The sequence below is a fragment of the Halomonas sp. C22 genome (assembly GCF_007655045.1).
Lineage (GTDB): Bacteria > Pseudomonadota > Gammaproteobacteria > Pseudomonadales > Halomonadaceae > Vreelandella > Vreelandella hamiltonii.
The window spans coordinates 454,471-675,270 of the sequence record NZ_VBVC01000002.1 but is presented as its reverse complement, the minus strand read 5'-3'; the positions used below and the strand labels follow the sequence as shown (position 1 = coordinate 675,270).

Sequence of the window (220,800 nt, the reverse complement as noted above, 5' to 3'; positions counted from 1 at the left end):
TGTCTTCAGGACGCTGGCTCAGGACTCTTTCTCTGAACCGTTGCTCAGGACTCTTCCGGGTAACGCAGCGTGGTCAGGCTCTTCTTCACCGCTTTCAGCTGCTCGGCCAGTTTGGGGCCCCGGGTCTTGGCCACGCCCACCGCCAGCACGTCGATCAGCACCAGGTGGGCAATACGCGAGCTGAGCGGGGTGTAGATCTCGGTGTCTTCGTGCACGTCGATGAACAGCGGCAGGCTCACCTCCTGGGCCAGCGGCGATTCGCTGGGACACAGGCCGATCACTGTAGCGCCTGCTTCGCGGGCCAGGCGAACGCTGGCCACCAGCGCCCGGGTACGGCCTGTCTGCGAGATGGCGACCACCACGTCGCCCTCCTGCAGGGTCACCGCCGACATGTTCTGCATGTGCGGGTCGGCGTAGGCAGAGGTCGAGATCTGCAGGCGGAAAAACTTGTGCTGGGCATCGAAGGCCACCGCGCCGGAGGCGCCAAAGCCGTAGAACTCGACGCGATTGGCCATGGCCAGTGCATTGACGGCCTTGCCCAGCGCATCGTTATCGAGCCGGTCGCGCACCGACAGCAGCGTGCCCACGGTGGAGTCGAAAATGCTGTGGGAGAATTCGGCCACCGAGTCGCTGTCGTTCATCGAGAACTGCGCGAACTGGCTTCCGCTGGCCAGCATCTGGGCCAGCTGCAGCTTGAAATCCTGAAAGCCGTTGCAGCCCAGCGCACGGCAGAAGCGCACCACCGTAGGCTCGCTCACCTTTGCTTCGGTGGCCAGGTCCACGATGCGCATGTGAATGACTTCATCGGGGTTGCGCAGCACGAACCGCGCGACCTTTTGTTCGGAGCGACGGAAATGCTCCATGCGGCGTCTCATTTCATCGAACAGGGCGCGGCTCACGTTCAGCTCCTTAAATTCTTGATCGTGCTTGTGCGGCCATAAAGAGGCCACAGTATGCCTGAGTGTTGCATCGGGGGCAGCGTCCTTCACGAGAGTACTGCCGTTTAAAAGGCGTTAACCCATTTCTTCAAGAATCGTCATCATTTTGTCAAGTAGGTTATAGTAAGAAGTGACGTGCCGCACTGCATCATTTAAAAATCAGTCGTCACGGATGCAGGTGGACGTAGGCAACTCACCTGGAGGAGCGTCGATTATGAGAAACGTCGAACGAATGACCTCGGTAAAAAGCGAATTGCTCGATATATTCATGAGTATGGAGGTCGATGAGCATGCCCAACGTCGGCGCAGCGCCGCCCAACGTAGCCTGAGAGCGCGTCGGGGCATCGAGCTGCACCGGGAATTCCAGAAGCTGTCACGGGATATCGCTCCCTTGCCAGACGATGACGACCCGCAAGAGAGCGAACTGCACTAGCCAGCCGAAGAAGAGGCTGGTGAAGGAAGGCGAGAAAGCGTTACGCCACGGTAACGCCTTCTCTATTGGGTAAGCTTGCCGACCCAGCGGCGAGTTAGAACAGGCCTGCCAGAAAAACCACCGTGACCCCGATGGGGGCGACGTATTTGGCCAGCAGGTTCCACAGGCTGTAGTCGTAGACATCCAGCCTCAGCTCCTTGCGCGCTTCTTCTTTATCCAGGCAGAAGGCGAAGAACACAATCGCACCCAGGCCGGTCAATGGCAGCAGGATCTTGCTGGTGAAGGTATCCAGCAGGTCGAAGATGTTCAGCCCAAAGAACAGCACGTCTGCCCATACGTTGAACGACAGCAGCGCCGCGACACCCAGAGCCCATACCGCCACGCCGCTGACCAGTGTGGCCACGATACGTGACATCGACGTGCGCTCTTCGAGAGTTTCCACCACCGGTTCCAGCAGTGAAATGGCCGACGTCAGGGCGGCAAAGGTCAGCAGCAGGAAGAACATCAGGCCCAGAATGGTGCCGCCGGTCATGTTGCCAAACGCCAGGGGCAGGGTGACAAAGATCAGGCCGGGGCCTTCGCCGGCACTCAGGCCGTTGGCAAAGACGATGGGGAAGATGGCCAGGCCCGCCAGCAGGGCGATGGCGGTATCCAGCAGGATGACCGTCCGTGCGGTGCTGATCAGGTTGACGTCTTCGCCCAGATACGACCCGTAGGCCATCATGATCCCCATGCCCAGCGACAGCGTGAAGAATGCCTGGCCCATGGCCGCCAGTACGACACCGCCATCGAGAGCATCCCAGTCAGGGCTGAACATGAAGCTCAGGGCTTCACCAAAGTAGCCGCTGGCCATGCCGTATCCCACCAGCACCAGCATCAACACCACCAGAGCAGGCATCATGGTGCGCGCTGCGCTTTCCAGGCCTTTGGTGACCCCGCGTGCCACGATACCGACGACCAATACCATGAACGCCGTATGCCACAGCAGCAGGGCCGAGGGGCTGCCCAGCATGCCGCTGAAGATGTCGCCAATGCTGTCGGCATCCAGACCGTTGAAGCTACCGAGCACCGAGCCCAGCGTATAGTTCAGCGACCAGCCGCCGATGACGCTGTAGAACGAGAGAATCAGAAAGGCAGCCAAGACGCCGCTGACCCCCACCAGCGCCCACGCTTTCGAGCGGCCGTGGTTGGCGGCCAGTTCGGCCATGGTGTTGATGGGGTTCTTCTGGCCGCGACGGCCAATCATCCACTCGGCGACCAGAATGGGCAGGCCGACCAGTGCGACGCAGGCCAGGTAGACCAGTACGAAGGCGGCGCCACCGCTGTCGCCCACCATGTACGAGAAACGCCAGATATTGCCCAGGCCAACGGCGGAACCCGCAGCCGCCAGCACGAAGCCCATGCGTGACGACCACTGTGCATGTGCAAGTTTTGCCATAAATCACCTATGTGAAGTTCGATTGTAATGAGTCGTTGTCGGCGCACTGCACCGATTTTCGGAAATAGAAAGATTGCCAGCGTGCTTTTCCGAAAGAACGCGCAATTTATCCGATCATAGGGGGGCTTGCCAGTCAGCTCGTCTAAAAAGAGGCCTTAGAATAGCTGGCTCTGCTTTTCGTCAGCAAAAGGCTCGAGAGCCGGTAGTGAAATGCGCCGTTGGAGGGCGTGGTACAGGTGTCGAGCCATCTCTGGCGACGCTCGGTTATCGGCTGTATGCACAAATAAGAAAGGGCTTTTCCCCTGACTTATCCACAGGGCGAGGCGGTCTACCCACGGCTCGAAGTAGCGAGTATTGATGGCTTTGTCAATATGGCCAATGAAGCGAATGATCGGTTGCTCTGCCGTGGAAAGCACGTGTAGCGGGAGTTTCGGCTTTTCCTGCTGAGCGTGAGCGAGACCTGCATGGCCATTGGCAGGGGTCGAGAACACGGGGCGCACATCGAGCATCACACGGTTGGCGCCATAAGTTATCAACAATTGGTTGAAGGCTTTCTCCTCCTCACCCTTGTGGAAAAAAACAGGGTGGCGCACCTCCACGGCGCAGGGCAGATGCGCTGGCCAGTGGGCGAGCAATGCTTCGAGTTTAGGTAACTCTGAGGGGCCGAAATCACGCGGTAGTTGGACCATGGTTGGACCAAGCCGGTCATGGAGCGGCGTCAGTGCCTCTATAAACTCCCAGGCAGACGCTAAACTGCCGAGGCGCTGGTCATGCGTCACGCTCGCCGGCAGTTTGAAGCAAAAGCGAAAGTGCGCTGGGGCTTGGCGGGCCCAAGCAGCGATGGTGTCGGATTTGGGTGCACCGCTGTAAAACGTCGTATTGCCCTCGACGCTGGAAAACACTGCCGCGTAGTCGCTCAGCAGGTCGGTTTTGGCCTGGCGCGGGTAGAGGCTGCCCTGCCAATCCTGATTGGCCCACATGGGCAAGCCAACATAAAGCGGAAGCGTCATAAGGGGTGAATCTGCATAAGGAAGGCCTTCGTGGGTATTAAGTTAGTACCAAACGATATAGTGACGAACTTGGAAAAATTGATCTAGATCAAGTGACAAATCAGGCTTAGTTGCTACGCTCTAAATATAACTATTTTAATACACATCTACAGCGGTGTGTTCTTCCCCTGTGGAGTTATCTATGTCAAAAAAATCTCATCCAATAATAGAAGAGGAAGCGCCCCTCAAGCGTCAAGAACGAGGGCTTTTTCTGTTTATTGTCGTGTTGCTCTTTCCCATTTTGGCCGTAGCGGTGGTGGGGGGCTATGGCTTTTTGGTGTGGATGTATCAAATGTTTGCAGGCCCCCCTGGCCCGCCGCTATAGCAGTGTCACAAGCTTCTATCTGATCACTTTAAAGGTGTTAACCGCTGCTAAATAAAGCGGTTAACATTCTTTTAACGCAGGAATGCTCATGACGCGCACGGATAACAATAATAATCGGCGCAATCTTTTTCGCCGCTTGTCAGGGCGTGATGATGTGCGTCGGCCGCCCTGGAGCAGAGCTTCCTTTCTCGACCTGTGCACCGGCTGCAACGCCTGTATTGATGCGTGCCCGGAAGGCATTTTGAGCCGCGGTGGCGGTGGCTACCCTGAACTTAGCTTTGCCCAAGAGGGCTGCTCGCTGTGTGGTGATTGCGCCACGGTATGCGAGCCACAGGCGATACAGCCAGCCGATAGCATTAGCGAAGCCTTTCCTTGGCACGCCGAAGTGCAGCCGCACTGCTTGGCACTGGCCGGCATTCATTGCCAAAGCTGCCAGGACGCCTGTGAATGGAGCGCAATCCGCTTTCCGCTGAAACCCGGTGGCCGGCCGCCGCAACCCGATATTCATCTAGAAAGCTGCACCGGCTGCGGTGCCTGCTACTCCGCCTGCCCTAATCAGGCGATTTCACTATTAACAAAAGAAAAAGATACCGCTTATGTCTGATCAACTGCTGCACATTATTAGCTTTATCGTTCATGTGCGGCCCGACGCGCTGACACAGACGACGGCGTGGATTACCCAAAATACCGTTGGGGAAGTAAGGGGAGAAGACGCGGCCGGAAAGCTTGTGGTGGTCGCTGAACATACCGACGAACAACAGCTATTGGCTTTAATGGATCACGTACGCGAGCAGCCTGGCGTTATTGACGCTGCGTTTGTTTATCACGAAGTTGTCGATGCCCAGGCTGCAGATGAGCCGCACGTACAGGAGGGGGAACAATGAAACTAACACGCCGAGAATTTGTAAAGGCGAATGCCGCGGCGGTGGCTGCTGCCACGGCAGGGATGTCGATTCCCGCAGGTGCCAGCAATCTCATTACCCATGCGGATATGAACCGCCTGCAGTGGGATAAAGCCCCGTGCCGCTTTTGCGGCACCGGCTGCAGCGTCATGGTAGGCACCTATGAAGGCCAAATCGTGGCGACCCACGGCGACAACCAGTCCGAAGTTAACCGGGGGCTTAACTGCGTTAAAGGCTACTTTCTTTCCAAAATTCTTTACGGAGAGGATCGCTTAACCCAGCCGCTGCTGCGTAAGCGAAACGGCCAATACGCGAAAGATGGCGATTTCGAGCCGGTCTCCTGGGATGAAGCGCTCGACCTTATGGCGGAAAAAATCACCAGCGCCATTCGTGAACATGGCCCAGAGAGCGTCGCGCTGTTTGGCTCTGGCCAGTGGACGATCTGGGAAGGCTACGCGGCCAGCAAGCTATTTAAAGCCGGGCTGCGCTCGAACAATATCGACCCCAACGCCCGCCACTGTATGGCCTCAGCGGTGTATGGTTTTATGCGCACTTTCGGCTCGGATGAGCCCATGGGCGTGTATGACGATATCGAACACGCGGATGCCTTTGTGCTGTGGGGCTCTAACATGGCCGAAATGCACCCGGTGCTCTGGACCCGCGTTACCGACCGGCGGCTTTCCTTCCCAGACACAAAGGTCGCCGTGCTGTCGACCTTCGAGCATCGCAGCTTTGAGTTGGCCGATATACCCATGGTCATGTCGCCTCATGCGGATATCGTGATCCTTAACTACATCGCCAACCATATTATTCAGACCGGCCGGGTAAACCAGTCATTTGTTGATAAGCATGTCAACTTTGCCCGGGGTGCTGATGACATCGGCTACGGCCTGCGCGACGAGCACCCGCTGCAACAGGCAGCGGAGAACGCCGATGATGCCAACAGCTGGACGGACATGAGCTTTGAAGCGTTCGCGGACTATGTCGCGCCCTACACCTTAGAGCGGGCAGCGCGGGAATCCGGCGTCTCTGAAAACCATCTTGAGGCGCTGGCAGAACTGTATGCCGACCCCGATAAAAAGGTGATGACCTTCTGGACCATGGGGGTTAATCAGCATACCCGCGGGGTGTGGGTTAATAACCTGATTTATAACCTCCACCTGCTGACCGGCAAAATTTCCGAGCCGGGTAACAGTCCTTTCTCGCTCACCGGGCAGCCTTCTGCCTGCGGCACGGCGCGGGAAGTGGGTACCTTCGCCCACCGCCTGCCCGCCGACCGCGTGGTTACTAATCCTGACCATCGCCGCGATGCGGAGAAAATCTGGAAGCTGCCCGAAGGCACCATTCCTTCATGGGTGGGCTTTGATGCAGTGGCCCAAAGCCGCCGCCTTAAAGACGGTGACATCAAGGTTTACTGGACCCAGGTGACGAATAATATGCAGGCGGGTGCCAACGTCATGCAGGAAATTCTGCCCGGCTGGCGTAACCCTGAAGCCTTTGTGGTGGTCTCCGACATCTACCCCACCGTTTCAGCCCAGTCGGCGGATTTGATTTTGCCTGCAGCGTCCTGGGTGGAAAAAGAAGGGGCTTTTGGTAACTCCGAGCGGCGCACCCAGTTTTTCCATCAGCTGGTCAATGCCCCTGGCGAAGCGCGTTCAGACTTATGGCAGACCGTGGCGCTTTCCCAGCGCATCCGCGTGGCTGACGTATGGCCCGAGGAGTTGTTGGCAGCCGCCCCAGAGATGCGCGACAAAACCCTGTTTGATTTACTGTTCGCCAATGGCCAGGTTGACCAGTTCCCCACCTCCGACATGGAAGAGGGCTACGCCAACGCCGAGGCAGACGATTTCGGCTTCTATATCCAAAAAGGGTTGTTTGAAGAGTACGCCCGCTTTGGCCGCGGCAAAGGCAAGGATTTGGATAACTTTGATGCGTACCACGCCAGCCGTGGCAAGCGCTGGCCGGTGGTGGATGGCCAGGAAACCCTATGGCGCTACCGAGAGGGGCTTGACCCCTATGTAGAGCCAGGCAGCGGCTGGCAGTTCTACGGTAAGCCCGACAATCGCGCGTTAATTTTCGCCGTACCGGCCGAGCCACCCCCCGAGGCACCTGACGCCGACTTCCCTTATTGGCTCTGCACCGGGCGCGTGTTGGAGCATTGGCACACCGGCTCCATGACCCGCCGCGTGCCAGAGCTGCACCGGGCAGTGCCTGCCGCGCTGTTGTATATGCACCCAGAAGATGCCCGAGCCGAAGGGTTCCGGCGGGGAAGCGAGGTTAAAGTGGCCAGCCGGCGTGGCGATGTGAACCTGCGGGTAGAAACCCGAGGGCGGGTTAAGCCGCCCCGCGGCTTGGTGTACGTGCCCTTTTTTGATGCCTCCTACTTGATCAATAAGGTCACGCTGGATGCAACTGATCCCATTTCCAAACAGACCGATTTCAAGAAGTGCGCGGTGCGCCTTGATCTCGTCAATCTGGCGTAAACAGACTAAGGAGAACAATCATGAAATGGCTTTTTCCTCTCTGTTTATTCATGGCTTTGCTGGGAAGCACGGTCAGTGCAGATGAAACACGCGATGCCTCGGCTCCGGATGGCTTACGCCCTGGTGGCACCATTAGCCAGACTCAGCCCGCAGCGCCTATCGCCGGCGAGCCGCGTGATAGCGGCCGTGAAGTGCGCAATTACCCAGAGCAACCGCCGGTGATTCCGCACTCAATTCGCGATTATCAAGTCGATATGCGCGTTAACCAGTGCTTAAACTGCCATAGCCGTGAACAGGCCGTCAGCGCGGGCGCGCCTATGGTGAGCATTACCCACTTTATGGATCGCCATAAGCAGGTGTTGGCCGCCGTATCGCCGGACCGTTACTTCTGCACCCAGTGCCACGTGCCTAAAACCGATGCCGAACCGCTGGTTCCCAATCGCTTTCAGTCCGTGGAAGAGGTAATGACCGAGGCGCTACGTGAGCGCCAGGAGGGTGGGCAATGAAACGCTTTTTCACCCGCTACTGGCGTATTTTAAGCCGCCCGAGTGTTCACTACAGCCTAGGGTTTTTAACCCTAGGCGGTTTTATCGCCGGCATTATCTTCTGGGGCGGTTTTAACACGGCCATGGAAGTAACCAACACCGAGCAGTTTTGCACCTCCTGCCATGAAATGGAGCGCAACCCGATGCAGGAGCTCAAAACCACCATTCACTACTCCAACCGTTCTGGAGTGCGGGCGACCTGCTCAGATTGCCACGTTCCCCACAGCTGGACGCATAAAGTGGCGCGCAAAATGGAGGCCTCTAAAGAAGTATGGGGCTGGGTGTTTGGCTCTATTCGCACCGAAGAGCAGTTTGAGGCAAAGCGCCGCCAGCTTGCCGAACGTGAATGGTCGCGGCTACAGGCCAATGACTCGCTAGAGTGCCGTAACTGCCACGAATTTGACTCGATGGATTTTACCCAGCAAAGCACGCGTGCCGCCCGTGCCCACTCCACCAACCTTGCTTCGGGTGAGTCGACCTGTATCGATTGCCACAAAGGCATCGCCCACGAGCTGCCGGATATGAGCCCCCGTATAGGTGCCGCCACGTTAGGCATGTCTGATATCGTTTCCTGGGCTGCGCATTTAGAGCTAGAAAGCGGTGTCTACGCCGAGCAGTAGCGGCTTTTTACCCAGCGCCAGCACGCCTCGCTTGAACGGGCGCTGGCGCAGTGCGCGGGTTAAGTGATAGAACAGGCAGTATCGTTAATTCATACGCCAACGTGCTGGGTGGAAAAGAGAATGAGTCAGGGAAAAGTAGTGGTGCTTCATGGCCCTAATCTAAATTTGCTGGGCACTCGCCAGCCCGAAATATACGGGTACGAAACGTTAGACGACGTGAATAACATGCTGCGAGAGAAAGCAGTGATGGCAGATTGGGACATCACCTGCTTTCAAAGTAATCATGAAGGCGCTTTGATTGATGCTATTCACGCCGCCCGCCTTGATGGCACCCAAGCGATTATTATCAACCCAGCCGCCTATACGCATACCTCAGTGGCCATTCTTGATGCCCTCAATGCCTTTGATGGCAAAGTGATTGAAGTGCACTTATCGAATGTGCACAAACGCGAAGCCTTTCGGCACCACTCCTATGTATCGCTACGCGCCGATGGCGTGATTGCGGGGTTGGGCGTGCAAGGCTATCGTGCCGCGCTAGAAGCTGTACTTGTCTAGCGAGTAGCAAAATACGTTAACGATAAAAAGGGTGCCGGTTGGGCACCCTTTTCGGTGGTAGCTTTTTAACAGCGTTAAGCGCTTTTCTTAACCGCTTTGTTTGGCTCACTTTGCTTGCTGTCATTGGCATCGCTTGGTTGCGGAAGCGAAGGCAGTGACTTAGCCAGCATATCCACGCTGTGCCGGTAGTAGAGCTGGCTCTTGTTGTGCTCGCCCAGGCTGGCGTACAGGCGTGCAAGCTCGGCACAGACCTCACCGTTCGGGCGCTGGCGCTGGCTGGCCTCGAAATACTCAAGCGCCTTTTCCCACTGGCCAACCCGCAGTGACAGGCGGCCACAGGCCAGCAGCAGTTCCGGGTCGTTGGGGCGCTCTTGCAGCCATTTCTGCGCCTTGGCCAGCTGGCGCGCGGCGTCGACGTTCAGCAGGCCATAGCGCTTGACCAGGCGTGCATCCCAGTGATGATCCAGGGAGTGATTGAGCAGCCGCTCGGCAATCGGTTCTTCGTTGGATTGCAGCAGGGCTTCGGTGTAGAGCACGATCAGCTCGGTATTGCCGCGCAGGTAGTCGGGCATATCCGCCCACAGCCCGCGAACCCGTTCGATATTGGACGGGTTCTTGGCTTCGAACAGAATCAGCTCCCGGTAGGCCTTGAACTCCAGCTGCTCGCGCTCTTGCTGGCTAATCAGCTTCTGCGCGGCCAGGCGTGGAATGAGGCGACGCAGCCCTTCCCAGTCGTTGACGCTCAAATGCACCTGCTTGAGCAGTTTCAGCACCTGAGGGTGGTTGGAGAGCTGCTTGTCCAGTCGGTTGAGGATCGCCAGCGCTTCTTCGGGCTGTTGGCGGTCGATCATCAGCTGGGCCTGCATCAGGCCAATGGCGGTGTCGGCGCCGTCGGTGGTGAGCTGCGCCTGATTCAAGTGCTCCTGAGATTTCTCGTGGTAGCCCTGATAGTGGGCCGCTAGGGCGGCTGCCAGGTAGTTCACCAGCGGGGTGCTGGAGTCATCGGCAGCGCGTACCAAGGTCTTCTCGGCTTTTTTCCAGCGGCCTTCGGTGAGCGCCACCAGCCCGTGCACGGTGCGCTTCATGGCGCGGCGGTTGCGGGCGCGGCTATTCCAGGTACGGAAGCGACCAACCGGGCGAATAATGCCGGTAAGCAGGCGTAGCGCGAAGTGCAGCACAATAAAGGCACCCAGCAGCAGCACCAGACCAAACCAGAACGAGGTTTGAACCGAGGTGTCGCCCACTCGAATCAGCCAGTAACCGGGCACTGACATCATCAGGTGCCCAAACAGTGCGCCAACCGCGAGGCCTGCAACGATCAGCAGGATAAGTTTTCTCATGCATCACCTCCGCCCTGGCGGCGCGACTCGAAGCGATTGTCGATGAAGCTGGCCAGTGCCTGCTGGGAAGCACTAATGTCCGGCAGCTCGGGCTTGACCTGAACCTGCTTGAGCTCCTGCAGACGCGCGATGACGCTCTGAGTCTCTTCGCGCTCGGTGGCGTAGTAGCCATTCAGCAGTTCCAGCGCCTTGTCGAGGCTGGCTTCATACAGCTCCTGTTCCTCTTGCAGCAGGGCCAGCTGCGATTGCTCCAGCACCAGGCGCAGGCTTTGACGCAGATAGGACTCTTGTTCCGGTGTGATCAGCGTTTCGAGGGCTTCATCGTGATGACGAATCACTACCAGATCTTTCAGCTCTTCACCGAAACGAGCCAGCTGGCGCTGGAAGGTGCCGGTCGGGGGCTGTTCGATCCCTGAGTTCACGGCACGCTCTTCGATCTCCTGGGAGAGCCGCAGGCCTGAAATGCGCTCCTGCTGCGCGTTGAGCGCCAGATAGATGCCGGTACGGTCGACACGGGGCACGGCATCCAGCGCGGCCAGCTCGCTGGCGATTTCACGGCGCACGGAAGTGAGTGCCGGGTTGTCGGCATCGACCAGGCGAGCATCGGCAGTGCGCAGCAGGGCTGCGGCACCATCCACATCGCCTTCGAGCTGCAGACGTTGGTTCGCCAGACGCAGCAGGTAGGCGGCTTCGGCGTGTAGCCAGTCGCGCTCGTCGGTTTCCTGCTCTTGTGACAGTTGGGCCAGCACCTCATCCAGCGTGCTGTTGACGTCGCTGCGATAGCTGTCCAGCTCGCTGCGCAGTTCGTCCATGGTGCTGTCCAGCGCCTGACTGCGTTCGGCTTCACCAGACTCGAAGCGTGCTTCCAGGTCGCTGACCGAGGCTTGTGTGGCGCTGTCCTGGGCCTGTTGGGCCAGCTCGTCGATGCGCTGCTGCTGGCTATCCAGGCGCTGCCAGCCTTGCCAGGCAACGATACCCAGGGCGAGTGCCAGGATAACCACCAGCGCAATGGCAATGCCGCCACCCTTTCCGTTGCCGCCACCGTTGACGGTGGGCGGCGGCGTGGGCTTCGCGCCGCCGCCTGCTGGAGCAGGCCCGCTATGCTTTGCAGGCTTCTCATCTGCCGGCTTGGCGGTGGGTTTGGTGCTGGCAACGTTCTCTTTGGCGGGGTCGACCGCAGCGCTTGCCGTAGGGGCCGCTGTCGTGTTGCTGGTGTTTTTATGCCGACGCCGTGAACGGCTGTTCTTGGCGGCATAAGACGAAGAGCCGTTGGGGCCCGTGTCTTGGGGCGCGGTCGCTGAGGCGTCACCAGCAGGAGTGCCGCCCTTGGATGCATCGGTAGACGCGTGGTTGACGCCTTCCTGATCAGTTGGTTGTTTGCTCATCTGTCGCTAGCCCTTATTAAGTTCCTTGATCGACATCGGCACCCTAGGGGTTGCAGGACCGATCCAACGCGGCCACCAGCGCAGCCGGCGTTGCTCCCGACGCCACCTTGAGGTCACAAAAACCCAGTCTACCGGCCAGTGTAGCTAAACGGTGACTGGAAACGATTAGCGGTTGGTTCAACGCAGCTGGACCACACCATTTTGCCAGATATTCAAGTAGTTCGCCGCTGGTGACGATTAACGCTCGGTAATGGCCGTTTGCCAGACACTGCTGCATGGCCGCCGAGGGCGGCTGGTATAGCCGACGATAGACGGCCAGCCGAGTGACGCAGGCGCCCCGCTCGGCCAGCGTATCCGCGAGCAGGGTACGGCCCCCTTCTCCAGCGACCAGCAGCACCCGCTGATGGTCCAGTCGGGCCAGCGAGGCCAGCGACAGGAGTGCTTCGCTGGTGTCTTCTCCTCGCTGAGGCGAGGGAACACGCACCCGTACGCCAAGCTGGTCATGCAGCGCGCTGGCAGTGCTGCGGCCCACGCTGTAGTAATCGATGCCAGTCGGCAACTGCGGCCAGTAGCGATCCAGCGCTTCACTCAAACAGTAAGCGGCAAAGGGGCTGACGACTACTATCTTATGGTACTGATCGATATCCAGCCAGATTTGACGCTGCGCGGCATCTTCCGCCAGTGCTTCCAGACGCATGACGTCCAGGGGCAGTACCTCCCACCCCTGCTCGCCCAGCGCCTGGGCCAGGGCGTCGCCGCGGTCACCGGGGCGACAAATCAGCACCGGTAGCGTCATACGTCGCTGCCGTAGACCTCGGCCAGGATGTCACCAGCCCCTTGGTCCAGCAGCTCCTCGGCGATACGAATGCCCAGTGCCTCCGGTTCGTGGATGGAGCCTCGCCCCTCGGCGCGCAGTACTTCGGTGCCCTCCGGGTTGCCCACCAGGCCACGTAGCCAGAGCGTGTCATTGGCCTTGTCCAGTACGGCATGGCCCGCGATGGGCACTTGGCAGCCACCTTCCAGGCGGGTATTCATGGCGCGCTCGGCGCGCACGCGGGTGGCAGTGTCCGGATCGTCCAGCGGGGCCAGGAGCGCGATCAGGTCGGGGTCGTGCAGGCGGCATTCGATGCCCAGCGCCCCCTGGCCGCAGGCAGGCAAGCATACTTCCGGCGGCAGCGCTTGGGCGATCCGGGCGTCCAGCCCCAGGCGCTGCAAACCTGAGGTCGCCAGGATGATGGCCTCGAACTCGCCGTCGTCCAGCTTGGCCAGCCGGGTCTGCACGTTACCGCGCAGGTTGAGAATCTGCAGGTCGGGGCGCGCTTCCCGGAGCTGCAGGCCCCGGCGCAGGCTGGCGGTACCAATGCGAGCGCCTTCCGGCAGCGCTTCGACGCTGGCGTAATGGTTCGAAACGAAAGCGTCGGTCGGGTCGGCACCTTCCAGAATGACCGACAGCCCCAGCCCCTCGGGGAAGTGCATCGGCACGTCCTTCATGGAGTGCACGGCGATATCGGCGCGGCCATCCAGCATGGCATCCTCGAGCTCCTTGACGAACAGCCCTTTGCCGCCAATCTTGGAAAGCGGTGTGTCGAGGATCTTGTCGCCCTTGGTGGACAGCGGAACAAGCTCGACCTCCAGGCCTTCGTGGGCCGCCATCAGGCGGTCGCGAACATACTCGGCTTGCCACATGGCCAACTGGCTTTTTCGCGTGGCAATGCGCAATTTCGTGATGGGTAACACGTTATTCTCCCTTTGCCGCTGACACGGCGCGTCGAACTGTGATAATTCTCATCATAAAGCACCCGGCCACACAGTAAAAATAACCGGTCCATTTAAGACCCGCGCGCGATGCGCCCAACCCTGCCAGGAATCCTAATGTCAGTCGATGAACCGCAAGGCAAGCTAGACCAGTTCTTCCTGCTTTCCCAGGACTTGTTCTGCTGCATCGACTTTGCGGGCAAGCTGCTCAGCGTCAACCCGCGCTTCGAGACCTTGCTGGGGTATGACGCTGCCGCGCTGCTGGGCAGGCCTTGTGGTGTCGTGGTGGAGCCCCGAGACCACCCGGCCATCGAAGATGCCCTGGCGCGGCTATGCCGTGGCGAGAAGATCGAGGCGTTTGCGGTCTGCGCATTGACCGCCGATGGTCGTCGCGTATGGATCGAGGTGACCGCCTCTACCGGTGACCAGGTGATCTATGTGATTGCGCGAGATATCACCCAGCGCAAGGCGGTAGAGAAGCAGCTGCGGCGCAATCAGCGCCTGTTCAGGATTGCTGGGGAAACCGCCCATATCGGCGGTTGGTACATGGACATTGCCGCTGGGGTGCCGATCTGGTCAGAAGAGGTGTGTCGCCTCCACGGCATGCCCGTGGGCTATCAGCCGACCCTGGTCGAAGCCTTGGGTTTTTACGAGGCGCGTTCCCAGGAGCGCATCCGGGCGGCGTTTACGGCTTGCTGCGAACAGGGCGTGAGTTTCGACGAAGAGCTCGAGATCGTCACCCAGCACCATCAGCGCCGCTGGGTCAGGGTGATTGGGCGCGCCGTGCGTGATGAGCTGGGGCAGATTATCCAGGTGCAGGGGTCCACTCAGGACATTACCCAGCGCAAGGCCACCGAGCGTCAACTGACCCTGCTGGAGCGCAGCGTGGAGTCCAGCACCAACGGCGTGGTGATCGTCGATGCGCAGCAGCCGGACCTGCCGATGGTCTACGTGAATGCCGCCTTCGAGCGCATCACCGGTTACTCCAGGGATGCGGCCCTGGGGCGCAACTGTCGCTTCCTGCAGGGCGAAGAGACGGACTCGACAACGCTGGCGCTGTTACGCAAGGGCATTCAGGCACAGCGGGACGTGCACGTGGTGATCCGCAACTATCGCCGCAACGGCGCGCCATTCTGGAACGATCTGTACATTTCCCCCGTGCGAGACGACGACGGCGTGGTGACCCATTTCATCGGCGCTCAGAACGACATTACCGCTCAGCGTGAATATCAGGCCCAGTTGAGCCACAACGCCAATCACGATGCGCTGACGGGGCTGCCCAACCGGCTGCTGCTGGATCAGCGGCTGGCCCAGGGGTGCCTGCTGGCCAAACGTTACCACCGTTACCTGGCCGTGCTGTTCATCGACCTCGATGACTTCAAGCCCATTAACGACACCCTGGGCCACGAGGTGGGCGACTTCATGCTCCTGGAGGTGGCCAAGCGCCTGGAGGAGGAGCTGCGGCCCTGGGATACCGTGGCGCGTTTTGGCGGCGACGAATTCATCGTGCTGTTGCCGGACCTTGCCCATGAGCACGATGTGCTGCAGGTGGTCGAGCGGCTGCTGGCCCGAGTATCGGCTCCTTATTGGTATCGCGGCAGCGAGCTGCGCATGACCGCCAGCATCGGTATTGCCACCGACGACGGCACCATCAAGGAGCCGCGCCAGCTGGTGCAGCAGGCGGACCTGGCCATGTACAAGGCGAAGCGACGTGGACGCAACACCTTCCAGTGGTACACCGACGAGCTGAACCGCAAGGTGACCGAGCGCGTCAACCTGCGGCATGCCTTGCAGCAAGCCATCGAGCAGCACCAGTTCGAACTCCATTACCAGCCGCAGATCGATCACCGTGGGCGAGTGGCGGGGGTCGAAGCGCTGATTCGCTGGCATCACCCGGTGCGCGGCAATATCCCGCCTACCCAGTTCATCAGCCTGGCCGAAGACACGGGCCAGATCATTCCGATCAGCGAGTGGGTGCTGGCCACCGCATGCCGCGATGCGCTGGAACTCAATGCGCTGAACGACACCCCAATCACCGTGGCCATCAACGTCTCGCCCATGCAGTTTCAGCGCCCGGGTTTTCTCACCTCGCTGGAGCAGGTGCTGGCCGACAGTGGTCTGGCACCCGCGCTGCTGGAGCTTGAGCTGACCGAAGGGGTGTTGATGGACAGTGCCGAATCGACCATTCAGGCCCTGCAGGCCATCCGGCGGCTGGGCGTGCACATTGCGCTGGATGATTTTGGCACCGGGTTCTCCAGCCTCAGCTACCTCAAACGCCTGCCGATCAACAAGCTGAAGGTGGATCGCTCCTTTGTACGCGACGTTGCCAACGATACTCGCGATGCCGCCATCGTCGAGGGGGTGGTGACCATGGCCGACAAGCTTGGCCTGGAAGTGCTGGTCGAGGGCGTGGAAACGGCCGAACAGTTTGCCTACCTCCGCCAGCTCCAGTGCGATTATTTTCAGGGCTACTACTTCGCGCGCCCGATGAGCCTGACGGCGCTGAAAGACTTCCTGCGCACGCCCTTGGCCTCCCTGGATGCCTCTGTCGAACGGCCGTGAAGGTGAGGGCTGCCGAGCACACTGAGCAGAGTGCTAAAACGGCGTGCCGCTCGATGGGGTGACTCTGGTACACTTTCCGGTAACGACTCCTTTAGTTTTGTCAGCAGGATATATCACCGATGAGCCAAGCTACGAATCAGTCCTGGGGCGGCCGCTTCAGCGAGCCTACCGATGCCTTTGTCGCACGCTTCACCGCGTCTGTGAATTTCGACCAGCGCTTGGCGCGCCAGGATATCCAGGGCTCGATTGCCCACGCCACCATGCTGGCGCGGGTGGGCGTGCTCACCGAGGACGAGCGTGACGCCATCATCAATGGCCTGACCGAGATTCAGGGCGAGATCGAGCGCGGCGAGTTCCAGTGGTCGGTGCCGTTGGAAGACGTGCACATGAACATCGAAGCGCGGCTGACCGACAAGATCGGCATCACCGGCAAGAAACTGCACACTGGCCGTTCGCGCAACGACCAGGTGGCCACCGATATTCGCCTGTTCATGCGTGATGAAATCGATGTGATCGAGGCCGAACTGACACGGCTGCGCGATGGCATGATCACGCTGGCCGAACGGGAAGCCGATACCATCATGCCCGGCTTCACCCACCTGCAGACGGCACAGCCGGTCACTTTCGGCCACCACCTGCTGGCCTGGCAGGAAATGCTGGCCCGCGATCACGAGCGCCTGCTGGATTGCCGCAAGCGGGTCAACGTGATGCCGCTGGGTTCGGCAGCGTTGGCGGGCACCACCTACCCCATCGACCGCCACGTGACCGCCGAGCTGCTGGGCTTCGAGCGCCCATCGGAAAACTCGCTGGATGCCGTGTCGGATCGCGACTTTGCCATCGAATTCACCAGTTTCGCCAGTATCCTGCTGATGCACCTCTCGCGCATGAGTGAAGAGCTGGTGCTGTGGACCAGTGCGCAGTTCAATTTCATTGATCTGCCTGACCGCTTCTGCACTGGCTCCTCGATCATGCCGCAGAAGAAAAACCCCGACGTGCCCGAGCTGGTGCGTGGCAAGACAGGCCGCGTGTATGGCCACCTGATGGCGCTGTTGACGCTGATGAAGTCCCAGCCGCTGGCCTACAACAAGGATAACCAGGAAGACAAGGAGCCGCTGTTCGATGCCGTCGATACCGTGCGCGACTGCCTGAAAGCCTTTGCCGACATGGTGCCCGCTATCGAGCCTAAGAAAGACAGCATGTACGAGGCTGCGCGGCGTGGATTCTCGACTGCCACCGACCTGGCCGACTATCTGGTACGAAAGGGCGTGGCTTTCCGTGATGCTCACGAAATCGTCGGCCTCTCCGTGGCCTACGGCCTGAAGAGCAAGAAAGACCTCTCGGAAATGACGCTGGAAGAGCTGCAGCAGTTCTCCGCGATCATCGAGCAGGACGTTTTCGAGGTGCTGACACTGGAGGGCTCGGTGGCGGCGCGTAATCACATTGGCGGCACGGCACCGGACCAGGTGCGTGCCGCCGCCAGCCGCGCCCGTGACGCGCTGAAAGCGCTCCAGGGTGCCTCATGATGCGCGCTGCCAGTGCCTTCGGCGCGCTGCTGCTGGTGGCGCTGCTGCTGGTGGGCTGCGGCCAGAAAGGGCCGCTCTACTTGCCTGACGACACATCCGATTCGGCCGCCGAGCAGGAGGGGTAATGGATCACTTTAACTATCGCGATGGCGTGCTCTATGCCGAAGACGTGCCGCTGACGACGCTGGCCGCCGAGCTGGGCACGCCCTGTTACGTCTACTCCAAAGCCACCTTGGAGCGCCACTTCCGGGCCTACACCGAAGCGCTGGGCGGCCATCCGCACTTGATCTGCTATGCGGTGAAAGCCAACTCCAACCTGGCGGTACTGGGCCTGCTGGCACGTCTGGGTGCCGGGTTCGATATCGTCTCGGTGGGTGAGCTGGAGCGGGTGCTCAAGGCAGGAGGCGACCCCGCCAAGGTGGTGTTCTCCGGCGTGGCCAAGCAGCCCCATGAAATGGCTCGGGCCCTTGAAGTCGGGATCAAGTGCTTCAACGTCGAGTCGCGCCCGGAGCTGGAGCGCCTGAACGCCGTGGCGGGTGAGCTGGGGAAAATCGCCCCGGTCTCGCTGCGCGTCAATCCGGATGTCGATGCGGGTACCCACCCGTACATCTCTACCGGCTTGAAGGACAACAAGTTCGGCATTCCCGTCGATGATGCGCTGGACGTGTATCAACTGGCTGCCAGCCTGCCCCATTTGCGCGTGACCGGTCTGGATTGCCACATCGGCTCACAGCTGACCGAAACCGCCCCGTTCCTGGATGCCCTGGAGCGCCTGCTGCTGCTGATGGAGCGCCTGCGCGAGCAGGGTATCGAGATCGACCACCTGGACCTGGGAGGTGGCCTGGGCGTGCCTTACCGCGACGAGAAGCCGCCCCAGCCCTTCGACTACGCCAGCCAGCTGTTGGCGCGCCTCTCCCGCTGGGAAGGCGGCGAGACCCTGACGCTGCTGTTTGAGCCAGGTCGCTCTATTGCGGCCAACGCCGGGCTGATGCTCACCCGGGTAGAGTTCTTGAAACCCGGCGAGACCAAGAACTTTGCCATTGTCGATGCGGCCATGAACGACCTGATTCGCCCAGCGCTGTATCAGGCGTGGCAGGCCATTGTGCCGGTGGATACCCGCCAGCCTCGTGAGAACGCCACCTACGACGTGGTCGGCCCGGTGTGTGAAACCGGCGACTTCCTGGGCAAGGAGCGTGAGCTTGCTATCGCCGAAGGCGATCTGTTAGCGGTACGCTCCGCTGGCGCCTATGGCTTTGTCATGGCCTCGAACTACAACAGCCGCCCGCGCCCGCCAGAGGTGATGGTGGATGGCGACACGTACCACGTGGTGCGCGCTCGGGAAACGCTGGAAAGCCTGTGGGCTGGTGAGGCGCTGCTGCCGGAAGGGGCGCGCTGATGCTGCTGCACTTCACCAAGATGCACGGGCTGGGCAACGACTTCATGGTGATCGATCTGGTCACCCAGCGTGCCCGCCTGCGCGACGAGCAGATCCGCCAGTTGGCGGATCGGCGCTTTGGTATCGGTTTTGATCAACTGCTGATCGTCGAACCCCCGCGCGACCCGGATATGGACTTTCGTTATCGTATCTACAACGCCGACGGTAGCGAGGTGGAAAACTGCGGTAACGGAGCGCGCTGCTTTGCCCGCTTCGTGCGTGACCAGCGCCTGACCCACAAGCACGAAATTCACGTGGAGACCGCTGGCGGCCCGCTGGTACTCAACGTCCAGCACGATGGCATGGTGCGGGTGGACATGGGCGCACCGCGCTTCAATCCGGCCACGCTGCCCTTCGAAGCCACCGGCGACCAGCCTCTCCACGAGGTGGAGGTAGACGGTGAAACGCTCTCCCTTGGAGTGGTTTCCATGGGCAACCCCCATGCCGTGCTCCAGGTCGAGGACGTCGAGCGTGCGCCCGTCGAACGGCTGGGTCCGCTGCTGGAGTCGCATCCTCGCTTTCCCAAGCGCGTCAACGTAGGCTTCATGCAGGTCGTGTCGCCCAACGAGATTCGTCTGCGGGTCTTCGAGCGCGGCAGCGGTGAAACGCTGGCCTGCGGGACCGGGGCCTGCGCGGCGGTGGCCAGTGGCATTCGTCAGGGGCTGCTGAAAAGCCCGGTCAAGGTCTCCCTGCCGGGTGGCCAGCTGAGTATCGAGTGGCCGGGCCCAGAAGCCTCGCTGGTCATGGTGGGGCCCGCTACCCGAGTGTTCGACGGTCGGGTATCACTCAACTGATTCGAGGAGAACGGCGATGTCTCAAGCCCCTGAGCCGCGTAAAACGCTGGACCCGGACCAGGTCGCGTTCTGGCTGGCCCGCCATCCCGATTTTTTCATCGGTCGTGAGGGGCTGCTGCAACAGCTGAAAGTCCCGCACCCGCATATCGAGGGAGCGGTGTCGCTGCTCGAACGGCTGGTCATCGACCTGCGCCAGCGGGCCGAAACAGCGGAGAGCCGCCTGGAGCACCTGCTGGAAACCGCCCGCCATAACGAGGCCCAGTACCGCCGCCTGCGCGAAACGCTGCTCAGCCTGGTAGAAGCAGAAGACCGCGATGCCTTGGCGCAAGCGCTGGCGACCCAATTGAGCGAGCGTTTCCAGACGCCCGCTATGGCGCTGTGGTGCCCGGCCTCCTTGAGTGACGCAGAGCCCGCGCCGCCGCAAGCGCCCCGGCATGTGCTGGACCAGTACGCCGGTGCCCGCCTGGCGGCGTTGCTGGATGGTCGCACCAGCCGCTGCGCCAAGCTCAGCGTCAGCGACTGGAAGTGCCTGCTGCCCCATGCCAAGCCCCCGCGCAAGGCGGGCTCTTGTGCGATTACGCGGCTTTCCGCAGGCGAATCCCTGGGCTATCTGCTGCTCGCCAGCCCCGACCCCGAATGCTACCGCGCCAGCATGGATACGCTGTTTACCGAGTATCTGGGGGATATCGTTGCTCGGCTGTTGCTGCGCCTGGGGCCGCTGGGTTCGGTACCCCATGGAGAGTGACTCTCCGCTGGTGCAGGCGATAGAGGGCTATCTGGCCCATCTGGCCAGCCATGCCAGCCCGGCGACGGTGGCTGCGTATCGGCAGGATCTGAACGCGTTCTGCCAGTTTGCCCGGCAGCGCGGTGTCACTCAGCCCCATGGCTGGGACACGGCGCTGGCGCGGGCCTTCCTGGGGGCCGAGCGCAGCCGTGGCCTGGCGCCCCGCAGCCTGGCGCGCCGCCGAGCGGCGCTCTCCCGGTTTGCCGATGCGCTGGTGGAGCGCCAGCTGCGGGCGGACAACCCCGTGGCGCTGCTGCGCACCCCCAGGCAGCCCAGCCACTTGCCCCGGCCGCTGGATGTCGATGCGCTGGCCCGTTTTCTGGATACGCCCCACGATGGCACGCCGCTGGCGCTGCGGGATCAGGCCATGCTGGAGCTGTTTTACTCCAGCGGGCTGCGTCTGGCCGAGCTGGCTGCGCTGGATGTCGCCCACTTGGCGGGCCACTACGTGCGGGTCATGGGTAAGGGCAGCAAGCCCCGCCAGGTGCCAGTGGGAGCCCGGGCTCGGCAGGCGCTGGAAGCCTGGTTGGGCTGCCGTGACGGGGTGGCTGCCAGTGAAGAGCAGGCACTGTTTGTCGGCCTGCGCGGGCGACGTCTAGGGCATCGCGGCATCCAAAAGCGACTGGCCCAGCTGTCGGTACTGCGTGGCCTGCCAGAGCATCTTCACCCCCACCGTCTGCGCCACTCGTTTGCCAGCCATCTGCTGGAGTCCAGTCAGGACCTGCGGGCCGTACAGGAGCTGCTGGGGCATGCCCATCTATCGACTACCCAAGTCTACACGCGGCTGGACTGGCAGCATCTGGCCGAGAGCTACGATGCTGCCCACCCACGCGCCAAACGACGTTCCCGCGAGAGTGAAAGTTGAGGTGAGAATCGAAACATGGTCACGTTAGACGCCATCACCTTTGATCTGGACGACACCCTGTGGGACAACCACGGCGTCATGCTCACCACTGAAGAGGGCCACTACCGCTGGTTATTGACGGCGCTGGCGGCCTGGCGAGCGGCCCGCCAGGAGCCGCCGCTGGCACTGGACTACGATGCAGGCGTGGCAGACTACCTGCAGCGCCGTCAGCAGTGGGCCCGCCAGGTGCCCGAGCGTCGCGGCGACTTCACCTGGCTGCGGCTACGGGCGCTGGAAGCGCAGCTGGAGGCCAGCGGGCTACCGCGCAGCGCGGCGCTGCTGTGGGCCGCCGCCGCGATGAACGAGTTTCACCGTCTACGGGTGCAAGTCACGCCTCACCCGGAGGCGGATGGCTTGCTGGCCGCGCTGGCTCAGCGCTATCGGCTGGCCGCCATCACCAACGGCAACATTCATCTCAAGCGCCAGCCGCTGGCCGCCCACTTTCCCATAGCGATTGCGGCCGGTGAGTTACTCGCCCCCAAGCCGGACCCCAAGCCGTTTTTGACCGCGCTCGAACGGCTCGGTACCGTTCCTGCCCGGGCCATGCATGTGGGCGATTCATGGCAAGAGGACGTGCTGCCCGCGCAGCAGTTGGGCATGCACGCGGCCTGGGTGGCCGAACGTGGCGATCAGGCGCTGCCCGCCCGAGTGCATCGCATTGCCCACGTGAAGGAGTTGCCAACGCTGATTGCCTGGCTGGAGCAGCGCCGTTGAAGACGCACCTGACGCACGCTCAGTGTTCGGTTTCCTCGGGCGTGTGCAGCCAGCGGTCCAGGGTCTGGGAAAGCGTGTCCACGCCCTGACGCTTGAGGGAGGAGAAGAGCTGTACCGAGACCAGGTCTTCCCACTCTTTCAGGCGTGAACGCACCTTCTGCAACGCCGCGCTGGCAGGCCCTTTCTTCAGCTTGTCGGCCTTGGTCAGTAGAATATGCACCGGCATGCCCCGCTGGTCGGCGAACTCCAGCATCATCTGGTCGAATTCGGTGAGCGGGTGACGTACATCCATGAGCAGGACCAGGCCGCGCAGGCTGAAGCGGCCGCGCAGGTACTCGGAGAGGTGCTGCTGCCACTCGATCTTGACCGCTTCCGGCACTTTGGCATAGCCATAGCCGGGCAGGTCGACCAGGCGGCGACTTTCATCGTTCATCACGCTGAAAAAGTTGATCAGTTGCGTACGCCCAGGGGTGCGCGAGGTGCGTGCCAGCGCGCTCTGCTGGGTCAGCGCGTTGATGGCGCTGGACTTGCCCGCATTGGAGCGCCCGGCAAATGCCACTTCGGCACCGGTGTCGTCTGGACACAGGGCCAGCGTGGGGGCGCTGATCAAGAATCGCGCAGTAGGGTAGTTCAGTCGTGGGACTGGGCTATCATGAAGGGTAGACATGATGGTGTTCCTGAAAACAGACATGAAAGAGGGCTCATCGAGCCATCCTGCAGGGATCGCCAAGGTACCGCGACGAATTACCCCAAAAGCAGACATGGACTTGCATTCCCGCCGCCTGGGTGATTCGTTATAATGCATGAGGTTTATAACTGCGACCTGGGGCGCTAGTGTACCATCGCGTTCTAGCCAGCAGCGACCAACAACCTGTTGTTCGTTTCGGCGGAGCTGACCCTGGTAGTGTGCAGAGCCTGGGCAGTGCCCAGGGTGCGTACCAGTCAATAATCAAACGGCATAGTGGAATAGCAATGAGAAAGTTACTGGCAAGCCTGGCAATTACCATGGGTGCCGTTGGCACCGCTCACGCCCAAACGGACTATGAAGCCGACGCAGATGCGGCCGCAGGCCGCGAAATGGCACAAACTTGCGCCGCCTGTCATGGCCAAGCGGGTATCAGCCCTTCGGGCGCTTTCCCCAACCTGGCCGGGCAGCAGATGTCCTATCTGGCCAAGCAAATCATGGACATTCGTGACGGCGACCGCCTGGTGCCCACCATGGCAGGTCAAGTAGACGACTTCTCCGACCAGGACGCCTGGGACGTAGCGGCCTTCTTCGCCGGTCAGGACGCCAACCTGGGTCAAACCAGCGATGAAGATGCCGAGCTGCTCGCCCGCGGTGAAGAGCTGTATCGCGCAGGCGACATGAGCAAGGGCATTCCTGCCTGCAGCGCATGCCATACGCCCACCGGTGTCGGGATCGGCAGTGCCGTCTATCCGGCGCTGTCGGGTCAGCACGTGGAGTACACCATCTCTACTCTGCAGGACTTCGCATCAGGCGAGCGTACCAACAGCCCCAACAACCTGATGGGCGATATCGCTTCCAAGATGAGCGATCGTGACATGGAAGCGGTTGCGAACTACGTATTGGGCCTGAACTAAGCGCTCGATGCCGTGCCCCATCCTGCGCTGAACCGGCAGGGTGGGGAACCTGCCTGTGCAAGCGGTGGTCTTAGCCTTGCCCTTGTTGGCTCGCTTATTCTGGAGAGTTCTCGCTATGTTGAAAACGTTGATGGTCGCCCTGGCTGGTCTAGGTCTTTCCGCTGCGGTCAGTGCCCAGGAGTTGGTGGAAGGCCAGCACTACACGCTGCTGGCGTCTCCGGTCGCCACGCAGGTGGAAGAAGGCCAAATTGAAGTGACTGAAGCGTTCTGGTTTGGCTGCCCGCACTGCTACCGGTTGCAAGAGCATGTCAGCGACTGGTACGCCACGCTGGAAGACGACGTCAGTGTGATCCACATGCCGGCCACCATGGGCGGTGACTGGAATACCCATGCCACGGCCTTCTACGCCGCTCAGTCGCTGGGTATCGAAGAAGAACTGCATGGCGACTTCTTCGATGCCATCCATCAGGATGGCCGCTCTCTGACCGACCCTGATGACATTGCCGAGTTCTTCGCCAACTACGGCGTCAGTGAAGAAGAAGCCAAGCAGGCGCTGAGCGCTTTCAGCGTCCGTAGCGATGTCAACAAGGCCAACAGTCGCATGCGTGAAATGCGCCTGATGGGCGTTCCTGCCATCGTGGTGGATGGCCGCTATGTGGTATCGCCGCAAACCGCAGGCAGCCTCGAGAACATGCCGCGCATTGCCGATGCCCTGGTGGAAAAAGTGCGTAACGAGCGCGCTCAATAACCGTGCTCGAACACGGCACTACCGGTGAGCCTGCGGGCTCGCCACAGGCGCCCGCCGCTCCCTCGCTGGAGCGGGGGCACCTGCGCCTGCTGACGTTCAATCTGCAGGTGGGTATCCAGACCTCTGCCTATCACCATTACCTCACCCGCAGCTGGCAACATTTCTTGCCGCATCCCCAGCGCTTGAAGCGCCTGGCGATGATGGGCAGCGTGCTCGAGCAGTTCGATGTGGTGGGTCTCCAGGAGGTGGATGGCGGCAGCTTTCGCTCCAGCCGTGTCAACCAGGTGGAGTTTCTCGCCGCCCAGGCAAAATTCCCGCACTATTTTCAGCAGCTGAACCGCAACCTGGGGCAGTTCGCTCAGCACAGCAACGGGCTGCTGTCGCGGCTGGTGCCGAGCCGTATCGAAGAGCACCGGCTGCCCGGGATGCTGCCAGGGCGAGGCGCGATTCATGCCCGCTATGGCGATGGCCCCGATGCCCTGCACATCTTCGTGGCCCACCTGGCCTTGAGCCACCGTGGCCGGGTACGCCAGCTGGACTACCTCAGCGACATCATTCAGCCGCTGCGCCATGTGGTCGTGATGGGGGACCTCAACTGTACGCCGGATCAACTGCATGCCCACGAGCGTTTCAGCACGTCGTTGTCGCTACATCCGGTGAAGCCGCTGCTCAGCTACCCCTCCTGGCAGCCGCGTAGGGCGCTGGATCATATTCTGCTGTCCCAAACGCTGGAAGCCGCAGAAGTGCGCGTGCTGGATCATCTGTTTTCCGATCACTTGCCCATCGCGGTCGACCTGCCCTTGCCCGCAGCCTGCGTCAGTGCGCTGGCAGAGGCCGAGCATGCGCAAACCCATGGGCGTTCATAGCCAGACGTGCCGCCCAGACGTATGGATAAGCGTTTAATCCTGTGAATGGGGATGACGTCAGGCCCAGAATCAGCGATGATTCTGGGCCGTTTTTATTCATGCTGGGACATCTGCTATGCCGACGAGTGCTCAAGAGCCACGTTTATTGCGTTGGCTGGACTGCGTAACCGAGGGGATTGGCCGAGCCATTGCTTGGCTGGTGATCATCATGATGCTGGTCCAGTTTGCCATTGTCATCATGCGCTACTGGCTGGGCATCAACAGCATCGTCATGCAAGAGTCGGTGATGTACATGCACGCCGCAGTGTTCATGCTGGGCGCCGCCTGGACCCTCAAGCGCGATGGTCATGTCCGCGTCGATATTTTCTATCGCCGCCTGTCCGACCGTGGGCGGGCCTGGATCGACCTGATGGGCACGCTGCTGCTGCTGATTCCGGTGTCGATCTTCATCGCCGTCAGCAGCTTTCATTACGTACGCAGCAGCTGGGCCATCATGGAACGCTCATCGGATGGCGGCATTCCCGGCGTCTACCTGCTGAAGACGCTCATGCTGGTGATGGTGGCGCTGCTGCTGCTGCAGGCGGTGGCACAGCTGATTCGCCAGACCTTGATATTGCGCGGCAAACTGCCTACCACGCCCCCTGCTCACGAGGAGATCATCTAGTGCTGGCGACCTTATTAGACATGATGCCGCTGGTACTCTTTGCTGCGGTCTGTATCGTCCTGATGCTGGGGTATCCGGTGGCGCTTTCGCTGGCGGGCACCGCGTTGGCTTTTGCCGGGTTCGGGCTGCTGCTGCAGTCCATGGGCGTGGATGTTCCCTTCGAAGCGCGCATGATGAACGCCATGCCCAACCGGCTTTACGGCATCATGACCAATGCCACGCTGCTGGCGGTGCCGCTGTTCGTGCTCATGGGCGTCCTGCTGGAGAAGTCTCGGGTAGCGGAAACGCTGCTGGACGCCATGGCCATGGCCTTCGGCGCGCTGCGCGGCGGCCTGGGTATCGCGGTGGTCATCGTCGGCATGTTGCTGGCGGCTTCTACGGGGATCGTCGGGGCCACGGTCGTCACCATGGGGCTTCTGTCGCTGCCCACGATGCTGAAGCGCGGCTACTCGCCCGCGCTGGCCACGGGCACGATCTGCGCCACGGGTACGCTGGGGCAGATCATTCCTCCCTCGATTGCGCTGGTGCTGCTGGGCGACGTACTTTCCAACGCCTACCAGCAGGCGCAGCTCTCCATGGGCGTGTGGAGCCCGAAAACCCTGTCGATTGGGGACTTGTTCATTGGCGCATTGGTGCCCGGCCTGTTGCTGGTCGTGGTGTATATCCTCTATCTGCTGATGGTGGCATGGTTGAAGCCGGAGGCGGCACCAGCTGCGGACCGCGCAGCGCTGAAGGCCGAGCTGGGGCACACCGGGAGCATCTGGCCGCTGCTGTTGAAAGGCTTGCTGCCTCCGGTACTGCTGATCGTGGCGGTGCTTGGCTCGATTCTGGGGGGCTTTGCAACGCCTACCGAAGCGTCGGCGGTGGGCGCGTTTGGTGCGCTGGTACTGGCGGCGACCAATCGCCAGTTGAGTATCAATATGCTCAAGGAAACGCTGCACTCCACGGCACAGGTCACCAGCATGGTGTTCCTGATCCTGATTGGCGCTGCGCTGTTTTCACTGGTGTTTCGCGCTTACGGCGGTGAAGAGCTGGTCACCGAGCTGTTCGAAGCCATGCCGGGCGGCGTGGTCGGGGCCACGCTGGTGGTCATGCTGGTGATCTTCCTGCTGGGCTTCATTCTCGACTTCATCGAAATCACCTTCGTGGTGGTGCCCATCGTCGGGCCCGTCCTGCTGGCCATGGGCGTAGACCCCATCTGGCTGGGCATCATGATCGCGGTCAACCTGCAAACCTCGTTTTTGACCCCGCCGTTCGGTTTTGCGCTGTTCTACCTGCGCGGCGTGACCCCGGCCAGCGTGCCGACCTCGGCCATTTACAAGGGCGTGATCCCGTTCATCATTCTTCAGTTGGGCATGCTGTTGGCGCTGGCGATTTTCCCCGGCATCGCCACTTGGCTACCCTCTGTTCTCTAAGAGGTGAGGAGCGTCATGATTGCCAACGTATTGACCATCGCTGGCTCCGACCCCTCGGGCGGGGCGGGCATCCAGGCGGATCTGAAAACCTTCTCCGCGCTGGGCACCTACGGCACCAGCGTGATCACGGCGCTGACCGCCCAAAACACTTGCGGTGTCGCCGGGGTACATGGCGTCTCGGTGGCGGCCATCCGTCAGCAGTTAGAGCACCTGCTGGCCGATGTGCATATCGATGCCGTAAAAATTGGCATGGTGGCCAGCCGTGACGTGGCACAGACCATTGCCGACGTGCTGCGGCAGCGTCGCCCACGCTGGATCGTGCTGGATCCGGTCATGGTCGCGAAGAGCGGTGACGTCCTGGTGGACGATGCCGGCATCCGCGCCGTGCGCGATATTCTGGTGCCCCTGGCGGACGTGATCACTCCCAATCTTCCCGAAGCCGCCGTGCTGCTGGACCGCTCGCGGCCCGCATCGCTGGAAGACATGGAGGCGCTGCTGCCGGAGCTGGTGGCGCTGGGCGCGCCTTACGTGGTGCTCAAGGGTGGGCACCTGCGGGGTGAAACCTGCCCGGATTTGCTGGCCTCCCCTCAGGGCCAGCGCTGGCTGGCCGCCGAGCGGATTGCCACCGACAACCTGCACGGCACCGGCTGTGCGCTGTCATCGGCGATCACGGCATGCTTGGCCAAGCTGCCCCCGCAGGCAAGCAGCGAGGCCCCCATCGAAGCGATCACCACCGCCAAGCAGTGGTTGCACGAGGCCCTGGCCGCCAGCGAACGCCTCAACGTGGGCCAGGGAAGAGGGCCGGTTCACCACTTTCATGCCTGGTGGTAGCCGTCGCTGGAAGCGCTCAATGACTCAGGGCCTGCGCCGATAAAAGACGGCTTGCGAGATAGGCGAACGGGCACCATGCTGAAGGGTGCCCGTTTCATCCAACCGGCTGCGCTATTCGGCCAAGGAGCACGCCATGTCTCGCTCGCTGCTGTTTGCCTCCGATCTTTCCCAGGAAAATCGCGGCGCGTTTGCGCGCGCCCTGCGCCTTGCCCATGAGCAAGGGGCGGCCTTGAGTGCACTGCACGTACTCGACCCTTATCTGCCGCACCGTACCCTGCATGACCTGGAACAGGCCGTCAGTGATGATATCAGCGCCACGCTGACGGATTTGCGCGAAGACTACGCCCTGGCGATGCCGCAGCTGATGATCCAGACCGTGGTGGGCGAGCCCCACGCGGAAATCGTCCGCGAGGCCCACGAGCGTCAGGCATCGCTGATCGTGCTGGGTATGCACCGCAAACGAGGCCAGAAGGAACTGCTGCAGGGCACCACCATGATGCGCGTGCTGCGCAGCGCACCGTGCCCCGTGGTCGTCGCGTTCACCCCGCCGACGCAGTCCTGGCGGCATATCGTGGTGCCCATCGATTTTTCACTGACCGCACGCCAGACACTCAAGGAAGCCCTGATACGCTTCCCGGAGGCGCATATCACCCTGCTGCATGCCTGGAGCCTGCCGGGCGAGCGTGAGGTGGGTAATCAGGCCTTCTACGCCCAGTGGCGAGACCATGAGGTCAACCGGCTGCGCACGGCGCTGGACAACGAAGTCGATAGCCTGATGGACGAACTGCAGGGCGTGCCTGATACGCAGCTGGTACTGGAGCCGGGCAACCCCTGCGATGTGCTCGGCGACTATATCAAGCGCCATTCGCCTGACCTGGTGATGCTGGGAAGCCGCAGCCGACCCCAGCAGCCCAACCCGCTTACCGAGATGCTGCTGAGCGAGCCGCACTGCGATGTGATGATTTGTCGGCCCTGGTAGCACCGCGCGCCATTGGTTGTACGGAACCTTTACGCATAACATGGGTATGTATAGCGTAGAGGTTCCTGTTCCTTCTGCTTCAAGAGGAAAACATCGTGCGGCGACTCAAGCAATCCACTCCGTTCACTATCCTGTTACTGCTGGCAGCATCGCTGTGGGTATCGGCGGCCATGGCCAGCAGTGTCACCGAGCGTGGTGAGCAGTTCGACCGTGTGGTCGAAGACCAAGGGCAGCGCTATTCCCTGCTAGGCAGTGGCGTGTTCCGCTACATGATCTGGACGGCCTACGCGGGGGCCTACTACCAGCTGGAAGGCGAAAACGAGCCGCAACCGCTGGGCGACGTGCCGCGCCGCCTGGAACTGGCTTATTTTCACGCCATTTCTGCCAGCGACTTTGCCGATGCCACCGAAAAAACCTTGCGTGACTCCCTGACGTTATTCGAATTCAACCAGATTCAGGACAGCATGGCGCAGCTCAACCAGCGCTATCAGGATGTCTCGCCCGGCGACCGTTACCTGTTGAGCTGGGACGGCGAGCATCTGCGCCTGGCCCTCAATGGCGAGACGCTCTTCGAGGATGACAGCGCCGAGTTTGCTCGGGCCATGTTTGGTATCTGGCTGGGTGAGCGCCCGCTGGGCGAAGGCTTTCGGGATGCCCTGTTAGGGCGCAGCTGAACTGCGCTAGACTCTTGCCCCTGAAGAGCAGACATCACCCAGGGGTAAGCGTGACGTGAAGGCTTTGATTCAACGAGTAACCACCGCCAGCGTGGCGGTGGAGGGGCAGGTCATCGGCGCCATTGATCACGGGCTCATGGCACTGATCGGCGTCGAAAGAGGCGACAGCGAGGCTAATGCCGACAAGCTGTTGCACAAGCTGCTGAATTACCGCGTGTTCAGTGACGAGGCGGGCAAGATGAACCATAACCTGCAGCAGGTCCAGGGGGGCTTGCTGCTGGTGTCCCAGTTCACGCTGGCCGCCGATACCCGCAAGGGGCTGCGGCCGGGTTTTTCCAGCGCCGCACCGCCGGAGGAAGGCGAGCGGCTATTCGATTACCTGGTGGCGCGCGCGCAGCAAGCGGGCCCACCGGTGGCCACTGGGCAGTTTGGCGCCGACATGCAGGTGGCGCTGGTCAACGATGGCCCGGTGACCTTCATGCTGGAAGGGTAGCGGAAAAACCTCAGGCGTTTTCGCTGGCCAGCAGTTCGGCTTCCATGGCTTCCAGCGCCTCTTCGGCGGCTAGCCAGGCCTGCTCGGTGCGCTCCAGCTCGACCTTGGCATCGGCTTGCCGGGCCAGTGCCTGGGTCAGTTCCGCCTTGCGGGCGCTGTTGGTATACAGCGTGGCATCGGCCAGCACGGTTTCGACTTCCTCCAGCGCCGCCTGGGCCTTCTCCATCTGTTTTTCGGCCTGATCACGAACCTTTTTCAAGGGTCGCAGCTTTTCACGCAGCTCGGCGGCAGCCTTGCGAGCGGCCTTGCGGTCAGTGGTGGGCTGCTGCCCCTGGCGCTCGCTCTTCTCGCTGCGTGCGTCGCGGCGGCTCTCTTCCAGGCGTGCTTTCAGCCAGGCGCGATAATCCTCCAGGTCGCCATCGAACGGCTCGACCCGATGGTCGGCCACACACCAGAACTCATCGACCGTTGCGCGCAGCAGGTGACGGTCGTGGGAGACCAGGATGACGGTACCCTCGAAGGCGGCCAGCGCTTCGGTGAGCGCTTCGCGCATTTCCAGGTCCAGATGGTTGGTCGGTTCATCCAGCAGCAACAGGTTGGGTTTTTGCCAGGCCACCAGGGCCAGCGCCAGGCGCGCCTTCTCGCCCCCCGAGAAGGTCGCCACCTCGCCGAAGGCGTCATCGCCCTTGAAACCGAAGCCGCCCAGGAAATTGCGAATGTCCTGATCGCTGGCAGTAGGTGAGAGCCGCTGGACGTGGACAAACGGGGTGGTGGTCACGTCCAGCCCTTCCAACTGATGCTGGGCAAAGTAACCAATCGCCAGATGCTCGCCGGGCACCCGCTTGCCCTCCAGCAGGGCCAGCTCGCCGGTCAGCGATTTGATCAGCGTGGATTTGCCCGCGCCGTTGGGGCCCAGCAAGCCAATGCGGCTACCGGGTAGCAGGGTGATATTGACCTTTTCCAGCTGCGCGACATCGGCCGCTTCGCTGCGATATCCCAGGGTTGCCTGGTCCAGCACCAGCAGGGGGTGAGAAGTCTTGTCGGCGGCGGGTAGCGTGAAGTGGAAGGGCGAGTCCACGTGCGCCATGGCGATATCTTCCATGCGCTCGAGCATCTTCATGCGGCTCTGGGCCTGGCGAGCCTTGGTCGCCTTGGCCTTGAAGCGGGCGATGAACCGCTCTATTTCCTCACGGCGCGCCTGCTGCTTGGCGGCTTCGGCCTGCTGGAGCGCGAGCTTCTCGGCACGGGTACGCTCGAAGCGTGAGTAGTTGCCCCGGTAAAGCTCCAGGGTCTGATGATGCATGTGGACGATGTGGTCGCACACGGCATCCAGGAAGTCGCGGTCGTGAGAGATCAGCAGCAGCGTGCCTGGGTAACGTACCAGCCACTGCTCCAGCCACAGCAGTGCATCCAGGTCCAGGTGGTTGGTCGGCTCGTCGAGCAGCAGCAGGTCGGAAGGCATGAACAGAGTGCGGGCCAGATTGACTCGCATACGCCAGCCACCGGAAAAATCGGAAAGCGGGCGCTGCAGGTCGGCCTGTATGAAGCCCAGCCCCACCAGCAGCTGGGCGGCGCGGGAGGCGGCGCTGTAGCCGTCCAGCGTCTCGATCAGACCATGCAGCTCGGCTTCACGGTGGGCATCCCCCGCCTGCTGGGCGGCCAGCAGGTCGGCTTCGGCCTGGCGCAGGGCATGATCGCCATCCAGCACGTATTCGACGATGGGGCGGTCCAGCGCTTCCACTTCCTGAGCCATGTGTGCGATACGCTGGCCACCGCTCATCTCTACATCGCCCTGGTCCGGGCCCAGCTCGCCCAGCAGCAGTTTGAACAGGCTCGACTTGCCTGCCCCGTTGGCCCCGATGATGCCTGCCTTGACCCCGTTGTGCAGGGTCAGGTCGGCGCTTTCCAGGAGCGTTTGCGTACCTCGTTGCAGGGCGACTTGGCGCAGTGCGATCATGCTTTCTCCCGAAACCAGTGGGTAAATTCATGGATTCTAACCGATTGCAGGACTTGCAGCAGGCTTTGCAGCACCGTTCGCTATGGGATTTTGCGCTGGCCTTTTATGCTCAGCCCGGTGTGGAGCAGGCGTGCTTGACGCTGCAGGACGCCGCCGATGTCGATGTCTGCGAGCTGTTGCTGCATGGATGGCTGTATTGCCACGGCCTTCAGGCCAGGCGCGAGGCGCTTGCCGATATCAGCCGCGAGCGAGCGCATTGGCAGGGCCAGTTTACCGAGCCACTACGTCATCTACGCCGTGAATTGAAGCGTCAGGCGGCCGAGGACGAGGCCATCGATGCGTTGCGCAAGACCATCAAAACTGCCGAACTGCAGGCCGAGCGTGTAAATCTTCAACGTTGGCAGCAGTGGGCTCAGGCGCCTGAGCATGCCTCGCAGCGTTTGGAAGAAGTCGTTGCTAGTCAGCAAGATGGCAGCATTTGGCTGCAAAATAGGCTTTTTTTGGCCGATGTTGACAGCGCTTCACTGCATGATTCACGCGTGCGCGATGACATCGCTGCTGCGCTGGAATGCCTGGCAAGTCGGCTTGACCACTGTAAATCACCACGCTAGCCTGAAATTAGGCTGTTTTTGGGCAACCCGTGCCAATTGTGCGGCGATCGCCCGCTAACCCACAGCAATGAGTCAATCGGCAAAAGCGTTTCTGCGTGGTTAGCGGATGACCAGACAGCACTGGACAGATAACACCAAATTCATGCTCGCTCGTAGAGCGTGCTACCACTGCCAGGGAACTCTGTATGAAGCCAAACAAGTTTGTTTCGACCCGTTCACTCACCACGAAACTCATCACGTCCGCGAGCGTAGGTGCTCTGCTGCTTGGCCTGAGCGCCGCTGCGCAGGCAGATAACTGGCGTTATGCCCACGAAGAGTATGAAGGCGACGTTCAGGACGTCTTTGCCATTGCGTTCAAGGAGTACGTGGAAGAGAACTCCGACCACACCGTCCAGGTATATCGTTTTGGCGAGCTGGGTGAGTCTGACGACATCATGGAGCAGACCCAAGCGGGTATTCTGCAGTTCGTCAACCAGTCGCCTGGTTTCACGGGGGCGCTGATCCCCGAAGCGCAAATCTTCTTCGTGCCTTACCTGCTGCCCACCGATGAAGAAACGGTCATCGAGTTCTTCAACTCCAGCACCGCGATCCATGAAACCTTCCCGGAGCTCTACGCAGAGCAGGGTCTGGAGCTGCTGAAGATGTACCCAGAGGGTGAGATGGTCGTCACCCTCGACGAGCCGTTTACCTCGCCAGACGAGCTGCGTGGCAAGAACATCCGCACCATGACCAACCCGCTGCTGGCGGAAACCTACCGCGCCTTTGGTGCCAGCCCCACGCCGCTGCCTTGGGGTGAGGTCTATGGTGGCCTGCAAACCAACATTCTGCAGGGCCAGGAAAACCCCATCTTCTGGATCGAGTCGGGCGGCCTGTATGAAGTTTCCCCCAACCTGGTGTTCACCGGCCATGGCTGGTTCACCACGGCCATGATGGCCAACCAGGACTTCTTCGAAGGTCTCTCGGAAGATGACCAGCAGCTGGTGCGTGATGCCACGGAAGCGGCTTACGAGCACACCATGGAGCACATCTCGGGCTTGGCTGACGAGTCGCTGGAGAAAATCCAGGCCGCCTCCGATGACGTGACCGTGACCCGTCTCGATGAAGAGCAGATTCAAGCCTTCCGCGAGCGTGCGCCCCAGGTAGAAGAGCGCTTCGTGGAGATGACTGGCGAGCGCGGTGCGGCACTGCTCGAGCAGTTCAAGGAAGACCTCGAAGCGGTGACCAGCAACTGATTCATGGCAAGGGCTTGGCAGGGCTGACGCCCACAATGCCCGCAAATGCGTGAAAGCAAAAGGGGTGGCCAAGTGCTGCCCCTTTTTTGTTCACCACTCCGTGAAGAGCAACACCCTTCAAGCGTGACGCAGGGTGCGGCTAATCAGCGTTGAATGGTGGGCTGAGTCGAGCCGCTACAGTAGCAAGGTAGACCGACAAGTGTAACGGGAACAGAGAGGAACAACTCCAATGGATATGAGCGAAGATGATATTGCTGAAAAACAGTATCGCTCTATGCTGCCTGGGCTGCTGGGTACCGTTGATACGTGGATCAGCAAGGCCGAAGCCTTCATCTTGGCCTCGGGTGTCATTCTGATGGCCATCAACACCGTGGCCAACGTCATTGGCCGCTTCGTGTTTGGTGAAAGCCTGCACTTTTCCGAAGAGGTCAACCGCATGCTGATCGTGCTGGTGACCTTCGCCGGGATTGGCTATGCCGCTCGGCATGGTCGGCATATCCGCATGTCGGCGATCTACGATGCCCTGCCCACGGGCGGTCGCCGCGCGCTGATGGTCTTCATCAGTCTGTTTACGGCGCTAGTGATGTTCGTGCTGTGCTACTTCTCGATTGGTTATATCGACACCATCATGAGCCGAGGCCGTAGCTTGCCCTCCACGGGCATTCCTGCCTGGTGGATGTACGTCTGGGTGCCGGTGGGCTTTGCCGTTACCGGTATTCAGTACGTCATGACGGCGATCACTAACCTGCTTTCGAAGGATGTGTACCTGTCCACGCATGTGGTGGACGGCTACAAGGACACCGAAACCGAAGTCTAGGCAGCGAGGAAACACGCATGACTGCGACGATAATTACCCTCATGATCGTGCTGCTGCTGCTCGGCTTCCCGATGATGATCCCCTTGATGACCGCGGCCTTCGTGGGATTTTTCATGAGCTTCGGCGGCCTGGGCCAGATGGAAACGCTCATTCAGCAGATGATGCGCGGCATCAGCCCCACCGCGCTGATTGCGGTGCCCATGTTCATTCTTGCAGCCGACATCATGACCCGCGGGCAGTCGGCCAATCGATTGATCGACATGGTGATGACCTTCGTGGGCCATATCAAAGGCGGCCTGGCCGTCAGTACGGCGGTCTCCTGCACGCTGTTTGGTGCCGTGTCCGGGTCTACCCAGGCCACCGTGGTGGCCGTGGGCTCCCCGTTGCGCCCGCGCATGCTGAAGGCAGGCTACAAAGATCCCTTCACCCTGGCGCTGATCATCAACTCCAGCGACATCGCCTTTTTGATACCGCCCAGTATCGGCATGATCATTTACGGGGTGGTATCACAAACGTCGATTGCCGAGCTTTTCATTGCCGGTATCGGGCCCGGCCTGCTGATTTTGGCCATGTTTTCCGCCTATTGCATCATCTACGCCATGGTCAACAAGGTGCCCACCGAGCCCAAGGCCAGCTGGAAAGAGCGAGCCGTGGCCGTGCAAAAGGCGCTGTGGCCGCTGGGCTTTCCAGTACTGATCGTCGGTGGCATTTATGGCGGGGTGTTTAGCCCGACCGAGGCGGCGGCGGCCTGCGTACTGTACGCCTTCCTGCTGGAATTCGTGATTTTCCGTTCGCTGAAACTGCCGGACATGTTCACCATTGCCAAGTCCACGGGCTTGATCACCGCCGTGGTGTTCATCCTGGTGGCGGCAGGCAACGGCTTCTCGTGGATCATCTCGTTTGCCCAGATCCCGCAGACGATTCTGGGCACCTTCGGAATCAACGAAGCGGGGCCCGTGGGCGTGCTGGTGGCCATTTCGATAGCCTTCTTCGTGGCCTGCATGTTCGTCGATCCCATCGTGGTGATTCTGGTGCTGACCCCCATTTTTGCACCGGCGATTGCGGCTTCGGGGCTGGACCCGGTTCTGGTGGGGGTACTGATCACCCTGCAGGTGGCCATTGGCTCGGCGACGCCCCCCTTTGGGTGTGACATCTTTACCGCCATTGCGATTTTCAAACGGCCTTACCTGGAAGTGATCCGCGGCACGCCGCCCTTCATTTTCATGCTGATTCTCGCGGCGGCCCTGATCATCATGTTTCCGCAGATTGCGCTGTTCCTGCGCGACCTTGCTTTCCGCTAGCCGCCAGGAGCGCTTATGTTCAACCGCATCTTGATTCCTGTCGATGGCTCCAAGGGGGCCATCAAGGCGCTGGAGAAGGCCGTTGGCCTGCACATGCTCACTGGGGCAGAGCTCTACCTGCTGTGCGTGTTCAAGCATCACAGCCTGCTGGAAGCGTCGCTCTCCATGGTGAGACCCAACAAGCTCGACCTGCCGGACGATGCCTTGAAGGAGTACGCCACCGAAATTGCGGTGCACGCCAAGTCGCATGCCATCGAACTGGGGGCCGATAGCCTGCGCGTGCGCGCTTTCGTCAAGGGCGGGCGCCCCTCGCGTACCATCGTGCGCTTTGCGCGCAAGCGGGAGTGCGATTTGATCGTGATCGGCGCCCAGGGCACCAACGGCGAGAAGAACCTGCTGTTGGGCAGCGTGTCCCAGCGCGTGGCTGGGGCGGCACACTGCCCTACGCTAGTGGTGTAAACCTCTGCGGCATCCTGTTGTCTGAAGAGAACGCCTGAACAACACCCGCCGCGTCAGGTAATGCAGCCTGACGCGGCGGGTGTTAGTCTTTAGGGATTCGACAACACGTTGGCGCGCTGCGCCGCTGGATAAGGTTTTTCCATGAAAGCACTTGTGACTTCTACTGCCCTGACTGGTTTGTTGCTGGTAGCACCGTTCGCCGCCGCAGCCCCCGAGACCGACGAGCAACGCCTGGCTTACAGCCTGGGGGTGACGTTGGGCGAGAGCATGCAGGCGGATATCGAAGATCTGGATCTCGATGCCTTCACCGATGGCATGCGCGACGTTTTCGACGGCAATGAGCTGGCGATGAGCGAAGAAGAGATGATGGAAGCGCTGATGAACTTCCAGGAAAGCTCCATGGAGGCCCGCGAGCAGCAGGCCGCTGAAATTGCCCAGCTGAACCTGGAAGAAGGCCAGGCCTTTCTGGAAGAGAACGCCGAGCGTGAGGGTGTGGAAGTCACCGAGTCGGGCCTTCAATATGAAGTGCTGGAGTCTGGCGATGGCGCCACGCCCGGACCTGAAGATACCGTGGAAGTGAACTACGAAGGCATGCTGCTGGATGGCACCGTGTTCGATAGCTCCTTCGAGCGTGGCCAGTCGGTCAGCTTCCAGGTGAATCAGGTCATCGAAGGTTGGCAGGAAGCGCTGCAACTGATGAGCGTGGGCGACAGCTGGATGCTCTACATCCCTGCCGAGCTGGCTTACGGCGAGCGCGGTCAAGGTCCGATCGGTCCGAACGAGATGCTCACTTTCCGCGTTGAACTGCTGGGCGTCGAGTAACCCATGCCTGCCGCCACTCCCTATCGCCTGCTGGGCGTATTGATGCTCATGGGCGGCAGTGCTGCCCATGCTCAGGCGGAAACGCCGCCAACGGACCTGCCTGCATTGGGTGCGATGCCCGAGGCTGCTTCAGTGGTGGGCGTTTCGTCGGGGGGCTACATGGCCACGCAGCTGGCCGTTGCCTGGCCGGAGCGTTTCAGCGGCGTTGGGGTGCTGGGCGCAGGCCCTTGGGGCTGTGCCCAGGGGGCGCTGAGCCTGGCGCTCAACCAGTGCATGATGACCCGCCGAGGCTTGCCTTCACTGGACACGCTGGAACAGCGCCATGAGCGCTATATGGCGCTGGAGCAAGTAGGCAGCCGCGAGGCGCTGCGCCAGCTCAGGACCTACGTGTGGCATGGCGATGCCGATGCAACGGTTTCACCCGCGTTGGGTGATCTGTTAGCCAAACAGTGGCAAGGTTGGCTGGCAGAGCCCGACGAGCAGCTGCGCTATGTGCAGCGTGAAAACACCGGGCACGGCTGGCCGGTGGCCATGCCCAAGGATGCCCCCATCGACCCGCAATCCTTGGGCGACTGCCACCTGGGCGGCGGTAGTCACGTACTGGCCTGTGGCGACAATGTGGCCGCCGATATGCTGGACTGGCTCTACCCCGAGCGGCCAGTGCAGGAGAGTGAAGGCGAGTTACGGCGCTTCGATCAGTCCGAGTTTGCCGTCAAGGGCTTGGCCGATACGGGCTATGTCTTCGTGCCCGAAACGTGTGACGCGGGAGGCTGCCCCGTCACCGTGGCGTTGCATGGCTGCCAGATGAATGACGAAGCGATTGGCGACACCTTTGCTCGCTACAGCGGCCTGAACCGCTGGGCCGAGGAGCACGGGCAGATCATCCTCTACCCCCAGACCGAAAGCAGCATGGCCAACCCGCAAGCCTGTTGGGACTGGTGGGGGTTTGCCGAAAGTACATGGCAAATCAACCCTTTGCATGACACCCGTGAAGGCACGCAGGCCAAAGCCCTGATGGCCATGGTCGAGCGACTCCAAGAGGCGCCCGACGCTCCCGCAGAGGAAAGCACGCAGGAGGCGGACTAGCCGCCCAGCTCGCTCTCCAAGGCAGATTTCAACCCATGGGGGGTGGGCGAGTAGAGCACTCGCTGCAGGATGGTTCCCTCGCGGTTCACCAGAAACAGTGACGCACTATGGTCGATGGTATAGGCCATGGCGGAATCCGGCGCCTCGACACGGCGCCAGATGACGCCATAGCGCTCGGCAACATCGCTCAACTGCTCCTGGCTGCCCACCAGCCCCACGAACTCCTCGCCGAAAAACTGCATGTATTCATTCATGCGCTCCAGCGTATCGCGTTCCGGGTCCACGGTGATCATCACCGGCACCACACGCTCACGCTGCTGTTCGTCCAGCTGTGACAGCACTTGGCGCTTTACGGCCTGGTTCATGGGGCAGACGTCTGGGCAGTAGGTGTAACCGAAAGAGACCACGGCGATCTCGTTGTCATCCAGTTGGGTCAGCGTAAAGTCGCCATGGGTGGAGGGCATGGCGATGGGACCGCCTTGCGGCTCGCCGTCGTTCGACGGGGTGGCCAGCTGGTACATCCCGACGGCGCTGACCATCAACAGGACCCCCAGCAGTGCCAATCCCCACACCAGCGGTTTACATTTATTTGCTGCGGCCATGCCTTCAGCTCCTTGTGACATCGAAATCGAACCAGCTACCCAGTTTGCCCTCGGGCGTATCGAGAATGACCCGTGCTCGCCAGGGCATGACGTCCTGGGTGCAAATGCCCACCTGACCCTGGCCATGGAAATGGCCGGGCGCCGTTTCGGTCAACGTGAAACGGTGCAAGCCCATGTCCATGTCTCGGCCCACGAAGTCGACGGTCACCTGACTGGCGCTGACGCCGTCCACTTCGACGTCCAGAGGCAGCACTTCCAGCGCCTGGATACGCCCATGGGCATCGATGGAGAGGGATAGGTGCCCCTTGTCTCCCAGCGTTGCCGAACATTGGCTAGTATGCAAGTTGCACTCACCGCTGGGCGAGAACCAGACCACATCGCTGTCGCCCTTCAGCCAGTTGGCAAAGGCATACCAGGTGCAGGCCGCCAGCGCGAGGCCCGTGACCAGTATCAACACTTTCAGCGCTGGAAAACCCGTCAACTCGACGGGTTTAGGCAATTTCTTCATGGCAGAATAGTCGCTACGCAAGCCGTGAGGCGGGGAAGTTGGATTCATGGTAACAGCTATCCAGCGGATGTCGCTGTGCTGGGATGTCGCACTTGATAAGGAAAACAAATGGAGAGTATTACGGGCGCGCTTGGCCCCCTGTTTCTACTGATTCTGCTGGGCGTTCTACTAGGCAACCGCCGCTGGCCCAGCAGTGAGTTCTGGGTACAGATGGAGCGCTTGATCTACTTTGTGCTGTTCCCCGCCATGCTGGTGGGCACGTTGGCTACCGCGGACGTCAGTCAGGTGCCTGTCGGGCGGCTGGCGCTGGTGCTGCTGGGGGCGATGGCCCTGTTCGGTATGGCGCTCTGGCATTTTCGGGGCTGGTTGGCTTTGGAGCCAGCGGCGTTCACGTCCGTCTTCCAGGGGGCCGTGCGCTTCAATACCTATGTGGGTGTCGCAGGTGCCGCCGCGCTGCATGGCAGCCTGGGGGCCACGACGGCCGCCGTGGCCGTGGCGCTGATGGTGCCTATCGTCAACGTGATGTGCGTCGCCAGCTTTGTGGCTGCGGGCACCTTGGGCAGTGCCAGCGTGGGCAAAAGCGCCCTGGCGCTGATCAAGAATCCGCTGATTCTGGGCTGTCTGGTGGGGATTGCCTTGAACGTGAGCGGCATCGGCCTGCCCGGCTGGAGCGAAGACACCGTCTCGCTGCTGGGGGGCGCTGCCTTGCCGCTGGGACTGGTGGCGGTCGGGGTGGCGCTGCGCCCGCGTGCGTTGCTGCGCTTCGACCGCGGTGTGCTGGCCACCAATACCATCAAGCTGGTGCTGATGCCTGTATTGGTGCTGGTGTTGGCCTGGGCGTTGAGACTGGACCCCGTCAGCCGAGACGTGGCGCTGCTTTTTGCGGCGCTGCCCACGGCCACATCGGCCTATATCCTGGCGCGACAGCTGGGCGGCGATGCCGAGCTCATGGCGGCGATCATCACTGGACAGACGCTATTGGCGATGCTGACGCTGCCGATGTGGCTGCAATGGGTAGGAGGATAAAAATAAATAAAAAGTATTCGCATTTGTGTTGACGTAGTAAATGAGAACTATTACATTGTGGGTGTGGCGTTTGATGAGACGCCACAGGCCAAGACAGAAACCGCCAGTTTCCTGTCATGGTTTCTCCCTCTCATTGCTAGTCACGGTCTTTTGCCGCTCCATTGGAGCGGCTTTCTTTTTTTGGTGGGTCAGTCGCGGCAGAGTCCGGGCGTCAGGCTTCCCGGCGGTAAATCAAGTCCCATACGCCGTGACCGAGCTTCTCGCCGCGCGCTTCGAACTTGGTGAGCGGGCGGAATTCCGGGCGCGGTACATAGGGGGCCGTGTCTTGATCGGCGGTGTTGGCATAGCCAGGGGCCGCCTCCATCACCTCGGCCATCCATTCGGCATAGGCTTCCCAGTCGGTGGCCATATGGAAGGTGCCGCCGGGCATGAGGCGCGTGCGAATGAGCTCCACGAAGGCTGGCTGGACGATGCGCCGCTTGTGGTGTTTCTTCTTCGGCCATGGGTCGGGGAAGAAGAGCTGCAGGGTCGTCAACGAGCCTTCGGGCAGGCACTGCTCCAGCACGGCCAGGGCGTCTTCGCGGTAAACCCGCAGGTTGGTCAGGCCGCGTTTGTCGACCTCGTCCAGCAGTTTGCCCACCCCGGGGGCGTGTACTTCGATACCGATAAAGTCGGTATCCGGGTGGGTTTCGGCCTGCTCGATCAGCGAATTACCCATGCCAAAGCCGATTTCCACCACGCGGGGGGCTTGGCGGCCAAACAGGGCATCCAGATCCTGGCGGCCATCGGCAATGGTCAAGCCCAGGCGTGGCCATACTTCTTCAAGCCCGCGCTGCTGGGCCTGGGTCATGCGCCCGGCACGGATCACGTAGCTTTTGATGCCGCGACGGTGCAGCGGTGCGTCGGCACTTTCGGGGCCAGTGGTGTTGCCGTTCGGCACAGTGTCGTTGGTGTCGGTCATGATGTCTCTGTATCAGCCGTTGATTCGGCCAGCAAATGGCGAAGAGGGGTCGGCGCTTTGGCGGCGCGGCATGCGGCCTGCCAAGAACGCATCGCGGCCAGCCTCGACGGCGAGCTTCATGGCGTTGGCCATGCGCAGCGGGTCGCGTGCGTGGGCAATCGCGGTATTCAGTAGTACCCCGTCGCATCCTAGCTCCATGGCCATGGCGGCATCCGAGGCCGTCCCGATACCGGCGTCTACCAATACGGGGACCTTGCTCTGCTCGACGATCAGGCGCACGTTGTGCGGGTTCTGAATGCCGTGGCCCGAGCCAATCAGCGAGCCCAGCGGCATGATGGCACAGCAGCCCATGGCTTCCAGCTCACGTGCCACGATGGGGTCATCACTGGTGTACACCATGACGTCGAAGCCGTCGGCCAGCAGGGTTTCTGCGGCTTTTAGCGTCTCGACCACGTTGGGGTAGAGCGTGTGATCATCGCCCAGCACTTCCAGCTTCACGAGGTTGTGGCCATCCAGCAGCTCGCGGGCCAGGCGGCAGGTGCGGATCGCATCCTTGGCGTTGTAGCAGCCCGCGGTATTGGGCAGCAGGGTGTACTGCTTGGGCGAGATGACGTCGAGCAGGTTCGGCGCATCGGCGTCCTGGCCAAGGTTGGTGCGGCGCACGGCAAAGGTGACGATCTCGGCACCGCTCTGGGCAATCGCAGCACCGGTTTCGGTAAAGTCTTTGTACTTGCCGGTGCCTACCAGCAGGCGGGAAGTAAAATCACGTCCGGCAATGGTGAACGGTGTGTCGGTCAGTTGCGTCATAGCGATTCCTTGAAAAAGCTCGATGGCCGTTAGCCGCCACCAATGGCGTGAACGACTTCGATCTGGTCGCCTTCGGCGAGCGGAGTGGTGGCCAGCTGGCTTTTGGGCACGATCTGTTCATTGATCTCGACGGCGATACGACGCCCGCCCAGGCCAAGCTGCTCGACCAAGTCGGCAGCGGTGAGGCCTGCGGTCATGGCGTAGGGTTCGCCGTTGAGCGTAAGCTGTATCGACTCATTGGGGGTAGGCATAAACAGTAAGCACCCTGGTGGAGGAGGCAAAACGGCCTCTATTGTAGCGGTTTCGACCCGTGCAAGGTATGCAGCGGGGTGAATATCTCAATGATTAACGGGGTGGCGATGCGCCGCCAACATAGGTGAAAAGGAGTCAGGCGTGCAGCGAATCGACAAGCTGTGGTGGTGTGTGGTGGCGCTTTTAGGGGCAACCATGGTGATGCTGGGGGCTTACGCCGCCCACGGGTTGGCGGCACGCACCAGCGCTGCCATGGTAGATATCGTAGAAACCGGCGTGCGCTACCAAGCGTGGCACACGCTGGCCATGCTGGCGGTGCTTGCGTGGCGCAGCCACCGTCCGCTCCCTGGTCAGCAGGTCGTACTCGCCCTATGGGCGTTAGGTGTGCTGGCCTTTGCTGGTTCGCTCTACCTGATGGCGCTGGCCGGGTTGAGCGTAGGTATCGTGACGCCGATCGGCGGGCTGCTGCTGATGGCCGGTTGGCTGGCCCTGGGCGTCACGGCGCTGCTAAGCCGCTCTTAATCGACGCTAGCCCAGTAGCATGCGCAGCGGCATCCACAGGCCCATGCCGATCATCACCAGGTTTTCGGTGAGCGACACAAAGCCAAGCGGAACGTTGCTGTTGCCACCCACGCAGGCGCACTTGAGTTTGCGCTTATCGATGTAAACCGCTTTGAAGACTGATACCGCGCCCACGGTGCCGACGAATAGCGCCAGCGGCGCGGCTACCCAAATCAGTGTACCAGCCAGCATCAACAGCCCGGCGGCGGTTTCGGCGTAGGGGTAAACGTAGCTATAGGGCACGTAGCGCTGGGCGAGCAGGTCGTAGTTGAGAAACATGGTGCTGAAGCTTTCGATATCCTGCAGCTTCTGCAGGCCCAGCAGCACCATCGCGGTCGCTACGGCAAACTCTGGCATGCGCGCCGTGAGCAGCGTGCCCTGGGTCGTCCAGCTCATCGCCAGGCCTATCAATAGCGCGACGGCAAAAATGGCCAGCACCGGGCGGTAGGTAGTCTCTTTGGCATTGGGAACGCTCATCCCTAGATGCTCACGCAGCTCTTCGTAGCCGCCGATACGTTGGTTATCTATGTACACCTGTGGCGTGGTATCGACGTTCTCCTGCTCCTTGAACGCGTCGATCTCCTCACGAGAGGTGAGGGTGTGGTCATCCACCGCGTAGCCTTTGCGCCTGAGCAGGTCGACGGTCTTCAAGCCGAACGGGCACATGTGCTCGGCGGTTTTCATCCGATACACCTGTGCGGTGTGGTGGGTCGTTGCTGCCATCATCAGCCTCCTTGTCGTCTTACGATCAACGTCCACCTTTTAGCGTAGAACCCGGTGCCACCCATAGGTCAAATGAGAGGGAAAGACCGTTGTCTGGTCCTTGACCTGTGGGTAGCCCCAAGGTGGTAAGCTTTGCAAAAAACGGTGTCATAGGAGAGCGATATGAAACGACATGCCACTGCGCTGCTGGTATCCGGTGCTTTGATGTTCGGCGCTGCGACCGCCCACGCCGCGCTGCCGGATGAGGCGACGCTGTATAAGAACCCTCAATGTGGCTGCTGCGATGAGTATGCGCGTCATCTTGAAGAACTTGGCGTAGACGTCACCATCATCGATGACGTCGAGCTGGGTGATATTAAGCAGCAGGCGGGCGTGCCTTACGGCATGGGCTCGTGCCACACCATCGAGATAGGCAACTACTGGATCGAAGGGCACGTGCCGATGGAAGCGGTTGAGGCACTGTTTGAACAGCAACCGGATGTCGATGGCATCGGCTTAGCCGGTATGCCAATTGGCACACCGGGCATGCCAGGGCCCCAAAGCGAGCCTTACAACGTTTACCTATTCAGCGATCAAGACGCCCAGCCGTTTATGACGCTGTAGGCGAAGAAGCGCCGTTGCGTCGCGCAAACTCTGCTGCGGGTGCTGGCTTGCTAAAGAAGTAGCCCTGATAGACATGGCACCCCAAGCGAGCCAGTACTGTACTTTGATCGGCGGTTTCCACACCCTCGGCAATCACATCAAGCCCCAGGCTCTCTGCTAGGGCGATAATGGTGGCGGCTGCCAGATAGCTGTGGCGGGGTTTGTGCAGCGTTTCCTTAACGCCACCGGTATTCGCGTACGGGACTACCCGATGACGCTGGATCGGCTGATCGACCAGCTCCCCAAAGTGAGTTGAGCGCGTTAAAGCGTGAACGACCGCGCTGTTCGGCTGCCTAGAGTTTATCCGGCAGCGCATAGCTGGCAGTGACATGCACCACAGGGCGCGACGCATCGCTGACCGAAAAGATTTGCACTTCGCCCACCGCCAGGCGGCGGCCCAGCTTGATCAGCCTGGCGTGGGCGATGATGTCGTGATCGCCGGAGGCCGCGCGTAGAAAGTGGCAGTTCAGATCGCTGGTCACGGCCATCGCTTCGGGGCCAATTTGGGCGAGTATCGCCACGTACAGGGCTACATCCGCAAAGCCCATCATGGTGGGGCCTGACACGCGGGGGCCAGGGCGCAGGTGCTCATGGCCAATGCTTAGGCGCATGGTAGCGCACATCTCTCCAACGCTCTCTATCTTGCCCATTCGCTGGGGAAAGACCTCATCCAGAAAGTGCTCGATCTGCTCGACGGTCATGACGGTCATCGTTGTTGTTCTCCTTGACGTTAACGTAAGCCAGCATAAATAAAAAAACCCCAAGGCGCGAGCCTTGGGGCTTGGCAGGCCATTCAGCGGGTGCTTACTTGGCCTTGTGCACCTGGCGCCACTCGTGCAGCAGCGGTTCGGTGTAGCCAGAAGGCTGTTCACGGCCCTTGAAGATCAGGTCTGAGGCCGCTTTAAAGGCGGTAGAGCCTTCAAAGTCGGCGCTCATGGCGGTGTACGTCGGGTCGCCAGCGTTCTGCTCATCGACCACTTTCGCCATGCGCTTGAGGGTCTCCTCGACACGTGGCGCATCGACGATGCCATGGTGCAGCCAGTTGGCAATGTGCTGGCTGGAAATACGCAGCGTGGCGCGGTCTTCCATCAGGCCGACGTTGTGAATGTCCGGCACCTTCGAGCAGCCGACGCCGTGCTCTACCCAGCGCACCACGTAACCCAGAATGCCTTGGCAGTTGTTATCCAGCTCCTGCTGAATCTCGTCATCCGACCAGTTGGCGTTTTCTGCTACCGGCACGGTGAGCAGGTCATCAAGCAGATCCGGCTCGCCCTGAGCTTCCAGGTCGCGCTGGATATCGGCGACATTGACCTGATGATAGTGCAGGGCATGCAGGGTAGCCGCCGTGGGTGACGGTACCCACGCCGTGTTGGCACCGGCTTTCGGATGGCCGATCTTCTGCTCCAGCATGCTGTGCATCAGGTCGGGCATGGCCCACATGCCTTTACCGATCTGGGCGCGGCCACGCAGGCCACAGGCCAAACCGACCTGCACGTTGTTCTTCTCGTAGGCGGTGATCCACGCAGCGCTCTTCATGTCGCCCTTGCGAACCATCGGGCCGGCTTCCATGGCGGTGTGCATCTCATCGCCGGTGCGGTCCAGGAAGCCGGTGTTGATGAATACCACGCGCGAGGTGGCTTCGGCGATACATGCCTTGAGGTTGACCGTGGTGCGGCGCTCCTCGTCCATGATGCCCATTTTCAGGGTGTCACGGCTCATGCCCAGAATGTCTTCCACGCGGCCAAACAGTTCGTTGGCAAACGCGACTTCTTTTGGCCCGTGCATCTTCGGCTTGACGATGTACACCGAACCCGCGCGAGAGTTGCGCGGCTGGTCGGCGTCTTTCTTCAGATCGTGCAGCGCCAGCAGCGAGGTCACGACCGCATCCAGGATGCCTTCCGGCAGTTCGTTGCCGTTTTCGTCCAGCACCGCAGGCGTGGTCATCAGGTGGCCCACGTTGCGCACGAACATCAGCGAACGGCCCGGCAGCGTGACGCTGTTGCCGTCGGTGGTTTGCCAGGTACGGTCGGCGTGCAGCTTGCGGGTGAAGGTTTTGCCGCCTTTCTCGATGTTCTCTTCCAGGTCGCCCTTCATCAGGCCGAGCCAGTTGCTGTACACGCCGACCTTGTCTTCGGAGTCTACCGCTGCCACGGAGTCTTCGCAGTCCATGATGGCGGTCAGCGCGGCTTCGACGACCACGTCCTTGACGTGTGCCGGGTCGGTCTTGCCGATGGGGTGGCTGGCGTCGATCTGGATTTCCAGGTGCAGGCCGTTGTTGGCCAGCAGAATCGATTCGGGGGCGGAAGCATCACCGTTAAAACCAATCAGCTTACCGGAGTCTTTTAGGCCGGTTTCACGGCCGCCTTCCAGACTGACCACCAAGTGGCCATCGCGGATGGCATACTTCACGGCATCCCGGTGGGAACCGGTGGCCAGCGGGGCGGCACGGTCCAGCACGCCACGGGCGTAAGCGATGACTTTTTCGCCGCGCTTCGGGTTGAAGCTGGTGCCTTTTTCCGCGCCGTCTTCTTCAGAGATGGCGTCGGTGCCGTACAGCGCATCGTACAGGCTGCCCCAGCGGGCGTTGGCCGCGTTCAGGGCGTAGCGAGCGTTGCTTACCGGCACCACCAGCTGTGGGCCTGCTTGCGTGGCGACTTCGCGGTCAACATTGGCCGTGGTGGCTTTCACGCTATTCGGCGCGTCTACCAAGTAACCCGCTTCTTTCAGGAAGCTGCGGTAGGCGGGCATGTCGCTGACCGGGCCGGGGTTTTCACGGTGCCAGGCGTCCAGCTTCTCTTGCAGCGTGTCGCGCTCTTCGAGCAGTTGGCGGTTTTTTGGGGTCAAATCGTGGAACAGGGCATCGACACCGGTCCAGAAGGCGCTTTCGTCGACGCCGGTGCCCGGCAGAGCCTGCTCGTTGATGAAACGGTCCAGGTCGGCTGCCACCTGTAAACGGTGACGCGTGATACGCTCGCTCATGGGGATCTCCTGTGAAGGTGCCCGTGGATTGTTCTAGTGCCACGGTTCGGGTGAAGGGTGATTTATGGAAAATACTTCCACACCTGCGTTGGCATGTAAACAGGGTAGACCCGAAAGCGGTAAAATGCTCGACCAAATGATGAGAGTGGCCCCGCTGCCGCTGCGATCAAGCGCTGTTTCGCCAGCCCATGGATGTGTCGTGTTCACGGAGAGACGTTGATGCATAATTTCCAGCATTTGGAAGGCCTGTTTCGCCAGGCAGCAGGCGATTCGCCGCTCTCTCTCTTGAGGCCGGGCGAGGCCCTCACGGACGCCATGCACGACTACTTCTGCCATTACGGTTTGGCGGCCTTGCTGAGTGATACCCATGAGGTGCACGCTGGTTTCATCGATACCGGTCGGTTTGCGCTCTGGTGCCAGGTATGGAGCCCGCCCTCACCGGTGGGCACGGCGTTTGTGATTCACGGCTATTTCGACCACCTGGGGCTGTATCGCCATTTGCTGGGCTGCTTGCTGGCCAAGGGCTGGCGCGTGGTGCTGTGGGACTTGCCGGGCCATGGGCTTTCCAGCGGCCCCCGGGCCGAGATCGAAGACTTCGACGACTACCAGCACTGCCTGACTTACCTGCAAGAGGCGCTGCAGGTATATGGCATGGCGCCTACGCCGTGGCTGGGGGTCGGGCAGAGTACCGGCGCGGCCATTCTGGCCACGGATGCGTTGACGCGCCAAGACGAGGCAGGCTGGGCAGGCATCGTGCTGCTGGCACCCCTGGTACGGCCCTGGCGCTGGAGCCAATCCAGCTGGCTTCACTTGATTGCCAGCCCGTTCGTCAAGGAGCTACCGCGCAAGTATCGGCCCAACTCCACCGATGAGCAGTTCGCCGAATTCCTGCGTGACCAGGACCCGTTGCAGCCTGAGCGGCTGAGCGTGGCGTGGATTACCGCCATGCGCCGCTGGATGCCCCGGCTGCTGGCGCTGGAGCCCAGCCCGCTACCCACCTTGATTCTTCAAGGCGAGCAGGACCTCACGGTCGATTGGGAGTGGAATCTGGCCATTCTGGCGGAGAAGTTTCCCAACGCGGAGATTCACCGCCACCCGGAGGCGCGCCACCACTTGGTGAACGAAGCAGATCCTATCCGTGAAGTGCTGTTTGAAGCGCTGGATCGCTTTATCGAGAACGTGCATTAAGCTCCCTTCAATAGCCGATCCAACTGCCGGTAGCCGATGGCTTCGATAAAGTGCGGCTGAGAGGGCTTGGGTTCGCCCTGCAGGTCGGCCAGCGTCAGCGCCACGCGTAGTACCCGGTGGTAGGCGCGGGCGGAGAGCTTGAGCTTTTCCAGTACGCCTGCCAGCCAGGCGCGCTCTTCATCGTTGAGGGCGCAGGCGGCTTCCAGCGCTTTACCGCTGAGCTGGCTGTTGAGCGCACCTCTTGCCATCTGCCGCTCCCGGGCGGCCATCACCCGTTCGCGCACCGCGCTGGAGGGCTCGCCCTGGGTTTGTGCGGTGAGCTGCTCCGGTGGCAGCGCGGGCACTTCCACCTGCAGGTCGATACGGTCCAGCAGCGGGCCAGAAAGCCGCGCCTGGTAGCGCTGAATCTGGCTGGCGCTGCACTGGCAGCGGCTTCGCGGGTCGCCCAGGTGTCCGCAGGGGCAGGGGTTCATGGCGGCAACGAGCTGAAATTGAGCAGGGTATCGGCGCTCATGGCTGGCGCGGGAGAGGTGAATTTCGCCGGTCTCCAGCGGCTGACGCAACACTTCCAGCACGTGGCGCGAGAACTCCGGCAGCTCATCCAGAAACAGCACGCCGTGGTGCGCCAGCGAGATTTCCCCCGGCCTGGGCTTCGAGCCGCCGCCAACCAGCGCGGCGGCGCTGGCGCTGTGGTGGGGCTGGCGGAAAGGCCGTTGGCCCCAGTCGGCCTCCAACGGCAGGCCACATACCGAGCGCACCGCCGCCACCTCCAGGGCGTCGTCCTCGGAAAGCGGCGGCAGAATGCCGGGCAAGCGACTGGCCAGCATGGTCTTGCCGGTGCCGGGGGGGCCTGCAAACAGCAGGTTGTGGCCCCCGGCAGCGGCCACTTCCAGCGCCCGGCGGGCCTGGTGCTGGCCGCGCACATCGGCCAGGTCGGCCATGGGCGTGGTCGATTTGACCGATGCCGAGAGCTGGTGGAGTGGGATCTTTTCCTGGCCCAACAGGTGGGCGACGACTTGCCAGAGAGAGTCGGCGGGCAGCACCGGTAGATCGCCCGCCAGGGCAGCTTCATCGGCGCAGGCGCGGGGCACGATCAACGCCTTGTTGGTACGGCGAGTGGCCAGGGCAAAGGGCAGCACGCCGGGTACCGCCCGCAGCTTGCCATCCAGGGCCAGCTCGCCTGCGCACTCCATGCCTTCCAGCGCATCCACCGGGATTTGGCCCGACGCCGCGAGAATGCCCAGCGCAATCGGCAAATCGAAACGGCCACCCTCTTTGGGCAGGTCCGCCGGGGCGAGGTTGAGGGTAATGCGCTTGGTGTTGGGGAAATCGAAGCCCGCGTTGATCAAGGCGCTGCGCACCCGCTCGCGGCTCTCCTTCACGGCGGTTTCCGGCAGGCCCACCAGTGTCAGGCCCGGCAAGCCATTTGCCAGATGTACTTCGACATGCACCGCCGGTGCTTCCAACCCCACGCCCGCCCGCGTGGCCACAATGGCTAGCGTCATCGCCTTTCCTCTGCAGTTATCACATTACTCCAATGTAGGATAAAGCTACATTAGCTTAAGTATTTAACCTAACGTAATTAAGAAGGCTTTGGTAGCGATTAAGCAACCGGTTCAAGTAGGGGAGACAGCTTGACGAAGTAATGCGGTTGCATTAACTTTGTATGCATTACTTTTGCATTACTTTTGCATTGCTATCAAGCGGAGAGCGACAGTGAGCACGCTTATCGAAGACGACTCAACTCTGACGGATCGCTATCAAACGACTGTTCCGGCATCGATTCGCCGGGCGCTAAAGCTGAAGCGCCGAGACCGTATTCATTATACCGTTCGTCCTGATGGTGAAGTGGTGCTTTCCAAGGCGAGTGATGAGGCCAGGCACGACCCTGTGATGGTCAACTTCCTCAATTTTCTAGAGCGCGATCTTCTGGCGCATCCAGAAAATATTCGCCCGGTGACTGCCAGTAGCTTTTCCGAGGCTGAGCGGCTTACCGCAGGTATTGAGGTAGACCTCGAAGAGGCACTGGAAGAGGATGATGACGACGCATGAAACCTCTGGAGGTTAATGGATGGACGATTTATGCCCATCCGTTGTTCTTGGAACAAGTCGAAGCACTCACCTTGAAGGTGAGACATCTTCAATCGAAAGATCCTGCCGGTTATCGAAACAAGGCGGCCACCAAGCGCCTAGCAGCGATCATGAAGCTAGCCTTGAATGATATTCCGCAGGATCCATCAGGCACTCAATATCGCCAAGGGAGCACGCTTGGCACAGAGCACACTCATTGGCAACGAGCAAAGTTCTACCAGCAGTACCGGCTGTTCTTTCGCTATGATGCTGCGAGCAAGATCATTATTTATGCATGGGTCAATGATGACGCTACAAAACGCGCTTATGGCAGTAAGCATGATGCTTACTCTGTCTTTCAGAAAATGCTCAGCAGTGGCAACCCACCGATAGTTGGACAGCCTTACAGAAAGCCTCAATGAGCGAAGTGGAGCGAAGTGGAGCGAATCCATTTACTTTTAGCGGCAGATAACAACGATAAGTGACTGCTCCCCGCCCTAGCGGGCGAGGCTTCCCACTTCTCAGGCAGCAACCGGCGATGTGCCGGACTTACGCAAGCCTCCATGGGCAGAGACGGACAGCCCTTCCGCCTTCAACTTCACTATGCCTTGATGCTTGATATTCAGCGCGGCGTTGATGTCTCGGTCGTGGTGCGTGTGGCAGGAGGGGCACTCCCATGACCGGACACTCAACGGCATGGCGTCCACCTTGTGGTGGCAGATATGGCAGGTTTTGGAGCTAGCAAACCACGGGTCGATCTTGACCAGATGCTTGCCCTGCTCCTTGGCCTTGTAATCCAGCTTGGTCACCAAGGCATGCCAGGACGCATCGCCGATGTGCTTGGCGAGGCGGGCGTTCTTCATCATGTTGCGGACCTTCAGCGCCTCGACGATCACCGCTTGGTTGTCGTCAACGAGCTGTCGAGAGAGCTTGTGCTGGAAGTCGTTGCGGGCGTTGGCCAGCCGCTCGTGCGCCTTGGCCACCAGCAGCCGCGCCTTGGCGCGGCGCCGGCTGCCCTTCTGGCAGCGGGAGAGCGCCTGCTGCTTGCGCCGCAGGTTGGCGGCGGCCTGGCGAAGAAAGCGCGGGTTGGCGATCTTGCGGCCGCGAGAGTCAATGGCCAGATGCGACAGCCCCATATCGAGGCCCACGACCTTAGCGGCGTCAACGTCCTTCAGCGGTGCCGGGGCGACCTGCTCTGTTTCGTAGAGCAGCGAGGCGTAGTGTTTCCCGGTGACGGTGCGGGTCAGGGTGATGCTTTTCAGTCGACCTTCGACCTGTCGATGCATCCTGGCCTTGATCGGCCCGAGCTTGGGCACCTTGATCCAGTCGTCGCCGGCCTTGACGCCGACGCAGTGATAGCTGGACTGCTTGCCCCGCTTGCTCTTGAAGCGCGGATAGCCGGCTTTCTGCGCGGGGTCGAAGAAGCGCTGGAAGGCATGATCGAGGTTGAGGCACGCCTGCTGGAGGGCGATGGAATCAGCTTCTTTCAGCCAGCCATACTTGCGGGATTTCTTGGCCACGGGCAGCAGCTTCTTGATGTCGTGCTTGGCGCTCAGCGACTGGCCGTGACGCTTGTGGCGATGGGAAATGATGCGAAGGCCGGTGTTATAGACGAAGCGCACCGCGCCGAACTGGCGGTTCAGGAACTCCGCCTGCTCGGTCGTGGGGTAGAGTCGTACCTTCGTAGCCTTCAGCATGGTGCGCCATTGATGCATGGATATATGTACAGCTTATGCCGCCGGGCCCCATACCGCAAACCCAGCAGCGCTATCGCGCTGCCCGCTTGTATCCCCGCCCGAGTGGGCGAGGGTTTACGCGGATTTTTGCTAAATCATACTAGATCTTTTTGGGCAGATCCGCCGGGGCTTCCAACCCCACGCCCGCCCGCGTGGCCACAATCGCTAATTTCATGGTGCTCCCTAGCAACGTTTCTCAATCGGTTCATTCAGTTTAATGAGCCTGCTCGTTGGCTAAGCCTACTTTATTTCAAGCGTTGAGCGCTACTGAGCGGCCAGCGAGTAAAGCGTTAATGTGCCCCCTGGGCGTTCAATGCGCTGGTCAGTTCGCGGGCAAAGCGCTGGGCGGAGGGCAGGGCGCCAAAGCTCCAGACTGGCGGCAGGCGCAGCAGATGGCCATGTTGAACGCTCGGCAATTGCTGCCACAGGCCGCTCTTTTCCAACTGCGTTTCCACCCCTGCGGGGAGCGGGTCAACGATGACCAGGGGTGGCGTCGGGGTAGCGTGCCAGCGCCTCGATACCGACCAAGGCGAAGCCCCAGGCGTTGGTGGGCTCATCCCAGGCGTTGGGCAGCGCCAGCTGTTCCAATACGGCGTTGTAGAGGCTGTTCTCGCTAAATACCCGCACATGCCTGGCATCCATGAACTGCACCATCAGCAATGGAGATGCGTTGCCGGGCGGGTAGCGCAGCTCGCGCATCAGCTGCTGGGTGTTCTCGATCAGCGCGTCGGCTTCTGCGTTGCGTTCGGTCAACTCGCCCAACTGGCGGGTGAGTGTCTGCATTTCCTGCCACGTATCGGTGCCTGGCGAGTAAAGGGCGAAAGTGCCCACCGGCGCGATGCGCTCCAACCGAGGAATCAGCCCGGTAAACATGGGCGAGAGCAGGGTTTGCTCAGGGGGCGATTGGGCCAGCAGCTCGAAGTTGGGCTGGGTGCGTAGGCCAAGGTCGCTGACGTGCTCCGGGATACGCGGCTCGCCTACCCAATCGTGATATCCCGGCTGTTGCGCGATACCGCTGACCGGAGCGCCAATCGCCAGCAGCGTTTCGGCGATGGTCCAGTCGATGGTGGCCCACTGGGCGTGGCTGGCAGTGCTGAACAGCAAGGCTGCCGCGAGCAAGCAGCTGCGGGCCAGGGTCGGGAGTCGGGGGATGCAGCGCATGAAGTGGGCACCTGACAATAAGCGCTTTATTTAAACGATTCTTTTTATCAATTGCAAATGGAAACAGCGGAGGTCGCACAAGTCGTCAGCGCGAGACGCCCCAGGGGCGTAACTGCTCCAACATGGTGCATGAGGTGGCTTTCGCCATGCCTTCGCGGGTTTGATGCGTCACAAAGTGAGCCGTAAGGGGTCAGGCGGATAAGCGCGCTGGGTGCCTATCCAAGGCCACCCAGCGTTGCCTCAGCTTGGGTTGCCGGGGGTGGGCTTGCCTTGCTCGGCAGGCTCAACGGGGGGCTGGCGGTACTTCGGCTTCCATGGGGGCGGACTGCGCGGCGCTGGCCGCTTCCACCGTGGCTTCCAGGCTGGCCACCTGACGCTCCAGCGCTTCGACACGCGCGCGCGTGCGCTGAAGCACATCCATCAAGATATCAAAGTCTTCTCGTGATACCAGCTCCAGGCGGTCGAAGGCGCCTCGTACCACTTGCTGCACGCCTTTCTGAATGTCTTCCGGGGCCTGGGAAGCATTCTGTAAACGGTCGCCTATCTGCTGGGCTAAACGGCTGATGCGATCCTGGGGCGTCATGGCTCTCTCCTTAAACGGTGGCGCATAAATGTGGATAGCTTACCTGTAAGGATACGCAACCCTTTGCCAAACCGCATTCCCCGCGTGCGTTTTCTCCTGCAATGTGCGTATGCATCAAAAAAGAGCGCGCCGCTTTTGTTGGTGATCGTTTTTAGTGCATGGGCGGGTGTGAATGGATGCGTAGTCGCCTTGCCAGTGGCTGTAAAGCGCACTTTTTAAACCTTAAGGTTATGAATTTAAATGAGAAAAAATCCAGTGGCACGGTATGAGCATTAGCAGGGCAAGCACTAGATTCGGGCGGCCACGCCGCTCTCCACCGAGTGGGACTGAACCAGCAGGGGAGATCCGGGATGAAACTCATCACCGCTATCATCAAGCCTTTCAAGCTTGACGACGTTCGTGAAGCACTCGCCGACAACGGCGTGCAGGGGATTACGGTTACTGAGGTCAAGGGATTTGGTCGTCAGAAAGGCCACACCGAGCTGTATCGCGGTGCCGAGTACGTAGTGGACTTTCTGCCCAAGGTGAAAGTGGAAGTGGCCGTGGACGATGCGCGTCTGGAGAGCGTGCTGGATGCCATCTGCAGCGCTGCCAACAGCGGCAAGATCGGTGACGGCAAAGTGTTCGTGACGCCGCTGGAAGATGTCATTCGTATTCGTACCGGAGAGCGTGGCGCCGACGCGGTATAGGCCTGCCCACACAACGACGACCCACTACGTATAACTTCTCTTGGATCACGGGGAACACCTGATGAACGAGCTTACAGAATTGAGCTATGCGCTCGATACGTTTTACTTCCTGATTTGCGGCGTACTGGTCATGTGGATGGCCGCCGGCTTCTCGATGCTCGAGGCCGGTATGGTACGTTCCAAGAACACCGCTGAAATTCTGACCAAGAACATTGCGCTGTTTGCCATTGCCTGCACCATGTACCTGCTGGTGGGCTACTACATCATGTACTCCAGCGGCGAAGGCGGTTTCCTGCCCAGCCTTGGCTTCCTGATCGGTGCCGAGAACAGCGTCGATGCGGTGCTGGCCGGTGGTGAGGATGCCCCTTACTACGCCATGCGTTCGGACTTCTTCTTCCAGGTCGTATTCGTCGCAACGGCAATGTCGATCGTGTCGGGTGCCGTGGCCGAGCGTATGAAGCTGTGGGCCTTCCTGGCCTTCGCGGTGGTCATGACCGCCTTCATCTACCCGGTGTCTGGCTACTGGACCTGGGGCGGTGGCTGGCTGGATGGCGTTGGCTACTCTGACTATGCGGGCTCGGGTATCGTCCACATGGCCGGTGCCGCTGCAGCGTTGGCAGGTGTGCTGGTCCTGGGCCCCCGTAAGGGCAAGTATGGCAAAGACGGTTCTATCCACGCGATTCCGGGCGCCAACATGCCGCTGGCCACGCTGGGTACCTTCATCCTGTGGATGGGCTGGTTCGGTTTCAACGGTGGTTCCGAACTGAAACTGTCGGATGCCGTGTCGGCCAACAACGTTGCTCAAGTGTTCGTGAATACCAATGCGGCGGCGGCGGGTGGCGTGATTGCAGCCCTGGTGCTGGCCAAACTGTGGTTCCGCAAGGCGGACCTGACCATGGCGCTGAACGGTGCGCTGGCAGGCCTGGTCGCCATTACCGCCGACCCGCTGTCGCCTTCTGCGCTGGGTGCCGCCTTGATTGGTGCCATCGGTGGCCTGATCGTGGTCGCTGCCATCGTCACGCTGGACAAGCTGAAGCTGGATGACCCTGTGGGGGCTATCTCGGTTCACGGTGTCGTGGGTATCTGGGGTGTGCTGGCCGTGCCGCTGAACAATGGCGATGCGTCCTTCGGTGCACAGCTGATCGGTATCGTGGGCATCTTCGGCTGGGTATTCCTGGCGAGCCTGGTGGTGTGGCTGGTGCTGAAAGCGGTCATGGGTATCCGTGTCAGCGAAGAAGAAGAGTACGAAGGCGTCGATATCACAGAGTGTGGCCTGGAAGCCTACCCCGAGTTTGGCGTCAAGAAATAAGCACTGTGCCATAGCAAGTGACACTGCTACTCAAGGCCTCCCCGATGGGAGGCCTTTTGCCGTATGTAGCGGCGCATATACGTGCCAGGCACAAGGGCTTTTTATTCTCGGGGCTGGCGGGTGTATGCTAAGTGCAACGGGCGTGAGGAGGGTCAACGTCGCGCCGCCTTGTATCCGGTCAAGACAACCGTTGCATAACCAGAGGATGTGGTCATGAAATTAATCTCAGCCATTATCAAGCCGTTCAAGCTTGATGACGTACGCGAGTCGCTTTCCGATATCGGCGTGCAGGGTATTACGGTGACGGAAGTGAAAGGCTTTGGTCGCCAGAAAGGCCACACAGAGCTGTATCGTGGGGCGGAATACGTGGTGGATTTCCTGCCCAAGGTGAAGCTGGAAGTGGCCGTGGACGACGATATGGCCGAGCAGGTCATCGATGCGATCACCCAGGTGGCCAATACGGGCAAGATCGGCGATGGCAAGATCTTCGTGATGCCCTTGGAGCAGGTGATTCGTATCCGTACTGGTGAAACCGGCAAAGACGCTGTCTAATGGTGAAGGGTAAGTCGTGAAGGGCAAGGCGTGCAGAGCCAGTCGCGCCGAGTAGACAAAGCCCCTGTGGATAACATCCACAGGGGCTTTTTGCAGGGCTCAACAAGATGAGGGTGGCACAGGCTATGCGCTATTCTTCAGCCTTCACCCCCAGGCTTACTTCTCTACGAAGGCGCGTTCGATGACGTAGTCGCCTGGTTCGCCCATGCGCGGGGAGATGTTCAGCCCCAGCTCATCCAGCAGTGCGCTGGTGTCGTCCAGCATGGCGGGGCTACCGCAGATCATGGCGCGGTCCTGGCGCGGGTCGATGGGCGGTAGGCCGGTGTCGGCAAACAGCTTGCCGCTGCGAATGTGGTCGGTCAGGCGGCCCATGGTGTGGAACTCTTCACGGGTGACCGTGGGGTAGTACACCAGCTTCTCGGCAACGTCTTCGCCCAGATACTCGTGGGCGGGCAGCTCCTTGGTGATGAAGTCGGCGTAGGCCAGCTCGGAGACTTCACGCACGCCGTGAATGAGTACGACCTTCTCGAAACGCTCGTAGACTTCCGGGTCCTGGATCAGGCTCATGAACGGCGCCAGGCCCGTGCCGGTGGAGAGCATGTACAGGTTACGTCCGGGCAGCAGGTCGTCGCATACCAGCGTGCCGGTCGGCTTGCGGCTGACCATGATCTGGTCGCCCACCTTCAGGTGCTGCAAGCGTGAGGTCAGCGGGCCATCGGGCACTTTGATACTGAAAAACTCGAGATGATCTTCGTAGTTCGGGCTGGCGATGGAGTAGGCGCGCATCAGAGGTTTGCCCGCCACTTCCAGGCCAATCATCACGAATTGGCCGTTCTTGAAGCGCAGGCTGCGCTCACGTGTCGTGCGGAAGCTGAACAGCGTGTCGTTCCAGTGGTGAACGCTTAGCACTTCTTCCAGGGCAAACTTGCTCATGTCGACTCCTTTGGGGCTGCGCGGCCTAAGCCTTGCTCGCCATATTCTAAAAAAGAATAAAAAATAGCTTTATAGGATGCGCTCATTCTAGATAAAGGGTGGTATATCTGTTAAGCAAATTATCTTGATAACGTATATCTTTAAAATCGATATAGCATTCGTTGAGCAGCACTTTTTCTGGAGGGCCTGGTCATGCACTACACGTTGCGCCAGCTGGAAGTCTTCGTCGCCGTTGCCCAGCACGAAAGCGTTTCCCAGGCGGCGCGGGCGCTGGCCATGTCCCAGTCGGCGACCAGTACGGCGCTGGCTGAGTTGGAACGCCAGTTCGACTGCCAGCTATTGGACCGCATGGGTAAACGTCTGAAACTCAACGCATTGGGGTTCCAGCTGCTCCCCAAGGCCGTGGCGCTGCTGGACCGAGCCGAAGAGGTGGAGGAGCTGCTGCGCGGCCAGCAGGGGGTGGGCGCTCTGGACGTGGGTGCCACCCTGACCATCGGCAACTATCTGGCCACCCTGTTGATCAGTGATTTCATGCAGCGTTACCCCGGTAGCCGCGTGCGGCTGGCGGTGCGCAATACGCGGCATATCATCGAGGGGGTGCGCCAGCATTCGCTGGACCTGGGGCTGATCGAAGGGCAGTGCGATGACGACATGATCATCAGCCAGCCCTGGGTAGAAGATGAGCTGTGCGTGTTCTGCTCGCCTCGGCACCCACTGGCCGGGCGTGCTCATCTGGAGCTGGATCAGCTGCTGCGGGAGGATTGGATCATGCGTGAGGAGGGCTCAGGCACGCGCATGACGCTGGAGCATGCCGCCCGCCACCGTCGCAGCCGGTTCAATACGCTGTTGGAGCTGGAGCATACCGAGGGCATTAAACGCGCGGTGGAGTCGGGATTAGGGATCGGCTGCGTCTCTCGGCTGGCGCTACGAGACGCTTTCCGACGGGGTAGCCTGGTGCCGCTACCCACGCCGGAGCTGGACCTGAAGCGTCAGTTCACCTTCATCTGGCATCGCCACAAGTATCTGACCACCGGCGTGCGCGAGTTTTTGCGCCTCTGCCGCGAAATGACCGCCGGTGCCAAGCGCAGTGACGATATTCCGCTGCCGCCCATTCCTTGACGCACATGCTCAAACGGTATTCGATTGACTGTGCCCCGGCAGCGCCGGTTGAGTCGCGTTGTCTCCCAGGGTAAACCCGCCCACCAAGGCATCGAGGCGTTCCGCCTGATCTTTCAACTGTTCGGCGGCGGTCGTTGACTCCTCGACCAGCGCGGCGTTTTGCTGCGTCATCTGGTCGAGATCGGTCACCGCGATGCTCACCTGGTCGATGCCTTGATTCTGTTCACTGGCGGCCGTGCTGATATCGCCGAGCATCTGGGTAACGCGGGACACGCTTTGCGTCAACTGGTGCATGGCCGCTTCCGCATCGTGCACCAGTTGGGTGCCGTCATCGACTTTCTCGGCGGACATATCGATTCGCTGACGAATATCCTTGGCAGCTTCGCTACTGCGCGAGGCCAGCTTGCGGACTTCATCGGCGACCACGGCAAAGCCGCGCCCATGCTCGCCGGCGCGTGCGGCTTCCACGGACGCGTTCAGGGCCAGCAGGTTGGTTTGAAAGGCAATGCCATCGATGACCCCCACGATGGTCTGGATTTCAGCCGACGTGTCGCGAATGGCTTCCATGGTCGTGACCACTTGTTCGAATGCCTGGTCCGTTCGCGCCGCTAATTGCGAGGCCGTCTGTGATAGTCCGCTGGCCTCCTGGGAGGCGTGGGTCGTGTGTCGAACGGTACTGCTGATCTCTTCCATGGCGGCAGAGGTCTGTTGAAGGCTGGCAGCGGCTTGCTCGGTGCGACGAGACAGGTCGTGCCCTCCTTGGGTAATCTCGTTGGCGGCATGATTCACGGCCTCGCTGCTGCGACGTACGTCCAGCAGGATAGCTTGAATCTTGGCTGCAAAGGCGTTGAACTGCTCTGCTACTGCCGCACTCTCATCGCGTCCATGCACCGGTAGCCGCTGGGTAAGATCACCACTACCCGACGCGATCTCTTGCATGCGGCTTGCCAACCGCTTCAAGGGGCGAGCAATGCGGCCGCCAATCCACCAAAGTGCAACCATGCCCACTGCCGACAGCAGTAGCCCCACCAGCGTCATGCCCAGGGTGTTTTGTTGGCGCTGTTCGCTGAGTATGGCCTGCAGTGCATTGAGCTCTGCCATGACCACGGATTCAGGTAGCTGGAGTACCAGCACCCACGGCTGTTCCGTATCGCCGATCGTGAGTGGCTGATAGCGCTGAAACATGCCGTTGGAGACTCGGCTGTAAAGGCTGCCCTGCCGAGCAGCCGTGGCAATACCTTCCAGGACAGCGTCGTTCAGCGATTGGCTGGCGGGCAAGCCCAGGGCGTCATCTCCGTGGGTATCGGCAACCAGACCCCCGCGTCCGGCGACCAGCGCCATCCGGCCGGCACCGTCGTAAAGCGTTGCGTTGGCGTCACGCAGCAAAGCCTGGATGAAATTCAGCGAGAGGTCGACGCCCGCCACGCCGCGGAATGCGCCATCGACCAGGATGGGCGCATTGAACGATGTGACCAGCTGTGTCTCGCCATCGTAATCGTAGGCAGCGGGATCGATCACGCAGGGGGCCAGCGTTTCACGTGGACATAGGTAATACTCACCTTCGCGCACACCGCTGGCCAGTCGTGCTTCGCTCTCCATGGTATCGCCCAAGGGCAATACCTCCAGCGTGCCATCCCCGGTACGGTACCACCATGGCATGAAGCGACCACTACCATCATGGCCGTAACGCTCGTCACCAACGAAGCGGGCATCATCATCAAAGGCATTGGGCTCCCAGCCGATGAAAGCATCCAGCAGGGCTGGGTTATCCGCCACGGTCTGGCGAACCAGGTTGGAAAGCTGACGACGCGTGAGGTAGAGCGCTCGATGGCCCTCCGCATCCTGCATGCCCATCAACGCGTTGGTGGATGCCAGCTGGCTGGCCAGCGTCATGGCCATGTCCAGCTCCCGCTGTATACGGCCCCCTTCTGCTTCGGCCAGGGCATCAAGCCGGGCATTCAGTGCACTTTCTACCAAGGCTTGCGTGTGATCTTCGACGGTTTGCTGTGTGCGGGCGGCAGCCAACAGGTTGTAGATGACCAGTGCGGCGACGACGGCCAGTAGGCAAGGGCCTGCCAGGGCCAGCACCAGAGTGCGTAAGGAGCGAAAGTGCATAGTGTGGTTGACCTGTTGTCATGGGAATCAGGCAGCTGGGTGGGGGCTTCCCAAGGGCAAGTAGACCAGCCGTTAATGGCGTGCTGATGACAAAAGGGCATAGCCCCCTGCCAATATAGCAAGGGGGCCGCCATGGGCGCGTTAAAACTTTTCGATAGCGGTTGGTGCATTAGGGGACCGTAGAGCAGGGGCATGCTGTGCGACGCCAAGCTTGAAGCTGCTGATGGTGCCGGTCAGGTGGTTTGCCTGCTCCTTGAGATGCTCGGCGGCGGTGGTGGACTCTTCCACCATGGCAGCGTTTTCCTGGGTCATCCGGTCCAGCTCGGCCACGGCGATGTTGACCTGCTTGATGCCATCACTCTGTTCGCTGGTGGCGGCGTTGATCTCTTCGAGTACGTCGGTGACACGGGTAATGTGCTCGACGATATCGTGCATGGTGCTGCCAGCCTCGCGCACCAGCGAGGTGCCGTTATTGACCCGGGACTGGGAGTCTTCGATCAGCTTCTGGATGTCGCTGGCAGCGTCGCTGCTGCGGCCAGCCAGTTTACGCACTTCGTCGGCTACCACGGCAAAGCCACGGCCATGCTCGCCAGCCCTGGCGGCTTCTACCGAAGCGTTGAGCGCCAGCAGATTGGTCTGGAAGGCAATGCTGTTCATCAAGGTGACGATCTCACCAATCTTGTTGGAGGCCTGGGAGATGTCTTCCATGGTCGTCACCACGTTCGAGACTACCTGACCGCCGTTTTTCGCTACTTCAGAAGCGGCATGAGAGAGCTGGTTGGCCTCCTGGGCCGACGCGGCGGTGTGGGCGACGGTGCTGGTGATCTGCTCCACCGACGCAGACGTCTGCTGCAGGCTGGAAGCCGCATTGTCGGTGCGGCGCGACAGGTCCTGCCCGCCCATGGCAATCTCGTTGGCGGCGTGGTGCACGGCTTCGCTGCTGGTACGCACTTCGATCAGCACTTCTTCCATTTTGCCCACGAAGCGGTTGAAAGCGCGGGCGATCTGAGTGACCTCGTCGTTACCCTCTTCCGGTAAGCGCTGCGTCAGGTCGCCTTCGCCGGAGGCAATGTTATCCATGGCGTTACGCACACCCAGCAGGCGACGCAGCAGCAGCGAGAGCAGCAGGCCGAACACCACGGCAGTGATGGCGGCGACGATCAGCAGGGTGATGATGGACGTGGCAGCAATGGCGCGCAGTCCGGCGGTGGCTTCTGCTTCGTCCAGCGCGACCACCAACTGCCAGCCGCTATTGCCGCCCACCTGGCTGCCCATGAGCAGCTTGCTGCTTTCCTGCAGGGCCATGGGCTGGGGCGTGTCGGACTGGATAATGCGCGTGAGCTCCTGAGGGTTCAAGTTCGCACTCAGGGCGGTCGAAGGCTCCAGGGTCAGGGCGGCGTCCGGGTGGGCAACCAAGGTGCCATCCTGAGTGGTCAAAAAAGCGAAGCTTGAAGGCGTGGGGGAAATATTACCCACGATATCGATGACGTCCGCTATGGTAATGTCTGCCCCAATGACGGCCATCAGCTCGCCATTACGGTAAAAGGGGCGGGCGAACGTGATGATCAATCCGCCGGTTTGCGCATCGACATAGGGCGCGGTAACGACCGTGTCCGCTGCGCTAACGGCTGCCTGATACCAAGGCCGTCCTCTAGGATCGTAATCACTGGGTGGCTGCCAGCCGTCTGAAAAAATGGCGTTTGATGTGTGTGGATAAGCGAGGTATGCCGTCATGAAGTCGCCAGAATCGGCCAACTGGCGCAACGCCGACAGCGGCTCTTCGCCGCCTGCAGTGTGCTCCATGCTTGCCATCATGGTGTAGCGTGCATTGAACCACTCATCGATAGCCTGTGTGTTTCCATTCACAACAGCGCTGAGGTTGCGGCTGATCTGTTCGCTATTATGGTGTTTAACGGTGGAATAGCTGGCGATGCCATTGATCACCAGGGCAACAACGATGGCAGTCAACGCCGCTAAGAGTATTCGAAAGCGTAGGGTAGCGAACATGGTCACTCTCTTGATCGTCAGGGTAAATGACGATTATCGGCGAGAGTGACCACTTCTTTAGGCGTATAGCCGTTTATTCATGGATCAGCGCAAATCGCTGACGGCTTCCTGAATATCCGACAGCGAGGCTTTGCTGAGGTCCTTGGAGAGGGTATGGATCACCAGCTTCTGGGTGGGGTTGTCGAGCTTTTCCCGCAGCAGCCCGAGAAACTTGGGCGGGGCCACCATGATCAGCTTCTCCATGCGGTTATCGACGCGGGCAGTATAGAGCCGTTGGGCGACTTCCTTGGCAAACAGCTCGTTTTCATGCCGGGAAGCGGCGCCTTCTTCACCTGACGAGCGTGACGTGGTGGACGTGGATTCATGCACGTCTGCACCACGGCGGTCGGTGATCAGGTCGCCTTCATGCAGCCTGCCTGCCGCATGCACCATGCTCTCCTGCTCGGCGAGTTCCAGAGCGTCACGGGTAAAGATCCTGGCGCGTGCCGCATCGGCTACCACGATATAGGTGGTCATCGTCATACGTCCTCCATGTCGTTGATTACCCTTTAACCATGGCAAGCGTTTGGGGTTAGGTCAAACGCTTGCCTGGTGGCCTTACAGCACTTTGCGGCGCAGCACGCTGGTAATGGCTTCACCGATCAGTACCAGCACGATAATGGCGATCAGGATGGTGGCCACGGTCGGCCAGGCGAACGTATCGATGGCACCTTGCAGGATCACGCCAATCCCTCCGGCGCCTACCAGGCCCAGCACGGTGGATTCGCGGATATTGATATCCCAGCGCAGAATCACGATGGCGAAAAAGGCGGGCATGACCTGCGGGACGATGGCGTAAGCGACCACCTTGGCCTTCGAGGCGCCGGTGGCCTCCATGGCTTCGACGGGACGGCGGTCAATCTCTTCGATGGCTTCGCCCATCAGCTTGCCGATGAAGCCGATGGAGCGAAACACGATGGCCAGAATACCGGCCAGTACGCCGGGGCCGAAAATCGCCACGAACAGTAGTGCCCAGATAATGGTGTTCACCGAGCGGCTGGAGACCAGAATAAAGCGCCCCAGCCACAAACAGGCCCGGTTCGGTGTCGTGTTCTGGGCAGCGATATAAGCCACTGGCAGCGCCAGAAAGATGGTGATGAACGTGGCCAGGGTGGCGATATGCACGGTTTCCAGCAGGGCATTCAAGATGTTGCCCAGCCCGGCGCTGCTGGGTGGCCACATGCGTGCGCCCAGCCCCGAGATCTGGTTCGGCGCGTCCCACACCCAGGGCCAGAAAATATCGATATCGCGAACGGCCCAGAACACCAGCATCAAGGTGGCTAGCAGGACGGCATAGCGGATCAGCCGCTCTTTCCGGTCGTAACGTTGCCAGACTCGGTCGGCGAGTTGCTGTGCGTGATCTACCATATTTTTTTCCTCACCCAGCCGCTGACGCCTTCGCTAAGCAGAATCACCGCAATGATGATCAGCAGAATGGCGAACGCAAAGTCGTAGTCATAGCGCCCGAAGGCATTCATCAACGTGCCGCCAATCCCGCCTGCACCGACGATGCCCACCACGGCCGACGCGCGCAGATTGCTGTCCAGCTGATACATGGAGAGCCCCACCTGGCGAGGCAATATTTGCGGAAACACCGCATAGAACAGCGTGGCCAGATACCCGGCGCCAGCGGCACGCATGGCTTCCACCTGGCCCCAGTCGATCTCCTCGATCTCTTCGGCAAGCAGCTTGCCGACAAAGCCGATGGAGTAGAGGGTCAGGGTCAGGATACCCGCCAGCGGGCCAAAGCCCACCGCTGCAACGAACAGGATGGCCACGATGACCGGATGAAAGCTGCGTGACACGATGATGACGCTGCGACCGATCAGGTAGATCGGCAGAGGCGCGATATTGCGAGCGGCCATGACCGCAAAAGGGATGGAGAGCAGCACGCCCAGCAAGGTGGCCAGAATGGCGATCTGGAAGCTCTCTTTAAAGCCGGTCAGCAGCAGCCCGAAACGTTCGAAGCTGGGCGGAAAGCCGCCGCTGAAAATACGCGCCGCCCGGGGCAGGCCTTCGGAGATACGGGCCCAGTTGAAGGGCAGCGATCCAAACGCCCAGACCAGATACGCCAGGGCGATCAGAATGAGCCCGTAACGAAGGACGGGGTTGGCGATGAAAGGCGGCTTTTTCCAGGTGCGTGGAGTAGGGGGAGTCGTCATGTCAGCCCCCTTGCGCTGCAGGGGCGGGCTGTTCACTGACGGATTCGTCCGGCGCCTCGATGCCCCCATAAATGGCGTCCAGTGCCTCCTTGTTGAAGTCGCTCGGCAAGCCATCGAAAATCATCTTGCCATGCCGCAGCCCCACGATGCGTTCGGTGTAGGTCTTGGCCTGGGCGACGTTGTGGATGTTGATGAGCACCGGCAACGACAGCTCGCTGGCCAGGCTCTGCAGCAGCATCATGATCTGCTCGGACGTTCTCGGGTCCAGCGAAGCGGTAGGCTCATCCGCCAGCAGCAGGTCGGGCTCCTGCATCAGCGCACGCACCACGCCTACCCGCTGGCGCTCGCCGCCAGACAGCTCGTCGGCACGTTTGTTGGCGTAATGGGCAATCCCCACGCGCTCCATCAGCATGAATGCACGTTCGATGTCCGCTTGGGGGTAGCGCCTCGAAATGGCCTGATAAAGGCTCACATAGCCGAGTCGGCCCGCCAGCACGTTCTCCATGACCGTCAGCCGATCGAGCAGGTTGAACCCTTGAAAGACCATGCCGATCTTGCGGCGAGCACGGCGCAGCTCGGCGCCTCTGATATTCACCAGCTCCGTACCATTGAGCTTGATGGAGCCGGACGAGGGCTCCACCAGACGGTTGATACAGCGCAGCATGGTGCTCTTTCCCGCCCCCGATGCGCCCACGATCGACACGACGCTGGCGCCTTCTACCTTGAGGTCCAGGCCCTTGAGAACGGGCTCACTGTGGCCATAACGTTTGACCAGATTGGTAATTTCCAGCATGGGTGCACATCCATTCGCTCTATAAAAGCGCGCCGCCAGGGCGGCGCGACCAGGCTACTCCAGGTTTTCCCGCGTGTAGCGCACGTCATTGGCGGCCTGAATGGTGCGAATCACCTGCCAGTGTTCCTGGTAGTTGATGGGGATGAATTTCTCGACCCCTTCGAACTCCTCGCCCAGCTCGGTGCCGACGAAGTCAAAGGTAAAGAACGCCTCTTCGATCTTCTCGACCAGGTCCGGGTGCAGGTTGTGGGCGTAGTTGTAGGAGGTGGTCGGGAAGCGGTCGGACTCATAGATCAGCCGTACGTCCTCTTCGTCGTACAGGCCACGCGCGGCCATGCGCTCGACCACTTCGGAGGCAACCGGCGCGGCGTCATAGTCGCGGGCCACCACGCCCAGCATGGATTGGTCATGGCTGCCGGAGTAGACCACCTCATAATCTTCATCCGGGGTGATGCCCAGCTCGGGCAGCAGTGCCCGCGGTGCCAGGTTGCCGGAGTTGGACGTGGGAGAGGTATGCGCGACGCGTTTGCCCTTCAGGTCTTCCAAGGACTCGATGTCCGAGTCGACATGGGTGAACATTTGCAGCGTGTAGCCGAACTGGCCATCGTCAGAGCCCATCAGGGCGAAGGGTACGGCTCCGGCCAGGTTCACGGCAAAGGGCGTCGGGCCGGTCGAGAACCCGGCAATGTGCAGTCGGCCGCTGCGCATGGCTTCCACCTGGGCAGCGTTGGACTGCACTGCAAAGAAGCGCACGTCGCGGCCCGTGACCTCGGAAAGGTGGTCGACGAACGGCTGCCAGATGTCGGAGTAAATGGCAGGGTCCTCCACCGGCGTGTAGGCGAAGATCAGCGTGCTGGGATTGGCCCAGTTCGATTCATCGGCCGGGCGGTCGGCGACCATGTCGCCATTCTCGTCGCAGTAGAGTGCGTCCAGGGCGCCGCGTTCGCAGTCGGCCTGGGCATGGCTGGCAAGCAGTGCCATGGGGAGAAGCGAGACCGCAGTGAGCAGAGCCAGCGGACGCTTGGGCCAGGATGGCGTTTTCATGAGAAGCCTCTTATGTGCGTTATTGTTGTTGCGTGATGCCCACCATCGCTGCAAGGTGGTGTTGCGATCAGCGTGCGTTTCGCTAATGGACATTTGAAGACGCAGATGTTTATTTTTCGAAAACGAGCATTCTCAATCTAGGGTTTGTTACAAAGATATGTCAAACACTTTCCTGACCCCCTCCTACCATTGGCGCAACCGTTATCTGCTGATGCGCCATGGCCACAGCCAGGCCAACGCGCAGGGGCGAATCATCAGCACCCCCGAGCGTGGAATAGACGCCTATGGATTGTCGCCCGAAGGCGAACGGCAGTTGGACGATGCACTGGTGGACTGGCGTTGGCCGGTGCCCACCCAGGTGGTGCATTCGGACTTTTTACGCACGACTCGAACTGCCGCCCGAGTGGCCAGCGCCTTCGGGTTGGGCATGGCCATCGACGAGCGCTTGCGAGAGCGCCATTTTGGCGAGCTGGAAGGCCAGGCAGATAGCCATTACCCCGAGGTATGGGCGCAGGATACCCAGAGTGCCGCGCATCGGCAGTGGCAGGTAGAGCCGCTCACCAGCGTGGCAGCGCGCATGTGCGCGACGCTGGAAGCACTGGAGCAGCGCTGGCAAGGGGAAACGGTGCTGGTGGTGAGCCATGGCGACCCGCTGCAGATCCTGCTCACGGCGCTGGCAGGAAAGCCATTGACCCAGCACCGTGAGCAGCTCGCGCTGGCCCCGGCCAGCATCACGCTGGTAGGCGGTTAAGCGCCTTCCTTGGGGGGAATCCAGGCAATCATGTCGACTTCCACGTCGGCACCGCCTGCCAGGCCGGTGACGCCGATGCAGGTACGGGTGGGGAGCGGTTTCTCGAAGTAGCTGGCGTAGACCTGGTTCACTTCATCGAAGTGGCCCATGTTGGTGATGAAAACCCGTGACTGCACCACGTACTCGAAGCTGCTGCCCACCTCTTCCAGCACGATGGCCAGGTTCTGCATGACTCGATGGGTTTGTTCGGTAAAGGTGCCCAGCAGCATTTCGTTGGTTTCCGGCACGGTCGGCATCTGGCCGGTGATGAACACCAGGTCGCCCACGCGGCAGGCGTGAGAGAACGGCGCAATGGGCTGTGGGGCGCGGTCGATGAACAGTTTTTCCATGATGACTCTCTGGTGTGATGTGGGGTATTCAGAAGGGCCATGAAAATGGGCCTCAGCTGAGGCCCACGTTACGCATTATGACGCGCTGGCAGTCGAATCAATGCCCCAGAATCTGGCTCAGGAAGAGCTGGGTGCGCTCGGACTGCGGGTTGTTGAAGAACGGCTCTGGAGCGTTTTCTTCGATGATCTGGCCCTGGTCCATGAAGATCACGCGGTCGGCCACGGTCTTGGCGAAGCCCATTTCATGGGTCACGCAGAGCATGGTCATGCCCTCTTCGGCCAGTTCGATCATGACGTCCAGTACTTCCTTGATCATTTCCGGGTCAAGGGCCGAGGTCGGCTCATCGAACAGCATGACGTCCGGGTGCATGCACAGCGAGCGGGCAATGGCGACCCGCTGCTGCTGACCACCGGAAAGCTGGCCGGGATATTTCTTGGCCTGTTCGGCGATGCGTACCCGCTGCAGGTAGCGCATGGCCTGCTCTTCGGCTTCTTTGCGCGGCTTTTTCTGTACCCACATAGGGGCGATACAGCAGTTCTCCAGCACGGTGAGGTGAGGGAACAGGTTGAAGTGCTGGAACACCATGCCAACGCTGCGACGAATCTGCTCGATACGCTTCACGTCCTGGGTCAGCGGCACGCCGCCGACCACGATCTCGCCCTTTTGATGCTCTTCCAGATGGTTGATGCAGCGAATCATGGTGGACTTGCCCGAGCCGGACGGCCCGCAAATGACGATCCGTTCGCCGCGCTTCACTTCCAGATAGATGTCGCGCAGCACGTGAAAATCGCCGTACCACTTGTTGACGCCGCGCATTTCGACCATCAGATCCGAAGTACCGGTGCCAGGGTTATGGGAAGCTGCTTGTGTCATGTCACTATCCTGCTAAAAAATCGTTGATAAAAGCGGCGTTAACGCCTGTGGCCGGTGTGTAGCCTGCGTTCCAGATACTGGCTGTAGCGCGACATGCTGAAACAGAAGATCCAGAACATGAAGGCCGCAAAGACATAGCCTTCCAGCGAGAAGCCCAGCCAGCGCGAGTCGGCCAGTGCCGCTTGCACGATCCCCAGCAGATCGAATAGCCCGATGATCATGACCAGGGTAGTGTCTTTGAACAACGAAATGAACGTGTTCACGATACCAGGAATCATCATTTTCAGAGCCTGGGGCAGTACGATCAGACCCATGCGCTTCCAGTAGGTCATGCCGAGGGCGGCGGCGGCTTCTTCCTGGCCTTTGGGAATGGCCTGCAAACCACCGCGAATGACTTCGGCCATGTAGGCGCTCTGGAACAGCGTCAGGCCGATCAGGGCGCGTACCAGACGGTCCACGCTGACCCCGGTAGGCATGAACAGCGGCAGCATCACCGAGGCCATGAACAGCACCGTGATCAGCGGCACGCCACGCCAGAACTCGATAAAGATGACGCAGAAGCTCTTGACGATGGGCATGTTCGAACGCCGCCCCAGGGCCAGCACGATACCGATCGGCAGCGCACCTACCATGCCCACGGTGGCCAGCAGCAGGGTCAGCATCAGGCCGCCCCAGCGATGGGTCGGCACACGCGGCAGGTCGAAATAGCCGCCGTGCAGCAGCACGTAGGCGATCACGGGGAAGCCGACCAGCGCAAACACGGCCACCCAGCGCTTGAAGGGCAGGCGTGGAATCGCCAGCCAGGCAATCAGGGTGAAGAACCCGGCAAAGACGATATTGGCACGCCAGATTTCCGAGCGCGGGTACAAGCCGTAGATGAACTGGGTGAAGCGTGCGTTGATGAACACCCAGCAGGCGCCTTCCCGGGAGCAGTCTTCGCGGGAGGTGCCTACCCAGTCGGCGTTGATGAACGCCCATTGCACCGTGGGAACCACGAGCAGGTAGAGAATATACAGGCCGATCAGCGTAAAGATCGTGTTGATCGGGCCGTTGAACAGGTTGCTGCGTAGCCATGCCACAGGGCCCACGGAACTACTGGGCGCCGGCTTTGGCTCGATCATCGTTCGGTTGTGAATCATGGGAATGTCCTCGCCAACGGCCTAGCGTTCAACCAGCGCCACACGGGCGTTGAACCAGTTCATGAACATGGAGACCAGCAGACTGATGGTCAGATAAACCGCCATGGTCATGGCAATGACCTCGATGGCTTGGCCTGTCTGGTTCAGCGTGGTGCCCGCAAAGACCGAAACGAGGTCCGGATAGCCAATGGCGGTGGCCAGCGACGAGTTCTTGATCAGGTTGAGGTACTGGCTGGTGAGCGGGGGAATGATGACCCGCAGTGCCTGCGGAATGACCACCAGACGCAGCACCAGGTTACGCGGCAGGCTCAGCGCTTGTGCGGCCTCGGTTTGGCCATGGGAAATGGCCTGAATGCCGGAGCGCACGATTTCGGCAATGAACGCAGCCGTATAAATCGAAAGCGCGAACCACAGCGCCAGGAACTCGGGAATGACGGTGACACCGCCGCGGAAGTTGAAACCGCGCAGCTCGGGGACATCCCAGGTGATCGGCACGCCGGTGGCAAACATCACCAGCAGGGGCAGGCCGAAAATCATCGCGAAGGAGATCCAGTAGGCTGGCAGGCGCTTCCCCGTGGCCTCCTGACGGCGCTTGTTCCAGATCACCAGCGCAATGCTGGCGATGATCGCCGCAATGAACGTGACCGGAATCAGCCCGAACCCGGACTCGAATAACGGCTCGGGAAGATACAGGCCGCGCACGTTGAGAAAGATGACCTCACCGAATGCCAGGCTGTCACGGGCGCTGGGCAGTGTACGCAATACGGCAAAGTACCAGAAGAAAATCTGCAGCAGCAGCGGGATGTTACGGAAGGTTTCGATATACGCCGTGGCCAGTCGTGCGATCAGCCAGTTGGGCGACAAACGGGCAATCCCGACGATGAAACCGATGATGGTGGCGGCAATGACCCCCAGTGCGCCCACCAGCAGAGTATTCAGCAGGCCCACGAAGAAGGTGCGGCCATAGGTGCTTTGGGAGGAGTAGTCGATCAGACTTTGAACGATCCCGAAGCCTGCGGTGTTGTTAAGAAAACCGAACCCGGTAGTGATCCCGCGAGAGGATAGGTTGTCTTGAACATTACCGACGATATAGAACAGAAACGCAATAACGGCAGCAATGAGTAAAAACTGAAAGATCAGCGCACGCTTTGCGCGGTCTCGCCAGAACGGAGGCTTTTGGCCAACGGGGCGAGCGTTAGGTCTTACGGACATGGATGGCGTCTCCGCTACACGGAAGGTCAATCAAATGGCCCGCCGATACCCTTGAGTGTTGATGGCAAGGGCCGGCGGGCCGGGGTCAAGCGAGACGCTTAGCGAATCGGCGGTGCGTACTGGAAGCCACCCTGGTTCCACAGAGCGTTGACGCCCCGTTCGATTTCCAGCGGTGAATCCATGCCGACGTTACGTTCGAAGCTTTCTGCGTAGTTACCTACCTGGCTCAGGATGTTGTAGGCCCACTCGGCATCCAGACCCATGCCTTCACCGTAGTTGCCGTCCTGACCCAGCAGGCGAGCCACGTCCGGGTTGTCGGAGCCGCGCATTTCTTCGGCGTTTTCGCTGGTCACGCCGTACTCTTCACCGTTGATCATGGCGAACAGAGACCACTTGACGATGTTGAACCACAGGTCGTCACCCTGACGTACCACGGGGCCCAGCGGCTCCTTGGAGATGACGTCGGGCAGGATCATGGCAGCAGACGGGTCGTCCAGCTGAATACGCAGTGCGGCCAGCTGAGAAGTGTCAGAGGTCAGAACGTCACAGCGTCCCGCCTGGAAGCCACCCACGGTTTGCTCGGACGTATCGAAAACGATGGGATCGAATTCCATGCCGTTGGCGCGGAAGTAGTCAGCCAGGTTCAGCTCGGTGGTGGTGCCGGACTGGATACAGATCGCAGCGCCATCCAGCTCGGAGGCGTTGGAGATGCCCAGGTCGGTAGAGACCATGAAGCCCTGGCCGTCGTAGAAGTTCACGCCGGTGAAGTTCAGGCCCAGCGTGGTGTCACGGGTGGTGGTCCAGGTGGTGTTACGTGACAGGATATCGACTTCGCCAGACTGCAGCGCGGTAAAGCGCTCGACGGCGTTCAGGGAAATGTAGTTAACGGCGTCCGCATCGCCCAATACGGCGGCAGCCACGGCACGACATACGTCAACATCAAGACCTTGCCACTCGCCGCTATCGTCCGGCGCGGAAAAACCTGGCAAGCCATCACTAACGCCACACTGTACGGCACCGCGAGAGCGCGTTTCTTCTAATGTGTTCGCTTGCGCGGTAGCGATACCGGCCAGCGTAATTGCACCCGCAGAGGCAAGCAGTACCAGGTGTTTCTTGTTAACCATGTGTGTTCCCCTTCCTCGATTTAATGATGTTATGCATGTCGATGCATGCCTAAAAGCTAGCAAGGAAGGTGCCAAAAAAGATATGTCGGCAAATTCAGCGGTTTTCAACGTAAAATCAGCGAATTTAACGAAAGTATTGGTGCAAAAAAGTGCTCCAGCGGCTACGCGATGCTCCGTTTTGGTGCGTAGCCGCCGGTGTGGGCAGGTGGCCGTAGGCTCGTCGGTCAGCGAATCGGCGGGGCGTACTGAATACCGCCGTCTTTCCAGAGCCCGTTGAGGCCTCTGGCAATGTTGAAGTCCGACCCTGAGCCGACATTGCGGTCATAGACGTCGGCATAATTACCTACCTGCTTGACGACCTGGTAGGCCCAGTCGGCGCTGATGCCCATGGGGCTGCCGAAATCGCCATCCTGGCCCAGCAGGCGCTGCACGTCAGGGTTGTCGCTGTCGAGCTGCTCGTCCACGTTTGCCTGGGTGACTTCCAGCTCTTCGGCATTGAGCATGGCAAACAGCGTCCATTTGACGATATTGAACCACTGATCGTCGCCCTGGCGCACGGCCGGGCCCAGCGGCTCCTTGGAGATGATCTCGGGCAGCACCGCGGCCATGTCGGGGTCGGCCAGCTGCATCCGCTGGGCATAGAGCTGCGAGGCATCGGAGCTCAGCACGTCGCAGCGGCCTGCTTCGAACCCGGCAATCGACTGCTCGGGAGAGTCGAAGACCACGGCATCATAGGTCATGCCGTGAACCCTGAAGTAATCGGACAGGTTCAGTTCGCTGGTGGTGCCCGATTGGGTGCATACCGCGGCGCCGTCTAGCTCCTTGGCACTCTGTACGTTCAGGTCGCTGGCGACCATGAAGGCTTGGCCGTCGTAATAGCTGACGCCGGTAAAGTGCATGCCCAGCGTGGTATCGCGGCTGGAGGTCCAGGTGGTGGTGCGCGACAGCACGTCCACTTCACCGGACTGAAGGGCCGTGAAGCGCTCCACGGAGTCCAGCGGCACGAAGTCCACCTTGTTGGCATCGCCTAGCGCGGCGGCGGCAATGGCGCGGCAGATGTCGGTATCCAAGCCCCGGTACTGGTCGTCGTCATCCAGTGACGAGAAACCGGGCTGGGCGGCATTCACGCCGCAACGCAGGCTATCGCGATTCTGGACGGTGTCCAGCGTGCTGGCCATGGCGATGGCCGGTGCCAACAGGCTGGCCCCTACTCCCAACCAACGAACACTCTTCATGTGTGATTCCTTGACGTCGAAGCGCGCTGATCTGCGCGCATAAAAAAAGCCGAGCAGCGCCCGGCTTTTCCACTAACGATGCCCGATCTCACGCAAAGGCTTTGCGCATGAAGGGGGGCAGCGCCAGGGCTCCACGATGGGCCTCTGCTGTGTAGTACTGTAGCGGCATTTCGTGGCTGGCGGCAGCTTCTTCGCGGAAGCTTTCAACGCTGGTGCCTTTACCTGCCAACGTCACGCTCCACCAGCCAGAGGGGTAGACCGGTTGGGGGAAGGGCAAAGTGGCCACGCTGTCGAAGCCCGCTTCGCGCATGTCGTTGCGCAGTTCGCGAATGATCGAACCGCTATGGTAAAGCGGCGACTCGCTCTGCTGCACCATCACTCCGCCACTTTTCAGAATACGGTGGCAGCGTTTCAGGAAGTCGGTCTTGAACAGGCCTTCGGCCGGGCCGACCGGGTCGGTGGAGTCGATGATCAGCAGGTCGATACTCTCGTCGGCCGCGTCATCCACCCACTTCACTCCGTCGGCAAACAGCAGCTCGGCGCGGGGGTCGCCGTTGGCTTCCACGAGTTCGGGGAAAAAGCGCTCGGCGGCCTTGGTGACTTCCTCGTCGATATCGATCTGGGTGACCTTCTCGACGCCCGGATGGCGCAGCACTTCTTTCAAGGTGCCGCAGTCGCCGCCACCAATGATGACCACGCGCTTGGGGTCCTGATGGGTGAACAGCGCCGGGTGGGCGATCATTTCGTGATACAGGAAGTTGTCGCGGTCGGTGAGCATCACGCAGCCATCCAGCACCATCAGGTTGCCGTAGGTCTCGGTGGCGTACACTTCCAGGTGCTGGTAGGGGCTTTGCACATCCAGCAGTTTTTCAGAAACTTTCAGCGAGAAAGCGCTGCCGTGGCTATCAAAGACTTCGGTAAACCACTGGTCGTCGCGTAGGTCGCTCATTGCTTGGCTCCTGGGCATGAGTCGTTCGATTGAGTCGGGATGCCCTGATGGTACTGCGGGCTCAAGTCGTGCAGCGCCTCCATGAAGGCGGTGACATGATCAGGGTTGGTGAACTGGCTGATGCCATGGCCCAGATTGAAAACGTGGCCAGGGCCGTGGCCGTAGCTCTCCAGTACGCGAGCCACTTCCGCACGAATGGCCGAAGGGCGCGCAAACAGCACGTTGGGGTCCAGATTGCCCTGCAGGGCCACCTTGTGGCCCACGCGGGCGCGGGCGTCGGACAGCTCGGTGGACCAGTCGATGCCCAATGCGTCGGCACCGGCACAGGCAATGTGCTCCAGCCACTGGCCACCGTTCTTGGTGAACAGAATCACCGGTACGCGACGGCCATCGTGCTCGCGGATCAGCCCGGAGACGATCTGCTCCATGTAGCGCAGCGAGAACTCCAGGTAGGCCGGGGTGGACAGCGCGCCGCCCCAGGTATCGAAAATCTGTACCGCTTGAGCGCCTGCGCGAATCTGAGCGTTCAGGTAGTCGGTGACCGCTTGCGCCAGGGTGTCCAGCAGCTGGTGCATGGTGTCGGGCGTGTCGTACAGCATGGTCTTCAGGTGACGGAAGTCCTTGCTGGAGCCGCCTTCGACCATGTAGGTAGCCAGTGTCCAGGGGCTGCCGGAAAAGCCGATCAGCGGCATGCGGCCGTTGAGCTCACGACGGATCGTGGAGACCGCCCGCATCACGTAGTCCAGGTCGCGCTCGGCATTGGGCACGGTGAGCGCGGCGACTTCTTCGGCGGTGCGTACGGTCTTCTTGAATTTGGGGCCTTCGCCGGTTTCGAAGTACAGGCCCAGCCCCATGGCATCGGGGATGGTCAAAATGTCCGAGAACAGAATGGCGGCGTCGAGCGGGTAGCGCTCCAGCGGCTGCAGGGTGACTTCACAGGCCAGGTCATGATTGCGGCACAGGTCCATGAAGCTGCCCGCATCGGCGCGGCTGGCGCGGTACTCGGGCAGGTAACGGCCCGCTTGACGCATCATCCACACCGGAGTGCGGTCGACAGGCTGGCGCGCCAGCGCGCGAAGAAAACGGTCGTTCTGCAAAGGTGTGGTGGTCATAAACACTTGCTCTTGGAAAATTTGCCCGCATTGTAAGGGAGTCAGCACATCCGACGATAGGAATTGTACGTGAAGTTGGGCAGCGGTGGCGCCTGTTGGCTGGCCAACATCGTCGCACCCCGGCCAATCGTGAGGCTTGCGCCACTTCCTGTTAGACTATGCGCCCACTTGCCAACACTGATGTGGATAACTGGCCTGGTTCATCTGTGAGGTAATCCGTGACCATTCGCTTCATCGCCGCTTCCCGGCTGCCCACCCCCTGGGCCACGTTCACCATGCATGGCTTCGAAGACGATGCCACGGGGAAAGACCATATTGCGCTCACCCTGGGCGATGTGAGCGATGGCGCGCCGGTGCTGGGGCGGGTGCACTCCGAGTGCCTGACGGGCGATGCGCTGTTTTCCATGCGCTGCGACTGTGGCTACCAGCTGCAGGAAGCCCTCAAGCGCATTGCCAGCGAAGGCCGCGGGGTGCTGCTGTACCTGCGTCAGGAGGGGCGCGGTATTGGCCTGCTCAACAAGATTCGCGCCTACCACTTGCAGGACCAGGGGGCGGATACCGTGGAGGCCAACGAGCAGCTCGGCTTCGGTGCCGACATGCGCCGTTACGATCTCTGCGTGCCGATGCTCGAGCATCTGGGCGTCACGGCCCTCAAGCTGATGACCAACAATCCCCGCAAGGTCGATGCGCTCACCCGCGATGGGGTCAACGTGGTGGAGCGTCAGCCCATCACCACCGGCCTCAACCCGCATAACGAGCAGTACCTGGCCACCAAGGCGGGCAAGCTGGGCCACATGATGGCGCTGGATGACTTCACCCAGGCCAGCGATGTGGATATCGAGCGCAAGGGGTGATAATGGTGGGGCGTCAGAGGTCGGGAGCGCCCCAGTATGAAAGCTGTACGAAAAGAATCGTATGTCGGCGTGCATGAACCGCCGCTTGAAGAGCAGGGGGAGCTCAGCCCCCTCGAAGAGTGGCTGCACAGCGTTACCCATGGCATTGGAGCGGTACTCAGCTTGGTGGGTATGGTCATATTGCTGGTGGCGGCCAGCGTAGCTGCTCACGTGGATGCCTGGAAAGTGGTGAGTCTGAGTCTTTACGGCACAACGCTGCTACTGCTTTACACTGCCTCGACCCTTTACCACGGCATTTCTCATCGCCGCTGGAAGCAGCGTTTTCAACTGCTTGACCATTGTGCGATTTACCTCCTTATCGCAGGCACCTACACCCCCTTCTACTTTGCCGTTTATAGCACCGTATTGCCCCACGCTTCGGCGGCGTAGTGATTATTTACTGGCAGCACGGCTGCCCAGGGTCTTGGCAGGCCTGGCGCAAACGGCCATGATCCGGCTGTTGATGAGCGGTGAAGACGATCCCCCTGGAGAGAGCAGGTACAGCACTTATGGCTTGCACCCGGAGGAAAAGTTAGCAGATAAGACTTTTCGTACAAACCCCAAGCCGAAAAACTCACGCTTCAAAATATTAAGCCTAAAGTAGTATTAGGGGTAGCTCCTGTCCTGGATGTAGGTAATGCTGTGTGGCCTGAACAATCACGGCGGGTTGGCATAGCGATGCCTATCGCCACACCCGTAACGACATTCAACAAGATTTTTCCAACAAGAGGATTGTCATGAGCACTGTTAACAACGCCCACGACATGACCATGCCGTCGGTGCTGGGCAAAAAAGACAGTACTGATGAGATGGTGCAGCGCATAGGCCACTTGACGCGACTGCTGCGGGACAGCATGAAAGAGCTGGGCCTGGATCAGCAGATCACCCAGGCGGCGCAAGCGATACCGGATGCCAATGACCGTCTAAACTATGTCGCCTCCATGACGGAGCAGGCCGCAGAGCGGGCATTGAATGCCGTTGAGCGTGCTCAGCCGTTACAAGACGGTCTTGAGGAAGAAGGCGCCGCACTTAATAAGCGCTGGCAGTTGGCGGCAGCGAAGCTGGCGACGATAGAGGGTGATCCCAGCCTCCTCGAAGACACCCAGGACTTTTTGAACAACAAACTTCCCAGCGCAACCGGGGCGACGCAAAAAGAGCTGCTTGAAATCATGATGGCTCAGGACTTCCAGGATCTCACCGGGCAGGTGATCAAGAAAATGATGGAGGTCATCAAGCTCATCGAAGAGCAGCTTGTTCAGGTGCTTGTCGATAATGTGCCTCATATCACCGATGGCGTTAAGGTGGAAGATAGCCGAGATGAGCATGCCAAGCTGCGGAACGGACCGCAGGTGAACCAAAATAAGGCAGATGTGGTAGCAGGGCAGGAACAAGTAGACGATCTGCTGGATGAGCTGGGCTTTTAGACCAAGCCAAGCGACATCGAGCCAAAACCATTGCCATGCGTTGCCAGCAACGGTTTTGAAAGCGTTTAGCGATGGATCAATGCTTTGCTGCGGCCTGCTCCTTCTCCGCGGCACGGGCCAGCGCCGGGCGGTTGGCATGGCGGGCGCGGTAGGCCACCAGCGGTTCCGGCAGGCGGTGTTTCATGCTCGCTGCCCAGCTCAAGGTGTGGGTCAGGAAGAGGTCGGCCAGTGTGAAGGTATCGCCCACCAGCGTCTCCTGGCCGTGGTAGCGGCGCTCCAGGGCGGTCAGGGCGCGCTGAAATTCCCAGGCGGCGGTGGGCAGTACGGAGGGCACGCGCTTGTCCTGAGGCAGGGCGAACTTGTGCTTGGCCTGCAGCCACAGCGGCTGCTCGATCTCGGTGACGATGAAGCTTAGCCACTGATCTACCTGGGCGCGTTCCTCCACGCTGTGTGGCAGCAGTTGGCCTTCGCCATACCGTTCGGCGAGATAGCGGCAGATGGGCGCAGATTCGAACAGCGTCAGTTCGCCGTCTTCCAGCACGGGTACCTTGCCATCCGGGTGGCGAGCGAGATGCTCGGCGCTTTGCCCTGCGCCCTGGTCCAGGGCTACGTGGTGGCACTGGTACGCCAGGCCCAGCTCTTCCAGCGTCCAGGCGGCACGCAGCGAGCGGGAGTTAGGGAAGCTATAAAGGGTGATCATGGGGCGGCTCCAGGCAGTACCGTGAAGCCTTCACTGTAGCCACTGCCTGAACGCCTGTCACGGGGCTACTGGCCCCGCGCCGCGCGGATGCGCTCGTAGGCATTGCCAATCTCGCTGGTGCGGGCCTGCGCCACCTCGCGCATGCTCTCCGGAAGCCCCTTGCCCGCCAGCTTGTCCGGGTGATTCTGGCTCATCAGGCGACGATACGCTTTCTTGATCTCGGCATCGCTGGCGTCTTCGGCCACGCCCAGTACGCGATAGGCATCCTTCAGAGCTTCCTCGCTGGCGCCTTGGGAGTTGGCCGCCGCGCCATGCAGCATAGCTTCGATCTGCTGTACTTCGGCCTCGCTGCAGCCAACGCCCCGCGCCACGCGCAGAATCATCTCATGCTCGGCGGGGTGCAGGACCCCATCGGCGGCAATCGCGCTGAGCTGAACCTGCAAAAATACCTGGCGCAAAATGGGCTGACGCTGGGTCAGGCGATTGACCTTGGCCAGCTCGGCCTCCAGGTCGAAGTCGTCGGCACGGCCCCGTTCGAAGGCGGCCCGCGCCTTGACGCGGTGCTCGCCCTGCAAACGCATCTGATCGAACAGCTTTTCGGCCATGCCCAGCTCACCTGGCGTGACCTTGCCATCGGCCTGGCAAAGGCAGCCCATCACCGAAAAGATCGACTCCAGGAAACCTTCCTGCAAGCGCGTGCGGGCGGCATTCAAACGGCGCCCCAGCTGGCGTGCCAACCACCAGCCCAGACCCGCCCCCACCAGCAGGCCCACGGGGCCGCCGCTGGCAAGGCCGATCAAACCAAACAGAATCATCAAAAAAAGCATAACGGTCTCAACAAGTTAGTCAGAAGGCTCAAGGCGACGGCAGGCGCGAACGAATGGCCGCTTCGATGCCGGCAGCATCTAGTCCGCAGTCGCGCAGCAGCTCGGCGGGGGTGCCGTGCTCGACGAAGCTGTCCGGCAAGCCCAGGTTCAGTACTTCGACCTGAACGCCTTCGCTGTGGAGCAGCTCATTCACCGCGCTGCCCGCGCCGCCCGCAATCACGTTCTCCTCCAGCGTGACCAGCAGTTCGTGCTCGTCGGCGGCGTGCAGCACGGCGTCGCGATCCAGCGGCTTGATGGAGCGCATGTTGATATGCGTTGCATTGAGCTTCTCGGCCACCTCGGCGGCGGCACCATTGATGCTGCCGAAGGCCAGCAGGGCGATGCGCATGCCGTCGCTGGTGCCGGTGCGGCGTACCTCGGCCTGGCCAATCGCCATGGGCTCCAGATGGTCTGGAATGGCCACGCCGGGGCCGGTGCCACGGGGGTAGCGAACGGCGGCCGGGCCCGGGTGGTGATAGGCGGCGCTGAGCATGGCACGGCACTCTGCTTCATCGGCGGGGGCCAGAATCACCATGCCGGGCACGCAGCGCAGGAACGACAGGTCCATGCTGCCGTGGTGCGTCGGGCCGTCTTCTCCCACCAGGCCAGCTCGGTCGATGGCGAAGGTGACATCCAGGTCCTGCACAGCCACGTCGTGGATCAACTGGTCGTAGCCACGCTGCAGAAAGGTCGAGTAGATGGCGACGACGGGCTTCATGCCCTCGCAGGCCATGCCTGCGGCCAGGGTGACCGCGTGCTGTTCGGCAATCGCCACGTCGAAATAGCGTTCGGGGTAGGTCTGCGCAAAGCGAATCAGATCCGAGCCCTCGCCCATGGCGGGAGTGATGCCCATCAGGCGCGGGTCGGCGGCGGCCATGTCGCACAGCCAGTCACCAAACACATTGCAGTACTTCTTCTTCGGCGCAGCGGGGGGCTTCACCGGGGGCGCGCTGGACGCGGGCACTTTTTCCAGCTTGGTGATGGCGTGATAGCCGATCTGGTCGGCCTCTGCCGGCAGGAACCCTTTGCCCTTGACCGTCTTGATATGCAGAAACTGGGGGCCTTTCTGGTCACGCAGGTTGCGCAGGGTCTGGGTCAGTGCGTCCAGGTCGTGGCCGTCGATGGGGCCCACGTAGTGAAAGCCCATCTCTTCGAAGAGCGTTGCGGGGCTTACCATGCCCTTCATGTGCTCTTCGGTGCGCTTGGCAAACTCTAGCGCGCCGGGTAGATGCGAGAGCACTTTCTTGCCCTCTTCGCGCATTTTCAGGTAAGGCTTGCTGGAGAGCATCCGCGCCAGATAGGTGGCGATACCGCCGACGTTCTCGGAGATCGACATCTCGTTGTCGTTCAGCACCACCAGCATGTTGGCGTTGACGTGCCCGGCGTGGGCCAGCGCTTCGAAGGCCATGCCCGCGGTGAGCGCGCCATCACCGATGATGGCACACACGCGGCGCGGGTCGTTTTGTGCCTGGGCGGCCAGGGCCATGCCGAGCGCCGCCGAGATCGAGGTGCTGGAGTGACCAACGCCGAAGGTGTCGTACTCGGATTCGGCGCGGCGGGGGAACGCGGCCAGGCCGCCGTGCTGGCGGATACCGAGCATGGCCTCACGGCGACCGGTAAGGATCTTGTGGGGATAGGCCTGATGGCCTACGTCCCATACCAGGCGGTCCCTGGGGGTGTGGAAGGCGTGGTGCAGGGCCACGCTGAGTTCCACCACGCCGAGCCCTGCGCCAAAGTGGCCGCCGGTGACACCGACGCTATACAGCAGGTAGGCGCGCAGCTCGTCGGCCAGCTGCGCCAGCTGGCCGGGACTCATGGCCCGCAGGGCCGCGGGGTGGTCAAAGGAGTCGAGCAGCGGCGTCGCCGGGCGCTCGCGGGGTATCTCGTCGAACAGCTTCATAGGCGGCATGTTTTCATGGGTATGTTGTGAAAGGTATCGTTAGTGGTCGCGCTCGATCATGTAATGGGCAAGATCGGCCAGGGGCGCGGCGGGCTCGCCAAGCGGGGCGAGCGCAGCAATGGCCTCGTCGATCAATGCGTTCGCTTTTTGCTGGGCGCCCGCCAGCCCGAGCAGGCTGGGATACGTGGGCTTGGCGCGGGCAGCGTCGGCACCGGAGGTTTTGCCCAGCGTGGCGGTGTCTCCGGTGACGTCGAGAATGTCGTCGTGAATCTGGAAGGCTAGACCAATGGCGCGTGCATAGCGAATCAGTGCCGCCAGGCGTGGGTCGTCGGCCTCGACGGCGATCAGCCCACCCATCCGGACCGCCGCCACGATCAGCGCGCCGGTCTTGTGGGCGTGCATGTGCGCCAGTGCCTCGACATCGGGATGGCCACCCACGGCTGCCAGGTCCAGCGCCTGGCCTGCCACCATGCCATCGCGGCCAGCGGCTACCGCCAGGGTAGATACCAGTGCAGCCAGGCGCGGGTGCGGGCGGCTGGCCATGACTTCAAAGGCCAGCGCCTGCAGGGCGTCGCCTGCCAGAATGGCCGTGGCTTCGTCGTAGGCCTTGTGCACCGTGGGCTGGCCACGACGCAGGTCGTCGTCATCCATGGCGGGCAGGTCGTCGTGGATCAACGAGTAGGCGTGGATCAGCTCGATGGCCGCCGCGGGGGCGTCCAGGGCGTCGTCTTCTGCTCCCAGGGCACGCCCCGCCAGATAGACCAGCAGCGGGCGCAGGCGCTTGCCGCCCACCAGCAGGCCGTGGCGCATGGCTGCCTCCAGGCGCGCCTCGATAGCGGGCCGAGACTCGAACAGCGCCGCCAGGGTGGCATCGACGCGGGCGTTGCTGGCGCGGCGCAGCGTGGCCAGCGGTGTGTCGTGGGCCGTTACCATGGGGGCGTTTCCTCGCTGTCGTCGTGTCCCTGAGCGGCTGACGGCTCTGGTGCGGCATGGAAGGGAGCCACGTCCAGCTTGCCTTCGGGGGCTTCGCTGAGCGCGCGCACTTTCAGCTCGGCGCTGTCGAGGCGCTGCTGGGCATCGCGAGTGAGCCGCACGCCCTGCTCGAAGGCGGTCAGGGCATCTTCCAATGAGAGTTCGCCTGACTCCAGGCGTTCCACGATGGTTTCAAGCTCGGTCACCGTGGCAGCAAAATCTTGGGGAGGGGTGCTCATGGTCAATGCCTACCGTTTGTCGTGGGCCCTGTGCTCGGTGCGGGCGGCGAAAGTGGCCGGATGCCAGTCAAATAAACGCACAGTATACACCGAGGCAAGGGGGTGGCGTCTGCCTCCCGCTGGCGGGATTCCCCGACGTGTGCCGAGTTCATCTTCAAAACGCAGACTTTTCATCATCCGGGAGCGCTGAGAAAGGCGGGGGCTGTGCTACCATACGGGCCTTCCGTGAACCGATACACGGCGCCTGCCGCCGACCATAGAGGTTGATTCAGCCATGGCCAAAACGTCCCTGGAAAAGAGCAAGATCAAGATCCTGCTACTCGAGGGCGTCCACCAAAGCGCGGTGGACAATTTTCACAACGCGGGTTACGAAAACATCGAGTCTCTCTCTACATCGCTGGATGAAGAGGCACTGATCGACAAGATCCGTGATGTTCACTTCCTCGGCATTCGCTCCCGGACGCAGTTGACGGAGCGCGTGTTCGATGCCGCCGAGAAACTGGTCAGCGTGGGCTGTTTCTGTATCGGGACCAATCAGGTCGACCTGGATGCGGCGCTCAAGCGCGGTATCGCGGTCTTCAATGCGCCGTATTCCAACACTCGCTCGGTGGCCGAGCTGGTGCTGGCGGAAGCCATTATGCTGCTGCGTGGCATTCCCGAGAAAAACGCGCTGGCGCACCAGGGTGGCTGGTTGAAATCGGCCAAGAACTCCCATGAGGCGCGCGGCAAGACGCTGGGTATCGTGGGCTATGGCAGCATTGGCGCTCAGCTGTCGGTGCTGGCGGAGTCGCTGGGCTTCAACGTGATCTACTACGATGTGATCACCAAGCTGGGCATGGGTAATGCCAGCCAGGTCGCCAGTCTGGAGGAGTTGCTGGGTCGTTCGGACGTGGTCAGCCTGCACGTGCCGGACCTGCCCTCTACCCGCTGGATGATGGGTGCGAAGGAAATCGCTGCCATGAAGGATGGTGCGATCCTGATCAACGCCGCCCGGGGCAGCGTGGTCGAGATCGAAGCGCTGGCCGACGCCGTGAAGGCTGGCAAGCTGAACGGTGCCGCCATTGACGTCTTCCCGGTCGAGCCGAAGGGCAACGATGAAGAGTTCCAGAGCCCGCTGCGTGGCCTGCACAACGTGATCCTGACGCCGCATATCGGCGGCTCGACGCTGGAAGCGCAGGAGAACATCGGGGTCGAAGTGTCCGAGAAGCTGATCACCTACTCGGATAACGGCACCACGGTGACGTCGGTCAACTTCCCCGAAGTAGCGCTGCCTGCTCACCCGGACAAGCACCGCCTGCTGCACATCCACGACAACGTGCCCGGCGTGCTGTCGCAGATCAACCGCGTGCTGTCGGAAAACGGCATCAACATCTCCGGCCAGTACCTGCAGACCAACGACAAGGTAGGCTACGTGGTCATCGACGTCGACAAGGCCTACGGCCCGCAGGCGCTGGAGGCATTGAAGCAGGTAGAGCACACGCTGAAGATTCGCGTTCTCTACTCGGCGCAGAACAGCTGATCTCGCCCCTTCGTGCAATAAAAAACGGCCCCTCTGGGGCCGTTTTGCCTATCAGGCCAGGTCGAACAGCAGTACTTCGCTGGCCTCGGTGCACGCCAGCGCAACGTCCTCGCTGGGGGTGAAGGCCGCCGCGTCACCGGTGCGCAGGGTTTCTCCGTTCACTTCAACGGCCCCTTTCACCACATGCAGCCAGGCATGGCGGGAAGGTGGCGCTGCCAGCTGATCACCCGCGCTCAGCAGGCTGGCATACAGGTTGACGTCCTGATTGACGCCCACCGAGCCGTCGCGGCCATCCTGAGAAGCGACCAGGCGCCACTGGCCCTGGCGCTCGGCCGTGGGGAACGCCTTCTGCTCGTAGCTGGGCGAGATGCCCCGCTGGGCCGGTTCGATCCAGATCTGCAGGAAATGCAGGCCGTTTTGCTGGGAGTGGTTGAACTCGCTGTGCACTACCCCCGTGCCCGCTGACATGCGCTGTACGTCGCCGGGGCGCATGACCTCGCCGTTGCCCATGTTGTCCTTGTGCTCCATTTCACCTTCGAGCACGTAGGAGATGATCTCCATGTCCCGGTGGGGGTGGGCGCCAAAGCCGTGGCCTGGGGCGACCCGGTCTTCGTTGATCACCCGCAGGGCGCGAAAGCCCATGTGCTCAGGGTCCATGTAATTGGCAAACGAAAAGGTGTGGTACGAGCGCAGCCAGCCGTGGTCTGCATAGCCGCGCTCGTTGGAACGACGAATCTTCATGAACGGTACCTCGTTGATCAGTCAGGTTGTTGCCTACTCTATGTTGCCTACTATACGACCGAGAGCGCCCTGCGTGGGGTGAAGCTTTCTCAATGATGGCGTCGAAATAATCGACGATTGAGGGCCGTCAGGAGGGTGACTGGCAGGTGCGTGCAGATGCACGCGCGGCGCGCTTTTTGCTATCATGCGCGGGATTATTCACCCGGTCCGCCCTTTGCGAGGGCGACTACCAGGAGCACTGCATGACGACCCCCACTTCCACACCGCCCATCGTGGTGGCTGCGCTGTACAAATTTGTCACCCTGAACGACTTCGAAGCGCTGCGCGAGCCGCTGCACCAGACCATGCTGGCCAATGGCGTCAAAGGCACGCTGCTGTTGGCCAAAGAGGGCATCAACGGCACCGTGGCCGGCAGCCGTGAAGGCATCGATGCGCTGCTGGCCTGGCTGACCGCCGACCCGCGCCTTGCCGATATCGACCATAAAGAGTCCTTCTGCGACGAGCCGCCGTTCTACCGCACCAAGGTGAAGCTGAAAAAGGAGATCGTGACGCTGGGCGTGCCGGGCATCGACCCCAACGACACCGTGGGCACTTACGTCGAGCCGGAAAACTGGAACGACGTGATCTCCGACCCGGAAGTGCTGGTGATCGATACCCGTAACGACTACGAAGTCGCGATTGGCAGCTTCGAAGGCGCGGTCGACCCCAAGACCACCACGTTCCGCGAGTTTCCCGAGTACGTGCGCCAGCACTACAACCCGGAGCAGCACAAGAAGGTGGCGATGTTCTGCACCGGCGGCATTCGCTGCGAGAAAGCCTCCAGCTTCATGCTGAAAGAGGGCTTCGAAGAGGTGTACCACCTGAAGGGCGGCGTGCTCAATTACCTGGAAAAGGTGCCGGAAGAGCAGTCGCTGTGGCGCGGCGAGTGCTTCGTGTTCGATAACCGCGTCACCGTGCGCCATGATCTCACCGAGGGCGAGCACGAGCAGTGCCACGCCTGCCGCATGCCGATCTCTCAGGAAGACATGCAGTCGTCGGCCTACGAGCCCGGCATCAGCTGCCCGCACTGCATCGACTCGCTGCCCGAGAAGACCCGCGCCGCTGCCCGCGAACGCCAGCGCCAGATCGAGCTGGCCAAGGCCCGCGGTGAGCCCCATCCGCTGGGCTACAACCCCCGCCAGGCGGCCCACGACAAAGCGTAACCCGACCCCGTGGCCGCTTGCCCTGCAAGAGGCCACTTTGGTCGTAGTGAGCGATCAGCGCGTCGGGCAGGCGCTAGACTGAGCAGCACGTTTTGCTCAGGAGCCTGCCATGCCCTCTTCACACGTTGCTTCCCTCGACGACTGCCTGCTGCGCACCGCGCAGGACGGCGCCGTTACCCTCACGCTCAACCAGCCGGAGCGCTTCAATGCGCTTTCGGAAGCCATGCTGGAGGCCCTGCAAACGGCGCTGGACGAGATCGCCCAGGATGACCAGGTACGCTGCGTGGTACTGGCTGCCAATGGCCGAGCGTTCTGTGCGGGGCATGATTTGAAGCAGATGCGCGCGCACCCCGAGCAGGCCTATTACCAGGCGCTGTTCGCTCGCTGTGGCAAGGTAATGCAAACCATCGTTCACTTCCCCGTACCGGTGATTGCCAAGGTGCAGGGGATCGCCACCGCCGCGGGCTGCCAGCTCGTTGCCAGCTGCGATCTGGCCGTGGCGGCCAGCAGCGCGCGTTTTGCGGTCTCCGGTATCAATGTCGGCCTGTTCTGCTCGACCCCGGCCGTAGCGCTGTCGCGCAACGTACCGCGTAAGCGAGCCATGGAGATGCTGCTGACCGGCGACTTCATCAGTGCCGACCAGGCAGCGGAGTGGGGGTTGATCAACCGCGTCGCAGAAGAGGGAGCGCTGGACTCGGCGGTGGAGGTGCTTACATCGAGCATCTGTGCCAAAAGCGCGGTGGCGGTGCGCACCGGTAAAGCCATGTTTGCGCGCCAGCTGGCGATGCCGTTGGGAGAAGCCTACGCCTTTGCCGGAGACACCATGGCCTGCAACATGCTGGCTGAGGACGTGGCCGAGGGTATCGATGCGTTTATCGAAAAACGCCCGCCGGTCTGGCGGCACCGCTAGCGATCCATTGGTGGAATTTGTTTCCGTAAACGCGACATGGCCGCCGGGCCGCGTTATCCTGCTGATTTATGAATGTTAACGCGCCCTCAGGAGAGTGCCAGGTGAGTGAAGTCAAGCGCAGGTCAGTTGGACGTCCGGCGGGAGCCACCAAAGCCAGCGGCGGGCATAGCCAATCGTTGGTACGCGGCCTCACGCTGCTCGAATACCTGGCGGCCAGCCCGCTGGGGATGGCGCTCTCGGAGCTTTCCGAGCAAGCGGACCTGGCACCTTCCACGACCCACCGGCTACTCCAGGCACTGCAAAGCCAGGGGTTCGTCACCCAGGAGAGCGAGCAGGGCCTGTGGCGAATCGACGTAAAAACCTTCCGCATCGGCAACAGCTTTCTGGAAGCGCGTGACGTGGTGGCGAAAAGCCGTCCGTTTTTGCGCCGCCTGACGGCAGAGACCGGCGAAACGGCCAACCTGGGCATTCGCGATGGCGCCACGGCGGTGTTCCTGGCCCAGAACGAATCGCCGCAAATGATGCGCATGATCACGCGGTTGGGGTCGCGGGCACCGCTGCACGCCTCTGGGGTAGGCAAGGCGCTGCTGGCCTGGATGAGCGAGGAGGAGCGCGACGCGCTGTTGGCGGGTGGGTATGAGCTGGCGCGCGTCACGGAAAACACGCGCTATCAGGTCGATTCGCTGTTGGCAGAAATGGCCGCCATTCGTGCTCAGGGCTTTGCCTGTGACCGTGAAGAGCATGCTATTGGCCTGCACTGCGTGGCCGCGTGTATTTTCGACGAGCACGCCACTCCCCTGGCGGCCATTTCCGTTTCCGGGCCCATGGCGCGCATTCCAGAAGATCGCCTGCTGGCGCTGGGGGCGCTGGTGCGCCGTACGGCGGATGACATCACCCTGCAAATGGGCGGCCAGCGGCCTCGTTAATTGCCGATGATTGCTCATGTTTAGTCTGTTTTGGGTGGCGCTTGCCAGTGCCACCCTGCTGCCGGGCGGCTCTGAAGTGTGGCTGGCCAGGCTCTGGTGCCTGGGCGAGCCCGCGCTGGGGCTTTGGCTGGTTGCCACGGTGGGCAATACGCTGGGTAGCATGATCAACGTGGCCATGGGGCGCTATGCCCGCCAGTTCCAGGATCGCCGCTGGTTCCCCGCATCGCCCCAAGGGTTGGCCCGCGCAGAGCGCTGGTATCACCGCTTTGGTGAGTTCAGCCTGCTGTTGTCATGGCTGCCGGTCATAGGCGACCCGCTCACCGTCCTGGCAGGCGTCATGCGCTTGGCCTGGTGGCGGGCGCTGCTCTGGATCGTGCTGGCCAAGGGCGCGCGCTATGCGCTGTTGATCGTCATGGCCCAGCAGTGGCTGGCCCCTTACTGCCAATAAGGCACTGCTATGCGATTGCCTGAAAACTGCGCGAGGGTGTTTTCGTTGGTGCACCGAAAGCAGTCGCGATAACCTCTCTGGCAGTCAGGCATGTTACCCTAGCGTATGTTATGTCAGGTTTGCATTCCTGATGGATGCACTATTCTGTGTGGACGTGTCTGTGCGGGCACGCGTAGGCAGGTTCTTGGCAAGTCGCAGGATCGCAAAAACTCACCCAAAGGGAGGTTATGGTGTGACGTCACTACGTTTACTACCTTGGCTAGGCGTCTGGATGCTGACGCTGTTCGCCTTGCTGGCCGGGCCAGCCATGGCGCAAACCACGCTAGGCGCTGACAATGAAGCGTCGAATACGAGTGCCGAGCAGCCGCCCTCGTATTCTGCGCTGGCGGACTTGCTGGAAGATGAGCAGGCTCGCCAGGAGCTGATTGAGCTGCTGCGCCACCAGGCATCGGCGCTACCTCCCGCACTGGCCAACGAGCTCTCCCCGGAAGCCGCGGCTGCCGGTGGCAATGTCTCTCCTGAAGACGTCTCGCTGCCGCGCCAGCTGGCAGAGTTGACCAGCCGCACGGTGAGCGATGTGGGTGGGCAGCTAGAGCAGGCCGTCTCGATCGTCGGCAACCTGTTCACGGGGCAGGGGGTCGGCACCTTCAATATGGCCGACTTCACCAATGCCGCGATCAATCTCGGCATTGTCATCATTGCCACGTTTGCCCTGTTCTTTACCTTCCGTCGTCTCGCCAAGACGCTGTTTACCAAGCTCAGTGCCTGGTCGTTGGCCGGTGGCAACCTGACCCCGGTGCTGCGTCTCGTGCTATGCGTGGCGCTTGCCGCGGTAGTAGATGTGCTGCTGGTGGCGCTGGCCTACGTGGGCGGCAATCTGATCGCCACGTTTGCGGTGGGCGAAACGGGCGAGCTGTCTACCCGGGCCTCGCTGTTCCTGAACGCGTTCCTGATCATCGAGCTGCTCAAGGCGGCAGTGCGCATGCTGTTCTCCTCCCGCTATGAGGGACTGCGGCTGCTGCATATTTCTGCCCAGGAAGCCTCCTATTGGAATCGCTGGATCGCCCGCCTGATCGGTATGGTGGGCTATGGCCTGATGGTGGTCGTACCGCTGGTCAACTATTACCTGGCCCCGACCTTGGGGCAGGCCGTGGGCACCTTCATCATGCTGCTGGCCTTCGTCTATGCCGTGGCGGTGGTGCTGAAGAACCGTGTTCGACTGCGGAATAACCTGAACCTGATGGGCGACCGTTCGACGCTGATGGCCAGTCGTGTCTCGCTGCACCTGTTCGCTCGTACGTGGCACCTGTTTGCTCTGCTCTACTTCCTGATGGTGTTCGTACTGACCCTGACCCGCCCGGGCGATGCGCTGCCCTTCGTGCTCATGGCCACGCTGAAAACGCTGGTGGCGGTGGTGGTGGGGCTGCTGCTGTCCACCTTCCTCACCCAGACCATCGGCCGTCGTATTCAGCTGTCGGATGACCTGCGGCGCAAGCTGCCGCTGCTGGAAGCGCGCCTGAACAGCTACGTGCCCAATGCCCTGCGCGTGCTGCGCACCATCATTGTCGTGGCTGTGATCATGGTGGTGCTGGATGCCTGGGGAGCGTTCAATCTCGCTGCCTGGTACGCCTCCGAGCGCGGTGCCAACCTGGTGGGCAACCTGATCAGTGTGGCGGTCATTCTGATCGTATCGCTGGGCGTATGGCTGGGGCTGGCCAGCCTGATCGAGCACAAGCTGAACCCCGAGACGGGCGACGGGGAGCCCTCGGCGCGTGCCAAGACGCTGCTTAGCCTGTTCCGTAATGCACTGGCCATTGCCATGGTGACCATTACCGGCATGATCGTTCTGTCGGAGATCGGCATCAACATCGGGCCGCTGATTGCCGGTGCCGGTGTGCTGGGTCTGGCGATCGGTTTCGGTGCCCAGAGACTGGTGCAGGATGTCATCACCGGCGTCTTCATCCAGGTCGAAAACGCCATGAATACTGGCGATGTCGTGACCGTAGGCGGTATTACCGGCACTGCTGAGCGGTTGAGCATACGTTCGGTGGGTATTCGCGACCTTTCCGGCACCTACCATATCGTGCCGTTCTCCAGTGTGGACACGGTCTCCAACTACATGCGTGAGTACGGTAATCACGTGGGCGAATACGGTATTGCCTACCGCGAGAACATCGACGATGCCATTGCCCAGCTCCAGTTGGCCTTCGAAGACCTCAAAGCCAACCCAGAGCACAGTCACAAGCTGTTGGCAGACATGACCGTGGCGGGCGTTACTGCGCTGGCCGACAGCTCGGTCAATATCCGTGTGGTCATCAAGACCACGCCGGGTGACCAGTGGGGCGTTGGCCGGGCATACAACCGCCTCGTCAAGATGCGCTTCGACTCGGCGGGTATCGAGATTCCGTTCCCGCATACCACCCTGTACTTCGGGCAGGACAAGTCCGGCTCTGCGCCGCCTGCCAACCTGCGTGTCATGCAGCAGGACTTCACCATCGATGGTAGCCCGGCAGGGCAGCCCAAACGAGCAGAGCTCGAAGTGGATGACCGCCATCGCCCTCGTCGTGGAAAATCACCGAGTGAGCAAGAGGCTGAGCACCACAAGCCTGACGATGAGGAAGTGTGATCCTCGATGCATCAACGACAAGGCCGCCTTCGGGCGGCCTTGTCGTATGCGCAGAGTCTGCCAGGCTCACTCGCCCGGATAATTTTCGGAGTGACGCCCCACCAGGTTGATGGACTCCCCACCGTCCACGAACAGCACCTGCCCCGTGACGAACGCATTGTCCAACAAATAGTACAAAGCTTGTACGAGATGCGCTGGATTCCCCTGATGATCGACAGGAATGCCTTCGATCCGCCACTGGACATAGTCACTGCTGCGCTGCGATGCGGGTAGCACGACACCAGGGGCGATGCCATTGATACGCAGGCGAGGTGCAAACTCCAGCGCCGCCATGCGCGTCATGTCTGCCAAGCTTTTCTTGGACAGCAGGTAGGCCGCATAAGGGTACTGATGGTAAGCCACCTTGTTGTCGATGATATTGATGACCTGGCCGTGTTCGACCACCTCGGCAAAGTGGCGCGTCAATAGCAGCGGGGTAAACATATTGACCCGAAACTGAGTCTCCAGCATGGCCAGGTCTGTCTGGGCGATAGGTGCAGGCGCGTAGGCACTGGCGCTGTTGAGCAGTACGCAAAGCCCTGGGAAACGAGCCTTGGCGTGGGCAATCAACGCGTCCAGCGGGTCTTCCAGAAAGTTGCAGGGCAAGATCTCGCAATCACGCCCCTTGCTCCGGATGCGTTCCGCGACCTCTTCGGCCTCGGTTCGCGAGCTGTTGACATGCAGCGCGATATCGAAGCCCTTGTCGGCCAGCGCTTCGGAAAAGTGGCGGCCAAGACGGGTGGCGCCACCGGTGACGAGTGCAGCAGGGTTTCCCATGGGTTGCTCCCTATACGGAAGATTATTATTGGGTGGTCAGCTGACTTTCTGCGTGTAAGCAGCGTTTGTCAATAACTTATACAGATGTTGAACATAATGCTGAAAACGCTACGCTTGGAGGGTGCCGCTCGTTTCCCGTGGGCAAGTGGAAAAAGGCGGCGGGTACGTTTCAACAGAAACCGTCTTTCTGCTCAAGTCCCGAGGGCTTGCCATGACAGCCATAGCGTCTCATGAGTGCATCATTTCGTTAGGAACCAACATCGAGCCAGAACACCATTTTGCGCAAGCGCTGGAAATCTTGAGCCGCGAGTGTGAGCTGGTGGCCCGCTCCGAAGCTGTACGAACAGCGCCCGTGGGGTTTCAGCAGCAGCCTGACTTCCTCAACGCTGCGTTGGTCGTTCGCACCTCGCAGACCCGTGATGCCTTCAAAGCTTATCTGAGGGATGTCGAGCAGCGTCTGGGACGTGTGCGAGGACCGATCAAGTCAGGCCCGCGTACCATGGATCTGGATATCGTGGCGTGGGATGGTGAAGTGGTCGACGAAGGCTATTTCCAATATGACTATGTGCGTGGTCCCGTGGATGCCGTATTGGCTTCCTGCCATCGCGCTTTGGGAGAGCAAGCGCCCCAGCAGCCGTGAGGGGAGCAGTGTTGCAAGCCTTGTGGTCGTTTTGTTGCTGGACGCGCTCATGTATTGGCCAGGTCGGCCGATAATAACGTTACCCCGTTTCTGTTTCGTTGATGCCTGAGGTCACGCCCTTGCTTAGCCTTGCGACCAACATCACGTCGCTGTTGGTGATGAACAATTTACGTACGAGCCAGCAGGCCATGCAGACCTCCATGCAGCGCCTGTCTTCCGGCTTGCGTATCAATAGCGCCAAGGACGACCCCGCTGGTCAGGCCATTGCCAATCGCATGGGCGCGCAGATTCGAGGCATGAACCAGGCCATTCGTAACACCAACGATGGCATTTCCATGGTGCAAACGGCGGAAGGCTCGCTGAACCAGATCAACGACAACCTTCAACGTATCCGTGAGCTGAGCGTTCAAGCCCTCAACGGCACCAACTCTTCCGAAGATTTGGCCTCTATTCAGCTGGAAATCGATCAGCGCCTGGAAGAGATCACCCGTGTCACTGAGCAGAGTAACTTCAACGGCATTCCTCTGATCAACGCAGATCGGACCCTGAACATTCAGGTGGGTGCCAATGCGGGGGATGTGATTGGCATTCGTTTTTCCGCCATGGGGCTTCAGGCGCTTGGGCTGGAAGGTTTTAGCGTGCTGGACGATGGCACGGCCACCGGCAAGCCCATGGACGTGGTGGATGAAGCCATGAAGCTGGTCGACCGCCAGCGCAGCTACCTGGGCGCCGTGCAGAACCGCTTCGAAAGCGTGATCGACGGGCTCAATACCAACATCATCAACACCTCTGCCGCCCAGTCACGCATCCAGGACGCCGACTACGCGCAGGAAGTCTCCAACCTGATTCGTGCCCAGCTGTTGCAGCAGGTCGGCATCTCCATGCTGGCTCAGGTCAACCAGCAGCCGCAGGTGATTCTACGGCTGCTGCAAGGCTTGTAAGCCGAGATCAGTCGATGATCCCTTGCTCCCGCGCCATGGCGTAAGCCGCTTGCGGGCCGTTCCAGAGTGACGGCAGCAGGATCAGTGAGACGGGAATCGCGGTAATCACGATGAACTGCTGCAGCGCGCCAATCTGGCCTGCGCCCATGTACAGCAGAACCGCCGCCATCAGTGCCATGGCGATCCCCCAGAACGCACGCATGTAAGGGCTGGGCGCATCGTGTCCCGCTCCTACCACGGCAATGGCATAGCTCATGGAGTCGCCGGTGGTGGCCACGAAGATGGTGGTCAGCAGCAAGATGGCCATGGCCATCCAGGTGCCGCCCGGCAGTGCCTGGGCTACGGTGAGGGTAGCCACGTCGAACTGGAAGTTTTCGAGTGCCTCGGTGATATCGATCACGTCGGTCAATTGGTAGTAAATGCCGGTACCGCCCAGCAGCGTGAACCAGATGGTCGTCGCCAAGGGGGCGAGCACCGCCACCGCCAGAATCATTTCGCGTATCGTGCGTCCTCGGGAAATGCGCGCCACGAAAATCGCCATCAGCGGCGCATAGCCGATGAACCAGGCGAAGAAGAACACCGTCCACCACTGCATCCACCAAGCGGGCGCGGTGTCGGCGGTCATGGTGGCCATGGTGAAAAAGCCGCTGACATAAGCGCCCATGCTGGCCATGTAGCTATTCATCAGAAACAGCGTGGGGCCAAAAACCACAATCACGGCACCAATGGCCAGGGCCAACAGCACGTTGAAGCGGCTGAGCAGCTGGATGCCTTTGTGTACCCCACTCATGGAGGAGAGCACATAGATGGCCCCCAATACGGCCAGGATGATCAGCTGGCCTGTGTAGCCTTCCGGCAGGCCGAACAGCTCATGCAGGCCGAAACTGACCTGCGTCGCCAGAAAGCCAATCGGCCCCACGGTTCCCGCCACGACACCGATCACACAGCAGGCGTCCACCACGCTGCCTAGCGGGCCGCGCATCAGGCGCTCACCGAACACCGGATAAAGGAGCGTTCTGGGCTGAAGCGGCTGGCCCTTGACGTAATGCGCATGCGCCAATACTACCGCCGTGAGTGAACCCAGGACCGCCCAGGCCATGAACCCCCAGTGGGTAAACGACTGGGCCAAGGCACCTGCCACCGCCTCGGCAGTGCCGGGTTCGGTATCGAAAGCGGGGGGCGTAACGACAAAGTGATAGATCGGCTCGCCTGTGGCGAAAAACACCCCACCACCGCCCAGCAGAGCGCACAGAATGATCGATACCCACTTGAAGGTGCCCATTTCTGGTGCATCCAGATTGCCGATACGCGCCTTGGCTGCTGGTGTCAGCGCTAGGCCCATGGCAATCAGGAAGGTCATCAATAGCAGCAGTTGAAAGTAGCTGCCCAGCGTGAGCGCCGTCCAGGCAAACCCTTGGCTGATGGTGCTGGCAACCCGCTCGATGTCATACAGCGAAAGTGACAGGAAGGTCACGATGAAACCAATGCTGAGCACCAGTACGATGGGGTCTCCAAAGGGTCGCCGTGTGGCTTCCTCAGTGGGGCGAGAAGAGTGCGTCATGTCGAATACCTGTTCAGGATCGAAGGGGGAGTAGGCAGGGTAAGGGCATGGCTTGAGCGTGTTACGGAGCAAAACCGCAGCACAAAAAAAAAGCGCCATTCAATGAATGGCGCGAGGACAGGAAACTGAACACAGTATACCGTCGGGTTAGACCAAAGTCTAACGGTTTGGCCAAAAATGTTTTCTTATGGTGCGCGTCCAATGCGTGGCGCACCATTTTGGCGCTTTCGAGGGCGCTGGCTGATCCATTTGCAGGCCTAAGCTCATGAATGAACAGTAAAAAGCAAAAGATGGCAGCGTTGCTGCAAAGCATCATCAATATTGTATACAAGGTGCTCACTGCCATGCCGATTCGTTTCCGTACTGCCCGCTCCTCTTTGTTTCCGCTAGCGCTATTTGGCGCGGCGCTGATGATTCCGCTCGGCGCTGCTGCCGAGACGACCTCGATTCGCTTCCAGCTGGACTGGCGTTTTGAAGGTCCGGCAGCACCGTTTCTGATGGCAGCCGAAAAAGGCTACTTCGCCGAAGAAGGTCTGCAGGTTCAGATCGATTCGGGAAGCGGCTCTGCAGGGGCGGTGAACCGGGTGGCCTCGGGCGCCTATGAGATGGGCTTTGGCGATCTCAACGCGCTGGTCGAATTCCTTGCGGAAAACCCGGAAGGCCCCGGCATCAAGGGCGTTTATATCGTTTATGACGGCACGCCCGCGGCGGTGTTTGCGCGCAAGGAGAGCGGCATCGAGAGCCCCGCTGACCTGGCAGGCAAGACCATCGCCGCCCCGGCCTTCGACACCGGCTATCGCGCCTGGGGCATCTTTGCCGCTGCTAATGGGCTGGAGGCCGACGCAGTGGCGTGGCAAAACGTCGATCCTGCGCTACGCGAAACCCTGCTGACCCGGGGCGATGTCGATGCCATCACCGGCTTCTACTTCACCAGCCTGCTCAATCTGGAAGAGCGCGGCATGAGCGAAGACGAGCTGACCATCATGCCGTTCCCCGACTACGGCGTCCCGCTGTACGGCAACGCGATTCTGGTCAGTGATGCCTTTGCCGATGCCAACCCCGAGGCCGTGCAGGGCTTTCTGCGCGCCTTCAACCGTGCGCTGGGAGAGACCCTGGCAGACCCCGAAGCGGCCATCGAGTACGTGCGTAACCGCGATGGCCTGATCGATGTCGAGATGGAAACGCGTCGCCTGAAGCTGGCGTTGGAGAGCGTGGTGGATACCCCCGATGCCCGTGAATATGGCGTGGGCGGTGTGGATGACGAGCGGCTGAGCCAGGCGATTCAATTGGTGGCGGATGCTTACGATCTGCCCACGTTGCCATCCCCCGATCAGGTCTTTGACTCCCGCTACCTGCCGCCGGTAGAAGAGCGCATGCTGCTGCCGGAGGCGGAGTGATGTCGGCAGCGTTCGTCCGCTTCGATGACGTCAGCCTGGCGTACGACGGCTCGGGCAACGCCATCGAAGATATCGACCTGTCGATCCACGAAGGCGAGTTCGTCGCCTTCGTGGGGCCGTCAGGGTGTGGCAAATCCACCTTCATGAAGCTGTGTACCGGCCTGCATGCCCCTACGCAGGGAAGCATCCAGGTGGATGGGCTGCCCGTGACCGGGCCTTTGAAAATCACCGGCATGGCGTTCCAGAATGCCAACCTGCTGCCCTGGCGTACCACTCTGGACAACGTGCTGCTGCCGCTGGAAATCGTCGAGCCCTATCGGAAGCAGTTCCGCAAGCGCCGGGAAGAGTTCAAAGGCTGGGCTCGGGCGCTGCTCGAGACGGTGGGCCTGGCCGAGCATGAAAACAAGTACCCCTGGGAGCTGTCGGGGGGCATGCAGCAGCGGGCGTCCATCTGTCGCGCGCTGATTCATCGGCCGCGCTTGCTGATGCTGGACGAGCCCTTTGGCGCGCTGGATGCGTTCACCCGTGAAGAGCTCTGGTGCGTCTTGCGTGACCTGTGGGAGGCCCAGCGCTTTACCGTGGTGTTGGTGACCCATGACCTACGCGAGGCCGCTTTCCTGGCCGACACCGTCTATGTCATGAGCCGTCGTCCGGGGCGCGTGATCGAGCGGCGCACCATCGAACTGCCTCGCCCTCGGGCGCTGGAAACCACTTACCAGAAACCGTTCATTGACCTGGTGCAGTCGCTGCGCGCCCAGATCGGTGAAGTGCGCAGCGCCTGAAGGAGTGCCCATGACCCATAATCGCAAGCTGGCCGAGCGGCTGGCACCCTGGATCGCCATGGCGGGGCTAGTGGTGATCTGGGAAGTGACGGTACGCCTGTTCAACGTGCCCAGCTTTATTTTTCCCAGCGCGCTGGACACGGTTCAGGCGCTGGTGACCTACGCCGGGCCCATCGGCAAGCACTCCTGGCAAACCTTCTGGACCACGCTGATTGGCTTTGGCCTGGGCGTTGCCGTGGGGCTGTTGCTGGGCTTCATCATCGGCTCGTCGCGCTTTTTGTACAACGCCTGCTACCCGCTGCTGGTGGGGTTCAACGCCATTCCCAAGGTGGCCTTCGTGCCCATTCTGGTGGTCTGGTTCGGCATCGGCTCGGTGCCCGCAATACTCACCGCCTTCCTGATCTGCTTCTTTCCCATCGTGGTGAACGTGGCCACCGGCCTGGCGACCCTGGAGCCTGAGATGGAAGATGTGTTGAGAGTGCTGGGCGCACGGCGCATCGATGTGCTGCTCAAGGTGGGCTTGCCACGCTCGCTGCCGTACTTCTTCGCCTCGCTGAAAATCGCCATCACGCTGGCCTTCGTGGGCACGGTGGTGTCCGAGACCGTGGCCTCCAACCAGGGCATTGGCTACCTCATGATGAGCGCGGGCTCGCAGATGCGCATGGGCCTGGTATTTGCCGGGCTGCTGGTGATCAGTGCCATGGCCATGGTGATGTACGAGCTGTTCTCGCTGCTGGAAAAGCGCATGACCGCCTGGGCACACCGCGGGCAGCAGCGCCAATAGGCGGTCAGGCTACCAGCGGTAGAGGAGCGACGCGCTGGTGGTATGGTCGGTCCGCTCGCTGGCCTCTTCGGGGGGCTGGGAGTTGCGCTTGATCTCATGAGACAGGCGCAGCGACAGCCGCGAATTCAGGCGTGCCGTGAGGGCCGACAGCGAGCGCGAGGTGGTGTTCTCATGGGTATACTCCACCGACATCTCCTGGCGCAGATCCGCGAACTGGGAGAACTCCCAGCGGTAGTCCAGCGCCGAGTAGGCCACGCCCAGTTGCTCGTTCTCATCGTCACGCAGCCGGTCATGGCGATAGCCGGGCCCTGCTTCCAGAGAAAGGTAGTGGCGCTCGCCATCCACGATCTGTCGACCATAGCCACCGATGGCGGTGAGCTGCTGATCGTAGCCCGCAAAGCGGTCCTTTTCCCAGCGGGCAAACCCAAACAGGTAATGCGGGCCGTTGAAGTCATAGCGCTCCCGCCCTGCCACGAGGTACTGCTCCGCGCTGGTCTCGCCATCCTTGCTGACATTACGCACTTCTGCCCGAAACGAGTGGGTGAAGTCGCCGGTCAGCCAGGTGAGCAGCGTTTTGCCGATCAGCGTGCGGCTGTCGGTATTGCCGGAGAGCTGGTTGAACCCAAGCTCGGCATCACCGCTGAAGATGGGCGCATCTTCCTGGGGCGGCGGGGGCGCATAGAAAGGGTTGGCTGCGGCAGCCCCGGCCCAGAGCGGGCAGCTGGCCAGTAACAGGTAGTGTGAAAGGTGTCGCACTCTTCTCCTCCTTGAGTGTTGCGGTGGGCAGGGAGTATATAAGCCGCAGGGTGAAAAAGCGCAAAGCCTAACGCCGCCTGACGGTGCGTGCCATAATGACGCTCTTGCGCATCACGAGTTCCCTTATGACCGAGCCCCGCCCACGCACCCTGGCCGAACTGCAGCGCTGGCGTCGCACGCGCGCCAAGCGACGCTGGTACAAACGCAGCTTTCGCTTGCAGGTCATGATCCTGGTGGGCCTGCTGCTGGCGGGTATGCTGCTGGCCCAAGGGACCTACCTGAACTACCGTAAAGCCGACATCATCACCTATCAAATGGGCGAGCGGGCGCTGGCGGTCGCCAAGACCGTGGCGGCCATGCCGCAAATCGTCGATGCCTTCTCCACGCCCGAGCCCTCCCACTTCATTCAGCCGCTGGCCGAGCGGGTGCGCCAGGAGACGGGCGCGCGCTATGTGGTAGTGGGCAATGCCCAGTCGATACGCTACTCCCACCCGGTGCCCGAGCGCATCGGCGAGCGCATGGTGGGGGATGATAATGATCAAGCGCTGATCTATGGTCAATCCTACGTGTCCGAAGCCACCGGCACCCTGGGCACCGCCATGCGCGGCAAAACGCCGATTTGGGATGAAGAGGGCAACATCATCGGCGTGGTTTCCGTCGGCTTCATGCTCGACCGCGTGGACATGGACGTAGCGCGCTACACCAAACTGGGCTGGATGCTGGTGGCCATGATGATCGTGCTCGGGTTTGCCGGCGCCTATTGGCTGTCGCAGCATCTCAAAAAAATCATTCTCGGCCTCGAACCCTACGAAATCGCCCGTCTCGCCATGGAAAAGGAAGCCATCCTGCAATCGATTCACGAGGGCATTCTGGCGGTCAATCGGGATGGCCACATTACCCTGGTGAACCAGCAAGCACGCCGCTTTCTGGAGCTGCCCGACGAGCATGTGCTGTTGGGGCAGCCCATCCGCGAGGTAGTGCCCAATTCCCGCCTGCTGGAAGTGCTCAGACACGGTGAGCAGGAGTTCGACCAGGAAATGTGGCTGGGGGATCACCCGGTGGTGGTCAACCGCGTGCCCATCATTCACGAGGGCGAGATCGAAGGCGCCGTGGCCACCTTCCGTAGCCGCCGGGAAATCATCGACCTCTCCCAGGCGCTGACCCAGGCCAGTCGCGATGTGGACATGCTGCGCGCCCAGGCCCACGAGTTCTCCAACAAGCTCTACACCATTTCCGGGCTGCTGCAGTTGCAGCGCATCGAGGAAGCGCTGGCCCTGATTCATCAGGAAACCGAGCGTGCCCAGGCACAGATGAACTTTCTGATGCGCCATGTGGCCGATGCGGTGCTGAGCGGCACGCTGCTGGGCAAACTGACCCGCGCCCGTGAACTGGGCGTGGCACTGGAAATCGACGAACAAAGCTCGCTCTCCTGCTCGCTGACGCCAACGGGGCAAGAGGTCATGATGAGCGTGGTGGGCAATTTGCTGGATAATGCCTGCCATGCGGCACTGAACGGCCCCCACGCCAGCGAGCCCCGGGTGCGGCTGTTCTTCACCGATTTGGGCGAACAGCTGTTGGTCGAGGTCGAAGACAATGGGGCAGGGGTCCCTGCGGAGCACGCCGGGTCGATCTTCCAGGAGGGTTTTTCGACCAAGACCGGCAAGCACCGCGGCATTGGTCTGGCGCTGGTGGAGCGGCTGTGTCGTCAGCACGGTGGCGCGATCACCCTGGAAGAGAGCGAGCTGGGGGGCGCCTGTTTCATTGCCGTGCTGGACCGCTCGCTGTGCGCCCGCAGCGATGAACCCGGCCCACCAGGCTAAACGGTTCACACTCATAATAACGACGTTAACAAGAGGATGACGCATGTCTGCGACGCAATACGGCATTCTGGTCGTCGAAGACGATTTCCGCATCGCCGATATTCACCGCGCCTTCATCGAGCAAAGTGACGGTTTTTATGTGGTGGGTATGGCGCGCAACGGCAGCGAAGCCAAAGCGCTGATGGCCGAGCACGCCTCGCAAATACAGCTGATTCTGCTGGATGCTTACCTGCCCGATGTGGAAGGGCTGGAGCTTTTGTGGTCGATTCGCCGCGACCATGTGCACGTGGATATCGTCATGGTGACGGCGGCCCGCGAGGTGGAGACCATCAGCGAGGCGCTGCGTGGCGGGGTGTTCGACTACCTGATCAAACCCATCGAAGCGGCAAGAATGAACCAGATGCTGGCACGTTTTCGGCGCGAACGGGAGGCGCTGGCCAACCGCGCCGAGCTGAACCAGGACGAGCTGGACCATGTGCTGGCCCGGGTGACGCCCAGCGAGCCTGCACGCGCCCCTCAGCGCAGCTTGCCCAAGGGCATCGACCGCTTGACCCTGCGCCGTGTGGTGGAAGCCTTGGCAGCAGACAGCGGCGCCCTGACCGCCATGCAGGTGGCGCGTACCATGGGCGCCAGCCGCTCGACGGCACGCCGCTATCTGGAGTTTCTCGTGGCCGAGCAGGCCGTAGGCGCCGAGCTGGGTTACGGGGATGTCGGGCGACCCGAGCGGCGCTACCGCTTATTGAAGGGCGATCACGGCTGGCTCGATGCGTGAACAAAATGAACAAAACGACCATAAAGAACAATTTGTCGTTTATGGTCACAAGCTTGTCCTGAAAGGTGGCTGTCTTCTAACGTTCGCGGTGTAATCACAAATGCCGCGTGTCGATCACCGCGCATAACAACATAATTGACTGTGGAGAACGCCCATGACCTCGCTTTCCTTCAAGCGCGCCGCTGTATTTGCTCTGCCTCTGGCAGCCCTCGCCATGACCACTGGCGTACAGGCCCAGGAGTGGACCCCAAGCCGTTCCATCGAATTCGTCGCACCCGCCAACCCAGGCGGTGGCTGGGATACGCTGGTGCGTACCGTTTCTCGCGTGCTGCAGGAAGAGCAGCTGGCAGACCGTAACTTTGCGGCTATCAACGTGCCTGGCGGCGGCGGTGCCGTGGCATGGGCGCAGATCGCCCGTGACAGCGGTAACCCGCACAAGCTGTTTGCCACCAGCCCGCCCATCATCCTGGTGCCGCTGGCAGGCGCCTCGCGCTACGACCACACGGATTTCACCCCCGTGGCGCGTCTGATCACCGACTACTCCATCATTCTGGTGTCAGCGGATTCCGAATATCAGACCATCAATGACCTGTTCGACGCGCTGAAAGAGAACCCGCGCCTGAGCGTGGGTGGCGGCAGTGCGCCGGGCTCGATGGACCATATTTCGGTGGCTGGCTTGGCCTCTGCGGCGGGTCTCGATGCCTCTACGGTGAACTATATTCCCTTCTCGGGTGGTGGCGATGCCATGACCAACCTGATGGGGGGGCATATCGAGGCGGTCATTACCGGCGCGGGTGAGTCCGTGGGCCAGCTCGGCGAAGGCAGCCAACTGCGTGCTCTGGGCGTATCTGCCCCTGAGCGCCTGGGCGGCGCCCTGGCCGACGTGCCCACGTACCAGGAGCAGGGTGTGGACTACACCTTCGATATCTGGCGTGGCGTGATGGGTACCCCTGACATGCCTGCCGAAGCCGTGGCCTACTACGAAGACCTGTTTGCAGAAATGCTTGAAACCGATGGCTGGCAGCAGGCGCGTGACCAGTTGGGCTGGATCGATGCCTACCAGGACAGCGAAGCGTTTGGCGCGTTCCTGGATGAGCAGAAAGAACAGTTCAGCAGCGTCCTGAGCGACCTGGGCTTGCTGGCTCAATAACCCCCGCTTCACCGTGCTGCCCCGGGCCAGCTAGGCCCGGGGTCACTGCCTGTGACCGTAAGCGCAACCTGCGCCTTCGGAGAGACTCCCCATGACTCGATTGAACACTAATCAGTGGCTGGCCCTCGTGCTGGCGCTTCTAGCTGCCGCCTATCTAGCAATGGCCTGGCAAATTCCAACCTTTCCTCTGCCGCGCCCGGTGGATTCAGACCTGTTTCCAAAAGTGCTGGGAATTACCTTGTTATTGCTAGCAGGGCTGCTCTTCTTTGAAAAACCGGTACCGCTGGCAGGCGCTGACGAGATCGACGAAGAGGCCACCAACGGCCCGCTGCTGTTCACGCCTTGGGCGCGGGTCGTGATCACCGCTGTGGCCATCGCCGCCTATGCCCTCCTGCTGGTGCCGTTGGGCTTCGTGTTGGCATCGACGCTGCTGTGCACCGGGCTGACGGCCTATTACGGCTACCGTCGTCATGGCATCAACCTGGCGGCTTCCCTGGGGGTGGTCCTGGCGCTGTATCTCACCATGACGCGCGTCATGGATGTGTATCTGCCCACTGGCCTCTTGCCGTTCTGAATACGCCGTGCCCACGCACCTGCCGTAGTTTTTTAAGAGAGATACGCCCATGGATGCCTTGAACAACTTGATGTACGGCTTTGGCATCGCGCTCGAGCCCATCAATATCGCTTACGTCTTTGCCGGTGTGTTTGCCGGTACCATCATCGGTATGTTGCCGGGCCTCGGCCCGATCAGTGCCCTGGCGCTGATGATTCCGATCACCTTCTCAATGGAGCCTGCATCAGGCCTGATTCTGATGGCGGGTGTGTATTACGGGGCCATTTTCGGTGGCTCGACCTCTTCTATCTTGCTCAATGCGCCGGGGGTGGCGGGCACGGTCGCGACCTCTTTCGATGGCTACCCCATGGCCAAGCAGGGGTTGGCGGGCAAGGCGCTGGCCATTGCCGCCTACGCGTCGTTCATTGGCGGCACCGTCTCGGTCGTCTTCTTGATGCTGGTGGCGCCGCTGCTTTCCAAAGTGGCGGTCAGCTTTGGGCCTCCCGAATATTTCGCGCTCATGGTGCTGGGCCTGACGGCGGTCGTCTCGCTGTCGGACAAATCGCTGGTGAAGGGCCTGATTGCGGCGGTGATCGGCATCATGATCTCGATCGTCGGTATCGACATGCAAACCGGCACCGAGCGCTACACCTTTGGCTCGATTCAGCTGCTCGACGGCATCGACTTCCTGGTCGTGGCGCTGGGTATCTTCGCCCTGGCGGAAGTGTTCTACATGCTGCTGCGTGGGGGCGGTGGCAAGGAAGTACCGCGTAACGCCATCGGTTCGCTCAAGTTGAGCGGCAGTGAAGTGAAGCAAATTGCAGGCCCCATCAGCCGCAGCTCGGTGCTGGGCTTCTTTACCGGTGTACTGCCGGGGGCCGGTGCCACCATTGGTTCTTTCCTGGGCTACAGCATGGAAAAACGCCTGGCCAAGGATGGTGACACCTTCGGCAAGGGCAACATCAAGGGCGTGGCAGCTCCCGAAGCGGCCAACAACGCCGCCTGTACCGGCTCGTTCGTACCACTGCTGACCCTGGGGGTGCCTGGCTCGGGCACCACGGCGGTGCTGCTGGGGGCGCTGCTGGTCATGGGCGTGACGCCTGGCCCCATGATGCTGGAGCAGCGCCCGGACGTGTTCTGGGGGGTCATTGCCAGTATGTACATCGGTAATATTTTCCTGCTGGTACTCAACCTGCCGCTGATTCCGCTGATCGCCAAAATTCTCGATATGCCGCGTCCGCTGCTGCTCTCGATGATCCTGATCTTCTGCATGATCGGTGTTTACGGCATGAGCTTCAGCGTCTTCGACCTGCTGCTGCTGCTGGGCTTCGGTTTGATCGGCCTGGGCTTGCGGCTGTTCGGCTTCCCCACGGCGCCGCTGATTCTGGCGCTGATCCTGGGCAGCCTGATGGAAGAGTCCATGCGTCGCGCACTGCAGATTTCCGGCGGTGACTGGTCCATCTTCATCGACAAGCCCATTTCACTGTCACTGCTGATCATTGCGGCCCTGTCGTTGGGCATGCCGCTGCTGAAAAAGCGCCGCAAGCAGAAGGCCATGGCCGCCAAATAAGCGATTGTTGCGTGGTGTGATGGAGTGAGTTTTGGCGTTGTCAGCGCCCGGGGGAAACCCCGGGCGCTTTTTTGTGTGCGTGCACCCCTCTTTGGTGCAAGGCGCTTTGCTGGTGCATGACAACTGTGCATGGCGCCTCTCGGCTTGCCCTGAATTAGTGCGCCTGGCGCAATGCGGGTTTTTTTGAGTATCGCTAACTGTCTGATTGTCATTGTCTTAATAGGCTTTGATTCAATCTGGCGCACCCCTTGCTATGTGAAAGGTGGATTAGCCCACGGCGGGTGAATGCCCGCTCTACGCGCCTATAACAAGCCCCTTCCAAGGGGTGCAAGGAGGTTCAAGTGACCACATCGCAACGCAAGACACACCCTCGTACCCTTGGCCGTTTCGCCACGGCCGCCCTGGCTGCCGCCATCATGGGCGCCAGCGCTCAGGCCGTTGCCCAAGACAACGACCCGATCAAGGTAGGTATTCTGCACTCCCTCTCCGGCACCATGGCGATCAGCGAATCGACCCTGAAAGACACCGTCGAAATGCTCATCGACCAGCAGAACGAAGCCGGTGGCCTGTTGGGGCGTCAGTTGGAAGCCGTGGTGGTCGACCCCGCTTCCAACTGGCCGCTGTTTGCCGAGCGTGCCCGCGAGCTGCTGGCCCAGCATGAGGTAGACGTGGTGTTCGGTAACTGGACCTCGGTATCCCGCAAGGCGGTACTGCCGGTGTTCGAAGAGCTGAACGGCCTGCTGTTCTACCCGGTACAGTACGAAGGGGAAGAGTCTTCCGAGAACGTCTTCTACACCGGCGCGGCACCCAACCAGCAGGCCATTCCTGCGGTGGAGTACCTGATCAACGAAGTCGGGATCGAGCGTTTTGCGCTGATCGGCACCGACTACGTCTACCCGCGTACCACCAACCGGATTCTGGAAGCCTTCCTGAAGGATGAGCACGGGGTGGCCGAAGAAGACATCATGGTCAACTACACCCCGTTCGGCCATTCGGACTGGCAGAACATCGTCTCTGAAATCCGTCGTTTCGGTGAAGAGGGCAAACCCACGGCGGTGGTCTCCACCATCAACGGCGATGCCAACGTGCCGTTCTATCGTGAGCTGGCCAACCAGGGGATCGATGCTGCGGATATTCCCGTCATCGCCTTCTCGGTGGGTGAGCAGGAGCTGTCCGGTATCGATACCGGGCCGCTGGTGGGCCACCTGGCCGCCTGGAACTACTTCATGAGCGTGGACACCGACGCCAACTACGACTTCATCGACGCCTGGATCGACTGGACGGGCGATGAAGAAGCGGTCACCAACGACCCCATGGAAGCCCACTACATCGGCTTCAACATGTGGGCCGAAGCGGTGCGCAAGGCAGGCACCACCGATGTGGACGCGGTGAAAGATGCGATCATCGGCGTGACCGTGCCTAACCTTTCCGGTGGCTATGCCGCCATGATGCCCAACCACCACATCACCAAGCCGGTGTTGATCGGTGAAGTGCAGGACAACGGCCAGTTCGACATCGTCTGGCAAACGCCGTCCACCGTGGCAGGCGATGCCTGGTCGGACTTCCTGCCGGGTTCTCGCGACCTGATTGCTGACTGGCGTGCACCGATGCGCTGCGGCAACTTCAACGTCGCCAACGGTTCGTGCGGTGGCAGCACCGCAGCAGAAGAAGCCGAAGCGGCACTCGCCGAGTAACACTCTTCCCTTGCCGCGACCCGTCGCGGCAAGGGAGCACGCTACCTCTCCCCATTGATGATGACCAAAGGAAGAACCCCATGAGGCGTTTCCTTTCTGGGGTGTTGTGTCTTTTGCTGCTCAGCATGGCGACGTTGTCGCAGGCACAAACCCCCACCACACCTTCTGATGACGACGCGGCACTGGCGCTGCTGGAAGCGCTGGACGTGGAGAACTTCCGCGCCAAAGGCGACGCGATTACGGCCATTTTGCAAAGCGACGACGAGCGCGCCAGAGATTGGCTGCAAGCCTTGCTCGATGGCCGCCTGCAGCGCACCAGCGAGGGTCGCTTCGTCGTGGTGTTGAACAACACCGGGCGTGACTGGCCCGTGGCCGATGCCCTGACCGAAGAGTCGCTGGGCGAGATGTCCCGCCGCGACCTCAACCGCATCGGCATCAACAACGCCCTGCGCAACCAACTGCGCAGCGCCATCGCCGTGGTCGACCTCTACTCCCCCAACGTGGAACGCCGCCGTACCTCCGCCGAGCGCCTGTTGGGCGAAGTGGACGAGACGCTGGCCGAGCCTCTGGAAGCGCTGATTGCCGAAGAAGAGGATAGCCAGGTGCAGCGCCGGTTAGCGCAGGCACTGGCCATTTATCAAACCGAAGCGGGCCAGATGGAAGGCGTGGAAGCGCTGCGTGGCAGCCTGCATCCGCGTGCCCGTGTGGCGCTCAATCGCGCGGCCAATGGCGATGACCCGGTGGTCGCCGACGCGGCCAGAGAGGCGCTCCTCAGTATCGAGCAAAACCTCAAGCTCAATCGTGGCCTCGAAACGCTCTACTTTGGCCTGAGCCTGGGGTCGGTACTGGTGCTGGCGGCCATCGGCCTGGCCATCACCTTTGGCGTCATGGGCGTGATCAACATGGCCCACGGCGAGCTGATGATGCTGGGCGCCTATACCACCTGGATGATGCAGCAACTGCTGCCGGGCCAGCCGGGGCTGGCGCTGATTCTTTCCATTCCGGCGGGCTTCATGGTGGCTGCCCTGGTGGGCATTGCCATCGAACGGGGCGTGATCCAGTTCCTCAAGGGCCGCCCGCTGGAAACGCTGCTGGCCACGTTCGGCATCAGCCTGATTCTGCAGCAGCTGGTGCGCACGGTGATCTCTCCGCTCAACCGCACCGTGGTGACGCCCGAGTGGATGAGCGGCTCGCTGGTGATCAACGATACGCTCTCGCTGACCCTCAACCGCATGTTCGTGCTCGGCTTTGCGCTGGTGGTGTTTGCCGGGCTGATGCTGATCATGCGCCGCACGCGGCTGGGGCTCGAAGTGCGCGCCGTGACCCAGAACCGCGCCATGGCACGCTCCATGGGCATCCGGGCCACCCGGGTGGACATCATGACCTTCGCGCTGGGTTCCGGCGTGGCGGGGCTGGCCGGTGTGGCGCTGTCGCAGCTCACCAACGTCGGCCCCAACCTGGGCCAGAACTACATCATCGACTCGTTCATGGTGGTGGTGTTCGGTGGCGTGGGTAACCTGTGGGGCACGCTGGTGGCGGGGCTTTCACTGGGCATCATCAACCAGGTGCTGGAGCCCTGGGCGGGTGCCGTGCTGGCCAAGATCATCGTGCTGGTGTTCATCATCCTGTTCATTCAAAAACGCCCGCGTGGACTCTTCCCGCAGAAGGGCCGGGCTGCGGAGGGCTAACCCATCATGATGACATCATCTTCTCAACGGTTCTGGCTGCTCCGCCCGTTCGGCGAACGGGCCACCCAGCTCTTTCTCGGCGTACTGCTGGCCGCCCTGGTGCTGGTTACCGTGCTGCACGTGGCGGTGCCGCAAGGGCATCCGCTGCATGTCAACGCCTACACCGTGAACCTGTTCGGCAAGTACCTGAGCTATGCGCTGCTGGCCGTGGCGGTGGACCTGGTGTGGGGCTATCTGGGCATTCTGAGCCTGGGCCACGGGGCGTTCTTCGCCATTGGCGGCTACGCCATGGGCATGTACCTGATGCGCCAGATTGGCGACCGTGGCACCTATGGCCATCCGGTTCTGCCCGACTTCATGGTGTTTCTGAACTGGGACAGCCTGCCCTGGTACTGGCTGGGCTTCGATATGGCCTGGTTCGCCTTTGCCATGGTGCTGCTGGCCCCTGGCCTGCTGGCGCTGGTGTTCGGCTTCCTGGCGTTCCGTTCGCGGGTGACCGGGGTGTATCTGTCGATCATCACCCAGGCGCTGACGTTTGCCCTGATGCTGGCTTTCTTCCGCAACGAGATGGGCTTCGGCGGCAACAATGGCCTCACCGATTTCCGTGAGCTGCTGGGCTTCAACCTGCGCAGCAACGACACGCGGCTGGGGCTGTTCATTGCCACTGGGGTGGCGCTGGCGCTGGGCTACATCCTGTGCCGTGCCATTGTCACCAGCAAGCTGGGCCGCGTGTGCGTGGCCACCCGCGATGCCGAAGCGCGTACGCGTTTCATCGGCTACCGGGTCGAACGCTTCCAGCTGTTCGTGTTCGTGGTCTCGGCCATGCTGGCGGGCCTGGCGGGGGCGCTTTATGTGCCTCAGGTAGGCATCATCAACCCCAGCGAATTCTCGCCGCTGTTCTCCATCGAAATCGTGCTCTGGGTAGCACTGGGTGGGCGAGCCACGCTGTACGGTGCCGTCATTGGGGCGATTCTGGTCAACTACGCCAAAACCGTGTTTACCGGGGTCATGCCGGACGCCTGGCTGTTTGCCCTGGGCGCGCTGTTCGTACTGGTCACGGTCTTCCTGCCCAAGGGCGTCGCGGGCCTTTTGAGCCACGTGAAGCGCCGTCGCAAAGCCGAACAACCGCCTACGGAGGCTGCAGCATGAGCCTGATACAATCGCTGAAAGCACGCGACCGAGTGTTCGACTTCATGGCGGGGGAAGCCTCGCCGGTGGACGTTCGCCACGGCCCGATTCTGTACATGGAAGACGTGACGGTGAGCTTCGATGGCTTCAAGGCCATCAATAACCTCAACCTGACCATCGACGACGGCGAGCTGCGCTGCATCATCGGCCCCAACGGGGCCGGTAAAACCACCATGATGGACATCATCACCGGCAAGACCCGCCCCAACCAGGGCAGCGTCTGGTTCGGCAGCCGCCATAACCTGCTGCAAATGAACGAGCCGGAAATCGCCAGCCTCGGCATTGGCCGCAAGTTCCAGAAGCCCACGGTGTTCGAAGCGCTCAGCGTGTTCGACAATCTGGAGCTGGCCATGGCCGCCGACAAGCGCATCTTTCCCACGCTGACCGCCCGCATGACCAGCGAGATCAGCGACCGCATCGACGACGTGCTGGACACCATCGGCCTGACCGCGCTGCGCTTCCAGCCCGCCGGGATTCTCTCCCACGGCCAGAAGCAGTGGCTGGAGATCGGCATGCTGCTGATGCAGCGCCCGCGCCTGCTGCTGGTGGACGAGCCGGTGGCCGGGATGACCGAACAGGAGATGGAGCGCACCGCCGAGCTGCTTACGGGGCTGGCTGGCAAACAGTCGGTGGTGGTGGTGGAGCACGACATGGGCTTTGTACGCTCGATTGCGCGCAAGGTGACCGTGCTGCACCAGGGCAGCGTGCTGGCCGAAGGCAGCATGGATCAGGTCTCCAATGACCCGAAAGTGGTCGAAGTGTACCTGGGCGCGGACGAGGAGGAGATGGCCTGATGCTGACCGTCGACAAGTTGAACCAGTTCTACGGCGAAAGCCACACCCTGTGGGATCTGGACCTGGAGGTACCCGCCGGGCAGTGCACCTGCGTGATGGGCCGCAACGGGGTGGGTAAAACCACCCTGATGAAAGCCATCATGGGGGAAGTGGCGGTGAAGAGCGGCCAGCTGCGCTACCAGGGCAATGATGGCGAGATCGAACTCACCAAAAAAGCCGTGGAGGCGCGCTCGCGCCTGGGCATCGGTTTCGTGCCCCAGGGGCGGCAGATTTTCCCGCTGCTGACGGTGGAGGAGAACCTGCGCACAGGGCTTGCCGCTCGGGGCGACGGGCTGAAGAAAATTCCCGAGCGCATTTACGAGCTGTTTCCGGTGCTCAAGGAGATGAAACACCGCCGTGGCGGCGATTTGTCCGGTGGGCAACAGCAGCAGCTCGCCATTGGCCGCGCGCTGGTGATCGAACCGAAACTGCTGATTCTGGACGAGCCCGGCGAGGGCATTCAGCCCAATATCGTCGCCCAGATTGGTCAGGTGATTCGCCAACTGATCAAAGAGGACGGCCTGACGGTGCTGCTGGTAGAGCAGAAGCTACCCTTTGCTCGCAAATACGCCGACCGCTTCGTCATCATGGACCGCGGCCGCTCGGTGGCCAAAGGCGAGATCAGCGAACTCTCCAACGAGCTGATCAAACAGCATTTGACGGTTTGATTCTGCTGAGGGAACCACTGAACAAATCGGTTCTGCGCGGCTGAACCGTTCAGCCTGACTAGATCATCGTCTCAGCGGTCATTACATGACCACGTCAAGTGGCCTGTTTACCTGGCAGCCGTGTTATCCGGCTGCCAAGCCGGATTCAGGACACACTGACCCCGTCAGCATCCCCCTCGCACCTTCTCGCCAGCACCAGGTTGCCGAGGGCGAACAGGGTGAACAGCTGCGCCTGGTTCTTGGCCAGCCCCTTGTAGCGAACCTTCCGGTAGCCGAAGAGGTTCTTGATGACATGAAACGGGTGCTCCTCCTTGGCGCGGATGCTGGCCTTGGCCTTCTCGAATGCCAGCAGCAGCGTTTTCCTGGGGCTGCCTTCCATCTTCTTGATGGTGCCGCGCTTGGCGGCGACACAGCATCGGGAGTTCGGGGCGTCCTTTTCCTCGTTCAGGTATTTCCCCATGCCGGTGTACCCCGCATCGCCGTATACCCGCTTGTCATCATCGCGGACCAGGGCGCCGGTCATAGTAACATCGGCGACGTTGGCCGAGGTCGCGGCAACACTGTGGGTCAGGCCGGTGACCGCATCAACGCCGATATGTGCCTTCATACCGAAAAACCACTGGTTGCCCTTCTTGGTCTGCTTCATCGCCGGATCGCGTTGCTTGGCCTTGTTCTTGGTGGAGGGCGCAGCGGCCACGATGGTGGCATCGGGCACGCTTTCGATGGCCAGGTCGATACCGATGAAGTCACGCATGGCCTGGCTGTCATAGATGGCATCTTCGAGCGCCTCATCGGCAAGTGCATACCACTGTTGAAGGAAGTAGATCCGCAGCATGCGCTCCAGACCAATCGGCGGCCGGCCCCGTTTGCCTGCCGCGTTGGGGAAGTAGGATGGCGACAGTGCGTCGATCAGGCGTTGCCATGGCACCAGGGCATCCATCTGGGTCAGGAACCGCTCTCGGCGGGTAACCTTCTTCTTGTTCTGGTGCTCAGCCTGGGCGAACGAGATCTGCTTCATCGGATAGCTCTGTCAGTGGGTGTTGAACGGGTCAGATTCTACCCCGCCGGTGGCCACGAGACAGCTCTGGCGGGATTTGTGCAGCGTTTCCCTAGGGCCCGCTCAGGTCGGTATCCGCGTCGTGGATATCGTGTTCAAGAACATTCCCTCGATGGTGACGACCATGATGTCCGTGACCTTCACCCTCCTGGGTATCGTCATTTTGCTCGCGTGGCCCGCCTACGCGGTGGCGGGCATTATCCTGTACGGCTTTGGCAACGGGCTGCGCGCCATCGTGCGCGGCGTGTTGCCCCTGGCCATTTTTCCCGCATCGCTTTATACCACGCTGATGGGGCGGTTGGCGCGGCCTTCATTGATCGCCCAAGCGGTTACCCCGATCCTGAGCGGCCTCGCGCTAGGTCTTCTGGGCTCGCATGCCACCTTCGCCCTGCTCGCCGCGCTGGCCGGGCTCAACGTCGTGTTATCGCTGCTGCTGTATCGCTACGTGCCCAGGCCCCGCGTCCCGGCAAGTCAGCCTTGAGCCAGTTTTTGGCGCACCAGCGCCAATAGCTGCGCCATGCCATTGGAGAAAAAGTGATCCGCCCCCGGCACCATGACAATGGGAATGGGAGGCTTACGCACGTGCGCCGACAAAAGGGCCAGAGGCGCGTGCTCATCGTGCTCGCCGTGGATCAGCAGCGTGTCACTCGCCAGTGAAGGCGTTGCATAGAAACGCCCGTCGGGCACAAGGCCGACGGGCAACCCCAACAGCACGACGTACTCGGCAGGCTGGCCACTTTGCGCCAGCGCGTTGGCAACGCGAGCCTGCACATAGGCGCCAAAAGAGAAACCGATCAGCGCGATCGGTAACGCGGGCCAGGCGTCGCGAAGCGCATGCACCAGACACAAGAGGTCGTCACTTTCCCCCTCGCCCTGATCATGCTCGCCCTCGCTTCGCCCCACGCCTCGGAAGTTAGGGCGAATGGCGAGCCAAGCGTCATCGCTCAACGCTCGCGCCAGGCTGAAGGGAATCTTGTGCCGAGCACTGCCCCCCAGCAGCGGCTGGGGGTGCGCAATGAGCGCGATGCCCTTTAAAGGCGCCCCGGGAACATCGACCAGCAGCTCCATGTTTCCCTGTCGGGTCTCGAACAAGGGGGCCTGCCTGCCCGGGGCTTGCGTGTCGATCAGTGACCGTAACGTCGTCATGCCGCGCTCATTTCTCGAAGTGGACTCTTTAGCGTATCGAGGGCCTGGTTTACAGCTTGCTCTCGAGCTCCGGCAAAATCTCGAACAGATCCCCCACCAGGCCGTAGTCGGCGACCTGGAAGATTGGCGCTTCTTCGTCCTTGTTGATCGCCACGATCACTTTGGAGTCTTTCATACCGGCCAGGTGCTGAATCGCCCCTGAAATCCCGACCGCCATGTACAGCTCCGGCGCGACGATCTTGCCGGTCTGGCCGACCTGCATGTCGTTGGGCACGAAACCGGCGTCCACCGCGGCGCGCGAGGCGCCAATGGCGGCCCCCAGCTTGTCGGCAATGCCGTCCAGCAGCTTGAAGTTATCGCCGTTGCCCATACCGCGCCCACCGGAGATGACGACCCTGGCGCCACCAAGCTCTGGGCGGTCGCTCTGGGCCAACGACTCGTCGACGAAACGGGACTGGGCGTTGTCGGGTGTAAAGTCCACTGCTTCCACGCTGGCGCTGGCGCTGCCACCCACGGCGTCGAAGGCGGTGGCGCGCACGGTGATGACTTTCAGCGCGTCGTCGCTTTTCACCGTGGCAATGGCGTTACCGGCATAGATGGGGCGCTTGAACGTATCGGCACTCTCCACGGCGATGATATCGGAGAGTTGGCTGACCTCCTTGAGGGCGGCTAAACGCGGCAGAACATTTTTGCCGGTGGTGGAGGCGCTGGCCAGCACGTGGGTGTAGTCGTCGGCCAGTTCGACCAGCAGGGCGCTCAAGGGCTCGGCGAGCTGGTGAGCGTAGACGGCGTTGTCGGCGACGCGCACGTTGCTGACGCCGTCGAGCGTGGCGGCGGCCTCCGCGGCCGCCTGGACACCTTCGCCAGCGACCAGAATATCGATATCACCGCCAATGGCTTGGGCCGCCGCGACTACATGGGCTGTAGCGCCGGCCAGTTGGCCTTCATGCAGATCGGCAAGTACCAGAATGCGCATGGGTTAACTCCTTTCAAGGCTCTTTTAGCCAAGTGCCTGCTTTAGAGCACTTTGGCTTCGTTTTTCAGCTTGTCGACCAGCTCGTCGACCGAAGCGACCCTGACGCCGCCTTTGCGCTCGGCGGGGGATTCGACCTTGAGCAGGCTGACCCTGGAGGCGACCTCGACGCCGTAGTCGGCGGGCGTTTTGACCTCCAGCGGTTTTTTCTTGGCCTTCATGATGTCCGGCAGCTTGGCGTAGCGCGGCTCGTTCAGGCGCAGGTCGGTGGTGACGATCGCCGGTAGCGTCAGGGCAACGGTTTGCAGGCCGCCGTCGATTTCCCGTGTCACCTGGACCTGATCACCGTCCAGCGCCACCTCCGAGGCGAACGTGCCTTGCGGCAGGTGGGTCAGCGCGGCGAGCATCTGGCCGGTCTGGTTGTTATCGGTATCGATCGCCTGCTTGCCGAGAATCACCAGGCTCGGCTGCTCTTCATCCACCACTTTGGCCAGCAATTTGGCAACCGCGAGGGATTCGGCGCGCTCGTCGGTCTCGATATGCAGGGCGCGGTCGGCGCCCAGCGCCAGTGCCGTACGCAGCTGCTCCTGCGCGGCTTTTGGCCCGATCGTAACGGCGACCACTTCCGTTGCGGCCCCCTTCTCTTTCAAGCGCACGGCCTCTTCCACGGCGATTTCGCAGAAGGGGTTCATGGCCATTTTGACGTTGGTCAGGTCGACATCGGAGTGGTCCGCTTTCACACGAATCTTGACGTTGTAGTCGATGACGCGTTTAACGGCGACGAGGATTTTCATAAGTAGTACCCATTAACGTGAAATAAGCGCTCAAGACGCCGTGATGACGGCCTCTTCAGGCGAGACCCGATGGCGCCGGAAAGTCCCGGAAGCGGTCGCGATGAGCCGATCCCCCGCGAGCAGTTGCGCATCGGCAAAAAAGACGCGCTGGCCACCTCCCTGCAGGCGCCCTTTCGCCACGAGCGTTCCCTGGTTGACTTTGGCGATGTACTGCACCGTGAGCGACAGGGTGGCCGCGCGATGCGGCAGCTGACCATTCTCGGGACAGAAACCGGTGTAGCCACACGCCACATCGAGCAGCGTGGCGATCACCCCGCCGTGCAGGCTGCCTTGGGTATTGGTGTGGTGGGCCGCCAGCGCCAACTGCCACGTACACTGCCCCGGCTGCCACTCCACCAGCTGTGCGCCCAACATGTCGATAAACGGATTATGCAGCACGTTTAGATCCATACTCCGAGCCTTCTTGATTAGCGGCCGGCGGCTGCCCGGGCGATCAGCGTTTCGGCACGGGCAATCACGGGCGCGTCGATCATTTTGCCATCCAACTGGAAGGCACCCCCTTGTTTGGCGGCCAATGCTACCACGCGCTGTGCCCACTCAAGCGCCGCGTCGTCCGGCGTGAAGGCCGCATGAATCGCCGCTACCTGCCGGGGATGTATGCACAGCATGCCCGCAAACCCCATCTCCATCGCTTTTTGCGCCGTTTGGGACACCGCGGAAAGATCCTGGATCTCCGGCACGACACTCTCGATGGGCGGCGGTAGTGCCTGCGCACGCGAATGCAGCAGTAATTGATGGCGGCAGTGGTCGAGCACCGACTCGGCTCCCGCGCTTCCCGGCTCCATGTTCAGCTCCGTGGTCATGTCCAGAGCGCCCAACACCAGCCGCGCCACCCCCGGGGCAGCCGCGATTTCAGCCAGCGCGGTAATCCCGCGTGCGGTTTCGATCAGTGGCCAAACGGGCTTACCGCTGCGCGCGGCGAGCGCCACCTGCTCGGCACTTTCCGCCTTGGGCAGCATGATACCCATGACCGCGGGGTAGTCGGTGCAGAGCGCCAGGTCGCGCTGGAAGTGATCGGTATCGTCATGGGTGGCCGCGTTGACTCGCACGATCAACGACACCGCCGGGGAGGTCGCCAGAAAATGCGCGAGGGCCTCGCGCGCGGTGGCCTTGTCGGCGGGCGCCACCGCGTCTTCCAGGTCGACGATCACCGTGTCGGCGCCGCTATCCAGCGCCTTGGTGATGCGGTGCGTGTGCGTACCCGGCACAAAGAGCAGCGAACGCTGTGGATGGTGTTGCATGGGGCTCTCCGGTTAAATCACGCCTGCGGTTTTGAAAGCGGCGATGCGCTCGTGGTCGTAACCCAGTTGCGCCAGAATCGCGTCGCTATGCTCACCAAGGCCGGGCACGGCACTCATCCGGGGGTGGAAGGCACTGCTGCGGCCAGGCGGGAGTAGCGCGGGTAGCGACCCCGCGGGGCTGTCCACGTTGACCCAACGCTTGCGGGCTTCCAACTGGGGGTGGCGCCAGACATCGTGCATATCGTTGACGTGGGCATTGGCGATACGCGCCTCCTCCAGGCGGACCACCACGTCCTGTGCCGACAAGCTCGCGAACACCTGGCATATCAGCGCTCGCAGCGCCTCGCGGTTGGCGGAGCGGCGGGCGTTACTCTCGAAGCGCGCATCCCGGGCGATCGATGCATCCTGCAGCACTACCTCGCAAAAGGCGGCCCACTCACGCTCGTTTTGCAGCCCCAGCATGACCGATTGACCGTCGCCTGTGGGGAAAGGCCCGTAAGGATAAATGGTGGCGTGGGACGCTCCGGCGCGGGGCGGCGGCTCGGCACCTTGATAAGCGTAATACATGGGGTACCCCATCCACTCCACCAGGCTCTCCAGCATCGAGATATCGATATGGCTGCCCTCTCCCGTGCGGTCTCGTAGAATCAGCGCAGAGAGTATATTGGTATAGGCGTACATGCCGGCGGCGATATCGGCGATGGAGCATCCCGCCTTCGCCATTCCCTCTTCACCGGGCTGGCCGGTGGTGGAAAGAAACCCCGCCTCGCTTTGAATCAACAAATCATAGGCTTTTTTCTTCTGATAGGGGCCATCGTCGCCATAGCCCGAAATATCGCAAACGATCAGCCGCGGAAAACGCTCGTGCAGCGCTTCATAAGAGAGGCCTAGCCGGGCGGCGGCACCGGGCGCCAGATTTTGTACCAGCACATCGGTTTCCTGAAGTAGCCGCTCCAGCACCTCATCCGCCCCGGCGGCTTTGACATCCAGCGTCAAGCTCTGCTTGGAGCGGTTGGTCCACACGAAATGCGATGCCAACCCATCGACCCGCTCATCGTATTGACGCGCAAAATCCCCCACCCGGGGTCTCTCTACCTTGATGACTCGCGCCCCCAGATCGGCCAACTGGCGCGTGCAGAAGGGGGCGGCGATGGCATGCTCGAGGCTTAAAACGGTAACGCCTTCCAACGGCCGAAGCGTCGCTGCCTTGGTCATGGTGCACTCCTTGATCATTGAACGTGAACGCCGCTTACTCCGTGATGGAGGACACACTTGCGCCCCCATGCGCCCGGCGAGGCGTGAGCAATAAGGGGATCGTGGCGGCCTCTCTTAGCCCCCAGGCAACGTCAATCAGTCGCTGGCAGGCCCGCTCGTTCACCGCGTCGGAGAAGCCCACCAGGCGTTTGAATTTCTGCTCGAGCTCCGGGCGGGTCAGCGGGTTACCCGGGTCACCTTTGGGATCATGGACCGTGGCCTCGAAGCGCCCGCCCTGGTGGGTCGTCACCACGACTTTGCCAATCCATTTATGGGGGTAGGCGCTGTCCACTTCGTCATCCAGGTGCATACGCACCCGCTGCCGGAACGCCGCGACCTCCCGGTCTTGAAGCGCGGCGGACTGAAATGCCGCCAAACCGGCACTGCCATGCACGGCCAACAGGCCCAATACCGTTCCCATCGAGAACTTCGCCTGGTGAACCGTCGTTGGGGTTTCGACAGGCCCGAGCACGTCTATCGCTGCCTGGTGAACATGGGTGTCGACCGCCGCGATATCGGTATGCGACAGGTTTTCGCGCTGCATGATGACGAGCAGGGCATCGGCGGCGGGATGGGTGTGGCGACACGAGGCGTGAAACTTGAAGGAGGTTTCCGCCAACGCCCACCGGCGCCCTAACCGGTCGCTCAGGCATTCGGGGTTCGCGTCGCTGGACATGCCCGCCGCCAACCCCTGCTTGCCATCCAGAATACGCTGAGCGCCGGTCAAGCCATCCGCGGTCATGTAGGCCGCCAACAAACCGTCGGCCGCCGCTTTAGCGGTATGCAGCTGTTTGGAGTCCGCGCCATCGCGCAAAAACTCCCATAGCCCGGCGGCCTGGGTACCCGCACTGCCCAGCGCATGAAGAAAATCCTCCGCCGAGAAATTGAGCAGCTTGCCGACCCCCACCGCCGCCGCCAGCGTGCCCACCGTACCGGTGGTATGAAAGACGGTGTAGTGCGAACGCCCTAGAAACTCGCCGATACGAATGCCCGCTTCGTAACCGGCCACCGCCGCCAGGATCAGCTCGCGTCCGGATTTGCCTTCACTTTGTGCCGCCGCCAGCACCGCAGGGAAGACAACGGTGCCAGGGTGCAGCACCGAGGAGTTGTGCAAATCGTCCTGCTCCACCACGTGCGAGGCGGCGGCATTCACGAACGCGGCAAAATAGGGCGACGTTGTCGCGCTCAGTGTCAAAAGCTCACTGCGGCCCGACGCGGGCCCCATTCGCTGGGCGAACCGCTCGAACAGGGGAATGGGGGGGTAGCCTTTACCCGCCAGCGCCGACCCCAACCAGTCGAGAAACAGCTCTTCGCAGCGATCCACCACCTCGGTGGGAATGTCGTCGTAGCGAAGCTCCGCCAGAAAGGTCGCGAGCTCATTGGTTGTACTTGTCATGACCATCTCCTATGCAGCACCCGTGACATCGCGGCGCTCGAGGCCTTCGCGGCACATTGCCAAACCCGGCCATCCCGAGGGCAAATGCGAAAGGGGATTAGAATGAGCGCGGCAGCTCCAGCAGATGCTCCGCAACGTAGGATAGAATCAGGTTGGTGGAGATAGGCGCGACCTGGTACAAGCGGGTTTCGCGGAACTTGCGCTCGACATCGTACTCGGCCGCGAACCCGAAGCCGCCGTGCGTCTGCAGACAGACGTTGGCCGCCTTCCAGGACGCTTCCGCCGCCAGATACTTGGCCATGTTGGCACTGGCACCGACCGATTGACCGCTGTCGTATTCGTGGCAGGCACGCCAGCGCATCAAATCCGCGGCTTCGACCTCGATATGCGCCTGGGCGATGGGAAACTGTACGCCCTGGTTTTGGCCAATCGGGCGCCCGAAGACCTCGCGGTCACGTGCGTACTGGCTCGCTTTCTGGATGAACCAGCGCCCGTCGCCAATACACTCGGCCGCGATCAGCGCCCGCTCGGCATTCAGGCCATCGAGAATATAGCGAAAGCCCATCCCCTCCTCACCAATCAGGTTGTCGGCGGGAATTTCCAGGTTATCGAAGAAGAGCTCGTTGGTTTCATGGTTGACCATGTTGGCGATCGGCTGCACCGTCAAGCCATCACCGATCGCCTTGTGCAGGTCGACTAGAAAGATCGACATCCCCATCGACTTGCGCGTGACCTGATCCAGCGGGGTGGTGCGCGCCAGTAAAATCATCAGGTCCGAGTGCTGGATTCTCGAGATCCAGACCTTTTGGCCATTGATGACGTATTTATCGCCCTGACGCACCGCAGTGGTTTTGATTTTGGTGGTGTCGGTGCCGGTCGTGGGCTCGGTGACCGCCATGGACTGCAGGCGCAACTCTCCGGCGGCAATCCGGGGCAGATACTCGCGTTTCTGCGCCTCACTGCCGTGGCGTAACAGGGTGAACATGTTGTACATCTGCCCATGAACGGTGCCGGAGTTGCCGCCGCAGCGGTTCACTTCCTCCAGAATGACCGAGGCTTCCGTCAGGCCTAGACCCGAGCCGCCATACTCCTCGGGTATCATGGCCGCCAGCCAACCCGCCTCCGTCAGCGCATCCACGAACTCTTCGGGGAAGGCCTTGCGCTCGTCCACGCCGCGCCAGTAAGCCTCATCGAAATTCGCGCACAGCGCACGTACACCATCGCGAATCGCTTCCAGGGACTCCGGATCATGATGGAACATTAGTTACTCTCCTTGAAGGTGATGTCCGCTTGATGCGCGGGACCTTGATCATTGAACGCCCACGCCGAGCAGGTCTGGGCGCCATCGGCGACTCCTCCAATAGAGAAGGGCGTATCGGCAATGAGCGGACGCAAGCCGCGGTAACTCAGTTTTTCGGGGATTTGTTGCGGGTGCTGGCGGGTAACACTGCGCATCACCAGCGTGGCGATCATCGGCCCGTGCACGACCAGCCCCGGATACCCCTCTTGCTGAGTGGCATAGGGGTAGTCGTAGTGAATACGGTGGCCGTTGAAGGTGACTGCCGAGTAGCGAAAGAGCATGACGGGGGTCGGCTGGATCGTGTCGGTCCACTCGAGCGCAGGCAATATTCTGTCGATGGTCAATTTGGGCGGGCTGGGTTCGCGATAGACGATATCCTGCTCTTCACTGATACACAGCGCATCGCCCTGGAAATACAGGTGCTCGACGGTGACGAAGAGTAGCGAGCCGGTCTGACCATGCTTCTCTTTCACCGTCAGGATGGTGGAACGACACGTTGCCTGCTGACCGACGATGAGTGGCTGATGGAACGTGACGCGCCCGCCGGCCCACATGCGCTGCCGGTTCTCGGCGGGGGGAAGAAAACGCCCCCGAGCGGGATGGCCATCCTCACCCAGCTCCGCTTCGACCACCGGGGATTGAAAGAACGCCCAATGCCATAAGTAAGGCAGCGGCTGCCCCTCCTTGGGGCAGGCTTCATCGAACAGGGCGGCGAGGCGCACCGACAGCTGTAGTGAAATAACGTCCTGCTTCTCTTCTTGCTTACCGACCCAGAGTGAGTTTTCACCGGTGGATGGTTTTGTATCGAGCTGGGGCATGCTGAGCTCCCTTTCTCACGACAATCATTATTTATTAGGTAGGGTGATCAGCATGCCTGAAAGATAAATTTCAAAGGAATCAAAAAAAAGATAACGGGGCTTTAGATGAAAGCTAAATCAAACAATTCCTAGTCCTTTTCTTTCTCAATCTAGAAAAATCCACCAGCTAGACCAAAGTCTTATTATCGAAATACAAAGGGGGGTGCCGGAAATCCGAAATTCTCATTAAGGAAGCTTTGTGGCAGTCTAATTTTTAGGTTGGAATTATGTGCGTCTAATTTTTCGCCATATCGACTTATCTCAATAATAAAACAGCGCCAGGATTTGATTATGAAAAAGACAGCACTCGTGACAAGCATAACGGCATTTTCATTTTTCGCTCTTAATAGCGGCGCAGATGATCGCGCAGACTGGCCGAATAGTATGACCGTGGGCACGGCTAGCCAAGGCGGCACCTACTATATCTACGGTTCAGGCTGGGCTAATTTAGCCAACCAACACTTAGGCACACGTATCGGTGCCGAGATCACCGGCGGACCGGTACAAAACGTCAGCATGGTGCAGCTCGGCGAGCACGATTTTGGCATGGTCACGATGGGCCCCGCTCTGGATGCCTTGGAGGGTAACAGCCCACTGCTGCCTAATGACCCCCACAGCGATGTACGCGCCATGTTTCCCATGTACCAAACGGCACTGCATATTGTGAGCCTGACAAGTTCGGGTATTGACAGCGTGGCTGACTTAGAGGGAAAACGCGTAGGTGTTGGCCCAGCGGGCGGAACCAACGACGAATATCACCCCAAACTTTTTGAGGAACTCGGTTATAACGTCGAAACCCTCCAGGGGGGAGCCTCCGATCAAGCGGGACAATTGCAGGATAACCTGATCGATGCCTTTGCCTTCGGCGCGGGACTCCCTATCGCCTCTTTCAGCCAGCTGGAGGCGCAGGCGGATGTCAACATCTTCAGTTATAACGAAGAAGAGATCGCCCAGATCCTCGAAGCCTTCCCTGCCCTTTCGCCGGCAACGGTACCCGGCGGTACCTATCGGTCGATTGAGGAAGATATCCCCACCGTCTCGCTATGGAATTTTGCCATTACCCACAAGGACATGCCCGAATCGCTGGTTTACGCCATTGTCGATGTAGTCATGAGCAACCCTGAGCAAATGCTACAAGTTCACGGTGCAGCCGCTGAAACCCTGCCGGAAAACATCACCTACAACAACTCGATTCCTTTTCACCCGGGAGCGGTGAGATGGTTTGAAGAGCATGGTTATGAAATCCCGGACGAACTTAAAGGCTCCTCGTCAGAGAGTTAACGCGCACTTTGCGTGCTGCTAACCGCTTGCTGCCCCGCTAGGGCAGCAAGCACACGCGTTGTAGCACGAAGGTAGCACTGAACAACAACAGCGGCGATGTACACGTCCACGCTATTCCGCTTCGAACACCATCTCGACGGCAACAGCCAGGTGCCATGATGAGCAAAGAGATCAGTAACGACGCCTCAAGGCAGGAGCCATCCGTGCAAACAGGCTCTGAAAATCCCATGATCGATGCTACCAGTGTTGACGATGTTCAACCTGCAAGTAACGAGCGCCTACTAAATGGCGTGGCCGCCACCCTAATTTTTGTCATCGGCTTCGTTTATATAGGATTCCATCTTTACGCACTCAATATTCAGCCCATCGAAACTTGGATGTTTCGCATCATTCACGTTTCGGCTGGACTGACAATCGGTTTTCTGATTCTCGGAGCTTCCAGCCACTTCAGCGACACGTCTTCCTCCGGAATCACCGGCAACCTCCTTGGCATATCGGCTTTGCTGATAGCCGCTTATGCCACACTCTTGGTCATCATGCTTTGGTGGCAGATACAGCATGGCGCTTTACCTGATTACCAGGGGCTCGTGCAGAGCCAACTCGGTCTGGTCACCGCCCTTGGGTTAGGCATCGCGTTGCTGGGTAGCTACTTTTCTAGCGGTCACCGGCAACGACTTCATCTACCAGACGTGGCACTAGGCATTCTGGCACTCTGTATTGCAGGCTATCTGATTCTTTCCCTCTCTCGTTGGCGTTTGATGGCAGGTACGGCGATGGCGGGCGAGCTGGATTTTATTATGTCGGCAGCAGGGGTGGTGCTGATTTTAGAATTGACGCGTCGTGTAGCGGGTATGGCACTGGTGGTGATTACCGGAGTGTTTATCCTTTATGCGTTTATCGGCCCTTGGCTACCCGGTATTTTTGAACATCGTGGTTACACGCCAACGCGTTTTTTTACTTACCTGTATACCGATAACGGCATTTTGGGGCCGACTATCGCGGTATCGTCGACCTATATCGTGCTTTTTATTACCTTTGCCGCCTTCTTACAAAAATCACGGGTGGGGGAATACTTCGTCAACTTCGCGTTTTCCGTGGCGGGCCGCTCGCGCGGTGGGCCTGCTAAAGTGGCGGTATTCGCTTCAGGCTTGATGGGGATGATCAATGGCACATCAGCAGGTAACGTAGTTTCGACCGGTAGCTTAACGATTCCTCTGATGCGCAAAGTCGGCTATCCGGCCCGCAGCGCCGGCTCCATCGAAGCGGCGGCGTCCACCGGCGGCCAGATCGCACCGCCCATCATGGGCGCGGGGGCGTTCATCATGGCCGAGGTCACCGGGATTGCCTATACCGATATCGCCATTGCGGCGATCATTCCGGCCACCCTCTACTTTCTTTCCATCTATTTCATGGTGGACCTGGAGGCCCAGCGCAAGGGGATGCGGGGTCTTAGCCGGCAGGAGCTTCCGCGCTTGCGCCCTCTGTTAAGACAAGCCTACCTGTTCATGCCGATCATTATCCTCATCGCGACTCTCTTCATGGGATATTCCGTGATTCGAGCGGGCACCCTGGCGCTCGTATCTGCTGCTATGGTTTCCTGGTTAACGCCACATTGGATGGGGCCCAAAGCCATACTGGATGCTCTAGCGCTTTCGGCACGCATGGTCATCCCTCTTGTGGCGGTCTGCGCCTGCGCAGGTGTGGTTGTAGGCGTGATTTCCTTAACAGGTGTCGGCGCTCGTTTTGCCTCTTTATTACTTGATATTGCTGCTAACAGCCAATTTCTGGCGCTCTTCTTCGCCATGATGATCAGCATTTTATTGGGCATGGGCATGCCGACCACGGCCGCCTACGCGGTGGCGGCCTCCGTGATTGCACCAGGGCTTCAGCAGATCGGTATCGAGCCGCTGGTGGCTCACTTTTTCGTCTTCTACTATGCCGTGATCTCCTCCATCACGCCGCCGGTCGCGCTGGCCGCGTATGCGGCGGCCGCGATTGCCAACACCGATCCGCTCAAAACCTCGTTGACCTCGTTCAAGTTTGGCCTGGCGGCCTTCGTGGTGCCCTTCATATTTTTCTACAGCCCGGCCATTTTGATGCAGGGCGACTGGCTGGATGTCGTCCGGGTCGTCATTACCGGATCGGTGGGGATTTACCTTCTCTCGGCGGCGGTTCAAGCGTGGCTTTTGAGCTCGCTCAACTGGGCGTTACGCGCGATTGCGCTGATCGCGGGGTTGACGATGCTGGCTGGCGGCATCACGACCGATCTCATCGGTATTGCGCTGGGCCTGCTGGTGATCGGCTACCAGGTTCGAGTGAGCAAGCGCCCGCCTCAAACCGAGTTGAGCGAATGAGCGCAAGCCATTTCCCTGTCACGAGGCAGAGCCCGCTGTTCCGGGGCTCTGCCCGCTAGAAAGGCAACGGATATGACATGTTACCGTTTTGAAAACCATCAACCGATCGTATCAGCCAGTGCTTACATTCATCCGACCGCGGTGATCATTGGTCACGTGATCATTGGCGATGGCTGCTACATAGGCCCCGGGGCCAGCCTCAGAGGGGATTTCGGCCATATTCGTATCGAACATGATGCGAACGTGCAGGACAACTGTGTCTTGCACGGCACGATAGACTCGGAAACCATTATCCGTGCCAGAGGGCATATCGGCCATGGCGCCGTGGTGCACGGCTGTCTTGTCGAAGAGGATGTACTGATCGGCATGAATGCTGTCGTGATGGATAACAGCGTGATCGGTGCGCGCTCCATCATTGGCTCCTGTGCCATGGTGCGCGCGGGCTTCTCCTGCCCCGCTGAATCCTTGGTGATGGGGGTGCCCGCCAAAGTACACAAAACCCTGAGCCAGCGAGAAATCGACAAAAAGCGCGAAGCGACCCAACGCTACATGGCGCTGGCCAAGCGCTCATTAGCCGCACTCGTTCCCTGTTGATCAATTCTCGGCGCCCGCCTACCCCATCCGCCTAGCGTGGCTCGCCGGCATAGTGGTGGTGATTGCGGATTTCACGGATCAGGCTTTTCGCCGCTTCGGGCAAGGACTCGAACTCCCTCACCACGACAGAGCGCTCGCGAGTCGCCCAGGCGTCTTGCAGCGCCACGATCTCCAGCTGCATCGTCTTTTGATAGCGCAGAGCGCTCGATTCGGAGATGACACCGATGCCCACGCCCGCTTCGATCATGCGGCAAGCGGCTTCGAACCCGTAGACCTGAATACGCAGGGGCAGCGTTTGCCCGTACTCGCTGACCTCCTTTTTGAGAAACTCCAGCAAGGTACTGCCGTCGTGAAGCCCCACGTAGGGGTAAGTGAGCGTTTCCCTGAAATGGACTTTCTCGGCGCGCGTCAGCGAATGCCCCTTGGGCACGACCACCACCAGGCGGTCGACGCTAAAGGGCAGTATCTCCAACCCTTTGGTTTTTATCTCACCGGAGGTCACCCCAAAATCCGCCGCGCCGTCCAGCACCCCTCGAAAGATATCCCGGGTGAGCCGCTCCTTGAGATCGATGGTGATGCCCGGGCGGCTACTCAAATAACTCGCCAGCACTTCGGGCATGAACTCGGTCACCGCCACGGTATTGGCAAAAATGCGGATGTGGCCCGATTCGCCGCTGCTGTAATTGGAGAAATCGCTTTTGACGTAATCGACCTGGCGCATGATGGTGCGCGCGTGGTGCAACATATTATGGCCGGCGGGTGTCAGCTCCACCCCATGGCTGCCCCGGTAGAAAAGGCGCGTCCCTAGCTGGCCTTCAAACGATTTTATCCGGGTACTCGCGGCCGCGGTGGAAAGATGCGCCAGTTTGGCTCCGCCGGTCAGGCTGGAGGCCTCGGCCACATGAATAAATAGTTTTAGATCTGCAATGTCAAAATGCATCTAGCTAGCTCCACCTTGGGATTGCTGTCTGACTCTATACTTTAATTATAGCTGTGTTCATTATCATGCCAGAGGTGTCGGTGGCATCAGTGGCAATGGCTCACTTGAATCAGGTGGCCACAAACCGCACCAAAAGGCCCAAAACCCTGCCTTGGGTGCGTATTGTCTCACCTTGTTTATGTGTAACATGGTCTTTTTCCGCAAAGGTCATCGGGTGGGGTATGCGCTATAAAGATAAACATCAGCTCGCTGCCGAGTGGCAGTCACTCCTGGAGCGCACGCCTTTGGCGCTACGCCAGGCGGTGGAGACACTGGTGGAATCCCGCCGCGATATCTTTGCCGATCATTTCTATCAAGTGATGCTGGAAGACCCCCACGCGTCGCTGTTTCTCTCCAATGAGCAGGTAAAAAACCGGCTTCACCCCTCCATGCAGCGCTGGCTCAGCGCTATGTTTGCCGTCGAGCACGCCGATTTTGAGTCCCTGGTCGAGCAGCAGGAAAAAGTCGGCCAGGTGCATGCGCGTATCGATATCCCGGTGAACTTGGTACTTAATGGCGCACGGCAGTTAAAGCAGGCGCTTTATGAGCACATTAACAGCACCTTTAGCGCTGAACTCTCTTCCGGTGATGCAGCGGTGTATGTGTCCGATCATATTGATATGGCCATGGAAATAATGAGCCATGCCTATTCAGTGGCGAATAATCGTAATACCCGTATGGAAGAAGCCTATAAGCTGTTCTCTTTGACCCAGAGCATCGGTGATGAGCGCGAGCGGCAGCGCTCGGCACTGCTCGATTGGGAGAACGCACTGATGTTTGCCGTGGCTGCGCAGCAGGCAACGACGGCTTTACCCCGATTAGCCAGCTCCGAGTTTGGGCTTTGGTATCACCACAAGGCGTGTCACGCCTTTGAGGGCGCGCCGGAAATTACCACTATTTCACAGCATGTTCGTCGCGTGGACGAGGAGTGGCTCGCCCAGCTAGGCGACTCAGACAGCCAGCGTCGCCTGACTGCGTTGAGCAGCATTCGCGATGCGGCTCGCACGATCTTGATGCTGTTGGATGACGTTCTGGATCGCGCCTCGGGGCTCGAAGCAGGCCGCGATAGCCTGACGCGTCTGCTCAATCGCAAGTTCCTCTCGGTGGTGCTGAACCGTGAAATAGAGATCGCGCGCCACTCGGAAAAGTGTTTTGCGCTGCTCATGGTGGATGTTGATCACTTCAAATCAATTAATGATACCCATGGTCATGATGCTGGCGATAACGTACTGCGGCAGGTAGCCAGTATCCTTGACCGCTCGACCCGAGGCGGCGACTACGTGTTTCGCATGGGCGGTGAAGAGTTTCTGATTGTGCTGGTGGATACGGATCAAGACGGCAGTCGACTGTTTGCCGAACGGCTGCGCCACGCGGTGGCCAAAGAGCCGATGTTAGCCGCTGCCGATACGCTACTGAACGTCACGGTGAGCGTCGGGGTTACGCTTCATGATGGCCACCCAGACTACCAACGCTCGATGCAGCGCGCCGACCAAGCGCTGTACCAAGCGAAGCGCAGCGGGCGTGACCGGGTGGTGGTTGCCGCTGCCACTGAGTAATATCGCGGTAAGCGCTAGGTTTTGGCGATGTTACCCACGGAGAACACTATGTTGATGCGCCGTTTTATGCTGTTAACCGCACTGTTGTTCATGAGCACGCCGCTGATGGCGGCTCATCATGGCAGCGGCCACTCGGATGCCATGGAGGGCCACTCCTCTATTGAAGTGGTGCAACCCTGGACCCGTGCAACGCCGCCGGGGGCCGGGGCGGGCGGTGGCTTTGTCACTCTCACCAATCACGGTGATGGCGATGACATGCTGCTGGGGGCGACCAGCCCGATCACCGAGCGTGTCGAGATCCATATTATGGAGATGGACGGCGATGTGATGCGCATGGTACCCCTGCCCAGTGGCATCGAGTTACCGGCGGGCGAGAGCGTCACGCTAGCGCCGGGCGGTTTACACTTAATGTTGATGGAACTGGGCTCACCCATCGTGGAGGGTGCGCCCGTCCCTGTGACGCTGGAGTTCCAGCACGCCGAGCCGATGGAGATCGAGCTTCAGGTGCTGCCAGTGGGTGCCTCTCCGGAAGGGAGCCACCATGAAGGTAGTCACCCTAAAGGTGCCCATGATCATGGGCACGCGACGCACTAAGTCGGCCTACCGCCCTGTTAGCCTTGGCGAGCGGGGCGACGCTTCCACCACATCACGCCTGCGGCCACGCATATCACGATGACGGCGATGCATACCGCCAGCAGGAAGAGCTGATTGGTAAGCCCAAACTCCTGCCCCGAACGTTAATCCCAAATTCCAGCCAGCGGCCTAGCGGGCCATAGTCGGCGTAGCTCATATCGAGCAGCGGCTCACCACGCCGCCCCTGCCGTTGCGCGGCCACCAGAGATAAATGCCGGTGGCGACTAACAAAATCGACCAGCCCGCGGCAATCTCAATCAGCTTGCGTGGGGGTTGCCCGAAAAACTTGAAGCTATGCAGGTAGCGAACGGTCCACATCACCGTTCCCCCGTCATCCAGAGAACCAAGCACCTCAGCCGTATAGGGATTGACGTACACCGCCAGCCGTTCGCCGGTTAGGTGCAATGTGATGGCTATATGCACATATTTGGTGCATTGAAGGGCTGGGCAAGAGGGTTGAGGCTCAAAAAAAGGTCTTTATGGCGGTAAAAAAGCGCTTTTCACCATTTTGGCGCATTCTTTGCATTTATAAGGCAATGATGAATCCACCAGAAAGCGACAGCGCCCCATGATGTTGAGCGAACTTGCCCCACCCGCTGCTGATTCCGGCCACCGCTTTGACGCCGAGCGCCGCTGGGCCGCCTCGCTGGCCCTGCGCTTTGCCAACCGCGATGGCGTGACCCGATTAGTGCAGGCGCGCCACCAAGGGCCGCTACGGGTGCAGCGCCCGTTCTACCCGGAAGGCAGCCAGGAAGCGTGCCACGTTTACGTGTTGCACCCGCCCGGCGGGCTGGTGAGCGGTGATGCGCTGACCATCCGTGCCCATGTGGAGCGCGGCGCCCACGCGCTGCTCACCACGCCCGCTGCCAACAAGCTTTACAAAGCCGACAGCCAAGGGGTCGCCTGGACACAGCACACCGAGCTGACGGTAGAAGAGGGCGGCACCTTAGAGTGGCTGCCCCAGGAAACCATCGCGTTTAACGGCTCAAAGGGTGCTCAGCGCACCCATATTGTGCTGCAGGGTAATGCCCGCTGCCTAGGCTGGGAAGTGATGGCGCTCGGACGCCCGGCCAGCGATTTACCCTACGTTTCCGGGCAGATCGAGCAGCACTTCCGCCTGACCCTGGACGGCAAGCCGCTATGGCTGGAGCGCCAGCCGCTGGACCCCGCACACCCGCGCTTCGTGGGCCGCTGGGGGCAGGGCGGCGCGACGGTGCAGGCCACGCTGTGGGCCGTGGGGCTCGATGATGCCCCGGCGGCCATCGAAGCACTGCGCGAGGCGCTGCCGGATAACCCCCGCTGGGCAGTGACGGAACGCCATGGCGTACTGCTGATGCGCTATTTAGGTGCATCCCGAAACGAAGCCTGGGCCCTGTGTGAACACGCCTGGCAGCTACTACGCCCGCGCTGGATCGAACGCGAAGCGCATACGCCGCGCATTTGGCTAACCTGATTGGCAACACGCTGATAACGCTGGAGACACTCCATGGAACTGACCCCAAGAGATAAAGACAAGCTGATGCTGTTCACGGCCGCCCAGCTCGCCGAGCGGCGCAAGGCGCGCGGCCTGAAACTCAACTACCCCGAGGCGGTGGCGCTGATTAGTTTTGAAATCATGGAAGGCGCACGAGACGGCCGCAGCGTCGCCGACCTGATGAGTTACGGCCGCGAGATCCTCACCCGTGACGATGTCATGGAAGGCGTGGCCGAGATGGTCGATGAAGTGCAGGTAGAAGCCACCTTCCCCGATGGCACCAAGCTGGTCACCGTCCACACCCCTATCAACTAACCGTCCACCGCTAGGAGAGCGCCATGATTCCCGGTGAGTATCAGTTGCACGAAGCGGATATCGAGCTGTGTGCGGGCCGCGAACGCATCAGCGTAGAGGTGGCCAATACTGGCGACCGCCCCATTCAGCTCGGCTCCCACTACCATTTTGCCGAAGCCAATCCGGCGCTGGTGTTTGACCGCGATAAAACCCGTGGCTACCGGCTGGACGTCGCCGCAGGCACCGCCATCCGCTTCGAACCCGGCCAAACCCGCGAAGTCACGCTGATACCGTTCGTCGGCAAGCGGGAAATCTACGGCTTCCGTGGCGATGTGATGGGGCCGCTCGATTAGCCAACGGATTAATAAAGAACAACCGACGGTAGGGCGGTCATCGTCTGGGTGACTGGTCACACAGACGATGACCGCCCAGCACTGGACTCAACGCTTGAGGCAGAGGCAATACATGAAACCGGTAAACAAGATCAGTCGGCGCGCCTACGCCGATATGTACGGCCCCACGGTAGGCGACCGCGTGCGCCTGGGCGACACCGAGCTATGGATTCAAGTCGAAAAAGACGCCACCCACTACGGTGAAGAAGTGAAGTTCGGCGGCGGCAAGGTGATCCGCGATGGCATGGGCCAAAGCCAGCGCCAGGATGCCTCGGTGATGGACACCGTGATCACCAACGCGCTGATTCTCGACTGGTGGGGCATCGTCAAAGCCGATGTGGGGCTGCAAAATGGCCGCATCGCCGCCATTGGCAAGGCGGGCAACCCCGACACCCAGCCCGATGTCGAGATCGTCATTGGCCCCGGCACCGAAGTGATTGCCGGTGAAGGCAAGATCCTCACCGCTGGTGGCATTGACGCCCATATCCACTTCATCTGCCCCCAGCAGGTGGAAGAAGCGCTGATGAGCGGTGTCACCACCATGCTGGGCGGTGGCACTGGCCCCGCCACGGGCTCCAACGCCACTACCTGCACCCCCGGCGAGTGGCACATTGGCAAGATGCTCCAGGCCGTGGACGACCTGCCCATGAACATCGGCCTGCTGGGCAAAGGCAACGCCAGCCTGCCGGAAGGGCTCGAAGCGCAGCTGGAAGCGGGCGCGATGGGCCTCAAGCTGCATGAGGACTGGGGCACCACCCCCGCCTCCATCGATACCTGCCTGAGCGTGGCGGAAAAGTACGATGTGCAGATCGCCATCCACACCGATACGCTCAACGAATCCGGCTTCGTGGAAGACACCCTGGCCGCGTTTAAAGAGCGTGGTATTCACACCTACCACACCGAAGGTGCAGGCGGCGGCCACGCCCCGGACATTCTCACCGCCTGCTCCAAGGAGTACGTGCTGCCGTCCTCCACCAACCCCACGCGGCCCTACACGGTGAACACCATCGACGAGCATCTCGACATGCTCATGGTCTGCCACCACCTGGACCCCAATATTCCCGAAGACGTGGCCTTTGCCGATTCACGTATTCGTCGCGAAACCATCGCCGCCGAGGATATCCTCCACGACCTGGGCGTGATCTCGATGATCGCCTCCGACTCCCAGGCCATGGGCCGCGTGGGTGAAGTGGTCTGCCGCACCTGGCAAACGGCCCATAAAATGAAGGTGCAGCGCGGCCTGTTGCCGGAAGATGAAGCGCTGGGGGCCGACAACCTGCGCGCCAAGCGCTATATCGCCAAATACACCATCAACCCCGCCATTACTCACGGCATCGCCCATGAAGTTGGCTCCATTGAAGTGGGCAAGCTGGCCGATTTGGTGCTGTGGAAGCCCGCCTTCTTCGGCGTCAAACCGGCGCTGATTTTGAAAGGCGGCATGATTGCCGGAGCGCCCATGGGCGACCCCAACGCCTCGATTCCCACGCCGCAGCCGGTGCACTACCGCCCCATGTTCGGCACCTTTGGCCGGGCGGCCAGCCAGGTAAGGCTCAACTTCGTCAGCCAGGCCGCCATCGATGCGGGCATCAAGGAGCGGCTGGGCCTGCAAAGTACGCTGTCGGCCTGCAAGAACGTGCGCGGCGTGCGCAAAAAGGACATGAAGCTCAACGACGCCTGCCCAGAGCTCACCGTCGACCCGCAAACCTACGAAGTGCGCTGCGACGGCGAACTGCTCACCTGTGAGCCCGCGACTGAACTGCCGCTGGCGCAGCGGTATCACTTGTTTTGAATGTAAGACATATCCTAGGCGACACGAGAGCCGGGGGCAGCCCGTAGAGAGGGTCTTTTGCCATGGATGGCAAAAGTAGCGTACAGGGAGGTATTTACAGCGCCCTCTCGTAGGGCTGCTCCCGGCGAGCCCCCCAAGGCTATAACAGGACGATATCGATGTTGAAACTGATTGAACGCCTCGGCCCCGTAGATGAGGACACCGCCAGCGACACGCTGACACTGCCCTTCGAGCTGCGCATTCGTGGCCGCTTGAAAGCCGAAAGCGACAGCGGCCAGCCGCTGGGCCTGTTTCTGGATCGCGGCCCGGTATTGCGCGATGGTGAAGGCCTGAAAGCCGAAAATGGCGAGATCGTGCGCGTTTGTGCCGCCATCGAGCCCGTGGTGACCGCGCGAGTGAGTACTGGCTTACCCCTGGCACGGCTGGCGTACCACCTCGGCAATCGCCATGTGCAGCTGGCGCTGGGAGAAGACCAGCAGGGCGGCTGGGTGCGTTTCCCACCCGACCACGTTCTCGAAGAGTTGGCCGAGCTGCTGGGCGCGACGCTCGAGCACCACAACGCCACCTTCGACCCCGAGCCGGGCGCCTATAACCAGGTGGGGGGTGGGCATTCGCACGGCCATGGTCATAGCCATGGCCACGGGCATTCCCATGCTCACGACCACGACCACGACCACGACCACGACCACGACCACGACCATGGACATGGACACAGCCATGCCCACTAAGCCAAACACCTCGCCAGACCTGGCGCTGCTGGGCTTGCTGCAACTGGTGAGCCCGGCGCTGCCCATCGGCGCCTTCGCCTTTTCCCAAGGGCTGGAAAGCGCCTTCGAGCTGGGCTGGGTCCGCGATGAAGAGAGCCTGAGCGAGTGGCTGTCCGGGGTACTGGAAGATGGCCTGACCCGCTGTGAACTGCCGGTGATCGACCGGCTATACGGTGCCTTTGCCGCCCAGCAAGGGGGCGACGTTGCCGAGTGGGACCACTGGCTGGCCGCTACCCGTGAAACCGCCGAACTGGCCGCAGAAGATAGCCGCCTGGGCGCGTCACTCACACGGCTGCTGGGCAGCCTGGACCTGTTGCCAAACGATGAACTGTTGAAAAGTGAAGACTCACTGACGCCGCTTTTGCCACCGCAGGCGGGTTACGTCACGATGTTCAGCTGGGCAGCTTATCAACGGGGCATTCCCGTTCACCAGGCGCAGCTGGGGTTTGCCTGGACCTGGCTGGAAAACCAGCTGGCCGTAGCCTGCAAGGCACTGCCGCTGGGGCATACGGCGGCACAACGTATCATCGAGCGGCTACGCAGCGAACTGGTCGTGGCCGTCGATCGGGCGAAGCACCTGGACGACGATGCGCTGGGCCCCGTGCTGCCCGGCGTGGCACTGGCCAGCGCCCTGCATGAAACCCAATACTCCCGTTTATTTAGAAGTTAACTGGCATCATTCAGGAGAAGACAATGACTCACTGTTTACGCGTTGGCGTGGGTGGCCCGGTAGGTTCCGGCAAAACCGCGCTGCTCAAGCAGCTCTGTTCGGCGCTGCGCGATCATTATGATATTGCCGTGGTCACCAACGACATCTACACCCGCGAAGACGCCGATTTCCTGCTGCGCCACGAAGCGCTGCCCGCCGACCGCATTCTGGGGGTGGAAACCGGCGGCTGCCCGCACACGGCGATTCGGGAAGATGCCTCGATGAACCTGGCGGCCATTGACGAGCTGCATGCCCGCCACCCCAGCCTGGAACTGGTGCTGGTAGAGTCCGGTGGCGACAACCTCTCCGCCACCTTCAGCCCCGAGCTTTCTGATCTGACGCTCTACGTGATCGACGTGTCGGCAGGCGACAAAATTCCCCGTAAAGGCGGTCCCGGCATCACCAAATCCGACCTGCTGATTATCAACAAAATCGATATTGCCGAGCAGGTCCACGCCTCGTTGGAGGTGATGGAGCGCGACTCGAAGAAAATGCGCGGCGAGCGCCCCTTCGTGTTCACCAATCTCTACGATGGCGTGGGCCTCGAAGAGATCATTCGCTTCATTCTTGATAAAGGCATGCTGGAGGAGCGCCGACCGCAGGTGGCCACGACCTAACTGCTCACGACGCTCGACGCATAAAAGACACATAAACAAGCTGCCCAGCCCGGGAAACCCGGTGCTGGGCAGCGTTGTTTCGTGGCTGGCACCGCGCCAAAACGGGCCATCCCTGGCCACCACTCCGTTACAGTGAACCGATAGGCGATTGATAACCTTAACCCATGTTATGAAAAGGCGGTGAGCAAGCTAATTTATTGTTCATAAAGCGAGAAAGTTGCCTATAGGGGTCAAGCTGATGCACCTTTTGCCGATAAAACCATGACAACCATAAGAACTCTGACCTCAAAGCAACCGGAAAAACTTCATGACGAGCTCTGACAAGACAAGAAAAAAGCTATGCCTAAGCCTTCAAACCAAAGTATTGATGCTTGTACTCATCCCGCTGCTTCTCATCACGGTACTGCTGGTGATGTTTAATGCTTATACGCGAACGTTGGACACCCGGGAAACACTGGCGCAACAGCGTGATATGCTCATCGAAGAGCGCCGTACTGCAGTGCGGAACATTGTGCAAATGGCAACGACCGCCATTGCGCCGATATATGAGCAAGCCGGTGCAAATGATGAAGCTGCAAAACAGCAAGTCGCTCAAATCGTGCGCTCCATGCGTTTTGAAGATAATAACTACATCTTTATTTACGATTACGAGGGTAACAACATCGTCACCGCGCCCGCACCTGAAAGGGAGGGCACTAACATGATCGATGCACAAACGCCTAATGGTACCTACCTAATCCGTGAAATTATCGACGTTGCCAAAAGCGGTGGTGGCTTTTATAGCTATGAATGGGACTATCCAGGTACTAATGCCGTCGAGCCCAAACACTCCTTCGTGGACCGTCTCGAAAAATGGGATTGGCTGATCGGCGCAGGTATATACGTTGTCGATGTTGACCAAGCACTTGCGGCATTTGAAGCCAACGCTATGGAAAAATTACGTCGCTCTATTGGGATGTCGATAGCGATCAGTGCGGCCGTGTTTGCGTTCATTGCCGTCTTTACGTTCTTTTTTGTACGTCGTCTAGTAGGACCAGTTAAACGCACCGCCGATGCTATGGCCGATATCGCACAAGGTCGTGGTGACCTAACCCGTCGTCTTACCATAGAGAGCAACGACGAAGTGGGGAACCTCGCTGTCCAGTTCAACGCCTTTGCTGGCCGCATGCAGGATACCCTGCGCGATGTACGTCGCAGTACCGTAAGCGTCTACCACTCGGCGGGCGACATTTCCCATAGCTCGGAAGAACTGGCGACGCGCACCGAGCAGGCAGCGGCCAACTTGCAAGAAACCTCGGCTTCCATGGAAGAGATCACGTCCACCGTGAACCACAGTGCCGATAATGCCCAGCAGGCCAACAAGTTAGTGCAGTCCACCGCCGAAGTGGCGCACCAAGGCGAAGAGGCCATGGGGCAGGTCGAGCGTACCATGCGCGATATCAACGACTCCGCCTCGCGTATCAGTGACATCATCACGATGATCGACGCGATTGCCTTCCAGACCAACATTCTGGCGCTTAATGCCTCGGTCGAAGCTGCCCGCGCAGGGGAGCACGGTCGTGGGTTTGCGGTGGTGGCTCAGGAGGTTCGCACGCTGGCCAGTCGCTCCAGTAACGCGTCGAAAGAGATCCGCGAGCTGATCGATGCATCCGTACAGCACACCCACACCGGTGCGGAGCTGGTCCGCAGCGCAGGGGCCACCATGCGTGACATCGTCGAAAGCGTCTCGAAGGTCACTGACGTGATCGGCGAAATCAGCGCGGGGGCCAAAGAGCAGAGCAGTGGCATTGGTCAGATCAACACCGCCGTGGCCGAAATGGACACCATGACGCAGCAAAACGCCGTCATGGTGCAAGAGGCCACCACCGCCGCAGCGGATATGCGCCGTCACGCCGAGCATTTGAACGAGCTGATCAACTCGTTCGTGCTGGGAGAAGACAGCGCCTCGGTGCCGTCACGCAGCGGGGCGCGCCAAGCGTTGCCCGCCAACGGCACGGGGGCAGCCCAGGAACTCAAGCGCCCAGCACTGGCCGCCAAGCCGTCGTCTGCCGCACAGGGCGCAGACGACTGGGAAGAGTTCTAGGCGTGACGCTGGCGCAGGTGGTTGATCACGCCACCTTGCGCTATCAGCTCCCGCTGGCGGGGGCTGAGCCCATGATGCAGCGTCAGCTCGCCCTTGCCGGGGATATGCGCGGTCAGCGTGTCCCCGCGTTCCAGCTGCGCGTAGAGCCCCTCGATCACCAGGCAGTCGCCCTGGGTTAGCCGGGCGCTGTCTTCCTCGTGGGTAAAGGTGAGGGGCAGGGCACCAAAGCAGATCAGATTTTGCCAGTGAATCCGCGCAAAACTCTTCGCGACCACCACCTGTAGCCCCAAATAGCGCGGCACCAGCGCGGCATTCTCGCGACTGGAGCCCTGGCCGTAATTCGTTCCTCCGATGATCGCGTGCCCACCCTGGGTGCGAGTGCTTTCTGCGCGCTCGGCGTAGTGCGGGTCGACCGCCTCGAAGGTGAAGGGGGCCGAGGCATACACGCTGCTCCAGTAGGGGAGCACTCGCTGCCCGGCAGGCATGATGTCATCGGTGGAGATATTGTCGCCCGTGACCAGAAGTACCGGCACTTCCAGGCGGTCCGGCAATGGAGCGAGCTCTGGCAGGGCCGGTGTGTTGTCGGTCTTCTGTAGCGCTTTCAGCTTTGCTTCATGGGGAGGCAGCGGCGCGTTGAACAGGGCGCGGTTCACCTCGATTCGGGCGGGCTCCTGGGGGCGGGGGTAGGGCATGTCGAGGGTGCGTGGGTCGGTGATCACCCCGGCCACCGCTGAGGCGGCGGCGGTTTCCGGGCTGCACAAAAACACGCTGTCTTCCCGCGTACCGGAGCGCCCGGGAAAATTGCGCGGCACGGTACGCAAGCTGTTGAGCCCGACGGCGGGCGCTTGTCCCATCCCGATACAGCCATTACAGCCCGCCTGGTGCAGCCGTGCGCCGCTGGCGACCAGGTCGGCCAGGTAGCCTTGCTCGATGAGCGAGGTCAGCACCTGGCGGGAAGAGGGGTTGATATCCAGCGAAACGCCGTCGGCCACCTGCTTGCCGCGCACGATCTCGGCTACCACGGCAAAATCGCGAAAGCCGGGGTTGCCCGACGAGCCGATGTACGCCTGATGCAGCGGCTGGCCCGCCGCCTCGCGCACGGTGACGACGTTATCCGGGCTGGAGGGCCGCGCAATCATGGGTTCCAGCTGGCTGAGGTCGAGCGTCTCGTGCAGGTCGTAGTGGCAGCCGGGCTCGGCAGCCAGCGGGGTCCAGTCGGCTTCTCGGCCTCGGGAGGCCAAAAAGCGCCGAGTCTCGTCATCGCTGGGGAACACCGTGGCCGTGGCTCCCATCTCGGTGCCCATGTTGGCCAGCACATGGCGGTCCATGGCGGAAAGGTGGGCAAGCCCTGGCCCGTAATACTCGATGATGGTGTTCTTGCCGCCCGCCACGCCGTGGCGGCGCAGCAGCTCCAGTACGATATCTTTCGCCGAGACCCAGTCGGGCAGCTGGCCTTCCAGCTTGATGCCCCAAATCTTCGGCATGGTGATGTACAGAGGCTCGCCTGCCATGGCCATGGCCACTTCGATGCCGCCCGCACCAATCGCCAGCATGCCGAGGGCACCCGCCGCCGTGGTGTGGCTGTCGCAACCGACGATGGACTCGCCGGGCACACCGAAGTTTTCCATGTGCACCGGATGGCTGATGCCGTTACCGGGGCCGGAGTACCACACGCCAAAGCGTTCGCAGGCACTTTTCAGAAACAGGTAGGTTTCGGCGTTCAGGTTGTCGGCCTGGACGAGGCCGTGGTCGATGTACTGTACGCTGGGCTCGGTGTGTACACGGTCGAGCCCCATGGCTTCCAGCTCCAGCATCACCAGCGTGCCCAGCACGTCCTGCAGCAGGGCCTGGTTGATGCGCAGGGCGATTTCACTGCCAGGGGTCAACTCGCCGCTGACCAAGTGACGTTGAAGCAACTGCTGGGCAAGGTTTGACGGCGGAACAGGGGAGGATGCGGTCATGGTCATTCACCAGGTTGTCGTTGTTATCGATGGCACAGAGGATTCGGGAGAAAACGTGTTCAGGGCAGGGCGTAGCAGCGGTCCGCGCTGCCGGCTTTCACCACCTGGCCGGGCGTGTCGTGGCCGATCAGCGCTGGCAAGGTGGCGGAAATATCCAGTAACGCGGGCAGGTTGATACCGGTGGCAACGCCCATCTGCTCGAACATGTGCACCAGGTCTTCGGTGCAGACATTGCCCGTGGCGCCGGGGGCAAACGGGCAGCCGCCCAGGCCACCCAGCGAGGCATCGAACCGCAGGATGCCCGCTTGCCACGCCGCCAGGGCATTGGCCAGCCCCATGCCCCGGGTGTTGTGGAAATGCAGCGTGAACGGCACGCCGGGAAAACGCTCCAGCACCTGGCGGCACAGCGCACCGACCTGGGCGGGGTTGGCCACGCCGGTGGTATCGCACAGCGTGATGCCTTCCACGCCTAGCGCCAGCTGCTGTTCGATCAGGGTGAGCACGCGGGCTTCGGGCACCTTGCCTTCGAAGGGGCAGCCAAAGGTGGTGGAGAGCGAGGCATTGATGAACACGCCGCTCCCCTGTGCCAGCTGAATGATCGAGGCGAACTGTTCGAGCGACGCTTCTGGCGTCATGCGCAGGTTGGCGCGGCCATGGGCGTCACTGGCCGACATCACCAGGTTGATTTCATCCACGCCGCAGGCCAGCGCCCGCTCGGCTCCCTTGACGTTGGGCACCAGCACGGTGACCTCCACGCCGTCGCGGCGCTGAATGGCATTCACCACGTCGGCGGCATCGCGCAGGTTGGGAATGGCTTTGGGAGAGACAAACGAGGTCGCTTCGATACGGGCAATGCCGGTGGTCGTTAACGCATCAATCAGCGCGATTTTCTGCTCGGTGGGGATAAAGCGTTCTTCGCTCTGAAAGCCATCGCGGGGTGCCACTTCGTTGATTTGCAGGGTGGTCATGGGGGTCTCCGGTTAGATGATGCCCGCTTGGCGCAGCTTGTCGCGGGTGGCGGCATCGATGCCCAGCTCTTCCAATACGTCATCGGTGTGGGCGCCCAGCGTCGGCCCGCCTTGCCCCAGCCTGCCGGGGGTGGCGCTCAGCTTAGGCAGCACGCCCGGCACCTTGAGTGGGCGGCCATCGGCGCGGGTGACGTTCTGGATCATCTCCCGGGCAAGGTAGTGGGGGTCGTTGGCGATATCGGCGGCGGTGTAGGGGAAGCCTGCCGGTACGCGGGCGTCGTCCAGGGCGCTGAGAATATCGTCGCGGCGGCGGGTCTGGGTCCAGGCTTCGATGGCCGCATCGATATCGCTGGCGTGCTGGCTGCGGCCATCGTTGTGGGCCATGGCGGGGTGGTTGGCGAGATCCTCACGGCCAATCACACCCATCAAGCGCTTGAAGATGCTGTCGCCATTACCGGCAATCAGCACGTATTCGCCTTCGCAGGTGCGGTAGGCGTTAGAGGGCGTAATACCGGGCAGCGCGCTGCCGCTGGGTTCCCGCACCTGGCCGGTGGCATCGAACTCCGGCAGCAGGCTCTCCATCATGGCAAACACGGATTCGTAAAGGGCCACATCGATCTCTTGCCCCAGGCCGCTGCGCTGACGTTCCTGCAGGGCCAACAGAGTGCCGATCACCGCGTAGAGCGCCGAGAGCGAGTCGCCGATGCTGACCCCCACCCGCACCGAAGGCTCGCCGGGGTGGCCGGTCAAGTAGCGCAGCCCGCCCATGGCTTCGCCAATCACCCCAAAGCCTGGCTTGTTGCGGTAGGGGCCGGTTTGGCCAAAGCCGGAAACCCGCACCATGATCAAGCCCGGGTTCCGGGCGGCCAGCGTGTCGTAGCCCAGCCCCCAGCTTTCCAGCGTGCCGGGGCGAAAATTCTCGACGATCACATCGGCTTCGGCGGCCAGGCGGCGCACTACCTCCTGGCCCTGTTCACTGCGCAGGTCCAGCGTCACCGAACGCTTGGTACGGCTCTGGACGTGCCACCACAGCGAGGTGCCCTCTTCGAGAATACGCCATTTGCGAAGGGGGTCGCCGGTGCCGGGAGGCTCGATCTTGATCACGTCCGCCCCGAACTCCCCCAGCAGCTTGGTGGCAAACGGACCGGCGATGAGCTGGCCAAGCTCTACGACTTTAAGTCCATCGAGAGGAAGCTGTCGCGTCGTCATAATAGAGACTCCTGGTAACGCTTGAGCGAGCAAGCGAGTCTGGATGCAGACTCGACTGTTGTTGTCCATCAAGCATCTGCGAGCCTGCCGAGCATCACAATTAGGCAATCAGGAAACGGGCGTTCGTCACTGGCGAACCCTGAGGCGACGCGCGGTACCTTTTTTCCAACCACTGACCAGGTAATGCCATGCTGCGATTCGATTTTGTCACGCTCAGACTGTTCGTCGCGATTGCCGACGAAGGGCGCCTGACCGCTGCGGCGGAGCGTGAGCACCTGGCGCTGGCGGCGGTCAGCAAGCGGGTCAGCGACCTGGAAACACTGGTGGGCACCGAGCTTCTGTATCGGCGGCCACGCGGCGTGGAGCTGACCCCCGCTGGCAGGGCCTTTCTGCACCACGCCCGGCGTATTCTGGAAGATGTGGCCCGGCTGCAGGCCGAGCTGAGCGAGTACGGCGAAGGCGTGCGGGGGCACGTGCGCATTCATTCCAATACCTCGGCGATCATTGCTTTTCTGCCCCAGGACCTCAGCGCCTTTGCCCGGGAGTACCCGCAGATCAAGATCGACCTGCAGGAGCGCACCAGCAGTGAAGCGATTGCGGCGGTGCGCGACGGCGTGGCCGATATCGGCATCTTTGCCAGCCACGTGGCCGCCGATGAGCTGGAGGTGCGCCCCTATCGGCGGGACCAACTGGTGCTGGTCACCCCGCAGGACCACCCGCTGGCGGAGCACGACAAGCTCTATTTGCACCAGGCGGCGGAGTACGATTTCGTGGGGCTGCAGCAGGACGCCTCGCTGCAATCGCTGCTGCATGAACAGGCCAGTCAGGCCGGTAGAAACCTGCGCATGCGCATACAGGTACGCAGCTTCGATGCCATCTGCCGCATGATTCACTACGGCCTGGGCGTGGGGGTACTGCCCCAGCGCACGCTCTATCGAGACCTGAAAGACCTCAAGCTACGCATGATTCCGCTGGCCGACGAATGGGCTACCCGGGAGCTGGTGATTGGCATGCGCCATCACGCGAGCCTTCCGGTGGTGGCGCGTCATCTGGTCGACCATCTGCTATCCCCTCAGGAGACACCCCATGACCACTGATTTCGTTGATGACATCAAGGCGCTCACTTTCGATGTGTTTGGCACCGTGGTGGACTGGCGCGGCAGCGTCATCCGCGAAGGCGAACAGCTCAACGCCGCCAAGGGCCTGGCCATCGACTGGCCGGCGTTTGCCGACCGCTGGCGGGCAGGCTATGCCCCGGCCATGAACCGCGTACGCCAGGGGGAGCTGCCCTGGACCAAGCTGGATGCGCTGCACCGCATGACGCTGGATACCCTGCTGGAAGAGTTCGGCGTGGCCGACCAGCTGAGCGAGGCCGACAAGCAGCACCTGAACCGCGTATGGCATCGCCTCACGCCCTGGCCGGACAGCGTCGCAGGGCTGCAGACGCTAAAGCAGCGCTTCACCCTGGCCACGCTCTCCAACGGCAACGTGTCGCTGCTGGTGAACATGGCCCGCCACGCGGGGCTACCCTGGGACTGCGTGCTCTCCTCCGAGCTGGCCGGGCACTACAAGCGTGACCCCGAGGTGTACCACATGGCGGCCAATCTCCTCGACCTGAAACCCTCGCAGATTCTGATGGTGGCCGCCCACCAGGACGATCTGCAGGCCGCCCACCGGGAAGGCATGCGCACGGCGTTCGTGAAGCGCCCGCTGGAGTTTGGCCCCACGGCCACGCCAGACCTGAGCATCGACCCCTGCTTCGACCTGGTGGCCGAGGACTTCCTCGATCTGGCACGGCAGCTGACATGAAGCTCGACCCCACGTCACTCAGGCTGTTCGTCAAGGTCGCGGAGCTGGGTACCATCAGCGGGGCGGCCGACGCCTCGTTCATGGCCACGTCGGCGGTCAGCAAGCGGCTCAGCGAGTTGGAAGGGTACTTCAATACGCCGCTGCTCAAGCGCAACAATCGCGGGATCGAACTGACGCCCGCAGGCAGTGCGCTGCTGAACCTGTCGCGCGGCGTGCTGCACAACCTCGAAGACCTCGACCTGCAGATGCGCGACTACGCCAGCGGCCACCGGGGCCTGGTACGGGTCTTCGCCAACATGTCGGCCATTACCCAATACCTGCCCCACGAAATGCGCGCCTTCTTCGAACAGCACCCGGACATTGGCGTTCAGCTCGAAGAGAAGGTCAGCCCCATCATCACCCGGGAAGTGATGAACAATAACGCCGACATTGGCGTCTGCGCGCAGCTGATCCACGGCTACGAGCTGATGGAGTTTCCCTACCATGTGGATGACTTGGTGCTGGTGGTGCCGCAGCAGCATCCGCTGGCTCTGCGGGAGAGCGTGCAGTTCCGTGAATGCCTGGACTACCCCCACGTGGGCCTGCATACCGCCAGTGCCATCAACCTGGAAATCATGCGGGCGGCCAGCATGGCCAACAAGACCCTGCGGATTCGTATTCAGGTCACCAGCTACGATGCTCTCTGCCTGATGGTGCAGGCGGGGCTGGGAGTGGGCGTGCTGCCCCGAGGGGCCATTCGCCAGTACGTGGACGGTCTCAATGTCAAGGTGCTGTCGATTCAGGATGCCTGGGCGCGGCGCAAGCTGCGCATTTACGTGAAGGATATGGAGCGGCTTTCCATGGCGGCCCGCGTGCTGGTGGAACATCTGATTCAGTCGGCCAGCGCCGCATCGGCCCCGCCTGAGTCATGACACCATGGCTCTGCTTTCGCGTTTGGAGAAGGCAGGTTCATCAATCACCAATATACAGCCTGTCGCTTTGGCGTTATCACTTTAAGCACCACTAAGCGATCCCCTTGCTTAACTGGTTATCGGGAGAGGCCCTGAGCCTTTCGCAGCACATAACAGCACAACATGCTTCCCGACGCTTCGAGGATATAACAATGACGACGCTAACCTTACGCCACTTGCTTCCCGCTTCCCTGCTTGCCGTAGGCGCACTGACTGCCGCCACTGCCCAGGCCAATACGTCGCTCAACATTGGCGCGGTGCCCACGGGGACCGGCTGGTTCTTCGGCATCTCCGAAGGCGCTCGGGTGATCAGCGCCAACACGGACTACGAAATCACCGTGCGTGAAACAGGCGGCACCCGCGAGAACGCCATCCGCCTGACCCGTGGCGAGCTTGACCTGGCCTTCACCGAAGCGCTGGTAGGCTACGAGATGTACAACGGCACCGGCCGCTTCGAAGATACGCCCAACCCCGACGCCCGCCTGATCTACTGGATTGCCCCCTCTACCATGCACTGGGCAGTGCGCGAAGACTCCGGCATCGAGAGTTTCGAAGGCCTCGACGGGGCGCGCTTCAACCCTAGCAGCATCGGCGGCGGCGGCGAGTACATCACCGAGCTGGTGTTCGACATCCTGAACATAAAACCCGACTTCCAGCGCATGCGTATCGATGATGCCGCCGAAGGTGTGATCGACGGACGCCTGGTCGGCTTCAGTTACAACGGCGTGCCGCCCATTCCCGCCTTCACCGAAGTGCACTCCTCTCGCACGCTGCGCCTGCTGTCGCTGACGGACGAGCAGGTCGAGGCGGTCACCGAAGAGCTGCCCTTCCTGGCCAGCACCGTGATTCCTGCCGACACCTATCGCGGCATGCCGGATACCACATCGCTAGGCATCTACATGGGCGTGGCCGCTAACGCCAGCCTGAGTGAAGACTCGGTCTATGAAATCACCAAGGCTTACTGGGAGAACCACGAGCAGGTTGCCAACTCCTTCCAGCCCGCCCAAGGGGTAACGCCGCAGGTCGTGATCGACAACGCGACGTTCCCGCTGCATGCCGGTGCTCTGCGCTATTACCGGGACGACCTGGCGCTCGATATCCCCGAGGAAATCATCCCTCCTGAAGCGCAGTAACCCTTTACTTCTGCGGGCCCATCGCCCGCAGAAGCCTCTGATGCCCTTATCCTGACGCGCCGCCATCCTATCGTGCTGCGGTGCGGGAGCTATTCCAATGGACACCCCTGCAAACCCCAACGTCGTTGAGAAATATTCGGAGGACTCGGGCAAGCGTCAGCTGTCCGGCTTCTGGTTCATGGTCACGCGCCTGGCGGCAGTCTCCATGGCGCTGTTTCATCTCTATACGGCCCTCACCGGCCCCATGAACACCCAGAACGCGATCCACTTGCTGTTCGCTCTGCCGCTGATTTTTCTGGCCTACAGCTGCCGTAGCCGCGATGCCAACCGCATTCCCTGGTACGACCTGGTGCCGATCATCCTCGGCGCGGTGGTCAGCATCTATTACGTGATCCACTTTGACCGAATCATCTATCAACTGGGCTATTTGATGCCCACCCAACTGGATATCATTTTTGGTGTCTCGGCCATCCTGCTGCTGCTGGAAGCCTGCCGCCGAGCCATCGGCCTTGCTTTCCCCATCCTTGTACTCATCGCGCTCTCCTATGCCGCCTTCGGCCAGCACCTGCCGGGCGTTTGGGGGCATGGCGGCTTCCGCTGGGATGACCTGGTAGCGACCTTCTACCTGAGCCCTACCGGCGTCTACGGTAGCCTGATGCGCACCTCGTCCACGGTGATCGTCGTGTTCATCATGTTCGGTGCCCTGCTGGTGACCACCGGCGGCGGCGACAGCTTCATGCGCCTGGCCAACGCCGCCACCGGTCGCCTCTCGGGCGGCCCCGCCAAGGCCGCCACCCTGTGCAGCGCCATGTTCGGCAGTATCAGCGGCAGTACCGCTGCCAACGTGGCCACCACCGGGGTGTTCACCATCCCGATGATGAAAAAGAACGGCTACAGCCCGCGCTTTGCGGCGGCCACCGAGGCATCTGCTTCTACCGGTGGCCAGATACTCCCGCCCATCATGGGGGCCGCCGCCTTCGTCATGGCCGACGTCATCTCAACCAGCTACCTCGCCATCATCAGCGCCGCCCTCATTCCCGCGCTGCTCTTTTATCTCGCTATCTGGATGAGTGTGCACTTCGAGGCCAAGCGCCTGGGCCTGTCGCCGATTCCCAAGTCCCAGCGCCCCAGCCTGCGCGAGGGTCTGTTCAACATCGAGACCTTGTTGATTCCTCTGATCGTGCTGATCACCCTGCTGGTGATGCGCTATACCCCCACCACGGCGGCGGTGGCCGCCTACTTCACCGCCATGGCGCTTTACCTGTTCTCCTGGCGCAGCCCGGGCACCTTCGTGGAGCGCCTCAAGTCGCTGCCCGCAGCGCTGGAAGCGGGCGCCATGACCGCTGCCATGATCGCGGTCATCATCGGCAGCGTGGCCATCATCGCTTCGGTGATCAGCCTGACCGGCCTGGGGCTGAAGGTCTCCTCGGTCATCCTGGTGGTCAGCGGTGGTGATGTGCTGGTGACGCTGGTGCTGGCCATGGTGGTGGCGATCATCCTCGGTATGGGGCTGCCCACCGTGGCGGCTTACATGCTGGCCGCCTCGGTGGTCGCAGGGGCCTTCATCGAAGCCGGTCTGCCGAGCCTCTCGGCGCATCTCTTCATTCTCTATTTCGCGATTCTCTCCGGGGTCACGCCACCGGTGGCGCTGGCTGCCTATATCGGCGGCGCCATCGCGGGTTCCCACTGGTTCCGCACCGCGCTGACCGCCACCAAGATCTCGCTGGGCGGCTTCCTGATTCCCTACATGTTCATCTACCACCCGCCGCTGCTCGGCAACGGCACGGCGCTGGAGATTGCCCTGGCGGTGGGCTCCGGGGTGATCGGCATCACGGCGCTGGCGGCCTCCACCATCGGCTACTTCCTGCGCCCCTGTTCCTGGCTGGAACGCGGCCTGCTGCTTGCGGCCGCGTTGATGCTGATCAGCGGACAACTGATCACCGACGTGGCGGGTATTGCCGTGATCGGAGGGTTGTTCGTTTGGCAGTACCTTAAAAATCAGCGCTCAGAGGTAGCTCTGACGCCCCCCACCCACAAGGAGCCCGCCTGATGAGTGATCGACAGGACACACTGGACCCGAACGGCCTGGCCACCCGCCGCGAAGTGCTGGGCGATGCCTACGTGGATGCCGCCCTCTCCCAGGTGGATGAGTTCAGCTGGCCCATGCAGGAGCTGGTGACCCGCAACTGCTGGAACGACATCTGGAACCGCCCGGGCCTTGCACGGCCCACCCGCAGCCTGATCAACATCGGCATGCTGGTGGCATTGAACCGCCCCCACGAACTCAAGGTGCACCTGCGTGGCGCGCTGAACAACGGCTGCACCGAGGAGGAGATTCGCGAGGTGCTGCTGCAGTGCGTGCCCTACTGCGGCTTTCCGGCGGCCATCGACGGGCTGCGCACCGCCCGCGAGGTGTTGGCCGCCTGGCGAGAGGAGCAGAACGGCCGCTGAGGCCGTGTTCCGACGACCCGGCCGCCACCGGGCGAACGACAACAATAACCGAGTATGGAGAACTGCCATGACGCTATCCCCCAAACGGCTGCTCGCCCCGCTGACCACGGCGGTGCTGACCGCCGGTGTCGCCTCGGGTGTGGCTACCCAGGCCGTGGCCAACGAGGCCCTTGGCATCGGCGTGGCACCGGCCGCTTCTGGCTGGTACTTCGGCTTTTCGGAACTCTCGCGGCTGGTGAGCGGCGATTCACCGCTGGAAGTCTCGGTGCGCGAAACCGGCGGCTCCAGGGAGAACGCCATCCGCCTGAGCCGTGGCGAGATTGACCTGGGGTTGATTGACGCCCCGGGCGCCTACGAGGCCTACAACGGTGAGGGCCGCTACGAGAACGACGCCATCGAGCAGATGCGCATCGTGCTGTGGGTGGCACCTTCCACCATGCACTGGGCCGTGCGCCAGGACAGTGGCATCGAGACCTTCGAGGACCTGGAGGGCGCACGCTTCAACCCCAGCAGCATCGGTGGGGGCGGCGAGTACATCACCGAGCTGGTGTTCGATGCGCTGGGAATCTCGCCTGACTTCCAGCGCATGAGCATGTCGGACGCCGCCGATGCCGTGGTGGATGGGCGCATCGTCGGCTTCAGCTACAACGGCATTCCGCCTATCCCGGCGTTCACCGAAGTGCACTCCGCGCGCCCGCTGCGGGTGCTCTCGATGAGCGAGGAGCAGGTGTCCACCGTCACCGAGACGTTGCCCTTCCTGTCTGCCACCGAGATTCCTGAAAACGCCTATCGAGACATGCCCGCCGCCACCACGCTCGGCACCTACATCGGTATCGCCGCCACCCATGAACTCTCTGAAGAGGCAGGCTACGCATTCACCCGCGCCTACTGGGAGAACATCGAGCGGCTGGGCGAGACGTTCGCCCCTGCCCGTGGGATGACGCCGGAGATATCGGTGGAGAACACCACCACGCCGCTGCACGCCGGTTCGCTGCGCTACTACCGCGAGATCGGTATCGAGGTGCCCAGCGACCTCGTGCCGCCGGAGGCGGAATAAATCCAACAACCCCGTGCCTGTGGAGTCATGGTATGTCGGCAGCATGACCTCGAATGCCGCCACGAAAATGTCCTTGGGCGGCTTCCTGATTCCGTTTATTGTTGACGAGCGGGCAGGCCCTCAGCGCCCAGGTGGGCAGGGCGCTGACCTTGAGGTATGAGCGTGAGGTATGAACGTAAGGTACGAGCGAGAGGTATCTGCCTGACAGCGTTATGTTAGCCATGCCGTGAAACAGGGCACTTCCCTAAAGCAGGCAGCAAGCAAGGAGCCGCTTTGATGAACATTGTCATTCCCGATGATTACCAGGATTGTGTACGCGACCTGGATGCCTTCGCCAAACTGGCGGGCCACCAGGTGACGATTTACAACGACACCGTCACCGATGAGGATGCGCTGGTCGAGCGCTTCAAGGAGGCCGACGCGCTAGTGCTGATTCGTGAGCGCACGCCGATCACCGCGTCCCTGCTGGCGCGGCTGCCCAAGCTCAAGCTGATCAGCCAAACCGGCGGCGGCGCGGCCCACGTGGATATGGCCGCCTGCCGAGCGCACGGCGTGATGGTGCTGGCAGGCACCGGCTCGCCCTACGCCGCAGCGGAGCTTACCTGGGGGCTGGTGCTCTCGGCCATGCGGCGCATTCCCGACGAGGTGGCCAACCTTAAGGCAGGCCGCTGGCAGCGCACGCTGGGCATGGGCCTGAAAGGGCGCACCCTGGGCGTGTTTGGCTACGGCAAGATTGGCCAACTGGTGGCCCGCTACGGCCAGGCGTTCGAAATGAACGTGCTGGTATGGGGCCGCGAGGGCACCCGCCAGCGGGCCGCCGAGGCGGGGTTGGAAGTCGCTACCTCGCAGGAAGCATTCTTCGAACGCAGCGATGTGCTGAGTCTGCACCTGCGCCTGAACCCGGAAACCCGCGGGATCGTCACCGCCGCCAACCTGGCCAGCATGAAGCCGACCGCCGTGCTGGTGAATACCAGCCGCGCCCCGCTGATCGAAGCGGGCGCACTGGAAGCGGCGCTGAAGGCTGGCCGCCCCGGCATGGCCGCCGTGGACGTGTTCGACGAAGAGCCGGTGACCGAGCATCCGCTGCTGGCGCTGCCCAACTTCCTGGCCACGCCCCACCTGGGCTACGTGGAGAAAGACAGCTACGAGCTCTACTTTGGCGACGCGTTCGAGAACGTGCTGGCGTTCGAGGCAGGCACGCCAGGGCGTAATCTGGCAGAAGAGGGCTAAGCCTCTGACGCATACCCCGCGAGCGGTGAAAAGTCACCGCCCGCGAGGTGATAGAGGCCGAGGCGTCGGTTCAGTGGCCCGACCAGCCCAGCAGGATGGGCACGTAAACCACCAGCAGCAGAACGCCGATCAGCCCTAGCAGGTACGGCAGGATGGCTTGCGTAATGCGTTCCAGCGGCAGCTGAGTCACCGACGAGGCCACGTAAAGGTTGATGGCCACGGGCGGGGTAATCATGCCAATCGAGAGCCCCACCACGATGATCAGCCCGAAGTGGATCGGGTCGATGCCCAGCTGCAGCACCAGCGGCAGCAGCACTGGGGTTAGGATGATCAAGGCGCTGGCCGTCTCGATGAACACCCCGGTCAGCAGAATCACCGCCACCACCAGCAGCATGATCACGTAGGGGTTGGTGGAGAGCGACAGCACCGACTGGGCAATCGCACCGGGCACCTGCCAGCTGGAGAGCGTCCAGCTCAGCACCGCCGACATGGCAATTACCAGCATGATCACGGCGGTGGTCATCGCCGAGCGGATCAACAGCTTGTACACCTGGGGCAGGGTCAAGTCCCGGTACACGAACAGCGACACCAGCAGCGCGTAGTTCACCGCCACCACCGCCGCTTCCGACGGTGTGAAAATCCCCGAGAAGATACCCCCCAGAATGATCACCGGCGTCATCAGCCCCCAGCTGGCCGATTTCAACGTGCGCCAAATGGTGGCCAGCGAGAGCGGCGTGCCTTTCGGGTACTGGCGCTTGTACGCCTGGGTGATGGCAATGGCCATCAGCGCCAGGCCCATGGCCAGCCCCGGCAAGAAGCCGTTCAGGAACAGCTTGGAGACCGACTGCTGGGCAATCACCGCGTAGATGATCATCGGCACCGAAGGCGGGATCACCACGCCGATGGTGCCGCTGGCGGCGATCAGGCTGGCCGCCGAGGCGGGGTCGTAGCCCTTGCGCTTCAGCTCCGGCACCAGGCTAGACCCCACCGCCGCCGTGGTGGCCGCCCCCGAGCCGGAAATGGCCGCGAAGAACATGCCTGCCATCACCGAGACCACCGAGAGCCCGCCGCGCATGAAGCCCACCAGCGAATCGGCAAAGCTCACCAGCCGCTCGCTGACCTTGCCCTGGGCCATCAAATCACCGGCCAGGATAAACATGGGAATGGCCACCAGGGCGAACGAGTTGATGCCCTGGAACATCTGCTGGGTGACCACCATCAGCGGCACCCCCGACTGATGCAGGGCGTAGAGCGTGCTGGCGCCAATGGCAAAGGCAATGGGTATGCCCAGCAGCATGAACAGGAAGAACAGCCCGAACAGCACCAGCGTCATAGCACTTCCTCCTGGGCGGTGATGGGCTGCCCGTGCACCAGCACCTCGATCATGTCTACCAGCGCATACCACGCCATGATGCCCGCCGAGAGCGGAATGACGGCGTAGACGTAGGTCATCGAGAGACGCAGCGCGGCCGACTTCTGAAAGCTTTGTACCTGCATGTAGCGATGGCCGATGACCACTAGCGTGACCATGAAGGCCAGCACGATGGCCAGCGCGGCCAACCTGGCCAGCTTGCGCAGCGGCAGGGGCAGGGCATCCACCGCAAAGGTGACCGCAATGTGCCGCCCACGCTGGAAGGCCAGCGTGCCCGCGAGAAAGGTGATCCATACCAGCAGAAACCGCGCGACCTCTTCGGTCCAGCCCACGGCACTGAAAAACACCCGTGACACGATTTGTAGCGTGATCACACCGATCAAAGCTGCCATGCCCGCAAACACGACGGGCTGGATGATGGCATCCAGCCCGCGTTCAATGCGTTGCAGCAGCGTCAAAAGAGGCTGTGCAAAGGGCATCACTGATTCAGCGCCTCCTGAATGCGCGGCAGGTAATCACCGAACTGCTGGCCGTACTTCTCATACACTGGCGCAACGGCGGCCTGGAAGGCTTCCATATCGGGGGAGTCGTTGATTTCCATGCCCGCTTCGCGCAGGGCGGCCAGCTGTTCGGCTTCCATATCGGCGTTCACCTGACGCTCATGCTCGGCGGCTTCCTGGGCGGCCTGGCGGATGACGTCCTGGGCGGCTTCCGGCAGCTGGTTCCAGGCGGGCATGCCCATCACGAAAATCGCCGGGGCGTAGGTGTGGCGTGAGAGGGTCATGTAGTTCTGGGTTTCATCCAGCTTGAACGAGTGAATCACGTTCACCGGGTTTTCCTGGCCGTCGATGGTGCCCTGCTGCATGGCGGTGAGCGCTTCGGTCCAGGCCATCGGGATGGCGTTGGCCCCCAGCTCGCGGAAGGTATCGGTGTACACCGGGTTTTCCATCACGCGAATGCGCAGGCCATCCAGGTCTTCCGGCGAGTTCACGGCGCGCTCGCTGTTGGTCAGGTTGCGGAAGCCGCGCTCGGCGTAGGCCAGGCCTTTCAGGTTCACGTCGGCCAGCTTGTCCAGCAGCTCCTGGCCAATAGGGCCATCCAGCACGCCATAGGCGGCTTCGGGAGTGGGGAACAGGAAGGGCAGTTCGAAGACCGCCATCTCTTCCACGAAATTGGCCACCGGCCCGTTGGTGATCACGCCCATGTCCACGGTGCCGATCTGCATGCCCTCCAGCAGCGTGCGCTCATCGCCCAGCGAGGCGTTGGGGAAGATCTCGATGTTCACCTTGCCTTCGGTGCGCTCTTCCACCAGCTCTTCGAACTTGGTGGCGGCAATATGGAAGCCATCCTGCTCGTTCACCACGTGGGCCAGGCGAAGGGTCACGGGGTTCATGTCGGCAAATTCGTTGGCGTTCGCGGCGCCGACCAGCGCCAGTGAGATGCCCAGTGCCAGCGTACTACGTGCAAATGTTTTCATTTATTATGTTCCCAAACGGATCAGGGTAGGTGCGAGGTGCAAAAGTGCCCCCAGAGCATGCACCACCACGGGGAAAACGGTCAATCATCTACGCGCCGAAAACCGCCAAGCGGCTGGACACCACGCCCCCACACGGGTACGATACGCACCCAAAGCGCCCGTAGCTCAGTTGGATAGAGTGTCGGCCTCCGAAGCCGAAGGTCGCAGGTTCAATTCCTGCCGGGCGCGCCAGAATTTTTGTGAAAAAGGGCCTACGAGAAATCGTGGGCTTTTTTTGTTTAGCTGTCTTCGGGCAGAAGCGGTCTTTTAGACGGTACTGGTGTAGCGCTTGGTGTAAGCGCGCGCCGCATTTGGCACTTCCTCGCGCCGCATTTGGCACAACGATCTAGCCAGACTCACCCCCTCCTTTGCGTTTCCTTTGGCACTTAAAACAAGCCAGCCGGTTCGGCATCCACATCCCAGCTGAAGATCAGCACCTCTTTGGCGTCTGAGCCTTTGCCGCCGCCGACGGTGTAGCGGATGTCGGTGGTTTCGATGTGGTAGTCCGCGAAGATCCGGCGGATGTCTGGGTGGTCGTTGAGGCTGATGATGGCCTTGCCTTTCAGCTTTGCCAGCATGCTCGCCATTTCCTCGTACTGCTCTATGCCAAAGGGTACCCCATATCCTTCTGTCTGCCAGTAGGGCGGGTCCATATAGAACAGCGTGTGCGGTCGATCGTATCGCTCGATGCAGTCTTGCCAGCTTAGGTGTTCGATGAACGTGCTGGCTAAGCGCAGGTGTGCCGCGGACAGTGACTCCTCCAGGCGCAGCAGGTTTAGCCCTGGTGGGGTGGTGGTGGCGGTGCCAAACGTCTGGCCTTCGATGCGAGCACCAAAGGCGTTCTGTTGTAAGTAGTAGAATCGGGCGGCTCTTTGGATGTCCGTGAGTGTTTCCGGGCGTGTCATCTTCAGCCACTCGAACACCTGACGGCTCGAGAGCGCCCACTTAAATTGCCTGACGAATTCTTCAAGGTGGTTTTGTACTACACGATAGAGGTTCACGAGGTCGCCGTTGACGTCGTTTAGCACCTCGACGTCTGCAGGGGAGGGGCGCAGGAAGAACAGCGCGGCCCCTCCTGCGAAGGGCTCTACGTAGCACTGGTGCGGTGGCATTAGTGGGAAGATACGGTCAGCGAGGCGGCGCTTGCCGCCCATCCAGGGAATGATTGGGGTAGCCACGAGGCGTCTCCTTTAAGGGTTTGGAGCTCGTGGCTCTCTGCTGGTTTAAGTGCCTACAACGTGGGCACTTTATTTCGATGAACTGATAGTCGCTGACGTTGGCCAGCTTGCGGTTGCACTGCTTACAACGGATTTCTATTAACACCATGTCAAGCCTTCTAACGTTCTAACGTTTGGCTTAGACTGCCCGTGCCTCGCGAGGCAGGGGAGTCTTGGCCGACTTGCAGGCTTGATCTGCTTGTTGGTGGCTACCCAAGGTGTTCCCGCACCTGGGGTGGTCACTCCTCTTCTACTGATCTACAACGTCGCTGCTTGAATAAAGAGGCTGTCGACGTCTTCTGTTGATAGCCCTAGCGCGTTGCCGATGGCTAGCAATTGGGGGTTGTTGCGCTCCCAGATGCTGGCTTTGTCTAGCCAGTTCCGGGCCAGTTTGCGCTCTACTATGTCGGTGATGCCGTTGATAGCGTCATCGACTTGTTCGTCCAGCCCACTGCGGATTAGCTGCTCCATGCCTTGCCTGCTTGTTACAGACTCAGGAACGGGCATCATGCTCTCTGCGAGCATGCCGAACTTGAAGGGCGGGACGTACGTTGTGGTGCCGCCTTCGCCGTCGTCGATTTCACGCGGGCTTGTGTTGTAGACCGATTCGTAGAGGGCTAGCGCCTCGGGGTCTGCTTTGATTTGCTGATACAGACGGTCAGTGGTACCGACGCCAGTGTATGGGGTTTCAGCCAGCACTGTTGCGTGTGAGCGCCATTGGTTTAGCTGCTCCATGTGTAGGCGCACGTAGTGGAGGCGGTCGCCTGTTGCGTTGATTGCGGTGGGGTCGCTGAGATCTGGCGTGCCATTATCGCTGATGATGTCGGCAGGCAGCTCAGTATTAGCGCGCAGGTGCAGTATGGCGTCGATCATAGTGTTGTTAGCTCCTGCGCTTCGGCACGTGACAATTGCAAAGGAATATAAAAAAATCCGAAAATGTTCGTATTTGCATGGAGGTCGTTGAAATTAGCCCGGCGTCGTCCTATTGCAATATTGTTTTCGAACCCGGCAGGCAAACGAGTCAACTCACCAGTACCAGCAAAACCACCATTAACAAAAAGTTCGAATATATAGGAGGTACCGTTGAAGACATACGTAAACAAAGCTTTCTCAAGCTCTCCGATTTGAGATTGCAAGCTAGCAGCGTTGATGCTGGAAAATTCACCACCCGATCTTAAGTTGATGAAAGTGGATCTAGCGCTTGAATTCCCTAGGTTTATTTCCTCATCATTAGCAGTGCCCAAGCCGAGGATGTAGTCAAAACCACCGGGTGGCTTTAAATACTGAGCATAAAAGGTGCCTTGCTGTCGACTAAATTGGCCCTCTGATATCCGGAACAATTGATCTGACTGCCTAGTAACGCTGGAATCGAGAGTGGGTATGTACGATGTGGCCTTATCGCCAATTTCCAGCTGCATCGCTGTCAGCGCAATGACATCGCCTGGAATCCAGTTGTCGTTGTAGCCGACGCTGTTAGATTTTCTAAAAAACACCCCAAACCTGTTCTGAGTCGTCGGAAGCGTCACGGTTAGACAAAATCTGCGTCCGTTGAGTGTTTTTCGTACAAATAACGCGGCACTCACGCCAGCGGGATTAGAGCTTATGACTTCATTTTCGGTGTCAACAACGACTCTGAAATCGTTGCCCATATTAAACGCTAAATACCGGGGCGTTGTTTCGTTAGACACATACGCGGATAGAGTTACAGCCTGACCGGAAGAGACGGTTATGTTTTGTAGAATCGACAATGAGCCACTAAAAGTGAAGTTATCATAACGCATATAGGGCTTATTTAACCAAGAAGCTAAACCATCCTTTATGTCTCCCATTGATGTTGCAATCACCCAGCCTGAGCCGGAAAAATCCTCACTATAAACCAGCAAGTTTTGGCTGGTAGGCTCGATCACTGCCCCCAGCGGCTTGCCTTTATTCCACTCACGTGCCACTACATCAGGAGCGTACTCTCGCAAATATTGATTAGACGCCTCCAGAAATTTGGGCGTTGAACGTACTATGCTAAAGATCAAGCTCGGATCGTTAGTATCTAACCGCGCCCCATCATCCCGCGTATACCGCCCTGCTCGAAAATCCGCGCCCAGCGTAATTCGGTCACGGTAGGCGTCCAGCAGGTTGACTGCATACGCTTCCGCCACGGCCTCAACGTACCTTTTCGCATCTTCAGCCCTATCCGCATACGTCGCTGCCGCGTCGATTTTTGCGGCGTATTGAGCTGTGTAACCTGCCATGGCCACTACATTTTTCAGGCACGGTACAAAACGTGTGACGTGCCCCAGTCCATCCAGGCCGGTATCTGGATGGGCATCGTCGGTGTAGGTTTTACCATCGCCGCCGAGGGCGGTGGGGAACGTTACGCTCGCCATTTATAGGATCTCCAGTAGTGACATCGCGTGTTCGTAATTTGCGTGGTACGGGTGCGTGATGCCGTTGAGTTCGGTTTGCTGGGCAATCATTGCCCTCGCAAAGTTGGTAGGGGATGGTCTCGGTGACCAGAGGTAGAGGATCTCGCCGACGATGTCCTGTGTGCGTTGCAGCCGGTGCAGGCGCAGGAATGCCTCGTCTTCTGTAAGGTTCGAGAGTTGAAAATTAACGGTGCGCTTGGGCGTGACGCGTCGGGCGTAGCCGGTGCGCTTGAGGTCACCAGCGCGGGTGATTTGGGTGCCGGTGTCATAGCCGTGGCTGACGTTCCAGTCGAGGTTCTTGATGGGCTGCCAGACGTCGGCGGGCATGACGCGGCCCAGCATGATGGCCCCATCAGGGTTCGATGTATCAATCAGCTCGACGTGCAAACTGCTGCCCAGCAGGCGCTCCTCGAATAGCACAGGCGTCAGCGGCGTGTACTTTTGCCGGTCATCTTCTGAGAGGCGACGGTTCCAGAAATTGTCGGTCCCCCAGATAACATCATCCAATCCATACAGCACGGGCCAGACGTTTTGCCAGCCGGTGTCATAGATGAGGTCGGTTTGGCCTGCATCACGGTAGACGCGGACTCTGATCGTCGCTGTAGCGCTGAGATTGTGGGCATAAATCGCGAGTACTTGCAGGCGCTCGCGCTTGGGTAGCGTGATCGAAAACTGTGTGTCTGCTGGGTCTAATGATGCGGTTTTAGCGACAACAGACGTACGGTCGTCCTGTATGTGCTCCAGCGGCAGCGTGGGCACCCATGCGCCGCCGCTCACCACGGCGTCATCGATGTAGTTGGGCCAGCACAGTGCGATTTTGTTGGGATCAAGTGCCATGGTTAGCCCCAGAGGTTCAGTGTGATTTCGTCGGTTTGGGCGTTGAGCCGGTAGCCGGTGACGCGCATCGCTCGGCCTGCGCCGTAGCCCTGACGGGGCGTGATCAGCGTCAGGTTGCCGCCCACGGACGGCAGCAGCGCTTCGATGGCTTCCACGGTGACGGTGTCGCGGCGGACGCCGAGTAGGGCCAGCACGCGGTTGGCGACTGCATGGCTCTGCACGTAGCTGGCCAGCACGCTGTTAATCGTGAGTTCACCAGCGAGAGGGTGACGTTCGCGCACTGACTCATCGGTGACCACTACGCGCCGCGTTTGGCGGGCCAAACGGGAGCGGCGGCCGTTATCGACATTACCGGCGAGGTCTTCCTGTACGGTTTCGATCCGGTCGCAGTCGATGTTCACGCGCCACACCGGCAGGCCGCCGGGGCCTGCGCCGGTGGCGCTGCGGCTGACGGTTTGAATGGCGTAGTCATGAATCGCAGCGTCGGTTGGCTCGGGTTCTTCCCAGGTGCCCAAACGCAGCACCTGGTCGGGTTGTGCGGATAGGTACCCGCCGATGCTTTCAGCGATGCGATCGAGCAGCTCCAGGGTGTTTGTCTGGGTCGTTAGGTAGACGCGCACCGCGCCGTAGGCATTCAACGTGGCCACATCGTCGTCATGCAGGGTGTAGCCCCGCGCTGTTGCCAATGCCTGGGCAACGGCCCCTGCGCGTGGGTCGGCTTGGGCGGCATCGACGGTGAGCGTGCCTGTAGCGCTATCGCCGACGCGGACATAGCCCTGGTAGGCACGGAAAGTGCCCGGTGCGGGGGCGGTGCTTTGCAACTGCGCCAGGCTTGTGTAGGCGCCGCCGTTATCGAGTGCGACACCTCTGTCGTAAACGGCTTGAATTGTGCAGTCTGCGAGCGATGACACCTGGTAGATCAACAGCGCGGTGTTGATGAGCACTGGCTGGGCGTTGCGCGCTTCGCCGAACACCAGCGGCTTGGGTTCGCCTGCGATGTCGTCTTGGGTGCCTTCCAGGCCATTGGGCAGCACGTTATCGCCCGCGTAAGTCTGCATCGGGTGCGGCGAGCGTAGCGGCTCAAGCGGGTCGCGCAGCACCACCGAAACTTCGTCATCTGAAAACGCCAGGCGTGCGACGGTGCCCACTACTTGCGGCACGCCATCAAGCGCCAGCACCATTTCGCGGCCATCGACGGCATAGTCGGCGAGGTAGTCGAGGCCTCCATCGGTGTTGATCAGCGTCGTCTCGCCGTAGCCGCTACGGCTTTGCTGGAGTAGCTGGCCAGCGTACAGCCCCGCTTCATACAAGCCCGGCTGCATAATGCGCGGGTCGTAAAAGTTGTCTTCTGCATCCATAAAGCGGCCTAAGCTAAAGCGCAGGGTTTGCGGCTGGTTCTCTTCGTCGCGGGCTTGAAGGGTGAGCGTCCAGGTCATTGTTTTGCCGCCTCCAGCCGCTTGTCGTCTGCCATGCGCTTGAGCATTTTGTTGCCTTGCTCGATAGCACCGATCTGACCCTTGGCCGCTGCGCCACGCTGGTTATTTGCCGCCGCAAGGTGCTGGTTGCTTTCGCCTTGGAGCCGAGCGTTATCGCGCCGCAGCTCGGTGACTTCACGTTTGAGGTCGCGTAGGGTTTCCACGATGTCGCTGTTGCCCAGCAGTGGGTAGTTGGGGAGAGGCGCTGGGCGAGCGATGGTGATGTTGCGCATGGCATCGGCGTCTTCGGCCGTCAGCACTTTTTCGCCACGGTGCAGCTCAGCCAAATAGCCGTCAAACGGCACATACTCCAGGCCCGTGCGGTGAGAGCCGTTGATACGTGCCGCTTTCTCACGCTCCGCGTCTGCCTGGGTTTTGTTGCGATAGGCCGCTGCGTACTCTCGACCGAACAAGTACTCCAATGAATCGCGCCCGAATGTTCGACTCAGATGGGCGAGCATGTCTTCCCATTCTCGATGCGTGAAAACGCCGTCATCCATCCGCCTGTCAATTAATCGTGAGATATTGCCCGCATCGCGGGAGTCGATGCGGCCACTCAGCCGATCTGCTGTTTCACTAGAGCGTGCCGCCGCCGCATCAAAACGCTCAGCGTTCGAGATGTAGTTCGCCACGGTACGCTCACGCTCCACACGGTCGCGCTCTGCTTTCTCCGCCGCCGCTCGTTCTTTTTCGATGCGTGCGATATCGGCTTGGGCTACCCCGAGCGCGTTAATAGAGTCGCGCAGGCTGATCATGGTTGTGTTCAAACCGACAAACTGATCGGTAGAACGCGTCATCTCGCCGACTAAACTGTTCAGCTCCTTGAGCTGGTCGAATGCCCGCTCTTCAAGCGACCGTGTGTTGTCGTCGATGTCCTTTAAATGGTCGAGATCCGTCCGGCCAAAGGCCACATCGGCCAGCAGCTGCAAACGTTGCGTGCCGCTGGCGGCATTGATCACCGCCCATTCGTCTTGCGTGAGGTTCAGCGAGCCGCTGGTTTTCAGCGTTTTGATCACGTCTTCTGAGCGTGCGTCCAGCAGCTTGCGCTCGTCGCCCGTAATACGGCCATCCTTCAGCGCGGCCTCTAACGTGGTCACGAATCTGTTGCTGCTCTTGAGGGCGAGCGTGCGAACATCGCCGGACATGCCGGAGGCCAGGATGCCGTCCACGGTGGCCATGATCGCGTTGGAGTTTGCCAGCCCGAACGTACGCACGTCAGCGGGGATACCGCGTTTCAGCACTGCATCCACGGTGGTTAAATACGCGTTCGTGGAGTTCAGCGCGAGCCTGCGATCGCCGCCCCCGATCTGCTTGCCGATCAACTGGTCGATGGTGCTGACGTAGCGGTTATTGCTGTTGAGCGCCAGGCGTCTGTCGCTGCTGCTGATATCACGACCGACGATGAACTCGACGTTGGCCAGGTAGCGGTTCGCGCTATTAAGGGCCAGCGTGCGGTCAGCCTGGCTAATGTCACGGTTGACGTAGTAACCGATGAGCGCTTCGTACTGCTGGCCTGCTGAGAGCGCCAGGCGTCGATCACCACCCGTGATAGGGGCATCGACAATGTAACGAATCACCGCGTCATAACGGTTTGTGCTGTTGAGTGCCAGGCGACGATCAGCACTGCTGATGTTGCTGCCGAGCACGATGTTGACGGTTGTGAGGTAGCGGTTCGACGACGCAAGGGCGATCTCTTTACTGCCATCGTCAATATCCTTACCAACGATGTAATCAAGAGTGCTCAAGTAGCGATTGCCACTGGTGAGCGCTAGTTTCCGGTCATCGCTGCTCACGTCGGCACGGGTCGCGTAGTCGATGAGGGTTTGATATTCGTTGAGGCTGCTCAGCGCGAGACGGCGGTTGCCGCCGGTTAGCTCGGCACGCACGACATAGTCCACCAGCGTGGTGTAGCGGTTGGCGCTATCGAGGGCCAGTGTGCGGTCGTCGGCGGTAATATCGCGGCCCAGGATCATATTGATCATGGCGCTGTAGGCGTTAGAAGACTCCAGCGCCAGCCGCTTGCTCTCGCGGTCCAGCTCTGAGCGCACCACGTAGTCAATCACCGCGCTCATGGTGTTGCTGCTGGCGAGTGCCAGGCGCTTGTCGCCGTCGCTGAGCTGGCGGCGGGCGATGTAGTCGACCGTGGCCACCAGGGTGTTCGACGATGCCAGGGCGAGCTGGCGTAGCTCGCTATCGAGCTGGTTTTCGCCGAGCAAATAGTTGAGCGTACTATCCAGCCGATGGGCTTGTTCGCCCAGGATCGTGCGTAGATCCTGCGGCAGGGCTGAGGCATCGGCGGCAAAATCAATCAGCGCATCAATGGTGTACTGCGAGGAGAAAATAGCGCGTTCGATCTCTGCTGCCATTTCATCGGTGACGATGCCCCGGAAGCCTTCGACGATAAACTCGGCATCGCTCAGCGCCTTGGGCAGATCCTTCAGTGCTGAAAAAACGTCTTGCTCGATGCGCTGGCCAGCGGGGCTGGACGCGTTGTAATCGCGGTTCGCATCCAGCACTTGTTGGGCGTATTGGGTGATGCTCTGGAGCGCGTCGCGGTCGCCGTTTTCGGCGCGGATCAGCTGCCGAGCAAATTGCTCTTGTGCGGTGGCCAGGTTGACTTGGGGCGTGCTGCTGGTGGCCATTTGCTGGTCTAGCCAGTTGCCGATACTGCCCAGCTGCTGGCTCAACTGGTCACGCACGCGGGTTAGTTCGCGGATGTAGCCCTGGGCTGCCTGTGTAGCCCGCTGCTGTGCTTCTGCCTCATCTTGCATGGCCCAGATTCTTTCGCGCATGGGGCGCAGGGATTCATCGATAGAGGCCAGCTCGCGCTCGCGTTCCAGGGCCAGTGCGCCTTCCGCGTCGCCCATCAGTGCCAGCAGTTCGAGCTGCATACCGAATTGCTGTTGATCGAATGCCTGCCAGGCGCGGCGGGCCTGCTGTTCGGCGCTGGCCAGCACGGATTCCGCATCACGCAGCATCTCATCAAAGCGTTGGCCAACGCGCTCGAGCCCGCGCTCGATCTCAACAAGCGCCGGTGCCAGATTCATCGCTTCGTTGTACAGTTCGCGCCCGGAAGCGGTGGTGAGGTCGATGCTATCGACCAGGTCGCGCAGAGCGCCGGTGCTGTTGATCACTTGCCCTGTGCGGGCCGTGAACGCGCCGATTGCCTGCGCCGCTGCCGCCATGGCGCGCTCCTGGCGTTCGGTTTCGGTGAGCACGTTCTGATAGTAGTAGTCGGCGCGGGCGCTGAACGCTTCGATGCCGCCTGCCAGCTCAGCGAGGTGGCTGGCGGCGCTGCCACCGGCAAGCGATGCAGCCAGGCTACTGCCGTGCAGCTGATCAAGAATAGGGTTGAGCGTGCTGAGGGCACCGGCGAGGCGCTCCAGGGTGTCGATAGCGGATTCACCGCCGAGCGCGTACAGGCTGACGTCGCCGACGGAACGAATGGCCAGCGCGTTGAGTGTGTTGCCTAACCACTCCTGGATCTTCGCTTCGGCGTCTTCCGCGCTCAGGCCTTTGGTATCAATGCGCGTTAGGCCGGTGGTGAAACCGGTCAACGCGGAGGACTGGAAGCCCAGCACCTCGATAGTGGCGGCAAGCGACTGCTCGGTGGCGTCGTAGACCTCCTGCAAGGCCCCGGCAAACTCGCCATCGAGGGCTGATGTGTTCGTGCGTGACCGTGAGCGACGGAGCAAGCCGCCGCTGCGGCGCTGTTCGCTGAACTGATTACCCGCGATGCTGCCGTCGCTGATACCGAGATTGACGCCGGAGCCCGTTTCTCGCCAGGAGCCGCCGAACAGGCCACCCAGGGCCGAGCCGAGGCCGGAGCCCAGCAGCGCGCCGATGGGGCCGCCGAGGTACGTGCCTGCAAGCCCCCCGATGGTGCCCAGGGTGTTGCTGTGCCGCCCTTGGCCGAACAGTTGGCCACCGAGGTAGTTGCCTGCGAAACCCGCGCCCAGGCCTGCAAGGCCTTGCACGCCGGAGAAGTTGCGCAGGCTGCCGCCCATGAAGCTGGTACCGCCACTGGCCCCCATGCCTGCCGTGGCGCTGCCTGCCCAGCCGCCTGAGTAGCCGGTGGGCACGCCACCCCACTGGATGCCGCCCAGGCCCCCTTGCAGCGCTTGCCACATATTGCCCACGCTGCCGGGGCTGATGCCAAAGCCACCAGCCTGCTGGCCACCGGCACCGCCAGCCAGGCCCATGCTGGCCGCAAGCTGCACGGTGATAGGCCGAGTGATGGCCATGTGCAGCAGCTCGGCGAGGGTTTGATCCCACATGCGGCGGATGGTGTCGGTGGCGTTGCGGCTGCCGTCTACGGCACCCAGCCAGAGATCGGCAAAGCCATTATCAAGGCGGCGTAGGCCGTTGGTGCGCAGCTCTTCCATTGCGCCTTCCATGGTATAGAGGGCGTTGGTAGTGCTGGTGGCCAGGTCGTCGGCGTCGTTTTGTGCCTCGATGTACGCGGTTTGCAGTGCGCCGATCATGTAGAGGTATTCGCTGGCCGTGATGCGACCCATGGCGAATGCCAGGTTCAACGTGTTCTGGTTCTGGGCGAGCTGGAGGGTTTGGCTGCGGTGAGGCACCAGGCGGTTGCGCAGGGCTTCGATGGCGGTGGCTTGGGCCTCTGTAGCTTTTGTAAGTGCTAGCGTAGCAGCAGCGGCCGCTCGTGCTGCTTCGGTGGCAGCGTTGGTAGTTTGGGTAGATCTCGCAGCGGATACCGTGATGTCATCCAGCGCTACTGCGGCGGCGCGATCTGCGGTCGTTGCATTCTCTCGCTCTGCGCGGTTTTGACGAATAGCGGTTTGAATCCTGACTTGTTCTTCCCACAGCCCGGCTAGCGACTGTGCCTGCTGATCAATGGCACCCGTGACGCTGTCTGACATTCCCTTATGGGAGTTCTCATAAAACGCCTGCCGAGCCTGAAGCTCGGTCATTTGTGCCATTGCATCCTGCGCTTGCAGAGATACCGCCTCTAGCGCATTGATGAGATTGTCATAAGAGGCATCTAATGCCGCCGCCGTACCACTGCGTATAGCAGCAGTATTTTCTTCTAAGGCATCAGTAGTGTTTTGTGCCACTACATCGACCAGCCCTAACTCTTCACGGAAATAGTAAATAGCGCTGCCCGCAATCACGGCTGCGCCCAACGGACCACCCACTAGGGCCAACGCACCCGCAGCGGCACGGGTTGCGCCCGCTAACGCTAATTGCCCGGTGGCTGCCGTGGCGCTGATGCCCGACATACGGGCGAGTGCCAACTGATAAGCAACGGTTTGTTGGGTGGCCGCAAGCTTGGCGGTGGTGGCGACGCCCAATGCCCCCACGTAACGGCCCGCCAGCAAAGCGGCCACGGCGGTGGCGGCGAACTGGATGTTGTCGATGTTATCGACAAGCGGATCGATGGCGGCGTTCATCAGGTCGGCGGCACCGATCAGGATGCCTGCAACGCCTTCAGACGCACCCATAGCCTGGTCCAGCTCGCCGACCAGGCGCGTGGCGGAGGTGCCGATGCGTACAAAACCATCTTCAATGGTGGCGGGCATTTCGCCAGCGCGTTCGCGGACGTCATCCAGCGAGTTGATCAGGGCGCTGGCGATTACATCGCCGGTAATCCGCCCCTCCGTGGCGAGGCCACGTAGCTGGCTGACGGTGACGCCCAGTTGATTGGCCAATGCCTGGGCCACTTCACCACCGTTGGCCAGCACCGTCTCCAAGCCATCGGCTTGCAGCCTGCCGACGGCCATCGCGCGGGAAAGCGCGTTCTGCACGGATTCCGCCTGCTGGCCACGCGTCGCGGTCAGGACAAGCATGTGGTTGAGTGATTCGGTGTAATCCGCTGTGTCGGCGGCTGTTCGGCCCAGATCTCGCAGTGCCGATACGTTGCTTGCGTAGGTGCGGGCGGTCTGCTCCAGCGGGGCATAGGAGGCATTGGCGATATCGGTGATGCGCTCCATCATGTCGCCCGCAGCGCTCATGTCGCCGATGGCCGCACCGACGACCGATCGCATGTCTGACCAGCCATCGGTCATGCCTGCGAGTTGTCGGACTGAGAACGCGCCCAGGGCTAGACCCACGCCACGGCGTAGCATATTGAAGTGGCTGGTGGTGGCCTGGACCTCTTGGCCTGTTTGGGCCAGCGCCTGGGTGGCTTCACGACTGCCCTGCACGGTTTCTGCGCCAAAAGCGCGGGCTTCGCGCTGCGTTGTGCGTAGGTGGTCTGAGACCGTCACCGCGCTACGGCCTGGTGCCGTGAGCGCGGTATCGGCCTTGCGGCTTTCCCGCTCGGTAGTTGTGCCAAATTCCCGCACGTCGTTCTGGGCATCGCGGAGCGTGCCGGAGAGCTGACGGCCATCACCAGTGAGGGTGACGCTAAGCGTTAGATTATTCGCCACGGTGTGTCCTTCTAACGTTTTGCGGGTTGGTTCATGACGCTGAGCGCGCCGCGCTCGATGAGTTGTACTTGATCCAGCTGCGCCAACTGTTCGTCGGGGGTTAACTGGTAGAGGCTGATGACGCTCAGGACCGCGTGCAGCTCCAGCCCCACTGGGCCGCCCATGCCTGCAAAGCGCCATTGGCGGCAGCAACGCTGGAACGTCTCGACGGCTTGCCAGTTCTCAGGTAGCACGGGAAAGAGATCCGGCTCGGCATCGAGCGCCTCGGCCTCTGCGGCCAGCTCGCCGCCGAGGGTGATACCCAGGGCGGCGAGGTCATCCTTGACCAGGTTGGGCTGCGCCGTATTGGCGTCAGCCCAGTGCTTGCCTGCGTCGATCAGTTCCGACGACGGTTCTTTTTTATGATGCTGTCCTGGTAGGCCGTGATGAGCGCGAACGATGCGGCAGGGTCGTTGCGCACTGCATCGCGCAGGGCTTCGCCTTCCAGGGGCTTGCCGGTTTCATCCGTCACTTCGATTTCCGATACGCTGACCAGGACACGATCAAGCAGCGTGGCATCATCCAGCAGCTCGCGGGTTTCGTTGTTCGGCAGGATTTTGAAGACAGCGGTAAAGGTGCCCTTGACGTCTTTACCCGCTTCGTCGACCACCGTGAGGTTGACCGGCTGCTTGTAGGTACGAGTGGTATTGAGTTTGAACACGGTATTTCTCCTGATTAATCGTGCGTGTAACGCTGGTTAAATGTTGGTTGAGCGATGCTTACGGGTCTTCGTCGGGAATCGGGTTGCCAACCACGATCAGTACTTCGTCGTTGCCGTCGGTGGGCTCGGGCATGTAGTTGATGCTCAGCATCTGGATACCGTCGAGATCGGCGTAGGTCGGTGATTCGATGCCCACCTTTTGCATGCTGATCTCGATGCGTTCTTCAGGTGTTTTGCCATGCACCAGCTTCAGTACGCCCGTGGCAGCGTTTTGCGACATCTCGAAGTAGTTCACCGTACCAACACCCGGATCTTCGATACTCAACTGACCCGACGGTGAGCGACCGGTGATCTCAATGTCGTTGGAGCCCACGATTTTTTTGTGGATGACCTGACCCGCCATATCGAGCGAGAACTGGTTAAACGGTACGGTTGCCCCCATGAACTCCAGCGGCTCAGTGTTGAGCGAGTTAACGGCCAGCGCCTCACGCCACTGGCTCAGCGTGACGTTTGGCAACTGTTCAGCTGTCACGGGGCTGATCAATGCACGTAAGGTGAAGCGGATCACCGGCATGTTTTCCGCGTTGACAGTGAAGGCAGGAGTGCCCCGCGCCCCGCGGCCCTTATGCAGGTTGCCATCGACGTTGCAGAAGAAAACGCCGGAGTCTTCGTCTTCAGAGACCGGCGAATAGATGACGCGCTCGCCTACCTCAATCACTTCGCTCCAGCCACACGCGCGCAGTAGCTTGCCCCAGGGCGGCGGTGTGCCCAGCTCGCCGCTGGTGTTAAATTCCACCTCCACGACCGCTTCCACATGCTTTTCGCCGGGGGCCTGCGGTGAGTTGCCGTAGTAAGGCCGCACAAAGTTACGCTCGATATTGCTGCCTGATAACGGCGTGACGGTAATATCGCGCATCAAGATGGCATCTGTTGCTGCTTCGGGCGTGGTGGTGCCATCGTTGTATTCTGATTCCAGAGCGAATCGCATCGCCCGGCGGTTCGTTTTCAGGCTCACGGTGAAGTCTCCTCAAGTGGCCAAAAGTATTCGGTGGTAAACACGTCAGCCCAAAACAGGGCATGGCTTTCCAGTGCGAGCAGCTGGCCGCGCTGCCATTTCACGGGGATGTCGCAGCCGGCTGGCAGCCAGTTGATCAATGCGGTCAAGGCGGGCTGCCGTAGGCTGGCCAGCTCGTCGCTGCCTGATGACGCCACCGGGCCGAGCGGCGCGTTCATGCGTTTGATACCCGTGACCAGGAGCACTTCGGTTTTCACCCGGTGCCGTGCCTGGTTGCTCATTGGCACATGGCTCACCGTTTCGCGCCCGAGCACCAGCATCATGTTGGGCAGGCCCACCTTGTTCTTGGCCGCTTCTACATCGGCGGCCAGTTGCACGGTGGGCAGCCCTTCCAGGGCGTTCAAACGGTCAAGCCACGCAATGAGCGAGAGCATTACTTGGCCTCTTTGCCTGGTTCGTCACCGGCGGCTGGCTTGGCAGGCGGAGCGGCTAGCTCCACGACCAGCGCGGGGTCGTCGCTGATCGACTTGTAGGCGCTGCCTTTATCGTCCAACGTCAGGTACTTCCATTCGTTGGTGAAAATCGTGCCGCTGTTGGTGCGCTTGGCCCCGGTGGCTTTCGTTTTCACCCGCACCTGGACGTCTTTGCGCGGCACTGGCGGGGCTTTCTTCTCAGCGCTTACGGGCGCTGCTTTGGTGGTCTCTTTGGCACTCATGGTGGCTCCTTATGTCCAGGGATGGACGGTATCCCGGCGCGCCAGGACGTTAGCGCGGCGGGTTAAAAACCGCCGCCGTTGAACACTTGGCGGCCTGGGTTCATTTGCACGCTGCCTGCACTGCTGGATGAAGGGCCGGTCGAGATGCCCAGCTTTACTTCGCCACGCGAGACCGAGCGCAGGAACTTCACCGCGTCGTCGTAGCGCTTCTGCACCTGGTCGGTCGCGTGTTCGTCATAGAGCCTGTAGCGTGAGATATCGCAGGCGTAGGCGGTGACGATGCGCGGTACGGGCGAGAGCGGTACGGGGTAGCCCGCCGCACTGACGTAGCCGTCGATCTCGCCGCTGGCGTCGTCGCAGGCGCGATCGACGGCTGCGTTATCGATCTCACCGCTGGCGTCATGGGCGATGGCTTGTAGCTCGCCTTCGCCGAACCGGGCGATGAGATCTGCTTTCGTGCAGTACGGCATGGGTTAGTGCTCCGTTATGCCGCTGCGCTGGGCAGCCAGGGGTTCATGATGAGCTGTGAGGTGTTGGCCCATTCGTTGGTCGCGCCTGCCTCATTCATCGCGTTGGTGAGCACACGCCGTGCGGGGCCTTCCATGTTGCTCGGCACCATGGTGTGGCTATGGCGCAGGGCCAGCGGCCGCTCATGGTCGCCTTTCAATTCCTGAAGTTTTTTGCGAGCCAGCTCATAGTTCTCTGCGTTGAACGGCTGATTGGAGCGCACCACCAGTTGCCACAGGCCTGCACCGGCATTCACTCGGGCGTCCACGCCCATGAGGAAGTTGTCGGTCATGAAGACTTGGGTGTCGTTCAAATTGGTCAGGGCGCGGAAGTCATAATCACGGCGCTTCTGAAACACCATCGGCTTGATGGCGCGGGTTAAGTCCATGACGTACCAAGCCGCGCCATTACCGCCCATATCATTGGAAACGCCGATCAGCTTGTTTTTGGCATCCAGTACCGGATGGTCATTGGCAAACAGGCGCTTGCCGTCGTAGCAGATTGGGTTGGCGGCCAGTACCTCAACGGCGATTTCGTTGGGGTGCTCACGGCTGGAGCGGCCAAATTCCTGATACACCGGGGCATACAGACCGTAGGTGTCGTCTTCGATGCTGTCGCGAGGCACGCCAGCCGTCAGCTCGAACTTGCGGTTTTTGATCGAGAAGTCGGCGCCTTCCAGGCCGTGGATGACTCGATCACCCAGCCATTCACGCATACGTGGCAAGGCTTTGAGCCATGGGTACACTTCCACAGCAGTGGTGCTGTTCACGACGGTGCAGAACTGTTCGTAAACGCTGCCCGCGTCGCCGACAGAGTTAAAGCCTTGCTGGAAGTTGGCCCGGTAGGCCTTGAACAGGGCGTTCAGGTTGGCGTTATTCAAATCCATGGTTGCTATCCTCTTGGGCCAAGCGGGCCGTTAGTAGGGCGTTACAGGTAGACGCCAGAGGTGGGGTCGATCAGCACCCACACGCCAAAGTCGTCTACGCCGTCGATGATTCCGGCAAGGGAGCGGCCCCCTTCGCCATCGGTTTTGGCCACTGTGTGGTCGTCCACCAGGTAGCAGGGTTTGCCAACATCGGCGGCGGTGATTTCGTCTGCCGCAGCGGAGTTGTCGAAGGCAAAGCAGCCAACTTTCACATCGACGTGCTGGTCCCCCGCATCGCCAGTGGTGTTGTCCTGGTAGTGCGTGGCCACGCCAACGGCCACCAGGCCGGTTGCGGTTGTGCCCGCCGCCACAAAGCCACTGGCGGCCAGTGCGACAATGCCTCCGGCAAACACCACCGCACTGGCTGCCAGGGGGTAGCTACGGCTGGTGTTATGGCGGTACGGCGTATTGCGGTTTTTGCTAAGAGCCACGGTGATATCCTCTTGCGGAGTTAGGGTGTGCCGTCGTTATGCGGGGTTCGCTGCGCGGTATTGCTCAGGCGTCAGGCCAGCAGCCTTGCACACCGCCAGCTCTGCATCGGTCAGCGCCCCGTCGTTGGATTGGGTTTCCTCCGGCTGTTTGCCTTGTGTCTGGGTCGCCTTCAGCGCCGCGATGCTCGGCGCGCCTTCAATGTGTGCCTTGCAGGCAGCTAAGCCTTGCGTGCGCAGCCAATCGGCGGTGGCTTTGCCGGGAATGCGGCCATCGGCGAGGCCTTCGGTGATCAGCGCTTCCAGCTCAGCGGTGTTGCTGTTGGCTTTCAGGGCCGCAAGCTGCTGAGTGGTTTCGTGATACACGGCCACGGGCACGAACTGCGTCATGTCTACCGGTGCGGCTGCACTGGAAGCCTTGAGCGCAGCCACGGCCTCCGCTGGCTTTGCGTCGTCTTTGGCACCCAGTGCCGAGCGGAACGCTTCGGCATCGGCTTGGGCGGCTTTCAGCGCGGCGATGGCGGTGTCGATCTGTTCGTCGGTCGCATCATTGGCCAGACCGAGCTTGGCAATCAGTTTTTCGCGGTCCACGGTGTTCTCCTTTGGAGGTGTCGCTTCAGAGGCACCGCGCCCGGCTCGGGCGGCGGCGAGTTCGGTGATGGCGGTGTCGATCGCCGGGGTGTTGGTCAGGGCAACGTGCAGCAAATCCAGCACGGCGCCGGTCTCGGCGTCGTAGGGGAAGACGGGGGATAGATAGCGGTAGCTGTCGGCGTCGATCGCCGCTTTCGCGGCAGCGGTCCACGTCACTTGGCCGTACAGGCCATCGTTGCGCCATTCCAGCGAGCGCGGGTCAATCCAGCCCGCCGCCGGTGCCGGTAAGCCGTTGCGTTCGGCCATGAGCGTTTGATGCTCGTAGTCGATGGGGATGTCGGTGGAGCGGGCGGCCGCCAGCGCGATGATGGCTTGGGCACCGGCGGCATCGAGTTGCCACGGGCCACTGCCACTCATGGCCCCACGGGGGGCATTGAATTCGCCGGAAGGAATCAGGCGCGTTTTTTCTTCGGCTTGCGTAACACGCAGCGCCAAGGCCGCAATGGGAGCGGTGGCGCTGGCGGCGCAAGCGGCGATGGGGTGAGGTGCTGCGGTACGTGTTTTCATGCCCCCATGATCGGGGGCGGGGGAGGCTAGCGGGATTTAGCGTGGGTTAAAGGAATTCAAGGCTTATCAGAGTCAAGGTCTAGGTTGATCTGGTTGCTTTCTACAGGGCCATCTTTTTGAAATTCGTCATAAACCTTTGTATTGAATAGGTGGGCAGACTGTACATCCAAGAAGCCAAAAACTAGCTCAAAGTTAGCTTCATCTAAATGTTGTATGCTCTGTGTGATCGGTATTCGGTCGTAAAGCTTTTTGTAAAAAGTGGTGAAGGTGACTTTGTGTGTGACTGGGTCTCTGAACCCGCTCATGAGCGGCAGGATGCGAAGCATATCTCTACTGTCGACAGGGTCTACTGAACCCATTAGCCTGCCGACATAAACTTTCCCATTTTTCAAAGTGAAACAGATAGGTTTGGCCTGATCCATGCCTCTGAAGAGAATGAGCTCAAAATCTGCGTTCATATGAGTAATGGCACGGTACAAAGGTCTAGACGAGGAGTAGCCGTATATTTCTTTCAAGTAGTAAGCAGGATTTAACCGCCTACCCTTTATGCCGTTACCGACTAGCAGCACCCAATCCTGCTCTTGCATGGTCATTATGCCTTGCAAGAAATTCAAGATGTAGCTTGCAGGTATACATATTGTGAAGACCATCCCTAGGACTATTATCCAGTAAGAGACGGCGATGCTACTTTCGTTTTCACTTAGCGGCAGATGGGCTTTCACCCAAAAGGACAAGGTTTTAGTGGCCCATAGAAGGTGATCTTCCATTAAGCTCACCAAAAAAACTGACACTACCAGGAGAGTGATGCCTGCTGCTGCAGCATAAAAATAGACGCCCTGAGAATCTTGGCGTCTAATAATATATCGCGATTCATGCCATTTGGTTATAAACAAATAGCCTGAAAGGACTGTGACGAAAGCAATCAGCGCTTGGAGCATTCTGGATTACGTTTCCGATACCCTTAGCCCATGCTCCAGTCTTTCTGAAGCTTTCAACTGTTCTTGAAAAGCTTTAGTTTGCACCACATCAGATGCTTTCATAGTCATGACACCATTACCGACCACCTGATAGCGTGGCTTCTCTCTCCGCTCTTTTTGCGCACGTCTGTAGCTTATCCAAAAGCGACGCCTCATTTTCTCGAACATAATCATCCTCCCCGATACGTACTCGCCAGCCTCTACGTGGGCTGTTCTGAACCTTATCTTTGTACCTATACAGTCACAGTGTAGCAAAATATACGTGAAATCGATATCTAACGCACCTCTAACGTGCCTCACGGCAAAAATCTGGGCCAGCGTAGCGGGGTAGCGCCTTGCGGCGCTGACAGGGCGTTTCTGGCGGTTCGGGGTCAGAGGCTGAAATGGTCGGCGAGGATGCCCAACACCTCGTCTTCGTCGTCATCGTTCAGGCCGATGAACTCGCGGCTGGGGATATCGCCCCAGAGATGCGGGAACTCCGCTTTGGTACCGCCGTAGTTCTGCATGGCGGCATAGACCATCAGGCTGCCCCATTCGACGCCTTCGCTGCTGGCGCTGTAGCTGAACTGCCGAGCGAGCTGTTTGCTCTCGCCTTCGAGCACTCGGCCATGCCCTTTGCGTTTTTCAGTTACCGGGGAGTTGGGTGCCCAAGGCGTGCCGTCCGGTGCTTCTTTATCGCGGAAGCGCCCTTGAGTGCGGTTGACCATCTCCTCGCCAATCGACTTCATCGGCGCTGTTAGGTCGTCGCCTTTGCTGATCAGGTCGGTGATGGCACGTTCGATGGCGTCGGTGTTGGCGTTGATGGTGATCATGGTTCTCTCCTATACTGTTGGTGCCTGTCCTCGGTATGGCTACCGACCCCTTCGCTCATTCGAGCGTTGATGAGGGCTAGCATGGGTGCCTCCCATGCGACAGGCGTCACCCCTGTGTTACCCCCCTTCTTATCTCAAGCGTTCTGCATCCGGCGGCGGTTGATCCGTGCGGCTCTTGAACAGCGTCAGGAAATAACTCTTCTTACCATCCTGCGTGCGCTTGAGTGCGGCGCGATAGGTAACGCCTTCGATTACCAGATAGATCAAGCGACCCGGTTGGTCGGGTAGTTGGTACACCTGGCCATCGTCCAGGAGCTGCTGTACGCGGCGATAGTCCTCAAGGCCTATCTCGGGGTGGCGTTCGCGGTGGGTGCGCAAGCTTTGCTGTGAGAGCAGCACTACCGGCGACTCGGCGCCCAATACTTGACGTTCCAGTGGCGGCACTACCGCCACTGGATATTCCCCCTGGATCTCACCATTGAAGAATCGACTGAACAGCGGTGCCTGCACCAGGTCGGCCACGTGCTGCCGGGCAATGGTGGCCTCGACGTTATCCAGCCGGTTCAGCCTGGCGGCGATCGCACGCTCCGTTGCCGTTTGCCCTGGGGCGTAGTCCCACCCTGGTTGGATGCCGTTGGGCACGGTGACGACTTCGCCGGTGGTGTTATCGACGCTTTCATAGGTGCCGTCGTTGGGCGCTGCGTCTGGCCCGTCCTTGCCCAGGCGGCGCAGGCCGCGTTCGTTTAGTGTTTCTACACCGCAGTTGCAGCCAAAGCCGTTGGGCGCGAAATGGGTTTGCCACCATGGATGATCGTGACGTAGCACCAGGTTGTGCCAGCGCTGGTGCTGCTGGCGTGGGTTCTCAATCGTGTTGTGGATGTAGCGCCAGTAGGGGCGCAGGCGCACGACTTCGGGATCTGTCATCTGGGCCCAGCGGCCAGCGGCGTAGGACGTATCGAGGTTCGTCTTGTAGATAAGCCGAGTGCGCCAGGCGCGTCCTGCTTTGGTGTCTTCCCCTGTCCAGCCGGTCCACCCGCGCCGTGCCACAATCTCTTCGAACTGCTTTCGGAACTCCCCCAGGCTTTGGCCATTGCTGATCGCGTCGTCTACCGCACCGCGCAGATCGGCGAGCAGATCCGCCTTAGTGGCACCCGCCACCACAAACGCGGCGTCGTTTTGGTCGCGGGTAATCTGGCCGCTGCGGGTCGTGGGCAGGTTCAGCTTGTTACGGAAGAACGTGACCTGCTCAGGGAACGGGCGGTTGAACTGGGCGCTAATCGGCATCGCCGGTTTCCTCATCGACGCTGGCCCGGCCTGCTAGCGCTGCGGCCTCAAAGGCGGTGGCCATCACGTCTGCAAGCTCCGATTCGTCGAGGTCATCAAAGGCGCTGGTGATCAGCTCTTGCAGCTGCTCGAAGCTGGTCGCCTGCTCTACCAACTGCTGCACCTGCGCCACCCAGCCATCAACGATTGGCTGCGCCTGGTCGTCGAGCTGGTCGAGGGTGGCATCGCGGTAGTAGCTCGGCTGGCCCGGTTGCGTGGGTGCTTGGCGCAGAGCGGCTAGAGGACGCTGCCATTTTGCCAAACGCAGCGCGGCGAAGGGGTTTTGTGCCGCCTTTGGCATTAGTACGTCTTCGCCTTCGGCCGCTTTGGGAATGCCGGATTTCTCATGGAACCACCACATGGGCACCTTCACGCCCATGTCCACAATGGTGGGCAGGCTCTTGGAGAGGCGTTCGAGGTCTTCGGTTTCGCCGGTGTCCAAATAGAACCGAGGCGCACGCTGGGGCTTATCAATGCCGAAGTTCAGCGCTGCCATGGGCCAGAGAATCGCGTTGCGAATGCTGCCCGCATACTGGCGAGCGTCTGAACGGATCAGGCTCATCTGTGCGCGTTCGTGCACATTGCCGAGTGCATTGGTGTTGGTGCCTTCGCCGGTACCGCTGGTGAGCGTGCCGCCCAGGATGGCTTTGGCCTTGGCGCGCTCGCACCAGTCCATCATGGTTTTGTAGAGATCCGCAGACGCTCCCTTGCCTGCCGCTTCCATGAACTCGATGCCCATGCCTTCGGGGATGATGCCTGCAGCGTTTTGGCCAAGCGTGACCACGGCGCGCAGCAGCGTGGCCTTCTCTCGCTCGGTGGCATTGCGTGGGTACTTACCGATGCGGGCCGGTAGGCCGTAGATCTCCAGCAACTGCGCCAAATCGCCGAGCGCGTAGTTCTGGAACAGGTAGGGCCACGCTAACATTCTGTGCAGGCCCATGCGGGCAACATAGCCGCTCTTGGCGCGGTGGCGGTGTTGCACCCAGCCGAGTGGCCATAGCTCGGCACCGGTGGCGCTGTTATCGCGTAGGGTGATGCAGTTCTGGTCATCCGGGTGGAGCCTGAACCAGCTATGGGGGCGCAGCGTGGGCTGCTCGATGTAGCGCAGTGCGCCATCTCGCTGCCACGAAAGCTCAAGGTTGGCCCAGCCGTGGCCGATGCCGGTACCGAGATCCAGAATGAGATCCTCGACTTCGAAGCCACTGAACACTTCAGCCGCGTGCTCGGCGGCTTTCTTCTCCTGCGCATTGGCACCGTCGGGCGGCACGATCTGCCACTCCAGTTCGGCGGCGAGCTGGCGGCGCTTGCCGAGGTCCGCGCCGATCTGCGGGTCTTTCTCCTCCATGTCATCGAACAGCTCGCTTTGCGCCTTGAGGTCTCCTTGCTCGGCCCCTTCCAGAATCTGGTACAGGCGCGCAGGCGTGAGGCCTTTAGTAGGGTGCTCGGCGAACTCTCTTTTGAGCTGGCCAATGCGGGCGTCCTGGGTTTGTTCTTCCTCTAGCGCCTGGCTGCTGTCGCTGCCGAATAACCGCTTGATGAGTGCTTTAGGGCTTACCATGCGCCGCCTCCTATTCCAAAGCCGCTGGGTTCAATGTCGTCGCTGTCGTCGTCCTGGCGGGCGCCAGGCAGGGGCGCGGGGGTGAATTCGATCTCAATGGCTTCCAGCTCGGCGGCGTGGTCGGCCAGTACGCAAGCCATTGCGCCATCGCCGTGGCGTTCGCCGCTGGTTTTGCCTTCGGGTAGGCGGGCAACGCCGCGTACCAGCTTGAAGGCGCGGTGGTCATCAACTAAGTCGTCATCCTTCGGAATGGTGATTGAGCCATCCTCAAAGCGAGCTTTATAACGGGGCATGCGTTCGCGGTACCAGTTTTCGGTGGCCATCACCTGGTCAACGATAGAGCCCCACTCGTCGGTGGCCGACTCGCCCATGTAGGCGCCGTTGCCTCTGCTGTCGATCGCCACGCCACACAAGCGCGGCAGACTATTGCCAATGGCGAACAGTACCTGCTCTTGTTGTTTGAACGGTACGTTGTGCATTTCCATCAGAAAGGGCACCGTGCGGTGCAGGGTGTCGCCGATCTCCATGGGGGCGATGACCGAGAGGTCACCGCTTCGCGCGAAGTCTTGCCCCAAGGCGTGTTGGCGGCGGGGGTTGAGCGTGGCCAGCACGGGCTTGAGATTGTCGGTAATCCAGTCCGCCATCTCGGCGGCGCGTAGCGGCTCTGGCATGGCGTTGAACTCGCGGGTGCCGTTGAAGCGCAGCACCGGGGCAGGCGCCATGCACGCCTCGATCATCACGCGGGTCAGGTAGCTGCCGCCGCCCTGGGCGGGGATGCAGAACAGCTCTTCGTCTTCGTTGGGCTTGTAGCGGTTGATCAACTGTTGCCGCCAATGGGCTTCGCCTGCACGGGTCCACTGCTGGCCGGTGACCCTGCAAATGCGCTTGTAAAAGCCATCGGCCAAGGCGTCGTCCAGATCGACACGGTGCAGGCTGTAGTCGTACTTACCGGCGCGTATGTCATTGACCAGCTCATTGAATGGGTTATCTTCGCCGTTGTGGGTACTGATGATGCGAATCTGACCGCCCCAGATGGTCATGGCCATCGCCGCTTTTAGCAGCTCCTGGATGTCATCTACGAACGCGGCTTCATCAATCACCAGGCGTTCGCCAGGGCGACCTTTACTGCGCAAGTTACGCGGGTTGGAGGTAAAGGCTTGGATCTGGTGGCCGCTGTCGAACTTGATGGTGTAGCTGAGGATCTGCTTGTCTTCGGCTTCAATCACCGACTCTTCGATCTGGCTGGCAGCGGCCTGATAGGCTTTGGCCCACCCGGCGCAATCCTGAATAAAGCCTTGGGTCATTTCCTTGTTGTAGGAGATGTAATAGACGTTAGCCCCTTCGCTGGAGGCGGCATACAGCACGTCGTCTGCCGCTTCGCCGTAGGACAGGCCGATACGCCGCGACTTCTCAATGACCTTGACAGGCGACGTGTCTTTTACCCAGCGCTGCTGGTAGGGCAGCAACACACTTTGTTCAATGGCAGCGCTCACGACATGCCCTCCAGGATGGCAGCGCGCAGTGCCGCGACGCCTTCATTGGATAGCCCTTGGGCACGGCCTGCCGTCTCGGCCTTGGCGGCAGCTTCTTTGGCCACTTCCACCCGCAGTTCCTTGGCCCATTTCTTCTGGCTGAGTGATACGCGCCCAATATCGGCCAGCGCTTTGGTCACGCTGCCTAGTTGCTTGGCAGCTGTGGCGGGGTCTTCTTCGGCTTTGCGCATGGCGATAGAGATGCGCAGCAGCTGGTCTTGCACGATGCGGGCGGTGGCGTCGATCAGGTGGCCGCTTTCGTCTTCGCCATCGCTGGCCATGGCGCGGGCAAGCTCGGTGGTTTTACGCACGTCGCCCATGGCTTCTTCGAACTCCTCCTGGAGATCCTGGCCATAGCGGTGAACGCTGGACTTGGAAACGTTATAACCGCGCTCGCTGAGCCACCCGGCTAACGCTTCGTAGCCTTGGAAGCCACTGCTGACGAGCTTCTCGTTGAGTTCTTCGCGCACCTCTTGGGGTAAGTCGAACACCTTGTTACGGGGCGGCATGGTTACGCTCCCGGTCGCGGTTTGGCGACGCCGGGAACGGTGGCCAAGCCGTCGGCGACATCGCCGCCCCGTGAGGTGAGCGTGATGACCAGTCCTGCTCGGGGGCTCTGGAGGATGACCAGGTCTTGCTCTTCCAGCCATGCCAGATCACTGCGCAAGCGGTCGGTGCTGACGATGTGGGCATACGCCCCTTTTAGCTCGTCGTTCAGCGAGTACTCATTGGTGGTGAACTGCGTGCGCCGCGAGAGGATGCGCAGGATGCACAGGCGGCGGCCTTCAGTCTGGTAGTCGTTGTAGTTCATTGCCGATTCCCTTTTTCCGTCAGCAGGTATTCGTGCAGCCGATTCAGTAACGCATTACTGGCATGCACCTGGGTGGCCAGCTCGCCGACGGCGCGGTTCATGCCCGCCATTTCGCCGCGTAGCTTTTCGATCTCGCTGTAGCCGGGCCGGTTTTCCAGCGTCTGTTCCAGGCGTGTCACGTGGCGGTCCACCTCATCGATACGGATGTGCACATCTCGAATCGCAGTGCTGGTGGCGCGATTGCGCGTTGTCCACCACACGTAGATGCCCACGGCGAGCAAGAAGCTGTTCTTCATCACTTCGAATAGAAAGCGGGCATCCCATAAGTTGGTGATCTCCATGTTCCCCTAATCCTCGTCGTCGTCTTCGTCATTGCTGGCCACGCACTTGTCGGCGTGTTCGCGCACGCGTGCGAGCTTCAGCCAGCCCCGCGTGGCCCAGTGGTGTAGGTCGGTGATGTAGAGCGCGACGTCCTCCTGGGTGTAGTTGCCCACGGGGCGCAGCGGCTGGCGTTCTGGTGCGGTCATGCCTGCTGGGGCAGCGCACTGGTAGATGTTGACTGGGGGTGGCGTTGGTAGCGCGCCGGGCGTGCTGCTACAGGCGGCGAGCAACGCCCCAGCGGCGACGATCACGATAATGTTCATGGCAGGCGCTCCAGGGTATCGCGCAGCACAGGGGCCACGGGGCCGTTGTCGCTGGCGGGGGCGCGGCGGATGCGCTGGCGGAGGTCGTCGTAACTCTCTGCCTGCGCGGCGAGTTCCTCTTGAAGCGCTTGAACAGCGGCTTCAGCGTCACGGTAGCGCTGCTCGGCTTCGTCTAGCTGGTCAGCGACCTCAGTGGCTTCCCGTAGCCATTCATCACGCTGGTCTGTCATTTGCGATAGCGCTGAGCGTTCAAGGGTTAGCTCATTGACGAGGTTGTTTACCTGCCATGCTTTCCACGCGAAGCCGATGGACGCTGCAACAAAGAGTATGGAAATTACACGCTCGAACATGGCGCACCCCCTTGCCAGCCAGCGCGCTCATAGCGGGGCGTGAGATCGAGCAGGATGTGGCGCACGTAGTGTCGGTTTTCACGCCGCGCCCAGCTGGCGCGGGCGGTGTAGTGCTCCACGTGATTGAACCAGCGGGTGGCATCCTTGCCTGCGGCGGTGGTCAATCGACGGTCTCGGTTCACCCAGCCCAGCCCGCCGTTGTAGGCGGAGAGCGCGAACGCCCAGCGCTGGCATTCATTGGCAGCCCCGCTGAGCCGCTGCCAGTGCCATTTGTTGTAACGGGCTTGGGCGCGCATGGCCCATGTGGGGGAAAATGGGGCTGCACTGCCCAGGTCGGGGTAGATCTCGGCAATCCAGGCGCTGGTGGCGGGCATGAACTGGCTGAGCCCCTGGGCACCCACCGGGCTGGTAGCGTGGGTGCGCCAGGTGCTCTCTTGGTGGATCTGCGCGGCATGCACGGCCACACGGCCATTCATGCCCCATTCCTGTTGCACCACTCGCGTGAGTTCGCGCTGGTAGCCCTGCGCGGCGCTGGGGATCTGGCCGTGAGCGGGCTGGCAAAACGAGAGCAGTAGCAGCGTGGCCAGCACCAGGCACAGGGCTATCCAGGTGCCGCACTCGCGCAGGTAGGCGATGAGGTTGTTCATTCGGGCCGTTCCTCTTTGAGCCCTGACTCCACTTGAGCCAGCAACTGTTTCAGGCGCAGATACAGGGGCAGCACGCGAGCGCCGGGCGGCAGCGCGTCAATCTGCGCTTTGACGCGCTCGGCTTCTGCCAGTAGCTCGGCGGTGCCCATGTCAGACCCCGAGGCCCAGCGCCAGGATGGCACCGGCAATAATCAGGGCGCGGCGCAGCATGAGCAGCTCCCAGAGGGTGCGTTCTTTGGGGGCGCGGTCGGGGTTGAAGCCATCCGGGCGGGCGTAGGGGAATATCGAGCGGTCGATCCAGTAGCCGAGGTAGGCACCCCAGCAGAGCTTGGTGAGCGACCAGAGCAGCACGCCGAGCTGGTGCGGGTACAGCGCGCCGACGACCACGGTGGTGATGATGGCGAGGATCAGCCAGGGGCCGATGCGGAGTTTGTCGAGCAGGTTGTGGCGGGTTTGGGGTTTCACGAAGGTGACCTCAAGCAGGTGGAAGCACAATGCAGTGAGGTTCAGGATAGGGTGGCGGGGTGAGGCGTCGGGATTAGCGGGAATTAAAGAAAACAACCCGCCGAGGCGGGTTTGTTGGGAGTTCAGGTAGGTCGCTTTATCTCAAGTGTAGCTCTGCCATTGTATTGATGTACTGCATGCTTTCGTTGAGCCTGGAGACGGTGCGCTGGTGCATTTCCAGATCCACGGTGTCTGCATTGCCGTATGCGTCATTACCTTCGCTGGCTAAGCGGTTGGCAAATTGTGCATAGAGGGCCATGTGACTTTCCATGTGGCTATAGAAACGATCGCATCGCTCCCCGTACTCTTGTTGTACCTCGACTCTGCAAAGCGCTGCTAAATCAGCGGCAACCTCAGTGGAAACTTTGTATTCCGAAAAAGACGGTCCCGATTGCGCTGTTGCTACCGTGGCCACTAACGCCAGTGCGAATCCTGCCAGTGCCTTCATGATGTTCCCCTCCCTTAAAACAGCCCTGGCTGGATGCGGTTGCGGTGCAGTGCCCGCTGCTCGGCCAGGATCTTGTAGATCTGGATCACGTTCTTATCGTAGCGCCGTGCCAGCTCGGCGTGGTTGCTGCCGTTAAACTCGCACCATATTTGATGGTCGCGCAGCGCTCGGTCGAGCTGATCCCCTTTGGCTAAATAGAATACCTGCCCGCCGTGGTAATACGCCAGAATTCTGAGGGTGGAAAACGCCAGGCGTTGAGCGATGCGCGGCGCCACCCCTATTTCGACATACTCGGCCTCGATTACCTGCAGCATGTCGACCAGCGACTGAGGCCAGTGGCGGGCCAGCTCTGGATCCGGCAGGCGCTCCAGGGCATCTTTGGGGATCTCATCGAACCCAAAATCGAGGTTATCGTCATTTGAGGTCATTGGGGTACCGTCCTTGCCGCTTGGCATCGATGATGAGCCCGGTCATCAGGCGGTGTAGCTGGTCATCGTCCAGCCAGTCCACGCGCTCAACGTCGAACATCCGCTTGGCCATGCTGTCGGCGTAGGCCCATGGGCGTTCTGCATGGGTGAGCATGGCTTCGATCTTGCTCATCACGTTCTGGCGTGAGCGCGGCGGGCGCGGCGCTTTCCGGCCCGCTTTTTTGGCGGGCTTAGGTTCAAAACCGAGGCGGCGAAACTCGTACATCACGCCGCCAACGGTTCGGTTGGTGAGTTCTTTGGCACTGCTCACGCCCGCCGTGCGGGCGAGGATGGCGCGGTAGTCTTCATCGGTCAGGCCCAGTTGGGCCTTGGCGATGTGGATTTGGGCCAGCTTGCCTTTGCTGATCATGATTGGCGTCCCATCTGGCGGCGTACCGCGCTGCACCAGCCGCCGCACGGTTTGCCGTGGTTATCACCCTCGTGGCACGCGAAGATGCCACGACGCTTTACAGCGGCGTTGAAGTCGCGCTGGGTGTGCAAGCTCCTGGAGGCGTCGCTGCCCTTGCGAGCCGCACAGCCGCCACACATGGGCACCGCACTGTTCAGGGCGTCTTCCAGCGCCCGGCCTTCCAGGATGCGTACCGGGCGCGGCTGGTAGCTGAGGCAGGTGACACCCGCGCCTGGGTCGGTGACCCAGCCCCCATCGGGCCACGGAGCCCCGAGCTTCATCTCGATCATGCCGTCGATGATGTGGCACTCGTTCACGTTCTTGCACATACCGCACAGCATGCTAAACGTGATCAGCCACTCTTCTGGCACTGGCGTATAGGGCGTGCGTTCCAGGGTCATGACACCAGCTCCAAGTCAGGGAAGTTCTTTTTGAGGTGGTTGATCAACGTGCGCGGGCTGTTCCAGTGGGGCAGAAAGCCCACAACGCGCAACTCAGTCATCTTGTCGGCCGACGGCTTGCCGAACGCCTTCTTCAATTCCTTGTACTGCCTCAAAGGCCATGCGCGGCGCTTCATTGGGTAGAAGAACCTTCCTTCTGGGGCCTTTGGCTCTCCGTTATCGCCCACGCTGATCCAGTCGCCTTTGATGTAGCCATTCACATAGGTCTCAATGACCAGCCGCTCCCCCTTGCCTAAGCGCTTGTAGAAGGCCACTTCATAACCGTCAGCTTTGATCGTGGCGCTGGCGAAGACGCCCGAGAGCTGCTCTTCTAACTGCTTCCATTTATTCATGTGTAACCTCATTGGCTGCTCATCAGTGCCGGGCCACCACGCCCAGCAGACGCCCCAGCAGGGGCGTTTCGCTATGCTTCGACCTTTAGCTTTTGGCCGTTCACCTCCATGTTTTGAATGGTGATTCCTTTGATGGGCTCATGCGTTAGGTTGTCCCCCATCCAGCTACCGCTCTCTGGCTCAATTACTAGGCGACATACCAAGCCGTTGTAGGTGCCGATCACCACTTCGCCTGCCCTGACGAGATCTTCCTTTGGCTCCAGGTCGAGCATTTTTTTAGCGGTCTCCTCGCCATGCGCATCAAGCAAGGCCTTAGCGCTAATGATGGGCGCAGCCAGCGTGGTGAAGGCTTGGCCAATCGCTTTTGTGTGTACCGCTACGTTCATGCTGGTAATTTCAAACTCGCTCATTGGGCACCTTCCTGAATGGCCTTGATGGATTCGGTGAGCGCGTTGGGCTGGCTGGCAGGCCGCACGCTGTTGGCTTTTACGTGGATCAACCGCCCATTACTGGCGCGGATGAACGCTACGTCGCCCTTGATGCTGATCAGCATTCCCTTACGCGCTGAGATGCTGATGCTGTTACCCCGGCGCACCGTGCGGGTGTAGCTCACCCGGTCGCCGTGTTTGAGTGCGTGGTTCATGCGGCACCTCGCTGGGTGATGTGGTAGCGGTACTTAACGCCCGCTTTGGCATCGGATTCTGCCAACTCGGCGCTGACCACATCGACATGGTCGCCATGCACCTTGCGTGCGACTTTGCGAGCGGCTTCCTCCGCGCTCCAGGCGCAGGTAGCACGCTGGCCCTTCAGGGTGGCGGCGTAACCGCCGATGGCATCGCGGACGCGAATGGGTGCGGCATTCGTTGTGGTGCTCATTGGGTCACCTCATCGGTCATGTTCTCAGCAGCCCAGCGCCAGGCGCTGTGCTTCCATTGGCGTGGCATCGGGTTCTTCTTGAGCCACTGCTTGGCTTGCGCGGCACTGATGCCGTGCTCCTGGAGTTGGTAGAAGTAGGTGCATTTGCTGGGCATGGGTTACACCTCCGCGATGTTCAGGCTGATGGGCTGGTACCGCTCGGTGTCGCCGATGCGCTCGTAGATCCGCACGTAGCTTTTGGAGCCGGTGACCTGCACGGCGTCGGCGATGGCATCCATGGCTTTGAGCCAACGCTTGTCGTCGAAGTCGTGGCGGCGCAGGGCTAACACCGCACCGGTGCGCAGGTTGCCTTGCTTGTCAGTACGGAAGGCGTCCTGAACGATGGTTTTCACTTCGTGCCCAGCGCCGGACGTCCAATCCTTCAAGCACTCATCGATAAGCCCCTTGGCGGCTTCCAGGCGTTCATCGAAGGTGATGTGATCAGCTACTTGGCGTTGGATCTTGTAGCGGCCATCGAAGCTCAGCAGCGTGACGTTGCCTTTCTTGCCGCCCACGTTGACGCCGTACTGTTCGGCAGAGAGCTGCACGAACGTTTCGATGTCGCCAAAGGCAGCGGCTTTGAACTGCTGTAGCTGGCGGTTCAGCTCGATGGCCTTGGTCACCAGCTCGATGGCGAGTTCATCGCGGGCCTGATCAATCGGCTTGATGCTCTCTTCGGGGATCAGTCGCCCTTTGGCATCCATGCGGTAGCCATCGGGGATCTGGGTGATGTCAGTAGCGGCGCTCATTGGTTGGCTCCAAAACGTTGGTCGAGTTTGATATCCCGCGTGACGCTGTTAATGGCGTCGAGATAGCGCTGGGTGTGGGGGCCGTGCAGGCAGATCAGCGCGGCGAACGGTTCAAACTGGTGGCTGCGGGTGATGCCTACGGCCACCTGCTCGGCGCTGGTGGCGCCCATGTCTTGCAGCAGTTGGCTCACGCTGGCGTTGCCGATTTCGTCGGTGTCGATCAGGCGCAGCACGGGGTTGGCGGTGTGTGTGCTCATGTCAGGCTCCCTTGCGTGCAAAGTTGGCGGCAGTGCGGTTGCGGCCATGGTGGCGGTGGTGGCGCATCGGCTCGACGTACGCGCCGTTGCGCTGGTTCATACGCGCCAGGGCGCGCTCGGCTTCGGCGGTTTCTTCACGCCAGCGGTCGAGGAGATCGCGCCAGTCCCAGGCGGCGGCCTGGATCTCGTCGTCGGCGTCGTCTTCGCTGGCGGCTTCGGAGACCGCTGCCAGGCCGGTGTCCCAGCGCTGCCAGAAGCGCAGCACGGTGGCATGCTGCTGGGGCAGCAATGGCTCTGGCTCCAGGGCTAGACGCTCGATCACCAGTGGGTTGACGAGGTACTGGGCCAGGTTGAAGCCGTGACGGGCGATACGCAGGCGCATGAAGCGGTCGGCGTAGTACTCCAGTTCGCTGTCGGTAATGGTGTTCATGGCTGTTCTCCCTGGCTGGCTGCCTCTTTCAGTAGGTCGCTCAGGCGCTTTGGGGCGTTGGCTCTTTCAGCGACTTTGTCGTGTTGTGGCGGGCGCTGGTGGGTAACGTGTGCCTTGCGTTGGGCTAACCGCTCATGCTCGGCAAGTACGTCATCGGTGGTGCGCTCGCGCAGGGGCGCAACGGCAACACGGTTTGCAGGCTGTTTGGCACCGCTACGAACTTGCTCCTCACGCTGCTTTTCCACCTCGGCGGCGTGGCGGTCGGCGCAGTTGGCCACCACTTCATAGAGGTAGCCGTGGCCAGTGAGCGGCAGGTTGCTGGGCGGGCGTTCAAGCAACTGGTCAAGCGCCATCACCCAGACCTTGAGCGGTGCTTCACGGGTAATGCCTTTACGCTCGATCACGCCGCTAGTGATGACGTCCTTCAGCTCGCCCAGCAGGCGGGCGCTTTTGGCGCTGGCCAATGCCCGTGATTTGGGCCGGAACAGGCCGAGGTAGCGCACGATGCGGCTGCTCAGTAAGGCGGGCATTTCCAGCGCGGCGGCCAGCGCCTGGTTGTGTTCGCCTTGGGTGACGAACGCGGCCATGTCGCCGCTCATGCCGCATTCCGGGCAGGTGGCTTTGAGGGTCATTGGTCTTCTCCCTGCTGGCGGTCGGGGTTGTTCGGGCAGGTTTGGCAGCTGCGCCATAGGCGCATGGCCATGGGGTTGTGGGTAGGCGCTGGGCGCGAGCGGTACTCGCGGCACTGTTCCACGCTGATGGTGCGTTCCTGTGCGGGGCAGTTCAGGCCATCCAGCGCCTGTAGCACCTTCTTTTCGATGCTGCTGGTGGAGGGGCTGGGGTAGCGGTTGGCCAGTGCCAGGGATACCGCGCTGCGCGAGACGCCGATGCGATCACCGGCCATCTTGCGATTGGTGGCGCGCACTTCGTTGGCGAGCAGGGTGATCCAGCGGGGCGGTGCTTCGCCCCAGTTGGAGATATCCACGGTGCGGGTGCGACGAATGGCGTTCATGGCTCGCCCCCTTCGGTTTTGATCACGCGGGAGTAGATGACGGTGCCGGTATTCGGGTCGTACATCTCTTTCGTGCGGCGAATCTGCGGGGCCATGGGGCCGGTCCAGCGGCTGGGCACCAACCGGTAGCGCCCCGGTACACCGGGCGAGGCGGGTGTCACAACGCTGAGGTAGTCAGCGCGTACCAGCATCGTGATGTATTCGTCAGCCGTCGTTTTGGCTACCGGCTGGTGGACGGTACTGGCGGCATCGGCCAGCTCTGCGCCGGTGAAGTCGCCAATGATTTTGAGGGTGCGCCACATTTGCTCACGGCCTGGCGGTGGCGGGCAGGTGCCATCGCGGCGCACACGCGGTGCTTCGATGCCCACGTCTCGCAGTAGCGTGTATTCGGCACGTTCGCCGGGACGCTTACTGACATTGGTACGCTCTATGTAGCCACCGATGGCTAGGTTGCGAAGGTAGTCGACAATGCGGTGTTGCTTGACGCGGCGAACGCATTCAAGCCCCATCGCTGTTTGAATACCGGCCATGGTAATGGGCGTATCGGCATGGTTGAGCTGGCGAATAGCGTCCCAAATGTATTGGCGTGGCGGCACATCACCGGCCATGGTGGAGGGTTTCTTCTTGGCCATGCTTAACCCCTCCGCGCCGGTGGTTGGCCGGTGTGGATGTCTTGCTCGCTCCACTCGCGTAGGCTCACTGTCTTCCAGCCTTGAGCGCTGGCTTCGGAGTGGATCTGGTAGAGGTTCACCGCCACACGGCGCAGGCAGCCTTTAACGCGGTGGTTGATGGCGTCCAGCAGGTCGTCTTCGATGGTGATATCGGGGTAGCTTTTGGCGGCCAGGGCACACACGTCGTCCAGGCTGGCGGCTTGTGCGGGTACCCATTCCAGTACGCGGTTGTGCAGGCGTTCTAGGCGGGCCATGGAGGCAGGCACGCGCTCTTCACCGATCAGAATCAGGGTGCCTTGGCTGGCGTTGTAGATGTCGGTGAGGACGTTGGCGGCGGCTTTGTCGATGACGTACTGAACGTCATCAATAATCAGCGGGCGGCCAGAGCGGGAGAGCTGCTCGGCGATCTGGTCGACCATCTCGCTCAGTGTCTTCATGGGGATGATGCCCATCTCGCGCAGGATGGCGACCACGAACGCTTTTTTCGTCCAGCTTTCGCGGCACTCAACGTAGTAAGCGCGGTGCATGTTGGCGGCATAGGCGGCTGCCAGGCTTTTTCCGTAACCGCTGGGGCCGTACATGACCACCAAGCCAGGTAGTTCGGGCGGGCGGTTGGCGGCGCTTTCGACAGCGGCGGCCAGTAGGCCAACGTTGGTGAGTGGTACAATGGTGTTGACGCTCATAGTGCTTCCTTATCCAAGGTTGGGGTGTCGTGGGCCGTGGTCTAGACGGCCCGTCGGTTGCGGGCGGGTGACAGCCCGTCCGCTTCCATTACGCGCTGGATGGCGCGGAAATCGTTGTGGTGCTGGTAACTGTCGTGCCACTGGCGTGCCTGTTCGGGCATGTCTTCGTTCTGCTGAAGCTGGGCATCCAGCTTTTGCCAAAGCCGATAACGCTCGACTTTGTTTTGGGGTATCTGAAAGCGTTTGCCTTGATCGGCCAGTTGCTTGGCGTAGGCGCGGCCTTGAGCGGCCTGCTTTTCGTCTGATTGGCGGGCGGCGGGGGTAATCGTTCTGAACTCCACATCGCTGCCGGTGACCACCTTGGCTTTCTGCACCAGGCGGTTGAGCTGGCCTTTTTCGCGTTTTTCGGCGGCGCGTTCGATCATGCTGGCGGGCATCGCGGGGGTGGCATTGCCATCCAGTTGGGCATCGCCGAGGTATTCACCGTCCAGGGTGAAGATGCCGACGCAGCCGGTGTCGCGGTAATCCCAGGCCACGCGGATCTCGTCGCCGTGGAAGTCGCGCAGGGCATCCATGAAGTAGACGCCGCCGTTGATACGCACTTCGCCACGGTTGGTTTTGCGCACTTCTTGCGGGCGTATAAGCGAGGCGACCACATCACTGGGTGCAGTGAGCGCTTCGAAGCCTTCGGCCTCGGCACTTTTCCAGGCTTCCATGGGGCTTTGGTGGCGCAGCTTGCCGCTGTCTAAGTCGCGCACTTTGGGCAGCCCTTTGTGGGGCCGATGGTTATAGGCATCCAGGGCGTCGTTCAAGCGCTCGAAGAACTCTTGAAACGTGGGAATAAACGCGGGCTTTAACCCTTGTTTAATATCGCGGCGGCTTAACTTGTGCGCTTTGGTGGCGGCTTCTTTATCCATATCTGCGCCAATAAAGCTGGGCATCTCTTTAGCCAGTTTCACCAGGATGGTTTGGTGGGCGCGTTCAATGACGCCGCGTGCCTGGGAGTTGTAGGGCAGTGAGTGGGTAATGCTGCCACCCAGGCGGTCGACCACTTCGTAAACAGTGGCGTTGTCAAAGCCTGAACCGTTATCGACATAGAACAGGTTGAACATGCCCACACGGCTCACGGCATCGCGCAGGGCATCCAGCGTGGCCACGGTGGATTCGGCAAGGTTGAGGGCAAAGCCGACGATGCGGCGGGTGCCCCAATCGATGATCAAGGTGATCTCGGGCCGGAAAGCCTGGCCGGTGAGCGGGTTGATCACTTCGGCATCGAAGGTATGGCCATCCGCTACCCACACATCGTTGGGCAGTAGCGCGTCGCTGGTGCGGCGCTTGAAGGGCTGGAGGGCTTTCAGCTCATGCGCACCCATGCGGCCACGCTCACGCGCTTCCGGGCTTAGCTTGGCAAGCCAGCGGCGCACCTGATGGATAGAAGGGTGCGGCGGCTCGGTCTGCTCGACGAGCAACTGATAGGCCGCTTCTACGCTGGGCTTTTGCGGCTTCTGGTAGCGCTTGAGAAAGTCACCGGCCCACGGCGGCATGCTCATATCAGCCTTGCGGCGCTTGGGGGCAAGGCCGCGTTCGCCGTACTTGCGGAAGTCAGCGATCCAGCGCTTGAGGGTGCGCTCGCTGAGGGTGCGGGTATCCGTTTTACGGTCGTTGGCCAACACAACGCGCTCTTTCAGGTACAGCGTTAGATCGTCGGCCTGGGCATGGGCGACTAACGTTTCGATAGCGCGCTGCTGGCTGACCATCTTGCTCATGCGCTCGATCTCGCGGACGAAAGCCACGCGGGCACCCATGACACGGCGCTGGGCATCGGTGAGTTGCTGCTGGCCTGGGCGCTGCTCTTCTTGCTGCGGCGCTACGGTGCTGGCAGGCGCAGGGGCGGCTTGGTCGGCCTGTGTCAGCAGTAGGGCGTTTTGGGTTTCTTTGGGTAGTACGGCGAAGGCGTATTCCACGGCCTTGCTGCCTATGCGGCGCTGGCCTTCCCAGCCTTCGCGATCGGCTGCTTTTTTAACCCCCCTTTCTGTGCTGGGCATACCTGGTAGCCCAGCCAACTCTTTGGCGGAGTACCAGTTCATTCTTCTTCTCCCATCATCTTTTTCAGCTTGCGCAGATCCGCATTGACTCGCTCCTGAATGCGGGACAGCTTCCCGTATTCGGCAGCTAGCGCTTCGCGGCCATAGGCAACGCGCCCGCCGCGCAGGTGGACGATCCAGTCGGTAAAGGCATGGCTTTGGCACACCTCTTCCAAAAGCGGAATGCGGTAGAACGGAATGTTGTGGTCGGCGCGGCCTGGGCTCGACCACGCATCCAGCATGTGCTTGGAAACGTCGTCACCTGAGAGGCGGCTCATTTGCGTGGCAATCTCGTAGCGGTCTACTGGGCACTCTTTCAGCACTACCCCTACCAGCTCGCTGACCTGAGCGGCATAGTTACCGCTGCCTGGCGTAGGCACGACCGGCACTGGCACTTCGAAGATGTCTAACGTTAAGTCATCTTTGACACGGCGCATGGTTATGCCCTCCGGGCCAATTGACGATGCGCGATAGCGTTAGAGCCGCTATCATGCAGACTTAATGTTGATGCGCTCTTTTCCGCTCGATTGGGGCGCTGACGGCAGGGGGTGCCATCGTTGTTCCAGCGCTCAGGCCAAATCACTGCAGGCTTGAGATCTAGTGCTGCTGCGATAGCTCGTTCCATACGTGGGTAGGGCGTGCGCTTTACGGATGCCAGCGTTCCAAGCTCTACGCCAAGGCGGCGAGATAGCTCCGCCAACGTAAGGCCACGAGACCGGATCTGATATTTGATCCACTCCCATCGCGCCGTTGGGTTGGTAGGTATGTCCAGTTTCATAGCGTCACTCCGTGGCGTTTTTTCTGGCTGTCTAACCCTCACTTGTGAGTAAACATAACTCCATATATGGAATTCATCAATCCCTTTTCGGAGTTCTTTTTCTCTCCTATTTGGATTCTATAGTCCTTTTAAGGAATTTTGGGTTTGAATCAATGGCTTATGAAGAATCGGAACTGAATAGAAATACTGAGGAGTCAGTTCCGAATCCCAATAACGGAATCGGAACTCGAATTTCGGAAGTGTCAGAGATGTTGGGTGGGCGCAAAAAAGCCGCTCAAACTGCAGGCGTTGCTATGTCGACGTTTCACCGATGGCTTGCTGGTGACTCTGTACCCGCGCTGGATAGCATTGCCCGGCTTGCGAAAGGTGCAGGCGTATCTCTTGATTGGGTTGCTACTGGTGAAGGGCCAAAGCAATTAGACGAGAAACCGCCAATTCCGAATACGGAAGTGTTGGGAATGGAGGATTACGCCTTTGTGCCGCTGTATGACGCGCAGTGCAGCGCTGGGGCAGGTGCCTGGAATGAGAACTGTCGAGTGCTCACGCATATCTCGTTCACGCGCTACTCATTGCGCAAGCAGGGGCTGACGCCGGATCACCTCTCAGCGATACGTATCGACGGCGATAGCATGGAGCCGGTATTGCACAGCGGTGACACGGTGCTGATCGATCACACGCGCACCACGATTGAGGGCGAGGGTATCTATATTCTGCGCCTGGATGGACACCTCTACGCCAAGCGGCTGCAGCGTAACTTTGATGGGGTCGCCATCATCAGCGCCAACAGCGCGTACGATAAGGTGACCGTGCCGCGTGACCGCTTGGCAGAGCTTGAGATTATTGGGCGGGCTGTTTGGTCTGCAGGGTGGTTGTGAGTCGTTTAAGGAGGCAACATGGAAGGTACTGTGGTTGGCATCAACCCTAGAAAAGGCTTCATAGCCATAAGATTAGATGATGGAGACATCACGGTTGCAGAGCTGCTGGGTGACTACGACGTTGATTTGCGTGACAGAATTCGCGGCGATTTAGAGGCTCTCGGCGGGGAATATTTCTACAACCTTACGAAGCAAGAAGAACTAGACGTGTTTGTCCAAGGGACGGGCTGCTCTGACTACAATGCCAAGCTGCTTTTATCCAACTGATTTCAGTGCCAAACATCTTACAAAAAATGCCGCTCAGCTTATGAACGGCATTTTTTTCAATTTGCGCATCTTTGGCACTGCTGGCGTCTAATATGCTGGCGCTCTATGCTGGCTGCCTGCATGTAACTCTCTGAATCTATGGCGCTAAATTTCGCCTCTCGTCCCACCTTATCCCTCTATGTTGTTTATAGTCCCACATTAGGCCGCTGTGCCATATCTCCTGCTAACCCACACTTGGTTATAAGCCTACTGCACTTTGTTGATGTGCCCAACAGCCGCACCAAAAATGAAGTGACAAATTGAGGCAAAACCAAACAAAATCAACTGCGTTATTCCAAGGCCTTTGCTAGGCATTATTAGCATTAGTGAATAAATAACAACATTTACCACCAAGCCAAGGCATACAAGAATCGTTAAATATAACGTAATAGCAGGTATTTTCTTCTCTCTGTTTGTCGCTGCTAATGCTGCAGAAAGTTTTACTATAAGCTGTCCGTAAATGATTGTTGAAGCAATAGACCAATCAGATATTGTTAGTAAATCCGAAAGCTTTTCTTGGGCAAGGCTTATGATTGTCAGAATAATAAATGGCAAAAGATAAAATATATAGTCTGCAGCTAATACCAGTGAGGTACTTTGCTTTTTAGACTTCATCATTTTTGTTCTCAAATTCTAGCATTTGTTGCAGCTCATCATTTTTTATAGGATGACCTACAGTAAGCACTTTATGATCTTTGTAACTGAAATATTTAGCCCCTTTTTCCTTATACATAGAAAACTCTACGAAGGCATTGATGGCATCGCCTGGTTCAAGATGAATTTCTCGGTTTTGATACCTTTCTAGCCAGTTTTTGTCCTCTATGGGGGCAGAAAAAATTTTCTTTCTTTGTATGCTTTTAAAATCCCACATCGAGTAGCCAACAAAAACAGGTTTCCTTACGAGAAGAATTTCTGTAGTTCTTTTAACTTCAAAATGTTCTTTGAAAAGGTCTTCTGGTTCACGTGCAAATCTTGTTTTGGTGTTAATGTAATAAACATTGCTATCTTTTTTTCGAACATCTACAGTTTCACCTTGAACGAGCATTTTCGATGCTTCTGCTAATTTATATAGCCCTTTAGCAACTTCTAGTCGGTTTATGTTTGCCTGATTTGGAAAGTCTATTACTGTGTCAGACAAAACGTCATCTTCAAGTTTCTTGGTGAAAGTTTCTATTTGATCTTCTCGATCGATTTCATCAAGGTCAACCATATGTTGAGCAATCATTAGAGGTATTTTTGACAGCGTTGAACAATAGCCACCAATACAATCAACAATACTACTGATTGAACCAGTTTCAACAGCTGACAGCTCACAAGTAACTACGTTATCAGGGGCGATTCCTTTACCAACAACAAGAACCAGATTTTCAAACGCATTAACATATTGCGCCATAGCAAGAAAAACTCTTTCTGGACTTCCTGTATTTGGTTTGAAATCCAGCCGAATTTCGAATTGATCTTTCACTTACTCTCCTTTCAAGTTGAAACTTGATTGGGTTTATAAATTAAGTGGCGACTTGAGGGTTTGGCTCTGCGTTCATTAGGAAGTATGAGGTATAGGCAGCCGCATTTAGCCCACCATCATGCACTGTTCCCAAATCTTCAGGAGATACATCTTTTGTAGGCCAAATTTTGTTATGACCAATGAATCGGTCAAAGTTTAATTTTTCGAGCTCAAGAAATAAATAATCATCTTTTTCTCCTCTGCTTACTCCTGCAGCCCAGTAGGCAAAGGAACTAGCAATAACATCTGCTACTTGCAGTTGATAATGTGAGTCAGAGCTGGAAAATGTAAGGCTTTTCCCTTTTAATGGTAATTTGTATTTCCTTCGATCATAGCCAAGTTCAATATCATCCTGTGTCCAGTCCATAAACTGAGCAAACAGCAATCTCTGTTTTTCAATTGTGTGTGAATCATCATGAATGACATGAAAACCCTTTGGGTATTTTTCGCCCCAATTAACACATTGAGCAAATAATGCAGGTATAGATGGATCTAGTGAGAATTTGTCAATGCCGTTTAGAGCATCTTTTACGCACCTTCTGGTTTCTAGAATCATATTTATATATTTTTCAAAATCTTTAGATCTTAGGTCAGGAATTAATGACTCAACACTATTATAAAAATCATCAATAGCTTCATCTGTTTGCTCTTTGATCATTTTGATGAAAGAGTCATACATTTCTTTAAGTGAATCATCATCACAAAAGGCGCCTAAACAATAATAAAGCATGTTTGAAAGAGCAATGTTTTGTCCGTTTAAGTATAAGTCTTCACCACGAAGATGCATCATGTGCTCGATCAAAATATCTACAATTTTCGATGCCAACATGAACTCTTTGTGAAAAATATTTATTGCTATTTTATCTTTACAGATCAACTTGCTGCTCATCAGCCTCACAATGCCATCTTGGCCTGCTTTTCTTCGCTTAAGCCTCTTAAAATGTATCTCATGTGCTGATTTAGAACCAATTAGCCCAAGAAGCTTTTCAGCCTCAGCATCTGAATATTGACAGCTTGCCAATGTGAAAATTGTCTGATCTTTATCAAGTAGATTTGAACCTGTATTGCCAGACTCATCAAAATAAATATGAGGAACTCTTAATTTTTCTCTGATTGTTTTGTCCTTTATTAAATTTCTTTTTCTGGTCTTCTTAGCATGTTTACTCTTTCTTTTCGCTTGGCTATTACGGCTCATTTCTCACCATTTTGGTTAGGAAAACTTAACACCCGCATTTGCGGCTGATTTGGAACGTAGCGGAGAACCAGTCAGCAGCATGCGTTTGTTATGCCATTATATTTCTAATTTCTGTACGTGAGTATCTATTCTTTCAGCAAGCTCGCGACAATTATTTACTAACTCTTTAATGCTTTCTACCGACACGGTAATAGACTTTCCTTCTTTGTCATAGCCAGCGCGATGCACACAATCGTGTCTCACTCTAACGGCTCTAAATAGCCATGATATATCCCCAAAATCACACCCAAAAACTTTAGCATACATTGGTTTTACCTTGCGCATATCATGGAAAATAATGCCTTTTAAGTATGTGGCAACAGTTGATTTGATGTTGCTATGCTGAGCGTAAATCTCGTTTACTGTAAACTTGCGACTCCCAAATTCAGGGTCAGTTTCGATCAATTTTCTCGTTAATATGTCGGAGTTAGTGACGCAATGAATAAATGTAGTAGACAGGAAGTGCTCCAGCGTAGAAACAACATGGGCATGCAGCATTACCAATAAACTAAATCGAGCGCTTTGAGTTGTTTTTATTTGAAGTATTGCAGGGATTTCAGCCAACTGCTTATTAAACATTTCCATTTGCTCTGAATTAACCAATTCCCACTGAAGCTCATCTTCTTCAGGATCTTCCAAATCCCACTGAGATAAGCTCACATACAAGCCTGAAGTCAGGCCATCTATTTTTGCCATGATAGATGAATCGTTATCATCGTTGAACCGAACAACATAGCCATAAAGCAATCCCTCTTTGCTGTAATCACCTTCAATGTCGTAAGCGATCTGATCTAATTCATCTTCGGTAATACCAAGAAAATTAGCCAAACGACAATTTTTTTGTGCTTCAATTCGATCAAACCAGTAGTCTTTAGTACTGCCCATCTATATGACTCCCTACGGGGGCATAACGCCCGCATTTGCGGTGGAGCGCAGCGGAAAACCAGTCCGACAACATGCGCTTCTTAGCCTCTGAAATATGGCGGTGAAAAGCTTCTGGCTTGAAGGCCAATTCTTTGTGACAGCGAAATATTCATAATATGCGGCCTTCTATTCTCAATTTTACGACTACTGGGAAGCTCCAAAGAAAATCCCTCCACTTTATTTCGCTTAACCGAAGGCACTTTCATTTCAATTTCATCTGGAAAAAATAGCAAAGGCAAATCTGAAAGCATTTCAAAACATTTCATTATTTCGTTTGAATCAAGGTTGTTGCATTGACCACTATTTAATCCTGAATATTTAACAAGTACGCCATTCAGGCCACGTGATACAAAGTATGTATTAATCAGGTGATATGGGATGTTTCTATTTAAAGAGAACCCCGTTCTCATTCCATGAAAATCATCATGAATTAGTGGGTCAGCCCCTAATGTACCTCCAGGGAGAACACCCTCTATATAGTATCCAATAACCAAGTTGGCATCCCATGATGATGAAAATGGTCTAACCCTTCTATGCTTATGCTTTATCTCATTTATTATTTTTGATACATGAGCTCGATAAGATGATGTTAGATTTTTAAATTCTCTTGATGCCTTAGTGAATTTTTCGTTCTTGTGGAGTATGGACTTTAAGATAGACTGGCAAGCCTCAATGAAATTTGCAGAAAAGAATATAAGATTAAATATATCTACTCTGTAATCCTCCAAGTTTTTAGGGGTATACGCATGGTTTTCTTTTCTTTTTAAAGCATCACTGCTCAATCTTTCCAGTAGCCTCTTCGCGCTATCAATCACATCTAAAAATGAGAAATAGAAAATATCTGCAGGATGATTCAGCCCTAACTCACTGTACCCAGAGTTTGAACATTCCATGTTTTTGAGCAGTGAAATAACTTCCGGATAATATCCAGTTTTTTTGTTTGGTATCTGGAACTTCACTTTAACTCCTCGAGAGGTTAACAGCGTATTAGAAGGCGCGCTCTATGACTGAATGAGCGTGCTGGCACGTTCTACTAGTAAATATAGCTCGTGCTCTCCACTTAAGTATTTGATTTTATTAAATATTAACTTAAAGTAGTCGTCATATCCAAAATTCGCGAGCCTGCTGTATTTTAGGAGGAACGCTTTGGGGTGTTTTCACCCTTGTGCTATTCGCTGCCTATCTCATGCCAAGTGCTTAATGAAATTAGCCTAGCACAACCCTCTGAAGCAAGCTGAGGCTCGTAAGTTTTTCTTTTCAACGCTCCTCAGTGGCCTGCTACTGAGGGCTCGCACCGCCCTCCTGCCTTGGCAGGTGTGCAGCCGTTGTGGTCTGGGCTGGCAGGGAGTCGATGGATAGAGTCAAAATGCTGAGAAAACAATAACTCACAGGCAAGTTGGTGAGCGCCAAGAGTCGCAAGATGGGCTTGTGGCCATCACGCTATTAGCCCTTATACCCATGCCACATAAAAGCAAGGGCGCTTCACAAGAAGCGCCCTCATGGTCACGTTAGAGAGAAAGCGTGTCTTAAAACTCGACAGTCGCCGACAGCTTGAAGGTGCGCGGTTCGCCTTGAACCAGGTAGTTCGCAAAGGAGGTCGAGGCGCCGGACCAGTAGTTTTCGTCGGTCACGTTGTCGATGCCTGCGCGCCATACCCAGTCAGCGCCACCCAGCGGGGTGGTGTAGCGCAGGCCGAGATCGAGGCGTGTCCAGGAGTCCAGTTGCAGGTCGTTGGCGACATCGGCGTACTGGGAGCCCGTGTGCAGGACGCGACCCGTGGCCGTGAGGCGTTCGATGAAGGGCGTGTCCCATTCGCCACCGAACACAAAACGGTACTCAGGCACGCCCGTGGCGTCGTTTCCTTCGTTGCCATCCTGTGTTCTGGTGAGTTTGGCGTCTATCCAGGTCGCGCTGCTGAACAGGCGCACTCCGGGTGTCGGCTCGCCGTAAAGGCTTAGCTCCAGGCCGCGATTGCGCTGCTCGTTATCCAGATTGCCCACGCCATCGAAGACCGCAGCCGAGGGCAGCTCGATCTGGAACAGGCTGATGCCACCGCCCAGGTTGCCGTAGTCGAACTTGGCGCCCACTTCGTGCTGCTCGGCACGGGCAATGCCCAGGTGCTGGCCAAAGTTCATCGCGGTGGTATCGGTGACCGTGCCGCCATCCTGCAAGGCTTCGACGTAGTTGGCGTAGAGCGAGACATTCTCCGTGGTCTTGAACACCGCGCCCACGGCGGGGGTCACCCGACGGTCGGCATAGCGGTTGCTGCTATCGGCATTGGGGCGTTCGTCGATTTCGAGCTCCTGATAGCGTGCGCCCAGTGTCAGCAGCAGCCGGTCATCGATGAAGCCCAGCGTATCGCTTAGCGTGACCCCTTGGGAGCGGGTGCGCGTTACGCTTCCCCCCACGAACGGGGTGCCTTCCGGGCGGGATAGATCGACCGGGTTGTAGATGTTGGTGGTGCCTGCCGCGAGGAAGCTCCAGTCGGTGTCGAACTTGCGATAGGCGCTGGAGTAGCCAACGGTGATGTCGTGGCTGACCGGGCCGGTCAGCACGTAGCCACGCAGCCCCGCCTGGCTGGCGAAGTTGTCGATGTGGTTGCTGGTTTCGAAGTCGTTGACGCTGGCGTTGCCCGCGTCATCGGTCAGGGTTGGAGTTGCCGATACGATGCCTTCGAGCGTGCGATTGCCGCCCAGGGCCGCGAACGCGGTCCAGGAGTCGGTGAGGTCATATTCGCCCCGGACCATGCCGAAATTGGTTTCTAGCGCGGTTCCACCGAACGAGGGGGTGTAGTTCAACGAGGCGTCCGGCGCAGCGGGCACCTGGGTGGCCACGCCGGTGTTGACGCTTGAACGGCCATTATCCAGGGTGAGCTTTTGATGGCCGACATCGAGCAGTATCCGGCCTTGTTCGCCACGGTAGTCGAGCCCCACGACGGCGGAGGTATCGCGCTGGTTTTCGTCATCGATGGCGGTGTCACCCCGGCCGCGCGTGGCACTAACCCGCGCCCCCCATTGCTGTTGATCACCATAACGTTGGCTGGCATCGACGCCCACTTCGCCGTAGCCATCGGAGCGATAGCCACTGGAGAGGTTGAGCATCGGCTCATTTCCTGCCCGCTTGGGCTCGATGTTGACGGTGCCGCCAATGCCGCCGTTCCCGCCGATGGGAATGCCCGAGGTAAAGGCACTGGCGCCTTTGAAGACTTCGACGCGCTCGGCCAGGTCGCTGTTGATGATCTGCCGTGGCAGGACGCCGTAGAGGCCGCCATAGGCCACGTCGTCACCGGTCAGGTTGAAGCCGCGCACCTTGTACGCTTCGCCGTAGATGCCAAAGCCCAGCCCTACCGATACCGAGGCATCGTTTTGCAGCGTATCGCCCAGCGTCTGGGATTGCTGGTTTTCCATCAGCTCGCTGGTATAGCTGATGACGTTGAAAGGCACGTCCATCGCGTCCCTTTCACCGATCAGGCCCACGCGGCCCCCTGCCGCGATTTGGCCACCGGCGAAGGCTGGCGGCGGCGTATCGCCGTAGGTGGGGATGGTGCCCGTGACGGTGACGGTATCCAGGGATTGGGTGTCGGCGCTCGTTTGTGCCCAGGTGGCCACGGGCGTCATGCCCATTGCGAGCAGTGTCATCGCGCGCAACAGCCGTGCTTTGCGGTGCTTGGCCGCTGTGTTGGAGGTGTTCCCGAGAGGCATGGTATCGATCCAGTTTTGTGTACGGCAGCGCTTGGCGTTGGCGCCACGGCCACCTGCCCGATGTGGATCTATATGATAAACAAAATGAGAGACATTGGCATATGCAGGTGTGATTTTTTCGTGATGCCTTGCAAAAAGTGCCTATTGACGTCTAAATGTGGTCTCTTTTTTCTGATGCTTTCGCTGCCATGTGCCACTGGTCGATGCTCTCTTTCCTGGCTCGCTGCTGTTTGATGGCCGCTTGCTGGCTGCCCTTGTCGAGTGCCCACGCGCAGTGGGCCACCCTCAACTGGACCATTGCCGAAACGCTGCTGGCCATCGACGCGCCGCTGAGCGGTACCGCTCAACACAAGGGCTACCATGAGTGGGTAGGGGAGCCAGGGATTCCCGACGGCGTTGCAGACCTGGGCCTGCGTTCGCAGCCCAACCTCGAACTCATGGCCCAGTCGCCCCCGGCGCATACGTTCATTTCACCGATGTTCGCCGGTTTGACGGAGCGGCTGGAGCGAGTGGCCCCGGTCACGTCGTTTTACCCCTATTCCCCCGGCACCCATACCTGGCAAGAGATACACACACTCACCCGCCAGTTGGGTGAGTTGACCAGCCGCCAAGAGCAGGCCGCGCAGCTCATCAACGAAACGCAGGCACTGCTGGAAACGCTTCGCCAACAGCGCCCCGATGCGCCGCCGCTGCTGATGGTGCAGTTCATGGATGCCCGTCATGTCAGGGTGTTTGGCGACAACAGCCTCTATCACGCCGTGCTGGAGCAGATCGACTTGGCCAATGCCTGGGACCGGCCCACTAACGCCTGGGGATTTTCACTGGTAGGGATCGAAGCACTCTACGACTACCCCGAGGCCACGCTGGTCGTGGTCGAGCCGCTGCCCGCCGGAGTCGAAGCATCACTTTCGCAAAGTGGTTTATGGCAGCACTTACCCAGCGTTGAAAACGCCACGCTATTGCGCTTACCGCCGGTATGGAGTTTTGGCGCACTGCCTGCGGCGCAACGCTTCGCGCGGGAGCTGGTGGCTGCCCTGACGTTACGCAGTTCCTTGGAGTAAGTGATTGTGCGGTTAACGTTATTTTTGGGGCGGGCTGGAGGCTGATCCATGCTTCATATTGCCAGTAAAGTAAGTTGAGCCTACTGACTTTATCTAGCTGTTGCTCGACGAGCGTGAAAAAACCTGGTGTTTGTAAAGCCGAGGTCTGGAGTTTTGGCGTCCCAGAGTAGTCGCAGTACTTTGAGTAATGCATGTAGAGGAAAGAGCGTCGTGCCGGTACCTTCTCGACTTTACCGTTAAGGTGAAGCAAAACATGGGGTACCGACAACTGGCCCAGAGTGACTGATCGGTTGTGTAAAAGTGGAGCCCAGAGCAAGGAGCAGCGATTTCATATTCAACCTCCTTGGCTATGCGGCGGGCTCCGTTCCTCAATCAGCCTGGTTCAATAATGTCACGAGCCCCTGTGGCGCCTGGTTGGCTTGGGCTAACATGGACGATCCTGCTTGTTGCAATATTTGCGCTTTTACCAGTTTGGAGGCTTCCTGGGCGTAATCAGCATCCATAATACGAGATCGTGCTGCAGCGGTATTCACGCTTTGGTTAGCCAGGTTATCAATAATGCTTTCAAAACGGTTTGTGAGCGCTCCGTATTGAGCTCGGTAATCATCCACTTGGTTTAATGCGGACTGAAGCTTTTCTATTGCTTCCCGGGCTTTTTCGATAGGGTCCAGCTCAACATCCATTAGCCCTAGAGAAATATGGTCCGAGGGAGTGGGCTGTATGGTCATGCTGTCTAGTGCTTCGCCATAACCTGCGCTAGTCACAACCTTCGTCGCTGTGCCGACAGGCGGTGGTATTGGGGCGGACTCCACTAGCTCTACCGGCATCTCATCCCACGTGGCAAAGGCGCTAAATGCCCCTTGTCCTACGACTAGCAGCATGAGCTCCTCGGTGGTTTGGTCAATGGTAATGACTTCTCGCATTTCAGAAGAAGCCACTCCACCCAGTTGTCCATCGTTAAAACTGCTGTCGTCTGGGTCGAAGGCGCGATCGCGATCCCCGCTATAAGTGATGGTCATGCCACTATACGTTAGGGAGACAGGCGGCTGTGCAACATCGTATTGGTCTGTTGCATCTTCAAAAAAGCTTGCATCGTAGTCTGCATCTACCAGAAAACCGTTCGCTTCACTTAGCAGGTTTGCATTAGCCGATGCGGTATCGCTAATGCCACGTGCCGACCAGACGTTATCTGTAGGGCTGTTGTCGCTTCCAATAATCGGGGTTCCTACTAGATGTTTACCATCGCGTGTAAACAGCTGCATGTCATCGTCCATGGAGAACGAGTCAATCTCGATGCGTATGTTGGTGGCGCCCGTAGGTATATAGGCGACAGGCACGATCCCCGAGGTAAATACGCTGCTAGCAGGGCTTAGTTTAGCAACGATATGTTCAGTGTTTCCGAGCTGGGCGGGTTGGGGGGGAGGCTGCGTGGGCGCCAAAGGGTATTTTCCAAATGCTTCCGTACCCTTGGCTATCCGGTCTATTTCAGCGCGTAGCGCTTGATATTCATCATTAATGAAAGCCCGGTCGCTATCCGATAAGGTGCCGTTTGCAGCTTGAACGGCCAGCTCGCGGGAGCGCTGAAGAATGCTGTTGATGCTATCCAGCCCGCCTTCGGCTGTCTGTATTAGTGAAACGCCATCGTTGATTCCCCGCGTGATGGCGGAATTTGCTCGCAGGTTGGTCGCCATGCGATTACCAATCGCTTGCCCTGCTGCATCATCCTTTGCACTATTAATACGAAGACCAGAAGAGAGTCGCTCAATACTTGTCGACAGCTTTGCGCCAGTATTATTCAGGTTTTGCTGTGCCTTGAGCGCAGCAAAATTGGTGTTGATCGTCGCCATTATTCCGCTCTTCTTGTCCACGATAGTGAGATATTGCGACAAATATTAAAATAAATTTAGCGTGCTTGCGAGTGAGATGATGGGATGTCTGTTGTCGTACTGCGACTGCAACGCTCATGATGCGGTATGTGCTTGAGGTAACCAGCCTGATTGGTGGTGTTGCTTAACTGCTTGATTTGTGGCTTGCAAGACTCTTTCTCTACTCCCCAAACTGCACCACATGCTCAACAAAGCGGCGCACCTTGGCGAGTTCTCCCAGGTGTTCGGGGTAGACGAGGTAGTAGGCGTTGCGGCTGAGCAGTTGGTAGGGCCATGCCAGGGCGAGCCGTTGGCTCTCCAGCTCTTCATCCACGGTGAAGTGGGGCACCAGCGCCACGCCGCCGCCTGCCATGGCAGTTCTGACCAGCATGGGGAAGGTTTCGAAACGGGTGCCGTGGTAGCTGCGCTCGGTCATGACGTGCTGGCTGGCAAACCAGTGGTGCCAGGCATCCGGGCGGGTCGAAAGGTGCAGCAGCGGGCGCTGGGTCAAATCGTCGAGTGAATGAATGGGGTGCTGGGCCAGCCAGGTCGGGGAGGCGACGGCGACCATGAGGTCGTCGGCCAGCTTGTGGCAGGCCAGGTTGGGCCAGCTGCCGTGCCCATACAAGAGGGCAATGTCGATGTTCTCCTGCTCCAGGTCGAAATCCTCGACGCGGTCGTGAAACGCCAGGCTGATGTTTGGATGCGCCGCCATGAACGAGGGCAGCTTGTTGGCCAGCCAGCGGCTGCCGAAGCTGGGCAGGGTGGCGATGTTGAGCACTTCGCTATGGCCGCTGTACGTCATGATGGCTTGGGTGGACATCTCGATCTGGGTCAGCACCTTGCGCACATCGCTCAGGAAAATTGCCCCTTCGGGGGTCAGCAGCAGGCTGCGACGTACCCGTCGGAACAGCTTGTGCTCCAGGGTGGTTTCCAGCTGTGCCACCTGTTTACTGACCGCACTCTGGGTCAGGTTCAGCTCATCGGCGGCCCGGGTGAAGCTCATGTGGCGGGCGGCCGCTTCGAAGCACTGCATGGCGGTGATGGAAGGAAGATTGCGCATGGTGAACGCGGGCGCTCCTGGGCAAGCGTCACTCGGCGGAATGACGGTAAGGAATCCTACCCTATCAAAGGGCACCCCTGGGCGCCATGCTGTTGCGTACCCGGTGCTCGCCGCTCTTTATAAAAAGCCTTTACGCATTCCTTTTTGGCATGCATTGAGTGCTTTTTTTCGTTTGTGGTTCGCTCCCCGAGTCGGTTTGATAGAACGCAGCGCAAGCACGTGTCATAAAGAGGCCATGAGGCTGGCGACGCGTGCCGTTCTTTATCGACCCCAGAGAGCCACAACATGTCCTTTATCACTACTGATGCAATACGCGACCGTTTTTCCAAGGCGATGTCGGCCATGTATCAAGCGGAAGTGCCGCAGTACGGTGCGCTGCTGGAACTGGTCGAGCGCGTGAACCAGGAAACCCTTCAACAGCAGCCCGCGCTGCGCCACCAGCTGGAGGCGCAGGGCGAGCTGGCCCGGCTGAGCGTTGAGCGCCACGGGGCGATCCGGGTGGGCACCGAGGGCGAGCTTGCCATGTTGCGCCGGTTGTTTGCGGTCATGGGCATGTTCCCGGTGGGGTATTACGACCTCTCGGAAGCGGGCGTGCCGGTGCACTCCACGGCGTTTCGGCCCATCGAGGACGAAGCCCTCGCGCTGAACCCTTTCCGAGTCTTTACCTCTTTACTGCGCCTGGAGCTGATCGAGAGCGAGGCGCTGCGCCGTCGCGCCGAGGAGATTCTGGCCCAGCGGGATATCTTTACCCCCACGGTGCGGGCGCTCATTCAGCGCCACGAAACCCAGGGCGGGTTGAGCAGTGAAGAGGCCGACCAGTTCGTCAGCGAGGCGCTGGAAACCTTCCGCTGGCATCAGGAAGCGACCGTCGACCTGGAAACCTATCAGGCGCTGCACGACGAGCATCGCCTGATTGCCGATGTGGTGTGTTTCAAGGGGCCGCACATCAACCACCTGACGCCCAGAACCTTGGATATCGATGAAGCACAGCGTCGTATGCCGAGCATGGGCATGAACCCCAAAGCGGTGATCGAAGGGCCGCCCCGTCGGGAGTGCCCCATGTTGCTGCGCCAAACCAGCTTTCGGGCGCTGGAGGAGTCGATTCGTTTCGCCGGGGAGGCCCAGGGCACGCATACGGCGCGCTTTGGCGAAATCGAGCAGCGCGGCATGGCGCTGACCCCCAAAGGGCGGGCGCTTTATGATGAGCTGCTGAACCAGGGGCGTGCCCAGACCGCTGGCCTGGATAATGACTCCCATCAGGCCGTCATGGAGCGCGTGTTCACCGCGTTTCCGGACCACCACGAGGCAATTCGCACCGAGCAGCTGGCCTACTTCCACTATCACCTGACCGACGCCGGGCGGGCAGCCAAGGGCCGCGCCGAGCACGCCGACCTGGAAACGCTGCTGGCCCAAGGGTGGGTCGAGGCCCAGCCCATCACCTACGAAGACTTCCTGCCCGTCAGTGCCGCCGGTATTTTCCAATCCAACCTGGGCGGCAGTGAAAACGGCGCTTACGCCGGTAACGCAAACCGCGACGCCTTCGAGGCCGCCCTGGGTGCCCCGGTGCAGGATGAGCTGGCGCTGTATGCCGAACGCGAACAGCGCTCGAAAGAGGCCGTGCTGGCGTGGTTGGGTGGGGAGGACTGACAAAGGGGGGTAGAGCTTATTCCAGAGCCCAAGATGGGCATATTACCGTAGCGATGGTTTTAATCAGGTCACAAAAACTCAGGTGTGCCAAGAGGTCTGCAGGGTACTTACTCCTCTTGGCAACCCGTTGCTTTACAATATGGTTTGAAATATTAGTGCTTTGTTTAGGGGTTCATCAATTCATTAAAAATGAGCAAGATGGCACTTGGTCTAGAAAATCAGCATCAACAGACCAATGACGACCAGTAGACCAATCATGAAAATGATGCCGACGGTGCTTGCCAGAAATTTCAACATGTATCTCTCCTTGATTGCGATGATTAGCTCCTCATGAGCTAACGAGATAGGTGTATCCTTAGTCCATATACTGTACTCAATGTAGAAGCTAGCCGATGTTTGTGCAAATGTTGAGCACAAGCAGTTATGTGCTTTGCTCAGCTATCTTTATGAAAATGAATGAAATATTTTAAAGATAGCTGGCGGTGCGCGCATTTTTCTCGACTGCTTCACGAAGCTTGAAGCTCAATGCTAGGCACTGATCGTCGAGCGGATCAAACGCCCTTTTTCCTGCAGGAGCGGCAGGTGGTGTTTAAGCAGCGTCTCCATGTCGACCCTGGCCGCATTGGTGCTGATATTGATGGCGCCCAGCAGCTTTCCATTCATATCAAATGCAGGGACGGCCAACGATCTCAAGCCTGGGTCCAGCTCCTGGTCAGAGATGGCATAGCCTTGCTGACGAACCTTGTTGATGCATTTTTTAAGGTACTCTTTATCGGTAATCGTTTTCTCAGTATGGCGCTCGAGTACAATTCTCGATAAATAGGCATCCAGTGCCGGTTCGGAGAGCTGAGCAAGCAGCACACGGCCCATGGAGGTGTGGGCCGCAGGCAGGCGTGTGCCCACAGAGAGCGAAATAGACATCAACCGATGGGGGGCTGCGGAGCGTGCGACATAAATCACCTCATCGCCATCCAGAATGCCTAGTGATGACGATTCCCCGCACTGCGCAGTAATATCCTCCAGATACTGCTGGATCACACTGCGATAATTGTTGGCAGAGAGAAAAGAGTAACCGAGCTGTAATACTTTGGGAGACAGCTCAAAGTAACGCTGCTGTTTTCTAACGTATCCCAGCGCATGTAGCGTCAGCAAAAATCGACGTGCTTTTGCGCGGTTCATGCCGGTGCGCGCAGCCACTTCGCTGAGGGTCATTCTGGGGTGTGAATCGTCAAACGCCATGATGACTTCCAGGCCGCTGGCAAGGGCGGTAACAAAGTCTCTGTCATCAGGCTGCAGGGCATCTGCCTGTAGAATATCTGCCATGTTGCATTCTCATTGGTGGATGCTTGGTCAGGCAACAATGTAGCATATTGTTCGAATGCCGAACAATTATTCCAGGCTCAGCAATGCCTCTTCCAATTGACTCAGGTCATTGATGACCACTGTATCTGAGGGGAAAGGGGATTGATGGGGCTCTGCAGCCACGCCAATGAATCGCGTGCCATTGGAGCGAGCCGCGCGGTAGTCATTGTAAGAGTCGCCAATCATGACGGTGTGCTTTGCGGCATGGCCTTGTCTGACGAGCAGTTGCCCCAAACCAGTGGCTTTATCAGGGGGTGCCCCCACCGTCTCAATAAAGAATTGAGTCAGCTGCCGCTGTTTCACGATAGAGGTCAGCTCGTGCTGGGGCGTCGCAGAGAGCAAATAGATCGATCGCTTATCGTGCCATGAAGATAAGAAGCTCAGGGCTCCTGGAATAAAAGGAGCCTGTAAAAGCCGTTGCTCAACGCTTTGTTTGAACTGTTGGCATAAGAAACTTATGCGTGCTTCATCGGCGTCCTGGCCGAGTATATGTGCTTCGATGTGACGGAACTTGACCTCCCGGGGCTGGCCTCCCTTGCGGCTGAGATAGGCCACGATGGCGCGATACTCGTCTTCTCGCTTGTGGCGGTACATGTCAGCAAATGCTTGCCGCTTGAGAGTTGCTGAATCAAGCACAACGCCATCGAAGTCAAACACCAGTGCGAAGTCGGGAAGTCGTCTCATCTTGTCCCCATATGCAATGCCTTTTAAATGAAAGGCGGCACAGCTCGAAGCGCTGTGCCTAGGCATAGGCTAGTGTCCACGCTTGAGTTTGGAGAACAGCCATGGCTTGAAAGGAGTGTTGCTGAGCAGTACCAGGACGATGACGCTAGTGAGTACGAGCGACAAGGGATTGGTCACGAGCCCAAGTAAAAAGTCTCCCGCTTGATCCCCTACCGATGACATGGCCTGGCGATATGACTCATCCAGTAATGGGCCTAATATGACGCCTAAAATGACGGGCCCCATTTGAAAGCCAAATACTTTTAGCCAGTAACCCAAAATACCAAACCCCAGCATCCAGTAGACTTCGGTCATGTTGCTATTCAGTGAGTAGGTGCCTACGACACATAGCACTAGAATCAGCGGTATGAGTACGGCTTTAGGAACCTCGACCACCTTTGAAAATAGCTTAATGCCTGTCAGACCGAAGATGAGCAAGAAAACATTTGCAAGTGCCAGATTGCCCACGGTGAACCAGAAGATGTGGGGTGTTTCAATCATCAGCATGGGGCCAGGATTGAGGCCATGTATGACCAGCGCCCCAATAATGACCGCTGTGACTGCGTCGCCTGGCATCCCCAGGGTCAACATGGGGACATAGGCACCGCCTACGGCAGCGCTGTTGGCGGTTTCGGGGGCAACCAACCCTTCGTAAGCGCCTTCCCCAAACGGTGTAGACGGGTTTTTGACGCTGCGTTTGGCATGGTCATAGGCAAAGAGTGACGCGATGTCACCTCCCGCACCAGGCAGGGCACCCACTACAACGCCGATAATAGACGTACGAATGGAGAGCGGTAAAAACTTCAAGATCATGCTCAGCGGTGGCACGATCTTGTCCACTTTCTGTTTGACAGGAATTTTAGCCAGGTTGTGCAGCTGGTAAATGGCTTCTGCCACACCAAAAAGCCCGATCATGATGACGACATAATGGATGCCGCCCAGCAGTTCCATACTGCCCATGGTCAGGCGCGGCTGAGCGGTGACCATGTCCATGCCGACCAGGCCAACGATAGCCCCCAGTGCAACGGCGAAAATGCCTCTGGTCAGCGACTTGCCTGACAGCGAACTGACGAGCAGAAGCCCCAGGATGGCAATCAGGAAGTAATCACGGGGAGCAAACTCTAACGCCATATCTGCCAGATAGGGCGCCGTACTGGCGAGTACCGCTACACCAATCAAGCCACCAATGACGGACATGACCGTGCTAAGGCCGATCGCTCTGCCGGCTTCGCCTTTGAGTGCTAATGGGTAGCCGTCGAACGCCGTTGTGACAGCAGCGGGGGAGCCAGGAATATTGAGCAGTATGGCTGTTCGAGAACCGCCATACACCCCGCCCACATAAATGCCCACCATGAGCGCAAGCGCATTATTGATATCCCACGAAAAGGTAAACGATATCAGTATCGATACCGCCATGGTAACCGATAGCCCCGGAATGGCGCCTACGTAGATGCCTGCTAGAACGCCTAAGCCTGTCAGGAGCAAAAGGCTTGGGTCGAGCCAAGCCATGAGGAGGTAGGCAATTGTATCGCTCATAAATTGTCTCAACCGTCGGTATCAGGGAAGGTAAACTCGGAAGACCATCGTAAACAGCACGTAGATCACGCCAATAGTAATGGCCGCAATGCATATCGAGCTCAGAATCTTCCCCTTCCTGTAATAGGCAAACATTGCCGCAAGAAAGCAAAAGGTGCTGATGTAGAAGCTCGCCCAGTTAATCGCTATCAGGTAAACGATCGAGCACACGGTAAAGGCAATGATAGGGGGTTTGAAGTGCTCTTTTAGAAATGTTTCGGCCTCTTGTCTGGCCGTTTTTATGTCGGGTGCACGGCGCTTATGCCGGTGACTGATCAGAAGGGCAATTGAGGACGCAAGCATGATCAATGCCAAACCCACGGGGAAAGACCCTGCGGAGTTCAGGCGTAACCCTCCATCGATGCGATAAGCTTCATATAACACACCGATACTTAATAGCAGTAAAAGCCAGTCGAACAGTTTTTCGCCGGCTTGAACGGGTATGATTTTCTTACTCATAGTGACGACTCCGAGGGGGTAAGAGCGCATCTTACCCCCCAGCCAGTAAGATAAATGCTAGGGGCGGGGAATGCCCAACTCCTCTGGGGAGGTTTCCACGGCTTCTGCATCGAACATTGACCATGCGGTCACCGACTGCCAGCTATCCAGGTACTGTTGTGCCTCTTCACCGTTCAGGTTCAGGGGCTCTCCCCCGAAGTTCGTCAGGAACTCCTGGAAGCCGTCGCTGGCCACGGCTTGCTCGTAGGCCTCTTCCAGAGTCGCTTTGATATCGTCAGGTGTATCCTGGTGTACGAATACGCCCCAGAACGGCCCCCACGGCAGGAACGACTCGATCTCCGGGAGTGCTTCGGTGATAGGCGGAACGCCAGGCAGGCTGTCCAGCTCTTCCGCATTGAGCACGGCCAACCCTTTCAGCCTGCCGCCGCGAATCTGCTCTGCCACGGCGGACAAGCTCAACGGCATGAAGTCGATATGCTCACCCAGTAGCGCGGTAACGCCAGGGCCATCACCTGCAAACGTGACGGTGCGCACATCCAGGTCGCCGACTGCATTGATCATGGCATGAATGGTGCTCGGCAAGCCGCCTGCGCCGGTACCGCCCATACGGAGCTCGCCTGGATTATCGTTGGCGTATGCTAAAAGCTCTTCGAACGTTTCGAAGGGGCTGTTGGGATGCGTCGCGATCACCACCAGACCCTGGCCAATGATATTGACCGTGTGCATGTCGTCATAGGTGAAGTCGGCCAGGCCCATGAGCGGATAAAGCTGAGGGTTCTCGGCACCGAACAGTAGGTTGTAACCGTCAGGGCGTTGGCGCATCACATGGTTCATGCCGATGACACCGGTACCTCCTGCACGGTTAGTGAGGATGACGCTGGTGCCAAGAATCTCTTCGACATGTGGTGTCAGGCTTCGGATGACATTGTCGGTCGCACCACCCGCGCCCCACTGGATGGTGCCCTGAATATTGCGCTCAGGGTAGTCGGCCAAAGCGCCGCCAGCAATTGAAAGCGCGCCGATGGCCAGAGCAATACGGGATATGGCTGGCTTTGTCATGTTGCATCCTCCAAAATTATTATATTAGTCGTTGTCAATGTAGCCAGGGTTCGCAGGGCGAACTAAAGTGCTTAAGGCGAACACTAGTGGTCGCCAGTGATGCTGTCAATCAACAACCCAGTGAATAAGACCAAGGTGTAATACAGGCGTTGGCCTGCTTTCAAGGAGCAAGCGCCTCACTATTTAGAAGCGTCTACTTAAGCGTGGCAAGCATTTAACGGCATTTCTGCTCTATTCTATTGCCGAGATGCATACGCTTATGTGTAGTTGCCATCCCCCCCATCTTGTGGTGCATAATGCGAACTAAAGGGCGCTATGCGAACAATGGGTCATCGGCGCTCAATGACAACTAACCCAATGGTTTGTGGTGTCATTCGCATGGCAAATGGACATCACCCTGGAGGACAACATGCGCTCAATCGCGACGGTTTGCCTGAGTGGCGACCTGAGAACCAAGCTGGAAGCAATCGCCCGGGCAGGTTTCGAGGGTGTCGAGATCTTTGAAAATGACCTTCTCTCTTTCGATGGCTCACCCAGTGAAGTAAAAGCGCTATGTGAACGTCTTGGGCTTGCCATTGTGGCTTTTCAGCCGTTTCGCGATTTCGAGGCAATGCCAGAGCCCCAGCGCAGCCGTAATTTGAAACGCGCTGAGCGCAAGTTCGAATTGATGGAGGAGCTGGGAACCGACTTTCTTCTGGTGTGCAGTAATGTGTCGCCTCAAGCCATCGACGATATGGACCGAGTCGTCCAGGATTTGCGCGAACTGGCTGATTTGGCAGCCGCTCGCAATATCCGCATCGGTTTCGAGGCCCTGGCATGGGGCCGCCACATTTCTGATTATCGGGATGTTTGGGAAATCGTTCGGCGTGCGGATCACCCGCATTTAGGAATCGTGCTGGATAGCTTCCATATCCTCTCTCGGGGCCACGAGCTATCGACCATCGGTAAGATTCCTAAAGAAAAAATCTTTTTTGTGCAGGTGGCCGATGCGCCCTTGCTGGATATGGATGTGCTCCAGTGGAGCCGACATTTCCGCTGCTTCCCGGGTCAGGGCCGTTTGCCCTTGAAGGCCTTCATGCAGGAGCTGGCCAAGACAGGGTACGACGGCCCTTTATCACTCGAAATATTTAGTGATGCCTTTCGCGCAGCGCCCACAGAAATTACCGCGCTGGATGGGCTGCGCTCGTTGATCCTTTTGGAAAATCTCATTGAGGACGGGCCCTGGGCCAGCCATATTCCCCCCGCCCCCCGCTATAACGGCATTCACTTCATCGAGTTTACGCTGGATGAAGAGAGCGCTGCCCCGTTAGGTGAGTTCATTAATGCCCTGGGCTTCCGGCATGTCGGGCGCCACCGCTCCAAGAACGTCGAGCTGTGGAAACAGGGGGATATCCACCTGGTGCTCAACTTCGAAACGGATAGTTTCGCGCATACCTTTCGGCTCCTGCACGGCACGTCAGTGTGTGCCGTGGGATTCCGTGTGGACGATGTGGAGCGCGGCCTGGCACGCGCGAAAGCGTTCAAGGCGCAGGCATTCCGGGGCCAAGTGGGCGAAGGCGAGATGGAGATCTCGGCACTGCGCGGCATAGAAGGTAGCCTGGTGTATCTGGTGGACGATCAGGCGGCCGACGATCTGCAGTGGCGAACCGACTTTGAGCTGTTCGATCAGGAGAGCCGTAACGAGGCTGGCCTCATCCGAGTCGACCACCTCTCTTACGTACTCCCCGCGACACAGCTGCTGAGCTGGCAGCTTTTCCACCGTACCGTCTTCGGCTTTGGCGCTGCGTCGGAGAACGAAATCATCGACCCAAGAGGCATGATGATCAGTCAGGCGGTGATTAGCCCAGAGCAGAGCATTCGCATTCCCTTGACGGTTTCACAGGCGCAGGACACCCAGCCAGGACGTTTCCTGAGTGAGTTTCGTGGTGGCGTGCAGCAGATTGCCTTCGAGAGTGGTGATATTTTTGCTACGGTCGATGAGCTGCAGGCCCGTGGCTTGCCGCTGCTGAAGATCCCCCGAAACTATTATGACGACCTCGATGCCCGCTATGGGCTCGAAGAAGAGCTGCTGGAGGCCATGCGCAAGCGAAACATCCTGTTCGATCGCAATGAAGAGGGCGACTTCTTCCATGCCTATACGGAAACGTTTTCCGGCCGTTTCTTCTTCGAAATTGTGGAGCGCCGCGGTGGTTACCAGCAGTTCGGAGCTGCCAATGCGGGCATTCGTCTTGCCGCCCAGGCAGCCCAGCGCTAGGTCAATGAGCACATTATATATCGGCGGCACCCAGGGGTGCCGCGCGGGAGGATACCCATGAAACTTGGCCTTATCGGCAAGGCAATTATGAATTCCAGTTCGCCGGATTTGCACGTGCGGCTGGGACAGCTCACCGGCATTCCCACCACCTATGACCTGTTCGATGCCAACGAGCAGCCGATCGAATCCTTGGAAAGCCAGGTAGAAAAAGTCATTGCGGCGGGTTATCGCGGCGTGAATGTCACCTTTCCCTGGAAAGAAGCGGCCGTCAAACTGGCAACCCGGTCTTCTCCCGGCGCACGAATGGTGGGCGCTGCCAATACGCTGGTCTTTGAGAACGGTGACATCATCGCTGAGAACACTGACTTCACCGGCTTCATGAGTGGCTTTCGTGCCACCCTGGGCGAGCGTAAGCCAGGCCGGGTACTATTGATGGGCACTGGAGGTGTCGGCAAGGCCGTCGCGTTTGGCTTGGGCCAACTGGGGGCAAGTGAAGTCATTCTGATGGATCTGGATGACGCCAAATCGCATCAATTGGCCAAGGAACTTCAGCAGCAAGGATTTACCGCTTCGACCATTGCTCCGGCACAGTTGGCAGAGACCGTGCCGCTTTGTGATGGGCTGGTGAACTGTACACCGATTGGTCACGAAAAAAGCCCTGGCTGCCCGCTACCCGCCGAGTTGGTAGAGGCACGCCATTGGATCTTTGACGCGGTGTACGTGCCCGCCGTCACCGAGTTTATTGCGGCGGCGAAGCAGGTCGGTGCTGCGGTAGTAAGCGGTGTCAGCCTGTTCGTCTTTCAAGGCGTCGACGCCTTCAAGTTTTTTTGTGAAGATGACGCCAAACGCGAGGCAGCAGCGCAGCAATCGGCCACGCTATTTGCCCACTATCGCCGCCAATTGCTGAAGGAGAATGATGCATGAGCCAGGCTAAAGTGCTTGTCCTGCATGGGCCCAACCTGAATTTGCTGGGCACCCGGCAGCCGGAAATCTACGGCTACGAGACGCTGGAAGACGTCAATAACGCGCTGCGTGAAAAAGCGGTCATGGCGGGATGGACGCTGAACTGCCTGCAGAGCAACCACGAGGGCGCCCTGATCGATGCCATCCACGCTGCACGCCTCGATGGCACCCAGGCGATCATTATCAATCCTGCCGCTTACACCCATACCTCTGTGGCTATCCTGGATGCCTTGAATGCCTTCGAGGGCACGGTGATTGAAGTGCACATTTCCAATGTGCACAAGCGTGAGCGCTTTCGCCACCACTCCTATGTCTCACTGCGGGCCGATGGTGTGATTGCCGGGCTGGGCACACAAGGCTACCAGGCGGCCCTGGACGCGGTGATGAAAGCTGCCGATCAGTAACACTCGCGGGAGCCATATCGCGCTTTGATGACGAGCCGCCTGGAAAGGCGGCTCGTGTCGTTGTGGGGCTGCGTCCGGTTTTGATGATGGATTTCACCACGTTAAATGGACAATGTGGCAAGCTAGTAGCCTTTCCCCTCTTTGCTAAAAGGAACAGAGATGGCTGGCGTCATGGAACGCACGCTAGGGATTCTTGAGTTGCTTGCAAAAGAAGCTGAAGGACTCCCCCTGGCGATGATTGCAGAGCGCGTGGGTATGCCCAAAAGTGCTGCGCACCGCTTATTGAGTGATTTGGCACGATATGGCTATGTGCGTCAGGTGCGCGACCAGGGAGACTATATGTTGACCACCAAGCTCACCTCGATGGGGCTTGGTTTCCTTGGTGAAATGGGGATTCTGGATGCCGCTCAGCCATTGATCGACCGGTTAGCGGAGATCAGTGGCGAGCTGGTGCGTCTCGCGGTGGTCGATGAACGTAGCTTGACGTGGGTGGCCAAAGCGCAGGGTGCCACACGTGGCCTGCGTTACGATCCTGATATGGGGGCAGTGGCCAAACTGTCGTGTAGCGCTTCGGGGCTTGCCTGGTTAAGCACTTTGAGTGACGAGGCTGCTCTTGAACTGGTGGCAGCGCAGGGCTTTGGTAATGTAGATGAATACGGCCCTAATGCACCCAGCACCATTACAGCACTGTTGGAGGCCTTGAAGCAGACGCGGGAGCGGGGCTTCAGCACCACCGTGGAGACCTTTTCCCCGGGTATGAATGCCATGGCGGCACCCGTTTGCCGTGCAGGTCATACCACTATGGGAACCATCAGTATTGCCGGGCCAAGTATCCGCTTTACCCCTGAGCGGATGGAAGCGCTGGGCAGCACTTTGATAGAGGTAGCCAATGAACTGGCGGCCTCTACCTCGGCCTCCTCCCTGTTACGGCTGGGCCGTCCTACCACGGCATCGCAGCTTTGAGGTGGATATATAGGCGCCAGATGAGCCGTGCTGGCTCATGGGCTGACTACCCGGCGAGCCTTATCGAGTGCCATTTGGGCGCGCTCCAAGGCACTGACGCCTTGCCGACGTAATGCATCGGTCGGCACTTCCAGGCTCAAGGGTATGTGGGGAGGAATGACCTTCAACAACCCTTTCAAATCCGCATGGCCATCGCCGGGAAAGCGGCGCTCGCAGCGTGCTTCATGCAGGATGTCATCCATGCTTTCGGGTATGGGGCCTGGCACGTCGCAGAGCTGGACGTAACGCATCCACTCCGGCGGCACTTCTGCCAGCTCCTCGAGGCGACTACGTGAGCGATCCAGATGGAAGGCATCCACCAGCAGGCAAGCATTGCGGTGCCCAGCCTGACGCACGTCACCAACGATATGGCGTGCTTCCTTGAGGTTCTTGACGCCCGTCCAGGGCATGAACTCCAGATGTGGGTAGAGACCGAACGGCTGTGCCAGTTCGCATAGCGCGGCAAAGTTCTCTCTCAGACGCTCATGGTTATCGTCGTTGCCCGCGACCAGAATCTCGCTGGCGCCCAACTCGGCTCCCACTTCCATGAAGCGGCTGAAATCATTGATGACATGGGTGTGTGGCTTGAGACGCAGAATTTCGAGGTCGGCTACCTTGATACCGGTATCCCGCAGGCGACGGCAGGTCTGCTTGAGCAGGCTCGTGTCGCTGAGCAGGGGGTAATTCAGCTCCTCTGGCGTGGCAGGGATCGGGCGCAGACCGACGTAGTCGTATCCGGCACGGGCCGCCGCCTCCACCATATCGGGGGGTGATAGCTCAAGTACCGTCAGGGCGGCAAGAGAAAACGGATGTGAGTTCATGGTATGGGCTTGGTGTTGGAGGAAAGGGAACGGGCAGGCGAGGCAGCATGCTGGCCCGCGATATAGCCAAAGGTCATGGCGGGGCCAAGGTTGATACCCCCTGCGGGGTAGTGGCCGCCCATGATGCTGGCCATGTCGCTCCCGGCGGCATACAGACCCTCAATGGGCACCCCCTGCGGGTTCAGAACCTGGGCTTGCGGGTTTGTCGTGAGTCCCGCGAAAGTACCAAAACAGCCGGGAACGACTTTGATGGCATAGAAAGGGCCGTTTTCAAGCGGCGCAACGCATGGATTGGGCGTGTGGTCGGGGTCACCGTTCTTGCGATTGTAGGGTGTCGTACCACGGCCAAACGCGGGGTCCTCACCTTGGCGGGCATGCACGTTGTAGTCGGCGACCGTTTTTGCCAGCCCCGCTGGGTCGATGCCGCATTCCCGCGCAAGCGCTTCCAGGGTATTGCCACGCTTCAGATACCCTTTCTTGATCCAGTGGCGAAACGGTACGGGGGCTGGGCGCGTCATGCCCAGCCCATAGCGACGCTGGAAACGGTGAGTGCAGACCAGCCACGAGCAGGGCTGCTCATCCTCAGGGGCCGTTTTGATCATGGCATCTACATAGTCGTAATATCCCGCCGCCTCGTTAACGAAACGCTGCCCGTTGGAGAGCACGCCAATGACCCCGGGTTTGGCACGGTCAATGATATGAGGAAAGTGGCCGACCTTGCCGTTGCCCTTGGGCACCAGCGACACCGGCGCCCAGGCCACGGGAGAGTAGAGGCTGGTATCGACGGCACCGCCGACCGATTCGCCTAACCGCAAACCGTCTCCACTGGCGGAGGGCGGTGGCAGAGGCCAGTGCTCTTGACCGGTCGGCGTTCGGGGGAAGAGCGTCTTCCGGCGGCTGACATCCCATGGGAACCCACCCGCTGCCAGCACGACACCCCGGCGTGCGTTGAGCGTGATTTCCTGGTCATCACGCTCAATCACCACGCCGCTAACGCGCCCACCTGACGTGACCAGGCGCCTGGCAGGCGAGGAAACCCACATGTCCACCCCCAGCGCTTCGGCGGACTTGGCCAGCCTGCCGATCAGTGCGACTCCATTGACCAACTGCATGGCTCGCCCATAACGCGCCATATCGCACACATGCCGGGTAAAGCGTTTGCTAACGTGCCAAAACGATTTGACTGAACGGGTCACGGTCAAAAAGGCGCGGAGATCGGCGCCTGCCTGAATAGGCATCCCGAGAAACGCTGTTTCGGGCATCGTCTTGCGCAGCTTTTTTAGCGTCGGGGGGGAGAGCGCTCTGCCATCGAAGGGCGCCGCGATGACGGAGCGTCCCCCCGTGCCCGCCCCGGGCGTATCGCCATGAATATCCGCAATGGCGTTGCCATCCGCAAACTGGAGAGCCGTCTTCTCATGAAAGAAAGCCACCATCTGTGGACAGGCTGCCAGGAAAGCATCGATTTTGGCAGCGTCGTAACGCTCCCCTAGCTCATGACGCAGATAGGTCCGGACAGTGTCGGCGTCCTCATGAATACCCGCGGCCTTGGCGAGCGGGTTGAGAGGCGCCCACATCCAGCCGCCAGACCATGCCGTGGCACCGCCAAGCGTGTCGGCTTTTTCGACAACGATGACGCTCAGGCCGTGATAGGCCGCCGTTACCGCAGCGGATAGTCCGGCGGCGCCTGACCCTATCACGATAAGGTCTACATCATGCGTACGGTTGGTCATCTCGTCCCCTTGCAGAACATGGCGCTCCATGGCGATATAAAGCAGATCAATATTCAAAATTAGAACATTATTCCAGTTAATCTAGGGGAGAACGACCCTGTTTGCAATACGCACGAGACGCTTTATCAGAGTGCTAGCCAGGGGGTAAGGCTGACCAGCCAGAGAATGAGGCTAAGGGTAAAAAAGGAAGCCACAGTGGCTACCAGCATTGCTGCAGCGCTGATACCCCCCAGGCCATAGCGTTGCCCTAGCAGTGGGTAGATACTGATCATCGGAGCTGCCGAGAACAGCAGTGCCCCTACGAGATAAATAGGCTCGATGCCGGGTACCAGCAAAAAGACGATAAGGATGACCAAGGGGTGCAGGATGAGTTTGCCGATCACGATTTGGCTCACGTCTCGCGCCATGCCTTTGATCTGCAGGCCAAAAAGAGTGCCCCCGATCACAAACAGGGCGGCCGGGCCTGCTGCATTGGCCAGCATGTCAATGGCTTTCCTCAGTGGCAAAGGAATGGTGACACCGGTCACCGCCAGCAAAATACCCACACACAAGCCGACGAGTACGGGGTTTTTAGCGAGGCTTGATACCGTCTTCTTGACGGTTTTCCATGCACTGCTCCCTTGTTGTGTCGTCATCTCTGCGAGAATGATCGCCATAGGGATGATCAGCAATGTCTCGATGATCATGTTCAGCGCCAGCAGCACCGCCGCAGGTGACCCGATGACCATCGCCGCCACGGGGTAGCCAACAAAGCCGCTATTGGCCGCTGCCATGCCGAGTGCTTGTATCGAACTGACATGAGGTGGTTGGTGCTGATACCGCCAGGTCACCAGTAGAGCCCCCCCAAAGATCAGCAAAGAGCCTATTCCGTAAGCGATCAGATAATTGAGCTGAAAAATCTCTTCCAGCGGGTGCTGGGTCAACGCTCTGATGATCAGAGCAGGCAGTGCACAGTAGAGCACAAAAATGGTGACTCCCTGCATCTGCTCACGCTGAATCACCCCACTCCAGCGGGCGATATAACCCGTGCTGATGAGTAAAAATATGGGCAAGGTAATAGTCAGAATGGCGAGCATAGGATCTCGGATTGGCGGTCAATGTCAGACCAATTTAGCATGGCGTTCGAAATGCGAACAATTGTACGTTTGTTTATTTTACGCTACCTATTCTTTCAAACAGCGAGGTCGATATGCCTTCCGCATTTCTAAAACATCCGTTTATGAGCCAGCACGGCCTCCATGCCTGCGATGACTCGGCCATGTTACAGGCCATGTTGGCCTTTGAGCTTACGCTAGCCAAGGTGCAAGAGGAGAGCGGTGCCATTCCGCCTGGGGTGAGCCAGGAAATGCGTGAGGCGTTAGCAAACGCGACGTTTGATCTGGATGAGCTGGCTGCGGGTATCGCGAGCGGCGGCAATGCGGCGATACCTTTCGTCAAGCAGGGGCGAAAGCGTTTATCCGATGATCTGAAGCGTTACTGGCATGTAGGCGCCACGAGTCAGGATGTGGTCGATTCAGCCATCATGCTCCTGCTGAAGCCTCGGCTAGCGGCCATGGATACGCTACTGCTGCGGTGCCGTGCAGCGGCGCTGGCGCTGATGGAGGCCCATGCAAAAACGCCAATGGTCGGTCGAACGTTAATGCAGCAGGCACTGCCCATGACCTTTGGGGTAAAAGTCGCGCATTGGGCCGTCGGTCTGGAGCGGTCCCGCCGTCGTTTGGGGGCCATCGAGCTTCCTGTGCAGTTTGGGGGTGCCGTGGGAGTGCACTCTGGCTGGGATGCCCAGGGCCTTGGGTGGATGGATTCGTTGGCAACGCATCTCGGTTTGGCAGCCCCAACGCTGCCTTGGCATACCGATCGTTACCCTGTTCACGCACTTGGCACTGCCCTGGATGCCGTCGTCGGCGCTGCAGAAAAGGTAGCGCTGGATGTCTCCCTGCTGACCCAAACGGAAGTGGGCGAAGTCGCTGAGCCTTCTGCCCCCGGCATGGGAGAGTCCTCTTCCATGCCCCATAAACGCAACCCCGTACGCAGTGCCTTGATCCGCGGGGCTGCACGCCAGGTACATGGTCACGCCTCGGTGCTGTTGAATGCTGCCGCCCATCCTTTGGAGAGGGGGCTGGGGGAGTGGCATGCCGAATGGGCGCCGCTCATCGAAAGCGCGCTGCTCACGGAAGGCGCGCTGGAGCAGTTGGTGGTGTTGCTCGAAGGGCTGGAGGTGTATCCAGTGCGCATGCAGCGCAACTTGCTGGCGACGGGCGGCGGCATCATGGCAGAGCCCGTGGCGAAGTTGCTGACGGCTTGTCTCGGGCCTGAGCGCGCGAAGGCCTTGAGTGCTGAAGCGGCAGAAACCTCCCGTCTTCAGGCGCGGCCCTACGCGGAAGTCCTGCTCGAATATCCTGACGTTAACCATCACCTGAAACCTGAAGAGCTGAGTAGGGTATGTGACCCAGCTTTATACCTTGGTAGCAGCGAGGAGCAGGTGGTGCGGGCGAGAGGTTGGCTTTTGTCTCAATAAGATATTGTTATTAATTATGTTTTTTTGGATTTTCAGGTGCGACCTCAGTCATGCTCGTGCGTTATTCATTGAAGAAGCCATTTGACCCCATTATCGTTCGACAGTAACTTGTTCGTATGTAGAATCTATGTTCGTTTGACGAACACGGCGGGTCAGTACGCCAATACGAATAAGTACGCCAACGTCCAGTGAAGAGGCAACCAACAATGGCCGAGTTTCTCAGCTTGCATGACGCGGTAGCGCGCTACGTCCAGGACGGCGCTACCGTGGCCATGGAAGGGTTTACCCATCTGATTCCTTTTGCGGCAGGACACGAAGTGATCCGCCAGAAAAAGCGCGACCTGACGCTGATTCGGATGACCCCAGATATCATCTACGACCAGCTGATAGGGGCGGGTTGCGCCAAGAAAGTGATCTTTTCCTGGGGCGGTAACCCGGGCGTGGGTTCCTTGCATCGCCTGCGCGATGCCGTTGAGAAAGGCTGGCCGCATCAGGTCGAGATTCTGGAGCATAGCCACGCCGCCATGGCCTGCGCCTTCGAAGCAGGGGCCGCTGGCCTGCCGCTGGCCGTGCTGCGTGGCTACGTGGGGAGCGAGCTACCCAGCGTCAATGAGCAGATCAAGTTCATCGAATGCCCCTTTACCGGCGAGCGCTTGGCCGCCGTGCCCTCCGTGCGTCCCGATGTTTCCATCATCCATGCGCAGCGGGCCGACCGGCAGGGGAATGTACTGGTGGAAGGAATCGTCGGCGTGCAGAAAGAAGCCGTGTTGGCGGCCAGGCAGAGCATCGTCACGGTGGAAGAGATCGTCGATGACCTGAACGCACACCCGAATGCCTGTGTGATCCCCAGCTGGGCGATCAGCGCGATTGCCGTCGCCGAAAAAGGGGCGCTGCCCTCTTATACCCACGGCTACTACGGGCGTAGTAACCGTTTCTATAAAGAGTGGGATGCCATTGCCCGTGACCGGGATACCTTTACCCAGTGGCTCGATGACAACGTTTACCGTACTGCCAGCAATCCCGCAGGAGGCCAAGCCTGATGAGTCTGGAATATACCTCTTCTGAAATGATGTCGGTGACCGCCGCGCGGGCGCTGGAAAATGGCATGACCTGTTTTGTGGGCATTGGGCTCCCCTCGGAGGCGGCCAACCTGGCGCGCCTGACCCATGCCCCCGATGTCGTACTGATCTACGAATCCGGCACGCTACAAACCAAGCCCAACTTGCTGCCTCTCTCCATCGGGGATGGTGAGCTGGCCGAGACGGCGCTGACCACCGTGGCCGTGCCTGAGATGTTTCGCTACTGGCTGCAGGGCGGCAAGATCGACGTGGGCTTTTTGGGCACCGCGCAAATCGACCGCTACTGCAACCTGAACACCACCTTGATTGGTGATTATCGTGAGCCCAAAGTGCGCCTGCCAGGCGGCGGCGGTGCCCCGGAAATTGCCACCAATGCGGGCGAGGTGTTCATCACCCTCAAGCACTCTCGGCGTGCCTTCGTGGAGCGCGTGGATTTTGTGACGACGCTCGGGTTTGGCCGTGATGGCAAGGGGCGCGATAACGTGCCCAATATCGGCAAGGGCCCCACCCGTGTGATCACCGACCTGTGCGTGATGAAGCCCGACCCGGACACCAAAGAGTTGGTGGTGGTCTCGCTGCATCCGGGCGTGACCCGTGACGATGTGATTGAGGCTACCGGCTGGGAGATTCGCTTTGCCGAACAGCTCGAGATCACGCCGGTGCCCAGCGAACACGAATTAACCATCTTGCGTGAGCTGAAAGCGCGCACCGAGCGGGCCCACGCGGGCGCATGAGGAGTTTGCCATGAGTGACGTTTATCTTTGTCATCCCCGTCGCACCGCCATTGGTCGCTTTGGCGGCACCCTGGCCAGCGTGCGTCCCGACGACTTTGCCGCCGCGATTTTCAAGGCAGTACTGGCTGACGCGCCGAACCTGGACCCGGCGGCCATCGAAGAAGTCTTTATGGGCTGCGCCAACCAGGCGGGAGAAGACAACCGCAACGTGGCGCGCATGGCGTCGCTGCTGGCGGGCATGCCCACCTCGGTTCCCGGCACGACCATGAACCGTCTGTGTGGTTCGGGGATGGATGCCGTGGGCACTGCTTTCCGTGCCATCAAGGCGGGCGAAATGGAGCTGGCGTTGGCGGGCGGTGTGGAGTCCATGTCTCGGGCGCCCTACGTCATGGGCAAGGCCGACAGTGCCTTTGCCCGCAGCCAGACCATCGAAGACACCACCATCGGCTGGCGCTTTATCAATCCTGCGATGAAGAAGGCCTATGGGGTGGACTCCATGCCGGAAACCGCAGAAAACGTCGCTGAGCAGTTCAATATCTCCCGGGAAGACCAGGACGCCTTTGCGCTGCGCTCCCAGCAAAAGGCGGCCGCGGCCCAAAAGGCCGGGCGCTTTGCCCAGGAGATCACCGCCATCGAGATTCCGCGTCGCAAGCAGGCAGCGCTGCTTTTCGA

At 60.0% G+C, this 220,800-nt stretch carries 233 protein-coding genes, 1 tRNA gene and 1 other RNA gene (1 of these 235 only partly in view); 102 read left to right on the top strand and 133 right to left on the bottom strand.

All coding sequences use genetic code 11. The features are described from left to right. Positions 1-44: 44 nt before the first annotated feature. Complete coding sequence (gene hexR / locus FEU76_RS06510) at positions 45-899, bottom strand: transcriptional regulator HexR (RefSeq protein WP_016915472.1); 855 nt, start codon at positions 897-899, stop codon at positions 45-47. Positions 900-1,152: 253 nt separating this feature from the next. Between hexR and FEU76_RS06505 the strand changes: the two genes are divergently transcribed. Beyond that, complete coding sequence (locus tag FEU76_RS06505; RefSeq protein WP_016915471.1) at positions 1,153-1,371, top strand: PA3496 family putative envelope integrity protein; 219 nt, start codon at positions 1,153-1,155, stop codon at positions 1,369-1,371. A 94-nt stretch (positions 1,372-1,465) separates the two neighbouring features. Here FEU76_RS06505 and FEU76_RS06500 read toward each other — a convergent pair whose 3' ends face one another. After that, on the bottom strand, positions 1,466-2,809 hold the full coding sequence (locus FEU76_RS06500) for a sodium-dependent transporter (protein ID WP_039178859.1): 1,344 nt from the start codon (positions 2,807-2,809) through the stop codon (positions 1,466-1,468). A gap of 155 nt (positions 2,810-2,964) precedes the next feature. Continuing rightward, positions 2,965-3,819 (bottom strand): DUF72 domain-containing protein, encoded by an 855-nt coding sequence (locus FEU76_RS06495; RefSeq protein WP_096921794.1) that lies wholly within the window; start codon positions 3,817-3,819, stop codon positions 2,965-2,967. Between the two features lie 181 nt (positions 3,820-4,000). On the opposite strand from FEU76_RS06495, the gene napE reads away from it, so the two are divergent. From napE to aroQ (FEU76_RS06460), 7 genes are all read left to right on the top strand, one after another. Next, a complete protein-coding gene (gene napE / locus FEU76_RS06490) occupies positions 4,001-4,183 on the top strand; it encodes a periplasmic nitrate reductase, NapE protein (protein ID WP_058577687.1) in 183 nt (60 codons plus the stop codon). 88 nt (positions 4,184-4,271) lie between these two features. Then, positions 4,272-4,787 carry a ferredoxin-type protein NapF gene (gene napF, locus FEU76_RS06485; protein ID WP_058577688.1) on the top strand — a complete coding sequence of 172 codons (516 nt, stop codon included), beginning with the start codon at positions 4,272-4,274 and terminating at the stop codon, positions 4,785-4,787. Next, entirely contained in the window at positions 4,780-5,067 is a 288-nt protein-coding gene (locus FEU76_RS06480; RefSeq protein ID WP_096921795.1) for a chaperone NapD, read from the top strand. Before napF ends, FEU76_RS06480 begins: the two co-directional genes overlap by 8 nt. Beyond that, positions 5,064-7,568: a nitrate reductase catalytic subunit NapA gene (gene napA, locus FEU76_RS06475; RefSeq protein ID WP_096921796.1), complete on the top strand. Its 2,505-nt coding sequence runs from the start codon at positions 5,064-5,066 to the stop codon at positions 7,566-7,568. The genes FEU76_RS06480 and napA overlap by 4 nt, the downstream gene beginning before the upstream one ends. Before the next feature lie 20 nt (positions 7,569-7,588). Further along, positions 7,589-8,074, top strand: coding sequence for a nitrate reductase cytochrome c-type subunit (locus tag FEU76_RS06470; RefSeq protein WP_062359248.1), 486 nt, complete (start codon positions 7,589-7,591; stop codon positions 8,072-8,074). After that, on the top strand, positions 8,071-8,733 hold the full coding sequence (locus tag FEU76_RS06465) for a NapC/NirT family cytochrome c (RefSeq protein ID WP_062359247.1): 663 nt from the start codon (positions 8,071-8,073) through the stop codon (positions 8,731-8,733). Before FEU76_RS06470 ends, FEU76_RS06465 begins: the two co-directional genes overlap by 4 nt. A gap of 120 nt (positions 8,734-8,853) precedes the next feature. Continuing rightward, positions 8,854-9,288: a type II 3-dehydroquinate dehydratase gene (aroQ, locus tag FEU76_RS06460; RefSeq protein ID WP_096921797.1), complete on the top strand. Its 435-nt coding sequence runs from the start codon at positions 8,854-8,856 to the stop codon at positions 9,286-9,288. Positions 9,289-9,362: 74 nt separating this feature from the next. Here the strand turns inward: aroQ (FEU76_RS06460) and FEU76_RS06455 are convergent, their stop codons facing one another. Genes FEU76_RS06455 through hemC form a run of 4 tightly spaced genes read right to left on the bottom strand, consistent with a single transcriptional unit; the run spans position 9,363 to position 13,750 of the window. Beyond that, positions 9,363-10,628, bottom strand: a complete 1,266-nt coding sequence (locus FEU76_RS06455) for a heme biosynthesis HemY N-terminal domain-containing protein (protein WP_096921798.1) — start codon at positions 10,626-10,628, stop codon at positions 9,363-9,365. Then, the gene (locus FEU76_RS06450) at positions 10,625-12,013 is read right to left on the bottom strand and encodes a uroporphyrinogen-III C-methyltransferase (protein ID WP_222114787.1); all 1,389 of its coding nucleotides are present in this window, start codon (positions 12,011-12,013) and stop codon (positions 10,625-10,627) included. The genes FEU76_RS06455 and FEU76_RS06450 overlap by 4 nt, the downstream gene beginning before the upstream one ends. A gap of 43 nt (positions 12,014-12,056) precedes the next feature. Then, entirely contained in the window at positions 12,057-12,809 is a 753-nt protein-coding gene (locus FEU76_RS06440) for a uroporphyrinogen-III synthase (RefSeq protein ID WP_039178847.1), read from the bottom strand. Then, positions 12,806-13,750 (bottom strand): hydroxymethylbilane synthase, encoded by a 945-nt coding sequence (hemC, locus tag FEU76_RS06435; protein WP_039178844.1) that lies wholly within the window; start codon positions 13,748-13,750, stop codon positions 12,806-12,808. The genes FEU76_RS06440 and hemC overlap by 4 nt, the downstream gene beginning before the upstream one ends. A gap of 135 nt (positions 13,751-13,885) precedes the next feature. Between hemC and FEU76_RS06430 the strand changes: the two genes are divergently transcribed. From FEU76_RS06430 to FEU76_RS06395, 8 genes are all read left to right on the top strand, one after another. Then, positions 13,886-16,330 (top strand): sensor domain-containing protein, encoded by a 2,445-nt coding sequence (locus FEU76_RS06430; protein WP_096921799.1) that lies wholly within the window; start codon positions 13,886-13,888, stop codon positions 16,328-16,330. A 119-nt stretch (positions 16,331-16,449) separates the two neighbouring features. Continuing rightward, complete coding sequence (gene argH, locus FEU76_RS06425; RefSeq protein WP_016915463.1) at positions 16,450-17,853, top strand: argininosuccinate lyase; 1,404 nt, start codon at positions 16,450-16,452, stop codon at positions 17,851-17,853. After that, on the top strand, positions 17,853-17,978 hold the full coding sequence (lptM, locus tag FEU76_RS06420; protein WP_081138587.1) for an LPS translocon maturation chaperone LptM: 126 nt from the start codon (positions 17,853-17,855) through the stop codon (positions 17,976-17,978). The genes argH and lptM overlap by 1 nt, the downstream gene beginning before the upstream one ends. Beyond that, the gene (gene lysA, locus FEU76_RS06415; RefSeq protein WP_144981446.1) at positions 17,978-19,249 is read left to right on the top strand and encodes a diaminopimelate decarboxylase; all 1,272 of its coding nucleotides are present in this window, start codon (positions 17,978-17,980) and stop codon (positions 19,247-19,249) included. The genes lptM and lysA overlap by 1 nt, the downstream gene beginning before the upstream one ends. Continuing rightward, the gene (gene dapF / locus FEU76_RS06410; protein WP_016915460.1) at positions 19,249-20,082 is read left to right on the top strand and encodes a diaminopimelate epimerase; all 834 of its coding nucleotides are present in this window, start codon (positions 19,249-19,251) and stop codon (positions 20,080-20,082) included. The genes lysA and dapF overlap by 1 nt, the downstream gene beginning before the upstream one ends. Positions 20,083-20,098: 16 nt before the next feature. After that, the gene (locus FEU76_RS06405; protein WP_144981443.1) at positions 20,099-20,827 is read left to right on the top strand and encodes a DUF484 family protein; all 729 of its coding nucleotides are present in this window, start codon (positions 20,099-20,101) and stop codon (positions 20,825-20,827) included. After that, positions 20,817-21,731 (top strand): tyrosine recombinase XerC, encoded by a 915-nt coding sequence (locus FEU76_RS06400; protein ID WP_144981440.1) that lies wholly within the window; start codon positions 20,817-20,819, stop codon positions 21,729-21,731. Before FEU76_RS06405 ends, FEU76_RS06400 begins: the two co-directional genes overlap by 11 nt. A 15-nt stretch (positions 21,732-21,746) precedes the next feature. Then, positions 21,747-22,484, top strand: coding sequence for an HAD family hydrolase (locus tag FEU76_RS06395; protein WP_100731579.1), 738 nt, complete (start codon positions 21,747-21,749; stop codon positions 22,482-22,484). 19 nt (positions 22,485-22,503) lie between these two features. Here FEU76_RS06395 and yihA read toward each other — a convergent pair whose 3' ends face one another. Then, a complete protein-coding gene (gene yihA, locus FEU76_RS06390; RefSeq protein WP_081138598.1) occupies positions 22,504-23,151 on the bottom strand; it encodes a ribosome biogenesis GTP-binding protein YihA/YsxC in 648 nt (215 codons plus the stop codon). A 305-nt stretch (positions 23,152-23,456) separates the two neighbouring features. Between yihA and FEU76_RS06385 the strand changes: the two genes are divergently transcribed. The 9 genes from FEU76_RS06385 to dtd all read left to right on the top strand — a co-directional run bounded on the left by FEU76_RS06385 (position 23,457) and on the right by dtd (position 30,756). Then, positions 23,457-24,086 (top strand): c-type cytochrome, encoded by a 630-nt coding sequence (locus tag FEU76_RS06385; RefSeq protein ID WP_081194921.1) that lies wholly within the window; start codon positions 23,457-23,459, stop codon positions 24,084-24,086. Between the two features lie 115 nt (positions 24,087-24,201). Continuing rightward, positions 24,202-24,834: a thiol:disulfide interchange protein DsbA/DsbL gene (locus FEU76_RS06380; RefSeq protein ID WP_144981438.1), complete on the top strand. Its 633-nt coding sequence runs from the start codon at positions 24,202-24,204 to the stop codon at positions 24,832-24,834. Positions 24,835-24,836: 2 nt separating this feature from the next. Beyond that, the gene (locus FEU76_RS06375; protein ID WP_144981436.1) at positions 24,837-25,700 is read left to right on the top strand and encodes an endonuclease/exonuclease/phosphatase family protein; all 864 of its coding nucleotides are present in this window, start codon (positions 24,837-24,839) and stop codon (positions 25,698-25,700) included. A gap of 115 nt (positions 25,701-25,815) precedes the next feature. Beyond that, positions 25,816-26,364 (top strand): TRAP transporter small permease subunit, encoded by a 549-nt coding sequence (locus FEU76_RS06370; protein WP_039178819.1) that lies wholly within the window; start codon positions 25,816-25,818, stop codon positions 26,362-26,364. Then, the gene (locus tag FEU76_RS06365; RefSeq protein WP_096921803.1) at positions 26,364-27,779 is read left to right on the top strand and encodes a TRAP transporter large permease; all 1,416 of its coding nucleotides are present in this window, start codon (positions 26,364-26,366) and stop codon (positions 27,777-27,779) included. Before FEU76_RS06370 ends, FEU76_RS06365 begins: the two co-directional genes overlap by 1 nt. Before the next feature lie 15 nt (positions 27,780-27,794). Continuing rightward, the gene (gene thiD / locus FEU76_RS06360) at positions 27,795-28,610 is read left to right on the top strand and encodes a bifunctional hydroxymethylpyrimidine kinase/phosphomethylpyrimidine kinase (protein WP_039178815.1); all 816 of its coding nucleotides are present in this window, start codon (positions 27,795-27,797) and stop codon (positions 28,608-28,610) included. 133 nt (positions 28,611-28,743) lie between these two features. Then, complete coding sequence (locus tag FEU76_RS06355) at positions 28,744-29,589, top strand: universal stress protein (RefSeq protein WP_144981433.1); 846 nt, start codon at positions 28,744-28,746, stop codon at positions 29,587-29,589. Between the two features lie 95 nt (positions 29,590-29,684). Further along, a complete protein-coding gene (locus tag FEU76_RS06350) occupies positions 29,685-30,263 on the top strand; it encodes a chalcone isomerase family protein (RefSeq protein WP_240525285.1) in 579 nt (192 codons plus the stop codon). A 55-nt stretch (positions 30,264-30,318) separates the two neighbouring features. Next, positions 30,319-30,756, top strand: coding sequence for a D-aminoacyl-tRNA deacylase (gene dtd / locus FEU76_RS06345; protein ID WP_144981430.1), 438 nt, complete (start codon positions 30,319-30,321; stop codon positions 30,754-30,756). A 10-nt stretch (positions 30,757-30,766) separates the two neighbouring features. On the opposite strand, the gene FEU76_RS06340 is transcribed toward dtd, so the two are convergent. Further along, entirely contained in the window at positions 30,767-32,713 is a 1,947-nt protein-coding gene (locus tag FEU76_RS06340; RefSeq protein WP_144981427.1) for an ABC-F family ATP-binding cassette domain-containing protein, read from the bottom strand. Positions 32,714-32,742: 29 nt separating this feature from the next. On the opposite strand from FEU76_RS06340, the gene FEU76_RS06335 reads away from it, so the two are divergent. The 7 genes from FEU76_RS06335 (at position 32,743) to FEU76_RS06305 (ending at position 39,041) form a co-directional block, all read left to right on the top strand. Further along, positions 32,743-33,324 carry a TIGR02444 family protein gene (locus FEU76_RS06335; protein WP_260851362.1) on the top strand — a complete coding sequence of 194 codons (582 nt, stop codon included), beginning with the start codon at positions 32,743-32,745 and terminating at the stop codon, positions 33,322-33,324. 185 nt (positions 33,325-33,509) lie between these two features. Next, positions 33,510-34,556 (top strand): TRAP transporter substrate-binding protein, encoded by a 1,047-nt coding sequence (locus tag FEU76_RS06330; RefSeq protein WP_096921808.1) that lies wholly within the window; start codon positions 33,510-33,512, stop codon positions 34,554-34,556. Between the two features lie 229 nt (positions 34,557-34,785). Further along, a complete protein-coding gene (locus tag FEU76_RS06325) occupies positions 34,786-35,373 on the top strand; it encodes a TRAP transporter small permease (protein WP_096921809.1) in 588 nt (195 codons plus the stop codon). Positions 35,374-35,390: 17 nt separating this feature from the next. Beyond that, positions 35,391-36,674, top strand: coding sequence for a TRAP transporter large permease (locus FEU76_RS06320; RefSeq protein ID WP_144981424.1), 1,284 nt, complete (start codon positions 35,391-35,393; stop codon positions 36,672-36,674). A 15-nt stretch (positions 36,675-36,689) separates the two neighbouring features. Next, entirely contained in the window at positions 36,690-37,133 is a 444-nt protein-coding gene (locus FEU76_RS06315; protein ID WP_016915442.1) for a universal stress protein, read from the top strand. A 141-nt stretch (positions 37,134-37,274) separates the two neighbouring features. Beyond that, positions 37,275-37,955 (top strand): FKBP-type peptidyl-prolyl cis-trans isomerase, encoded by a 681-nt coding sequence (locus FEU76_RS06310; protein WP_096921810.1) that lies wholly within the window; start codon positions 37,275-37,277, stop codon positions 37,953-37,955. A gap of 3 nt (positions 37,956-37,958) precedes the next feature. Beyond that, entirely contained in the window at positions 37,959-39,041 is a 1,083-nt protein-coding gene (locus FEU76_RS06305; protein WP_144981422.1) for a PHB depolymerase family esterase, read from the top strand. Here FEU76_RS06305 and FEU76_RS06300 read toward each other — a convergent pair. Both FEU76_RS06300 and FEU76_RS06295 read right to left on the bottom strand, forming a co-directional pair. After that, a complete protein-coding gene (locus tag FEU76_RS06300) occupies positions 39,038-39,643 on the bottom strand; it encodes an SCO family protein (protein ID WP_144981419.1) in 606 nt (201 codons plus the stop codon). The genes FEU76_RS06305 and FEU76_RS06300 overlap by 4 nt on opposite strands. A gap of 4 nt (positions 39,644-39,647) precedes the next feature. Beyond that, a complete protein-coding gene (locus FEU76_RS06295; protein WP_229800838.1) occupies positions 39,648-40,199 on the bottom strand; it encodes a hypothetical protein in 552 nt (183 codons plus the stop codon). A 60-nt stretch (positions 40,200-40,259) separates the two neighbouring features. Between FEU76_RS06295 and FEU76_RS06290 the strand changes: the two genes are divergently transcribed. Then, positions 40,260-41,177, top strand: a complete 918-nt coding sequence (locus FEU76_RS06290) for an AEC family transporter (RefSeq protein WP_144981416.1) — start codon at positions 40,260-40,262, stop codon at positions 41,175-41,177. A 211-nt stretch (positions 41,178-41,388) separates the two neighbouring features. On the opposite strand, the gene trmB is transcribed toward FEU76_RS06290, so the two are convergent. Genes trmB through thiS form a run of 3 tightly spaced genes read right to left on the bottom strand, consistent with a single transcriptional unit; the run spans position 41,389 to position 43,196 of the window. Beyond that, positions 41,389-42,138: a tRNA (guanosine(46)-N7)-methyltransferase TrmB gene (trmB, locus tag FEU76_RS06285; RefSeq protein WP_144981413.1), complete on the bottom strand. Its 750-nt coding sequence runs from the start codon at positions 42,136-42,138 to the stop codon at positions 41,389-41,391. A gap of 12 nt (positions 42,139-42,150) precedes the next feature. After that, complete coding sequence (locus FEU76_RS06280; protein ID WP_096921814.1) at positions 42,151-42,945, bottom strand: thiazole synthase; 795 nt, start codon at positions 42,943-42,945, stop codon at positions 42,151-42,153. Positions 42,946-42,974: 29 nt separating this feature from the next. Next, complete coding sequence (gene thiS, locus FEU76_RS06275) at positions 42,975-43,196, bottom strand: sulfur carrier protein ThiS (RefSeq protein WP_144981410.1); 222 nt, start codon at positions 43,194-43,196, stop codon at positions 42,975-42,977. Between the two features lie 142 nt (positions 43,197-43,338). Here thiS and FEU76_RS06270 point away from each other — a divergent pair, with 142 nt between their 5' ends. Beyond that, on the top strand, positions 43,339-43,719 hold the full coding sequence (locus tag FEU76_RS06270) for a DUF423 domain-containing protein (protein WP_081138629.1): 381 nt from the start codon (positions 43,339-43,341) through the stop codon (positions 43,717-43,719). A gap of 6 nt (positions 43,720-43,725) precedes the next feature. Here the strand turns inward: FEU76_RS06270 and FEU76_RS06265 are convergent, their stop codons facing one another. Beyond that, entirely contained in the window at positions 43,726-44,481 is a 756-nt protein-coding gene (locus FEU76_RS06265) for a glutaredoxin (RefSeq protein WP_212636763.1), read from the bottom strand. A gap of 162 nt (positions 44,482-44,643) precedes the next feature. Between FEU76_RS06265 and FEU76_RS06260 the strand changes: the two genes are divergently transcribed. After that, entirely contained in the window at positions 44,644-45,084 is a 441-nt protein-coding gene (locus FEU76_RS06260) for a DUF411 domain-containing protein (RefSeq protein ID WP_054640755.1), read from the top strand. On the opposite strand, the gene FEU76_RS18695 is transcribed toward FEU76_RS06260, so the two are convergent. From FEU76_RS18695 to FEU76_RS06245, 3 genes are all read right to left on the bottom strand, one after another. Then, positions 45,071-45,232: an EAL domain-containing protein gene (locus tag FEU76_RS18695; RefSeq protein WP_446718801.1), complete on the bottom strand. Its 162-nt coding sequence runs from the start codon at positions 45,230-45,232 to the stop codon at positions 45,071-45,073. The genes FEU76_RS06260 and FEU76_RS18695 overlap by 14 nt on opposite strands. A 184-nt stretch (positions 45,233-45,416) precedes the next feature. Further along, positions 45,417-45,833 (bottom strand): PaaI family thioesterase, encoded by a 417-nt coding sequence (locus tag FEU76_RS06250; RefSeq protein WP_144981407.1) that lies wholly within the window; start codon positions 45,831-45,833, stop codon positions 45,417-45,419. A 94-nt stretch (positions 45,834-45,927) separates the two neighbouring features. Next, positions 45,928-48,102 carry a malate synthase G gene (locus FEU76_RS06245; protein WP_144981405.1) on the bottom strand — a complete coding sequence of 725 codons (2,175 nt, stop codon included), beginning with the start codon at positions 48,100-48,102 and terminating at the stop codon, positions 45,928-45,930. A gap of 219 nt (positions 48,103-48,321) precedes the next feature. Between FEU76_RS06245 and FEU76_RS06240 the strand changes: the two genes are divergently transcribed. Further along, a complete protein-coding gene (locus FEU76_RS06240) occupies positions 48,322-49,290 on the top strand; it encodes an alpha/beta hydrolase (RefSeq protein WP_144981403.1) in 969 nt (322 codons plus the stop codon). On the opposite strand, the gene FEU76_RS06235 is transcribed toward FEU76_RS06240, so the two are convergent. Beyond that, on the bottom strand, positions 49,287-50,795 hold the full coding sequence (locus tag FEU76_RS06235) for a YifB family Mg chelatase-like AAA ATPase (protein WP_144981400.1): 1,509 nt from the start codon (positions 50,793-50,795) through the stop codon (positions 49,287-49,289). The genes FEU76_RS06240 and FEU76_RS06235 overlap by 4 nt on opposite strands. A gap of 211 nt (positions 50,796-51,006) precedes the next feature. Between FEU76_RS06235 and FEU76_RS06230 the strand changes: the two genes are divergently transcribed. Both FEU76_RS06230 and FEU76_RS06225 read left to right on the top strand, forming a co-directional pair. Then, positions 51,007-51,342, top strand: coding sequence for a type II toxin-antitoxin system PrlF family antitoxin (locus FEU76_RS06230; RefSeq protein ID WP_144981397.1), 336 nt, complete (start codon positions 51,007-51,009; stop codon positions 51,340-51,342). Then, positions 51,339-51,782: a type II toxin-antitoxin system YhaV family toxin gene (locus tag FEU76_RS06225; RefSeq protein WP_144981394.1), complete on the top strand. Its 444-nt coding sequence runs from the start codon at positions 51,339-51,341 to the stop codon at positions 51,780-51,782. The genes FEU76_RS06230 and FEU76_RS06225 overlap by 4 nt, the downstream gene beginning before the upstream one ends. 99 nt (positions 51,783-51,881) lie before the next feature. Here the strand turns inward: FEU76_RS06225 and FEU76_RS06220 are convergent, their stop codons facing one another. From FEU76_RS06220 to FEU76_RS06210, 4 genes are all read right to left on the bottom strand, one after another. Next, the gene (locus tag FEU76_RS06220) at positions 51,882-53,057 is read right to left on the bottom strand and encodes an RNA-guided endonuclease InsQ/TnpB family protein (protein WP_144981391.1); all 1,176 of its coding nucleotides are present in this window, start codon (positions 53,055-53,057) and stop codon (positions 51,882-51,884) included. Between the two features lie 329 nt (positions 53,058-53,386). Then, complete coding sequence (locus FEU76_RS18825; protein ID WP_446718797.1) at positions 53,387-53,539, bottom strand: hypothetical protein; 153 nt, start codon at positions 53,537-53,539, stop codon at positions 53,387-53,389. 28 nt (positions 53,540-53,567) lie between these two features. Then, positions 53,568-54,257, bottom strand: a complete 690-nt coding sequence (locus FEU76_RS06215; RefSeq protein WP_446718796.1) for an ABC transporter substrate-binding protein — start codon at positions 54,255-54,257, stop codon at positions 53,568-53,570. A 283-nt stretch (positions 54,258-54,540) separates the two neighbouring features. After that, positions 54,541-54,840: an accessory factor UbiK family protein gene (locus FEU76_RS06210; RefSeq protein ID WP_144981389.1), complete on the bottom strand. Its 300-nt coding sequence runs from the start codon at positions 54,838-54,840 to the stop codon at positions 54,541-54,543. A gap of 350 nt (positions 54,841-55,190) precedes the next feature. Here FEU76_RS06210 and FEU76_RS06205 point away from each other — a divergent pair, with 350 nt between their 5' ends. The 3 genes from FEU76_RS06205 (at position 55,191) to glnK (ending at position 57,390) form a co-directional block, all read left to right on the top strand. Beyond that, complete coding sequence (locus tag FEU76_RS06205; RefSeq protein ID WP_007112359.1) at positions 55,191-55,529, top strand: P-II family nitrogen regulator; 339 nt, start codon at positions 55,191-55,193, stop codon at positions 55,527-55,529. A gap of 61 nt (positions 55,530-55,590) precedes the next feature. Then, positions 55,591-56,838, top strand: coding sequence for an ammonium transporter (locus tag FEU76_RS06200; protein WP_144981386.1), 1,248 nt, complete (start codon positions 55,591-55,593; stop codon positions 56,836-56,838). Between the two features lie 213 nt (positions 56,839-57,051). Further along, the gene (gene glnK / locus FEU76_RS06195; RefSeq protein ID WP_009098335.1) at positions 57,052-57,390 is read left to right on the top strand and encodes a P-II family nitrogen regulator; all 339 of its coding nucleotides are present in this window, start codon (positions 57,052-57,054) and stop codon (positions 57,388-57,390) included. Positions 57,391-57,546: 156 nt separating this feature from the next. Here the strand turns inward: glnK and FEU76_RS06190 are convergent, their stop codons facing one another. Further along, positions 57,547-58,323, bottom strand: a complete 777-nt coding sequence (locus tag FEU76_RS06190; protein ID WP_144981383.1) for a ferredoxin--NADP reductase — start codon at positions 58,321-58,323, stop codon at positions 57,547-57,549. Between the two features lie 192 nt (positions 58,324-58,515). On the opposite strand from FEU76_RS06190, the gene FEU76_RS06185 reads away from it, so the two are divergent. After that, entirely contained in the window at positions 58,516-59,442 is a 927-nt protein-coding gene (locus FEU76_RS06185; RefSeq protein ID WP_100732037.1) for a LysR family transcriptional regulator, read from the top strand. Between the two features lie 9 nt (positions 59,443-59,451). On the opposite strand, the gene FEU76_RS06180 is transcribed toward FEU76_RS06185, so the two are convergent. The 7 genes from FEU76_RS06180 to phnD all read right to left on the bottom strand — a co-directional run bounded on the left by FEU76_RS06180 (position 59,452) and on the right by phnD (position 67,602). Continuing rightward, positions 59,452-61,557 carry a methyl-accepting chemotaxis protein gene (locus tag FEU76_RS06180; protein ID WP_144981380.1) on the bottom strand — a complete coding sequence of 702 codons (2,106 nt, stop codon included), beginning with the start codon at positions 61,555-61,557 and terminating at the stop codon, positions 59,452-59,454. A gap of 141 nt (positions 61,558-61,698) precedes the next feature. Next, positions 61,699-63,564, bottom strand: a complete 1,866-nt coding sequence (locus FEU76_RS06175) for a methyl-accepting chemotaxis protein (RefSeq protein ID WP_144981377.1) — start codon at positions 63,562-63,564, stop codon at positions 61,699-61,701. A gap of 84 nt (positions 63,565-63,648) precedes the next feature. Then, positions 63,649-64,080 (bottom strand): host attachment protein, encoded by a 432-nt coding sequence (locus FEU76_RS06170; RefSeq protein WP_081136025.1) that lies wholly within the window; start codon positions 64,078-64,080, stop codon positions 63,649-63,651. Positions 64,081-64,161: 81 nt separating this feature from the next. Next, positions 64,162-64,971: a phosphonate ABC transporter, permease protein PhnE gene (gene phnE, locus FEU76_RS06165; protein ID WP_081135881.1), complete on the bottom strand. Its 810-nt coding sequence runs from the start codon at positions 64,969-64,971 to the stop codon at positions 64,162-64,164. Continuing rightward, complete coding sequence (gene phnE / locus FEU76_RS06160; RefSeq protein ID WP_039178704.1) at positions 64,965-65,765, bottom strand: phosphonate ABC transporter, permease protein PhnE; 801 nt, start codon at positions 65,763-65,765, stop codon at positions 64,965-64,967. Before phnE (FEU76_RS06160) ends, phnE (FEU76_RS06165) begins: the two co-directional genes overlap by 7 nt. Position 65,766: 1 nt before the next feature. Continuing rightward, on the bottom strand, positions 65,767-66,558 hold the full coding sequence (phnC, locus tag FEU76_RS06155) for a phosphonate ABC transporter ATP-binding protein (RefSeq protein ID WP_039178700.1): 792 nt from the start codon (positions 66,556-66,558) through the stop codon (positions 65,767-65,769). A gap of 54 nt (positions 66,559-66,612) precedes the next feature. Beyond that, positions 66,613-67,602 carry a phosphate/phosphite/phosphonate ABC transporter substrate-binding protein gene (gene phnD / locus FEU76_RS06150; protein WP_144981374.1) on the bottom strand — a complete coding sequence of 330 codons (990 nt, stop codon included), beginning with the start codon at positions 67,600-67,602 and terminating at the stop codon, positions 66,613-66,615. A gap of 157 nt (positions 67,603-67,759) precedes the next feature. Between phnD and FEU76_RS06145 the strand changes: the two genes are divergently transcribed. Beyond that, positions 67,760-68,353: a histidine phosphatase family protein gene (locus FEU76_RS06145; RefSeq protein ID WP_144981371.1), complete on the top strand. Its 594-nt coding sequence runs from the start codon at positions 67,760-67,762 to the stop codon at positions 68,351-68,353. On the opposite strand, the gene FEU76_RS06140 is transcribed toward FEU76_RS06145, so the two are convergent. The 8 genes from FEU76_RS06140 to hemE all read right to left on the bottom strand — a co-directional run bounded on the left by FEU76_RS06140 (position 68,350) and on the right by hemE (position 76,387). Further along, positions 68,350-68,742 carry a RidA family protein gene (locus tag FEU76_RS06140; RefSeq protein WP_039178691.1) on the bottom strand — a complete coding sequence of 131 codons (393 nt, stop codon included), beginning with the start codon at positions 68,740-68,742 and terminating at the stop codon, positions 68,350-68,352. The genes FEU76_RS06145 and FEU76_RS06140 overlap by 4 nt on opposite strands. A 97-nt stretch (positions 68,743-68,839) precedes the next feature. Further along, a complete protein-coding gene (locus tag FEU76_RS06135) occupies positions 68,840-69,568 on the bottom strand; it encodes an amino acid ABC transporter ATP-binding protein (RefSeq protein WP_039179251.1) in 729 nt (242 codons plus the stop codon). A gap of 86 nt (positions 69,569-69,654) precedes the next feature. Continuing rightward, positions 69,655-70,755, bottom strand: coding sequence for an amino acid ABC transporter permease (locus tag FEU76_RS06130; RefSeq protein ID WP_039178688.1), 1,101 nt, complete (start codon positions 70,753-70,755; stop codon positions 69,655-69,657). Positions 70,756-70,776: 21 nt separating this feature from the next. Then, positions 70,777-71,967: an amino acid ABC transporter permease gene (locus FEU76_RS06125; RefSeq protein WP_039178686.1), complete on the bottom strand. Its 1,191-nt coding sequence runs from the start codon at positions 71,965-71,967 to the stop codon at positions 70,777-70,779. A 98-nt stretch (positions 71,968-72,065) separates the two neighbouring features. Then, positions 72,066-73,091, bottom strand: coding sequence for an amino acid ABC transporter substrate-binding protein (locus FEU76_RS06120; RefSeq protein WP_039178684.1), 1,026 nt, complete (start codon positions 73,089-73,091; stop codon positions 72,066-72,068). Between the two features lie 224 nt (positions 73,092-73,315). Further along, entirely contained in the window at positions 73,316-74,326 is a 1,011-nt protein-coding gene (locus tag FEU76_RS06115; protein ID WP_144981368.1) for an amino acid ABC transporter substrate-binding protein, read from the bottom strand. Between the two features lie 88 nt (positions 74,327-74,414). Continuing rightward, entirely contained in the window at positions 74,415-75,275 is an 861-nt protein-coding gene (gene speE, locus FEU76_RS06110; RefSeq protein WP_039178680.1) for a polyamine aminopropyltransferase, read from the bottom strand. After that, complete coding sequence (gene hemE, locus FEU76_RS06105; protein WP_016915400.1) at positions 75,272-76,387, bottom strand: uroporphyrinogen decarboxylase; 1,116 nt, start codon at positions 76,385-76,387, stop codon at positions 75,272-75,274. The genes speE and hemE overlap by 4 nt, the downstream gene beginning before the upstream one ends. 218 nt (positions 76,388-76,605) lie before the next feature. Here hemE and ribA point away from each other — a divergent pair, with 218 nt between their 5' ends. From ribA to cheZ, 3 genes are all read left to right on the top strand, one after another. After that, complete coding sequence (gene ribA / locus FEU76_RS06100; protein ID WP_039178678.1) at positions 76,606-77,241, top strand: GTP cyclohydrolase II; 636 nt, start codon at positions 76,606-76,608, stop codon at positions 77,239-77,241. Positions 77,242-77,277: 36 nt separating this feature from the next. Next, positions 77,278-77,670: a PAQR family membrane homeostasis protein TrhA gene (trhA, locus tag FEU76_RS06095; protein ID WP_260851361.1), complete on the top strand. Its 393-nt coding sequence runs from the start codon at positions 77,278-77,280 to the stop codon at positions 77,668-77,670. A gap of 380 nt (positions 77,671-78,050) precedes the next feature. After that, positions 78,051-78,704, top strand: coding sequence for a protein phosphatase CheZ (gene cheZ, locus FEU76_RS06090; protein ID WP_446718795.1), 654 nt, complete (start codon positions 78,051-78,053; stop codon positions 78,702-78,704). 76 nt (positions 78,705-78,780) lie between these two features. On the opposite strand, the gene FEU76_RS06085 is transcribed toward cheZ, so the two are convergent. From FEU76_RS06085 to FEU76_RS06065, 5 genes are all read right to left on the bottom strand, one after another. Beyond that, positions 78,781-79,404 carry a glutathione S-transferase family protein gene (locus FEU76_RS06085; protein WP_039178675.1) on the bottom strand — a complete coding sequence of 208 codons (624 nt, stop codon included), beginning with the start codon at positions 79,402-79,404 and terminating at the stop codon, positions 78,781-78,783. 65 nt (positions 79,405-79,469) lie between these two features. After that, positions 79,470-80,231: a co-chaperone DjlA gene (gene djlA, locus FEU76_RS06080; protein WP_144981362.1), complete on the bottom strand. Its 762-nt coding sequence runs from the start codon at positions 80,229-80,231 to the stop codon at positions 79,470-79,472. Positions 80,232-80,259: 28 nt separating this feature from the next. Beyond that, positions 80,260-82,170, bottom strand: coding sequence for a 1-deoxy-D-xylulose-5-phosphate synthase (gene dxs / locus FEU76_RS06075; protein ID WP_186299108.1), 1,911 nt, complete (start codon positions 82,168-82,170; stop codon positions 80,260-80,262). Between the two features lie 39 nt (positions 82,171-82,209). Continuing rightward, positions 82,210-83,103: a farnesyl diphosphate synthase gene (locus FEU76_RS06070; protein WP_144981356.1), complete on the bottom strand. Its 894-nt coding sequence runs from the start codon at positions 83,101-83,103 to the stop codon at positions 82,210-82,212. Beyond that, entirely contained in the window at positions 83,097-83,381 is a 285-nt protein-coding gene (locus FEU76_RS06065) for an exodeoxyribonuclease VII small subunit (protein ID WP_039178661.1), read from the bottom strand. Before FEU76_RS06065 ends, FEU76_RS06070 begins: the two co-directional genes overlap by 7 nt. 274 nt (positions 83,382-83,655) lie before the next feature. Between FEU76_RS06065 and serA the strand changes: the two genes are divergently transcribed. Further along, positions 83,656-84,900 carry a phosphoglycerate dehydrogenase gene (serA, locus tag FEU76_RS06060; protein WP_144981353.1) on the top strand — a complete coding sequence of 415 codons (1,245 nt, stop codon included), beginning with the start codon at positions 83,656-83,658 and terminating at the stop codon, positions 84,898-84,900. A 51-nt stretch (positions 84,901-84,951) separates the two neighbouring features. Here serA and FEU76_RS06055 read toward each other — a convergent pair whose 3' ends face one another. After that, positions 84,952-85,641: a pirin family protein gene (locus tag FEU76_RS06055; protein WP_144981350.1), complete on the bottom strand. Its 690-nt coding sequence runs from the start codon at positions 85,639-85,641 to the stop codon at positions 84,952-84,954. A 242-nt stretch (positions 85,642-85,883) separates the two neighbouring features. On the opposite strand from FEU76_RS06055, the gene trhO reads away from it, so the two are divergent. The 5 genes from trhO to ybiO all read left to right on the top strand — a co-directional run bounded on the left by trhO (position 85,884) and on the right by ybiO (position 91,753). Continuing rightward, positions 85,884-86,843 carry an oxygen-dependent tRNA uridine(34) hydroxylase TrhO gene (gene trhO / locus FEU76_RS06050; RefSeq protein WP_144981347.1) on the top strand — a complete coding sequence of 320 codons (960 nt, stop codon included), beginning with the start codon at positions 85,884-85,886 and terminating at the stop codon, positions 86,841-86,843. 109 nt (positions 86,844-86,952) lie between these two features. Then, positions 86,953-87,753: an enoyl-CoA hydratase gene (locus FEU76_RS06045; protein WP_144981344.1), complete on the top strand. Its 801-nt coding sequence runs from the start codon at positions 86,953-86,955 to the stop codon at positions 87,751-87,753. Positions 87,754-87,854: 101 nt separating this feature from the next. After that, positions 87,855-88,679: an IclR family transcriptional regulator domain-containing protein gene (locus FEU76_RS06040; RefSeq protein WP_081193408.1), complete on the top strand. Its 825-nt coding sequence runs from the start codon at positions 87,855-87,857 to the stop codon at positions 88,677-88,679. A gap of 16 nt (positions 88,680-88,695) precedes the next feature. After that, complete coding sequence (locus FEU76_RS06035) at positions 88,696-89,127, top strand: YqaA family protein (RefSeq protein ID WP_016915386.1); 432 nt, start codon at positions 88,696-88,698, stop codon at positions 89,125-89,127. Between the two features lie 271 nt (positions 89,128-89,398). Beyond that, a complete protein-coding gene (ybiO, locus tag FEU76_RS06030) occupies positions 89,399-91,753 on the top strand; it encodes a mechanosensitive channel protein (protein ID WP_446718800.1) in 2,355 nt (784 codons plus the stop codon). A 66-nt stretch (positions 91,754-91,819) separates the two neighbouring features. On the opposite strand, the gene FEU76_RS06025 is transcribed toward ybiO, so the two are convergent. After that, entirely contained in the window at positions 91,820-92,569 is a 750-nt protein-coding gene (locus FEU76_RS06025; protein ID WP_039178643.1) for an SDR family oxidoreductase, read from the bottom strand. Positions 92,570-92,780: 211 nt separating this feature from the next. Here FEU76_RS06025 and folK point away from each other — a divergent pair, with 211 nt between their 5' ends. Together folK and FEU76_RS06015 are read left to right on the top strand one after the other, a co-directional pair. After that, entirely contained in the window at positions 92,781-93,209 is a 429-nt protein-coding gene (gene folK / locus FEU76_RS06020) for a 2-amino-4-hydroxy-6-hydroxymethyldihydropteridine diphosphokinase (RefSeq protein WP_144981336.1), read from the top strand. A gap of 119 nt (positions 93,210-93,328) precedes the next feature. Then, entirely contained in the window at positions 93,329-94,150 is an 822-nt protein-coding gene (locus FEU76_RS06015; protein WP_144981333.1) for a flagellin N-terminal helical domain-containing protein, read from the top strand. 7 nt (positions 94,151-94,157) lie between these two features. On the opposite strand, the gene FEU76_RS06010 is transcribed toward FEU76_RS06015, so the two are convergent. Beyond that, on the bottom strand, positions 94,158-95,711 hold the full coding sequence (locus FEU76_RS06010) for a BCCT family transporter (RefSeq protein ID WP_144981330.1): 1,554 nt from the start codon (positions 95,709-95,711) through the stop codon (positions 94,158-94,160). Positions 95,712-96,001: 290 nt separating this feature from the next. On the opposite strand from FEU76_RS06010, the gene FEU76_RS06005 reads away from it, so the two are divergent. From FEU76_RS06005 to FEU76_RS05995, 3 genes are read left to right on the top strand one after another with little or no spacing between them, the layout of a single operon-like run. Next, positions 96,002-97,108 (top strand): ABC transporter substrate-binding protein, encoded by a 1,107-nt coding sequence (locus FEU76_RS06005; RefSeq protein ID WP_260851360.1) that lies wholly within the window; start codon positions 96,002-96,004, stop codon positions 97,106-97,108. Continuing rightward, a complete protein-coding gene (locus FEU76_RS06000) occupies positions 97,108-97,890 on the top strand; it encodes an ABC transporter ATP-binding protein (protein WP_081135912.1) in 783 nt (260 codons plus the stop codon). The genes FEU76_RS06005 and FEU76_RS06000 overlap by 1 nt, the downstream gene beginning before the upstream one ends. A gap of 10 nt (positions 97,891-97,900) precedes the next feature. Beyond that, positions 97,901-98,674: an ABC transporter permease gene (locus FEU76_RS05995; RefSeq protein WP_096921845.1), complete on the top strand. Its 774-nt coding sequence runs from the start codon at positions 97,901-97,903 to the stop codon at positions 98,672-98,674. Between the two features lie 9 nt (positions 98,675-98,683). Here FEU76_RS05995 and FEU76_RS05990 read toward each other — a convergent pair whose 3' ends face one another. Continuing rightward, positions 98,684-99,430, bottom strand: a complete 747-nt coding sequence (locus FEU76_RS05990) for a DUF481 domain-containing protein (RefSeq protein WP_144981324.1) — start codon at positions 99,428-99,430, stop codon at positions 98,684-98,686. 125 nt (positions 99,431-99,555) lie between these two features. Between FEU76_RS05990 and FEU76_RS05985 the strand changes: the two genes are divergently transcribed. The 10 genes from FEU76_RS05985 (at position 99,556) to urtE (ending at position 111,366) form a co-directional block, all read left to right on the top strand. Then, a complete protein-coding gene (locus FEU76_RS05985) occupies positions 99,556-101,250 on the top strand; it encodes a sensor histidine kinase (RefSeq protein ID WP_144981321.1) in 1,695 nt (564 codons plus the stop codon). A gap of 43 nt (positions 101,251-101,293) precedes the next feature. Beyond that, the gene (locus FEU76_RS05980; protein WP_039178626.1) at positions 101,294-102,022 is read left to right on the top strand and encodes a response regulator; all 729 of its coding nucleotides are present in this window, start codon (positions 101,294-101,296) and stop codon (positions 102,020-102,022) included. A 154-nt stretch (positions 102,023-102,176) separates the two neighbouring features. Next, positions 102,177-103,172, top strand: coding sequence for a Bug family tripartite tricarboxylate transporter substrate binding protein (locus FEU76_RS05975; RefSeq protein ID WP_144981319.1), 996 nt, complete (start codon positions 102,177-102,179; stop codon positions 103,170-103,172). Positions 103,173-103,263: 91 nt separating this feature from the next. Next, a complete protein-coding gene (locus FEU76_RS05970) occupies positions 103,264-103,746 on the top strand; it encodes a tripartite tricarboxylate transporter TctB family protein (RefSeq protein WP_144981316.1) in 483 nt (160 codons plus the stop codon). 49 nt (positions 103,747-103,795) lie between these two features. Then, the gene (locus tag FEU76_RS05965) at positions 103,796-105,295 is read left to right on the top strand and encodes a tripartite tricarboxylate transporter permease (RefSeq protein WP_144981314.1); all 1,500 of its coding nucleotides are present in this window, start codon (positions 103,796-103,798) and stop codon (positions 105,293-105,295) included. A 341-nt stretch (positions 105,296-105,636) separates the two neighbouring features. Continuing rightward, positions 105,637-106,989, top strand: a complete 1,353-nt coding sequence (gene urtA, locus FEU76_RS05960; RefSeq protein ID WP_096921849.1) for an urea ABC transporter substrate-binding protein — start codon at positions 105,637-105,639, stop codon at positions 106,987-106,989. Between the two features lie 80 nt (positions 106,990-107,069). Further along, the gene (gene urtB, locus FEU76_RS05955) at positions 107,070-108,677 is read left to right on the top strand and encodes an urea ABC transporter permease subunit UrtB (RefSeq protein WP_144981311.1); all 1,608 of its coding nucleotides are present in this window, start codon (positions 107,070-107,072) and stop codon (positions 108,675-108,677) included. Positions 108,678-108,683: 6 nt separating this feature from the next. After that, a complete protein-coding gene (gene urtC / locus FEU76_RS05950; protein ID WP_016915369.1) occupies positions 108,684-109,826 on the top strand; it encodes an urea ABC transporter permease subunit UrtC in 1,143 nt (380 codons plus the stop codon). Next, on the top strand, positions 109,823-110,659 hold the full coding sequence (gene urtD, locus FEU76_RS05945; protein WP_016915368.1) for an urea ABC transporter ATP-binding protein UrtD: 837 nt from the start codon (positions 109,823-109,825) through the stop codon (positions 110,657-110,659). Before urtC ends, urtD begins: the two co-directional genes overlap by 4 nt. Next, on the top strand, positions 110,659-111,366 hold the full coding sequence (gene urtE / locus FEU76_RS05940; RefSeq protein WP_144981308.1) for an urea ABC transporter ATP-binding subunit UrtE: 708 nt from the start codon (positions 110,659-110,661) through the stop codon (positions 111,364-111,366). Before urtD ends, urtE begins: the two co-directional genes overlap by 1 nt. Before the next feature lie 145 nt (positions 111,367-111,511). Here the strand turns inward: urtE and FEU76_RS05935 are convergent, their stop codons facing one another. Continuing rightward, entirely contained in the window at positions 111,512-112,384 is an 873-nt protein-coding gene (locus FEU76_RS05935; protein ID WP_144981305.1) for an IS5 family transposase, read from the bottom strand. 121 nt (positions 112,385-112,505) lie between these two features. On the opposite strand from FEU76_RS05935, the gene FEU76_RS05930 reads away from it, so the two are divergent. After that, a complete protein-coding gene (locus tag FEU76_RS05930) occupies positions 112,506-112,904 on the top strand; it encodes a hypothetical protein (protein WP_144981303.1) in 399 nt (132 codons plus the stop codon). Here the strand turns inward: FEU76_RS05930 and FEU76_RS05925 are convergent. From FEU76_RS05925 to FEU76_RS05885, 9 genes are all read right to left on the bottom strand, one after another. Beyond that, entirely contained in the window at positions 112,895-113,569 is a 675-nt protein-coding gene (locus FEU76_RS05925; protein ID WP_222114785.1) for an alpha/beta hydrolase, read from the bottom strand. The genes FEU76_RS05930 and FEU76_RS05925 overlap by 10 nt on opposite strands. Before the next feature lie 49 nt (positions 113,570-113,618). Continuing rightward, on the bottom strand, positions 113,619-114,545 hold the full coding sequence (locus FEU76_RS05920; RefSeq protein WP_144981300.1) for an electron transfer flavoprotein subunit alpha/FixB family protein: 927 nt from the start codon (positions 114,543-114,545) through the stop codon (positions 113,619-113,621). A gap of 41 nt (positions 114,546-114,586) precedes the next feature. Then, a complete protein-coding gene (locus FEU76_RS05915; protein ID WP_144981297.1) occupies positions 114,587-115,336 on the bottom strand; it encodes an electron transfer flavoprotein subunit beta/FixA family protein in 750 nt (249 codons plus the stop codon). 30 nt (positions 115,337-115,366) lie between these two features. Next, the gene (locus tag FEU76_RS05910; protein ID WP_144981294.1) at positions 115,367-115,786 is read right to left on the bottom strand and encodes a PaaI family thioesterase; all 420 of its coding nucleotides are present in this window, start codon (positions 115,784-115,786) and stop codon (positions 115,367-115,369) included. A gap of 17 nt (positions 115,787-115,803) precedes the next feature. Then, complete coding sequence (locus FEU76_RS05905) at positions 115,804-116,637, bottom strand: HpcH/HpaI aldolase/citrate lyase family protein (RefSeq protein WP_144981292.1); 834 nt, start codon at positions 116,635-116,637, stop codon at positions 115,804-115,806. Positions 116,638-116,649: 12 nt separating this feature from the next. Next, positions 116,650-117,852 (bottom strand): CaiB/BaiF CoA transferase family protein, encoded by a 1,203-nt coding sequence (locus FEU76_RS05900; RefSeq protein WP_144981289.1) that lies wholly within the window; start codon positions 117,850-117,852, stop codon positions 116,650-116,652. A 34-nt stretch (positions 117,853-117,886) separates the two neighbouring features. Beyond that, positions 117,887-119,287 carry an MmgE/PrpD family protein gene (locus tag FEU76_RS05895; protein WP_144981286.1) on the bottom strand — a complete coding sequence of 467 codons (1,401 nt, stop codon included), beginning with the start codon at positions 119,285-119,287 and terminating at the stop codon, positions 117,887-117,889. A gap of 97 nt (positions 119,288-119,384) precedes the next feature. Beyond that, positions 119,385-120,548, bottom strand: a complete 1,164-nt coding sequence (locus tag FEU76_RS05890) for an acyl-CoA dehydrogenase family protein (protein WP_144981283.1) — start codon at positions 120,546-120,548, stop codon at positions 119,385-119,387. Next, a complete protein-coding gene (locus tag FEU76_RS05885) occupies positions 120,548-121,405 on the bottom strand; it encodes an FAS1-like dehydratase domain-containing protein (RefSeq protein WP_144981280.1) in 858 nt (285 codons plus the stop codon). The genes FEU76_RS05890 and FEU76_RS05885 overlap by 1 nt, the downstream gene beginning before the upstream one ends. Positions 121,406-121,735: 330 nt before the next feature. On the opposite strand from FEU76_RS05885, the gene FEU76_RS05880 reads away from it, so the two are divergent. The 3 genes from FEU76_RS05880 to FEU76_RS05870 all read left to right on the top strand — a co-directional run bounded on the left by FEU76_RS05880 (position 121,736) and on the right by FEU76_RS05870 (position 125,673). After that, positions 121,736-122,725 carry a TAXI family TRAP transporter solute-binding subunit gene (locus FEU76_RS05880; protein ID WP_144981277.1) on the top strand — a complete coding sequence of 330 codons (990 nt, stop codon included), beginning with the start codon at positions 121,736-121,738 and terminating at the stop codon, positions 122,723-122,725. Between the two features lie 158 nt (positions 122,726-122,883). Beyond that, on the top strand, positions 122,884-125,079 hold the full coding sequence (locus FEU76_RS05875; RefSeq protein ID WP_144981274.1) for a TRAP transporter permease: 2,196 nt from the start codon (positions 122,884-122,886) through the stop codon (positions 125,077-125,079). 72 nt (positions 125,080-125,151) lie between these two features. Continuing rightward, on the top strand, positions 125,152-125,673 hold the full coding sequence (locus tag FEU76_RS05870) for a gamma carbonic anhydrase family protein (RefSeq protein WP_144981271.1): 522 nt from the start codon (positions 125,152-125,154) through the stop codon (positions 125,671-125,673). A gap of 31 nt (positions 125,674-125,704) precedes the next feature. On the opposite strand, the gene FEU76_RS05865 is transcribed toward FEU76_RS05870, so the two are convergent. Then, on the bottom strand, positions 125,705-126,613 hold the full coding sequence (locus tag FEU76_RS05865) for a LysR family transcriptional regulator (RefSeq protein ID WP_144981268.1): 909 nt from the start codon (positions 126,611-126,613) through the stop codon (positions 125,705-125,707). A gap of 221 nt (positions 126,614-126,834) precedes the next feature. Here FEU76_RS05865 and FEU76_RS05860 point away from each other — a divergent pair, with 221 nt between their 5' ends. Together FEU76_RS05860 and FEU76_RS05855 are read left to right on the top strand one after the other, a co-directional pair. Beyond that, the gene (locus tag FEU76_RS05860) at positions 126,835-128,208 is read left to right on the top strand and encodes a diguanylate cyclase (protein WP_144981265.1); all 1,374 of its coding nucleotides are present in this window, start codon (positions 126,835-126,837) and stop codon (positions 128,206-128,208) included. Between the two features lie 48 nt (positions 128,209-128,256). Then, on the top strand, positions 128,257-128,802 hold the full coding sequence (locus FEU76_RS05855; RefSeq protein ID WP_144981262.1) for a copper chaperone PCu(A)C: 546 nt from the start codon (positions 128,257-128,259) through the stop codon (positions 128,800-128,802). Between the two features lie 192 nt (positions 128,803-128,994). On the opposite strand, the gene FEU76_RS18690 is transcribed toward FEU76_RS05855, so the two are convergent. Continuing rightward, positions 128,995-129,264, bottom strand: a complete 270-nt coding sequence (locus FEU76_RS18690; RefSeq protein WP_260851359.1) for a PepSY domain-containing protein — start codon at positions 129,262-129,264, stop codon at positions 128,995-128,997. Positions 129,265-129,409: 145 nt separating this feature from the next. Between FEU76_RS18690 and FEU76_RS05845 the strand changes: the two genes are divergently transcribed. From FEU76_RS05845 to FEU76_RS05810, 8 genes are all read left to right on the top strand, one after another. Continuing rightward, the gene (locus tag FEU76_RS05845; RefSeq protein ID WP_144981259.1) at positions 129,410-130,294 is read left to right on the top strand and encodes an urease accessory protein UreD; all 885 of its coding nucleotides are present in this window, start codon (positions 129,410-129,412) and stop codon (positions 130,292-130,294) included. Between the two features lie 33 nt (positions 130,295-130,327). Continuing rightward, positions 130,328-130,630: an urease subunit gamma gene (gene ureA / locus FEU76_RS05840; RefSeq protein WP_016915359.1), complete on the top strand. Its 303-nt coding sequence runs from the start codon at positions 130,328-130,330 to the stop codon at positions 130,628-130,630. Between the two features lie 23 nt (positions 130,631-130,653). Continuing rightward, positions 130,654-130,962, top strand: a complete 309-nt coding sequence (locus tag FEU76_RS05835) for an urease subunit beta (protein ID WP_144981256.1) — start codon at positions 130,654-130,656, stop codon at positions 130,960-130,962. Between the two features lie 112 nt (positions 130,963-131,074). After that, positions 131,075-132,790 carry an urease subunit alpha gene (gene ureC / locus FEU76_RS05830; RefSeq protein WP_144981253.1) on the top strand — a complete coding sequence of 572 codons (1,716 nt, stop codon included), beginning with the start codon at positions 131,075-131,077 and terminating at the stop codon, positions 132,788-132,790. A 158-nt stretch (positions 132,791-132,948) separates the two neighbouring features. Beyond that, entirely contained in the window at positions 132,949-133,518 is a 570-nt protein-coding gene (gene ureE, locus FEU76_RS05825) for an urease accessory protein UreE (RefSeq protein WP_144981250.1), read from the top strand. After that, positions 133,508-134,227 carry an urease accessory protein UreF gene (locus FEU76_RS05820; protein WP_144981247.1) on the top strand — a complete coding sequence of 240 codons (720 nt, stop codon included), beginning with the start codon at positions 133,508-133,510 and terminating at the stop codon, positions 134,225-134,227. The genes ureE and FEU76_RS05820 overlap by 11 nt, the downstream gene beginning before the upstream one ends. Before the next feature lie 23 nt (positions 134,228-134,250). Further along, positions 134,251-134,883, top strand: a complete 633-nt coding sequence (gene ureG, locus FEU76_RS05815; RefSeq protein WP_144981244.1) for an urease accessory protein UreG — start codon at positions 134,251-134,253, stop codon at positions 134,881-134,883. A 307-nt stretch (positions 134,884-135,190) separates the two neighbouring features. Next, complete coding sequence (locus tag FEU76_RS05810) at positions 135,191-136,966, top strand: methyl-accepting chemotaxis protein (protein WP_144981241.1); 1,776 nt, start codon at positions 135,191-135,193, stop codon at positions 136,964-136,966. Here FEU76_RS05810 and FEU76_RS05805 read toward each other — a convergent pair. The 3 genes from FEU76_RS05805 to FEU76_RS05795 are packed head-to-tail and all read right to left on the bottom strand — an operon-like array spanning position 136,963 to position 141,104. After that, the gene (locus FEU76_RS05805; protein WP_260851358.1) at positions 136,963-138,927 is read right to left on the bottom strand and encodes an aconitate hydratase; all 1,965 of its coding nucleotides are present in this window, start codon (positions 138,925-138,927) and stop codon (positions 136,963-136,965) included. The genes FEU76_RS05810 and FEU76_RS05805 overlap by 4 nt on opposite strands. 59 nt (positions 138,928-138,986) lie before the next feature. Next, entirely contained in the window at positions 138,987-139,895 is a 909-nt protein-coding gene (locus FEU76_RS05800; RefSeq protein ID WP_144981235.1) for a hydroxymethylglutaryl-CoA lyase, read from the bottom strand. Positions 139,896-139,907: 12 nt separating this feature from the next. Continuing rightward, on the bottom strand, positions 139,908-141,104 hold the full coding sequence (locus FEU76_RS05795; RefSeq protein WP_144981232.1) for a CaiB/BaiF CoA transferase family protein: 1,197 nt from the start codon (positions 141,102-141,104) through the stop codon (positions 139,908-139,910). A gap of 188 nt (positions 141,105-141,292) precedes the next feature. On the opposite strand from FEU76_RS05795, the gene FEU76_RS05790 reads away from it, so the two are divergent. The 8 genes from FEU76_RS05790 (at position 141,293) to FEU76_RS05755 (ending at position 149,734) form a co-directional block, all read left to right on the top strand. Continuing rightward, positions 141,293-142,201, top strand: coding sequence for a LysR substrate-binding domain-containing protein (locus FEU76_RS05790; protein ID WP_144981229.1), 909 nt, complete (start codon positions 141,293-141,295; stop codon positions 142,199-142,201). After that, positions 142,191-142,913: a haloacid dehalogenase type II gene (locus FEU76_RS05785; protein ID WP_144981226.1), complete on the top strand. Its 723-nt coding sequence runs from the start codon at positions 142,191-142,193 to the stop codon at positions 142,911-142,913. Before FEU76_RS05790 ends, FEU76_RS05785 begins: the two co-directional genes overlap by 11 nt. Then, positions 142,910-143,824, top strand: a complete 915-nt coding sequence (locus tag FEU76_RS05780; protein ID WP_144981223.1) for a LysR family transcriptional regulator — start codon at positions 142,910-142,912, stop codon at positions 143,822-143,824. The genes FEU76_RS05785 and FEU76_RS05780 overlap by 4 nt, the downstream gene beginning before the upstream one ends. 191 nt (positions 143,825-144,015) lie before the next feature. Next, the gene (locus FEU76_RS05775; protein WP_144981220.1) at positions 144,016-144,996 is read left to right on the top strand and encodes a TAXI family TRAP transporter solute-binding subunit; all 981 of its coding nucleotides are present in this window, start codon (positions 144,016-144,018) and stop codon (positions 144,994-144,996) included. Positions 144,997-145,093: 97 nt separating this feature from the next. Next, on the top strand, positions 145,094-147,046 hold the full coding sequence (locus tag FEU76_RS05770; protein WP_096921870.1) for a TRAP transporter permease: 1,953 nt from the start codon (positions 145,094-145,096) through the stop codon (positions 147,044-147,046). Next, entirely contained in the window at positions 147,046-147,447 is a 402-nt protein-coding gene (locus FEU76_RS05765; protein ID WP_144981217.1) for a carboxymuconolactone decarboxylase family protein, read from the top strand. The genes FEU76_RS05770 and FEU76_RS05765 overlap by 1 nt, the downstream gene beginning before the upstream one ends. A 67-nt stretch (positions 147,448-147,514) precedes the next feature. Beyond that, positions 147,515-148,504: a TAXI family TRAP transporter solute-binding subunit gene (locus FEU76_RS05760; RefSeq protein ID WP_144981214.1), complete on the top strand. Its 990-nt coding sequence runs from the start codon at positions 147,515-147,517 to the stop codon at positions 148,502-148,504. A gap of 276 nt (positions 148,505-148,780) precedes the next feature. Then, on the top strand, positions 148,781-149,734 hold the full coding sequence (locus tag FEU76_RS05755; RefSeq protein WP_039178524.1) for a D-2-hydroxyacid dehydrogenase family protein: 954 nt from the start codon (positions 148,781-148,783) through the stop codon (positions 149,732-149,734). 70 nt (positions 149,735-149,804) lie between these two features. Here FEU76_RS05755 and FEU76_RS05750 read toward each other — a convergent pair whose 3' ends face one another. From FEU76_RS05750 to FEU76_RS05740, 3 genes are read right to left on the bottom strand one after another with little or no spacing between them, the layout of a single operon-like run. Beyond that, on the bottom strand, positions 149,805-151,067 hold the full coding sequence (locus FEU76_RS05750; protein WP_100731474.1) for a TRAP transporter large permease: 1,263 nt from the start codon (positions 151,065-151,067) through the stop codon (positions 149,805-149,807). Continuing rightward, positions 151,064-151,585, bottom strand: a complete 522-nt coding sequence (locus FEU76_RS05745) for a TRAP transporter small permease (protein ID WP_096921875.1) — start codon at positions 151,583-151,585, stop codon at positions 151,064-151,066. Before FEU76_RS05745 ends, FEU76_RS05750 begins: the two co-directional genes overlap by 4 nt. Next, on the bottom strand, positions 151,585-152,583 hold the full coding sequence (locus tag FEU76_RS05740) for a TRAP transporter substrate-binding protein (protein ID WP_081193358.1): 999 nt from the start codon (positions 152,581-152,583) through the stop codon (positions 151,585-151,587). The genes FEU76_RS05745 and FEU76_RS05740 overlap by 1 nt, the downstream gene beginning before the upstream one ends. A 154-nt stretch (positions 152,584-152,737) precedes the next feature. Between FEU76_RS05740 and FEU76_RS05735 the strand changes: the two genes are divergently transcribed. Next, positions 152,738-152,814 (top strand) — tRNA-Arg (locus FEU76_RS05735). A 194-nt stretch (positions 152,815-153,008) separates the two neighbouring features. On the opposite strand, the gene FEU76_RS05730 is transcribed toward FEU76_RS05735, so the two are convergent. The 50 genes from FEU76_RS05730 to FEU76_RS18815 form a co-directional block, all read right to left on the bottom strand. Then, entirely contained in the window at positions 153,009-153,800 is a 792-nt protein-coding gene (locus FEU76_RS05730; RefSeq protein ID WP_144981211.1) for a DNA adenine methylase, read from the bottom strand. Next, the gene (locus tag FEU76_RS18820) at positions 153,751-153,948 is read right to left on the bottom strand and encodes a Com family DNA-binding transcriptional regulator (RefSeq protein ID WP_144981208.1); all 198 of its coding nucleotides are present in this window, start codon (positions 153,946-153,948) and stop codon (positions 153,751-153,753) included. The genes FEU76_RS05730 and FEU76_RS18820 overlap by 50 nt, the downstream gene beginning before the upstream one ends. 149 nt (positions 153,949-154,097) lie before the next feature. Next, the gene (locus FEU76_RS05720; protein WP_144981205.1) at positions 154,098-154,712 is read right to left on the bottom strand and encodes a hypothetical protein; all 615 of its coding nucleotides are present in this window, start codon (positions 154,710-154,712) and stop codon (positions 154,098-154,100) included. Beyond that, positions 154,709-156,220, bottom strand: a complete 1,512-nt coding sequence (locus FEU76_RS05715; protein ID WP_144981202.1) for a phage head spike fiber domain-containing protein — start codon at positions 156,218-156,220, stop codon at positions 154,709-154,711. The genes FEU76_RS05720 and FEU76_RS05715 overlap by 4 nt, the downstream gene beginning before the upstream one ends. Next, positions 156,221-157,096 carry a hypothetical protein gene (locus FEU76_RS05710; protein ID WP_144981199.1) on the bottom strand — a complete coding sequence of 292 codons (876 nt, stop codon included), beginning with the start codon at positions 157,094-157,096 and terminating at the stop codon, positions 156,221-156,223. A gap of 2 nt (positions 157,097-157,098) precedes the next feature. Then, a complete protein-coding gene (locus tag FEU76_RS05705) occupies positions 157,099-158,532 on the bottom strand; it encodes a hypothetical protein (RefSeq protein WP_144981197.1) in 1,434 nt (477 codons plus the stop codon). Beyond that, positions 158,529-164,963, bottom strand: a complete 6,435-nt coding sequence (locus tag FEU76_RS05700) for a tape measure protein (RefSeq protein WP_144981194.1) — start codon at positions 164,961-164,963, stop codon at positions 158,529-158,531. Before FEU76_RS05700 ends, FEU76_RS05705 begins: the two co-directional genes overlap by 4 nt. A gap of 11 nt (positions 164,964-164,974) precedes the next feature. Further along, on the bottom strand, positions 164,975-165,244 hold the full coding sequence (locus tag FEU76_RS18565) for a DUF1799 domain-containing protein (RefSeq protein WP_260851365.1): 270 nt from the start codon (positions 165,242-165,244) through the stop codon (positions 164,975-164,977). A 95-nt stretch (positions 165,245-165,339) separates the two neighbouring features. Further along, positions 165,340-165,663, bottom strand: a complete 324-nt coding sequence (locus FEU76_RS05690; protein WP_144981188.1) for a hypothetical protein — start codon at positions 165,661-165,663, stop codon at positions 165,340-165,342. A 58-nt stretch (positions 165,664-165,721) separates the two neighbouring features. Further along, positions 165,722-166,678 (bottom strand): hypothetical protein, encoded by a 957-nt coding sequence (locus FEU76_RS05685; RefSeq protein ID WP_144981185.1) that lies wholly within the window; start codon positions 166,676-166,678, stop codon positions 165,722-165,724. Beyond that, positions 166,675-167,112 carry a phage tail terminator protein gene (locus tag FEU76_RS05680; protein WP_144981182.1) on the bottom strand — a complete coding sequence of 146 codons (438 nt, stop codon included), beginning with the start codon at positions 167,110-167,112 and terminating at the stop codon, positions 166,675-166,677. Before FEU76_RS05680 ends, FEU76_RS05685 begins: the two co-directional genes overlap by 4 nt. Continuing rightward, the gene (locus tag FEU76_RS05675; protein ID WP_144981179.1) at positions 167,112-167,393 is read right to left on the bottom strand and encodes a hypothetical protein; all 282 of its coding nucleotides are present in this window, start codon (positions 167,391-167,393) and stop codon (positions 167,112-167,114) included. The genes FEU76_RS05680 and FEU76_RS05675 overlap by 1 nt, the downstream gene beginning before the upstream one ends. A gap of 62 nt (positions 167,394-167,455) precedes the next feature. After that, positions 167,456-167,863 carry a gp436 family protein gene (locus FEU76_RS05670; RefSeq protein ID WP_144981176.1) on the bottom strand — a complete coding sequence of 136 codons (408 nt, stop codon included), beginning with the start codon at positions 167,861-167,863 and terminating at the stop codon, positions 167,456-167,458. A 14-nt stretch (positions 167,864-167,877) separates the two neighbouring features. Then, positions 167,878-168,786, bottom strand: coding sequence for a Mu-like prophage major head subunit gpT family protein (locus FEU76_RS05665; protein WP_144981173.1), 909 nt, complete (start codon positions 168,784-168,786; stop codon positions 167,878-167,880). Positions 168,787-168,827: 41 nt separating this feature from the next. Then, the gene (locus tag FEU76_RS05660) at positions 168,828-169,256 is read right to left on the bottom strand and encodes a hypothetical protein (RefSeq protein WP_144981170.1); all 429 of its coding nucleotides are present in this window, start codon (positions 169,254-169,256) and stop codon (positions 168,828-168,830) included. A 36-nt stretch (positions 169,257-169,292) separates the two neighbouring features. Then, complete coding sequence (locus FEU76_RS05655) at positions 169,293-170,411, bottom strand: phage protease (RefSeq protein ID WP_144981168.1); 1,119 nt, start codon at positions 170,409-170,411, stop codon at positions 169,293-169,295. 56 nt (positions 170,412-170,467) lie between these two features. Further along, positions 170,468-171,349: a hypothetical protein gene (locus FEU76_RS05650; protein ID WP_144981165.1), complete on the bottom strand. Its 882-nt coding sequence runs from the start codon at positions 171,347-171,349 to the stop codon at positions 170,468-170,470. A gap of 6 nt (positions 171,350-171,355) precedes the next feature. Further along, the gene (locus FEU76_RS05645; RefSeq protein WP_144981162.1) at positions 171,356-171,556 is read right to left on the bottom strand and encodes a hypothetical protein; all 201 of its coding nucleotides are present in this window, start codon (positions 171,554-171,556) and stop codon (positions 171,356-171,358) included. A 203-nt stretch (positions 171,557-171,759) separates the two neighbouring features. Further along, positions 171,760-172,200 (bottom strand): phage virion morphogenesis protein, encoded by a 441-nt coding sequence (locus FEU76_RS05640; protein ID WP_144981159.1) that lies wholly within the window; start codon positions 172,198-172,200, stop codon positions 171,760-171,762. 129 nt (positions 172,201-172,329) lie between these two features. Continuing rightward, entirely contained in the window at positions 172,330-173,484 is a 1,155-nt protein-coding gene (locus FEU76_RS05635; RefSeq protein WP_222114784.1) for a phage head morphogenesis protein, read from the bottom strand. After that, a complete protein-coding gene (locus FEU76_RS05630; RefSeq protein WP_144981153.1) occupies positions 173,474-175,081 on the bottom strand; it encodes a DUF935 domain-containing protein in 1,608 nt (535 codons plus the stop codon). The genes FEU76_RS05635 and FEU76_RS05630 overlap by 11 nt, the downstream gene beginning before the upstream one ends. Then, positions 175,075-176,574 carry a terminase large subunit domain-containing protein gene (locus tag FEU76_RS05625; RefSeq protein WP_222114783.1) on the bottom strand — a complete coding sequence of 500 codons (1,500 nt, stop codon included), beginning with the start codon at positions 176,572-176,574 and terminating at the stop codon, positions 175,075-175,077. Before FEU76_RS05625 ends, FEU76_RS05630 begins: the two co-directional genes overlap by 7 nt. Then, entirely contained in the window at positions 176,571-177,122 is a 552-nt protein-coding gene (locus FEU76_RS05620; protein ID WP_144981151.1) for a DUF3486 family protein, read from the bottom strand. The genes FEU76_RS05625 and FEU76_RS05620 overlap by 4 nt, the downstream gene beginning before the upstream one ends. A 2-nt stretch (positions 177,123-177,124) precedes the next feature. Beyond that, positions 177,125-177,424 carry a VpaChn25_0724 family phage protein gene (locus FEU76_RS05615; protein WP_144981148.1) on the bottom strand — a complete coding sequence of 100 codons (300 nt, stop codon included), beginning with the start codon at positions 177,422-177,424 and terminating at the stop codon, positions 177,125-177,127. After that, positions 177,421-177,765 (bottom strand): hypothetical protein, encoded by a 345-nt coding sequence (locus tag FEU76_RS05610; protein ID WP_144981144.1) that lies wholly within the window; start codon positions 177,763-177,765, stop codon positions 177,421-177,423. Before FEU76_RS05610 ends, FEU76_RS05615 begins: the two co-directional genes overlap by 4 nt. Before the next feature lie 6 nt (positions 177,766-177,771). Next, positions 177,772-178,068 (bottom strand): hypothetical protein, encoded by a 297-nt coding sequence (locus tag FEU76_RS05605; protein WP_144981141.1) that lies wholly within the window; start codon positions 178,066-178,068, stop codon positions 177,772-177,774. Further along, the gene (locus FEU76_RS05600; protein ID WP_144981138.1) at positions 178,065-178,418 is read right to left on the bottom strand and encodes a hypothetical protein; all 354 of its coding nucleotides are present in this window, start codon (positions 178,416-178,418) and stop codon (positions 178,065-178,067) included. The genes FEU76_RS05605 and FEU76_RS05600 overlap by 4 nt, the downstream gene beginning before the upstream one ends. After that, positions 178,403-179,065, bottom strand: a complete 663-nt coding sequence (locus tag FEU76_RS05595) for a transglycosylase SLT domain-containing protein (protein WP_144981135.1) — start codon at positions 179,063-179,065, stop codon at positions 178,403-178,405. Before FEU76_RS05595 ends, FEU76_RS05600 begins: the two co-directional genes overlap by 16 nt. Then, the gene (locus tag FEU76_RS18560) at positions 179,062-179,214 is read right to left on the bottom strand and encodes a hypothetical protein (protein ID WP_186299099.1); all 153 of its coding nucleotides are present in this window, start codon (positions 179,212-179,214) and stop codon (positions 179,062-179,064) included. The genes FEU76_RS05595 and FEU76_RS18560 overlap by 4 nt, the downstream gene beginning before the upstream one ends. Position 179,215: 1 nt before the next feature. Further along, positions 179,216-179,530: a putative holin gene (locus FEU76_RS05590; protein ID WP_144981132.1), complete on the bottom strand. Its 315-nt coding sequence runs from the start codon at positions 179,528-179,530 to the stop codon at positions 179,216-179,218. A 136-nt stretch (positions 179,531-179,666) separates the two neighbouring features. Next, complete coding sequence (locus FEU76_RS05585) at positions 179,667-180,017, bottom strand: hypothetical protein (RefSeq protein ID WP_144981130.1); 351 nt, start codon at positions 180,015-180,017, stop codon at positions 179,667-179,669. 14 nt (positions 180,018-180,031) lie between these two features. Next, positions 180,032-180,445 carry a Mor transcription activator family protein gene (locus tag FEU76_RS05580; RefSeq protein WP_186299098.1) on the bottom strand — a complete coding sequence of 138 codons (414 nt, stop codon included), beginning with the start codon at positions 180,443-180,445 and terminating at the stop codon, positions 180,032-180,034. Next, positions 180,432-180,854 carry a gp16 family protein gene (locus FEU76_RS05575; RefSeq protein ID WP_144981124.1) on the bottom strand — a complete coding sequence of 141 codons (423 nt, stop codon included), beginning with the start codon at positions 180,852-180,854 and terminating at the stop codon, positions 180,432-180,434. The genes FEU76_RS05580 and FEU76_RS05575 overlap by 14 nt, the downstream gene beginning before the upstream one ends. Further along, entirely contained in the window at positions 180,851-181,294 is a 444-nt protein-coding gene (locus tag FEU76_RS05570) for a hypothetical protein (protein ID WP_144981121.1), read from the bottom strand. The genes FEU76_RS05575 and FEU76_RS05570 overlap by 4 nt, the downstream gene beginning before the upstream one ends. After that, positions 181,291-181,686, bottom strand: a complete 396-nt coding sequence (locus FEU76_RS05565) for a hypothetical protein (RefSeq protein WP_144981118.1) — start codon at positions 181,684-181,686, stop codon at positions 181,291-181,293. The genes FEU76_RS05570 and FEU76_RS05565 overlap by 4 nt, the downstream gene beginning before the upstream one ends. Positions 181,687-181,695: 9 nt before the next feature. Further along, positions 181,696-181,760: hammerhead ribozyme type II (locus FEU76_RS05560), an RNA gene on the bottom strand. Next, positions 181,758-182,096 (bottom strand): hypothetical protein, encoded by a 339-nt coding sequence (locus tag FEU76_RS05555; RefSeq protein ID WP_144981115.1) that lies wholly within the window; start codon positions 182,094-182,096, stop codon positions 181,758-181,760. Before FEU76_RS05555 ends, FEU76_RS05560 begins: the two co-directional genes overlap by 3 nt. Then, entirely contained in the window at positions 182,093-182,329 is a 237-nt protein-coding gene (locus FEU76_RS05550) for a hypothetical protein (protein ID WP_144981112.1), read from the bottom strand. Before FEU76_RS05550 ends, FEU76_RS05555 begins: the two co-directional genes overlap by 4 nt. Continuing rightward, positions 182,326-182,562, bottom strand: coding sequence for a hypothetical protein (locus FEU76_RS05545; protein WP_144981109.1), 237 nt, complete (start codon positions 182,560-182,562; stop codon positions 182,326-182,328). The genes FEU76_RS05550 and FEU76_RS05545 overlap by 4 nt, the downstream gene beginning before the upstream one ends. Beyond that, the gene (locus FEU76_RS18555; protein ID WP_186299097.1) at positions 182,559-182,717 is read right to left on the bottom strand and encodes a hypothetical protein; all 159 of its coding nucleotides are present in this window, start codon (positions 182,715-182,717) and stop codon (positions 182,559-182,561) included. Before FEU76_RS18555 ends, FEU76_RS05545 begins: the two co-directional genes overlap by 4 nt. A gap of 3 nt (positions 182,718-182,720) precedes the next feature. After that, positions 182,721-183,350, bottom strand: coding sequence for a DUF3164 family protein (locus FEU76_RS05540; protein ID WP_144981106.1), 630 nt, complete (start codon positions 183,348-183,350; stop codon positions 182,721-182,723). Next, positions 183,347-183,607 (bottom strand): hypothetical protein, encoded by a 261-nt coding sequence (locus tag FEU76_RS05535; protein WP_144981103.1) that lies wholly within the window; start codon positions 183,605-183,607, stop codon positions 183,347-183,349. Before FEU76_RS05535 ends, FEU76_RS05540 begins: the two co-directional genes overlap by 4 nt. Position 183,608: 1 nt before the next feature. After that, complete coding sequence (locus FEU76_RS05530; RefSeq protein ID WP_144981100.1) at positions 183,609-184,037, bottom strand: hypothetical protein; 429 nt, start codon at positions 184,035-184,037, stop codon at positions 183,609-183,611. Next, a complete protein-coding gene (locus FEU76_RS05525; RefSeq protein WP_144981097.1) occupies positions 184,034-184,669 on the bottom strand; it encodes a hypothetical protein in 636 nt (211 codons plus the stop codon). The genes FEU76_RS05530 and FEU76_RS05525 overlap by 4 nt, the downstream gene beginning before the upstream one ends. Then, positions 184,666-185,049: a hypothetical protein gene (locus tag FEU76_RS05520; RefSeq protein WP_144981094.1), complete on the bottom strand. Its 384-nt coding sequence runs from the start codon at positions 185,047-185,049 to the stop codon at positions 184,666-184,668. The genes FEU76_RS05525 and FEU76_RS05520 overlap by 4 nt, the downstream gene beginning before the upstream one ends. Next, the gene (locus tag FEU76_RS05515; protein WP_144981091.1) at positions 185,046-185,681 is read right to left on the bottom strand and encodes a hypothetical protein; all 636 of its coding nucleotides are present in this window, start codon (positions 185,679-185,681) and stop codon (positions 185,046-185,048) included. Before FEU76_RS05515 ends, FEU76_RS05520 begins: the two co-directional genes overlap by 4 nt. Before the next feature lie 2 nt (positions 185,682-185,683). Further along, the gene (locus FEU76_RS05510; RefSeq protein ID WP_144981088.1) at positions 185,684-186,403 is read right to left on the bottom strand and encodes an AAA family ATPase; all 720 of its coding nucleotides are present in this window, start codon (positions 186,401-186,403) and stop codon (positions 185,684-185,686) included. 41 nt (positions 186,404-186,444) lie between these two features. Beyond that, a complete protein-coding gene (locus tag FEU76_RS05505; protein WP_144981085.1) occupies positions 186,445-188,490 on the bottom strand; it encodes a DNA-binding protein in 2,046 nt (681 codons plus the stop codon). After that, positions 188,487-188,924, bottom strand: a complete 438-nt coding sequence (locus FEU76_RS05500; RefSeq protein ID WP_144981082.1) for a hypothetical protein — start codon at positions 188,922-188,924, stop codon at positions 188,487-188,489. The genes FEU76_RS05505 and FEU76_RS05500 overlap by 4 nt, the downstream gene beginning before the upstream one ends. A 2-nt stretch (positions 188,925-188,926) precedes the next feature. After that, positions 188,927-189,265, bottom strand: coding sequence for a helix-turn-helix domain-containing protein (locus FEU76_RS18815; RefSeq protein ID WP_137093648.1), 339 nt, complete (start codon positions 189,263-189,265; stop codon positions 188,927-188,929). Positions 189,266-189,417: 152 nt separating this feature from the next. Between FEU76_RS18815 and FEU76_RS05490 the strand changes: the two genes are divergently transcribed. Both FEU76_RS05490 and FEU76_RS05485 read left to right on the top strand, forming a co-directional pair. Then, complete coding sequence (locus FEU76_RS05490; RefSeq protein ID WP_222114782.1) at positions 189,418-190,140, top strand: S24 family peptidase; 723 nt, start codon at positions 189,418-189,420, stop codon at positions 190,138-190,140. Between the two features lie 18 nt (positions 190,141-190,158). Continuing rightward, positions 190,159-190,407 carry a hypothetical protein gene (locus FEU76_RS05485; RefSeq protein WP_144981079.1) on the top strand — a complete coding sequence of 83 codons (249 nt, stop codon included), beginning with the start codon at positions 190,159-190,161 and terminating at the stop codon, positions 190,405-190,407. A 246-nt stretch (positions 190,408-190,653) separates the two neighbouring features. Here FEU76_RS05485 and FEU76_RS05480 read toward each other — a convergent pair whose 3' ends face one another. The 6 genes from FEU76_RS05480 to FEU76_RS05455 form a co-directional block, all read right to left on the bottom strand. Next, positions 190,654-191,064, bottom strand: coding sequence for a hypothetical protein (locus tag FEU76_RS05480; protein ID WP_144981076.1), 411 nt, complete (start codon positions 191,062-191,064; stop codon positions 190,654-190,656). Next, positions 191,051-191,911 carry a hypothetical protein gene (locus FEU76_RS05475; RefSeq protein ID WP_144981073.1) on the bottom strand — a complete coding sequence of 287 codons (861 nt, stop codon included), beginning with the start codon at positions 191,909-191,911 and terminating at the stop codon, positions 191,051-191,053. Before FEU76_RS05475 ends, FEU76_RS05480 begins: the two co-directional genes overlap by 14 nt. A 40-nt stretch (positions 191,912-191,951) precedes the next feature. Continuing rightward, positions 191,952-193,145 carry a DUF3800 domain-containing protein gene (locus tag FEU76_RS05470; RefSeq protein ID WP_144981070.1) on the bottom strand — a complete coding sequence of 398 codons (1,194 nt, stop codon included), beginning with the start codon at positions 193,143-193,145 and terminating at the stop codon, positions 191,952-191,954. Positions 193,146-193,241: 96 nt separating this feature from the next. Beyond that, positions 193,242-194,069 carry a hypothetical protein gene (locus tag FEU76_RS05465; protein WP_144981067.1) on the bottom strand — a complete coding sequence of 276 codons (828 nt, stop codon included), beginning with the start codon at positions 194,067-194,069 and terminating at the stop codon, positions 193,242-193,244. Positions 194,070-194,149: 80 nt separating this feature from the next. Then, entirely contained in the window at positions 194,150-195,067 is a 918-nt protein-coding gene (locus tag FEU76_RS05460) for a hypothetical protein (RefSeq protein ID WP_144981064.1), read from the bottom strand. 567 nt (positions 195,068-195,634) lie between these two features. Further along, positions 195,635-197,809, bottom strand: a complete 2,175-nt coding sequence (locus FEU76_RS05455) for a TonB-dependent receptor (RefSeq protein ID WP_144981061.1) — start codon at positions 197,807-197,809, stop codon at positions 195,635-195,637. 155 nt (positions 197,810-197,964) lie between these two features. On the opposite strand from FEU76_RS05455, the gene FEU76_RS05450 reads away from it, so the two are divergent. Beyond that, complete coding sequence (locus tag FEU76_RS05450) at positions 197,965-198,870, top strand: iron-siderophore ABC transporter substrate-binding protein (protein ID WP_446718794.1); 906 nt, start codon at positions 197,965-197,967, stop codon at positions 198,868-198,870. 368 nt (positions 198,871-199,238) lie between these two features. On the opposite strand, the gene FEU76_RS18685 is transcribed toward FEU76_RS05450, so the two are convergent. Both FEU76_RS18685 and FEU76_RS05440 read right to left on the bottom strand, forming a co-directional pair. Next, positions 199,239-200,717, bottom strand: coding sequence for a flagellin N-terminal helical domain-containing protein (locus FEU76_RS18685; RefSeq protein WP_144981058.1), 1,479 nt, complete (start codon positions 200,715-200,717; stop codon positions 199,239-199,241). Between the two features lie 199 nt (positions 200,718-200,916). Further along, positions 200,917-201,798: a LysR substrate-binding domain-containing protein gene (locus FEU76_RS05440; RefSeq protein ID WP_144981055.1), complete on the bottom strand. Its 882-nt coding sequence runs from the start codon at positions 201,796-201,798 to the stop codon at positions 200,917-200,919. Positions 201,799-202,083: 285 nt separating this feature from the next. Between FEU76_RS05440 and hglS the strand changes: the two genes are divergently transcribed. After that, positions 202,084-203,445, top strand: coding sequence for a 2-oxoadipate dioxygenase/decarboxylase HglS (gene hglS / locus FEU76_RS05435; protein WP_144981052.1), 1,362 nt, complete (start codon positions 202,084-202,086; stop codon positions 203,443-203,445). Between the two features lie 210 nt (positions 203,446-203,655). On the opposite strand, the gene FEU76_RS18810 is transcribed toward hglS, so the two are convergent. The 6 genes from FEU76_RS18810 to FEU76_RS05405 form a co-directional block, all read right to left on the bottom strand. Then, a complete protein-coding gene (locus FEU76_RS18810) occupies positions 203,656-203,742 on the bottom strand; it encodes a hypothetical protein (RefSeq protein WP_443089279.1) in 87 nt (28 codons plus the stop codon). Between the two features lie 231 nt (positions 203,743-203,973). Beyond that, complete coding sequence (locus FEU76_RS05425) at positions 203,974-204,768, bottom strand: IclR family transcriptional regulator domain-containing protein (RefSeq protein ID WP_016915329.1); 795 nt, start codon at positions 204,766-204,768, stop codon at positions 203,974-203,976. Between the two features lie 66 nt (positions 204,769-204,834). Then, positions 204,835-205,491, bottom strand: coding sequence for an HAD family hydrolase (locus FEU76_RS05420; RefSeq protein WP_144981046.1), 657 nt, complete (start codon positions 205,489-205,491; stop codon positions 204,835-204,837). 69 nt (positions 205,492-205,560) lie between these two features. After that, on the bottom strand, positions 205,561-207,066 hold the full coding sequence (locus tag FEU76_RS05415) for a tripartite tricarboxylate transporter permease (protein ID WP_144981043.1): 1,506 nt from the start codon (positions 207,064-207,066) through the stop codon (positions 205,561-205,563). 21 nt (positions 207,067-207,087) lie between these two features. Continuing rightward, positions 207,088-207,564, bottom strand: coding sequence for a tripartite tricarboxylate transporter TctB family protein (locus tag FEU76_RS05410; protein WP_039175288.1), 477 nt, complete (start codon positions 207,562-207,564; stop codon positions 207,088-207,090). Between the two features lie 57 nt (positions 207,565-207,621). After that, a complete protein-coding gene (locus FEU76_RS05405; RefSeq protein WP_039174884.1) occupies positions 207,622-208,623 on the bottom strand; it encodes a tripartite tricarboxylate transporter substrate binding protein in 1,002 nt (333 codons plus the stop codon). Positions 208,624-209,032: 409 nt separating this feature from the next. Here FEU76_RS05405 and FEU76_RS05400 point away from each other — a divergent pair, with 409 nt between their 5' ends. From FEU76_RS05400 to FEU76_RS05385, 4 genes are all read left to right on the top strand, one after another. Then, positions 209,033-210,877, top strand: a complete 1,845-nt coding sequence (locus tag FEU76_RS05400) for a bifunctional sugar phosphate isomerase/epimerase/4-hydroxyphenylpyruvate dioxygenase family protein (RefSeq protein WP_039174886.1) — start codon at positions 209,033-209,035, stop codon at positions 210,875-210,877. Positions 210,878-210,934: 57 nt separating this feature from the next. After that, complete coding sequence (locus FEU76_RS05395) at positions 210,935-211,801, top strand: shikimate dehydrogenase family protein (RefSeq protein ID WP_039174889.1); 867 nt, start codon at positions 210,935-210,937, stop codon at positions 211,799-211,801. After that, a complete protein-coding gene (gene aroQ, locus FEU76_RS05390) occupies positions 211,798-212,244 on the top strand; it encodes a type II 3-dehydroquinate dehydratase (protein ID WP_016915326.1) in 447 nt (148 codons plus the stop codon). The genes FEU76_RS05395 and aroQ (FEU76_RS05390) overlap by 4 nt, the downstream gene beginning before the upstream one ends. A 159-nt stretch (positions 212,245-212,403) precedes the next feature. Continuing rightward, entirely contained in the window at positions 212,404-213,207 is an 804-nt protein-coding gene (locus FEU76_RS05385) for an IclR family transcriptional regulator (RefSeq protein ID WP_039174894.1), read from the top strand. 35 nt (positions 213,208-213,242) lie between these two features. On the opposite strand, the gene FEU76_RS05380 is transcribed toward FEU76_RS05385, so the two are convergent. The 3 genes from FEU76_RS05380 to FEU76_RS05370 form a co-directional block, all read right to left on the bottom strand. Further along, positions 213,243-214,067, bottom strand: a complete 825-nt coding sequence (locus FEU76_RS05380; protein ID WP_039174897.1) for a sugar phosphate isomerase/epimerase family protein — start codon at positions 214,065-214,067, stop codon at positions 213,243-213,245. Continuing rightward, positions 214,064-215,797, bottom strand: coding sequence for an FAD-dependent oxidoreductase (locus FEU76_RS05375; RefSeq protein ID WP_144981040.1), 1,734 nt, complete (start codon positions 215,795-215,797; stop codon positions 214,064-214,066). The genes FEU76_RS05380 and FEU76_RS05375 overlap by 4 nt, the downstream gene beginning before the upstream one ends. Before the next feature lie 125 nt (positions 215,798-215,922). Beyond that, positions 215,923-216,873, bottom strand: a complete 951-nt coding sequence (locus tag FEU76_RS05370; protein WP_144981037.1) for an AEC family transporter — start codon at positions 216,871-216,873, stop codon at positions 215,923-215,925. Positions 216,874-217,016: 143 nt separating this feature from the next. Here FEU76_RS05370 and FEU76_RS05365 point away from each other — a divergent pair, with 143 nt between their 5' ends. The 4 genes from FEU76_RS05365 to pcaF all read left to right on the top strand — a co-directional run. After that, positions 217,017-218,315 (top strand): class-II fumarase/aspartase family protein, encoded by a 1,299-nt coding sequence (locus tag FEU76_RS05365; RefSeq protein WP_260851357.1) that lies wholly within the window; start codon positions 217,017-217,019, stop codon positions 218,313-218,315. 206 nt (positions 218,316-218,521) lie between these two features. Continuing rightward, complete coding sequence (locus tag FEU76_RS05360; RefSeq protein ID WP_144981031.1) at positions 218,522-219,355, top strand: CoA transferase subunit A; 834 nt, start codon at positions 218,522-218,524, stop codon at positions 219,353-219,355. Beyond that, positions 219,355-220,128, top strand: a complete 774-nt coding sequence (locus tag FEU76_RS05355) for a CoA-transferase subunit beta (protein WP_144981028.1) — start codon at positions 219,355-219,357, stop codon at positions 220,126-220,128. Before FEU76_RS05360 ends, FEU76_RS05355 begins: the two co-directional genes overlap by 1 nt. A gap of 10 nt (positions 220,129-220,138) precedes the next feature. Continuing rightward, positions 220,139-220,800, top strand: partial view of a 3-oxoadipyl-CoA thiolase gene (gene pcaF / locus FEU76_RS05350; RefSeq protein WP_081194442.1) — the 5' portion only. The gene runs 541 nt beyond the window's last position; the window shows 662 of its 1,203 coding nt (coding positions 1-662); it begins with the start codon at positions 220,139-220,141; its stop codon lies beyond the right edge, outside the window.

Excerpts from the sequence above, each read along its gene's own strand:
- FEU76_RS06130 (WP_039178688.1), bottom strand. The coding sequence starts at position 70,755 with ATGATTCACAACCGAACGATGATCGAGCCAAAGCCGGCGCCCAGTAGT.
- trmB (WP_144981413.1), bottom strand. The coding sequence starts at position 42,138 with ATGACCGACACCAACGACACTGTGCCGAACGGCAACACCACTGGCCCC.
- FEU76_RS05705 (WP_144981197.1), bottom strand. The coding sequence starts at position 158,532 with ATGACCTGGACGCTCACCCTTCAAGCCCGCGACGAAGAGAACCAGCCG.
- FEU76_RS05970 (WP_144981316.1), top strand. The coding sequence starts at position 103,264 with ATGACTCGATTGAACACTAATCAGTGGCTGGCCCTCGTGCTGGCGCTT.
- FEU76_RS05885 (WP_144981280.1), bottom strand. The coding sequence starts at position 121,405 with ATGCCCCAGCTCGATACAAAACCATCCACCGGTGAAAACTCACTCTGG.
- FEU76_RS05575 (WP_144981124.1), bottom strand. The coding sequence starts at position 180,854 with ATGATCAGCAAAGGCAAGCTGGCCCAAATCCACATCGCCAAGGCCCAA.
- FEU76_RS05865 (WP_144981268.1), bottom strand. The coding sequence starts at position 126,613 with ATGCATTTTGACATTGCAGATCTAAAACTATTTATTCATGTGGCCGAG.
- djlA (WP_144981362.1), bottom strand. The coding sequence starts at position 80,231 with ATGCTTTTTTTGATGATTCTGTTTGGTTTGATCGGCCTTGCCAGCGGC.
- FEU76_RS05765 (WP_144981217.1), top strand. The coding sequence starts at position 147,046 with ATGAGTGATCGACAGGACACACTGGACCCGAACGGCCTGGCCACCCGC.
- FEU76_RS05710 (WP_144981199.1), bottom strand. The coding sequence starts at position 157,096 with ATGGCACTTGATCCCAACAAAATCGCACTGTGCTGGCCCAACTACATC.
- FEU76_RS06305 (WP_144981422.1), top strand. The coding sequence starts at position 37,959 with ATGCCTGCCGCCACTCCCTATCGCCTGCTGGGCGTATTGATGCTCATG.
- FEU76_RS05480 (WP_144981076.1), bottom strand. The coding sequence starts at position 191,064 with ATGATGAAGTCTAAAAAGCAAAGTACCTCACTGGTATTAGCTGCAGAC.
- FEU76_RS06055 (WP_144981350.1), bottom strand. The coding sequence starts at position 85,641 with ATGAAGATTCGTCGTTCCAACGAGCGCGGCTATGCAGACCACGGCTGG.
- FEU76_RS05975 (WP_144981319.1), top strand. The coding sequence starts at position 102,177 with ATGACCTCGCTTTCCTTCAAGCGCGCCGCTGTATTTGCTCTGCCTCTG.
- FEU76_RS05780 (WP_144981223.1), top strand. The coding sequence starts at position 142,910 with ATGAAGCTCGACCCCACGTCACTCAGGCTGTTCGTCAAGGTCGCGGAG.
- ybiO (WP_446718800.1), top strand. The coding sequence starts at position 89,399 with ATGCTGACGCTGTTCGCCTTGCTGGCCGGGCCAGCCATGGCGCAAACC.
- FEU76_RS06325 (WP_096921809.1), top strand. The coding sequence starts at position 34,786 with ATGGATATGAGCGAAGATGATATTGCTGAAAAACAGTATCGCTCTATG.
- FEU76_RS05675 (WP_144981179.1), bottom strand. The coding sequence starts at position 167,393 with ATGAGTGCCAAAGAGACCACCAAAGCAGCGCCCGTAAGCGCTGAGAAG.
- FEU76_RS05570 (WP_144981121.1), bottom strand. The coding sequence starts at position 181,294 with ATGACCCTGGAACGCACGCCCTATACGCCAGTGCCAGAAGAGTGGCTG.
- FEU76_RS05505 (WP_144981085.1), bottom strand. The coding sequence starts at position 188,490 with ATGAACTGGTACTCCGCCAAAGAGTTGGCTGGGCTACCAGGTATGCCC.
- FEU76_RS05655 (WP_144981168.1), bottom strand. The coding sequence starts at position 170,411 with ATGAAAACACGTACCGCAGCACCTCACCCCATCGCCGCTTGCGCCGCC.
- FEU76_RS06495 (WP_096921794.1), bottom strand. The coding sequence starts at position 3,819 with ATGACGCTTCCGCTTTATGTTGGCTTGCCCATGTGGGCCAATCAGGAT.
- speE (WP_039178680.1), bottom strand. The coding sequence starts at position 75,275 with ATGAGCGACCTACGCGACGACCAGTGGTTTACCGAAGTCTTTGATAGC.
- FEU76_RS05580 (WP_186299098.1), bottom strand. The coding sequence starts at position 180,445 with ATGACCTCAAATGACGATAACCTCGATTTTGGGTTCGATGAGATCCCC.
- phnD (WP_144981374.1), bottom strand. The coding sequence starts at position 67,602 with ATGAAAACGCCATCCTGGCCCAAGCGTCCGCTGGCTCTGCTCACTGCG.
- phnE (WP_081135881.1), bottom strand. The coding sequence starts at position 64,971 with ATGGTAGATCACGCACAGCAACTCGCCGACCGAGTCTGGCAACGTTAC.
- FEU76_RS06330 (WP_096921808.1), top strand. The coding sequence starts at position 33,510 with ATGAAGCCAAACAAGTTTGTTTCGACCCGTTCACTCACCACGAAACTC.
- FEU76_RS05650 (WP_144981165.1), bottom strand. The coding sequence starts at position 171,349 with ATGCTCCAAGCGCTGATTGCTTTCGTCACAGTCCTTTCAGGCTATTTG.
- FEU76_RS05620 (WP_144981151.1), bottom strand. The coding sequence starts at position 177,122 with ATGCCGCCCCGTAACAAGGTGTTCGACTTACCCCAAGAGGTGCGCGAA.
- FEU76_RS06210 (WP_144981389.1), bottom strand. The coding sequence starts at position 54,840 with ATGACGCCCCAGGATCGCATCAGCCGTTTAGCCCAGCAGATAGGCGAC.
- FEU76_RS05530 (WP_144981100.1), bottom strand. The coding sequence starts at position 184,037 with ATGAACACCATTACCGACAGCGAACTGGAGTACTACGCCGACCGCTTC.
- FEU76_RS05860 (WP_144981265.1), top strand. The coding sequence starts at position 126,835 with ATGCGCTATAAAGATAAACATCAGCTCGCTGCCGAGTGGCAGTCACTC.
- urtD (WP_016915368.1), top strand. The coding sequence starts at position 109,823 with ATGAGCCTGATACAATCGCTGAAAGCACGCGACCGAGTGTTCGACTTC.
- FEU76_RS06190 (WP_144981383.1), bottom strand. The coding sequence starts at position 58,323 with ATGAGCAAGTTTGCCCTGGAAGAAGTGCTAAGCGTTCACCACTGGAAC.
- FEU76_RS06000 (WP_081135912.1), top strand. The coding sequence starts at position 97,108 with ATGTCGGCAGCGTTCGTCCGCTTCGATGACGTCAGCCTGGCGTACGAC.
- lysA (WP_144981446.1), top strand. The coding sequence starts at position 17,978 with ATGGATCACTTTAACTATCGCGATGGCGTGCTCTATGCCGAAGACGTG.
- hemE (WP_016915400.1), bottom strand. The coding sequence starts at position 76,387 with ATGACCACCACACCTTTGCAGAACGACCGTTTTCTTCGCGCGCTGGCG.
- napF (WP_058577688.1), top strand. The coding sequence starts at position 4,272 with ATGACGCGCACGGATAACAATAATAATCGGCGCAATCTTTTTCGCCGC.
- FEU76_RS06400 (WP_144981440.1), top strand. The coding sequence starts at position 20,817 with ATGGAGAGTGACTCTCCGCTGGTGCAGGCGATAGAGGGCTATCTGGCC.
- FEU76_RS05880 (WP_144981277.1), top strand. The coding sequence starts at position 121,736 with ATGAAAAAGACAGCACTCGTGACAAGCATAACGGCATTTTCATTTTTC.
- FEU76_RS06115 (WP_144981368.1), bottom strand. The coding sequence starts at position 74,326 with ATGAAGAGTGTTCGTTGGTTGGGAGTAGGGGCCAGCCTGTTGGCACCG.
- FEU76_RS05905 (WP_144981292.1), bottom strand. The coding sequence starts at position 116,637 with ATGCAACACCATCCACAGCGTTCGCTGCTCTTTGTGCCGGGTACGCAC.
- ureE (WP_144981250.1), top strand. The coding sequence starts at position 132,949 with ATGTTGAAACTGATTGAACGCCTCGGCCCCGTAGATGAGGACACCGCC.
- FEU76_RS05510 (WP_144981088.1), bottom strand. The coding sequence starts at position 186,403 with ATGAGCGTCAACACCATTGTACCACTCACCAACGTTGGCCTACTGGCC.
- argH (WP_016915463.1), top strand. The coding sequence starts at position 16,450 with ATGAGCCAAGCTACGAATCAGTCCTGGGGCGGCCGCTTCAGCGAGCCT.
- FEU76_RS06440 (WP_039178847.1), bottom strand. The coding sequence starts at position 12,809 with ATGACGCTACCGGTGCTGATTTGTCGCCCCGGTGACCGCGGCGACGCC.
- urtB (WP_144981311.1), top strand. The coding sequence starts at position 107,070 with ATGAGGCGTTTCCTTTCTGGGGTGTTGTGTCTTTTGCTGCTCAGCATG.
- FEU76_RS05900 (WP_144981289.1), bottom strand. The coding sequence starts at position 117,852 with ATGACCAAGGCAGCGACGCTTCGGCCGTTGGAAGGCGTTACCGTTTTA.
- FEU76_RS06205 (WP_007112359.1), top strand. The coding sequence starts at position 55,191 with ATGAAACTCATCACCGCTATCATCAAGCCTTTCAAGCTTGACGACGTT.
- FEU76_RS06260 (WP_054640755.1), top strand. The coding sequence starts at position 44,644 with ATGAAACGACATGCCACTGCGCTGCTGGTATCCGGTGCTTTGATGTTC.
- FEU76_RS06500 (WP_039178859.1), bottom strand. The coding sequence starts at position 2,809 with ATGGCAAAACTTGCACATGCACAGTGGTCGTCACGCATGGGCTTCGTG.
- FEU76_RS06025 (WP_039178643.1), bottom strand. The coding sequence starts at position 92,569 with ATGGGAAACCCTGCTGCACTCGTCACCGGTGGCGCCACCCGTCTTGGC.
- FEU76_RS06320 (WP_144981424.1), top strand. The coding sequence starts at position 35,391 with ATGACTGCGACGATAATTACCCTCATGATCGTGCTGCTGCTGCTCGGC.
- FEU76_RS05875 (WP_144981274.1), top strand. The coding sequence starts at position 122,884 with ATGAGCAAAGAGATCAGTAACGACGCCTCAAGGCAGGAGCCATCCGTG.
- FEU76_RS05515 (WP_144981091.1), bottom strand. The coding sequence starts at position 185,681 with ATGGCCAAGAAGAAACCCTCCACCATGGCCGGTGATGTGCCGCCACGC.
- urtC (WP_016915369.1), top strand. The coding sequence starts at position 108,684 with ATGATGACATCATCTTCTCAACGGTTCTGGCTGCTCCGCCCGTTCGGC.
- napE (WP_058577687.1), top strand. The coding sequence starts at position 4,001 with ATGTCAAAAAAATCTCATCCAATAATAGAAGAGGAAGCGCCCCTCAAG.
- lptM (WP_081138587.1), top strand. The coding sequence starts at position 17,853 with ATGCGCGCTGCCAGTGCCTTCGGCGCGCTGCTGCTGGTGGCGCTGCTG.
- FEU76_RS05820 (WP_144981247.1), top strand. The coding sequence starts at position 133,508 with ATGCCCACTAAGCCAAACACCTCGCCAGACCTGGCGCTGCTGGGCTTG.
- FEU76_RS05665 (WP_144981173.1), bottom strand. The coding sequence starts at position 168,786 with ATGGATTTGAATAACGCCAACCTGAACGCCCTGTTCAAGGCCTACCGG.
- FEU76_RS05490 (WP_222114782.1), top strand. The coding sequence starts at position 189,418 with ATGGCTTATGAAGAATCGGAACTGAATAGAAATACTGAGGAGTCAGTT.
- FEU76_RS06175 (WP_144981377.1), bottom strand. The coding sequence starts at position 63,564 with ATGTTCGCTACCCTACGCTTTCGAATACTCTTAGCGGCGTTGACTGCC.
- FEU76_RS05895 (WP_144981286.1), bottom strand. The coding sequence starts at position 119,287 with ATGACAAGTACAACCAATGAGCTCGCGACCTTTCTGGCGGAGCTTCGC.
- FEU76_RS05740 (WP_081193358.1), bottom strand. The coding sequence starts at position 152,583 with ATGAAAACATTTGCACGTAGTACGCTGGCACTGGGCATCTCACTGGCG.
- FEU76_RS05670 (WP_144981176.1), bottom strand. The coding sequence starts at position 167,863 with ATGCCGTACTGCACGAAAGCAGATCTCATCGCCCGGTTCGGCGAAGGC.
- FEU76_RS05635 (WP_222114784.1), bottom strand. The coding sequence starts at position 173,484 with ATGCCGATTAGCGCCCAGTTCAACCGCCCGTTCCCTGAGCAGGTCACG.
- FEU76_RS06335 (WP_260851362.1), top strand. The coding sequence starts at position 32,743 with ATGGATTCTAACCGATTGCAGGACTTGCAGCAGGCTTTGCAGCACCGT.
- FEU76_RS06355 (WP_144981433.1), top strand. The coding sequence starts at position 28,744 with ATGTCTCGCTCGCTGCTGTTTGCCTCCGATCTTTCCCAGGAAAATCGC.
- FEU76_RS05440 (WP_144981055.1), bottom strand. The coding sequence starts at position 201,798 with ATGCGCAATCTTCCTTCCATCACCGCCATGCAGTGCTTCGAAGCGGCC.
- FEU76_RS06505 (WP_016915471.1), top strand. The coding sequence starts at position 1,153 with ATGAGAAACGTCGAACGAATGACCTCGGTAAAAAGCGAATTGCTCGAT.
- ureA (WP_016915359.1), top strand. The coding sequence starts at position 130,328 with ATGGAACTGACCCCAAGAGATAAAGACAAGCTGATGCTGTTCACGGCC.
- FEU76_RS06085 (WP_039178675.1), bottom strand. The coding sequence starts at position 79,404 with ATGATCACCCTTTATAGCTTCCCTAACTCCCGCTCGCTGCGTGCCGCC.
- FEU76_RS06430 (WP_096921799.1), top strand. The coding sequence starts at position 13,886 with ATGTCAGTCGATGAACCGCAAGGCAAGCTAGACCAGTTCTTCCTGCTT.
- FEU76_RS05360 (WP_144981031.1), top strand. The coding sequence starts at position 218,522 with ATGGCCGAGTTTCTCAGCTTGCATGACGCGGTAGCGCGCTACGTCCAG.
- FEU76_RS06125 (WP_039178686.1), bottom strand. The coding sequence starts at position 71,967 with ATGTCCGTAAGACCTAACGCTCGCCCCGTTGGCCAAAAGCCTCCGTTC.
- FEU76_RS05565 (WP_144981118.1), bottom strand. The coding sequence starts at position 181,686 with ATGAATAAATGGAAGCAGTTAGAAGAGCAGCTCTCGGGCGTCTTCGCC.
- FEU76_RS05395 (WP_039174889.1), top strand. The coding sequence starts at position 210,935 with ATGAAACTTGGCCTTATCGGCAAGGCAATTATGAATTCCAGTTCGCCG.
- FEU76_RS05365 (WP_260851357.1), top strand. The coding sequence starts at position 217,017 with ATGAGCCAGCACGGCCTCCATGCCTGCGATGACTCGGCCATGTTACAG.
- FEU76_RS06235 (WP_144981400.1), bottom strand. The coding sequence starts at position 50,795 with ATGACGCTAGCCATTGTGGCCACGCGGGCGGGCGTGGGGTTGGAAGCA.
- FEU76_RS06395 (WP_100731579.1), top strand. The coding sequence starts at position 21,747 with ATGGTCACGTTAGACGCCATCACCTTTGATCTGGACGACACCCTGTGG.
- FEU76_RS05795 (WP_144981232.1), bottom strand. The coding sequence starts at position 141,104 with ATGACGACGCGACAGCTTCCTCTCGATGGACTTAAAGTCGTAGAGCTT.
- ureC (WP_144981253.1), top strand. The coding sequence starts at position 131,075 with ATGAAACCGGTAAACAAGATCAGTCGGCGCGCCTACGCCGATATGTAC.
- FEU76_RS06245 (WP_144981405.1), bottom strand. The coding sequence starts at position 48,102 with ATGAGCGAGCGTATCACGCGTCACCGTTTACAGGTGGCAGCCGACCTG.
- FEU76_RS05455 (WP_144981061.1), bottom strand. The coding sequence starts at position 197,809 with ATGCCTCTCGGGAACACCTCCAACACAGCGGCCAAGCACCGCAAAGCA.
- FEU76_RS06065 (WP_039178661.1), bottom strand. The coding sequence starts at position 83,381 with ATGAGCACCCCTCCCCAAGATTTTGCTGCCACGGTGACCGAGCTTGAA.
- FEU76_RS06225 (WP_144981394.1), top strand. The coding sequence starts at position 51,339 with ATGAAACCTCTGGAGGTTAATGGATGGACGATTTATGCCCATCCGTTG.
- FEU76_RS05640 (WP_144981159.1), bottom strand. The coding sequence starts at position 172,200 with ATGATCACCATCAACGCCAACACCGACGCCATCGAACGTGCCATCACC.
- FEU76_RS05400 (WP_039174886.1), top strand. The coding sequence starts at position 209,033 with ATGCGCTCAATCGCGACGGTTTGCCTGAGTGGCGACCTGAGAACCAAG.
- FEU76_RS05745 (WP_096921875.1), bottom strand. The coding sequence starts at position 151,585 with ATGCCCTTTGCACAGCCTCTTTTGACGCTGCTGCAACGCATTGAACGC.
- FEU76_RS06405 (WP_144981443.1), top strand. The coding sequence starts at position 20,099 with ATGTCTCAAGCCCCTGAGCCGCGTAAAACGCTGGACCCGGACCAGGTC.
- FEU76_RS06370 (WP_039178819.1), top strand. The coding sequence starts at position 25,816 with ATGCCGACGAGTGCTCAAGAGCCACGTTTATTGCGTTGGCTGGACTGC.
- FEU76_RS05610 (WP_144981144.1), bottom strand. The coding sequence starts at position 177,765 with ATGGAGATCACCAACTTATGGGATGCCCGCTTTCTATTCGAAGTGATG.
- FEU76_RS05470 (WP_144981070.1), bottom strand. The coding sequence starts at position 193,145 with ATGAGCCGTAATAGCCAAGCGAAAAGAAAGAGTAAACATGCTAAGAAG.
- FEU76_RS06450 (WP_222114787.1), bottom strand. The coding sequence starts at position 12,013 with ATGAGCAAACAACCAACTGATCAGGAAGGCGTCAACCACGCGTCTACC.
- FEU76_RS05790 (WP_144981229.1), top strand. The coding sequence starts at position 141,293 with ATGCTGCGATTCGATTTTGTCACGCTCAGACTGTTCGTCGCGATTGCC.
- FEU76_RS06315 (WP_016915442.1), top strand. The coding sequence starts at position 36,690 with ATGTTCAACCGCATCTTGATTCCTGTCGATGGCTCCAAGGGGGCCATC.
- FEU76_RS05925 (WP_222114785.1), bottom strand. The coding sequence starts at position 113,569 with ATGACGACGTTACGGTCACTGATCGACACGCAAGCCCCGGGCAGGCAG.
- FEU76_RS05835 (WP_144981256.1), top strand. The coding sequence starts at position 130,654 with ATGATTCCCGGTGAGTATCAGTTGCACGAAGCGGATATCGAGCTGTGT.
- cheZ (WP_446718795.1), top strand. The coding sequence starts at position 78,051 with ATGCCGTCGGTGCTGGGCAAAAAAGACAGTACTGATGAGATGGTGCAG.
- FEU76_RS06250 (WP_144981407.1), bottom strand. The coding sequence starts at position 45,833 with ATGACCGTCATGACCGTCGAGCAGATCGAGCACTTTCTGGATGAGGTC.
- FEU76_RS05375 (WP_144981040.1), bottom strand. The coding sequence starts at position 215,797 with ATGACCAACCGTACGCATGATGTAGACCTTATCGTGATAGGGTCAGGC.
- folK (WP_144981336.1), top strand. The coding sequence starts at position 92,781 with ATGACAGCCATAGCGTCTCATGAGTGCATCATTTCGTTAGGAACCAAC.
- FEU76_RS05870 (WP_144981271.1), top strand. The coding sequence starts at position 125,152 with ATGACATGTTACCGTTTTGAAAACCATCAACCGATCGTATCAGCCAGT.
- FEU76_RS05385 (WP_039174894.1), top strand. The coding sequence starts at position 212,404 with ATGGCTGGCGTCATGGAACGCACGCTAGGGATTCTTGAGTTGCTTGCA.
- FEU76_RS05750 (WP_100731474.1), bottom strand. The coding sequence starts at position 151,067 with ATGACGCTGGTGCTGTTCGGGCTGTTCTTCCTGTTCATGCTGCTGGGC.
- FEU76_RS06455 (WP_096921798.1), bottom strand. The coding sequence starts at position 10,628 with ATGAGAAAACTTATCCTGCTGATCGTTGCAGGCCTCGCGGTTGGCGCA.
- FEU76_RS18685 (WP_144981058.1), bottom strand. The coding sequence starts at position 200,717 with ATGGCGACGATCAACACCAATTTTGCTGCGCTCAAGGCACAGCAAAAC.
- FEU76_RS05755 (WP_039178524.1), top strand. The coding sequence starts at position 148,781 with ATGAACATTGTCATTCCCGATGATTACCAGGATTGTGTACGCGACCTG.
- FEU76_RS18820 (WP_144981208.1), bottom strand. The coding sequence starts at position 153,948 with ATGGTGTTAATAGAAATCCGTTGTAAGCAGTGCAACCGCAAGCTGGCC.
- FEU76_RS18555 (WP_186299097.1), bottom strand. The coding sequence starts at position 182,717 with ATGCCCAGCAAATGCACCTACTTCTACCAACTCCAGGAGCACGGCATC.
- FEU76_RS05645 (WP_144981162.1), bottom strand. The coding sequence starts at position 171,556 with ATGTTCGAGAAAATGAGGCGTCGCTTTTGGATAAGCTACAGACGTGCG.
- FEU76_RS06220 (WP_144981391.1), bottom strand. The coding sequence starts at position 53,057 with ATGCTGAAGGCTACGAAGGTACGACTCTACCCCACGACCGAGCAGGCG.
- FEU76_RS05630 (WP_144981153.1), bottom strand. The coding sequence starts at position 175,081 with ATGGTAAGCCCTAAAGCACTCATCAAGCGGTTATTCGGCAGCGACAGC.
- FEU76_RS06200 (WP_144981386.1), top strand. The coding sequence starts at position 55,591 with ATGAACGAGCTTACAGAATTGAGCTATGCGCTCGATACGTTTTACTTC.
- FEU76_RS06035 (WP_016915386.1), top strand. The coding sequence starts at position 88,696 with ATGTTTAGTCTGTTTTGGGTGGCGCTTGCCAGTGCCACCCTGCTGCCG.
- glnK (WP_009098335.1), top strand. The coding sequence starts at position 57,052 with ATGAAATTAATCTCAGCCATTATCAAGCCGTTCAAGCTTGATGACGTA.
- FEU76_RS05500 (WP_144981082.1), bottom strand. The coding sequence starts at position 188,924 with ATGCGCCGTGTCAAAGATGACTTAACGTTAGACATCTTCGAAGTGCCA.
- aroQ (WP_016915326.1), top strand. The coding sequence starts at position 211,798 with ATGAGCCAGGCTAAAGTGCTTGTCCTGCATGGGCCCAACCTGAATTTG.
- FEU76_RS05420 (WP_144981046.1), bottom strand. The coding sequence starts at position 205,491 with ATGAGACGACTTCCCGACTTCGCACTGGTGTTTGACTTCGATGGCGTT.
- FEU76_RS05965 (WP_144981314.1), top strand. The coding sequence starts at position 103,796 with ATGGATGCCTTGAACAACTTGATGTACGGCTTTGGCATCGCGCTCGAG.
- FEU76_RS05535 (WP_144981103.1), bottom strand. The coding sequence starts at position 183,607 with ATGAGCACACACACCGCCAACCCCGTGCTGCGCCTGATCGACACCGAC.
- napA (WP_096921796.1), top strand. The coding sequence starts at position 5,064 with ATGAAACTAACACGCCGAGAATTTGTAAAGGCGAATGCCGCGGCGGTG.
- FEU76_RS05935 (WP_144981305.1), bottom strand. The coding sequence starts at position 112,384 with ATGAAGCAGATCTCGTTCGCCCAGGCTGAGCACCAGAACAAGAAGAAG.
- FEU76_RS05405 (WP_039174884.1), bottom strand. The coding sequence starts at position 208,623 with ATGACAAAGCCAGCCATATCCCGTATTGCTCTGGCCATCGGCGCGCTT.
- FEU76_RS06300 (WP_144981419.1), bottom strand. The coding sequence starts at position 39,643 with ATGGCCGCAGCAAATAAATGTAAACCGCTGGTGTGGGGATTGGCACTG.
- FEU76_RS05545 (WP_144981109.1), bottom strand. The coding sequence starts at position 182,562 with ATGAGCACCACAACGAATGCCGCACCCATTCGCGTCCGCGATGCCATC.
- FEU76_RS05810 (WP_144981241.1), top strand. The coding sequence starts at position 135,191 with ATGACGAGCTCTGACAAGACAAGAAAAAAGCTATGCCTAAGCCTTCAA.
- FEU76_RS06215 (WP_446718796.1), bottom strand. The coding sequence starts at position 54,257 with ATGCGCTGCATCCCCCGACTCCCGACCCTGGCCCGCAGCTGCTTGCTC.
- trhA (WP_260851361.1), top strand. The coding sequence starts at position 77,278 with ATGAAAGCTGTACGAAAAGAATCGTATGTCGGCGTGCATGAACCGCCG.
- FEU76_RS05425 (WP_016915329.1), bottom strand. The coding sequence starts at position 204,768 with ATGGCAGATATTCTACAGGCAGATGCCCTGCAGCCTGATGACAGAGAC.
- FEU76_RS06385 (WP_081194921.1), top strand. The coding sequence starts at position 23,457 with ATGAGAAAGTTACTGGCAAGCCTGGCAATTACCATGGGTGCCGTTGGC.
- FEU76_RS05550 (WP_144981112.1), bottom strand. The coding sequence starts at position 182,329 with ATGAACCACGCACTCAAACACGGCGACCGGGTGAGCTACACCCGCACG.
- FEU76_RS05775 (WP_144981220.1), top strand. The coding sequence starts at position 144,016 with ATGACGACGCTAACCTTACGCCACTTGCTTCCCGCTTCCCTGCTTGCC.
- FEU76_RS05890 (WP_144981283.1), bottom strand. The coding sequence starts at position 120,548 with ATGTTCCATCATGATCCGGAGTCCCTGGAAGCGATTCGCGATGGTGTA.
- FEU76_RS05595 (WP_144981135.1), bottom strand. The coding sequence starts at position 179,065 with ATGAACAACCTCATCGCCTACCTGCGCGAGTGCGGCACCTGGATAGCC.
- FEU76_RS05805 (WP_260851358.1), bottom strand. The coding sequence starts at position 138,927 with ATGACCGCATCCTCCCCTGTTCCGCCGTCAAACCTTGCCCAGCAGTTG.
- FEU76_RS05770 (WP_096921870.1), top strand. The coding sequence starts at position 145,094 with ATGGACACCCCTGCAAACCCCAACGTCGTTGAGAAATATTCGGAGGAC.
- FEU76_RS05370 (WP_144981037.1), bottom strand. The coding sequence starts at position 216,873 with ATGCTCGCCATTCTGACTATTACCTTGCCCATATTTTTACTCATCAGC.
- FEU76_RS18815 (WP_137093648.1), bottom strand. The coding sequence starts at position 189,265 with ATGAAACTGGACATACCTACCAACCCAACGGCGCGATGGGAGTGGATC.
- FEU76_RS05585 (WP_144981130.1), bottom strand. The coding sequence starts at position 180,017 with ATGAAGGCACTGGCAGGATTCGCACTGGCGTTAGTGGCCACGGTAGCA.
- aroQ (WP_096921797.1), top strand. The coding sequence starts at position 8,854 with ATGAGTCAGGGAAAAGTAGTGGTGCTTCATGGCCCTAATCTAAATTTG.
- FEU76_RS06010 (WP_144981330.1), bottom strand. The coding sequence starts at position 95,711 with ATGACGCACTCTTCTCGCCCCACTGAGGAAGCCACACGGCGACCCTTT.
- FEU76_RS05540 (WP_144981106.1), bottom strand. The coding sequence starts at position 183,350 with ATGAGCGCCGCTACTGACATCACCCAGATCCCCGATGGCTACCGCATG.
- FEU76_RS05465 (WP_144981067.1), bottom strand. The coding sequence starts at position 194,069 with ATGGGCAGTACTAAAGACTACTGGTTTGATCGAATTGAAGCACAAAAA.
- FEU76_RS06265 (WP_212636763.1), bottom strand. The coding sequence starts at position 44,481 with ATGGCAGCAACGACCCACCACACCGCACAGGTGTATCGGATGAAAACC.
- FEU76_RS05910 (WP_144981294.1), bottom strand. The coding sequence starts at position 115,786 with ATGGATCTAAACGTGCTGCATAATCCGTTTATCGACATGTTGGGCGCA.
- FEU76_RS06470 (WP_062359248.1), top strand. The coding sequence starts at position 7,589 with ATGAAATGGCTTTTTCCTCTCTGTTTATTCATGGCTTTGCTGGGAAGC.
- FEU76_RS05615 (WP_144981148.1), bottom strand. The coding sequence starts at position 177,424 with ATGAACTACAACGACTACCAGACTGAAGGCCGCCGCCTGTGCATCCTG.
- serA (WP_144981353.1), top strand. The coding sequence starts at position 83,656 with ATGGCCAAAACGTCCCTGGAAAAGAGCAAGATCAAGATCCTGCTACTC.
- phnE (WP_039178704.1), bottom strand. The coding sequence starts at position 65,765 with ATGACGACTCCCCCTACTCCACGCACCTGGAAAAAGCCGCCTTTCATC.
- FEU76_RS05785 (WP_144981226.1), top strand. The coding sequence starts at position 142,191 with ATGACCACTGATTTCGTTGATGACATCAAGGCGCTCACTTTCGATGTG.
- FEU76_RS06295 (WP_229800838.1), bottom strand. The coding sequence starts at position 40,199 with ATGAATCCAACTTCCCCGCCTCACGGCTTGCGTAGCGACTATTCTGCC.
- FEU76_RS06140 (WP_039178691.1), bottom strand. The coding sequence starts at position 68,742 with ATGGAAAAACTGTTCATCGACCGCGCCCCACAGCCCATTGCGCCGTTC.
- urtE (WP_144981308.1), top strand. The coding sequence starts at position 110,659 with ATGCTGACCGTCGACAAGTTGAACCAGTTCTACGGCGAAAGCCACACC.
- FEU76_RS05920 (WP_144981300.1), bottom strand. The coding sequence starts at position 114,545 with ATGCGCATTCTGGTACTTGCCGATCTGCATGAAGGCCAACTGGCCGGC.
- FEU76_RS18810 (WP_443089279.1), bottom strand. The coding sequence starts at position 203,742 with ATGTTGAAATTTCTGGCAAGCACCGTCGGCATCATTTTCATGATTGGT.
- FEU76_RS05380 (WP_039174897.1), bottom strand. The coding sequence starts at position 214,067 with ATGAACTCACATCCGTTTTCTCTTGCCGCCCTGACGGTACTTGAGCTA.
- FEU76_RS05915 (WP_144981297.1), bottom strand. The coding sequence starts at position 115,336 with ATGAAAATCCTCGTCGCCGTTAAACGCGTCATCGACTACAACGTCAAG.
- FEU76_RS06240 (WP_144981403.1), top strand. The coding sequence starts at position 48,322 with ATGCATAATTTCCAGCATTTGGAAGGCCTGTTTCGCCAGGCAGCAGGC.
- FEU76_RS05720 (WP_144981205.1), bottom strand. The coding sequence starts at position 154,712 with ATGATCGACGCCATACTGCACCTGCGCGCTAATACTGAGCTGCCTGCC.
- dapF (WP_016915460.1), top strand. The coding sequence starts at position 19,249 with ATGCTGCTGCACTTCACCAAGATGCACGGGCTGGGCAACGACTTCATG.
- FEU76_RS06185 (WP_100732037.1), top strand. The coding sequence starts at position 58,516 with ATGCACTACACGTTGCGCCAGCTGGAAGTCTTCGTCGCCGTTGCCCAG.
- FEU76_RS05355 (WP_144981028.1), top strand. The coding sequence starts at position 219,355 with ATGAGTCTGGAATATACCTCTTCTGAAATGATGTCGGTGACCGCCGCG.
- FEU76_RS06180 (WP_144981380.1), bottom strand. The coding sequence starts at position 61,557 with ATGCACTTTCGCTCCTTACGCACTCTGGTGCTGGCCCTGGCAGGCCCT.
- FEU76_RS06135 (WP_039179251.1), bottom strand. The coding sequence starts at position 69,568 with ATGGTCGAAATGCGCGGCGTCAACAAGTGGTACGGCGATTTTCACGTG.
- FEU76_RS05450 (WP_446718794.1), top strand. The coding sequence starts at position 197,965 with ATGTGGTCTCTTTTTTCTGATGCTTTCGCTGCCATGTGCCACTGGTCG.
- FEU76_RS06005 (WP_260851360.1), top strand. The coding sequence starts at position 96,002 with ATGGCAGCGTTGCTGCAAAGCATCATCAATATTGTATACAAGGTGCTC.
- FEU76_RS05800 (WP_144981235.1), bottom strand. The coding sequence starts at position 139,895 with ATGACCACCCTGCAAATCAACGAAGTGGCACCCCGCGATGGCTTTCAG.
- FEU76_RS06070 (WP_144981356.1), bottom strand. The coding sequence starts at position 83,103 with ATGGTAACGGCCCACGACACACCGCTGGCCACGCTGCGCCGCGCCAGC.
- FEU76_RS05485 (WP_144981079.1), top strand. The coding sequence starts at position 190,159 with ATGGAAGGTACTGTGGTTGGCATCAACCCTAGAAAAGGCTTCATAGCC.
- FEU76_RS05410 (WP_039175288.1), bottom strand. The coding sequence starts at position 207,564 with ATGAGTAAGAAAATCATACCCGTTCAAGCCGGCGAAAAACTGTTCGAC.
- FEU76_RS05680 (WP_144981182.1), bottom strand. The coding sequence starts at position 167,112 with ATGCTCTCGCTCATTGCGTGGCTTGACCGTTTGAACGCCCTGGAAGGG.
- FEU76_RS06280 (WP_096921814.1), bottom strand. The coding sequence starts at position 42,945 with ATGACGCAACTGACCGACACACCGTTCACCATTGCCGGACGTGATTTT.
- FEU76_RS05995 (WP_096921845.1), top strand. The coding sequence starts at position 97,901 with ATGACCCATAATCGCAAGCTGGCCGAGCGGCTGGCACCCTGGATCGCC.
- FEU76_RS05845 (WP_144981259.1), top strand. The coding sequence starts at position 129,410 with ATGATGTTGAGCGAACTTGCCCCACCCGCTGCTGATTCCGGCCACCGC.
- trhO (WP_144981347.1), top strand. The coding sequence starts at position 85,884 with ATGACGACCCCCACTTCCACACCGCCCATCGTGGTGGCTGCGCTGTAC.
- FEU76_RS06145 (WP_144981371.1), top strand. The coding sequence starts at position 67,760 with ATGTCAAACACTTTCCTGACCCCCTCCTACCATTGGCGCAACCGTTAT.
- FEU76_RS06380 (WP_144981438.1), top strand. The coding sequence starts at position 24,202 with ATGTTGAAAACGTTGATGGTCGCCCTGGCTGGTCTAGGTCTTTCCGCT.
- FEU76_RS05600 (WP_144981138.1), bottom strand. The coding sequence starts at position 178,418 with ATGTTCGAGCGTGTAATTTCCATACTCTTTGTTGCAGCGTCCATCGGC.
- FEU76_RS06465 (WP_062359247.1), top strand. The coding sequence starts at position 8,071 with ATGAAACGCTTTTTCACCCGCTACTGGCGTATTTTAAGCCGCCCGAGT.
- FEU76_RS05855 (WP_144981262.1), top strand. The coding sequence starts at position 128,257 with ATGTTGATGCGCCGTTTTATGCTGTTAACCGCACTGTTGTTCATGAGC.
- FEU76_RS05555 (WP_144981115.1), bottom strand. The coding sequence starts at position 182,096 with ATGAGCGAGTTTGAAATTACCAGCATGAACGTAGCGGTACACACAAAA.
- dxs (WP_186299108.1), bottom strand. The coding sequence starts at position 82,170 with ATGAAGCTGTTCGACGAGATACCCCGCGAGCGCCCGGCGACGCCGCTG.
- FEU76_RS06290 (WP_144981416.1), top strand. The coding sequence starts at position 40,260 with ATGGAGAGTATTACGGGCGCGCTTGGCCCCCTGTTTCTACTGATTCTG.
- FEU76_RS06045 (WP_144981344.1), top strand. The coding sequence starts at position 86,953 with ATGCCCTCTTCACACGTTGCTTCCCTCGACGACTGCCTGCTGCGCACC.
- FEU76_RS06480 (WP_096921795.1), top strand. The coding sequence starts at position 4,780 with ATGTCTGATCAACTGCTGCACATTATTAGCTTTATCGTTCATGTGCGG.
- FEU76_RS05980 (WP_039178626.1), top strand. The coding sequence starts at position 101,294 with ATGTCTGCGACGCAATACGGCATTCTGGTCGTCGAAGACGATTTCCGC.
- FEU76_RS18560 (WP_186299099.1), bottom strand. The coding sequence starts at position 179,214 with ATGGGCACCGCCGAGCTACTGGCAGAAGCCGAGCGCGTCAAAGCGCAG.
- FEU76_RS05760 (WP_144981214.1), top strand. The coding sequence starts at position 147,515 with ATGACGCTATCCCCCAAACGGCTGCTCGCCCCGCTGACCACGGCGGTG.
- thiS (WP_144981410.1), bottom strand. The coding sequence starts at position 43,196 with ATGCCTACCCCCAATGAGTCGATACAGCTTACGCTCAACGGCGAACCC.
- FEU76_RS05985 (WP_144981321.1), top strand. The coding sequence starts at position 99,556 with ATGACCGAGCCCCGCCCACGCACCCTGGCCGAACTGCAGCGCTGGCGT.
- FEU76_RS05525 (WP_144981097.1), bottom strand. The coding sequence starts at position 184,669 with ATGACCCTCAAAGCCACCTGCCCGGAATGCGGCATGAGCGGCGACATG.
- FEU76_RS06310 (WP_096921810.1), top strand. The coding sequence starts at position 37,275 with ATGAAAGCACTTGTGACTTCTACTGCCCTGACTGGTTTGTTGCTGGTA.
- hglS (WP_144981052.1), top strand. The coding sequence starts at position 202,084 with ATGTCCTTTATCACTACTGATGCAATACGCGACCGTTTTTCCAAGGCG.
- FEU76_RS05715 (WP_144981202.1), bottom strand. The coding sequence starts at position 156,220 with ATGGCGAGCGTAACGTTCCCCACCGCCCTCGGCGGCGATGGTAAAACC.
- yihA (WP_081138598.1), bottom strand. The coding sequence starts at position 23,151 with ATGTCTACCCTTCATGATAGCCCAGTCCCACGACTGAACTACCCTACT.
- FEU76_RS05415 (WP_144981043.1), bottom strand. The coding sequence starts at position 207,066 with ATGAGCGATACAATTGCCTACCTCCTCATGGCTTGGCTCGACCCAAGC.
- FEU76_RS06340 (WP_144981427.1), bottom strand. The coding sequence starts at position 32,713 with ATGATCGCACTGCGCCAAGTCGCCCTGCAACGAGGTACGCAAACGCTC.
- ureG (WP_144981244.1), top strand. The coding sequence starts at position 134,251 with ATGACTCACTGTTTACGCGTTGGCGTGGGTGGCCCGGTAGGTTCCGGC.
- phnC (WP_039178700.1), bottom strand. The coding sequence starts at position 66,558 with ATGCTGGAAATTACCAATCTGGTCAAACGTTATGGCCACAGTGAGCCC.
- FEU76_RS06170 (WP_081136025.1), bottom strand. The coding sequence starts at position 64,080 with ATGACCACCTATATCGTGGTAGCCGATGCGGCACGCGCCAGGATCTTT.
- thiD (WP_039178815.1), top strand. The coding sequence starts at position 27,795 with ATGATTGCCAACGTATTGACCATCGCTGGCTCCGACCCCTCGGGCGGG.
- FEU76_RS05605 (WP_144981141.1), bottom strand. The coding sequence starts at position 178,068 with ATGAACATTATCGTGATCGTCGCCGCTGGGGCGTTGCTCGCCGCCTGT.
- FEU76_RS06120 (WP_039178684.1), bottom strand. The coding sequence starts at position 73,091 with ATGGTTAACAAGAAACACCTGGTACTGCTTGCCTCTGCGGGTGCAATT.
- FEU76_RS05520 (WP_144981094.1), bottom strand. The coding sequence starts at position 185,049 with ATGAACGCCATTCGTCGCACCCGCACCGTGGATATCTCCAACTGGGGC.